This window comes from Nocardiopsis sp. EMB25 (assembly GCF_026797795.1).
Taxonomy (GTDB): Bacteria; Actinomycetota; Actinomycetes; order Streptosporangiales; family Streptosporangiaceae; genus Nocardiopsis; species Nocardiopsis lucentensis.
Window position 1 is genome coordinate 1,032,259 of the sequence record NZ_JAMTDN010000001.1, and the last position, 230,686, is coordinate 1,262,944.

The 230,686-nt window shown below is 71.1% G+C and carries 191 protein-coding genes, 2 pseudogenes and 1 riboswitch (2 of these 194 running past the window's edge); of the genes and pseudogenes, 116 read left to right on the forward strand and 77 right to left on the reverse strand.

What is annotated here, in order from left to right:
• Positions 1 to 1,531, forward strand: partial view of a BCCT family transporter gene (locus KIK06_RS04480; protein WP_268642025.1) — the 3' portion only. 80 nt of this gene lie to the left of the window's left edge; the window shows 1,531 of its 1,611 coding nt (coding positions 81-1,611); its start codon lies off the left edge, out of view; its stop codon occupies positions 1,529 to 1,531.
• A gap of 36 nt (positions 1,532 to 1,567) precedes the next feature.
• On the opposite strand, the gene KIK06_RS04485 is transcribed toward KIK06_RS04480, so the two are convergent.
• Entirely contained in the window at positions 1,568 to 2,455 is an 888-nt protein-coding gene (locus KIK06_RS04485) for a hypothetical protein (protein ID WP_017597371.1), read from the reverse strand.
• A gap of 412 nt (positions 2,456 to 2,867) precedes the next feature.
• Here KIK06_RS04485 and KIK06_RS04490 point away from each other — a divergent pair, with 412 nt between their 5' ends.
• A complete protein-coding gene (locus tag KIK06_RS04490; protein WP_268642026.1) occupies positions 2,868 to 3,824 on the forward strand; it encodes an alpha/beta fold hydrolase in 957 nt (318 codons plus the stop codon).
• A 1-nt stretch (position 3,825) separates the two neighbouring features.
• Here the strand turns inward: KIK06_RS04490 and KIK06_RS04495 are convergent, their stop codons facing one another.
• The 6 genes from KIK06_RS04495 to KIK06_RS04520 form a co-directional block, all read right to left on the reverse strand.
• Complete coding sequence (locus KIK06_RS04495; RefSeq protein ID WP_268642027.1) at positions 3,826 to 4,086, reverse strand: hypothetical protein; 261 nt, start codon at positions 4,084 to 4,086, stop codon at positions 3,826 to 3,828.
• Between the two features lie 86 nt (positions 4,087 to 4,172).
• A complete protein-coding gene (locus tag KIK06_RS04500; RefSeq protein WP_268645846.1) occupies positions 4,173 to 6,503 on the reverse strand; it encodes a HelD family protein in 2,331 nt (776 codons plus the stop codon).
• Positions 6,504 to 6,635: 132 nt separating this feature from the next.
• The gene (locus KIK06_RS04505; RefSeq protein WP_268642028.1) at positions 6,636 to 7,628 is read right to left on the reverse strand and encodes a Bug family tripartite tricarboxylate transporter substrate binding protein; all 993 of its coding nucleotides are present in this window, start codon (positions 7,626 to 7,628) and stop codon (positions 6,636 to 6,638) included.
• A 16-nt stretch (positions 7,629 to 7,644) separates the two neighbouring features.
• Positions 7,645 to 9,204: a tripartite tricarboxylate transporter permease gene (locus KIK06_RS04510; RefSeq protein ID WP_268642030.1), complete on the reverse strand. Its 1,560-nt coding sequence runs from the start codon at positions 9,202 to 9,204 to the stop codon at positions 7,645 to 7,647.
• Positions 9,205 to 9,232: 28 nt separating this feature from the next.
• Positions 9,233 to 9,943 carry a tripartite tricarboxylate transporter TctB family protein gene (locus KIK06_RS04515; protein WP_268642031.1) on the reverse strand — a complete coding sequence of 237 codons (711 nt, stop codon included), beginning with the start codon at positions 9,941 to 9,943 and terminating at the stop codon, positions 9,233 to 9,235.
• 14 nt (positions 9,944 to 9,957) lie between these two features.
• On the reverse strand, positions 9,958 to 11,004 hold the full coding sequence (locus KIK06_RS04520) for a tripartite tricarboxylate transporter substrate binding protein (protein WP_268642033.1): 1,047 nt from the start codon (positions 11,002 to 11,004) through the stop codon (positions 9,958 to 9,960).
• A gap of 184 nt (positions 11,005 to 11,188) precedes the next feature.
• On the opposite strand from KIK06_RS04520, the gene KIK06_RS04525 reads away from it, so the two are divergent.
• From KIK06_RS04525 to KIK06_RS04570, 10 genes are all read left to right on the forward strand, one after another.
• Complete coding sequence (locus KIK06_RS04525) at positions 11,189 to 12,817, forward strand: sensor histidine kinase (RefSeq protein ID WP_268642035.1); 1,629 nt, start codon at positions 11,189 to 11,191, stop codon at positions 12,815 to 12,817.
• Positions 12,814 to 13,596: a response regulator gene (locus KIK06_RS04530; protein ID WP_268642036.1), complete on the forward strand. Its 783-nt coding sequence runs from the start codon at positions 12,814 to 12,816 to the stop codon at positions 13,594 to 13,596. Before KIK06_RS04525 ends, KIK06_RS04530 begins: the two co-directional genes overlap by 4 nt.
• 446 nt (positions 13,597 to 14,042) lie before the next feature.
• Positions 14,043 to 15,134, forward strand: coding sequence for an IS110 family transposase (locus KIK06_RS04535; protein ID WP_268641451.1), 1,092 nt, complete (start codon positions 14,043 to 14,045; stop codon positions 15,132 to 15,134).
• 401 nt (positions 15,135 to 15,535) lie between these two features.
• Positions 15,536 to 17,758 (forward strand): anthranilate synthase component I, encoded by a 2,223-nt coding sequence (locus KIK06_RS04540; RefSeq protein WP_268642037.1) that lies wholly within the window; start codon positions 15,536 to 15,538, stop codon positions 17,756 to 17,758.
• A gap of 216 nt (positions 17,759 to 17,974) precedes the next feature.
• Positions 17,975 to 18,772, forward strand: a complete 798-nt coding sequence (gene thyX / locus KIK06_RS04545; protein ID WP_017597382.1) for an FAD-dependent thymidylate synthase — start codon at positions 17,975 to 17,977, stop codon at positions 18,770 to 18,772.
• Between the two features lie 121 nt (positions 18,773 to 18,893).
• Positions 18,894 to 19,364 carry an SRPBCC domain-containing protein gene (locus KIK06_RS04550; RefSeq protein WP_268642038.1) on the forward strand — a complete coding sequence of 157 codons (471 nt, stop codon included), beginning with the start codon at positions 18,894 to 18,896 and terminating at the stop codon, positions 19,362 to 19,364.
• Between the two features lie 170 nt (positions 19,365 to 19,534).
• Positions 19,535 to 21,253 carry a pyridoxal-dependent decarboxylase gene (locus KIK06_RS04555; protein WP_268642039.1) on the forward strand — a complete coding sequence of 573 codons (1,719 nt, stop codon included), beginning with the start codon at positions 19,535 to 19,537 and terminating at the stop codon, positions 21,251 to 21,253.
• A gap of 461 nt (positions 21,254 to 21,714) precedes the next feature.
• Complete coding sequence (locus KIK06_RS04560; RefSeq protein ID WP_268642040.1) at positions 21,715 to 22,263, forward strand: RNA polymerase sigma factor; 549 nt, start codon at positions 21,715 to 21,717, stop codon at positions 22,261 to 22,263.
• Complete coding sequence (locus tag KIK06_RS04565; protein WP_268642041.1) at positions 22,260 to 22,757, forward strand: transmembrane transport protein; 498 nt, start codon at positions 22,260 to 22,262, stop codon at positions 22,755 to 22,757. Before KIK06_RS04560 ends, KIK06_RS04565 begins: the two co-directional genes overlap by 4 nt.
• A 47-nt stretch (positions 22,758 to 22,804) precedes the next feature.
• Positions 22,805 to 22,942 (forward strand): hypothetical protein, encoded by a 138-nt coding sequence (locus KIK06_RS04570; RefSeq protein ID WP_017597387.1) that lies wholly within the window; start codon positions 22,805 to 22,807, stop codon positions 22,940 to 22,942.
• Positions 22,943 to 23,018: 76 nt separating this feature from the next.
• On the opposite strand, the gene KIK06_RS04575 is transcribed toward KIK06_RS04570, so the two are convergent.
• The 6 genes from KIK06_RS04575 to KIK06_RS04600 all read right to left on the reverse strand — a co-directional run bounded on the left by KIK06_RS04575 (position 23,019) and on the right by KIK06_RS04600 (position 30,837).
• Positions 23,019 to 24,272 (reverse strand): arginine deiminase, encoded by a 1,254-nt coding sequence (locus KIK06_RS04575; protein ID WP_268642042.1) that lies wholly within the window; start codon positions 24,270 to 24,272, stop codon positions 23,019 to 23,021.
• Positions 24,273 to 24,285: 13 nt separating this feature from the next.
• Positions 24,286 to 25,788, reverse strand: a complete 1,503-nt coding sequence (locus KIK06_RS04580) for a basic amino acid/polyamine antiporter (protein ID WP_268642044.1) — start codon at positions 25,786 to 25,788, stop codon at positions 24,286 to 24,288.
• 119 nt (positions 25,789 to 25,907) lie between these two features.
• Positions 25,908 to 27,233, reverse strand: coding sequence for a tetratricopeptide repeat protein (locus KIK06_RS04585; RefSeq protein ID WP_268642045.1), 1,326 nt, complete (start codon positions 27,231 to 27,233; stop codon positions 25,908 to 25,910).
• Positions 27,230 to 28,552 (reverse strand): UDP-glucose dehydrogenase family protein, encoded by a 1,323-nt coding sequence (locus KIK06_RS04590; protein WP_268642046.1) that lies wholly within the window; start codon positions 28,550 to 28,552, stop codon positions 27,230 to 27,232. Before KIK06_RS04590 ends, KIK06_RS04585 begins: the two co-directional genes overlap by 4 nt.
• A gap of 49 nt (positions 28,553 to 28,601) precedes the next feature.
• Entirely contained in the window at positions 28,602 to 29,012 is a 411-nt protein-coding gene (locus KIK06_RS04595; RefSeq protein ID WP_268642048.1) for an NUDIX domain-containing protein, read from the reverse strand.
• A 58-nt stretch (positions 29,013 to 29,070) separates the two neighbouring features.
• Positions 29,071 to 30,837, reverse strand: coding sequence for an asparagine synthetase B family protein (locus tag KIK06_RS04600; protein ID WP_268642049.1), 1,767 nt, complete (start codon positions 30,835 to 30,837; stop codon positions 29,071 to 29,073).
• Between the two features lie 178 nt (positions 30,838 to 31,015).
• On the opposite strand from KIK06_RS04600, the gene KIK06_RS04605 reads away from it, so the two are divergent.
• A complete protein-coding gene (locus KIK06_RS04605; protein ID WP_268642050.1) occupies positions 31,016 to 33,997 on the forward strand; it encodes a Tn3 family transposase in 2,982 nt (993 codons plus the stop codon).
• A gap of 46 nt (positions 33,998 to 34,043) precedes the next feature.
• On the opposite strand, the gene KIK06_RS04610 is transcribed toward KIK06_RS04605, so the two are convergent.
• Positions 34,044 to 34,604: a hypothetical protein gene (locus KIK06_RS04610; protein ID WP_268642051.1), complete on the reverse strand. Its 561-nt coding sequence runs from the start codon at positions 34,602 to 34,604 to the stop codon at positions 34,044 to 34,046.
• Positions 34,597 to 35,016: a hypothetical protein gene (locus tag KIK06_RS04615; RefSeq protein ID WP_268642053.1), complete on the reverse strand. Its 420-nt coding sequence runs from the start codon at positions 35,014 to 35,016 to the stop codon at positions 34,597 to 34,599. The genes KIK06_RS04610 and KIK06_RS04615 overlap by 8 nt, the downstream gene beginning before the upstream one ends.
• Before the next feature lie 375 nt (positions 35,017 to 35,391).
• Between KIK06_RS04615 and KIK06_RS04620 the strand changes: the two genes are divergently transcribed.
• Together KIK06_RS04620 and KIK06_RS04625 are read left to right on the forward strand one after the other, a co-directional pair.
• Complete coding sequence (locus KIK06_RS04620; protein ID WP_268642055.1) at positions 35,392 to 36,438, forward strand: tyrosine-type recombinase/integrase; 1,047 nt, start codon at positions 35,392 to 35,394, stop codon at positions 36,436 to 36,438.
• Positions 36,439 to 36,603: 165 nt separating this feature from the next.
• Positions 36,604 to 37,989, forward strand: coding sequence for a sporulation protein (locus tag KIK06_RS04625; protein ID WP_268642056.1), 1,386 nt, complete (start codon positions 36,604 to 36,606; stop codon positions 37,987 to 37,989).
• Between the two features lie 102 nt (positions 37,990 to 38,091).
• Here the strand turns inward: KIK06_RS04625 and KIK06_RS04630 are convergent, their stop codons facing one another.
• Both KIK06_RS04630 and KIK06_RS04635 read right to left on the reverse strand, forming a co-directional pair.
• Positions 38,092 to 38,292 (reverse strand): hypothetical protein, encoded by a 201-nt coding sequence (locus tag KIK06_RS04630; protein ID WP_268642057.1) that lies wholly within the window; start codon positions 38,290 to 38,292, stop codon positions 38,092 to 38,094.
• Entirely contained in the window at positions 38,289 to 38,813 is a 525-nt protein-coding gene (locus tag KIK06_RS04635) for an ATP-binding protein (RefSeq protein ID WP_268642058.1), read from the reverse strand. The genes KIK06_RS04630 and KIK06_RS04635 overlap by 4 nt, the downstream gene beginning before the upstream one ends.
• A gap of 267 nt (positions 38,814 to 39,080) precedes the next feature.
• Between KIK06_RS04635 and KIK06_RS04640 the strand changes: the two genes are divergently transcribed.
• Both KIK06_RS04640 and KIK06_RS04645 read left to right on the forward strand, forming a co-directional pair.
• A complete protein-coding gene (locus tag KIK06_RS04640) occupies positions 39,081 to 39,932 on the forward strand; it encodes a DUF5753 domain-containing protein (protein WP_268642059.1) in 852 nt (283 codons plus the stop codon).
• Positions 39,933 to 40,133, forward strand: coding sequence for a DUF397 domain-containing protein (locus KIK06_RS04645; RefSeq protein ID WP_268642060.1), 201 nt, complete (start codon positions 39,933 to 39,935; stop codon positions 40,131 to 40,133).
• Positions 40,134 to 40,247: 114 nt separating this feature from the next.
• Here KIK06_RS04645 and KIK06_RS04650 read toward each other — a convergent pair whose 3' ends face one another.
• Positions 40,248 to 40,754, reverse strand: coding sequence for a hypothetical protein (locus KIK06_RS04650; RefSeq protein ID WP_268642062.1), 507 nt, complete (start codon positions 40,752 to 40,754; stop codon positions 40,248 to 40,250).
• A gap of 112 nt (positions 40,755 to 40,866) precedes the next feature.
• Between KIK06_RS04650 and KIK06_RS04655 the strand changes: the two genes are divergently transcribed.
• Positions 40,867 to 42,078, forward strand: coding sequence for an amidohydrolase (locus KIK06_RS04655; RefSeq protein WP_268642063.1), 1,212 nt, complete (start codon positions 40,867 to 40,869; stop codon positions 42,076 to 42,078).
• A 21-nt stretch (positions 42,079 to 42,099) separates the two neighbouring features.
• On the opposite strand, the gene KIK06_RS04660 is transcribed toward KIK06_RS04655, so the two are convergent.
• On the reverse strand, positions 42,100 to 42,654 hold the full coding sequence (locus KIK06_RS04660) for a chorismate mutase (RefSeq protein ID WP_268642064.1): 555 nt from the start codon (positions 42,652 to 42,654) through the stop codon (positions 42,100 to 42,102).
• Positions 42,655 to 42,840: 186 nt separating this feature from the next.
• Here KIK06_RS04660 and KIK06_RS04665 point away from each other — a divergent pair, with 186 nt between their 5' ends.
• Positions 42,841 to 44,244, forward strand: a complete 1,404-nt coding sequence (locus KIK06_RS04665; protein WP_268642065.1) for a flavin monoamine oxidase family protein — start codon at positions 42,841 to 42,843, stop codon at positions 44,242 to 44,244.
• A 99-nt stretch (positions 44,245 to 44,343) separates the two neighbouring features.
• Here KIK06_RS04665 and KIK06_RS04670 read toward each other — a convergent pair whose 3' ends face one another.
• Together KIK06_RS04670 and KIK06_RS04675 are read right to left on the reverse strand one after the other, a co-directional pair.
• On the reverse strand, positions 44,344 to 45,132 hold the full coding sequence (locus KIK06_RS04670; RefSeq protein WP_268642067.1) for an SAM-dependent methyltransferase: 789 nt from the start codon (positions 45,130 to 45,132) through the stop codon (positions 44,344 to 44,346).
• 69 nt (positions 45,133 to 45,201) lie between these two features.
• Positions 45,202 to 45,993: a hypothetical protein gene (locus tag KIK06_RS04675; RefSeq protein WP_327084627.1), complete on the reverse strand. Its 792-nt coding sequence runs from the start codon at positions 45,991 to 45,993 to the stop codon at positions 45,202 to 45,204.
• A 122-nt stretch (positions 45,994 to 46,115) separates the two neighbouring features.
• Between KIK06_RS04675 and KIK06_RS04680 the strand changes: the two genes are divergently transcribed.
• The 10 genes from KIK06_RS04680 (at position 46,116) to KIK06_RS04725 (ending at position 60,811) form a co-directional block, all read left to right on the forward strand.
• On the forward strand, positions 46,116 to 47,930 hold the full coding sequence (locus KIK06_RS04680) for a carbon starvation CstA family protein (protein WP_017597406.1): 1,815 nt from the start codon (positions 46,116 to 46,118) through the stop codon (positions 47,928 to 47,930).
• 21 nt (positions 47,931 to 47,951) lie between these two features.
• Positions 47,952 to 48,266 carry a cory-CC-star protein gene (locus KIK06_RS04685; RefSeq protein WP_017597407.1) on the forward strand — a complete coding sequence of 105 codons (315 nt, stop codon included), beginning with the start codon at positions 47,952 to 47,954 and terminating at the stop codon, positions 48,264 to 48,266.
• A complete protein-coding gene (locus KIK06_RS04690; protein ID WP_268642068.1) occupies positions 48,263 to 49,222 on the forward strand; it encodes an ArsA family ATPase in 960 nt (319 codons plus the stop codon). Before KIK06_RS04685 ends, KIK06_RS04690 begins: the two co-directional genes overlap by 4 nt.
• 122 nt (positions 49,223 to 49,344) lie before the next feature.
• A complete protein-coding gene (locus KIK06_RS04695) occupies positions 49,345 to 50,070 on the forward strand; it encodes a CDP-alcohol phosphatidyltransferase family protein (RefSeq protein ID WP_268642069.1) in 726 nt (241 codons plus the stop codon).
• Between the two features lie 304 nt (positions 50,071 to 50,374).
• Positions 50,375 to 52,879 carry a mannose-1-phosphate guanyltransferase gene (locus tag KIK06_RS04700; protein ID WP_268645849.1) on the forward strand — a complete coding sequence of 835 codons (2,505 nt, stop codon included), beginning with the start codon at positions 50,375 to 50,377 and terminating at the stop codon, positions 52,877 to 52,879.
• 605 nt (positions 52,880 to 53,484) lie between these two features.
• The gene (locus tag KIK06_RS04705) at positions 53,485 to 54,030 is read left to right on the forward strand and encodes an FHA domain-containing protein (RefSeq protein WP_026127383.1); all 546 of its coding nucleotides are present in this window, start codon (positions 53,485 to 53,487) and stop codon (positions 54,028 to 54,030) included.
• A gap of 309 nt (positions 54,031 to 54,339) precedes the next feature.
• A complete protein-coding gene (locus KIK06_RS04710; protein ID WP_017597412.1) occupies positions 54,340 to 54,813 on the forward strand; it encodes a bifunctional nuclease family protein in 474 nt (157 codons plus the stop codon).
• 472 nt (positions 54,814 to 55,285) lie between these two features.
• Positions 55,286 to 55,774: a MerR family transcriptional regulator gene (locus KIK06_RS04715; RefSeq protein ID WP_268645851.1), complete on the forward strand. Its 489-nt coding sequence runs from the start codon at positions 55,286 to 55,288 to the stop codon at positions 55,772 to 55,774.
• 407 nt (positions 55,775 to 56,181) lie between these two features.
• Positions 56,182 to 56,270, forward strand: a riboswitch (glycine riboswitch).
• A 200-nt stretch (positions 56,271 to 56,470) separates the two neighbouring features.
• The gene (gcvP, locus tag KIK06_RS04720; protein ID WP_442789818.1) at positions 56,471 to 59,275 is read left to right on the forward strand and encodes an aminomethyl-transferring glycine dehydrogenase; all 2,805 of its coding nucleotides are present in this window, start codon (positions 56,471 to 56,473) and stop codon (positions 59,273 to 59,275) included.
• A gap of 243 nt (positions 59,276 to 59,518) precedes the next feature.
• Positions 59,519 to 60,811: a tetratricopeptide repeat protein gene (locus tag KIK06_RS04725; RefSeq protein WP_268642071.1), complete on the forward strand. Its 1,293-nt coding sequence runs from the start codon at positions 59,519 to 59,521 to the stop codon at positions 60,809 to 60,811.
• 38 nt (positions 60,812 to 60,849) lie between these two features.
• Here KIK06_RS04725 and KIK06_RS04730 read toward each other — a convergent pair whose 3' ends face one another.
• The 4 genes from KIK06_RS04730 to KIK06_RS04745 form a co-directional block, all read right to left on the reverse strand.
• Positions 60,850 to 61,053 (reverse strand): DUF5999 family protein, encoded by a 204-nt coding sequence (locus KIK06_RS04730; RefSeq protein ID WP_017597416.1) that lies wholly within the window; start codon positions 61,051 to 61,053, stop codon positions 60,850 to 60,852.
• 197 nt (positions 61,054 to 61,250) lie between these two features.
• Positions 61,251 to 62,675: a threonine/serine ThrE exporter family protein gene (locus KIK06_RS04735; RefSeq protein WP_241479562.1), complete on the reverse strand. Its 1,425-nt coding sequence runs from the start codon at positions 62,673 to 62,675 to the stop codon at positions 61,251 to 61,253.
• A gap of 187 nt (positions 62,676 to 62,862) precedes the next feature.
• Entirely contained in the window at positions 62,863 to 63,552 is a 690-nt protein-coding gene (locus tag KIK06_RS04740) for a response regulator (RefSeq protein WP_026127387.1), read from the reverse strand.
• A gap of 53 nt (positions 63,553 to 63,605) precedes the next feature.
• The gene (locus tag KIK06_RS04745; RefSeq protein WP_017597419.1) at positions 63,606 to 64,409 is read right to left on the reverse strand and encodes a RecB family exonuclease; all 804 of its coding nucleotides are present in this window, start codon (positions 64,407 to 64,409) and stop codon (positions 63,606 to 63,608) included.
• 80 nt (positions 64,410 to 64,489) lie between these two features.
• Between KIK06_RS04745 and KIK06_RS04750 the strand changes: the two genes are divergently transcribed.
• Positions 64,490 to 65,644 carry a site-2 protease family protein gene (locus KIK06_RS04750; protein ID WP_083924066.1) on the forward strand — a complete coding sequence of 385 codons (1,155 nt, stop codon included), beginning with the start codon at positions 64,490 to 64,492 and terminating at the stop codon, positions 65,642 to 65,644.
• Between the two features lie 332 nt (positions 65,645 to 65,976).
• Here the strand turns inward: KIK06_RS04750 and KIK06_RS04755 are convergent, their stop codons facing one another.
• Both KIK06_RS04755 and KIK06_RS04760 read right to left on the reverse strand, forming a co-directional pair.
• Positions 65,977 to 66,450, reverse strand: a complete 474-nt coding sequence (locus tag KIK06_RS04755) for a hypothetical protein (RefSeq protein ID WP_017597421.1) — start codon at positions 66,448 to 66,450, stop codon at positions 65,977 to 65,979.
• Positions 66,451 to 66,481: 31 nt separating this feature from the next.
• Complete coding sequence (locus KIK06_RS04760; RefSeq protein WP_268642072.1) at positions 66,482 to 67,795, reverse strand: helix-turn-helix domain-containing protein; 1,314 nt, start codon at positions 67,793 to 67,795, stop codon at positions 66,482 to 66,484.
• A gap of 355 nt (positions 67,796 to 68,150) precedes the next feature.
• Between KIK06_RS04760 and KIK06_RS04765 the strand changes: the two genes are divergently transcribed.
• Positions 68,151 to 68,363 carry a hypothetical protein gene (locus KIK06_RS04765; protein ID WP_338045317.1) on the forward strand — a complete coding sequence of 71 codons (213 nt, stop codon included), beginning with the start codon at positions 68,151 to 68,153 and terminating at the stop codon, positions 68,361 to 68,363.
• A gap of 170 nt (positions 68,364 to 68,533) precedes the next feature.
• Here KIK06_RS04765 and KIK06_RS04770 read toward each other — a convergent pair whose 3' ends face one another.
• Positions 68,534 to 69,526: an AraC family ligand binding domain-containing protein gene (locus KIK06_RS04770; RefSeq protein WP_268642074.1), complete on the reverse strand. Its 993-nt coding sequence runs from the start codon at positions 69,524 to 69,526 to the stop codon at positions 68,534 to 68,536.
• Between the two features lie 130 nt (positions 69,527 to 69,656).
• Here KIK06_RS04770 and KIK06_RS04775 point away from each other — a divergent pair, with 130 nt between their 5' ends.
• Positions 69,657 to 70,067, forward strand: a complete 411-nt coding sequence (locus KIK06_RS04775) for a DUF2000 domain-containing protein (RefSeq protein ID WP_017597425.1) — start codon at positions 69,657 to 69,659, stop codon at positions 70,065 to 70,067.
• Positions 70,068 to 70,119: 52 nt separating this feature from the next.
• Here the strand turns inward: KIK06_RS04775 and ppgK are convergent, their stop codons facing one another.
• A complete protein-coding gene (gene ppgK, locus KIK06_RS04780) occupies positions 70,120 to 70,884 on the reverse strand; it encodes a polyphosphate--glucose phosphotransferase (RefSeq protein WP_268642075.1) in 765 nt (254 codons plus the stop codon).
• A 191-nt stretch (positions 70,885 to 71,075) separates the two neighbouring features.
• On the opposite strand from ppgK, the gene KIK06_RS04785 reads away from it, so the two are divergent.
• Together KIK06_RS04785 and arc are read left to right on the forward strand one after the other, a co-directional pair.
• Positions 71,076 to 72,032, forward strand: coding sequence for a tRNA (adenine-N1)-methyltransferase (locus KIK06_RS04785; RefSeq protein ID WP_268642076.1), 957 nt, complete (start codon positions 71,076 to 71,078; stop codon positions 72,030 to 72,032).
• Between the two features lie 333 nt (positions 72,033 to 72,365).
• Positions 72,366 to 74,135 carry a proteasome ATPase gene (arc, locus tag KIK06_RS04790; protein ID WP_268642077.1) on the forward strand — a complete coding sequence of 590 codons (1,770 nt, stop codon included), beginning with the start codon at positions 72,366 to 72,368 and terminating at the stop codon, positions 74,133 to 74,135.
• A 72-nt stretch (positions 74,136 to 74,207) separates the two neighbouring features.
• Here the strand turns inward: arc and ctaD are convergent, their stop codons facing one another.
• Positions 74,208 to 75,842, reverse strand: a complete 1,635-nt coding sequence (ctaD, locus tag KIK06_RS04795) for an aa3-type cytochrome oxidase subunit I (RefSeq protein WP_268645852.1) — start codon at positions 75,840 to 75,842, stop codon at positions 74,208 to 74,210.
• 277 nt (positions 75,843 to 76,119) lie between these two features.
• Here ctaD and dop point away from each other — a divergent pair, with 277 nt between their 5' ends.
• Entirely contained in the window at positions 76,120 to 77,640 is a 1,521-nt protein-coding gene (gene dop, locus KIK06_RS04800; protein ID WP_442789738.1) for a depupylase/deamidase Dop, read from the forward strand.
• A gap of 72 nt (positions 77,641 to 77,712) precedes the next feature.
• Here dop and KIK06_RS04805 read toward each other — a convergent pair whose 3' ends face one another.
• Positions 77,713 to 78,117, reverse strand: a complete 405-nt coding sequence (locus KIK06_RS04805) for a cupin domain-containing protein (RefSeq protein WP_017597431.1) — start codon at positions 78,115 to 78,117, stop codon at positions 77,713 to 77,715.
• Between the two features lie 51 nt (positions 78,118 to 78,168).
• Here KIK06_RS04805 and KIK06_RS04810 point away from each other — a divergent pair, with 51 nt between their 5' ends.
• Positions 78,169 to 79,203, forward strand: a complete 1,035-nt coding sequence (locus KIK06_RS04810; protein WP_268642078.1) for a helix-turn-helix domain-containing protein — start codon at positions 78,169 to 78,171, stop codon at positions 79,201 to 79,203.
• A gap of 201 nt (positions 79,204 to 79,404) precedes the next feature.
• On the opposite strand, the gene KIK06_RS04815 is transcribed toward KIK06_RS04810, so the two are convergent.
• Positions 79,405 to 80,934, reverse strand: a complete 1,530-nt coding sequence (locus KIK06_RS04815) for a PucR family transcriptional regulator (protein WP_268642079.1) — start codon at positions 80,932 to 80,934, stop codon at positions 79,405 to 79,407.
• Positions 80,935 to 81,101: 167 nt separating this feature from the next.
• Between KIK06_RS04815 and KIK06_RS04820 the strand changes: the two genes are divergently transcribed.
• Both KIK06_RS04820 and KIK06_RS04825 read left to right on the forward strand, forming a co-directional pair.
• A complete protein-coding gene (locus tag KIK06_RS04820) occupies positions 81,102 to 82,403 on the forward strand; it encodes an MFS transporter (RefSeq protein WP_268642080.1) in 1,302 nt (433 codons plus the stop codon).
• Positions 82,404 to 82,480: 77 nt separating this feature from the next.
• Positions 82,481 to 84,115 (forward strand): amidohydrolase, encoded by a 1,635-nt coding sequence (locus KIK06_RS04825; RefSeq protein ID WP_268642081.1) that lies wholly within the window; start codon positions 82,481 to 82,483, stop codon positions 84,113 to 84,115.
• 90 nt (positions 84,116 to 84,205) lie between these two features.
• Here the strand turns inward: KIK06_RS04825 and KIK06_RS04830 are convergent, their stop codons facing one another.
• A complete protein-coding gene (locus KIK06_RS04830) occupies positions 84,206 to 85,360 on the reverse strand; it encodes a S1 family peptidase (protein ID WP_268642082.1) in 1,155 nt (384 codons plus the stop codon).
• A gap of 628 nt (positions 85,361 to 85,988) precedes the next feature.
• On the opposite strand from KIK06_RS04830, the gene KIK06_RS04835 reads away from it, so the two are divergent.
• From KIK06_RS04835 to KIK06_RS04855, 5 genes are all read left to right on the forward strand, one after another.
• A complete protein-coding gene (locus tag KIK06_RS04835; RefSeq protein WP_017597438.1) occupies positions 85,989 to 86,192 on the forward strand; it encodes a ubiquitin-like protein Pup in 204 nt (67 codons plus the stop codon).
• 168 nt (positions 86,193 to 86,360) lie between these two features.
• Entirely contained in the window at positions 86,361 to 87,203 is an 843-nt protein-coding gene (gene prcB / locus KIK06_RS04840) for a proteasome subunit beta (protein ID WP_017597439.1), read from the forward strand.
• Positions 87,204 to 87,258: 55 nt separating this feature from the next.
• Positions 87,259 to 88,056, forward strand: coding sequence for a proteasome subunit alpha (gene prcA, locus KIK06_RS04845; RefSeq protein ID WP_017597440.1), 798 nt, complete (start codon positions 87,259 to 87,261; stop codon positions 88,054 to 88,056).
• A 111-nt stretch (positions 88,057 to 88,167) separates the two neighbouring features.
• The gene (gene pafA / locus KIK06_RS04850) at positions 88,168 to 89,526 is read left to right on the forward strand and encodes a Pup--protein ligase (protein WP_268642083.1); all 1,359 of its coding nucleotides are present in this window, start codon (positions 88,168 to 88,170) and stop codon (positions 89,524 to 89,526) included.
• A 139-nt stretch (positions 89,527 to 89,665) separates the two neighbouring features.
• Positions 89,666 to 90,811 (forward strand): FKBP-type peptidyl-prolyl cis-trans isomerase, encoded by a 1,146-nt coding sequence (locus tag KIK06_RS04855; protein WP_268642084.1) that lies wholly within the window; start codon positions 89,666 to 89,668, stop codon positions 90,809 to 90,811.
• A 118-nt stretch (positions 90,812 to 90,929) separates the two neighbouring features.
• Here KIK06_RS04855 and KIK06_RS04860 read toward each other — a convergent pair whose 3' ends face one another.
• Positions 90,930 to 91,412 (reverse strand): GreA/GreB family elongation factor, encoded by a 483-nt coding sequence (locus tag KIK06_RS04860; RefSeq protein WP_268642085.1) that lies wholly within the window; start codon positions 91,410 to 91,412, stop codon positions 90,930 to 90,932.
• A gap of 178 nt (positions 91,413 to 91,590) precedes the next feature.
• On the opposite strand from KIK06_RS04860, the gene KIK06_RS04865 reads away from it, so the two are divergent.
• Positions 91,591 to 93,126 (forward strand): PucR family transcriptional regulator, encoded by a 1,536-nt coding sequence (locus tag KIK06_RS04865; RefSeq protein ID WP_268642086.1) that lies wholly within the window; start codon positions 91,591 to 91,593, stop codon positions 93,124 to 93,126.
• Positions 93,127 to 93,141: 15 nt separating this feature from the next.
• Here the strand turns inward: KIK06_RS04865 and KIK06_RS04870 are convergent, their stop codons facing one another.
• A complete protein-coding gene (locus KIK06_RS04870) occupies positions 93,142 to 94,041 on the reverse strand; it encodes a S1 RNA-binding domain-containing protein (RefSeq protein ID WP_268642087.1) in 900 nt (299 codons plus the stop codon).
• Positions 94,042 to 94,259: 218 nt separating this feature from the next.
• On the opposite strand from KIK06_RS04870, the gene KIK06_RS04875 reads away from it, so the two are divergent.
• Positions 94,260 to 95,273, forward strand: coding sequence for a methionyl-tRNA formyltransferase (locus KIK06_RS04875; protein ID WP_268642088.1), 1,014 nt, complete (start codon positions 94,260 to 94,262; stop codon positions 95,271 to 95,273).
• A gap of 48 nt (positions 95,274 to 95,321) precedes the next feature.
• Here the strand turns inward: KIK06_RS04875 and KIK06_RS04880 are convergent, their stop codons facing one another.
• A complete protein-coding gene (locus KIK06_RS04880) occupies positions 95,322 to 96,410 on the reverse strand; it encodes a DUF3866 family protein (protein WP_268645855.1) in 1,089 nt (362 codons plus the stop codon).
• A gap of 102 nt (positions 96,411 to 96,512) precedes the next feature.
• On the opposite strand from KIK06_RS04880, the gene KIK06_RS04885 reads away from it, so the two are divergent.
• From KIK06_RS04885 to KIK06_RS04915, 7 genes are all read left to right on the forward strand, one after another.
• Positions 96,513 to 98,531 (forward strand): helix-turn-helix transcriptional regulator, encoded by a 2,019-nt coding sequence (locus KIK06_RS04885; protein ID WP_268642089.1) that lies wholly within the window; start codon positions 96,513 to 96,515, stop codon positions 98,529 to 98,531.
• Between the two features lie 88 nt (positions 98,532 to 98,619).
• The gene (locus KIK06_RS04890) at positions 98,620 to 98,805 is read left to right on the forward strand and encodes a hypothetical protein (RefSeq protein ID WP_026127395.1); all 186 of its coding nucleotides are present in this window, start codon (positions 98,620 to 98,622) and stop codon (positions 98,803 to 98,805) included.
• Between the two features lie 66 nt (positions 98,806 to 98,871).
• Positions 98,872 to 99,180 (forward strand): Sec-independent protein translocase subunit TatA, encoded by a 309-nt coding sequence (gene tatA / locus KIK06_RS04895; protein ID WP_268642090.1) that lies wholly within the window; start codon positions 98,872 to 98,874, stop codon positions 99,178 to 99,180.
• A 322-nt stretch (positions 99,181 to 99,502) separates the two neighbouring features.
• Positions 99,503 to 100,333 (forward strand): twin-arginine translocase subunit TatC, encoded by an 831-nt coding sequence (tatC, locus tag KIK06_RS04900; RefSeq protein ID WP_017597453.1) that lies wholly within the window; start codon positions 99,503 to 99,505, stop codon positions 100,331 to 100,333.
• Positions 100,334 to 100,436: 103 nt separating this feature from the next.
• Positions 100,437 to 100,859 (forward strand): DUF397 domain-containing protein, encoded by a 423-nt coding sequence (locus KIK06_RS04905; RefSeq protein WP_017597454.1) that lies wholly within the window; start codon positions 100,437 to 100,439, stop codon positions 100,857 to 100,859.
• An 87-nt stretch (positions 100,860 to 100,946) separates the two neighbouring features.
• Entirely contained in the window at positions 100,947 to 101,843 is an 897-nt protein-coding gene (locus tag KIK06_RS04910) for a diacylglycerol/lipid kinase family protein (protein WP_268642091.1), read from the forward strand.
• A 12-nt stretch (positions 101,844 to 101,855) separates the two neighbouring features.
• A complete protein-coding gene (locus KIK06_RS04915; RefSeq protein ID WP_268642092.1) occupies positions 101,856 to 104,708 on the forward strand; it encodes a DEAD/DEAH box helicase in 2,853 nt (950 codons plus the stop codon).
• Between the two features lie 43 nt (positions 104,709 to 104,751).
• On the opposite strand, the gene KIK06_RS04920 is transcribed toward KIK06_RS04915, so the two are convergent.
• Together KIK06_RS04920 and KIK06_RS04925 are read right to left on the reverse strand one after the other, a co-directional pair.
• A complete protein-coding gene (locus tag KIK06_RS04920) occupies positions 104,752 to 105,819 on the reverse strand; it encodes a LacI family DNA-binding transcriptional regulator (RefSeq protein ID WP_268642093.1) in 1,068 nt (355 codons plus the stop codon).
• Between the two features lie 118 nt (positions 105,820 to 105,937).
• Entirely contained in the window at positions 105,938 to 108,049 is a 2,112-nt protein-coding gene (locus KIK06_RS04925; RefSeq protein WP_268642094.1) for a glycoside hydrolase family 32 protein, read from the reverse strand.
• A 321-nt stretch (positions 108,050 to 108,370) separates the two neighbouring features.
• Between KIK06_RS04925 and KIK06_RS04930 the strand changes: the two genes are divergently transcribed.
• From KIK06_RS04930 to KIK06_RS04965, 8 genes are all read left to right on the forward strand, one after another.
• Positions 108,371 to 109,423, forward strand: a complete 1,053-nt coding sequence (locus KIK06_RS04930; protein WP_017597459.1) for a sugar ABC transporter substrate-binding protein — start codon at positions 108,371 to 108,373, stop codon at positions 109,421 to 109,423.
• A 48-nt stretch (positions 109,424 to 109,471) separates the two neighbouring features.
• Positions 109,472 to 110,527: an ABC transporter permease gene (locus KIK06_RS04935; RefSeq protein WP_017597460.1), complete on the forward strand. Its 1,056-nt coding sequence runs from the start codon at positions 109,472 to 109,474 to the stop codon at positions 110,525 to 110,527.
• Positions 110,524 to 111,390, forward strand: a complete 867-nt coding sequence (locus KIK06_RS04940; protein WP_268642095.1) for an ATP-binding cassette domain-containing protein — start codon at positions 110,524 to 110,526, stop codon at positions 111,388 to 111,390. The genes KIK06_RS04935 and KIK06_RS04940 overlap by 4 nt, the downstream gene beginning before the upstream one ends.
• Entirely contained in the window at positions 111,387 to 112,346 is a 960-nt protein-coding gene (locus tag KIK06_RS04945) for a carbohydrate kinase family protein (RefSeq protein ID WP_268642096.1), read from the forward strand. The genes KIK06_RS04940 and KIK06_RS04945 overlap by 4 nt, the downstream gene beginning before the upstream one ends.
• Before the next feature lie 357 nt (positions 112,347 to 112,703).
• Positions 112,704 to 113,108: an aspartate 1-decarboxylase gene (gene panD, locus KIK06_RS04950; RefSeq protein WP_017597463.1), complete on the forward strand. Its 405-nt coding sequence runs from the start codon at positions 112,704 to 112,706 to the stop codon at positions 113,106 to 113,108.
• A gap of 153 nt (positions 113,109 to 113,261) precedes the next feature.
• Entirely contained in the window at positions 113,262 to 113,501 is a 240-nt protein-coding gene (locus KIK06_RS04955; protein WP_268642097.1) for a hypothetical protein, read from the forward strand.
• 50 nt (positions 113,502 to 113,551) lie between these two features.
• Positions 113,552 to 114,853, forward strand: coding sequence for an MFS transporter (locus tag KIK06_RS04960; RefSeq protein WP_268642098.1), 1,302 nt, complete (start codon positions 113,552 to 113,554; stop codon positions 114,851 to 114,853).
• Between the two features lie 144 nt (positions 114,854 to 114,997).
• Positions 114,998 to 115,894 (forward strand): DUF4352 domain-containing protein, encoded by an 897-nt coding sequence (locus KIK06_RS04965; RefSeq protein ID WP_268642099.1) that lies wholly within the window; start codon positions 114,998 to 115,000, stop codon positions 115,892 to 115,894.
• Positions 115,895 to 115,938: 44 nt separating this feature from the next.
• Here the strand turns inward: KIK06_RS04965 and KIK06_RS04970 are convergent, their stop codons facing one another.
• Positions 115,939 to 116,799: a (2Fe-2S)-binding protein gene (locus KIK06_RS04970; RefSeq protein WP_268642100.1), complete on the reverse strand. Its 861-nt coding sequence runs from the start codon at positions 116,797 to 116,799 to the stop codon at positions 115,939 to 115,941.
• Between the two features lie 197 nt (positions 116,800 to 116,996).
• A complete protein-coding gene (locus tag KIK06_RS04975; protein WP_268642101.1) occupies positions 116,997 to 117,716 on the reverse strand; it encodes a DUF2306 domain-containing protein in 720 nt (239 codons plus the stop codon).
• A gap of 145 nt (positions 117,717 to 117,861) precedes the next feature.
• Between KIK06_RS04975 and KIK06_RS04980 the strand changes: the two genes are divergently transcribed.
• Positions 117,862 to 118,623 (forward strand): TetR/AcrR family transcriptional regulator, encoded by a 762-nt coding sequence (locus KIK06_RS04980; RefSeq protein WP_268642102.1) that lies wholly within the window; start codon positions 117,862 to 117,864, stop codon positions 118,621 to 118,623.
• Between the two features lie 23 nt (positions 118,624 to 118,646).
• Here the strand turns inward: KIK06_RS04980 and KIK06_RS04985 are convergent, their stop codons facing one another.
• From KIK06_RS04985 to KIK06_RS04995, 3 genes are all read right to left on the reverse strand, one after another.
• On the reverse strand, positions 118,647 to 119,840 hold the full coding sequence (locus tag KIK06_RS04985; protein ID WP_268642103.1) for a cupin domain-containing protein: 1,194 nt from the start codon (positions 119,838 to 119,840) through the stop codon (positions 118,647 to 118,649).
• A gap of 238 nt (positions 119,841 to 120,078) precedes the next feature.
• Entirely contained in the window at positions 120,079 to 122,187 is a 2,109-nt protein-coding gene (locus KIK06_RS04990) for a prolyl oligopeptidase family serine peptidase (RefSeq protein ID WP_268642104.1), read from the reverse strand.
• A gap of 236 nt (positions 122,188 to 122,423) precedes the next feature.
• On the reverse strand, positions 122,424 to 123,641 hold the full coding sequence (locus tag KIK06_RS04995) for an ABC transporter ATP-binding protein (RefSeq protein WP_268642105.1): 1,218 nt from the start codon (positions 123,639 to 123,641) through the stop codon (positions 122,424 to 122,426).
• A 595-nt stretch (positions 123,642 to 124,236) separates the two neighbouring features.
• Between KIK06_RS04995 and lnt the strand changes: the two genes are divergently transcribed.
• The 3 genes from lnt (at position 124,237) to KIK06_RS05010 (ending at position 127,234) form a co-directional block, all read left to right on the forward strand.
• Positions 124,237 to 125,916 (forward strand): apolipoprotein N-acyltransferase, encoded by a 1,680-nt coding sequence (gene lnt / locus KIK06_RS05000; RefSeq protein ID WP_442789739.1) that lies wholly within the window; start codon positions 124,237 to 124,239, stop codon positions 125,914 to 125,916.
• Between the two features lie 88 nt (positions 125,917 to 126,004).
• Entirely contained in the window at positions 126,005 to 126,568 is a 564-nt protein-coding gene (locus KIK06_RS05005; RefSeq protein WP_017597475.1) for an FxsA family protein, read from the forward strand.
• Positions 126,569 to 126,589: 21 nt separating this feature from the next.
• Complete coding sequence (locus KIK06_RS05010; protein ID WP_268642106.1) at positions 126,590 to 127,234, forward strand: class I SAM-dependent DNA methyltransferase; 645 nt, start codon at positions 126,590 to 126,592, stop codon at positions 127,232 to 127,234.
• A gap of 39 nt (positions 127,235 to 127,273) precedes the next feature.
• On the opposite strand, the gene KIK06_RS05015 is transcribed toward KIK06_RS05010, so the two are convergent.
• Positions 127,274 to 127,753 (reverse strand): nucleoside deaminase, encoded by a 480-nt coding sequence (locus KIK06_RS05015; RefSeq protein WP_017597477.1) that lies wholly within the window; start codon positions 127,751 to 127,753, stop codon positions 127,274 to 127,276.
• Positions 127,754 to 127,840: 87 nt separating this feature from the next.
• A complete protein-coding gene (locus tag KIK06_RS05020; RefSeq protein WP_268642107.1) occupies positions 127,841 to 130,393 on the reverse strand; it encodes an HAD-IC family P-type ATPase in 2,553 nt (850 codons plus the stop codon).
• 243 nt (positions 130,394 to 130,636) lie between these two features.
• On the opposite strand from KIK06_RS05020, the gene KIK06_RS05025 reads away from it, so the two are divergent.
• The 7 genes from KIK06_RS05025 (at position 130,637) to KIK06_RS05055 (ending at position 135,630) form a co-directional block, all read left to right on the forward strand.
• On the forward strand, positions 130,637 to 131,422 hold the full coding sequence (locus KIK06_RS05025; RefSeq protein WP_268642108.1) for an NRDE family protein: 786 nt from the start codon (positions 130,637 to 130,639) through the stop codon (positions 131,420 to 131,422).
• Between the two features lie 233 nt (positions 131,423 to 131,655).
• A complete protein-coding gene (locus KIK06_RS05030) occupies positions 131,656 to 132,042 on the forward strand; it encodes a hypothetical protein (RefSeq protein WP_017597480.1) in 387 nt (128 codons plus the stop codon).
• Between the two features lie 190 nt (positions 132,043 to 132,232).
• The gene (locus KIK06_RS05035; RefSeq protein WP_017597481.1) at positions 132,233 to 132,421 is read left to right on the forward strand and encodes a hypothetical protein; all 189 of its coding nucleotides are present in this window, start codon (positions 132,233 to 132,235) and stop codon (positions 132,419 to 132,421) included.
• A 61-nt stretch (positions 132,422 to 132,482) separates the two neighbouring features.
• A complete protein-coding gene (locus tag KIK06_RS05040; protein WP_268642109.1) occupies positions 132,483 to 132,755 on the forward strand; it encodes a helix-turn-helix domain-containing protein in 273 nt (90 codons plus the stop codon).
• Positions 132,756 to 132,822: 67 nt separating this feature from the next.
• Positions 132,823 to 132,996, forward strand: a complete 174-nt coding sequence (locus tag KIK06_RS05045; protein WP_268642110.1) for a DUF397 domain-containing protein — start codon at positions 132,823 to 132,825, stop codon at positions 132,994 to 132,996.
• A 163-nt stretch (positions 132,997 to 133,159) separates the two neighbouring features.
• Positions 133,160 to 134,383, forward strand: a complete 1,224-nt coding sequence (mshC, locus tag KIK06_RS05050; RefSeq protein WP_268642112.1) for a cysteine--1-D-myo-inosityl 2-amino-2-deoxy-alpha-D-glucopyranoside ligase — start codon at positions 133,160 to 133,162, stop codon at positions 134,381 to 134,383.
• Between the two features lie 71 nt (positions 134,384 to 134,454).
• Positions 134,455 to 135,630, forward strand: coding sequence for a hypothetical protein (locus KIK06_RS05055; RefSeq protein ID WP_268642113.1), 1,176 nt, complete (start codon positions 134,455 to 134,457; stop codon positions 135,628 to 135,630).
• Positions 135,631 to 135,656: 26 nt separating this feature from the next.
• On the opposite strand, the gene KIK06_RS05060 is transcribed toward KIK06_RS05055, so the two are convergent.
• Positions 135,657 to 136,178: a nitroreductase family deazaflavin-dependent oxidoreductase gene (locus KIK06_RS05060; protein WP_017597484.1), complete on the reverse strand. Its 522-nt coding sequence runs from the start codon at positions 136,176 to 136,178 to the stop codon at positions 135,657 to 135,659.
• A 119-nt stretch (positions 136,179 to 136,297) separates the two neighbouring features.
• Here KIK06_RS05060 and KIK06_RS05065 point away from each other — a divergent pair, with 119 nt between their 5' ends.
• Both KIK06_RS05065 and KIK06_RS05070 read left to right on the forward strand, forming a co-directional pair.
• Entirely contained in the window at positions 136,298 to 137,599 is a 1,302-nt protein-coding gene (locus KIK06_RS05065) for a hypothetical protein (protein WP_268642115.1), read from the forward strand.
• A 128-nt stretch (positions 137,600 to 137,727) separates the two neighbouring features.
• Positions 137,728 to 138,150, forward strand: coding sequence for an ABATE domain-containing protein (locus KIK06_RS05070; RefSeq protein ID WP_394296842.1), 423 nt, complete (start codon positions 137,728 to 137,730; stop codon positions 138,148 to 138,150).
• Between the two features lie 52 nt (positions 138,151 to 138,202).
• Here KIK06_RS05070 and KIK06_RS05075 read toward each other — a convergent pair whose 3' ends face one another.
• The 3 genes from KIK06_RS05075 to KIK06_RS05085 form a co-directional block, all read right to left on the reverse strand.
• Positions 138,203 to 138,622: a thiol-disulfide oxidoreductase DCC family protein gene (locus KIK06_RS05075; RefSeq protein ID WP_268642116.1), complete on the reverse strand. Its 420-nt coding sequence runs from the start codon at positions 138,620 to 138,622 to the stop codon at positions 138,203 to 138,205.
• A gap of 49 nt (positions 138,623 to 138,671) precedes the next feature.
• Positions 138,672 to 139,232, reverse strand: coding sequence for a hypothetical protein (locus KIK06_RS05080; RefSeq protein WP_017597488.1), 561 nt, complete (start codon positions 139,230 to 139,232; stop codon positions 138,672 to 138,674).
• 63 nt (positions 139,233 to 139,295) lie between these two features.
• Positions 139,296 to 140,135 (reverse strand): PAC2 family protein, encoded by an 840-nt coding sequence (locus KIK06_RS05085; RefSeq protein ID WP_268642118.1) that lies wholly within the window; start codon positions 140,133 to 140,135, stop codon positions 139,296 to 139,298.
• 364 nt (positions 140,136 to 140,499) lie between these two features.
• On the opposite strand from KIK06_RS05085, the gene metH reads away from it, so the two are divergent.
• The 10 genes and pseudogenes from metH (at position 140,500) to KIK06_RS05140 (ending at position 154,674) form a co-directional block, all read left to right on the forward strand.
• A complete protein-coding gene (metH, locus tag KIK06_RS05090; protein ID WP_268642119.1) occupies positions 140,500 to 143,973 on the forward strand; it encodes a methionine synthase in 3,474 nt (1,157 codons plus the stop codon).
• Positions 143,974 to 144,239: 266 nt separating this feature from the next.
• On the forward strand, positions 144,240 to 144,950 hold the full coding sequence (locus tag KIK06_RS05095; RefSeq protein WP_268642120.1) for an HAD family hydrolase: 711 nt from the start codon (positions 144,240 to 144,242) through the stop codon (positions 144,948 to 144,950).
• Positions 144,951 to 145,142: 192 nt separating this feature from the next.
• On the forward strand, positions 145,143 to 145,832 hold the full coding sequence (locus KIK06_RS05100; protein ID WP_268642122.1) for a DJ-1/PfpI family protein: 690 nt from the start codon (positions 145,143 to 145,145) through the stop codon (positions 145,830 to 145,832).
• Positions 145,833 to 145,980: 148 nt separating this feature from the next.
• On the forward strand, positions 145,981 to 146,496 hold the full coding sequence (locus KIK06_RS05105; protein ID WP_268642123.1) for a cellulose synthase: 516 nt from the start codon (positions 145,981 to 145,983) through the stop codon (positions 146,494 to 146,496).
• Between the two features lie 9 nt (positions 146,497 to 146,505).
• Positions 146,506 to 147,228, forward strand: a pseudogene (locus KIK06_RS29230) (maleylpyruvate isomerase family mycothiol-dependent enzyme).
• A 722-nt stretch (positions 147,229 to 147,950) separates the two neighbouring features.
• The gene (locus tag KIK06_RS05120) at positions 147,951 to 149,009 is read left to right on the forward strand and encodes an ABC transporter permease (RefSeq protein WP_268642127.1); all 1,059 of its coding nucleotides are present in this window, start codon (positions 147,951 to 147,953) and stop codon (positions 149,007 to 149,009) included.
• A gap of 103 nt (positions 149,010 to 149,112) precedes the next feature.
• Complete coding sequence (locus KIK06_RS05125) at positions 149,113 to 150,867, forward strand: ABC transporter substrate-binding protein (RefSeq protein ID WP_268642128.1); 1,755 nt, start codon at positions 149,113 to 149,115, stop codon at positions 150,865 to 150,867.
• Between the two features lie 93 nt (positions 150,868 to 150,960).
• On the forward strand, positions 150,961 to 151,974 hold the full coding sequence (locus tag KIK06_RS05130; protein WP_268642129.1) for an ABC transporter permease: 1,014 nt from the start codon (positions 150,961 to 150,963) through the stop codon (positions 151,972 to 151,974).
• A gap of 45 nt (positions 151,975 to 152,019) precedes the next feature.
• The gene (locus KIK06_RS05135) at positions 152,020 to 153,843 is read left to right on the forward strand and encodes an ABC transporter ATP-binding protein (RefSeq protein ID WP_268642131.1); all 1,824 of its coding nucleotides are present in this window, start codon (positions 152,020 to 152,022) and stop codon (positions 153,841 to 153,843) included.
• 366 nt (positions 153,844 to 154,209) lie between these two features.
• A complete protein-coding gene (locus KIK06_RS05140) occupies positions 154,210 to 154,674 on the forward strand; it encodes a PPOX class F420-dependent oxidoreductase (RefSeq protein ID WP_268642132.1) in 465 nt (154 codons plus the stop codon).
• A gap of 64 nt (positions 154,675 to 154,738) precedes the next feature.
• On the opposite strand, the gene KIK06_RS05145 is transcribed toward KIK06_RS05140, so the two are convergent.
• Together KIK06_RS05145 and KIK06_RS05150 are read right to left on the reverse strand one after the other, a co-directional pair.
• The gene (locus KIK06_RS05145; RefSeq protein WP_268642134.1) at positions 154,739 to 155,512 is read right to left on the reverse strand and encodes an NAD(P)-binding domain-containing protein; all 774 of its coding nucleotides are present in this window, start codon (positions 155,510 to 155,512) and stop codon (positions 154,739 to 154,741) included.
• 533 nt (positions 155,513 to 156,045) lie between these two features.
• A complete protein-coding gene (locus KIK06_RS05150) occupies positions 156,046 to 157,047 on the reverse strand; it encodes a LacI family DNA-binding transcriptional regulator (RefSeq protein ID WP_268642135.1) in 1,002 nt (333 codons plus the stop codon).
• A gap of 211 nt (positions 157,048 to 157,258) precedes the next feature.
• Between KIK06_RS05150 and KIK06_RS05155 the strand changes: the two genes are divergently transcribed.
• The 7 genes from KIK06_RS05155 to KIK06_RS05185 all read left to right on the forward strand — a co-directional run bounded on the left by KIK06_RS05155 (position 157,259) and on the right by KIK06_RS05185 (position 165,096).
• Positions 157,259 to 157,747: a TRAP transporter small permease gene (locus KIK06_RS05155; protein ID WP_268645858.1), complete on the forward strand. Its 489-nt coding sequence runs from the start codon at positions 157,259 to 157,261 to the stop codon at positions 157,745 to 157,747.
• Positions 157,744 to 159,018 carry a TRAP transporter large permease gene (locus KIK06_RS05160; RefSeq protein WP_268642136.1) on the forward strand — a complete coding sequence of 425 codons (1,275 nt, stop codon included), beginning with the start codon at positions 157,744 to 157,746 and terminating at the stop codon, positions 159,016 to 159,018. Before KIK06_RS05155 ends, KIK06_RS05160 begins: the two co-directional genes overlap by 4 nt.
• Positions 159,019 to 159,046: 28 nt before the next feature.
• Positions 159,047 to 160,045, forward strand: coding sequence for a DctP family TRAP transporter solute-binding subunit (locus KIK06_RS05165; RefSeq protein WP_268642137.1), 999 nt, complete (start codon positions 159,047 to 159,049; stop codon positions 160,043 to 160,045).
• A 32-nt stretch (positions 160,046 to 160,077) separates the two neighbouring features.
• Positions 160,078 to 161,958 carry a bifunctional sugar phosphate isomerase/epimerase/4-hydroxyphenylpyruvate dioxygenase family protein gene (locus KIK06_RS05170; RefSeq protein ID WP_268642138.1) on the forward strand — a complete coding sequence of 627 codons (1,881 nt, stop codon included), beginning with the start codon at positions 160,078 to 160,080 and terminating at the stop codon, positions 161,956 to 161,958.
• A complete protein-coding gene (locus KIK06_RS05175; RefSeq protein WP_268642139.1) occupies positions 161,955 to 162,845 on the forward strand; it encodes a shikimate dehydrogenase in 891 nt (296 codons plus the stop codon). Before KIK06_RS05170 ends, KIK06_RS05175 begins: the two co-directional genes overlap by 4 nt.
• Positions 162,846 to 163,561: 716 nt before the next feature.
• A complete protein-coding gene (locus KIK06_RS05180) occupies positions 163,562 to 164,353 on the forward strand; it encodes an alpha/beta hydrolase fold domain-containing protein (RefSeq protein WP_268642140.1) in 792 nt (263 codons plus the stop codon).
• Between the two features lie 95 nt (positions 164,354 to 164,448).
• The gene (locus KIK06_RS05185) at positions 164,449 to 165,096 is read left to right on the forward strand and encodes a Rid family hydrolase (protein WP_268642141.1); all 648 of its coding nucleotides are present in this window, start codon (positions 164,449 to 164,451) and stop codon (positions 165,094 to 165,096) included.
• Positions 165,097 to 165,141: 45 nt separating this feature from the next.
• Here the strand turns inward: KIK06_RS05185 and KIK06_RS05190 are convergent, their stop codons facing one another.
• Positions 165,142 to 165,684, reverse strand: a complete 543-nt coding sequence (locus tag KIK06_RS05190; protein ID WP_017601873.1) for a GNAT family N-acetyltransferase — start codon at positions 165,682 to 165,684, stop codon at positions 165,142 to 165,144.
• Between the two features lie 244 nt (positions 165,685 to 165,928).
• Positions 165,929 to 166,417, reverse strand: a complete 489-nt coding sequence (locus KIK06_RS05195; protein ID WP_268642144.1) for a MarR family winged helix-turn-helix transcriptional regulator — start codon at positions 166,415 to 166,417, stop codon at positions 165,929 to 165,931.
• Positions 166,418 to 166,569: 152 nt separating this feature from the next.
• Between KIK06_RS05195 and KIK06_RS05200 the strand changes: the two genes are divergently transcribed.
• Positions 166,570 to 167,946, forward strand: coding sequence for a pyridoxal phosphate-dependent decarboxylase family protein (locus KIK06_RS05200; RefSeq protein WP_268642145.1), 1,377 nt, complete (start codon positions 166,570 to 166,572; stop codon positions 167,944 to 167,946).
• 7 nt (positions 167,947 to 167,953) lie between these two features.
• Here the strand turns inward: KIK06_RS05200 and KIK06_RS05205 are convergent, their stop codons facing one another.
• From KIK06_RS05205 to KIK06_RS05255, 11 genes are all read right to left on the reverse strand, one after another.
• Positions 167,954 to 168,628: a haloacid dehalogenase type II gene (locus KIK06_RS05205; RefSeq protein ID WP_268642146.1), complete on the reverse strand. Its 675-nt coding sequence runs from the start codon at positions 168,626 to 168,628 to the stop codon at positions 167,954 to 167,956.
• Between the two features lie 352 nt (positions 168,629 to 168,980).
• Positions 168,981 to 169,265, reverse strand: a complete 285-nt coding sequence (locus KIK06_RS05210; RefSeq protein ID WP_268642147.1) for a hypothetical protein — start codon at positions 169,263 to 169,265, stop codon at positions 168,981 to 168,983.
• An 8-nt stretch (positions 169,266 to 169,273) separates the two neighbouring features.
• Positions 169,274 to 170,281 (reverse strand): LacI family DNA-binding transcriptional regulator, encoded by a 1,008-nt coding sequence (locus KIK06_RS05215; protein WP_268642148.1) that lies wholly within the window; start codon positions 170,279 to 170,281, stop codon positions 169,274 to 169,276.
• Between the two features lie 126 nt (positions 170,282 to 170,407).
• Positions 170,408 to 171,478, reverse strand: a complete 1,071-nt coding sequence (locus tag KIK06_RS05220) for a C45 family autoproteolytic acyltransferase/hydolase (RefSeq protein ID WP_268642149.1) — start codon at positions 171,476 to 171,478, stop codon at positions 170,408 to 170,410.
• Entirely contained in the window at positions 171,475 to 172,503 is a 1,029-nt protein-coding gene (locus KIK06_RS05225; protein ID WP_268642150.1) for a P1 family peptidase, read from the reverse strand. Before KIK06_RS05225 ends, KIK06_RS05220 begins: the two co-directional genes overlap by 4 nt.
• On the reverse strand, positions 172,500 to 173,561 hold the full coding sequence (locus KIK06_RS05230) for a P1 family peptidase (protein WP_268642152.1): 1,062 nt from the start codon (positions 173,559 to 173,561) through the stop codon (positions 172,500 to 172,502). The genes KIK06_RS05225 and KIK06_RS05230 overlap by 4 nt, the downstream gene beginning before the upstream one ends.
• Positions 173,558 to 174,319, reverse strand: a complete 762-nt coding sequence (locus tag KIK06_RS05235; RefSeq protein ID WP_268642153.1) for an ATP-binding cassette domain-containing protein — start codon at positions 174,317 to 174,319, stop codon at positions 173,558 to 173,560. The genes KIK06_RS05230 and KIK06_RS05235 overlap by 4 nt, the downstream gene beginning before the upstream one ends.
• Positions 174,316 to 175,296 (reverse strand): ABC transporter ATP-binding protein, encoded by a 981-nt coding sequence (locus KIK06_RS05240; RefSeq protein WP_268642154.1) that lies wholly within the window; start codon positions 175,294 to 175,296, stop codon positions 174,316 to 174,318. The genes KIK06_RS05235 and KIK06_RS05240 overlap by 4 nt, the downstream gene beginning before the upstream one ends.
• Positions 175,293 to 176,174 carry an ABC transporter permease gene (locus KIK06_RS05245; protein ID WP_268642155.1) on the reverse strand — a complete coding sequence of 294 codons (882 nt, stop codon included), beginning with the start codon at positions 176,172 to 176,174 and terminating at the stop codon, positions 175,293 to 175,295. Before KIK06_RS05245 ends, KIK06_RS05240 begins: the two co-directional genes overlap by 4 nt.
• Positions 176,171 to 177,136 (reverse strand): ABC transporter permease, encoded by a 966-nt coding sequence (locus tag KIK06_RS05250; RefSeq protein ID WP_268642156.1) that lies wholly within the window; start codon positions 177,134 to 177,136, stop codon positions 176,171 to 176,173. The genes KIK06_RS05245 and KIK06_RS05250 overlap by 4 nt, the downstream gene beginning before the upstream one ends.
• A 1-nt stretch (position 177,137) precedes the next feature.
• Complete coding sequence (locus KIK06_RS05255) at positions 177,138 to 178,754, reverse strand: ABC transporter substrate-binding protein (protein ID WP_268642157.1); 1,617 nt, start codon at positions 178,752 to 178,754, stop codon at positions 177,138 to 177,140.
• 307 nt (positions 178,755 to 179,061) lie between these two features.
• Here KIK06_RS05255 and KIK06_RS05260 point away from each other — a divergent pair, with 307 nt between their 5' ends.
• The 4 genes from KIK06_RS05260 to KIK06_RS05275 all read left to right on the forward strand — a co-directional run bounded on the left by KIK06_RS05260 (position 179,062) and on the right by KIK06_RS05275 (position 192,527).
• Positions 179,062 to 180,858 carry an MOSC domain-containing protein gene (locus KIK06_RS05260; RefSeq protein ID WP_268642158.1) on the forward strand — a complete coding sequence of 599 codons (1,797 nt, stop codon included), beginning with the start codon at positions 179,062 to 179,064 and terminating at the stop codon, positions 180,856 to 180,858.
• 516 nt (positions 180,859 to 181,374) lie between these two features.
• Positions 181,375 to 184,884 (forward strand): LamG-like jellyroll fold domain-containing protein, encoded by a 3,510-nt coding sequence (locus KIK06_RS05265; protein ID WP_268642159.1) that lies wholly within the window; start codon positions 181,375 to 181,377, stop codon positions 184,882 to 184,884.
• A 75-nt stretch (positions 184,885 to 184,959) separates the two neighbouring features.
• A complete protein-coding gene (locus tag KIK06_RS05270; protein ID WP_268642160.1) occupies positions 184,960 to 192,147 on the forward strand; it encodes an RHS repeat-associated core domain-containing protein in 7,188 nt (2,395 codons plus the stop codon).
• Positions 192,144 to 192,527 carry a hypothetical protein gene (locus tag KIK06_RS05275; RefSeq protein WP_268642161.1) on the forward strand — a complete coding sequence of 128 codons (384 nt, stop codon included), beginning with the start codon at positions 192,144 to 192,146 and terminating at the stop codon, positions 192,525 to 192,527. Before KIK06_RS05270 ends, KIK06_RS05275 begins: the two co-directional genes overlap by 4 nt.
• A 42-nt stretch (positions 192,528 to 192,569) precedes the next feature.
• Here KIK06_RS05275 and KIK06_RS05280 read toward each other — a convergent pair.
• A pseudogene (locus KIK06_RS05280) lies at positions 192,570 to 192,773 on the reverse strand (IS5/IS1182 family transposase); the annotation flags it as partial.
• Between the two features lie 230 nt (positions 192,774 to 193,003).
• Here KIK06_RS05280 and KIK06_RS05285 point away from each other — a divergent pair.
• From KIK06_RS05285 to KIK06_RS05315, 7 genes are all read left to right on the forward strand, one after another.
• Entirely contained in the window at positions 193,004 to 193,696 is a 693-nt protein-coding gene (locus KIK06_RS05285; RefSeq protein WP_268642163.1) for a pyruvate phosphate dikinase, read from the forward strand.
• A 5-nt stretch (positions 193,697 to 193,701) separates the two neighbouring features.
• A complete protein-coding gene (locus KIK06_RS05290; protein ID WP_268642164.1) occupies positions 193,702 to 194,589 on the forward strand; it encodes a hypothetical protein in 888 nt (295 codons plus the stop codon).
• Positions 194,582 to 195,241: a dTMP kinase gene (locus tag KIK06_RS05295; RefSeq protein ID WP_268642165.1), complete on the forward strand. Its 660-nt coding sequence runs from the start codon at positions 194,582 to 194,584 to the stop codon at positions 195,239 to 195,241. The genes KIK06_RS05290 and KIK06_RS05295 overlap by 8 nt, the downstream gene beginning before the upstream one ends.
• On the forward strand, positions 195,238 to 196,260 hold the full coding sequence (locus tag KIK06_RS05300) for a hypothetical protein (RefSeq protein ID WP_268642166.1): 1,023 nt from the start codon (positions 195,238 to 195,240) through the stop codon (positions 196,258 to 196,260). The genes KIK06_RS05295 and KIK06_RS05300 overlap by 4 nt, the downstream gene beginning before the upstream one ends.
• The gene (locus KIK06_RS05305; protein WP_268642167.1) at positions 196,257 to 197,195 is read left to right on the forward strand and encodes a DUF2797 domain-containing protein; all 939 of its coding nucleotides are present in this window, start codon (positions 196,257 to 196,259) and stop codon (positions 197,193 to 197,195) included. The genes KIK06_RS05300 and KIK06_RS05305 overlap by 4 nt, the downstream gene beginning before the upstream one ends.
• A gap of 16 nt (positions 197,196 to 197,211) precedes the next feature.
• The gene (locus tag KIK06_RS05310) at positions 197,212 to 197,886 is read left to right on the forward strand and encodes an HIT family protein (protein ID WP_268642168.1); all 675 of its coding nucleotides are present in this window, start codon (positions 197,212 to 197,214) and stop codon (positions 197,884 to 197,886) included.
• A gap of 80 nt (positions 197,887 to 197,966) precedes the next feature.
• Positions 197,967 to 198,854 (forward strand): phosphotransferase family protein, encoded by an 888-nt coding sequence (locus KIK06_RS05315; protein ID WP_268642169.1) that lies wholly within the window; start codon positions 197,967 to 197,969, stop codon positions 198,852 to 198,854.
• Here KIK06_RS05315 and KIK06_RS05320 read toward each other — a convergent pair.
• Positions 198,848 to 200,158 carry a hypothetical protein gene (locus KIK06_RS05320; RefSeq protein ID WP_268642170.1) on the reverse strand — a complete coding sequence of 437 codons (1,311 nt, stop codon included), beginning with the start codon at positions 200,156 to 200,158 and terminating at the stop codon, positions 198,848 to 198,850. The genes KIK06_RS05315 and KIK06_RS05320 overlap by 7 nt on opposite strands.
• 300 nt (positions 200,159 to 200,458) lie before the next feature.
• On the opposite strand from KIK06_RS05320, the gene KIK06_RS05325 reads away from it, so the two are divergent.
• From KIK06_RS05325 to istB, 3 genes are all read left to right on the forward strand, one after another.
• Entirely contained in the window at positions 200,459 to 200,974 is a 516-nt protein-coding gene (locus KIK06_RS05325) for an ATP-binding protein (protein WP_268642171.1), read from the forward strand.
• A gap of 2,169 nt (positions 200,975 to 203,143) precedes the next feature.
• A complete protein-coding gene (gene istA, locus KIK06_RS05330; protein ID WP_017602407.1) occupies positions 203,144 to 204,652 on the forward strand; it encodes an IS21 family transposase in 1,509 nt (502 codons plus the stop codon).
• On the forward strand, positions 204,652 to 205,443 hold the full coding sequence (gene istB, locus KIK06_RS05335; RefSeq protein WP_268641605.1) for an IS21-like element helper ATPase IstB: 792 nt from the start codon (positions 204,652 to 204,654) through the stop codon (positions 205,441 to 205,443). The genes istA and istB overlap by 1 nt, the downstream gene beginning before the upstream one ends.
• Positions 205,444 to 206,041: 598 nt before the next feature.
• On the opposite strand, the gene KIK06_RS05340 is transcribed toward istB, so the two are convergent.
• Positions 206,042 to 206,404, reverse strand: a complete 363-nt coding sequence (locus tag KIK06_RS05340; RefSeq protein WP_268642172.1) for a HEAT repeat domain-containing protein — start codon at positions 206,402 to 206,404, stop codon at positions 206,042 to 206,044.
• A 157-nt stretch (positions 206,405 to 206,561) separates the two neighbouring features.
• Here KIK06_RS05340 and KIK06_RS05345 point away from each other — a divergent pair, with 157 nt between their 5' ends.
• Positions 206,562 to 206,948, forward strand: a complete 387-nt coding sequence (locus KIK06_RS05345; protein WP_268642173.1) for a hypothetical protein — start codon at positions 206,562 to 206,564, stop codon at positions 206,946 to 206,948.
• A gap of 377 nt (positions 206,949 to 207,325) precedes the next feature.
• On the opposite strand, the gene KIK06_RS05350 is transcribed toward KIK06_RS05345, so the two are convergent.
• Positions 207,326 to 209,104, reverse strand: coding sequence for a PhoX family protein (locus KIK06_RS05350; protein WP_268642174.1), 1,779 nt, complete (start codon positions 209,102 to 209,104; stop codon positions 207,326 to 207,328).
• Positions 209,105 to 209,279: 175 nt separating this feature from the next.
• On the opposite strand from KIK06_RS05350, the gene rpmG reads away from it, so the two are divergent.
• The 5 genes from rpmG (at position 209,280) to KIK06_RS05375 (ending at position 214,714) form a co-directional block, all read left to right on the forward strand.
• Positions 209,280 to 209,444, forward strand: coding sequence for a 50S ribosomal protein L33 (rpmG, locus tag KIK06_RS05355; RefSeq protein ID WP_268642175.1), 165 nt, complete (start codon positions 209,280 to 209,282; stop codon positions 209,442 to 209,444).
• Between the two features lie 19 nt (positions 209,445 to 209,463).
• Positions 209,464 to 209,706, forward strand: coding sequence for a type B 50S ribosomal protein L31 (locus KIK06_RS05360; RefSeq protein ID WP_017601855.1), 243 nt, complete (start codon positions 209,464 to 209,466; stop codon positions 209,704 to 209,706).
• 55 nt (positions 209,707 to 209,761) lie between these two features.
• Positions 209,762 to 209,935 (forward strand): 50S ribosomal protein L32, encoded by a 174-nt coding sequence (gene rpmF, locus KIK06_RS05365; protein WP_017601854.1) that lies wholly within the window; start codon positions 209,762 to 209,764, stop codon positions 209,933 to 209,935.
• A gap of 142 nt (positions 209,936 to 210,077) precedes the next feature.
• Positions 210,078 to 212,171, forward strand: a complete 2,094-nt coding sequence (locus tag KIK06_RS05370; protein WP_442789740.1) for an acyltransferase family protein — start codon at positions 210,078 to 210,080, stop codon at positions 212,169 to 212,171.
• A 266-nt stretch (positions 212,172 to 212,437) separates the two neighbouring features.
• Positions 212,438 to 214,714 (forward strand): lysylphosphatidylglycerol synthase transmembrane domain-containing protein, encoded by a 2,277-nt coding sequence (locus KIK06_RS05375; RefSeq protein ID WP_268645859.1) that lies wholly within the window; start codon positions 212,438 to 212,440, stop codon positions 214,712 to 214,714.
• A 21-nt stretch (positions 214,715 to 214,735) separates the two neighbouring features.
• Here KIK06_RS05375 and KIK06_RS05380 read toward each other — a convergent pair whose 3' ends face one another.
• The 3 genes from KIK06_RS05380 to KIK06_RS05390 form a co-directional block, all read right to left on the reverse strand.
• Entirely contained in the window at positions 214,736 to 215,542 is an 807-nt protein-coding gene (locus tag KIK06_RS05380) for a hypothetical protein (protein ID WP_268642177.1), read from the reverse strand.
• A gap of 88 nt (positions 215,543 to 215,630) precedes the next feature.
• On the reverse strand, positions 215,631 to 216,395 hold the full coding sequence (locus KIK06_RS05385) for a hypothetical protein (protein ID WP_268642178.1): 765 nt from the start codon (positions 216,393 to 216,395) through the stop codon (positions 215,631 to 215,633).
• Between the two features lie 200 nt (positions 216,396 to 216,595).
• Positions 216,596 to 218,392: an acyl-CoA dehydrogenase gene (locus KIK06_RS05390; RefSeq protein ID WP_268642179.1), complete on the reverse strand. Its 1,797-nt coding sequence runs from the start codon at positions 218,390 to 218,392 to the stop codon at positions 216,596 to 216,598.
• Between the two features lie 151 nt (positions 218,393 to 218,543).
• Between KIK06_RS05390 and aroQ the strand changes: the two genes are divergently transcribed.
• Entirely contained in the window at positions 218,544 to 219,011 is a 468-nt protein-coding gene (gene aroQ, locus KIK06_RS05395) for a type II 3-dehydroquinate dehydratase (RefSeq protein ID WP_268642180.1), read from the forward strand.
• Positions 219,012 to 219,206: 195 nt separating this feature from the next.
• Complete coding sequence (locus tag KIK06_RS05400; protein WP_268642181.1) at positions 219,207 to 220,553, forward strand: TIGR01777 family oxidoreductase; 1,347 nt, start codon at positions 219,207 to 219,209, stop codon at positions 220,551 to 220,553.
• 33 nt (positions 220,554 to 220,586) lie between these two features.
• On the opposite strand, the gene KIK06_RS05405 is transcribed toward KIK06_RS05400, so the two are convergent.
• Entirely contained in the window at positions 220,587 to 221,456 is an 870-nt protein-coding gene (locus KIK06_RS05405) for a LysR family transcriptional regulator (protein ID WP_268642182.1), read from the reverse strand.
• Positions 221,457 to 221,524: 68 nt separating this feature from the next.
• On the opposite strand from KIK06_RS05405, the gene KIK06_RS05410 reads away from it, so the two are divergent.
• Positions 221,525 to 222,397, forward strand: a complete 873-nt coding sequence (locus KIK06_RS05410; RefSeq protein WP_268642183.1) for an EamA family transporter — start codon at positions 221,525 to 221,527, stop codon at positions 222,395 to 222,397.
• Positions 222,398 to 222,561: 164 nt separating this feature from the next.
• On the opposite strand, the gene KIK06_RS05415 is transcribed toward KIK06_RS05410, so the two are convergent.
• The 5 genes from KIK06_RS05415 to KIK06_RS05435 all read right to left on the reverse strand — a co-directional run bounded on the left by KIK06_RS05415 (position 222,562) and on the right by KIK06_RS05435 (position 227,910).
• On the reverse strand, positions 222,562 to 224,883 hold the full coding sequence (locus KIK06_RS05415; protein WP_268642184.1) for an FdhF/YdeP family oxidoreductase: 2,322 nt from the start codon (positions 224,881 to 224,883) through the stop codon (positions 222,562 to 222,564).
• A gap of 90 nt (positions 224,884 to 224,973) precedes the next feature.
• Positions 224,974 to 225,450 (reverse strand): YbaK/EbsC family protein, encoded by a 477-nt coding sequence (locus KIK06_RS05420; RefSeq protein ID WP_268642185.1) that lies wholly within the window; start codon positions 225,448 to 225,450, stop codon positions 224,974 to 224,976.
• 124 nt (positions 225,451 to 225,574) lie between these two features.
• Positions 225,575 to 226,372: a siderophore-interacting protein gene (locus KIK06_RS05425; RefSeq protein ID WP_017601575.1), complete on the reverse strand. Its 798-nt coding sequence runs from the start codon at positions 226,370 to 226,372 to the stop codon at positions 225,575 to 225,577.
• 54 nt (positions 226,373 to 226,426) lie between these two features.
• Positions 226,427 to 226,864, reverse strand: a complete 438-nt coding sequence (locus KIK06_RS05430) for a winged helix-turn-helix transcriptional regulator (protein WP_268642186.1) — start codon at positions 226,862 to 226,864, stop codon at positions 226,427 to 226,429.
• 185 nt (positions 226,865 to 227,049) lie between these two features.
• Positions 227,050 to 227,910 carry an SDR family oxidoreductase gene (locus KIK06_RS05435; RefSeq protein ID WP_268642188.1) on the reverse strand — a complete coding sequence of 287 codons (861 nt, stop codon included), beginning with the start codon at positions 227,908 to 227,910 and terminating at the stop codon, positions 227,050 to 227,052.
• Positions 227,911 to 228,624: 714 nt separating this feature from the next.
• Between KIK06_RS05435 and KIK06_RS05440 the strand changes: the two genes are divergently transcribed.
• Together KIK06_RS05440 and KIK06_RS05445 are read left to right on the forward strand one after the other, a co-directional pair.
• Positions 228,625 to 230,028: a family 2B encapsulin nanocompartment shell protein gene (locus KIK06_RS05440; protein ID WP_017601572.1), complete on the forward strand. Its 1,404-nt coding sequence runs from the start codon at positions 228,625 to 228,627 to the stop codon at positions 230,026 to 230,028.
• Positions 230,029 to 230,063: 35 nt separating this feature from the next.
• Positions 230,064 to 230,686, forward strand: the beginning of a protein-coding gene (locus KIK06_RS05445; RefSeq protein WP_268642190.1) for a family 2 encapsulin nanocompartment cargo protein terpene cyclase. It continues 766 nt past the right edge of the window; only the first 623 of its 1,389 coding nucleotides appear in the window; the start codon lies at positions 230,064 to 230,066; its stop codon lies off the right edge, out of view.

The following is a 230,686-nucleotide window of genomic DNA, read 5'->3' on the forward strand; positions in this document are numbered from 1 at the left end:
CCTGGCCGCGTTCGTCCTCGCGTCCCTACTCTCACCCCGAACGGTCGGGGCCGTGGTGGACACGGCCTTCACCTGGTCGGCGCGCTGGTTCGGCGCCTACTGGCAGCTCCTGATGCTGGCCACCTTCGTCGTCGTCACCGTCCTGGCCTTCTCCCGCTACGGCAGGGTCCGCATGGGCGGCGCCGACGCCCCCGAGTTCGGCCGGTTCACCTGGGTGGCGATGATCGCGACCACCCTGCTGGCCGCGGGAGGGGTGTTCTGGGCCGCGGCCGAACCCATCGCCCACTACGCCTCCGCGCCGCCGCGGTACGCCGACGCGGCGGGCGGAACCGAGAGAGCGGCCGTCGCGATGGCGCAGAGCTTCGTGCACTGGGGTTTCATCGCCTGGGCCGCCGGCGGTTCGCTGGCCACCCTGGTCATGATGCGCGGTGTGGAGAAGGGCATGCCGCTGCGTCCGCGCACCCTGTTGTGGCCGCTGATGGGGGAGCGGGTGCGCACGCACTGGATCGGCGCGGTCGTCGACATCAGCTGCGTGCTCGCCGTGGTCGCCGGGACCGTGGGGCCGATCGGCTTCCTCGGACTGCAGATCTCCTACATCACCGGCGCGCTGTTCGGCCTGCCCGACACCTACGCCGTCCAGGCGCTGATCATCCTCGGTCTGACCGTCGTGGCCGCGATCTCCGTGCTGAGCGGCATCCACCGGGGTATCCAGCTGCTGAGCAGGGCCAACGTCTGGCTGGCCCTGGTGCTCATCGCCGCCGTCGTCAGTATGGCGTCGCTGCCCTTCGTCGTGGACCTCTACCTCCAGGCGAGCACCGTGCACGCGCGGGAGTTCCTGGCCATGAGCCTGTACCGGGGCGACGAGGTGTGGCTCGGGTACTGGACCCTGTTCTTCTTCGGCTGGTTCCTGGGCTTCGGCCCCATGATGGCGATCTTCTTCGCCCGCATCTCCCGGGGCCGCACCGTACGCGACATCTACGTCGGCGCGACGGTCCTGCCCACGGTGGTCACCACGGTCTGGTTCACCGCTCTGGGCGGTACCGGTATCTGGCTGGAGCAGCGGGACCCGGGGGCGGTCACCGGCCCCTACGCCGAGGACGGCCTGCCCGCGGCGGCGCTGTCCATCCTGGAGGCGCTGCCGATGACCGCGCTTCTGGGCGTGCTGACGGTTCTCGTGGCCCTGATCTTCCTGGCGTCCACGCTCGACTCGATGTCCTACGCCATCGCGGCCTCCAGCATGCGCGAGGGCGAGCCCTCGGGTCTGGTCCGCGCGGTCTGGTGTGTGGGGATGGGACTGGCGGCCGTCGCGCTGCTCCTGGTGGGGGACGGCGGCATCCAGGCGTTGCAGTCCTTCATCGTGGTGACCGCGGTCCCCGTGGGCCTGATCATGCTGCCGACGCTGTGGACCACGCCCCCGCTGCTGCGCGCCATGGCCGTCGAACAGGGCATCGTCGGGCCGTCCCGGTCCCCGTCCCCGCACGCGGAGCCGGAGGGTTCCCGGACCCCGGAGGCGGGGACACCGGTGGGCTGACCCGGGCGGGACCGCCGCCACGTGCCGGGGACGCGCTCACGCGTACACGTCCCACAGGTGGCGGTAGGCGTCCAACGCGCCCTGGTCGTTGTCCAGCCAGAAGTTGCCCCCCACGTCGGAGTGGAAGTAGCACAGCCAGGCCAGGCCGTGCTCGGTGAGCGGTCCGAGCTCGGCGAACGATCGCATCCACGCGGCCTTGCGCTCGGGGGAGACGTTCCCGCGGTCCTGGTCCACCCCGAACTCGCCGATACCGAAGGCCAGGCCGTTGGCGTTCGCGTAGTCCAGCGCGGCCCGCACGTGTTCGACGGCTGACAGCTCCGGCGTTCCCTCCATGTCGACGTAGCTGTCCACGGCGAGGAAATCGGACAGCTCCGGGATGACGTACTCCAACTCGTTGCGGTTCCGCACGCCCCAGTTCGTCAGGCAGGGCCCGATCCCGGCGAACCCGCCGACCTCGGAGCAGGCCCGGTGGGTGGTGCGGTAGAGGGCGTGGTACTCCTCGGGCGGCATGTTGTCCCGGGGCTCGTGGTGGGGGACGACCCACACGTTCGACCGGTCCGGGACCGAGGCGAACAGGTCCACCAGGGTGTCGGTCGGCGTCGTCGGCAGGGGTTTGAACGACCACACCTGTACGCGCACGCCGTGGTCGTGGCGCAGGTACGACTCCGAGAACGAGGCGGGCACGCCCGGGTCGTACACGCGTCGTGCCTGGAGGGGGCGCTCCGCCGCGGCCTCGGCCCGCGCGATGGCCTCGGGCCAGGACGCGGTGCCGTCCCTCCACCCCACCGCCATTCCGACCGCCGTCGTCGCCGGTGACGCGGCCTCCAGGGTGGACACGCGGCCCTCCAGAGCGCGGACCCGGGTTTCGAGGGCCTTGATCCTGTCCAGGGCCGCTTCGCCCAGGACGGTGACCAGTTCACTCATGCTCACTTCTCCAGCGTGGGTGCGTTCGTCCGCGTGTCCCGTGCGGGGAGGAACACCGGACGTTCGTTTTCGGTGAGAACGCGGGGGTCGGGGCGCCGCCCACGGAACGGACTGTCTGATGACCGTGCGAGAAACCGGCCATCCCACCTGGGCGGACTCATGTGAACAGCGTATGAATTTCGCGCGCGCGATTCCATTCCTGGCCACCAGGTTGTTCATGGTCGCACTATTGATGTTTATGTCATACCGTTTCGTGTTTTCGGAAATTCGGAGTGGAATCGACGCCCGTGTTTCGGGAACCGCCTCCGCCGTGACCCGGGGAACGTGTCTCCCGCAGGGTGCGGGTCGTCCTGTACGATCGCCTTGGGCGTACGACCAATTCGCGTGCGCGCGGGCGTGACGAGAGGACCCCATGTTCTTCACCTACCGGCGGTTCGCTGAGCGGAGGAGGGCGGAGCTGCACGCCCGGGGACACCTGGTGGCCACACGCGCCGGCACGGTCGAGTACGCCGAGACCGGACCCGCCGGCGGCCCACCCGTGCTGTACTTCCACGGCGGGCCGGGCGGCCACGAGCAGCTCCACGTGCTCGATCCCCTCGCCCGGCGGGGCTACCGGGTCATCGGCTGGTCCCGGCCGGGCTACCTGCGCACGCCGCTCACGACGGGCCGGACGTTCGCCGAGCAGGCCGACGCCGCCGCGGCCCTGCTCGACGAACTCGGTGTGCGCTCCGCGGCGGCGTACGCGATCAGCGGCGGAGGCCCGTCAGCGATCGAGTTCGCGCGCCGCCACCCGGCACGGACCGGCTCGCTCGTGCTCGAATCGGCCATCAGCGGACGCTACGACCCCGTCATCTCCCCGACGGCCGGGCGGATCTACCTCAGCCCGTACGGCACCTGGCTGATCACCCGCCTGGCCGAGCGGTGGCCGCGCGCCGCCGTGGCCGACCTCGTGCGCCAGGAGTCGTCCCTGGACGCCCGGACGCGGCGCGGTGTGGTCGAGTGGATCATGGCCGACCGGGGGCGGTCGGCGCTGGTCCGCGAACTCCTCGCCGGTCTCACGCCCTACGAGGACCGCGCCGCCGGACTGGACAACGACCTCCTGCGGTGGGCCGAGCTCGACGACACCCTGACCACCGGGGTCACCTGCCCGACCCTGGTCCTGCACGGCTCGCACGACGGCGACGTCGACCCCGCCCACGCCCGCCACGCCGCCGCCACCATCCCCGGCGCCGACCTTCACGTCGTTCCCGGGGGCTGGCACATCCTGCCGCTCTCGCCAGGCGGCGGCTCCGCCCGCGAGGCGCTGCGTGACTTCCTCGCCGCCCGGAACGGCGGCGGTCCCGGTCCCCGGCCCGCGCCGGCGCCGTGACTCAGGACCCGGGCGTCCACTCGCCCGGGCAGGTCGTGCACCGTACGGTGGCCGACAGTGACGTGTCGCCGTGGGCGGCGGGGAGCGGCCGGCCCTCTCCGACACCCTTCCACTGCTCGGCGGTCGCCCCGTGGACCCATCCCCAGCCCGGGTGCTCGCCCGACCGGACCTTGGCCTCGTCGTTGTGCCAGCATCCGAGCTGGTGGGCCATACTCCGCGGGGAGATGAGGATGGTGTCCGGCGGGAAGGGGGGTGTCGTCATGGGGCGATGTTCCCTGACCGCACCCGCCCCCGCCAGGGGTCGAAGGTCACATACACCAGCCCCCGCACGGAACTGGGCCCCGCCCGTCACGCCAACCTCTTCAGCACCCGGGGCAGCTCCCGCGTGTGCGCGACCGTCAGCCGCTTCGTGGCGCGGGTGAGCGCCACGTACAGGTCGTTGGCCCCGCACGGCTGTTCCATGAGGACGTCCGGCTCCACGACCACCACCGCGTCGAACTCCAGCCCCTTGGCCTCCGTCGCGGTCAGCACCACCACCCGCCGGCCGTCGCCCCCACGTCCGGCCCGCCCGGCCTCCGGCAGCGCCGCCGCGACCCCGTCCACGTCCCGGTCACCCGCGACGACCGCGACCCGTCCCTCGCCGATCGCCCCGATCTCCTCCGCGACCAGAGCGGGCAGCCCCACCGCCCAGGGCTCCCCGAGCCGCACGGCGCGCGGCGGGTCGCCCTCCTCCCGGACCGACTCCGGAGGCTCCTCCTCCGGCGCCGCCTCCCGCAGCACGTCCGCGGCCACCGCCATGATCGGCGCCGGGGTCCGGTAGTTCACCCGCAGCCGCTCCACGTGCACCTTCTCCCGCGCGTAGGGCTCCAGCGCACTGAGCCACGACCGGGTCCCCATCGTGTTCCCCGTCTGGGCGAGGTCCCCCACGACGGTCAACGACCGCGTCGGCACCCGCCGCATCACCGCGCGCCAGGCCATGGGCGACAGCTCCTGCGCCTCGTCCACGATCACGTGCCCGTAGGTCCACTCCCGGTCCGCCCCCGCGCGGTCGGCGGTGGTCAGGCCGGGGCCGGAGCCGCGGTGGCGCTCCGCCAACGTGGCCTCCTCGATGAGCTTGGACCCGTCCCACACCCTGACCTCGGACAACCCGGTGGCCTCCAGCACCCCCCGGGCGTAGCGCTCCTCCTCGGCCCGCTCGGCCGCCTCGCGCCGCGCCCGGGCCCGGTCGGCGCTGTCGTCCCTGCCGAGGAGGTCGGCGGCCTCGTCCAGGAGCGGTACGTCCTCCACGGTCCACGCCGACCCCCGGGCGCGGACCAGGACGGCGCGCTCGTCGGAGCCCAGCCCCGCCCGTTCCCCCACGCGTTCCAGCGCCTCGGGGTCCGCGAACAGCTCCTCCAGCAGCAGCCGCGGCGTCAGCGGCGGCCACAGCGCGTCGATCGCCGCCCGCACCGGGTCCTCGTGCCAGAGCCGCTGACCGTGGAAGGGCAGGTCCTCCTCGTCGGCCGGCCGTGACAGCAGCGCGGCCTCGGCCCGCGCGAGTTCGGTGAGCAGCGCGTTCACCACGTACTTCCGGACCACGTTGTGCGCCCGGCGCGAGCCCCGCGCGGCGGACAGGACGCGCTCGCACTCGGGGCCGGGCACGACCAGGACGCCCGCGTCGGTCTCCACCCGCAGGTCGGACGATCCAAGCGCCCGCGTCGGTGTGCGCTGGCGGTCGCGTACGGCGGCCCGCACCAGGTCGACCATCCGCGTGGAGCCCTTGACGCACGCGCTCGCGTGCGGGTCGTGCCCGTGCGCCTCGACACCGGGGAGCAGGGTGCCGACCGTGCGCATCACCACGTCCGTCTCCCCGAGCGAGGGCAGCACGTCGCCGATGTAGCGCAGGAACGCCGGGTTGGGGCCGAGGACGAGCACTCCGCGCCGCTCCAGAACACGCCGGTGCGTATAGAGCAGGTAGGCGGCCCGGTGCAGGGCGGCGACGGTCTTGCCGGTGCCCGGCCCGCCCTGGACGACGAGGACCCCGGACAGCCCGGCCCGGATCACCCGGTCCTGCTCGGACTGGATGGTGGCCACGATGTCGCCCATCCGCCCGGTCCGGCCCCGGTGCAGCGAGGCGAGCAGCGCCGCCTCTCCGACCAGTCGGCGCCGGTCGGTCTCGGTGAGGCCGTCGGGGTCGAAGACCTCGTCGTCCAGGCCCACGACACGGCGGCGGCGCACCCGCAGGTGACGGCGGCGGGCGAGTCCGGCCGGCGCACCGGGGGTGGCGGCGTAGAAGGGGCGGGCGGCGGGGGCGCGCCAGTCGACGAGGATGGTCTCGTGATCGGCGTCGCGCAGCCCGATCCGGCCGACGTACAGCGTCTCGCCCCCGCCGTCCTCGGTGCGGCCGCCGTCCTCGGCGGCCAGGTCGATCCGGCCGAAGCACAGTCCCTCCTCGACCGAACCCAGCTGCGACCGGCGCCTGGCCTGCGCGTACGACCGGTCCTCGCGCTCCACGAGAGCCGCGTAGCCGGACCGGTCCTGTAGGTGGGCGGCGGAGAGCTGGTCGTCGGCGTGGGAGCGCAGGGCGTCCAGCCGCTCGTACATGGCGCTGACCCGTACCTGTTCCTCGGCCAGGGCGGCGCGCTCCGAGGAGGAGGCGCCCCCGGAGGAGGGGGACGGGTGCGCGGCGTCGTCCGACATCGGGTCCGGTGCTGCGTCCGCTTGACGGAACTCCATCTACTTGCTATCCTTTAGTTAGATGGGTTTTTGTGTGCTCAATATGGAAATTGCGAAATCCATACTGTAGCACGCGCTCCGTCGTCCGCGCGCTGTTCAGTCGCCCCCGTCGGCGAATCCCAGCCGGTTCAGCGCCGTCCCCACGCGCTCCTCCTCCTCGGCCAGGAACGCGGCGAACTCCGCGCCCTCCAGGTACGCGTCCGTCCACCGGTTGCGCTCCAGCTCCGTCCGCCACTCGGGCGAGTCGTGCAGCGTCGCGACCACCGCGAGCAGTTCCTCCCGGTCCGCGGCGGACAGCCCCGGCGGCGCCAGCAACCCGCGCCAGTTGAGGAAGTGCAGCGGTATCCCCGCCTCCGCCAGCGTCGGCGCGTCCGTCCCCGGGTCGGGGTCCGCGCCGGTCACGGCCAACACCCGCAGCTGTCCGGAGTCGATCGCCGCGCGCTGCTCGCTCGGACCGGCCGCCGCGACGCTCACCTCGTGACTGAGCAGTGCCGCCTGCATCGGGCCGCCTCCGTCGTAGGTGCGGTAGTCCACCTCCGCCGGGTCGATCCCCAGCTCCTCGGCCAGCAGCATGGTCACCATGTGGTCGGGACCCCCCGGGGTCGAGCCCCCGCCGATCACCACGCTCGAGGGGTCGGCGCGCCACGCGCGCGCCATGTCGTCGATCGTGTCGAACGGGGAGTCCGGCGGCACCAGCAGCGCCTCGGGCTCCTCGATCAGCCGGGCCAGGGGAGTGGCCTCCGTCGCCGAGTGCGACGCCGACTCGATGTGGGAGTTGGCCAGCACCCCCAACCCCATCTGGAGGATCAGGCCGGGGGTGCCGCGCTCGTACACCAACCGCGCCAGGGCCGCGGTGCCCGACACCCCCGGCAGGTTGAACACCGTCACTTCCGAAACCGTCCCGGTCTCCTCCAGGACCGCCTTGATCGTCCGCGCCGTGTGGTCGTATCCGCCTCCGGGCGGCGTCGGCACCATGATCCGCAGCTCCGCGGGGCCGCGCACGGGCAGACAGCCGGTCAGTGGCAGGCAGGCCGCCAGGGGCAGCACGAAACCGGCGGCCAGTACGGCGCGCCGGCTCGTGCCCCTCATGCGATCCGCCTCCTCGTCAGCCCTTCAGCGACTCCGCGCGGTCGGAGTCCTCCTCGGCGCTCCGGTCGGCGGTCTCGGCGGCGGCCCTGCCCGCGGACCGATCGGCCGCGCGCTCCCGGACCGCCCGCACCAGCGACGGAACCATCGACAGCACCGCCAGGGCGACGAGCCCCGCGGAGATCGGCTCGGTCACGAACACCGACCAGTCCCCGCCGGAGATCTGCAGCGCCTGGCGCATGGACTTCTCCATGAGCCCGCCCAGGATCAGCCCCAGGATCATCGGCGCGGCCGGGAAGTCGTTCTGCCGCATGAGGAACCCGATCACGCCGAACGCGGTCAGCAGGCCCAGATCGAACACGCTGAAGCTGAGCCCGTACACCCCCACCACGCAGAATACGACGACCAGCGGGATCAGGACCGCCTTCGGCGTCTTCAACACCTTGGCGAACACCGGGATCAGCGGCAGGTTCAGCACGAGCAGCACCGCGCTGCCGATGTACATCGACGCGACCAGGCCCCAGAACATGTCCGGGTTGTCGGTGAGCATCAGCGGGCCCGGCTGCACGCCCAGCACCAGCAGCGCGCCGAGCAGGATCGCCGTCGTGCCCGAACCTGGCACGCCCAGCGTCATCAGCGGGACGAACGAGCCCACGGCGGCGGCGTTGTTGGCCGACTCCGGGGCGGCCACGCCCTTGGGGTTGCCCTGCCCGAACGTGTCACCGTCCCTGGCGATGCGCTTCTCCGCCGAGTAGGAGAGGAAGGACGCCACGGTCGCGCCCGCGCCCGGCAGCACACCGGTGAAGAAGCCCAGGACACCCGAACGCAGCGTCGGCGGGGTGATCCGCGCCATCTCCCGCCCGCTCAGCCGGAGCGAGGTGACACCGCCCTGGGCTCCGCCCCGGCCGCGGCGGTTCAGCATCACGAACACCTCGGCCAGGGCGAACACGCCGAGCGCCACGATGAGGAACTCCACGCCCTCGAACAGTTCGGGAAGGTCGAAGGTGAACCGGGTGATCGCGGTCTGGGAGTCGATGCCCACGAGCGCGATCATCACACCCACGACCGCCGAGACGAGCCCCTTGACGAGGTTGCGCCCGGCCAGGGAGACCACGGCGGTCAGGCCCAGCACCATCAGCGCGAAGTACTCGGTCGGGCCGAAGCTGACCGCGAACGAGGCCAGGCTGGGAGCGATCATCATCAGGCCGATGACGCCGATCGTGCCGCCCGTGAAGGACGACAGCGCGGCGATCGCCAGCGCCTTGCCCGCCTTGCCCTGGCGGGCCATGGGGTAGCCGTCGAACGACGTGGCGACGGTACCGGCCACACCCGGCGCGTTGAGCAGGATGGACGACGTGGATCCGCCGAAGATCGCCCCGTAGTAGACCCCGGCCAGCATGATGATCGCCGAGGTCGGGTCCATACCGTAGGCGATGGGGATCATCAGCGCGATCGCGCTCATCGGGCCCAGCCCCGGCAGGATGCCGATGACCGTGCCGGCGAGCACGCCGATGAAGACGAAGAGCAGATTCTGCGGGGTGACCGCTACCGCGAACCCCTGGACGAGTTGATCGAGCATGGTGAGGGTGTCTTTCGCCTCGGTGGGGTCAGAACGGCAGCGGTCCGCTCGGCAGGACGACGCCCAGCCCCTCGGACATGGCCAGATACAGGGTCAGGGGCAGGCCGATCGCGACCGCGGCGGTCGCCACGTGGCGCCGGTAACCCAGGTAGACGGTCATCGAGCCCAGGTACAGGGCCGTGGACAGGATGAACCCGAGGGGTTCGAACAGCGCCACGTAGACGATGAGCGCCCCGACGAACAGCGCGACCTCCAGGCGCGGGTCCTTCAGACGCCCCAGTGCGGCCGTGCCGGCGCCGGCGGAGTCGCCGCCCGGGGCGGCCGCGGGTTCCCTCCCGGCCTCGGCCGAACCGCCCTCCTCCGCGCCCGCCTCGTCGCCGGCCGTCACGTCGGCCTCCGGGGCCGCCTCGTCGTCCGTCGCGTCCGGGGTGCGCTGGAAGAACAGCAGCGCCGCCAGCACCAGCAGCACCACACCGAGCCAACGCGGCAGGGTGCCCGGCTGCACGGGGACGTTCACCGCCGTGTACTCGGGCACCTGGAAGGCGAGGACCAGGTAGCCGAGCGCGAACACGCCGAGCGCGATCGCCACCGTCCGGTTGCCGAACCCGAAGGTCCTCTTGTTCCCGGGGCCTGCGGTCGTGGCGAGGCCCTCGCTCCTGGCGGGGGCCTGGGGGGTCTGGGACCCCCCGAGGGGGCGGAGCGGGGCCGCCCCCTCAGAGCCCGTCTCATGCGGGGTCATGGTGTCCTCCGTCGTCACTGGAGCCCGACCTCGGTCAGGATCTCGGTGAACTCGGAGCGCTTCTCGTCCAGGAACGCCCCGAAGTCCGCACTGTTCTGGTAGGCGTCGGTCCAGCCGAGCGAGGCCGACTCCTCCTGCCAGGCCTGCGTCTCCAGCAGGTCGGCGAACAGGTCCTCGTAGTAGGTGACCTGGGCCTCGTCCAGCCCCGAGGGAGCCATCACACCGCGCCAGATGTCGAAGGTGAAGTCGACGTCCTGGTCGAGGAGGGTGGGCACGTCCGCGATGGCCTCCACCGGCTCCGGAGAGGAGACGGCGAGCGCGCGGAGCTCACCGGCCTCGAGCATGCCCGCGGCCTCGCTGACACCGACGACCGCCGCGTCCACGTGTCCGCCGAGCAGGGCGGTCATGGCCTCGCCGCCGCCGTCGAAGGGCACGTAGCTGGCCGCGGCCGCGTTACCGCCCGCGGCGTCGATCGCGCCCGCCAGCGCGACGTGGTCCATGCTTCCGGGAGCGGAGCCGCCGCCGATGTTGGCGTCGCCCTCGTCCACCGTCTCGACCAGGTCGTCGAAGGTCTCCAGCTCCGAGTCGGCGGGAACCAGGTAGACGATGTAGTCGGTGGCCAGCCGCGCGATCGGGGTGAAGTCCTCGTGGTCGTACTCGGAGTCGCCCGCCATCGGCACCAGCAGGATGGGCGGGCTGGTCACGAACAGCTTCTGCGGGTCGCCCTCGTTGCCCGCGATGTAGGCCCAGCCGATCGCGCCGCCCGCGCCCGGCTTGTTGACCACCTGGATCGACTGGTCGACCAGGCCCTCCGACTCCAGCAGCCGGGCGCTCGTGCGGGCGAGCGTGTCCCAGCCGCCTCCGGTCCCGGCGGGGGCGGTGATCTCGATCGGGCCGTTCGGCTCCCACGTGCCGTCGGCGTTGGTGTTTCCACCGTCCTCGCCTCCGCAGGCCGACAGGGCCAGCGGGAGGACGGCGGCGGCCGCGGCCAGCCGCAGGGCACGGGCTCGCGTCAGCCCGGCACCGAGCGTGGAGGGGAGGTGGGATGTGATGCGCCGCATAGTGTCTCCGTAGGGGATGCCACCGGGTGTGTTCCGGATCTCTTGTGAGGCAACACACAGGCAAACAGACGGAAACACCAGTGAGAAGTGTTGTGATGGTTGTGCGGACAACGGAGGTAACGGACGTTGTGTTCGTAGTGTTCACGGTGCTTGCCGCGCCCGCGCCGGCCACGGCGGGGCGGCCGTGAACGGGGGCGGCGACGCGGTGCCGGGGCGGCGGCTCACCCTCGCCGGACAGTTCCTCGCCCTTCAGCTCGGGATCATCGTCACCGTGCTGGTCATGGTGGGTGCGGTGTCCCTCGCCCAGTCCGACGCCCGCCTGCGCCAGACCGAGAGCAGGCGCATGCTCGCCGTCGCCGAGAGCACCGCCGCCCGCGACACCATTCGGGTCGGGCTGGGCGATCCCGGGCGCGAGGAGGTCCTGGCGCCCCTCGCCGAGAGCGTCCGCGCCCTGTCCGGAGCCGACCTGGTCGTGGTCCACGACGACCGGGGGCGCCCGATCACCCTCGGCCCCGGACCCGTCGACGGGACCGACGAGGCCGACCTGCCGGGTGTGGCCACCGCGTTGGACGGCCGAGCCTGGACCGGGGTGACCGACGTCGCCGGCCAGCGCACGGTCGCCGCCGCCGTCCCCGTCATCGGCGAGGGCGGGACGATCCTCGGCGTCGTCGTCGCGGGCAGCGACTACCCGGGCCCCGGCGAGCTGCTCGTGCTGGCCACCCCCAACCTGCTCGTCTACCTCGGCATCGCCAGCGTGCTCGGCGTGGTCGGATCTCTGCTGCTGTCCCGCCGGGTCAAACGCCAGACCCTGGGCCTTGAGCCCGAGCAGATCACCCGTCTGGTGGAGCACCGCGAGGCCATGCTGCACGGTCTCAAGGAGGGCGTCCTCGGCCTGGACGCCGACGACCGCGTCACCCTGGTCAACGACGCCGCCGTCCGACTGCTCGACCTGCCCCCCGACAGCGTCGGCACCGCGCTCGCCGACCTCGACGTGCCCGGGGGCCTGCGCGACGTCCTGGTCGGGCGGGTGCGCGGCCGCGACACCGTCGTGGCCATCGGAGACCGCCTGGTCGCGCTCAACCGGATGCCGCTAGAGACCGAGGGCCGCGCGGTCGGTTCGGTCACCACCATGCGCGACCGCACCGACCTGGTGGAGCTCCAGCACGAACTGGACGCCAGCAAGACCACCACCGACACCCTGCGCGCGCAGGCGCACGAGTTCGCCAACCGGCTGCACGTCATCTCCGGCCTGCTGGAGCTGTCCGAGTACGACGAGGCGGCGCGCTACGTCAGCCAGATCGGCGGCGCCCGCGCCCGGCTGAGCGCCCAGGTCACCGAGCGGATCCAGGACCCGTCGGTGGCCGCCCTGCTCATCGCCAAGGCGAGCCTGGCCGCCGAACAGGGCGCCCAGCTGAGGGTGGCCACCGAGGCCCGGCTCGGCCAACTCTCCGAGGAACTGGCCGCCGACCTGGTCACGGTCGTGGCCAACCTGGTGGACAATGCGCTGGACGCGGCCACCCAGAACGCCGGACCGGACCGGCGCGCCTGGGTGGAGGTGGACATGGTCGGCGGGGGCGGCGACCCGGTACACGTGTCCGTGCGCGACTCGGGGCCGGGCGTGCCGAGCGAACTCGCCGACGAGGTGTTCCAGCACGGTTACACCACCAAGGACGGCTCGGGTCGCAAACGTGGCCTCGGCCTGGCCATCGTGAGCCTGGTGTGCGCGCGCTGCGGTGGTGAGGCCACCGTCTCGGGCTCCGAGTTCACCGCCGTCCTGTACGACCGCCACGACGACGAGGAGAACGGGTTATGAGCACGAGCCGAGCCGCTGACGACCGGGACGGCGACGCTGGTGGCCGGGGTGGGGAGCCGGAGGTGCGCACGCTCATCGTCGACGACGACTTCATGGTGGCGCGCGTCCACCGGGCCCTGGTCGAGCGCCTGCCCGGCTTCACCGTGGTCGGAGAGGCGCGGACCGGCGCCGAGGCCCTGGAGATGGTCGCCAGGACCCGCCCCGACCTGGTGCTCCTGGACGTCTACCTCCCCGACATGAACGGCATCGACGTCCTGCGCCGCCTGCGCGGCCCCGACGCGGGCGACGACCTGCCGGAGGTCGACGTCCTGGTCATCACGGCCGCCCGGGACAGCGCCACCGTCCGCCAGGCGCTGCGCGGCGGCGCGGTGCAGTACCTCATCAAGCCCTTCGAACCCGCCGAACTGATCGAGCGCCTGCGCGGGTACTCCCGGCTCCGCCGTGACCTGACCGCCGACACCGCGCCCGACCAGGACGCCGTCGACCGCGCCTTCGGGGCCACCCGGCCGCCGGAACGCGCCACCGCCACCCGGAACATGCCCAAGGGGCTGACCGCGGAGACCGCCGACCTCGTCCGCGCCGCGCTCACCCGGGCGGTGTCCGAGGGCGGCGCCGCGGCGGACCTGTCGGCCGCCGAGTGCGCGTCGGAGACGGGGGTCTCACGGGTCAGCGCCCGCCGTTACCTGGAGTACTTCGCCGAGCAGGGGCGCGCCGAGGTGCGGCTGCGGTACGGCACCGCCGGCCGGCCCGAGCGCCGCTACCGGTGGCTGGGCGGGTGAGGCTGTGTTTGTTTGGGGCCTCCGCTTCGCTTTGGCCCGTGTTCGGGCGCCCTCAAGGCAGGGATGCTTCCTCCTCGGCCACGCCTGTCGCTCGTTCCTCGCTACGCGGCTTGCCTCGTCGTGCAGCACCCTGCCGGCGCCCGAATGGTGTTTGTTGCGGTCCTCCGCTGCGCTTCGGCCCGCCCGTCACCCTCCACCACCCTCAACGGACTGTGAGGATGTGTGGTGGCTTCTCCAACGGGCTCTGACCCACCAACGGACTGACGCCCTCAGCGACTGTCTCGCAGACGATCTGTCGACCCGTACGGGGAAACCACCGCACACGACCGGACGGGCATGTGACCTCATAGGAGCTTGGCCCAACAAGCCCCACCACAGTCTTGTCCGCCCGCCCGGCCGACGCGTGCCACCCCACCGGAACCAACGACAGGACAGCGGTAACCAGCATGACCGATCAAGCCCTGAAAGTCACAGCGGGCGTGGACACCCACCACGACACCCACCACGCCGCCGTCATCGACCACCTGGGCCGCCACCTGGCCGACAAGGAGTTCGACGCCACCGGCACCGGCTACCAACAACTGCTCACCTGGCTGGACTCCTTCGGCCCCCTGGCCGCCATCGGCGTGGAGGGCACCGGTTCCTACGGCGCTGAACTCGCCCGCACCCTGACCCGCACCGGCCTGAGGGTCGTGGAGGTCGACCGCCCCGACCGCAAGACACGCCGGTCCAAGGGCAAGTCCGACCCCATCGACGCCTACGCCGCCGCCCAAGCAGTGGCCTCCGGCCGGGCCAGCGGCACCCCCAAGACCCGCGACGGCGCTGTGGAGTCCATCCGCGCCCTGCGCGTGGCACGCCGCTCAGCGGTCAAAGCCCGCACCCAGGCCCTCAACCAGCTCCACCAGTTGCTGGTCACCGCTCCCGAACAGCTCCGCTCGACGCTGCGCGGGCTCTCACCCAAGGCCCTGGTCCAGGCGTGCGCCCGGCTGCGGCCCGGGCCGGACCTGGCCGACCCGACCCAGGCGACCAAGGCCGCGCTGCGCCGCCTGGCCAAGCGAATCGGTGCCCTGGACGAGGAGATCACCGAGCTCGACACCCACCTCAAGCCCCTGACTACCCAGACCGCTCCTGGCCTGCTGAACCTCAAGGGGGTGGGCCCCGAGGTGGCCGGGCAGCTACTGGCCACCGCCGGGGACAACCCCGACCGGCTGCGTTCGGAGGCGGCCTTCGCCCACCTGTGCGGGGCCGCACCGATCCCGGCCTCCTCCGGCAGGCGGGACCGGCACCGGCTCAACCGGGGCGGTGACCGGGCCGCCAACCACGCGCTGCACACCATCGTGCTGACCCGGATGAGCTGCGACGGGCGCACCCGCGCCTACGTCGAACGCCGCACCCGCGATGGGCTGTCCACGAAGGAGATCATGCGCTGCCTCAAACGCTATGTGGCCCGCGAGGTCTATCCCGTCCTGATGCGGTCGATCCGCACCACCAGCACCGTCTGCGGCACCCCACGCAAAGACCTCACCCAAGCCGTTTGACACCCATAGGAGCATCGCCTGCGGCGCGGTTCCTCCCTCTTCGTCACCCTCCACCACCCTCAACGGACGCCTGCGGCGCGGTTCCTCCCTCTTCGTCACCCTCCACCACCCTCAACGGACGCCTGCGGCGCGGTATCCCTCCTGTTCGGGTCCTCGGGTACGGGAACGAGGGCCGGGTTCCCCGACCGTGGTGGTGGTCGGGGGCCGCGTGAGCCGCTACACTCGGTCCCATGCGAACCAAGACCACTCTTCACACCCAGTGGTGGCGCCGCTTCTAGGCGGTGCACCCGGTTCGTATACCCGAGACCAGCGACCGCCCCGGACCGGCGGTCGTTTCGCTTTTCCCACGGCCCCGGCCGGTGTGACCCACCCGACCGAACACAGCGCCCGAAGGACCGGCCGTGAACTCCAGCGACGCCTCGACCACCACGTACCGCACCCAGGGCGGCGTGACCGTCCGCCGCACCGCCGCCGACTGCGACCCCGAGCTGCTCACCGACCTCGTCCGGTCGGTCGAACACCGGCGCGGCGGCGTCCTCTCCTCCGGAATGGAGTACCCGGGCCGCTACGACCGCTGGCACCTGGGGTACGTGGACCCGTGCCTGGAGGTCATCGCGCGTGGCCGCCGCGTCACCGCCACCGCCCTCAACGCGCGCGGCCGCGTCCTGCTCCCCGTCGTCGCCGACGCGCTGGTCTCCGTCGGCGCCGGCCAGGACCGCGAGTCGGACGCCGACCACGTGGCGGTCACCGTCCCCGAACCCGACGCGGGGGAGTTCTTCACCGAGGAGGAGCGCAGCCGCCGCCCCAGCGTCTTCACCGCGGTCCGGGCCGTCATCGCCGCGATGAGCAGCCCCGAGGACGCCAACCTGGGCCTGTACGGCGCGTTCGGCTACGACCTGGCCTTCCAGTTCGAGCCCATCGAAGCGCACATCGACCGCGACCCCGGCGACCGCGACCTGGTCCTGCACCTGCCCGACGCCATCGTCGTCCGCGACCGCAAGCGCGAGACCTGTGTGCGCTACACCTACGAGTTCACCGTTCCCGCCGACGGCGACCGCCCCGAGGCCAGCACCGACGGCCTGGAGCGCGTCACCGAGCCGACCCCGCGGGTGGTCGCCGCCGAGGTCCCCGAGGGGCCCGAGCCCGGCTCCTACGCCCGCGTCGTCGCCGAGGCCAAGGAGAAGTTCCGGCGCGGCGACCTGTTCGAGGTCGTTCCCGGCCACCGCACCTACGCGCGCTGCTCCTCCCCGGCCCGCTTCTACGAACTGCTGCGCGAGCGCAACCCCGCGCCCTACGAGTTCTTCTTCAACCTCGGCGAGGGCGAGTACCTGGTCGGCGCCTCCCCGGAGATGTTCGTCCGCGTCACCGGCGAGCCCGGTACCGGCCAGCGGGTGGAGACCTGCCCGATCTCCGGCACCATCAGCCGTGGCGAGGACGCGCTCGGCGACGCGGAGAACATCCAGGAGCTGCTCTCCTCGGTCAAGGAGAAGTCCGAGCTGACCATGTGCACGGACGTGGACCGCAACGACAAGTCACGGGTGTGCGAACCGGGCAGCGTGCGGGTGATCGGCCGTCGCCAGATCGAGATGTACTCGCGGCTCATCCACACCGTCGACCACATCGAGGGCACCCTGCGGCGCGACTTCGACGCCCTCGACGCCTTCCTCACCCACATGTGGGCGGTCACCGTCACCGGGGCGCCCAAGACGTGGGCGATGCGGTTCATCGAGCGGCACGAGACCAGCCCCCGCCGCTGGTACGGCGGCGCCGTCGGCGTCATCAACTTCGACGGCTCCATGAACACCGGCCTGACCCTGCGCACCGCGCACATCCGCGACGGTGTGGCCGCGGTCCGGGTCGGGGCGACGCTGCTCTACGACTCCGACCCCGAGGCCGAGGAGCGCGAGACCTTCCTCAAGGCGCGCGCCCTGCTGGAGACGCTCGCGCTGGGCGAGCGGGACGGAGCGGCCGGGGGAGCACGCGACGGCTCCGCCGACCACGCCTCCGCGGTTCCCGGGTCCGGACTCCCCGGCGAGGGGATGCGGGTCCTGCTGGTCGACCACGAGGACTCGTTCGTCAACACCCTCGCCGACTACGTCCGCAGGCACGGGGCCGAGGTGACCACCGTCCGCTACGGGTTCGACCCCTCCCTGCTCGACCGGTTCGCGCCCGACCTGGTGGTGCTCTCGCCCGGTCCGGGCCTGCCCGAGGACTTCGGGATGGCCGAGCTGTTGGACGAGCTGGCCGCCCGGAAACTGCCGGTGTTCGGTGTGTGCCTGGGGCTCCAGGCGATGGTCGAGCACGCCGGGGGAGAGCTGCGCACGCTCGACGAACCGGTCCACGGCAAACCGGGCAGGGTGCGCGTCTGCGGAGGACGTCTGCTGGAGGGGCTCGGCGAGGAGGAGGTCTTCCCCGCGGCCCGCTACCACTCCACCTACACGCTGCCCGAACTGGTGAAGAACTTCGACGTCACCGCCGTCCTGGACGGTGAGCAGCCGGTGGTCATGGCGATCGAGGACACGGCGGCGCGGTGGTACGGGGTGCAGTTCCACCCCGAGTCGATCCTGACGGCGACCGTCGGCGAGGGCATCGTGGCGCGGATGCTGCGGTTGGCCCGGGGCTGAACGGCGTGTCCCGGGGCTGACCCCTGTCGGCCCGCGCGTGGGAACGCTCACGCGCGGGCCGGATCGTCCGGGAGCGGGGGCCGGGAGCCGGGCGGGACGTGTACCCTCGGGGAAGGCCAATCGGCCCAACCCCGCACACGTTCCCGTGGTCCGGCAAACCCCCAGGTCACGGCGTTGACGTGTGCCCGGGGTGGGGAGCCATGAGGAGAGGGTGCTGTGAAGAAGGTCGAGCCGCAGGTACGTCTGGTCGCGCGTCCGCAGGTGGACTACGACGCGATCGCCGACTACCTCCAGGAGGTCGGGGGAGAGGCGTGGCTGGAGCGCTTCGACCGCGGTGAGCTGGACGCCCACCTCAACGACCCGCAGAACCTCGCCGAGTTCGCCGGTCGGCTCTGCTACCGCTCCTGGGAGCCGGGGCTGAACCCGAACGTGACCCGCGTGCGCAAGGACCAGGACCAGTACCTGGGCAACATCCTGGCGAGCATGCACGGATCCGTGCTGGAGCACATCAGCTTCAGCTTCGTGCTGCACAACGTGTCCCGTGTGCTCACCCACGAGCTCATCCGCCACCGGCCGGGCGTGGCCGTGTCGCAGGAGTCGCTGCGCTTCGTGCGCCTGACCGACCTGCCGTTCTGGTTCCCGGACTGGGCCGAGGACGACCCGGAGCTGATGAAGCGCGCCGCGGAGATGCTCCAGAGGATGGAGGAGTTCCAGCTCTGGATGGCCGACCACTTCGGCCTCGACGACGAGGGCGTGAAGTTCGCCGAGAAGAAGCACAAGACCTCCTTCATGCGGCGCTTCGCCCCGGAGGGCGTCGCGACCGGGCTGGTGTGGACCGCGAACGTGCGCACGCTGCGCCACACCCTGGAGGCCCGCACGGCGCCGGGCGCGGAGGAGGAGATCCGCCTGCTGTTCCACCTCATCGGCGAGACCCTCCAGAAGGAGGCGCCCGCGCTGTTCGGCGACTACGAGGTCACCGACGGCGCCTGGGTGCCGCGCTGGCGCAAGGTCTGAGCCCTCCTGATCCACGACGCCGCCCGCCCCGGTCCCCTCCGGCGCGGGCGGCGTCCGTCGTCTGTCACCGCGCGCCGTTAGCGTGGGCCCGGTCGGGAGCGGTCGTTCGCGGGAGGTCGCGGTGGTGGACGAACAGCGTGTGGACCGGGCGAGCAGGGTCGTTCGGGTATCGGCCGAGGCGGTCTACGCGGCGATGACCGAAGCGGAGGCGCTCCGGACCTGGCTGCCGCCGGAGGGGATGACCGGGCGGCTCGACCGCTTCGAGCCCCGGCCCGGGGGCGGGTTCCGGATGGAGCTGACCTACCTCGACCCCGGGGCCGGACGGGGCAAGTCGTCGGAGGCGAGCGACGTCGTCGAGGTCGAGTTCGTCGAGCTGGTCCCGGGGGAGAGGATCGTGCAGCGGGCCGTCTTCGCGTCGGAGGACCCCGCGTTCGCCGGGACGATGACGATGACCTGGAGCCTGGCCGACCATTCCGAGGGCACGCTGGTGACCGTGGCGGCGACCGGTGTGCCCGAGGGCATCGCCCAGACCGATCACGAGACGGGACTCGCCTCGTCCCTGGCCAACCTGGCGTCACACGTCGAGGGGTGACCTCGGGGAGGGGCCAGGGCGTCAACACCCATCTGACCACAATCAGTTTGTGAGAAGTTACCCAGGGTATTGGACCCCGGTGGGTGCGGCCACACCTCATCGAGGCAATGAACGTGACCGGTGGTATCTCCGCCGGTCACGTTTCTCGTTCCCACAGTCTTGGAGGCGACATGGACAGCGGCACGCGCGACTCCTCCGCCCAGATGACGCGCTCGACCGTCACCGCACCGAGCATCGCCGGCCGCAGACAGCAGGCGCTGCCCGAGCTGGACCAGTCCAGGTTCAAACTCAAACCCGCCGGGCTCGGCAAGGAGCGCGTCAGGATCCTGGGCGAGTTCCAGAAGTACCTGGACTTCTACCACAGGAACTTCCTCGGCTACCAGGTCAACCAGAACCTCAGCGACGTCAGCTCCGACCTGGTGAAGCTGCTCGGCGTGCACACCAACAACATCGGCGACCCGTTCAAGGACGGCAACCTGCGCACCCACACCAAGCACATGGAGCGCGCGGTGCTCGCCTACTACGCGGACCTGTGGGGGATCAGACCCCACGACGAGAGGGATCCGGAGAGCGCGTGGGGCTACGTGCTGAGCATGGGCTCGTCGGAGGGCAACATCTACGGTCTGCTCAACGCCCGCGACTTCGTGTCGGGCAGGTACCTGCTGCTGGAGCCGAAGGAGCGGGACAGTCAGGTCCCGCAGCTGGCCATGGCGCAGGCGGAGCCGGTCGACGACAACCCGAACGCCACAGCGCCCGTGATCTTCTTCTCCCAGGACTCCCACTACTCGGTCGCCAAGAGCGCGCACACGCTCGGCATCCCGACGTTCGGCGAGGTGGGCAACGACCCGGCCCGGGACTACAGGAAGGACGCCATGAGGGTCATGGGCACCGAGGTCTGGCCGACCGAGGTCCCGTCCAACCGCGACGGCGACATCAACCTCGACACACTCGCGGCCGCGGTGGACTACTTCGCGGAGAAGGGCCATCCCGTGGTGATCGTGCTCAACCTGGGCACCACGTTCAAGGGGGCCTACGACGATGTCGCGGGGGCCGTCAGGAAGCTGGGCGAGGTGTTCCGGAGCCGGGGCCTGTACGACCGCGAGTTCACGGTCAGGCGAGGCGGGAAGGAGGAGACGATCACGCGCGACGGGTTCTGGATCCACGTGGACGGGGCGCTGGGCGCCAACTACGTTCCGTTCCTGGCCAAGGCCGGAATCGAGGTTCCGGAGTTCGACTTCCGGCTGTCCAGGCCGGGAGTGAGCTCGATCGTGGCCAGCGGGCACAAGTACCCCGGCTGCCCGTGGCCGTGCGGCGTGTTCATGACCCGGCGCAGGCTTCAGCTCCAGCCGCCGCCCATGGCGGACTACGTCGGCTCTCCCGACACCACCTTCGCCGGTTCGCGCAACGGCTTCTCCGCGGCGGTGCTGTGGAACTTCCTCGCCAAGCACTCCCACGAGAGGCAGACGGAGATGGCCAAGGACTGCCACGACATGGCCGAGTACACCCTGAAGCGCCTCGCGAAGAAGGTGGCGCCGAAACTGGAGAAGCGGGGGTGGGACCCTCTGGAGTGCGCGTTGACCGGTCACACGCTCAGTGTCCGGTTCCGCGCGCCCGACGAGAGCATCATCAGGAAGTACTCCCTGGCCACGGTCACCGTCCCGGCCGGAGGACGCCAGGTGAAGACCTACGTTCACCTGTTCACCATGCCGCACGTGACCAAGAAGCTGATCGACCAGCTGATCAGCGACCTGACGCGCGACGACGCCTTCCCGAAGAGCGCGGTGCGCCCGATCGCCGCGGAGGCCCTGATCCCGGCGCAGTACACGCCCGTCGAGGAGGAGGCCGAGGTGCTGCACGCGGTCGCCATGACCGACCGCGGCTTCGCCTGACCCGCCGGGGACCGTCATCGCGGCCGTGTCCGGGAGGGGCACGGCCGCTCCGAGCGCCAGGCTCCGCGCGCCAGCGTCAGGACGCCGCGCCGAGCAGGATCCGGGCCAGCTCCCGCGGTCGGGAGAACATCGGCCAGTGTCCGGTGTCCGTGGTGACCGGTTCCCAGTGCTCGTCGGTCGGCAGCGCCGCCACGTCGCCGGTCGGCTCGGCGCCGTCCAGCAGGCACGTGACGTACGTCGTCGGGAGCCCGCCGAGCGGCCGGGCCAGTGCGGCCGGTTCGGTCAGGGAGACGCCCGGGTGCGGTGTCGCGCACCCGCCACCAGCACGAGATTCGTCATGGCGGCACCGTGGCGGAGAGGTCGGACAACGGATCCGCGGGTACTTCCGGGCGTCGCGCCGTGAACCTTTCCGCCGTCGACGCGGACTGTTCTGATGAGAGGCGACACGAAGGGGAGGCGCGGTGGGCGGCGACGCGCGACGTGACGGGCTGCTGGTGGTGCGCTGCCAGTTGGGCGAACGGGACGCGTTCCGCGAACTGGTGCGGGCCTGGCACGCCCCGTTGTGGCGCTACGTGCGCGGCATGGTCGGCTCGACGCACCTCGCGGACGACCTCGTCCAGGAGGTGTGGGTCGCGGTGCTGCGCGGCCTGCCGCGACTGCGGGAATCGGAGCGGTTCGCCCCGTGGCTGTTCACCATCGCCCGGCGCGCGATCGCCGACCACCTGCGGCGTTCCTACCAGGCGGCGGAGACGTCCGTGGCGGAGGCGGAGGCCCTCGCCGTCGACGACGACCCTCTCGACGGCGTGCTCACCACGATGCAGATCGAAGCCGGACTGTACGGGCTGCCGCCGCTGGAACGCGAGGTGCTGGTGCTGTTCCACCTGCAGGATCTGCTGCTCACCTCCTGCGCGGAGGTGCTCGGAGTACCTCCCGGCACGGTCAAGAGCAGGCTGCACCGGGCACGCCGCATGCTGCGCGCCGTCCTTGTCGAAAGGGGATACGAGATATGAGCGAGCACGAGCCCGCGGCCGGGCGGGAGGTGCCCGAGGAACTGGAACGCGCGCTGGCCGCTGAGGCCTCGCTGCGCTCCCGGATGCGGTATGTGGCCGTGGGGCTGGCGGGTGGATGCGGGGCTGTGCTGATCGCCGTGCTGTGGGCCACCGAGCCGCAACCGCTTCCCGCGCGCACCCAGGTCGCCTTCGCCGGACTGATCGCCATCGGTCTGGCCTGGGCCGCCTTCGCCGGCTGGGTGTTGGGTCGGCGCCGACCGCTGTTCGCCCGGGACCGTGTCCTGGGCGGCTGGATCGCTCTCGTGGCCACCCTGGTCACCGGCGTGGCCGGGACGGCGCTGGCCGTGGTCCGCGCCGCCCCGGCCGTGGCCCTGGGCGCCGCCCTGGTGGGCGCCTGCCTCGTCATCGCGGCGGGAACCGCCCTGCTCCGGGCACGGTCCCGCCGCCGTGAGCTGCTGCGGCTGCGCGACGCCCTGCGTCACGAGGACTCCTGAACCCCGCGAAACACACCTGCGGATCCCACACACAAGAGGAGAGCACCATGAACGACAGGATTCCCCCGATCGGCCCCCTCGCCCTGGCCCTGCGCCTCTCCGGCGCGAGCCGGCGCACCGTCCTGCTGATCGCCGCGCTGGCGGCCACCGCACTGCTGGCCGGGATCGGCCTGCTGCTGATCTGAGCCGTCGGGGCCGCGTCGCGGAGCCGAACCGGCCCCGCGCGTCGGGGCGCCGCGCGTGGTGCGCGTCCCGCCGGGCTCAGTCCAGCGGGTCCCGGGCGATCGGGCAGGTCATGCAGTGCCCGCCGCCGCGCCCGCGGCCGAGCTCGGCGCCGACGATGGTGATGACCTCCACCCCGGCCTTGCGCAGCGCGGCGTTGGTCAGGGTGTTGCGGTCGTAGGTGAACACCACGCCCGGTTCCAGGGCCACGGCGTTGTTGCCGCTGTCCCACTGCTGGCGTTCGGAGGCGTAGACGTCACCGGCGGTCTCCACCACACGCAGGCGGGGCAGGCCCATGGCGTCGGCGACCACGTCGACGAAACGGGCGTCCCCCTCGTCGGTGACCTCCACACCCGGAGCCCGGTCGGACGGCCGGAGGGAGAAGGAGCGGATCCCGTCGACGATCGCCGGGTGCACGGTGACCAGGTCGCGGTCGGCGAAGGTGAACACGGTGTCCAGGTGCATCGCCGCGCGGAGGCGGGGCATGGCGGCCACGACGACGCGTTCGGCCGCCCGGGCGTCGAACAGGGCCTTGGCGAGCTGGGTGATCGCCTGGCGGGAGGTGCGCTCGCTCATCCCGACCAGGACCGCCCCCCTGCCCACGGGCATGACGTCGCCTCCCTCCAGGGTGGCCCGCCCCCAGTCCTGCTCGGGGTCGCCCCACCACACGGTCGACTCCGCCAGCTCCGGATGGAACCGGTAGACCGCCTTCATGAGCAGGGTCTCCTCGTGCCGGGCGGGCCAGTACAGCGGGTTGAGCGTCAATCCACCGTAGATCCAGCACGTGGTGTCGCGGGTGTAGAGCGTGTTGGGCAGCGGCGGCAGCAGGTACTCGCTCTGGCTGCGGGACTTGCGGGGGATCGACGCGTAGGAGGTGCGGAAGTCGGCGGGAAGGTCGCAGACCGCCAGGCCGCCGATGAGGTGGCGTGCCAGGTCCCGGTCGGAGAGGGAGTCGAGGTAGGCGCGCGTGCCCTCGACCAGGCCGAGCCCGACCTGGTTGGGGATGATCGTGCGGTCCAGGAGCCAGGCCCGCGCTCCGGGCACGCCCAGGGTCCGGGCCAGCAGGTCGTGCAGCTCGACGACCTCCACACCCCGGTTGGTCAGCTTGTTCACGAAGTCGAGGTGGTCGCGCTGGGCGGCCTCGACCCACATCACGTCGTCGAAGAGCAGTTCGTCGGAATTGGTCGGGGTGAGCCGCTCGTGGGCGAGCCCCGGTGAGCACACCAGGACCTTGCGCAGCCGTCCGACCTCGGAGTGGACGCCGTGCGCGGGTGTGGTGGAGTCGACTGCCATGCGCTTGCCTTTCTCACAAGGTGATCCATCCGGCGCCGAGCGCGACCAGGCCGACCGCCGCTCCCACGGCCACCACGGCGAAGAGGACGGCCTCGCGGACGGAGAACACGCGTTGGCCCCGTTCGCGCCGGGTGCGCGCGAACAGGAACGTCGCCGGGGCGTAGAAGACGCAGCCGAGCAGCACCAGGTCCAGTCCCGCCGCGTAGACCAGGAAGACGGTGTAGACCGTGGCCACCAGGGCGACGGCGAGTTCCCGGCGCCGCGTGGCGGGGAGGTCGTCGGCGTAGGTCTCCTTGGTGACGGCGAGCTTGACGGCGTAGGCGGCCGCCAGGAGGTAGGGGATCAGCGACAGCGCGGCCGTCAGGTCGAGCGCGAAGTCGAACGCGTTCGCGGAGAAGAGGGTGATGACCAGGACGACCTGGGAGAGCAGCGTGGTGAGCAGCAGCGCGTTGACCGGGACGTCCCGGTCGTTGGACTCGGCCAGGAAGCGCGGCATGTCCCGGTCCTTGGCCGCCACGAACAGCACCTCGGCGGCCATGAGCGTCCACGCCAGGTAGGCGCCCAGGACCGAGACCAGTAGCCCGACGCCGACCATCGCGCCGCCCCACGGCCCGACGGCGGCCGACAGGACCCCGGCCATGGACGGCTGGGGCAGCGCGGCGATCTGCTCCATCGGCAGGATCCCGTAGGACACGATCGTCACCGAGGCGAAGACGGCGAAGACGCTGAGGAACCCCAGGACGGTGGCGCGCCCGATGTCACTCCTGCGCCTGGCGTGCCGTGAGTAGACGCTCGCGCCCTCGACGCCGAGGAAGACGAACACGGTGATGAGCATGGTCTGGCGTACCTGCCCGAACAGGGAGCCGGTGTAGTCGGCGCCGGTGAGGTTGGCGGCGAACACGGCCGGGTCCAGCAGGAGGGCCGCCAGGAGCACGAAGACGAGGATCGGGACGAGCTTGGCGACCGTCACGACCCGGTTGATCGCGGTGGCCTCCCGGATGCCCCGTTTGATGAGGAAGTAGAAGAACCACAGGCCCGCCGTCGACGCCATGACCGCGACGAGCCCGCCCCCCGAGAGGAGCACGGGGAAGGCGGCGCCCAGGGTCGTCATGATGAGGACCCAGTAGGTCACGTTGCCCACGCACGCGCTCGCCCAGTACCCGGCCGCGGAGAAGAAGCCCACGTACTCGCCGAACCCGGCCTTGGCGTAGGCGTACACCCCGGCGTCCAGGTCGGGCCTGCGCAGCGCCAGACCCTGGAAGACCAGCGCGAGCGTGAGCATGCCGATGCCCGCGACCGCCCACGCGATGAGCGCGCCCACGACCCCGGTCTCCAGGGCGAAGCGCTGGGGGAGGGAGAACACCCCCGCGCCGACCATGGACCCCACGACCATGGCCGTGAGGGTGAGGAGGCCGACCTTCTCGGCGCCCGTCACGGTGCTTCGCTGCTCTGCCAACTCGCCGGAGCCCTTCTCGTCGACGTGCCCTCGTCCGCCGGATGCCAGGGAACTGGTCACTCCCGCTCGGTGATGCTCGCAGCGATGCTTGTCGTGTTCACGCAGACACGCTGAGTGTCCTCGTGGGGGTGGTCCGGGCGCCGCGCGTGGGTGACGCGGCGCCTGGACGCGCCGCCGTGCTAGGAGCCCGCGGAGATCACACGCAGACGCGCCTCGACATCGGCGGATCGGTGGTCGCCGTGGTCGCGGAAGTGGTCCAGGACGGCTCTCAACGCCGCAGCGGCCCGATCGGTGTCATCGAGCCTGATCAACGCCTCGGCCATGCCCGTTCGCGCGACGGCGAGACTGTCGTCGTCACCGTGGTCCTCGAACACGGTGACGGCGGTCTCGTAGACTCCGACCGCCTCACCCGCCCTGCCCGACTCGGTGAGAATCCGCCCGAGAGTGCACTGGGCCCAGGCCACGCTCCAGACCGCGCCGATGTCGGTGAACACGTCGATGGCGGCCTGGCAGTCGGTGAGCGCTTCCTCCACATCGTTCGAGTCGACCGCGAAGTCGGCCAGACTCAGCAGGGCCATCGCCTCGCCACGTCGCTCACCCGCTTCCCGGAACACCTCAAGCGCGCGTCTGGCGTGGACCACGGCCGACCCGTCGCGTTCTCCCCGCCGCCAGGCCACCACGCCGAGCTGCCGTTCGGCGAAACCCTCCACCCAGGGGTCTCCCGCGACGGCGTTGGCCTCAAGCGCGGCCCCGTACGCCTCGACCGCCGCGTCGAGGTCGCCCAACAGCCACTCGGCGTCCCCCAGCCCCAGGTCATTGCGAGCCAGCCCGAAGGCGTCGTCCGCCCGCTCGGCGGCTCGGACGCCGAGTCGGTGCATGGCGCGCCACTCATGCCAGTGCCGGTGCACCTCGAACAGCGGATAGACGGAGGCGGGCAGCCGCCAGGCCGTGTCATGGTCGCCGTGGTCGAAGGCGGCGTGTTGGGCCGCGAGGAGGTTGGCGCGCTCCCTTTCGAACCATTCCAGGGCGTCCCGCGCAGTGGCGAAGTCGGGGAGCGGGGTGTCCTCGGGTTCGCCTTCCACGGTGGGGAAGTGCGGGTGCTCCGCCAGCTGTGCCCTGGCCGCGGCCCGCAGATACCAGCGCGTCACGCGGCGGACGGCCGGTTCGACCATGCCCGGCTCCTCCCGCCTCGCCCGCTCGACGGCGAAGAGACGTACCAGGTCGTGCAGGCGGTAGCGGTCCTGGTGTAGCCGTTCCACCAGGTTCGAGCGTGTGAGCCGGTCGAGCAGGCGCCGTGCCTCGGCGGGCGTCGTTTCGGTGAGGGCGGCAGCGGCGTCGATGGAGAACTCGGCTCCGGGGTGCAGCCCCAGCAGCCGGAAGAAGCGCGCGGAATCCGGGGTGAGGTTGCGGTACGAGGCGGTCATCACGGCGCGCAGATCGCTCAACTCGTCCTCCTCCTGGGACAGTTCGTTCGGCTGGGCCCTCGTGGTCAGAGACCTGCTCACACCTCGAACTCTCCGATACCGATGGTGTGCACCTGCCATCCGGCGTGCTTCCACCGCTGCCGGTCCAGGCCTCCGCGCGCGTCCAGCAGGCGCGGGGAACGCGGTCGGTGCGCGATCGTCTCCGGATCGATCCGCGTGAACTCCGGCCAGTCGGTCAGGTGCACCAGCAGATCGGCGTCGATGACGGCGTCCTCGGCGCTGTCGGCGTACCCCAGCTCGGGGTAGGCCTTGCGGGCCCGGTCCAGTGCCCGCGGGTCGAACACCGTCACCCGTGCCCCACGCGCACGCAGCCGTTCGGCGATGTCCAGCGCTGGACTGTCCCGGATGTCGTCGGTTCCGGCCTTGAACGCCGCACCCCACACCGCGATCCGTGCCCCTCCCACCACGTCGCATATACGCCCGGCCGCGTCGACGACCTCGGTCCGGCGGCGTGCGTTCACATGTTGGACCCGCTCCAGCAGACCGACGACCAGGTCGGCCCCTGTCTCGCGTGCGGTGGTGGTGAAGGCGCCCACGTCCTTGGGTAGGCAGCCGCCCCCGTACCCGGGGCCGGGCCGCAGGCCCTGACCACCGATGCGCGCGTCGAACGAGAGGGCGTGGGCGAGCTGGAAGACGTCGCCTCCGGCGCACTCGCACATCTGTGCCATCGCGTTGATGAAGGAGACCTTGGTGGCCAGGAAGGCGTTGGCGGCGACCTTGACTAGTTCGGCGGTGGTCAGGTCGGTGACCAGGAACGGTGTGTCCGCGGTGAGCTGGGTATGCCACACCCGGCGCAGGGCCTTCTCCACACGGGGTGAGTCGGTGCCCAACACGATCCGGTCGGGGTGGAGGGTGTCGGAGACTCCGTGGCCCTCGCGGAGGAACTCGGGGCTCCAGCCCAGTTCGACGTCGTCTCCGGCGGGGGCGAGTCGGGCCAACCGGGTGGCGGTGGCGGACGCGGTGCCGACCGGGACGGTGGATCGGCCGATGACCGTGCAGGGGCGCGTGAGGTGGGGTGCGAGGCTGTCGGTGGCGGCCCACAGGTAGCTCAGGTCTGCGGCGTCGGAGTTGGGATATGCGGGGGTACCGACGCAGAGGAAGTGCAGGTCGGCGAAGACGGCGGCGTGTGCGTGGGAGGTGGTGAAGCGCAGCCGCCCGCCTGCGTGGTTGGTGGCCAGCAACTCGTCGAGTCCCGGCTCGTGGAAGGGCGTTGTGGCCTGGTGCAGGGCGGCGACCAGGTCCGGATCGGTGTCCACTCCGATGACCTGGTGGCCGAGGTCGGCCAGGCAGGCGGCGAGGGTGGCGCCGAGGTAGCCGCAGCCGATCACGCTGATGTGCATTCGGTTTCCTTCCCGGTGGCGGACACCGCCACGGGGAAGGACCGAGGGGTCAGTCCCGGGTGGCGGTGTACCGGTCGATGGCGTCGCGGATGAACGGGGGGATGGTCAGGGTGTCCAGGTGCGCGGGGGCGACCCAGTCGAGCTTGATCCCTTCGGCCAGGGGCAGGGTGTGGGCGTCGCCGTCCCAGGTGGCGGCGAACACGGTGACCAACTGGCCCGAGCCGTGGGCGTCGGGGACCTCGAACAGTTCGGTGAGGCCCTCGACGGTGAGGCCCGCCTCCTCGACCAGTTCGCGCACGATCGCCGCGTGGGGGCTCTCGCCGGGGTCGCAGCCTCCGCCGAGCACGGACCAGTGGCCGGGCCAGGCGATGCCGGGGATGTCGTCGCGCAGGTGGAGGAGGAACTCGCCGCGTGTGTTGGTGATGAGGGCGACGGCGCCGCGGGGCTGCTCGGTGTCCATCCGCCCACGGTAGACAACCTCCGTCCCAGGGAGCCTGTGCGGTGGGGTGTGCCGGTGGTCATGCGGCCTGCGGGAGTGAGGTGGAGGTGAGCCAGTGCGCGGTCATGAGGGCGTGGACGCGGGTGCGGTTGAACCCGCCCCGGCGTGCCAGCCCGGATCGGAGGAGCGCGGCGATGCCTTCGGGGGCCTGGTCGAGGGCCGTGGTGATGGTCTGGTCGGTCCAGGGGGCGAGTGGTCCGGTCAGCCAGTCGGGCAGGGGTGAGGCGAAGCCGATCTTGTCGGTGCTGGCCCAGACCTGTCGGGGAACGCCGAGTTCTCGGGCGGCGTCGCGGAGGATGCGTTTGCCCTGGACGGGGTGGGTGATCTTGTGTTCGGTGGGTAGGCGGTGGAAGAACTCGACCAGTGGGCGGGCGAGGTAGGGCGAGCGGCGTTCCAGGGCCAGGGAGGAGGCGAGCTTGTCGCTGGTGGCGACCAGGGGCCGCCAGCTGGTGGCCAGGTCGATCAGGGTCAGCGCCCGGCCCAGGTCTCCGTGGGCGGCCTCAAGGCTTCCTCGAACGATGGAGCGCACGCGGTGGTCGGGATCGGGGCCCCGGAGGATGAGGCGGGTGACGGTCTCGACCGCGTCCAGAGGCGCGTCCGCCGCCGACATGAGTTTGGCGGCGAGTGGCCGATAGGCGTGCATTCCGGCGTCCAGGACGGCGGTGGGGCCGAACAGGGCGAGGGCGTGGCGGGCGTAGCCGAGGAGGAACTCATCGGGGCCCAGTCCACCGATGACCACACGGAGCCCGTGGTCGGCGATGGTCCGGTAGGCCATGTACTCGGGGAAGGTGCTGGCGTTGCCGACCGGGTAGTCCAGAGCGCGGATGATGTCGGGCAGGTGGCTCTGGAAGTCGTCGGGTTGGGGTTCGACGACGAGGAGATCCGCGCCGATGTCGCAGGCCACACGGCGCGCTATGTGGGATTCGTCGAACCGCTCCTGGCCCGGGTAACGGACGGTGACGCACACAGGCGGGCACATCAGGTAGGCGAGTAGTGAGGAGTCCAGGCCACCGGAGAGCAGCAGGGCGTAGTCGCCGTCGGGGCGGCGCATCGGCACCTGCTCGGCCAGCAACCGTGTGGCCAGGGCGGTGGAATCGCGGTAGGGCAGGTCGATGGGGTCGCCGGAGGGCAGGTTCCACCAGCGGTGTTGCTCCATCGAAGCGGTGAGGGCGTGGAACTCCAGAACCGTCGCGGGGGCCAGGAGTTGGATGCCCTGATACGGGGTGTCCACGCCGGTGGGGGTCTCCAGAGACATCATCTCGGGGCGGAGCACCACGGGAGCGCGACCGTAGCCGGTGAGGCTGGTGATCTCGGAGGCGAAGGCGAGCCGTCCGCCGTCCAGTCGCCAGTAGAGCGGTTTCTCGCCCAGGCGATCACGGACGAGGAAGAGACGGCTCTGCCGTGGATCGTAGACGGCCAGGGCGAACATGCCGTCCAGGTGCTCCAGACAACCGGTTCCGAGTCGCGCCCAGGCGCGCAGGACAAGGTGGGCGTCGGTTTCGTTCTCGGCCAGGGGGATGTCCCAGCGGCGGGCGCACTCGCGGTAGTTGTAGATCTCGCCGTTGAGGGCGGCCAGCAGGCCGGTTTCGGGGTCGGTGTAGGGGCCGTTGGCCGCCTCGGGGTTGACGATCCTGAGGATGTTCATCGACATGACCGCGTGTTGGTCGCGGGCCGTGCGGTGGGTGGTGCCGTCGGGGCCGCGGTGGTGTTGGGCGGAGCCCATGGAGGCGACCGTGGTTGTGTGCAGAGCTGCGTCGGGTCCGGCCAGGCCGGCGATTCCGCACATGATTCCTCCGATTGCAGGGGCCTTCCGGGAGCGAGTCGGGGCTTCGCGTGGAAGGCGAGCGAAGGTCAGGGATTTCAGCCAAGCAGGGGTGCCGTTAACGAACGTGCCACCAGCCGCAAACGAGATGGACCCACCGTGATCGTCCTGCTCTAACACGCCTCCACCACGCTGGAGCCCCATGGGACGACAGACGGTGGGCATGGACGAACTCGTCGAGCACGGTCCAGTGCTCGACGACGAACAGGACCTGGTCGCGGGCAAGCGCGGCGCGACGAAGCTGGGGTTCGCGCTGCTGCTGAAGTACTACACCCGCCATGGCCGGTTCCCCCGCGGCCAAGCGGAGTTCCCCGACGAGGTCGTCGGGTTCGTCGCCCGCCAGGTGAAGGTGACCGCCGCCGACTTCGGCTTCTACGAGTGGTCCGGGCGCACGATCGAGTACCACCGCAAGCAGATCCGCGACCACCTGGGATTCCGGGTGTGCGGGGTGGCCGACGCCGACAAGCTCACCGACTGGCTGGCCGCCAACGTCGCGCACGCCGAGCGCAGTGCCGACCGGGTGCGCGAGGAGCTGCTCAAGCACTGCTTCGCCGAGCGCATCGAGCCGCCGACCCCGGACCGCATCATGCGGATGGTGCGCTCGGCCCTGAGCACCGCCGAGGAGACCTGGTTCACCACGATCGAGTCCCGCCTGGCACCTGAGCTGCGCGAGCGGGTGCTGGGCCTGGTGGAGCAGAACCCGGAGGCCGACGCCGACGACGAGGACGCCGAGTCGGTGCTGTCCCTGGTCAAGGCGATGCCGGGCAACATCAGCCTGGAATCGATGCTGCGGGAGATCCGCAAGCTCAACGCGATCCGCTCCGTCGGCCTGCCGCCGACCCTGTTCGCCGACGTGGCGCCCAAGGTGTTGGCCTCCTGGCGGCAGCGGGCGGTGGTGGAGTCGCCCTCCCACCTGCGCCGCCGCTCCCCGGAGTCCGCGGTGACCCTGCTGTCGGCGCTGCTGGCCGAACGGGAGCGGGAGGTCACCGACTCGCTGGTGAACCTGCTGATCGCGACCGTGCACCGCATCGGGGCCCGCGCCGAGCGCAAGGTCACCAACGAGCTGATCAACGCCTTCAAGCGCGTCACCGGCAAGGAGAACATCCTGTTCCACATCGCCGAGGCCTCCGTGGCCGACCCCGACGGACAGGTGCGCGAGGTGGTGTTCCCCGCCGTGACGGGCGGGGAGCAGACGCTCAAGGAGCTGGTGCACGAGTACCGGACCAAGGGGCCGGTCTACCGGCGCACGGTGCAGACCACACTCAAGGCCTCCTACACCAACCACTACCGGCGCGGCCTGATCGAACTGCTCCAGGTGCTCCAGTTTCGGTCCAACAACTCCGCGCACCGGCCGGTCATCGAGGCCCTGGACCTGGTGGCGCGCTACGCCAAGGCGGGCAACACCACCTACTACCCGCTGGGCGAGCATGTCCCTGAGCACCGGGGCACCTCGGGCCAGTGGGCCGAGGTGGCGCGCCGCGAGGACAAGCGCGGCCGGTCCCGCACGGTGCGCATGGTCTACGAGGTCGCCACCTTCCAGGCGCTGCGCGAGCAGTTGCGCTGCAAGGAGGTGTGGGTGGTCGGGGCCGGGCGGTGGCGCAACCCGGACCAGGACCTGCCCGCCGACTTCGAGGCGCGCCGCGCCGAGCACTACACCGAGCTGCGCAAACCCCGCGACCCCAAGGCCTTCACTCGCGCGCTGCGCGAGGAGATGGAGGCCGAGCTCGGCGCCCTGGACGCCGCCCTGCCCGGCCTGGAGTGGGTGGACATCGCCGAGCGCAAGGCAGGGGCGATCCGGTTCACCGCCCCGGAGGCCTCCCCCGAGCCGCGCAACCTGCGCCGGATCAAGGGCGAGGTCCGCAGCCGGTGGGACGGGGTGCCGCTGATCGACATGCTCAAGGAGGCGATCCTGCGCACCGGCTGCCTGCAACAGGTCACCGCGGTGGCCGGTGGCGGGAGCATGCCGCCCGAGGTCCTAGCCGAGAAGCTGATGCTGGCCATCTACGGATACGGCACCAACACCGGGAACCGCGCCGTGGCGGGCGGCGCACACGGCCACACCGAGGAGGACATCCGCTACGTGCGGCGCCGCTACCTCACCCCCGAGGCGGCCCGGCAGATCGCCGTGGAGATCGCCAACGCCACCTTCGCCGCCCGCGACACGGGGCTGTGGGGCGCCTCCTCCACGGCGGTAGCTTCCGACTCCACGCACTTCCGTGCCTGGGACCAGAACCTGTTCACCGAGTGGCACTCCCGCTACGGCGGCCGGGGCATCCTGGTGTACTGGCACGTCGAGCGCAACTCGGTGGTCGTGCACTCCCAGACCCTGCGGGCCTCGGCCTCGGAGGTCGCGGCGATGGTGGAGGGCGCCATCCGCCACGGCACGACGATGAAGGTGGAGGGCAACTACGTCGACTCCCACGGCCAGTCCGAGATCGGGTTCGGCATCACCCGGCTGCTGAACGTGGACCTGCTGCCGCGCATCAAGCAGATCAACCACGTCCGACTCTACCGTCCCAACACCGGCGAGCCGGACGCCTACCCGCACCTGGCGGCGGCGATGACGCGGCCGATCCGCTGGGACGTCATCGAGAACAACTACGACCAGGTCATCAAGTACGCCACCGCGATCCGCTCGGGGACCGCCTCCACCGAGGCGATCCTGTCCCGCTTCACCCGCGCCGCCTCCCACCCCGCCTACCAGGCGATGCTGGAGATCGGCCGGGCCCAGCGCACCTGCTTCGTGGCCCGCTACCTGCGCGACCGCGAGTTGCAGCGCGAGATCGAGGAGGGGCTCAACGTGGTGGAGTCCTGGAACGCCGCGAACGCGGTCATCTACTACGGCAAGGGCGGGGAGATCTCCACCAACCGGCGCGAGGAGGTGGAGATGGCCGCGCTGTGCCTGCGGATCCTCCAAGCGTCCCTGGTCTACGTCAACACCCTCATGCTCCAGGACGTGCTCGCCGAACCCGCATGGTCCGAGAAGCTCACCCCGGCCGACCGGCGTGGGCTGACCCCGCTGTTCTGGAGCCACGTGCGCCCCTACGGTGAGGTCAACCTGGACCTGGGCTCGCGGCTGGACATCGGCGCGGGTGCGGAACCTTCCGGACCTGGCCTCGCGTGAGGTTCTCCTGGATCTACAGCAAAGGGCAGAGCGCTGTCAAGGGAATCTAAAGTGGGCCCAAATTGTGCGCTGCCCGAGTGGCTGCAGCTTCGATAAATTGGTGTACATGGGATGCCACGCCGTGTATTGCCCATGACTCTGGAATTATTTGCGGCGCATCTCCCGTTGGGAATATCATTTCGACCTCAGGAGAAAAAAACTTCCCCAGCGTGAGGATGAAAGATACGACCAGCCAGAATGTTTCTGATTCGATGCTCTCGAAGGGCGGGTCTAAGATCTTTTCAATGCCAGCAGAGAAGAGTACGGATCCCGGAATCATGGTTGCGCAGAAAATAAGCCAGATTATCATCCAGAACAGGCTTATCTCATACCGAGCGTCGAACACAATCCGTGCTGACATGGCCGCAAATATGCAGAAGAGGTAGCAGACGAGGAAGGCGAAGGAAAATCGGACGCCTTGCACAATTTTGCCAGCACAGATGGACCATATGCGCTCATGGGGCGGGATCGGATGGTGATGTACCTGGTCTCCCAGGGACTGATATATGCTGCCTGAGCCGCTGTGGTCAGCGTTTATGTTTATGTGATTAGGGTCGCCCTCACTCACCTTCTGATCCCCTCCCGAAGTGCATGTCCCGCGCTGACTGGTAGATCGAACCGGAGCCGTTGGAGGTCGCATTGAAACTGGCCGTGGAAGATTTATTTATGTGGTTGAGGTGCCTCATAAGGGAAGAAATTTCTTGCACAACTGATGGGTCCTTCCTTGCGAGTTCAATGAAACGATCCGTCCAGATCTGCTTGATATTTTCGGCGGCTGATTCGCGCTCTGACTCAGGTACGGCAACGAGATCTGAATGATCTTTCTCTAGGAAATATTCGATGGCCGGAGCCTCATCTTTAGAGCGACTCTTCCAAATCTGCGAAACCTTGCTCTTTGACGCACCCCAGGCGTCTCCCACCATGGATTCGACAAGGGCTCCACCGGCGGCCGACAGTAGGGCAATGATCACAGGATCCACGAGCTCTCCTTGGTTTGATTCTACTTGAGCACGGTTTTCCCTTCCGCATGAGAAGCGAACCCCATGTCGAAAGTGTAGTAGCTTACACTGTTGCCTCTGTGTCTGAGGGTGAAATGATAGATATAAGTAACTTTTTTGACTTTAAGTCCGAATCTCGAGGGATGGCGTTCGGATGCTGTCGACACTAGCCTCGATCTTTCATGACGCCTCGCCGATCAGCCGGAAGAACGTTCGAGGCTGGCCGGATGGCGCAGAACCCGGGGTGTCGGTAAGGAGCGTGTCACCAGGTGCCAAGTAACCCGCGAGCAACTTAGGTGGGTTCTCGCGGAGGTGTTTACTTCTGGAAAGCTTGATTTCCAGAAGTAGACTACGGAGATGACTTCTGGAAACACGATCCCCGGCGAAGATCAGCCCCCGGTTTCCACTTCTGGAAACACACGCACCGGTCGGCCGCGCCGAACCCTCGCACTGCCCGACGACCTGGCAGACGAACACCGCGCGTTCGCCGAGAAGCTGGCCGCCTCCACCGACCTGGGGGCGGCCACGCGCGACAAGTACCAGCGCAACGCCGCTTCCTTCCTCACCTGGCTGGCCGAGGCCCGCGAGGCCGACGTCTTGGACGGCGACCCTCTGGTCGATCCAGACGCTCGGGACTGGGCTGTGCGCGACTATCGCCGCACGCTGAAGAACACCCGCACCCGCTCGGGCGGGCGCCTGTCGGCGGCCACCATCAACAACCGGCTCGCCGCCATCGATGCCTTCTTCTCCCTGCGCGGTTCGGGCCGGCCGGACGTGGTCCGCGAGCACCTGGCCCGCCCCAGCGCGCCCCGCGCGCTGGACGCGCGGACCAAGCTCCGGTTCCTGCGCACCGTGACCCGTGACGCCTCGCTGCGGGACCGGGTGATCTGCCACCTGGCCTACTACGCGGGCCTGCGGGTGGCCGAGATCGTCGCCCTGGACGTGGCCGACCTCCGGCTGTCGGCGCGCAAGGGCACGGTGCGGGTGCGCGGCAAGGGGCGGTTCGGTGGCAAGGACCGCACCGTCCCGCTGCACGCCGAGGTGCGAGCTTCCCTCGAACTCCTCCTGGACGAGCTTGGACGGCCTGCCTCGGGGCCGCTGGTGCGCAACCGGGACGGAGGCGTCCTGTCGACCCGGGCCGCGAACACCGCCGTGAGCGCCCTGGGCGCGGTGGCGGGGATCGGCCCCTCAGACGACGGCGAGGCGTTCGGGCCGCACGTGCTGCGCCACACCTTCGGCACCGACCTGGTGCGCGGTGGCAGCGAGTTGGCGAAGGAGCCGGTGGACCTGGTGACCGTCGCCGAGCTAATGGGGCACGCCGACATCAACACCACCCGTCGCTACGCCCTGCCCACCGAAGCGGACAAGGCTGCCGCCTTGGATGTGCTCACCGTCGACCGGTGAGGTTCAGTCGTGTTTGCGGCTGGTGCCACGTTCGTTAACGGCACCCGAAGCAGCGCGGACGACCCCTGAGGAGGGCGCACGAGGGGGCGCACGGATCACGCAGCGGGTTCACAGTGCCCAGCGCAGCGACTACGTTCGGTACACGACCGATGTGGAGGCAGTCACATGGGACACTTCCCCAACACCGCGCTGCGGGACCTGATCGAGCTGTCCGGGGCGAGCCGCAAGGCGTTGGCTCACCGGATCAACGAACTGGCAGCCGCAGCTGGTCACGCGACCTCCTACACCCACACGTCGGTGGCCAACTGGGTGACGCGTGGAATGGTGCCCCGACCTCCCGCACCGGAGGTGTTGGCCCATGCGTTGTCGGAGCGGCTGGGACGGCCGGTGTCACTGGCCGAGATCGGTCTGGGCAACGCGGTGCGGATCGGGCAGCATGTGGGGTTGGAGTTTCCCCGCCCCCTGCCCGCCGCGATCGGTGCGGCCACCGCGTTCTGGAGCAGCATGGACCGCCGCGTGTTCCTGTCCACCGCCTTCACCGCCACCGCCTTCGGACCGCCCACCCTGCGGTGGATGTCCCAACCCGCCGACGAGGCCGCAGCGCACAAAGGCGGCGGGCGCAGGATCGGGCGAGCCGACATCGTCGAACTGGTGGAGATCGGCGAGCAGGCCCGCCACGCCGACTCCCGATGGGGCGGCGGCAGCCCCGGCGTGTCCGTGGTCGGAGCGTGTCTGCGGGACGTGGCCGCGCCCATGCTGCGCGGCACCTACACCGACCAGGTCGGCCGGGACCTGTTCGCCGCCACCGCCGCGCTCGGCCGCCTGGCCGGGTGGACCGCCTTCGACAACGGAGAGCACGCCCTGGCCCAACGCCACTACGTCCAGGCCCTGCGTATGGCCCGCGCCGCCGGGGGCATCGATCTCGGCGGCTACATCCTGGTCTGCATGGGCTTACAGGTATCGCTACGCGGCTTCCACGACGACGCCTTGGACATGGTGGAGGCCGCACTGTCCGCCACACGCACCACCGCCCCTCCTCGGGTGCGGGCGTTCTTCCATCTCATCGAGGCCCGCGTTCACGCCCGTGCGCGACGTCCCCGCGCCGCAGGTCGCGCGCTGGCCACCTCGGAGAACCTGCTGTCAGTGGCGGGCAACCGGTCAGGGGACGACCCGGCGTGGATCGACTTCTACACCCACGCCCGTCTGGCCGCTGACGCGGTCGAGATCCACCGGGACCTGGGTCAATCCCATCTGGCGCTGGAGTGGAACACGCGGGCGAGCATGCCCACCGACCGCTTCGCCCGCTCCTACGGACTGCGTCTGGCGGTCCTGGCCACCGCCCACGTCCAGCAGGGCGATCTGGACGCCGCGCTGCCCAAGGCGAACGAGAGCATTGACGTGCTCTCCCGAGTGCGCAGCCGCCGCGCGGTCGGCTACCTACACGACCTCGCCCGCCGTCTCAGCCCCCACAGCGGGAAACCCGAGGTTCGGGAGGCCATCCGACACATCACTGCGGGCAGCAACCTTCAGCCAACGGCTCCGCTCGCCTGACCGGGTGCCGGAAGGCGGCCTCAGCGCACTCACGGTTCATCGGCGTGCTTTGGACGGCGGGGCGCCGCGTCCCCCCGCACGCGGCGCCCACGGTGTCCGGGGCTATTCGAGCGCGCGCCGCAGGGCGGCCGGGGAGGGCGCGGTGACCAGGTCGGGCGGGCAGGGGCAGCGGCGGTGCAACAGGGTCGCGGTGAAGACCGGGCGTCCGGCCCCGTCGTGGAGTTCGCAGATCAGGTGGTCGGGGAAGTCGGCGCGCAGGCGTTCGAGCTCCCGACTCGGGTGGAGCGGGTATCCGGCCCTCATCGCTGGACCCCCGCCGTGTGGAACCGGTTCTGTCGGAACCGGTGCGCCGTCCACGTGTCCTGTTCTTCGGGGTCCTGGTCCCACTCCAGGGTGAAGTAGACCGAGGGGCCACAACGGGTGCGCTCGATCCCCCAGGAGTCGGCCAGGCTGTTGACGATGAACAGGCCGCGCCCGTGCTCGGCGTCCGGCTCGGTGGGCACGACCTCCAGGCGGGGGAGGGCGGGGCCGCCGGTCGCGCGGACGGCGACGCGCAGGCAGCGCGCGTACGTGAAGACGGAGACGAGGAACGCCCCGCCGCCTCGCCCGGTGGGGGCGTGCAGCAGGGCGTTCGTGGCGATCTCGCTGAGGATCAGCAGGGCGTCGTGACGTGGTGGTTCGGGTACCCGTGCCAGGTCCAGCCGCTGCCACAGCCAGTAACGGGCGTCTCCGACCGAGGGCAGAGAGCCGGGGAAGCGGCCCAGGAAGCGCCGCATCTCGGGGTGGTTCGAGGGTTTGGGCACGGGAGCACTACGCTCGTTCACAGGTCCTCACCTGTCCTTACCAGGTTCGAGGGCATCAGGCCCCGGTCGCGTGCGGACACACGCTGCCGGGGCCGTTCTGTTGCGCACAGGGGTCGGGAACTTCGAGAAGTTGCCCTGACACTGTGGTCTTGCTCTCTATCATCAACACTACAGGCGGTAAGTGCAAGCAATCTTTAATAGTTCGTCGCATTTTTAGTTCGACCAGGGCAGCTGGAGGCTGGCAAGATGGGCCGACGTATACCGACCGATGTCATGAGTGGAGTGGCTATGAGGACACGGCTCAGCCTGTCCGTGCGGGGGAAGCGCCTACTGCGCGAGCTCAAGCGGCTTCGTGACGAGCGGCGGATGAGCCCCGAGGATGTCGCCGGGCAGCTGGGTTGGCACAAGACGAAGCTGTACCGGATCGAACGAGGCGAGAGCCGGTTGATCCTCGATGACCTGGACGAGCTGCTGGAGCTCTATGGGGTGCGATCTCCTGAGCGCGAGTCACTGTTCCAGCTCGGCAAGGATGCCTGGAAGCGCGGCTGGTGGTTGGCGTATCGGGACCTGTACCAGGGCGAGAGCTTCTTCGTGATGGAGAACGACGCCGCGAAGATCAGCGTGTATGCGCCGAATCTTCTCCCAGGGCTGCTTCAGACGGAGGATTACGCACGGGAGTCGATCCAAGCCATGCATGCGACGGGTGACACGGAGGAGATGCAGAGGCAGTTGTCCGTCCGCATAGAGCGCCAAGGCATCCTTGCTCGTGAACAGCCGCCTGAAGTCCTTGCGGTTCTCGACGAAGCGGTGCTGAGGCGGGCCGTCCTGGACGAGGAGGTGCACAGGGGGCAACTGCGCAGGCTGATCGAGCTTAACCAAAGGCCCAACATCACCGTCCAGGTCGTCCCGTTTGCCTCAGGCGTGTACACAGGGCAGTCGGGCCAGTTCACCATCTTCGAGTTTCCAGATTCGGAAGACGCTCCTGTCGCCTACCAGGAGGGGCTTTTCGGTGACGTTTATGTCGAGAACTCTGCCGATGTGGCCCGGTATACGCTGGCAGCCGCAAGGTTCCGCGACGTGGCGCTTGACGCGAGTGCCTCCAGTGCGTTCATCAGTGATCTGTTGAAGGAGACGGGATAGATGACTGCCGAGTCCACACAGGCCTTCTGGCGTACCAGTAGCTATAGCGGCACTGGCAAGGAGTGCGTGGAGGTGGCGGACGTCGAATCTCGTTCGCTCGTGCGTGACTCCAAGCAGCCCGAGTTGGGGCACTTGACGTTCGCCTCGGGGGAGTGGAGCACCTTCGTCTCCTCCCTCAAAGGGACCGCGAACCCCTCCTAGCCACAGACGAACGACCCTGGGAACGCATGCTTCCGGGGCTCGTTCGCGTACGTCGGGGTGAACCAGGTTCCCTTGCCGTCCCGGTACATCCCGGACCGGAGCTTCTTGACGGAGTCACCCGTCGAGCGCGTCGAGTCCGGCGTCGCTCTCGGGCGCCTTCGGGACATCGCCCAGGTGCCGGAGGAGGGTGCCGCGGCCGATGCCCACGCCGTCCACGTCGACGGTCCCCGTCGTGGAGAGGCAGAACCCGCCGCCGCGCTCGTACATGCGGATGAGCGGGTCGAAGGGGTTGGGGAGGGCGGGCAGAGCCGCTCCCGCGTCCCGGGCCGCCGCCAGGTGCAGCGCCCAGACACAGGTGCGCCCCACGGCCGGGAACTGCCGGGCGAGGTCCGGGTCCCCGCGCACCGACGCGACCACCGCCCCCTCCGCCCGGATTCCGGGTGCGGCGACGGCGGCGATGTCGTGGAAGGGCCAACCGGTCGCGCCGAGCGCCCGCGTCCACACGGCCGACCGGCGCAGGTACTCCCGCATGAGGGCCACCCGGGACCGGGTGCGGTCGACGCCCATCTCCCAGTCGATCGCGCGGATCCGCGCGGCGAGCTCCCCGACCGCTGGGCTCATGCGGGTTCCCTCGTCTTCCGTTCGGGGTGGCGGTGGACTGACACAACGTGCCATGCTGCCGTGTCATCCGGTCATCCGACCGCGACCCGAACCCGCACTGGAGGGGCCCGCCATGGCACAGCAGGTCGAGACGACGGTGTTTCGCGACGTCAGGCCGATGGGAGGCGACCCCGTCGACCTCGTGGTGGCGGACGGGGTGATCTCCTCCGTGGCCGACGCCGGAAGCGCCGAGGCCCGGACCGTGGTGGACTGCGGCGGCCGCCTCGCCCTGCCCGGCCTGGTGGACGCGCACGTCCACCCCGACAAGACCACCTGGGGCGAACCCTGGGTCTCGCGGCGGGCGGCGCGCGGCATCGCCGAACTCGGCGAGCAGGACGCCGAACTCTTCCGCGCCCTGCCCACCCCCGTCGCGGTCCGCGCCGAGCGCCTCATGGCGCACGCCGCGGCCCTGGGCACCCGGGCCATGCGCGCCCACGCCGACGTCGCGCCCGCCTACGGCCTGGCCGGTCTGGAGGGTGTCCAGCAGGCGAAGGCCAACCTGGCGCACGCCACACGGGTGCAGACCGTCGCCTTCCCCCAGCACGGAGTCCTGCGGGCGCCGGGTACCGCCGACCTCCTGGAGGAGGCCGCCCGCTCCGGCCTGGCCGACCTGGTCGGCGGCATCGACCCGGGCACCTTCGACGGCGACCTGGACGGCCAGCTCGACCTCGTCTTCGGGATCGCCGACCGCCACGGGGTGGGCGTCGACCTCCACCTGCACGACCGGGGCGAGCCAGGCCACACGGCCCTGCGCGCCGTCATCGACCGCACCCGCGCGCTGGCCATGCGCGGCCGGGTGACCGTCAGCCACGCCTTCCGCGTCCCCGAGGTGGCGGGCGAGGACCTGCGCCGCCTGGCCGAGGACCTGGCGGAGGCCGGGATCGGGCTGACCACCGTCGCCCCCGGTCCCACGAGCGTCCTGCCCGTGAGGGCGCTGCGCGAGCGGGGTGTGGGCGTGGGAGTGGGATCGGACGGCGTCCGCGACGCCTGGAGCCCCTTCGGTAACGCCGACATGCTCCACCGCGCCCACCTGCTCGCCCGGTCCCTGCACGCCCGCCTGGACGACGAACTCACCGACGCCTACCTGACCTGCGCCCACGACGGAGCCGACCTGCTGGGCCTGGCGCGCGCCGACCTCGCCCCGGGGTCCCCGGCGGACTTCCTCCTGGTCGAGGGCGAGTGCCCGCCGCAGGTGGTCGTGGACGTGCCGCGCCGGTGGGCGGTCGTGCACGGCGGGAACGTGGTGGCCCGGGACGGCGTGCTGCTGCCCCCGGAGGGGGACTGAGCGGCCGGTCCGCGCGTCGGCTCAGACGCAGACCGAGGGCAGCGCGCGGACCAGCCCGGTCGTGTACAGCGGGTCGAACCCGTATCCGGCGGCGACGCGGTGGGCGTCCCGGGCCAGCGTGTCGAAGCAGCCCGGCTCGGCCCGCAGCTCCTCGGTGGCCTTGAGCTCCTCCACGAGCTCGGCGGTGATGCGGTCGAGCACCGGTCGCAGCTCGGACAGGTCGGGCTCCTGGAGCGGGGCCCGTCCCGGGGCGCGGCGCCACTGGGCGATCAGCCCGCGTTGCACGAACTTGTTGGCCTCGATCTGGTCGCGCATCACCGCGGTCGCCACGCGCGGGTCCAGCCTGGCGCGACGGGCCTGGCCGGCCACGGCGGCCAGGATCTGCTCCTCACGCGCGGGATCGTCGATCTCGGCGCCGGTGTGCCACTTGGCGGCGGCGACCGCCTCGGCGACGGTGACCCGCTCGGCGGACAGCTCCACCAGGTCCCCGAGGTCGCCCGTGACACCCGCTCTGGCGGGGGCGGCGAGGAGGGTCGCGGACAGGGCCAGGGTGACGGGGAGCACGAGCGCACGCACAGTCGTTCCTTGAGTTCGGTGGTCGAGAGACTCATGAATCTAACAGAGAGTTCCTGCGTGATGATTTTGCGTCACCATGATGCGCATTGAGTGTGGGTGGGCGCGTGTCGGGGTGTCGGCCACCGCCGTGTCCATTTGTGCACATAGGGTCACGATCGTTGGCTGGTACAGGCGAGAGGACACACGATGGCTGACCCGGCAGACGTCAGCGAGGAGACCACCGAGGCCCCGACCACCGAGGCCCCGGTCGCCGAGGAGGAGACGGCGCGCGAGGTCGAGCCGCGCGGCCGCGAGGCCGGGGCCGGCAGGGGGCACACCATCGTGGTGGGCGCGGGGATGGCCGGTCTGGCCGCCGCCAACCGGCTCGCGGACGCGGGGGAGCGGATCACCGTCGTCGAGGCCCGCGACCGCATCGGCGGGCGGGTCCACTCGATCCGGACCTGGGAGGGCTTCACCATCGACGCGGGCGCCTCCTGGATGCGCGGCGAGGAGAACAACCCCCTCGCCGTACTGGTCCGCGAGGTCGGAGCCCGGACGGCCGTGTTCAACCGCTCCACCGAGACCGCCTACGACCCCAAGGGCCGCCGTTTCCTCTTCGACCGCCACCGCCGCAACATGGAGGACGTCAACCTCCTCCACGAGCACATGTACTGGGCCAACGTCGGCGCCGACCCCAGCGAGTCCATGGAGGAGGGCGTCCAACAGGCCCTCTACGACGCCAACCTGGTCCGGGCGCGGGCCCGGGACGCCAAGGAGATCGTCCACCGGATCATCGAGGCCGACCACGGCGCCGACGCCACGGAGGTCGCCTTCAGCTCCGTGGCCGCGCTGCACGAGTTCAGCGGCGACGACGTCGTCTTCCCCGACGGGATGAGCCAGCTCACCGACCACCTGGCCCGGGGGCTGGACGTGCGTCTGGACCACGTCGTCCTGGGGATCTCCCACGACGACGAGGGCGTCTCGGTCCGCGTCGACACCCCCGAGGGTGAGGAGACCCTGACCGCGGACCGCGTCCTGGTCACCCTTCCGCTGGGCGTGCTCAAGGCGGGGCAGGTGGAGTTCTCCCCCGACCTGCCCGGCGACAAGAACGACGCGATCGAGCGCCTGGGCAACGGCCGCCTGGAGAAGCTGTTCCTGCTGTTCGACGAGGTGTTCTGGGGCGACGCCGAGGTCCTCGTGCACCTGGGGACGCAGGAGGGGACCTGGTTCCACTGGTACGCGGGCCAGCGCATCCGGGGCGTCCCCGTCCTGGTCTGCCGCAACGGGGGCAACGCGGCGAGGTTCCTGGCGCGGATGGAGGAGGGGGACGTGGTCGAGCACGCGATGGCGTCGCTGCGCTCCATGTTCCGCAAGGCCCCCGACCCCGTCGACCACTACCTCACCCACTGGATGGAGGACCCCTTCGCCCGGGGCGCCTTCTCCTACACCGCCGTCGGCTCGGGGGACGGCGACCGCGAGGCCCTCGCCGAACCGGTGGACGAGCGGTTGTTCTTCGCGGGGGAGGCCACGGAGATCGAGCACACCGCGACCGTGCACGGGGCGCTGCTGTCCGGCCTGCGCGCGGCCGACCGCATCCTCGGCACGGAGTAGGCCCCGGTCACCCACCGGCCGCGGGCACCGCCCCGGGCGGACCGGTCAGTGCCCCAACCGCCCCCGGAGGAGGGCGCCGGCCCGCGCGGGGCGCGGTGGTCAGCCCTTGCGGGCCACTCCCCCGTACTGGTCGACCTCGCGGGGACGCCCCACCTCGGTGGCCTCCGGCCGCCACAGTGTCGCGGACACCACACCCGGTTCGAGCAGGTCCAACCCGTCGAAGAACAGCGCGATCTCGTCCGGTGCGCGCAGGTGGTAGGGCGCGGCCGCGGTGTCGTTCCAGCGCTTGGCGGCCTCGATCATCTCCGGGCTGGTGTCGGTGCCGTCGCACATCACCAGGAAGCTGCCCGGGGGAAGCGCGTCGACGTAGCCGCGCACGATGTCGTAGGCCTCCTGGCCGGCGAAGTGGCCCATCGTGCCCAGGATGGTCAGCCCGATCGGCCGGGCGAAGTCCAGATGGTCGGCGGCCTCCGCCAGGACGGTGGAGGGATCACGCAGGTCGGCGTCGGCGTAGTGGGTGGTGCCGTCCTGGTGGCTGGTGAGGAGGGCTCTGGCGTGGGCCAGGACCATGGGGTCGTTGTCGACGTAGACCACACGCGAGGAGGGGGCGACGGCCTGGGCGACCTCGTGGGTGTTGTGGTGGGTGGGCAGCCCGGTGCCGATGTCGAGGAACTGGCGCACACCCTCCCGTTCGGCCAGGTGGGTGACGGCCCGGATGAGGAAGTCCCGGTCCGCGCGGGCGGCGGCGACCATCTCGGGGTACGCCTGCAGGACGTAGTCACCGACCTCGCGGTCGGCAGGGTAGTTGTCCTTGCCGCCCAGCCAGTAGTTCCACACACGGGCGGAGTGGGCGGTGGTCGTGTCGATCAGGGGGCGTGAGGATTCCATGCGCCGAGAGTAGAGGGCCGTGTGCGCGGCTGCCACCGCCGGGCCGGTTCCCGAGGGTGCACGGTTCCCTCAGCGCACCAACCGGCGTTCGGCGGCGGTGATCCCGGCCTTACAGGCGCGCTCCACCTGGCGGTGGTTGCGCAACCGCTCGAACAGGCCGAACGGCGCGAGACGGGAGTCCGGCGCCCCCTCGGCCTCGGCGATCTCCAAGGTCTGCCCTCGCAGGGAACCGGTCCTGCTCCACCGTTCCCACCGCTCGTAGTCCGGGCTGGCCTGGTGGCCGAAGACGAACGCGGCTCCGCCGTCCCCGTCCAGGTCCCGGCCGTCGCGCGGCCACAGCTCCACCGCCCCGCCCACTCCGCCCGACCAGTCCCGGGCGGTGACCACGTCCACGCTCACGTCCGCGTCGACCTCCCGGACCAGCAGCGCGTCGCTCGCCCGGGTACGGGCGGGGACGTGGTGGACGCGCTCGACCTCGACCAGGCTCACCACGGCCCGCGACATCCACCACCAGTTCTCCCGGCGCGCCATGAGGCTGCCCGCGCGCAGCCGGGTCGGCGGGTGCTTGCGCACCTCCTGCTCGACCAGATCCGCGCCGAACTCCGACCCGTCCAGGTCCAGACGGACCCGGATCCGGCCAGTGGCGACCAGCGTCGGCTCACCGGGCCCGGCGGCCGTGGTCAGGCAGAACGCGGCCCGGTTGAGCAGGGAGTCGATGACGGGCAGGTAGGCCATGGGCAGCGCCACGCAGGGGTGGTCCGCGAGCAGCGGAACGACCGGCACCCCGACGGGCCCGCCGTCGGACAGCCAGCACATCTCACCAGCGGGGGAACGCCGCCACGCCGTATCCCAATCGTTCACGTCGAACCTTTTCCGTGACGTGGCTCTCATGTTAACTTCTCGGGACTGTACCCCCATCCCCCCAGCCGAAAGCACCAGCGGGGCAGCCACACCGCGGTGCCGACACGCAAGGAACCTCCCACATGCCTGCCGTAGCCGTCCTCCTCGGGGCCCTGGCGCTGTTCGCGCTCGGCTACCGCTTCTACTCCGTCTACCTGGCCGACCGGGTCTACCAGCTGGACCCCGCCTTCGTGACGCCAGCCCACACCTACCGGGACGGGGTGGACTACCTCCCCACCAACAAACACATCGTCTTCGCCCACCACTTCATCTCCGTGGCCGGCGCCGCACCCATCGTCGGCCCGGCCATCGCCGTCTTCTGGGGGTGGGGACCGGCGCTGCTGTGGGTCGTGCTGGGCACGATCTTCGCCTCCGGCGCGCACGACTTCGGGTCGATCGTCGTGTCGGTCCGCCACAAGGGCCGCAGCATCGGCACACTCGCCAGCGACGTGATCAGCGCGCGGGCCCGCATCATGTTCCTGCTGATCATCTTCTTCCTGGTGACCATGGTCAACGCGGTGTTCGCCGTGGTCATCGCCGGGCTGTTCATCGCCACCCCCGCGGCGGTCCTGCCGGTCCTGGTCACCGTCCCGCTGGCGATCGGCGTCGGCCAGGTGGTCTACCGCCGCCGCACGGCCGCGCTCCTTCCGTCGGTCATCGCGCTGGTGGTCGTCTACGTGTGCATCCCCCTCGGCCAGCTGGTGCCGATCACCGTCGACCCCGTGGCCAACGCCCTGGGCGTCGAGGCGTCGACGGTGTGGATGGTGCTGCTGTTCACCTACACCTTCTTCGCCTCGCGCCTGCCCGTGTGGATGCTGCTCCAGCCGCGCGACTACATCAACCAGCACCAGATGGTCCTGGCCCTGGCCGTCATCATGCTCGGCGTGGTCGTCGGGATGGACGCGATCGAGGCTCCCGCCTTCCGCGGCGACGTGCCCGACGGGTCGCCGTCGATCTTCCCGCTGCTGTTCATCACGATCGCGTGCGGTGCCGTGTCCGGCTTCCACAGCCTGGTCTCCTCCGGCACCACGGCCAAGCAGTTGGACAAGGAGACCGACGCCCGCTACGTCGGCTACCTCAGCTCCCTGGGCGAGGGAACGCTCGCGGTCTGCTCGATCCTGGCCTGCACCGCCGGGATCATGGTCCTGTCCACCAACCAGGACACCACCTGGACCCAGCTGTACGTGGACTGGGAGACCGCCGGAACCGGTGCGGGCGGCCGGTTCGTCCAGGGCGTGGCCGGGTTCGCCAGCAACCTCGGTGTGCCCGAGAGCATGGGCCTGGTCTTCGCCAGCGTCGTCGTGATCAGCTTCGCCGCCACCTCCCTGGACACCGCGGTGCGCCTCCAGCGCTACACCATCCAGGAGATCAGCACCATCGCGGCGGACCGGTCGAACGAGGGCGGCGCGGCCCACGGGGTCTTCACCTTCCTGTCCCGCAACACCACCGTCGCCACGCTGATCACGGTCGGCCTGGCCCTGTCCCTGGCCCTGGTGCCCGGCAACTTCGCCCTGGGCACCCTCTGGCAGCTGTTCGGCACCACCAACCAGCTGACGGCGGGCCTGGCGCTGGCGGTCATCGCGGTCTGGGTGACCAAGCGCGGCCGCAACCCGATCGTCATCCTCGTCCCGCTGGTCTTCCTCGTCGTGATGACCTCCTGGGCGCTCGTCATCCAGCTCATCACCTTCGTCGGCTCCGACGACCCCCTCCAGCGGTTCGTGCTCGCGCCGCTGGACCTGGCCATCTTCGGCCTGGCCCTGTGGATGACCGTCGAGGCCGCGATCGCCCTGCGCCGGGCCTTCCTGGCCCGCCGGAGCGGCACCGCGGGGGGAACCGGTGAGCGGAAGACGGACGAGACGCCCGAGCCCGCCGCTGAGGGGACCGACGGCGATGCCTGACCACCGGGCGGACTCCCCCTCGTGAGCACCGCACCCGCCACCGCCGCCGGGTCCGGCCCCCTGGGTCGGGCCTGGCGGCGCGCCGTCTCCTCCTGGCGCCGCTTCGAGGCCTTCCACCAGGCGGTGTTCGAGGCGCGGTGGGGGCACGCCCGTGAGCGCGAGGCCCGCACCCAGCAGGACACCCTGCGGGCCCTGCTCATGCTGGAGACCCTGGGCGTGGACAACCCCGTCGCCTACGAGACCCTCGACCTGATCCCGTACATGGTCGCCGACCTGCACGAGTGGCACCAGCGTCTGGGCCGCGACGACTTCGGCGCCCCCGGAGGATGCTGTTGACCACCCCGACCACGCCCGACGGAGTCACCGCCCCGTTTTCTCCCGCCGCGCCGATCACCTTCGTCGGCGGCAAGGGCGGCGTCGGCAAGACCACCCTGGCCGCCGCGCACGCCCTGGCCCTGGCCGACGCCGGCCGCCGGGTCCTGGTGGTGTCCACCGACCCGGCCCACTCCCTGGGCGACGCCCTGGAGAGGCCGCTGTCCGACGAACCCACGCCGATCGCGCCCGGCCTGTGGGCGGCCGAACCCGACGCCGACGCCGCCGTGCGCCGCCGCATCGCCCACGTGGCCGAGGACGCGCGCCGCGCCGTCCCCCGCGAGGTCATGCCCGCCGTGCACCGACACCTGGAGCAGGCGGGCGCCAGCCCCGGCATGGCCGAGTCCGCCCTGGCCGACCTCCTCGTCGACCGTATGGAGGAGGTCGGCGACCGGTGGGACCACCTGGTCGTGGACAGCGCCCCGACCGGCCATCTCCTGCGCCTGCTCCACCTGCCCACACTGTTGACCCCGTGGGTGAGGGGCCTGACCCGCCAACGCGAGCGCGCCCGCCGGGCCGAGGCCCTGGCCGACGTCGTCGGCAGCGGCGGGGACGAGGCCGACGACCCCCTGCTGGAGCGGCTGCACGCACGGCGCCACCGGTTGGAGCGGGCCGCCGCCCGGCTGCGCGAGGACGCCGTCGTCACCCTGGTCACCCTGCCCCGCCGCATGGTGCTCGCCGAGACCGGGCGCGCCGTCGACCAACTCTCCGAAGCCGGCTTCCGGCTCGCCCCCGTCATCGTCAACCAGATCCCGCCGGACGGCGCGGCGGGCCCCGACGGCGCGCGGGCCCTCACCCTGACCCAGGAGCGGTTCGCGCACCTGGGCGTGGTGCGGGTACCCCTGCAGGACGGCGAACCGACCGGACCGGAGCGCCTGCGTCGGCTCGTGCCGTTCCTGGACGCGGTCCCGGCGCGGTGAGGCGTCCGTGCTCGGTCGCGGTCGGCCCACCACCCACCGCCGCCGACCCCCGCAAGGCACGTCACACCAGGTGGCGGCCGTGATGGCGGGAAACGTCCCCACCGACCGCTATCGTTGGCGCTATGGGGCGATCCGGGGAAGACGGCAGAGGCGAGGCGGGGGGCGACGTGGCCGGACCGGTGGTCAGTGACCGGATCTGGACGGTCCCGAACCTGTTGAGCATGCTCCGGCTGCTGGGCGTGCCGGTCTTCCTGTGGCTGGTGCTGGGACCGCAGGCCGACTGGTGGGCCCTGCTGGTGCTCGCCTTCGCCGGGCTCAGCGACTGGCTGGACGGCAAGATCGCCCGCGCCTGGAACCAGACCTCGCGGCTGGGGACGGTGCTCGACCCGCTCGCCGACCGGCTCTACATCTTCGCCGCCCTGCTCGGCCTCGTCATCCGGGGCATCATCCCGTGGTGGCTGATGGGCATCCTGGTGCTGCGCGACGTCCTCATCCTCGGCGCGCTGCCGCTGCTGCGGCATTTCGGATACGGCCCGCTGCCGGTGAACTTCGCGGGCAAGGCCGCCACGTTGTGCCTGTTGTACGCGTTCCCGCTGCTGTTTATCGCGGGGCACACGTCGATTGTCTCAGATGTGGCGCGGATTATAGGTTGGGCGTTCGCACTCTGGGGAACTGCTCTTTATTGGTGGGCCGGACTGCTTTATGCCGTACAGGGACTGCGCCTGATCGCCCAGACCCGCCGCGACGAACGCGCTGATCACACCGGTGGCCGGACGGGTACCGAGGACAGCGACCCAGCGCGGCCGCAGCACGGATCGACCCGATCCGACCGACCAGGCGACCGCTGACGGAGGAACCCGGAGCGGAATCCGAGGGCGAACGGACGCACCACGGGTCGGGGCCGGACCAGGCTCCGGGCCCGGCCCGAACACGACCGGCGGAACGGCTCACCGCGAATCCTGTCGGATCGAGAGGGAGTGTCATCTCCGCCATGAGAACATGTCCCACCGCGTGCGACGACGCGCGCTCCCACCCCCGCGCCGCGACCTCCGACGGCACCGCTGTACGGAGGTCCCGGCGATGACCGACACCAGCGCCCAGAACGGCCCCGCCCACAGCGGTGACGGCGCCGATGTCCCGGCCACGCCCCCGATGAAGGCGGTCGTGATGGCGGGCGGCGAGGGCACCCGCCTGCGCCCCATGACGGCCAACCAGCCCAAACCCCTCCTGCCGGTGGTCAACAAGCCCATCATGGAGCACGTCCTCCGGCTGCTGCGCAAACACGGCTTCACCGAGACGGTGGTGACCGTCCAGTTCCTGGCCACCCTCATCCGCAACCACTTCGGGGACGGTGAGGAGCTGGGAATGAAGCTCCACTACGTCGCCGAGGAGGTCCCCCTCGGAACCGCGGGCAGCGTCAAGAACGCCGAGGAGTACCTGCGCGGCGAACCGTTCATCGTCATCTCCGGCGACGCGCTGACCGACATCGACCTCACCGACATGGTGCGCTTCCACAAGGAGCGCGGAGCCAAGGTCACCATCGCCCTCAAACGGGTCCCCAACCCTCTGGAGTTCGGGATCATCATCGTGGACGAGCAGGGCCGTATCCAGCGGTTCCTGGAGAAACCCACGTGGGGCCAGGTCTTCTCCGACACCGTCAACACCGGCATCTACATCATGGAGCCTGAGGTCCTCGAGCGCGTCGCCGACGGCGAGGTCGTGGACTGGTCCGGTGACGTCTTCCCCGAACTACTCAAGGAGGGCGAGCCCCTCTACGGGTACGTCGCCGACGGCTACTGGGAGGACGTCGGCACCCACGAGAGCTACCTCAGCGCCCAGGCCGACGTGCTCTCGGGCCGCGTCGCCGTGGACATCGACGGTTTCGAGGTGTCGCCGGGCGTGTGGGTCGGAGAGGGCGCGCAGGTCGACCCGAACGCCGTCCTCAAGGGCCCGCTGTACATCGGTGACTACGCCAAGGTCGAAGCCGGGGCGGAGCTGCGCGAGTACACCGTCGTCGGCAGCAACGCCGTGGTGCGCTCCGACGCCTTCTGCCACCGAACGGTCCTGCACGACAACGTGTTCATCGGGCGCGGCGCCAACCTGCGCGGCACCGTGATCGGGAAGAACACCGACGTCATGGCCGCCGCCCGGATCGAGGAGGGCGCGGTCGTGGGCGAGGACTGCGTCATCGAGTCCGAGGCCTACGTGCACAACGACGTCAAGGTCTACCCCTTCAAGACCATCGAGGCCGGTGCGGTGGTCAGCAGCAACGTCGTGTGGGAGTCGCGCGGGCAGCGCTCGCTGTTCGGGCCGCGCGGGGTCTCCGGCCTCATCAACGTCGAGATCACCCCCGAACTGGCGGTGCGGCTGGCCAACGCCTACGCGACCACGCTGAAGAAGGGCGCGATCGTCACCACCTCCCGCGACGTCTCGCGGGCCGCGCGCACTCTCAAACGTGCGGTGATCAGCGCGCTGACGGCGGCCGCGATCGACGTGCGCGACCTGGAGGTCGTGCCGCTTCCGGTGGCGCGCTTCCACACGTCCCAGAGCGGGGTCAGCGGCGGCATCCACCTGCGCACGAGCCCCGGGGACCCGGAATCGGTGGACATCCTCTTCCTCGACGGCCAGGGCGCCGACCTGTCGCCGGCCTCGCAGCGCAAGCTGGACCGGGTCTTCTCCCGGGCGGAGTACCGTCGGGCCTTCCCCGGGGAGATCGGCGAGCTGACCTTCCCCTCGCGCGGCGTGGAGAACTACTCGCACGACCTGCTGCGCGCCGTGGACACCAGCGGTGTGGCCGAGGCCGAGCTCAAGGTCGTGGTCGACTGCGCGGGCGGGACGGGGTCGCTCATCCTGCCGTCCCTGCTGGGGCGGATCGGGGTGGACGTGCTCACGGTGAACAACCGGCTGGACGAGGCCTCGCCGACCGACACCGCGGCCAAGCGGATGCGCGACCTGGAGCGGCTGGGCGAACTCGTGGCCAGCTCCGGGGCCGACTTCGGTGTCCGGTTCGATCCGGTGGCCGAGCGGCTGGCCATCGTGGACGAGAACGGTGAGCTGGTCGACGGCGACCGGGCGCTGCTGGTCGTGCTGGACCTGGTCGCCGCCGAGCGCGGCGGCGGCACGGTGGCGCTGCCGGTCACCACCACCCGGGTGGCCGAGCGGGTGGCCAGCGCGCACGGGGTCTCGGTGCGGTGGACGGCCACGGCCACCGACGAGCTGACCAAGGCGGTCAGGTCGGGTGAGGAGGAGATCGTCTTCGCCGGGGACGGCCGTGGCGGGTTCGTCATCCCCGAGTTCAGCCCCACCAGCGACGGCATCGCCGCCTTCGTGCGGCTGCTGGGCCTGGTGGCGCGCACCCGGCGCTCCGTGGGCCAGATCGACCGCGCCATTCCGCAGGCGCACCTGCTCCGCCGCTCGGTGCCCACCCCCTGGGCGGTCAAGGGCAGCGTCATGCGGGCCGTGGTGGAGGCCGCCGGAGACCGGGAGCTGGACACCACCGACGGGGTCCGGGTCCTGGAAGCCGACGGCAGTTGGGCGCTCGTCCTGCCCGACACCGCCGAGGCCGTGACCCATCTTTGGGCCGAAGGTCCCGACCCCGACACCGCGCACCGCCTGCTGGACGAGTGGGCGGCCGTCGTGGAACGGGCCGAGGGCTGACCTGCTGCCATGCGGGTGGGGGCGAAGCTTCGCCCCCACCCGCATGGCGCGTTCAGTCAGGGGACACCTTTCCCACCCCAGCGCGAGAGTTCCCGTTAAACTGGACATAACGGCAGGTCATCGCGGTGGTGGAAAGTTCCCGCGAATCCGTTTGGCTCAGCTGCGAACCAATCCGCCCCGCACGGCATCTGCACCAGAGCAGGTGTCCATCTCGACGGGGGCGGGCATCGGCGGAGACGGTGCCTCAGGTGTCGGGTCCGTCGTCCCCTCCGCCGCGGGCGGGTCCGGGCGCCCACGGCAGGCCGAGGTGGAGCAAAACCCTTCCTGGACAGGGATATGGTTTAAAGTCGAGTGTTCCCTGACGCACCGCGTCACCACCGGGCGGGTACCCCAGCGACGGCGGAGCCGGGCCGGGGGTGACAAGGAGTACAACATGGGGGATGAGACCAAGCGACCGACCGTGTGAGGCGCACCGCTGCCTGACAGCGGGCTGTCTCGCCACGCTCCGGGCGGTGTGCGGGTGAGCAACCCGTACGGTGCCCGGGACGTGTCACCGATCAGCCGAATCAAGCACCGCCCCGTGCGGTAGGAGGCCGAGCCGACCTATGTCGAGCGTTTACTGCACGCAGTGCGGTCACGCCGTTGCGGATGATGCCCGTTTCTGCTCCTACTGTGGGACCCCCGTCCGCAGGCCCCAGCAGCAGACCCCACAACCTGGTGCGCGTGGGGACTCCGCCGGCGATGTCACGTCCACCATCTCGATCTCCGGGATCCAGGCCCTCGAGGAGGAGGAGTCGGCCGGTGACGAGTTGGCGGCCGACGACCCGGCCAACGCCGATTCCCTTCCTTCGGGCACGGCGCTGCTCGTGGTCAAGCGCGGCCCCAACGCCGGAAGCCGGTTCCTGTTGGACAGCGACGTGACGACCGCGGGGCGTCATCCCAACAGCGATATCTTCCTCGACGACGTGACCGTTTCACGCAGGCACGTCGAGTTCTTCCGCCGCGGCGACGGTTTCGGAGTCCGGGACGTGGGGAGCCTGAACGGTACCTATGTGAACCGCGAACCCGTCGACGAGGCCGCCCTGGGCGGCGGGGACGAGATCCAGATCGGCAAGTTCCGCATGGTCTTGCTGACCAAACCGCGCCGCTGACCGGCACGGTGGCCACGGGGAGGTGGGGCTGGAGCCGGAGACCCTCGGTCGAGGGCGGTGGCCTCACCTTTCCGCGGAGCGGGAGACGGTGGGGGTGGGGCTGGCGCCGGAGACTCCCGGTCGAGGGTGGTAGCCTCCCCCCGCGAAGCGGCCACCAAGGCGATGGCGGGAGGGCCGAGCAGGTTTGCGGGCCCCCGCCTCCGGACAGCTTTGTAACGAAGGGTGCCGATTTCGCCCTCGGGTCCTGATCCAACGGGGGAGCAGGGACGAGCGCCCATCCGGCATGACGACTCGTGGGACGGAGCCGCTGTGAAGCACATGGAGGTCGTCGGCGTCCGGGTTGAGATGCCCTCGAACCAGCCGATTGTCCTGCTCAAGGAATCCGACGGAGACCGCTACCTCCCCATTTGGATCGGCGGGGTGGAGGCCACGGCGATCGCACTCGCGCAGCAGGGGGTGGCGCCCGCACGGCCGCTGACCCACGACCTGTTCCGGGATGTGCTGGAGGCACTCGACACCGGGCTGCAGACGGTGAACATCACCGGTCTGAGCGACGGGATCTTCTACGCCGAACTGGTGTTCAGCAACGGTGTGGAGGTCAGCGCGCGGCCTTCCGACTCGATCGCGCTCGCACTGCGGACCGGCACGCCGATCTACGCCCACGAGGACGTGATCGACGAGGCCGGGATGCCGATCCCCGACGAGCAGGAGGACCAGGTCGAGGCGTTCCGGGAGTTCCTGGACAACATCTCGCCCGAGGATTTCGGCCGGCGCGCCGAGTAGCGTCTCCCGGGAGTCGCGCGGCGGGGTGGCCCCCGCCGTGTCCTTGACGTGTGCCCGGGTAGGACGCCCACGCGAAAACACGGCTGTGACCTGCGGGTTCGTCGCGGTCGTCACTGATAGATTGGGTTATCGGGTCAGGGGAGGGGGACTGTGGTGGCCACGGCCGGGGCCTTGGGGCGCCCTCGGGTCGGACCCGGTGCGGATCCGGGGCCCGCGCGACGCGCGCACTTGGCGACGCGCCGCGTGCCTTCGTTGACGCTGTCGGTCGGTCGTCCTACGGTCGGTGCAGTGGAACCCGCGGCGCACCCTTTCCCTGAGTGGACATCCCCTGTCGACACCGCCGTGGGACGAGGAGCCGGAGGTCGGCGTGGCGGTAGCGGGCGGCAAGCGGGAGACCCATGACAGGCGGTCCGCGCTGCGGCTAGCGGGGCAGCAGGGCCTACTGTGCGAAGAGGACGTGGTGGCGCTGCCGATGGACGTCGGGTACAGGGGCCCAGCGGCGTGTACCGCCGCAGGGATCACCTACCGTCAGCTCGACTACTGGGCCAGAACCGGCCTGGTCGAACCGAGTGTGCGCGCCGGAGCCAACAACGCCCCCCTGTACAGCCTCCCCGACATCCTGTTGCTGAAGGTCGCCAAGCGCCTTCTGGACACGGGGATCTCCCTCCAACAGATTCGCAACGCCGTCGATCATCTGCGTGGCAGGCCCGCCCCCGATCTGGCCAGCATCACGCTGATGAGCGACGGCGTCAGTGTCTACGAGTGCACCTCGCCCGACGAGGTCGTCGACCTCATGCAGCGCGGGCAGGGCATGTTCGGACTGGCCCTGGGCAACGTGTGGCGCGAACTGGAGGAGGCGCTGGGCGTGGTCCCGGCCGAGGAGCGCGCCGACCTGCCCACCGCCCCGCCGCAGCCGGTGGATGAGCTGGCGCGCCGCCGCCGGGAGCGCCGCACGGGCTGAGCGGCCCCGCGGCGGAACCGGACTCGCGCCACGGACGTCGGACCCGCGGCGAGGCATCCGGGTCGTGGGGGACGCGTGGCACGGAACGGGCTGCGCGACGGGGAACGCGAGCCGGGCGGAGGGGCCGTGGGGCTGCCGACGGGATCGGCCGGTCCGTCGTGGTCGGGGGCGCCCTCGTACTCACCGACCGGTGGCTCCCGTTCGAACCGGCCGTGTTCGCCTTCGCCGGGCGGTCGGGAACACCTGCGGTTGAGGGGCCTGTGGACCGGGGGTCCAGTGGGGGCCGCCGGACACGCGAGACCCTGGCTCGGCTCCCGGCGCGGCTATCGAGTACCGTTTGGTCACAGCAGGGATGAAAACCGACATTCGCCCTGTCCGTACATTCACACACAGCGTCAACAGGCCGTCAATACCACGCGGGAGAGACCCCGACAGGGGCGCCGACGGGGCAATACTCCCCAGTAACCTCTCAGGCACCACGGACCGCGTGGAGGAGGCCGCTCTGAAGCCGGGCCGCGTCATGCCCGGTGACAGAGGGGGAGACCGTGAGGAACGCGCCGACCCGCTCGGCCCTGTCATCAGGAGGTCTCCGTGCCTGACCAGTCCACGCCAGACCCGACGCCGCACACGCCCGGCACCCCCGCGCGGGTCTTCGCCGACCGCCACATCGGGCCCACCCCCGCCGAAACCGCGGAGATGCTCAAGACCGTCGGCTACGGCTCCACCGCCGAGCTCATGGCCGCCGCCGTCCCCGAGTCCATCCTCACCGGTCCGGGTCGCAGCGCGCCGCTCGACCTGCCCGAGGCGCTCGGTGAGGCCGAGGCCCTCGCCGAGCTGCGCGACCTGGCCGACCGCAACCAGGTGCGCACCTCGCTGATCGGCCTGGGGTACTACGACACCGTCACGCCGCCGGTCATCCTGCGCAACATCATGGAGAACCCGGCCTGGTACACGGCCTACACGCCCTACCAGCCCGAGATCTCCCAGGGCCGCCTGGAGGCCCTGCTCAACTTCCAGACCATGGTCTGCGACCTGACCGGCCTGCCCGTCTCCGGCGCCTCCCTGCTGGACGAGGCCACGGCCGCCGCCGAGGCCATGACGCTGGCCCGGCGCGCCTCCAAGAGCAAGGCGGACGTCTTCGTCGTCGACTCCGACGTCTTCCCCCAGACCCTCGACGTGCTGCGCACCCGCGCCGAGCCCCTGGGCATCGAGGTCGTCGTCGCCGACCTGTCCCGGGGCCTGCCCGACGGTGACGCCTTCGGCGTCCTGGTGCAGTACCCGGCCGCCAGCGGTGTCGTGCGCGACCCGGGCGAGATCGTCGCCGCCGCCCACGAGCGGGGCGCGCTCGCGGTCGTTGCGGCCGACATCCTCGCGCTCACCCTGCTGCGCAGCCCCGGTGACCTGGGCGCCGACATCGCGGTGGGTTCCACCCAGCGCTTCGGCGTCCCCCTCGGCTTCGGCGGTCCGCACGCCGGGTACATGGCGGTCGGTGAGAAGCTGCGCCGCCAGCTGCCCGGCCGCCTGGTCGGTGTCTCGGTGGACGAGTCGGGCCGCCCCGCCTACCGACTCGCACTCCAGACCCGCGAGCAGCACATCCGGCGGGAGAAGGCCACGAGCAACATCTGCACCGCCCAGGTGCTGCTCGCCGTCATGGCCGGGATGTACGCCGTCTACCACGGGCCCGACGGTCTGCGCGCCATCGCCCGCCAGGTGCACACCCGCGCCGCCGCGCTCGCCGACGGCCTCACCGAGCGCGGCTTCGAGGTCGTGCACGGCGCCTTCTTCGACACCCTGCGCGTGCGCGTGCCCAGCTCCGCCGCCGTCGTCGAGCGCGCCCTGGCGGCCGGGTACAACCTCCTGGCCGTCGACCAGACCACGGTCGGCGTCTCGGTGGACGAGACCACCACCCCGGCCGACCTGGAAAGGGTGCTGGAAGCCTTCGGCGAGTTCGAGCGCGGCTCCTCCCGCGCCGGGCTGGCCGTCGACGAGAGCGCCGACCGGGTGCCCTCCGACCTGCGCCGGGGGGTGGACTACCTCACCCACCAGGTGTTCAACACCCACCGCAGCGAGACCTCCCTGCTGCGCTACATGCGCCGCCTGTCCGACCGCGACCTGGCTCTGGACCGCACGATGATCCCGCTGGGCTCGTGCACCATGAAGCTCAACGCCACCGCCGAGATGGAGGCCGTCACCTGGCCCGAGTTCGCGCGCCTACACCCCTTCGCGCCGCTGGACCAGGCGTCGGGCAGTGTGGCGCTGGTCCGCGACCTGGAGGCCTGGCTGGCCGAGGTGACCGGCTACGACGCGGTCTCCCTCCAGCCCAACGCCGGGTCCCAGGGTGAGCTCGCCGGTCTGCTGGCGATCCGCGGCTACCACCGCTCCCGGGGCGAGGCCCACCGCGACGTGTGCCTCATCCCCAGCTCCGCACACGGCACCAACGCCGCCAGCGCCGTCATGGCCGGGATGCGTGTGGCCGTCGTGACCTGCGACTCCCATGGCAACATCGACCTGGACGACCTGCGCGCCAAGACCGAGAAGCACGCCGAGGACCTGGCGGCCATCATGGTCACCTACCCCTCCACCCACGGCGTGTACGAGGACACCGTCACCGAGGTGTGCCGCCTGGTCCACGAGGCGGGCGGCCAGGTGTACGTGGACGGGGCCAACCTCAACGCGCTGCTGGGCTGGGCCAAGCCCGGTGAGTTCGGGGCCGACGTCAGCCACCTGAACCTGCACAAGACCTTCTGCATCCCGCACGGCGGCGGCGGTCCCGGCGTCGGTCCGGTCGCGGTCCGCTCCCACCTGGCCGGTTTCCTGCCCAACCACCCGGGACAGCCCGAGGCGGGGCCGCACACGGGGGTGGGCCCGGTCTCGGCCGCGCCGTTCGGGTCGGCGGGCATCCTGCCGATCTCCTGGGCCTACATCAGGATGATGGGGGAGGACGGTCTGCGCGCGGCCACCGAGACCGCGGTGCTGTCGGCGAACTACCTGGCCAAGCGCCTGGAGTCGCATTACCCGGTGCTCTACACCGGTGCCAACGGCCTGGTGGCGCACGAGTGCATCATCGACATCCGCCCGCTCCAGAGGACCAGCGGGATCAGCAACGAGGACGTCGCCAAGCGGCTCATGGACTACGGGTTCCACGCGCCGACGATGTCGTTCCCGGTGGCGGGCACCCTGATGGTGGAGCCCACCGAGAGCGAGAACCTCGCCGAGCTGGAGCGGTTCGTGGAGGCGATGATCGCCATCCGCGGGGAGATCGACCGCGTGGCTTCGGGGGAGTGGGGCGCCGATGACAACCCGCTGCGGGGCGCCCCGCACACCGCCGAGGCGTTGACCGCCGACACGTGGGAGCGCGGCTACAGCCGGTCGGAGGCGGCCTACCCGCTGCCGTCGCTGCGCCAGGACAAGTACTGGCCGCCGGTCGGTCGGATCGACCAGGCCTACGGCGACCGCAACCTGGTCTGCTCCTGCCCGCCGCCGGAGGCGTTCGAGCTCTGATCCTGGCCCGAGCCAGGGGGCGCCGACTCCGTGTCGGCGCCCTTTTTCGGACATGTCGGAAATCTACGCCGTAAAGGTGGCGCCCAGTGGTGCCACGCGAAAGGAGGAGAAGCTCGAAACCCCGGCCGCTCCGGCGTTCGGTTCCGTCCGGGCCGCCCATCCCGCGCGTTACAGTGGCGGCGACACCGATGGTGCCCACCCCGCCGAGTGACCACCGACGCCCCCATGGAAAGCGGACCCCGCATGACCACCACGTCCGGTTCCCCCGCACACCCCGGTCCCGACGAACCCCCGGTGGACGGCCCCCGGCCGCAGGACCCTCTCGCCGTCGACCCGGCCGACGCCCAGGCGACGGACGCCCCCTCCGCGCACGACGCCCCAGGCCTGTGCGAGCAGGCCCGAGACCTCGCGGAGAACGGTCACCTCAAACAGGCCGCCAAGCTCTACCAACAGGCCGTGGCCGCCAATCCGCCGCCCGCCGTGCAGGCCCGCGCCCTCCTCGGCCTGGCCGTGGTGGAGGACCAGCGGGGCGATCTGCCCGCCGCCCGCGACGCCGCACGCCGTGCCCTGGCCACGGGCGACACCCGCCACGCCCCGCGCGCCGCCTACCACCTGGCCCTGTCCCTGGAACAGGAGGGCGCGTGGGAGGAGGCCGCACGCGTCTGGCGGCGCCTGTTGGAGCTGGGCGGGCCCGCCTACACCGCCGTCGCCCACTACGGTCTGGCCCGTGACGCCGAGGAACGGGGCGAGACCGACCGGGCCGAGGCGCACTGGGAGGCCGCGCTCGACCTTCCGGCCGACCCGGGGTCGCTGGGCCCCCTGCACTCGGACACCGTCGTCGAGGCCGCGCGCGACCTGGCCGGACGGCTGCTGGAGCGGGGGCGGCCTGAAGCCGCCAAGGCCGCGGTGGAACGAGGGCTGGCGGTCGCCGACACCCCGGAGCTGCGGCTGCTGCGCGCCGCGGCCCACCTGGAGCACGCCATCGCCGATCTGGGATCGGTGGTCGCTCCGGAGCCGGACGCCGACGGGGCCGCGCGGACGGAGCCGGCGACCTCCGGCGCCGCCGTCGAACTTTTGGCGGGGCTGCTCGCCCTGCGCGGGGAACCGGACGCGGCCGAGCGCGTCTGGCGGTCCGGCCTGGCGGCCCGTGACCCCGAGGCCGCCGAGCAGGTGCGCCGCCGTACGCGGCGGGGGTTCGCGTCCGCCCCCGAGGAGGACGCGAACGGGGTCGCGGCGCTCCCGTGGTGGGAACCCTATCTGGAGGAGGCGGCGGTCACCTCCAGCACACCGGTGCTGGCGGGGGAGCTGTTCGCGGTCGTGACCCGGATGCACGCGCTGCTCGCCGTCCCCCTGGTGGAGGGCGAGGCCCGCCCCTCCGCACTGCGGACCGTCATGGAGCAGGCCCTGCGTACGCCGGGTGACACGGTGTGGGGGGCCGATGTGCACGCCGACTTCCGGCGTCGACTGCACGAGGCGATGGGGGAGGACCCGCTGCCCGAGGGGTGGCCGGAGCACGGGCCGGGCGACGGTTTCTGAACGGGCCGGCGAGAGCCCCGGGGCGGGAGTTTCCGGGGTCAGGCCGCCACGTGGACGACATCGGGGCGGTGCGGGGCGACGGACTGGCCGCCGGGCAGCAGCTCTCCGGTGTCCTCGAACAGGACGACACCGTTGCAGAGCAGGCTCCACCCCTGCTCGGGGTGGCTGGCGATCACTCGCGCCGCCTCACGGTCGGTGTCCTCGTAGGACGGGCAGGCGGGTTCGTGGCTGCACGTGAACATGGAAGGCCTTTCGGTCCAGAACGCTCGGCGTTGAGCTGACGCCAAGAGTAGTGGCTGACATCACATGTTGCTGCGGTTTGAGGCGAAACCTTCTCGCCTCTGTGCTCTGACTGTGAGATACCCGCTGGTGGCGTGGAAGTTCTGGCCGACTGTGGACAGATTCGGTGCGGGCGCGCCGCCGGGGTGGCGCACATCGCTCAGTACCCTCCGCGCGTCCTGCGGGCCGCGGGGCGGCCACGCATGCCCGCTCCGGCCAGACCGCCGTGCTGGAAGGCTCGGACGAGTTCGCCGCCGAGGTTGACCCCGGCGCCCAGGGCGAGGCCGACCATGACCGCCTCGACGATGCTGAGCAGTCCCGAGACCACCGTCCCCTGGGTGATCTGGATCAGCCCCCGGTACAGGATGCTGCCGGGCAGCAGGGGGGCGATGGAGGGGATGAGGTAGGGCAGGACCGGTCTGCGGGTACGCCGGGCGAGCCAGTGGCCGAAGACGCCCACGGCGATCGCGCCCGCGACGGTGCCCACGACCGGGGGGACCTCCAGGGTGGCGCGCAGACCGGCGTAGATCACCCAGATCAGCACGCCCAGGACGCCGATCGGGGGGAGCAGCTGTGGTGGGACCGCCAGGGAGATCGCGAAGGCCATCGCGATCCCCGCGGCGCCGAGGAGCACCGGGACCTCCAGGGAGGTGCCCGCCGAGGGCAGTGAGTCGAGGTTGACGTGTACGCCCAGGCGGATGGCGGTGTAGGCGACCGCGGCCACGCCGGACACGATCGCGCCCAGGATGAAGAAGGTCTCCAGGAGCCGGGCGGCCGCGGACACGTAGAAGCCGCTGATTCCGTCCTGGAGGCTGGACACCAGGGGACGTCCGGGGAGCAGGGCCATGATGTTCCCGGTGATGATGGCGCTGGCCTGGAGGCCGAGGTCCATCTCGGAGCTGATCCACAAGAGCCCGAGGCCGATGGTGGCGGCCACCACGGCGGCGGCCGCCATCTGGTAGAACTCGGCGACGCCGCGCCGGGCCAGGAAGACGGCGGTGCGGTCGCCCAGGACGGTGGCGAGGAAGGCCGCGGCCGCCACGATGACGCCGCCGCCCATCATCACACTGGCGCTGGAGGCGATGAGGCCGAAGCCGACCGCGATCATCCAGTTGGGGTAGGGCATGCGGGCGCGGCGGATCCGGTCGAGGCGGGTGGCGGCCTCCTCCAGGTCCAGCAGGCCGAGCGCGGCCTCCTGCACGAGGGTGTGCAGTTCGCCGACGCGGAAGTAGTCGAGGGTGCGCCGGCGGACGACGCGTTCACCGGTGACGGGCGGCTGGTCGCCTCCGGGGTGGGTGGAGAGGGTGATCGTGGTGAAGGTGACCGACACCTCCGCTCGTGGCAGGTCGAAGGCGACGGACAGGCTGAGCATGGCCTCGCTGACGGCCTCGGTGCCCTCGCCGCTGGCGAGCATGAGCTCGCCGACGCGCAGCACGGTGTCGATGGCCCGTGCGTCGGGGAGCTGGTCCTCCTCATCCAGGCCGTCGGGGGTGAGCTCACGCTCGTGGGCCGCCCGCCAGTCGCGCATCCTGCTCAGCAGGCGGTCCTCACTGGGTGCCACGGGCCGCTCTCGTTTGCTGGGCATGTCAGTCCTCCCCTCGCGTTCCGCCTGGTCCCGTCGTGGCCGGCGTGTCGTTCCAACGCACAGGAGACGCCGTCGTGCGGTTCGGGGTTCGCCTGGTCGGATGGTGCGCGCCGGTGAGGTCGGTCACCGGATCATCCTTCCAGGACGCGGGGGCCGCTGACAGCGACGCGCCGCGTCCCGCCGGTGCTCAGCGGGGTGGTTCGGGTTCTCCGGGGCGGACCAGGCCGGTCTCGTAGGCGTGGACGACCGCCTGGACGCGGTCGCGCAGCCCCAGTTTGGTGAGGAGGTTGCGTACGTGGGACTTCACGGTGGTCTCGCCCAGGAACAGGTGGGCGGCGATCTCGGCGTTGGACCAGCCGCGGGCGACCAGGCGCAGGACCTCGTGTTCGCGGGCGGTGAGGGGGTCGTCGGGGGCGGGTGTGGTGCCGGGGGCGGTGGGAAGGTGGGGCGCCCAGCGGCGCAGGAGCCGGTCGAGGACGGTGGGGGTGATGACGGCACCGCCGTCGGCCACGACGTCGACGGCCGCGAGGAGTTCGGCGGGCGGGGCGTCCTTGAGCAGGAATCCGGCGGCGCCCGCGCGCAGGACGCCGACGGCGTACTCGTCGAGGTCGAAGGTGGTCAGGGCCAGGACGCGCACGCCGTGTCCGTGCCGTCCGGCCCACTCGGTGATCCGGCCGGTGGCCTCGATGCCGTCCATACCGGGCATGCGCACGTCCATGAGGACGACGTCGGGGAGGAGCCGGCGGGTGGCGTCGACGGCCTCGCGGCCGTCGGAGGCCTCACCCACGACGGAGAGGTGGCCGGCGGATTCCAGGATCATCCGGAAGCCGGAGCGCACGAGCGGTTGGTCGTCGACGAGCAGCACTGAGACGGGCACGGGCTTGATTGTGCCTTAGACGGGGTGATGGCGGTGCCCGAGGCGACTACCGCCTAGCGGGTGGGCAGGGGTGGTGGGGTTCCGCCGAACTCGGGGCAGATCGCCTGGTGTTCGCACCAGCCGCAGAGTTTGCTGCGCTTGGGTTGCCACACGCCGGTGCGTCCGGCCTCCTCGATCCGCTCCCAGATGTGGCCGATCTCCGCCTCGGCGGCGCGGAGTTCGTCCTCGGTGGGGTCGTACCAGCGGACGGCGCCGTCGCCGCCGAGGTAGACGAGCTGGAGTCGGGCGGGGACGACGCCGAGGTCGCGCCAGATCATGACGGCGTAGAAGAAGATCTGGAAGCGGGCCTTGTCCTCGAAGCGGGGGTGGGGTGACTTGCCGGTCTTGTAGTCGACGATCCTGATCTGTCCGCCCGGGGCGACGTCGAGGCGGTCGACGTAGCCGCGCAGGCGTAGGCCGGTGGGCAGGGCGACGTCCAGGCGCATCTCGCGGTCGCGGGGTTCGAGGGTGGTGGGGTTCTCCAGGTCGAAGTAACGGGTGACGAGTGCGCGGGCGGACTCCAGCCAGGCGTCGCGTTCGGTGTCGTCGGCGAAGAGGTCCTCGACCTCGGGCCGTTTGGTGCGCAGCTGTTCCCACTGGGGGTCGACGAGGCCGACGGCGGTGCGGGGGGTGCGGGTCTCGGCGGGGAGCTCGTAGAGGCGTTCCAGGCAGGCGTGGACCAGGGTGCCGCGCAGGGCCGCGGAACTGGGGGGCTCGGGGAGTTTGTCGATGGTCCGGAACCGGAACAGCAGCGGGCACTGGAGGAAGTCGGAGGCTCGCGAGGGGGAGAGGGCGGATGGGAGCGGCGCGGTGGTCATGGGATCGAGCCTATGAGAGGGGCGGGGGCCTTGGGGCGGGTGTGAGCGACCTCCGCGGCCGGTACGCCTAGTCTGGGTGCGTGACCAATGGCAGTGACGATTCCAGGCCCGGATCCGGCGGGCGTTCGACGAGGCCGGGGCTCCTGCTCGGCCGTCCCTTCGGTATCCCGGTGTACGTGACCTCCTCGTGGGTGATCGTGGCGGTGTTGATCACGCTGGTCTACGGCGGGATCGTGCAGAACCGGTTGGCGTTGGGCCCGACGGCGTACCTGTTGGCGTTCGTGTTCGCGATCCTGTTGTACGCCTCGGTGTTGGTGCACGAGTTGGCGCATTCGGTGGTGGCCCGGGGGTTCGGGCTGCCCGTGCGGCGCATCGTGTTGTACGTGTTGGGCGGGGTCTCGGAGATCGAGCGTGAGGCGCCCACGCCGGGGCGGGAGTTCTGGATCGCTTTCGCCGGGCCGCTGTTGTCGCTGGTGTTGGCGGCGGGGGCGTATGTGTTGGCGTCGGTGGCCGATCCGTTCAGTGTGACGGGGGAGCTGCTGTTCCAGCTGTGGGTGGCGAACCTGTTGGTGGGGGTGTTCAACCTGTTGCCGGGGCTGCCGTTGGACGGTGGGCGGCTGCTGAGGGCGGGCGTGTGGAAGGTGACGGGGCGGGCGTTCACGGGCAGTGTGGTGGCGGCGTGGGGCGGCCGGGTGCTGGCCCTGGTGGTCGTGGCCCTGCCGTTCCTGTTCGCGTGGTCGGCTGGCGGGCGGCCCAGCCCGTGGGCGATCGTGTGGGGCCTGGTGTTGGGCGGTTTCATGTGGATGGGGTCGACGGAGGCGCTGTCGAGTGCCCGGGTGCGTGAGCGGGTTCCGGGGCTGCGGGCGCGGGGGTTGGCGCGGCCCGCGGTGACGGTGGTGGCGGACACGCCGCTGGCGGAGGCCGAGCGTCGGGCGGGGGAGTCGGGCGCTGAGGCGATCGTGGTGGTGGATGCCGGGGGTGTTCCGGTGTCGGTCGTGCATCCGGCGGCTGCCGAGGCGATCGGGGAGGGGCGCCGGGCGTGGGTGCCGGTGTCGAGTGTGTCGCGGGCGCTGACGCGGCATTCGGTGGTGTCGGCGGAGTTGGAGGGTGAGGAGCTCCTCGGCGTTTTGACGAGTCATCCGTTGCCCGAGTACCTGGTGGTGGGTGAGGACGGGGGCGTGTTCGGGGTGTTGCGGTCCGTGGACGTCAACGCGGCGATGACGGGTGACGACTGAGGTTTCGGCCGGGGGCTGGGGCCGTGGGTCCTGTCCTTCGGGGCGGCCACCCGCGGGGGTTCGGCGTCCGGGCGCCGCGGGGTTCTGTACGGCGGGGTGCGCCGCTGGTGGGGAACGGGTGACAGGCGCGGCGGGGGAGGAGGGATCCCTGCCCTCGGGGCGCTCGGACACGGGCCGAAGCGACACGGAAGGCCCAGAGCGAACACGGTTCGGGCGCCGGCGGGGTTCTGGTGGAGGGGGCCGTGCCGCAGGCGTCCGCTGAGGGCGGTGGCGGGCGACGGAGTGGGCGGCGCCGCGCGGAGACGAAGCGGCGGGCCCGCAACGGGCATGGCCTAGCGGTGGGCGCCCTGGGGCCACAGGACGGACACGGGGCGGAAGCGTTCGCGGGCGTAGGCGACGACGTCGGCCGTGCCTCCGGGGCCGCGGGCGGGTTGGCCGTCCCAGACGGCGATGAGTTGGTCGCAGCGGTCGACCAGCGCCCTGCCCGCCGCCATGTGCGCCTGGGGGGTGGAGGCGGCGTTGGGGAGGGTGTGGACGAGGACGGCCTGTCCGAGGAGACGGTCGTAGGCGCTGTGGTGTTCGGCGGGCAGGGCCGCACGGTAGTCGCGGGCGGGGACGATCACCTCCAGGGGGGCGCCCGAGGCGATGACGGCTTCGGCGAAGAGGGTGTCGGCGCCGTCGGCCAGGCAGGACACCCCGGTCATCGTGCAGCCGTGGGGTTCCAGGTGGGTGGTGATGAGGTCGGCGACGCGTTCGCTGACGTCGGGGGGCAGTGCGCGGTGTCCGGTGATGCCGATGCGGATCACGAAACCTCCCTACTGGTCGTTGTGCGCCTATCTACCCAGTGGCGGACAGGTCGGTCATGAGTGAGGCGAGTCGGTCGTCGAGGGCGTCGACGCAGTTCGCGTGGGGGCCCCGGTAGCGGCGTCGGAAGGAGCGGACGCGGCCGATGACGCGTTCGGAGTTGAAGCGCACGCCTGTGGTGAGCGCGTCCTGGGCGAGCCGGAAGGCCTCGTCGACGTCTCCGGCCTCGGCGTGGGCGGAGGCGAGTTCGACCTGGAGGACGGCGGACTGTTTGGCGCTGGGTGAGGTGGGGCCGAAGGCTTCGGCGAAGGCGGCGCGGGCGTTGTGCGGTTGGCGCAGGCGTACGCCGACCAGGGCGCGGTAGCCGGCGACCTTGGCCTCGTCGAAGGCGAACACCCAGGGCCAGGGCGGGTCGCTGTTGCCGGGGCGGGCGACTTCGCGGTCGGCCTGGCCGAGGGAGTGGACGGCGGCGTGGGCGTCGCCGGTGCCCGCGTGGGCGAGGGCGGCCACGCAGTTGAGCCAGGCGCGGGCGGTGGGGTGTGCGGCGGGTCCGAGGACGTGTTCGGCTTCGCGGACGAGTCCGAGGCCGAGTTCGGGGTCTTCGGCGGTGTCGATCTCGAAGGCGGCGAGTGAGCCGAGCATGTAGACGTCGAGCAGGCGCATGCCCGCCTGGCGGGCGCGGACGACGGCGGTGCGGTAGTGCATGCGTGCGGAGCCCATGTCGCCTTGGTCGGCGTGGAGCCATCCGGCGAATCCGCGGGCTTCGCTGGCGGCGGCGCTGAGTTCGGTGAAGAAGGGTGTACCGCGCGAGTTCGTGAGCATGTGCTCGGACAGATGCACGTGCGCCACCGCGCTGGGCAGGAGGTGGCGGGCGGAGGAGGTGGCGTCCATGCGGCGCTGTCCGCCGGTGATCGACCGCAGCGCGGGGGCGGTGGTCTCGTTGACGGCGTGCTCCTCGCCGTTGCGGACCGGGGGGTGGGGCACGGTCGTGATGAGGGCGCTGGCGGCGACCGCGCGTCCGAAGTCGCGGCGTTTCGTACCGTCCACTCCCTTCGGTGCGGGGCCGTCCCGTGGCGGGGTGCCGGTGAAGCGGATCAGGTGCAGGGGGATCGCCAGTCGGCGGGCGAGGTCCTGGACCTGGGTGACGGTGAGGGCCTGTTGGCCGTTGATCACGCGTGAGACCCAGCTTTGGGAGTAGTCGACCGCGCGGGCGAGGTCGCCCTGTGACCATCCGCGTGCTTCGCGCACGCCCTCGATGACCGTCGCCATGTCGCAGGTGGCCAGTGCGGCCGCGATGCGCGGTCGGGTCCACAGGTCCGGTGGGAGATCGCCGTCTGGTTGGGGCATGAGCCTAGGTTAGGGATTCGTGTGGTGCTCGGGGGCTATGTGCGAGAAAGAAAGGGGCATGCGGGATACGCATAGGCGCGCTCGGTGACTCTCCGGATACGGCAGAGTGGCAGGGGTTGCCGGTGGACGCCGGAGTACCTGGGAGGGAGGCCCTGTGACCGTTGAGACCCCATCGGCGGGTAGCCCGAGTCTGGCCGCGTACGGGCGCGGGGGAGATGTCGGACCCGAGTGCGTCGGGTCTGCCGGAGTCGCTCCGACACCCGAGGCGGGCGGTCGGGTGGACCCGGCCTGTCGTGCTTTGCGCGGGTTGGCCGCGGAGTTGCGTTCGCGGGGGGTGGAGGTTCGTGAGGACGGGGTGTTCGGCTCCGTTGACGCGGGTCCGGCCTCGCGTCCGCAGCGCGCGTTGCTGCGCCCGCATCGCGGCGGCCTGTGGTGGTGGATGCGCTGGCCCCTCCAGGAGGGGGTGTCGTCGGCGCTGGCGGGCGTTCCGCTCTCGCCGGTCACCTGTACTTCCGAGGCCGCGCGGCGGATCGCGGGCGCGCTGGCGGCGTCGGTGGGCGAACCCTGAACACGCGCGGGGGTCGTTCCCCGCGCTTTTGCGGGCGTGTGCCGTGTCCACGCCCGGTGAGCGGGTGGGGTCTGGGCTTCCCCGAAACCCAGTCTCCCTCTGCACGGGGCTCTGTCCTGCCCTGCCCGCTCGCCCCGTACGGCCTGAGAAGGCCGGGGCGCTCCCCCGGCTCACCGCCCCTCCGTCCCTTTCGGTGAGTTGAGTTTCCCGGCTCCGGTGCCTGGTCGTCGACCGGGCACCGGCTGGTCGTCGGTGTCGGGGCGCTTTCTGTGGACGCCGCTCGTCGCGCGGCGGGGGAGGTGTTCGCGGGACGCGCCCTCAGGGCCGGTGCGGACGACGCGTCCTCGTGCGGCGCGGTAGACGCCGGGGGTCACGCCGTAGTAGCGGGTGAACCACCGGGTCAGGTGGCTCTGGTCGGCGAAGCCCGCGTGTGCGGCGGCTTCGGCCAGGGGCGCTCCGGCGGTGATGAGCGTCCGGGCCCTTCTGAGCCGGAGCTGGCGTCGGTAGTCGCCGGGGGCCATGCCCTCCACGGCGCGGAAGGCGCGGTGGACGGTGTGGCGGCTGCGTCCGACCGCGTCGGCCAGGTCGTCGGAGTCCAGGTCCTCGGTGAGGCGTTCGTGCAGGATCGAACGGACGTGCCGGGCCACCCGGCGGGCGTCGTGGCTGGAGACCGGGGTCGTCGGTGACGGGGTCGCTGCTCCGCCTCGAACCATCGAGAGCACGGCGGAGTGGAGGGCCTCGTCGGTGTCCAGGCGGGGTGCGCCGCTGGTGAGGACGGTGTGGAGGCGGCGTAGCGTCGCGGCCAGGTCTGGGGCGTCCACCACGGGTTTGGGAAAGAGGGGGAGCGCCCCGGGGGCGCCGGTGGCGTCGGAGAGCACCGAGCGCACCAGGTCGGGGCCGATGTGGATGATGCGGTAGGTGAATCCCGGTTCGGCGCCCGCGTGTCCGTCGTGGGGCTCGTCGGGGTTGAGGGCGAGGACCATCCCGGGTGTGCTGGTGTGCGCGCCGCCTCGGCAGTGGAAGGCCTGCAGGCCTGATTCGGTCACGCCGAAGGAGTAGGTGTCGTGGCTGTGGCGGTGGTAGGCGTGGCTGGTGAAGTGGGCGTGCATGGCCTCCAGCGGCCGGTTGGGGGAACGCCAGTAGCGGGTCCAGTCCTCGTTCACGGGTCCATTGTTCCTCAGGGGCACGCGCGCCGTAGGCCTCTGTCGGGGAGTGGCCCGTCTGCGGGCCGCCCCTTCGCGGCGCGCACGAGCGTTCAAGACCGCCGCCCCCTCCGCCCGGGATGGTCGGGGCATGCGTTTCGACACCAAGATCGCCGTGGCCGTCCGGGAGGACCTGGCCGTGTGGCAGAAGCTCAACGTGACCGCGTTCCTCAGCAGCGGGGTCGCCGGCGCTCACCGGGAGGTGGTGGGGGAGCCGTACGAGGACGCCTCGGGACGGACCTACCTGCCGATGTTCCGTGAGCCGGTCATGGTCTTCACCGCCGACTCCCCCGCGTTGGCGCGCACGCTCGACCGGGCGCGTTCGCGGGACCTGGCCACGGCCCTGTACACGGACGGGTTGTTCAAGACGGGCAACGACGACGACAACCGGGCGGCGGTGCGCGCGGTGCCCACGGAGGGGCTGGATCTGGTGGGTGTGGCCGTCTACGGTCCCCGCCGGGCGGTGGACAAGGTGGTCAAGGGGTTGCGGTTGCATCCGTGACCGCGTGTCCCGGGCCGTGCGGGTGCGCCGCGCGGCCCGGGGCGGGGGAGGGTCAGGACGCGTCGTGCTCGTCGGCGGCGGCCAGGGCGGCGCCGACGATCCCCGCCGTGTTCAGCAGGGCGGCGGGGACGGCGGGGGTGCGGATGTCCAGCAGGGGGAGGAACCGGTCGGCCTTGCGGCTCACCCCGCCGCCGACCACGATGAGGTCCGGCCACAGCAGGTCCTCGACCACCCGGTAGTAGCGGTTGAGCCGCTGGTGCGCCCACTCCTCGTAGGTCAGACCGTCGCGTTTGCGCGCGGCTGAGGAGGCGCGGGTCTCGGCGTCGTGGCCGTCGACCTCGAGGTGGCCGAACTCGGTGTTGGGCACCAGGCGGCCGTCGACCACCAGGGCGGTGCCGATCCCGGTGCCCAGTGTGGTGAGGAGGACGACGCCGGGTACGTCCTTGGCGGCGCCGAAGCGGGTCTCGGCGACGGCGGCGGCGTCGGCGTCGTTGAGGACCCGGACCGGGCGGCCCGTGGCCTCGGTGAACAGGGCTCGGGCGTCGGTGTCGATCCAGGCGTCGTCGAGGTTGGCCGCGGTGCGGATGACGCCGTTCTGGACGATGCCGGGGAAGGTGACGCCGAGGGGCCCGTCGGCGGCCTCGGGGAAGTGGGCGGCGATCTGCCCCACCACTTCGGCCATCTGCTCTGGTGTGTGGTGCTCGGGTGTGGAGAACTTCAGGCGTTCGGCGGTGAACTCCCCCGTCGTCAGGTCGACGGGTGCGCCCTTGATGCCGCTGCCGCCGATGTCGATTCCCAAGCCGATCGGCTGTGCCATGTGCTGTGGTCTTTCGTGGTGTCGTGTTCGTGCGCGGTCACTGGTCTGGACCAGTGAAGCAGATGCTGTCCTTTCCGGCGCGCAGGGGAACCCCGGCGGCGGCGTGGTTCGGCGTGGTCGGGTCGGTGCCGGGGTGCCGATACGCTGGGCGACTGCCCGACCAAACGCGACGTGGGAAGACGAGAGCGACGTTGACCGGTATCCATGGCCGCCGCGGCCCCTTCACCGACGGCGACACCGTGCAGCTGACCGACCCCAAGGGTCGTATGCACACGATCACGCTGACCGAGGGTGGCGCCTTCCACTCGCACAAGGGCAAGGTCGACCACGCCGACCTCATCGGGCGGCCCGAGGGCAGTGTGGTGCGCTCCAACACCGGTACGGCGTACGTGGCGTTGCGTCCGCTGCTGATCGACTACACGCTGTCGATGAAGCGCGGGGCGACGATCGTCTACCCCAAGGACGCCGCGCAGGTGCTGGTGGAGGCGGACATCTTCCCGGGCGCCCGTGTGGTGGAGGCCGGGGCCGGTTCGGGCGCCATGTCGAACTGGTTGCTGCGCGCGGTCGGTGAGCACGGGATGGTGCACTCCTACGAGCGTCGTGCCGACTTCGCCGAGATCGCTCGTAAGAACGTCGAACGCTTCCACGGCGGGCCGCACCCGGCGTGGCGGCTGACCGTCGGCGATCTGGTCGAGTCGTTGGACGAGACGGACGTGGACCGGGTCTTCCTGGACATGTTGGCGCCGTGGGAGTGCCTGGACGCGGTGGCGGGGGCGCTGATCCCGGGTGGTCTGGTGTGCTGCTACGTGGCCACCACCACGCAGTTGTCGCGGGTGGTGGAGGAGCTGCGTGAGGACGCCCGGTTCTACGAGCCGCGGTCGTGGGAGACCATGCTGCGCACCTGGCATGTGGAGGGTCTGGCGGTGCGTCCGGACCACCGGATGATCGGCCACACCGGGTTCCTGGTGACGGCGCGGCGCCTGGCCGACGGCGCGGAGGCGCCCGAGCGGCGCCGCCGTCCGGCCAAGGGCGCCTACGGCAAGGACTACGAGGCGGCCCGCGCGGCCGGGCGGGCGCCCGCGGCGGGGTCCGCTGACACGGCGGGGTCGGCCGACACGCGGGAGGCCGGGGAGCCGGCGCGGGACTGAGCGCGGCGGCGCCGTTCGGCGGTGGCCGGGCGGCGCCGGGTTCGTCACGGGCCCGTCGGCGCGTCCAGGGGGCGCGCGGGCGGGCCCGTTCGCGTGTGGAGGGGGTCCGGCGGCCCCTGCGGCGTGTGCCGGGAGCCTCCGAAGGGCTGGTGAAGTCGTGGTCTCCGGTCGACACGGAGGTTACTTTCTCATTACGTCGGGTCATCCGCTACCACTGTGACCTGGTCATACGCAAGGTCGATAAATGAGGCCTTCGACACTCCCCGAACGTGGGAGGTTAGGAATTGGGCAGGGGTAGGTAGGCTCCCGAGTAGTCGTCCTTCTCATAGGGAGGTGGCGGACGTGGCCGAGCGCGACGACGAGCGTCAGAGCGACCAGGACCGTGAAGTCGCTGAACTCACGGCCCAGGTCTCCTACATGGAAAAGGAACTCAGCGTGGTTCGGCGTAAGCTCGCTGATTCGCCCCGACATGTACGCCTGCTTGAGGAACGGTTGAGGGAGGCTCAGGCCAACCTCGCCGCGGCCAATGGCCAGAACGAACGACTCGTCTCCACACTCAAGGAGGCCCGGGAGCAGATCGTCGCTCTGAAGGAGGAGGTCGACCGGTTGGCCCAGCCGCCGTCCGGTTTCGGCGTCTACCTGGGGTCGCGTGAGGACGAGACGGTCGAGATCTTCACCAACGGCCGCAAGATGCGGGTCAACGTGAGCCCCTCGGTGGACCTGGACGCGTTGCGCCCGGGCCAGGAGGTCATGCTCAACGAGGCGTTCAACGTCGTCGAGGTGGAGTCCTTCGAGACCGTCGGCGAGGTCGTCATGCTCAAGGAGCTGTTGGATGACGGCGAACGGGCTCTGGTGATCTCGCACCACGATGAGGAGCGAATCGTCCGGCTGGCGGACCCGTTGCGTGACGAGCCGGTGCGGCCGGGGGACTCGCTGCTGCTGGAACCGCGGTCGGGGTACGTGTACGAGCGGATCCCCAAGTCGGAGGTCGAGGAGCTCATCCTCGAGGAGGTCCCGGACATCGCCTACACCGACATCGGTGGGTTGTCGGGGCAGATCGAGATGATCCGCGACGCGGTCGAGTTGCCCTACCTGTACAAGGATCTGTTCTACGAGCACCAGCTGCGGCCGCCCAAGGGCGTGCTGCTGTACGGGCCGCCCGGATGCGGTAAGACGCTCATCGCCAAGGCGGTGGCCAACTCGCTGGCCAAACAGGTGGCCGAGCGGACCGGTCGCGACGTCGGCAAGAGTTTCTTCCTCAACATCAAGGGCCCGGAGCTGCTCAACAAGTACGTGGGTGAGACCGAGCGGCACATCCGCCTGGTCTTCCAGCGTGCGCGGGAGAAGGCCTCCGAGGGCACGCCGGTGATCGTGTTCTTCGACGAGATGGACTCGATCTTCCGGACGCGTGGTTCGGGTGTGTCCTCCGACGTGGAGAACACGATCGTGCCGCAGCTGCTGAGTGAGATCGACGGTGTCGAGGGGCTGGAGAACGTCATCGTCATCGGCGCCTCCAACCGCGAGGACATGATCGACCCGGCGATCCTGCGGCCCGGCCGACTGGACGTCAAGATCAAGATCGAGCGGCCCGACGCGGAGGCGGCCCGCGACATCTTCGGCAAGTACATCACCGCGGACCTGCCGCTGCACGACGAGGACATGGCCGAACACGGCGGTTCGGCCAAGGCCACGGTGGACGCGATGATCCAGCGGGTCGTGGAGCGGATGTACACCGAGGGTGAGGAGAACCGGTTCCTGGAGGTCACCTACGCCAACGGGGACAAGGAGGTCCTGTACTTCAAGGACTTCAACTCCGGCGCGATGATCGAGAACATCGTCTCCAGGGCCAAGAAGATGGCCATCAAGGACTTCATCGACAACAAGTCCAAGGGCATCCGGGTGTCGCACCTGATGCAGGCCTGCGTCGACGAGTTCAGCGAGAACGAGGACCTGCCCAACACGACCAACCCCGATGACTGGGCTCGGATCTCCGGTAAGAAGGGTGAGCGGATCGTCTACATCCGCACCCTGGTGACCGGGAAGAAGGGCGCGGACTCGGGTCGGAGCATCGACACGGTGCCCAACACGGGCCAGTACCTGTAACGACGCGTCCGCGGGACGTGTGGCGGGGCCGACCGGATCTTCCGGTCGGCCCCTCTTTTTCGTCGGTCCGCCCTAGCGGCGCGGTGCGGCTCGGTCGTCTTCCGCCGACGTCGTCTGCGGCCAGTGCAGGTCGAAGGCGGGGCGGTCGCTGCGCACGCGTGGCAGGGAGGTGAAGTTGTGGCGGGGCGGCGGGCACGTGGTCGCCCACTCCAGGGAGTTGCCGTGTCCCCACGGGTCGTCGCTGTCCACGCGCTCCGAGTGTCGGGCGGAGTACCACACGTTGTGGAGGAACAGCAGGGTCGAGGCTCCCAGGAGGAAGGAGCCGACGCTGGACAGGATGTGCATCCAGGTGAATCCGTCGGTGGGCAGGTAGTCGGCGTAGCGGCGCGGCATCCCCCGCACGCCCAGGTAGTGCTGGATCGCGAAGGTCATGTGGAAGCTCAGGAACAGGACCACGAAGTGCCATCTGCCGATCGTCTCGTTGAGTCTGTGGCCGGTGAACTTGGGCCACCAGAAGTAGAACCCGGCGAACATGGCGAACACGACCGTGCCGAAGAGCACGTAGTGGAAGTGGCCCACGACGAAGTAGGTGTCGGTGACGTGGAAGTCCAGCGGGGGTGAGGCGAGGACCACCCCGGTGAGTCCACCGAACAGGAACGTCGACAGGAAACCGATCGCGAACAGCATGGGTGCGGGGAAGGTGAGCTGTCCGCGCCACATCGTCCCGATCCAGTTGAAGAACTTGATGCCGGTGGGCACGGCGATGAGGAAGGACAGGAAGGAGAAGAAGGGCAGCAGCACCGCGCCGGTGGCGAACATGTGATGCGCCCACACCGTCATCGACAGCACCGTGATGGCCACGGTCGCCGCCACCATGCTCTTGTATCCGAAGACCGGTTTGCGGGAGAACACCGGAATGACCTCGGTGATGATGCCGAAGAACGGCAGCGCCACGATGTAGACCTCGGGGTGGCCGAAGAACCAGAACAGGTGCTGCCACAGGATCGCTCCGCCGTGCTGCGGGTCGTACACGTGGGTGCCGACGATCCGGTCGGCCGCCAGAGCGCTCAGCGCCGCGGTGAGCACCGGGAACGCGAGCAGGACCATCACCGAGGTGAGCAGGATGTTCCAGGTGAAGATGGGCATCCGGAACATGGTCATCCCGGGTGCGCGCATGATCAGGATCGTGGCCATGAAGTTGACCGAGGCCAGGATCGTGCCCAGGCCGCTGACGAGGAGTCCCATCACCCACAGGTCGCCGCCCAGGCCCGGTGAGCTCACGGAGTCCGACAGCGGGGTGTAGGCGAACCAGCCGAAACTCGCCGCGCCTCCCCTCGTGAGGAAGCCGCCCATGACGATCAGGCCGCCGAACAGGAACAGCCAGAAACCGAGCATGTTCAGCCGGGGGAAGGCCACGTCCGGGGCGCCGATCTGCAGGGGCACCAGCACGTTGCCGAAGCCGACGAAGAGCGGTGTCGCGAACAGCAGCATCATCATGGTGCCGTGCACGGTGAACAGTTGGTTGTACTGGTCGGTGGTGACGATCTGCATGCCCGGCCACAGGAGTTCGGCTCGGATGAGCATCGCCATGACCCCCGCGGCGACGAAGAAGCCGAAGGAGGCGGCGATGTAGAGGTAGCCGACCACCTTGTGGTCGGTCGAGGACAGCCACGGGGTGACGAGCCCGCCCGGAGGTCGGGAGTCCACCGTGGCCGCTGATGCGCTGGGCTCCGTTCCCTCACGGGGCTGTGTCACCGGGACTCCTCTGGGTGGCGGGTTCGGTGGACCACTTTAGGTCATGGAATAATTACTCTCAGCGTCCATCGTGTCGGTGTCCCGGATCGCCGGGCCGGAGGGGGTTGCGGCTCCGCGCGGGACCGCTCCCGCGTCGACACGAAGCGGGAAACGCCCGAGAATGACGGCACTTGGGCCACAATTGGCGCGGAAGCGTTCAAGACCGGGCCGTGGCGGATAACCTCTCATCATGAGTGTGCGGCGGATTATGGGTATCGAGACCGAGTACGGGATCTCCGTGCCAGGCAACCCCGGGGCCAACGCGATGGTGACCTCCACCCAGGTGGTCAACGCCTACCTGGCCGCCTCGGCGGCGCGGGCGCGGCGCGCCCGGTGGGACTTTGAGGAGGAGAACCCGCTGCGGGACGCGCGCGGGTTCGACCTGGCGCGGGAGGTGGCCGACCCGACGCAGCTCACCGACGAGGACCTGGGGTTGGCCAACGTCATCCTCACCAACGGTGCCCGGTTGTACGTCGACCACGCCCACCCCGAGTACTCCGCGCCCGAGGTCACCAACCCGCGTGACGCGGTCTTGTGGGACAAGGCCGGGGAGCGGGTGATGGCGGACGCGGCGGCGCGGGCGGGCGCGACGCCGGGGATCGACCCGATCCAGTTGTACAAGAACAACACCGACAACAAGGGCGCCTCCTACGGGTGCCACGAGAATTACCTGATGGATCGGTCGACGCCGTTCGGTGACATCGTGCGGCACCTGATCCCGTTCTTCGTGTCGCGGCAGGTGGTGTGCGGGGCGGGCAAGGTCGGGCTTGGCGCGGACGGCCAGGGGACGGGTTTCCAGCTCTCCCAGCGCGCGGACTTCTTCGAGGTCGAGGTGGGCCTGGAGACGACGTTGAAGCGTCCCATCATCAACACTCGGGACGAGCCGCACGCCGACCCCGACCGGTACCGGCGCCTGCACGTCATCATCGGTGACGCCAACATGAGCGAGATCTCCACGTACCTGAAGCTGGGGACGACGGCGCTGGTGCTGGCGATGGTGGAGGACCGGTTCATCAGTGTGGACCTGTCGTTGGAGACTCCCGTGGCGGATCTGCGGGCGATCTCGCACGACCCGGGGCTGACCCACCGGGTCCGGTTGCGTGACGGGCGGCGGATGACGGCCCTGGAGCTGCAGGCGGAGTACCTGGACCAGGCGCGTAAGTACGTGGAGGACCGGTTCGGGACGGACGTGGACCCGGACACGGCCGACATCCTGGACCGGTGGGAGTCGGTGCTGAACCGTCTGGGCAACGACCCCATGGACCTGGCCACGGAGCTGGACTGGGTGGCCAAGCTCAAGGTGTTGGAGGGGTACCGGTCACGGGACGGGCTGGACTGGTCGCACCCGCGGCTCCAGCTGGTGGACCTGCAGTACTCGGACGTGCGCGCGGACAAGGGCATCTACAACCGGCTCGTGGCGCGGGGCCGGATGCGGCGGCTGCTGGAGGAGCCGGAGGTGACGCGGGCGATCACGGAGCCGCCGGAGGACACGCGGGCCTACTTCCGGGGTCGGTGCCTGGCCAAGTACGCGGACGAGGTGGCGGCGGCCTCGTGGGACTCGGTCATCTTCGATCTGCCGGGGTACGACTCGCTCCAGAGGGTGCCCACGTTGGAGCCCCGCAGGGGGACGAAGGAGCACGTGGGCACGCTGCTGGACAACGCGCCCACGGCCGCCGACCTGGTCGCCGTCCTCACGGGCGGGCGCGGCTGATCCGGGACCGGCCCGGGGCGGCGTGTGCCGCCGGGCCGGACGCCGGTTCTCCTCGTGGGCGCGGGGTGGCGCTCAGGGTGTGTCCAACGGGTGTCCGGTGGTGGTGTCGACGTGGTCGGGGACGTCCTCGTGGCGGTCGCCCACCGAGAGCGTTCCGGTGCGCTCGAACATGAGGATCGACGCGCCCTCGGCCGACTCCGGTCGGTGCTCCGTCCCCCGGGGCACCACGAACAGTTCGCCGCGTTCGAGGTCGACCACGCGCTCCGGCGTGTCCGCGTCGTGGCGCGTCCTGATCCGCAGTCGGCCGTCCAGGACCAGGAAGAACTCGTCGGTGTCGTCGTGGGCGTGCCACACGTGTTCGCCCCGGACCTTGGCGACGCGTACGTCGTGGTCGTCGACACGGGTGAGGACGCGCGGGCTCCACAGCTGGTCGAAGGAGGCCAGGGCGGTGCGCAGGTTGACGGGTTGCTCGCTCATGCCGCCATCCTGGCGTGCGCGGTGCGGTCCGGTAAGTGCTAGGAATAGCACATGCCGCAAGAATCCTCGCACCATGTCGTCCTCATCGTCGACGAGGGCACCAATCCGTTCGAGATGGGTGTGGCCACTGAGCTGTTCGGGCTGCGCCGACCCGAGATCGACCGCCCGTGGTACCGGCTCACCGTCTGCTCGCCGGTGTCGGAGATCGCCGTCCACCGGGGCCTGTTCAGCATGTCGGACATGGCCGGGCTCGAGGCGGTCGCCGAGGCCGACACCGTCATCGTGCCCAACCGCCCGGATCCGTGGGTGCCGCCCCGGGGGGAGGTGGTCGACGCGGTCCGCGAGGCGGGGCGGCGGGGAGCCCGCCTGGTCAGCTTCTGCACGGGCACCTTCACGTTGGCCGCGACGGGGCTGCTGGACGGCCGCCGGGCGACCACGCACTGGCGGCACGAGGAGCTGTCCGCCCGGCTCCATCCCCGTGTCCGGTTGGAGAGGGACGTGCTGTTCGCGGACGAGGGCGACGTGCTCACGGCGGCGGGCAGCGCCGCGGCGCTGGATCTGGGTCTGCATCTGGTCCGACGCGATCACGGGGCCGAGACGGCCAACACCGTGAGCCGGCGGTTGGTCTTCGCGGCCCACCGTGAGGGCGGCCAGCGCCAGTTCGTGCGCCACCCCCTGCCTCCCCGGAGGGACACGTCGCTGGCCCCCGTCCTCGACTGGGCGCGCGAGCGGTTGGGGCAGCGGCTGACCGTCGCCGACCTGGCGGCGCGTGCGGCGGTCAGCCCGGCGACACTGCACCGGAGGTTTCGCGCCGAGGTCGGCACGACGCCCCTGGAGTGGCTGCGCTCAGAGCGGGCCCTGTTGGCCTGCCGTCTCATCGAACGGGGCGGGACGGGCCTGGAGGCGGTCGCCCGGACGAGCGGTCTGGGCACGACGAGCAACCTGCGTGCCGTGGTGCGCGCGTACACGGGGGTGAGTCCGTCCGTGTACCGCGCGCGTTTCGGGCCGGGGGACGGTCAGCCGTCGGCGGCGGTGAGTTCGCGGGGGCGGCACTCGGCGCAGTCGGATCTGCACGCCGTGCCGTAGTTGTTCATCGACATCGACTGACAGCGCGCGCACACCAGGCGTTTCCCGCCGGGCGGGACGTGCTGCCACTGGTGCCGGCCCCGTCGGCAGATGCCGGACGGTCCGATCGTCGTCTCCTCGCGCGTGGGCATGGTGGAACGGTAGCGGAGGCGCGTGTACGGGCACCAGTGCCCGCCCGGGAGCGGCGGCCGGTTCACGGTGTCAGGTGTGCCAGGTGCCGTCGTGGCAGGGCATCGGTTCCAGGTTGAGGGCGGTCCACAGCTCGAGCCGGGTACGGGCCTCCGCCAGGCCGCGTCCCAAGACCCGTTCGGCGACGCGCAGTCGTGCGCGCAGTGTGTTGCGGTGCACCCCCAGCTCGCGTGCGGTCGCCTCCACCTGGGCGCCCTGGTCGAGGTAGTGGCGCAGGGTGTGGACGAGTTCGGTGCCGTGCCGGGCGTCGTGGTCGCGTAGCGCCCCCAGGACGGCCTGTTCGAAGGCGTGCGCGCCTTCGGGCGGGACCGCGGAGCGCAGGAGTTCCCACGCGCCGGTGTCGTCGACGTGCCGGTATCCCTCGGTGGCGGCCTGGCGCGCCCGGTCCAGCGCTGAGGGCAGGTCGGCGGGTCCGCGCGCTCCGCAGGCGCCCGCCCCGTGGGGGCCGTTGGAAGGGTCGCGCAGCGCCGACCAGAGGCGTTCGCCGTGGCGTGGCCGCGGGGTGCGGGGGAGGACGGCGGCGACGGCGCCGCCGACGGTGCACAGTCCGGCCCGGTGCGCGGCGTCGGTGTCGCCGAGGACGTCGACCAGGGCGTCGGCCGCGCGGTCCGCCAGCGTCTCGGGTTCGGCGCTGGGCAGGTACACCACCTCCCAGGGCGGGTCGGGAAGGGTGAGCAGGTCGGGTCGCGGGCCGGGGGCGCCGGTGAGGGCCGCGCGCAGCAGCGGTGCGCGTTCGTGGTGCCGGATCCTGCGGGTCTGCCGGGAGTGCAGGAGGTCCACGGCCAGCAGGGAGGCGGCGTCGTTGGCGAGCATCCGGGTGTGCGGGGAGACCGGTGTGGGGCTGCGGAGGGCGAGCCAGCCCAGGGCGCGACCGGTGGTGCCCAGGCTCTGGAGGAGGATCGAGGCCTCGCCGTCCGCGAGGACGGTCATGCCCCGGGGGCGTCGTGCGCGGTCGAGCGCGGATGCTCGGACGCGTGCGTGCCAAGGGGGCTCGGTGCGCGGTACCGCCGCGGTGGTCATGCCGTTGCGGTCCAGGAGCAGGGTGTGGCCGTGGGTGGCGGCGGCGAGTTCGGTCAGGACGCCGGAGGGGCCGGTGCGCAGCGCGGCGCGCGCCATGGCGTCCTGGGCGGCCAGGACCCGGTCCTGTTCGCGGGTGCGTTCGGCGGCGTGGTGTTCGGCCACGGTCTCGACGACGGCGATGAAGGGGGTGTCGCCCTCCACCTGGAGTACGGGGAGGCCGAGGCGGTCGCCCTCGGCCAGGATCTCGGGTGGGGCTCCGTGGTTTCGGGTGTCGACGGCCACGGCCAGTGCCACGCATCCGGCGCGGTGGAGGCGGTGCAGGTAGGCGCGTCGCTGGTCGGGGGTGGTGCCGAAGCCCATGCCCGCGGTGAGGACGAGTTCGCCGCCGCGCAGCCAGCGCACGGGGTCGTGGAGTTCGGTGACGTGGGCCCACCGGATGGGTCGGTCGAGTCCGCGATGTCCGGCGACCGCCCGTACCTCCAGGACGGGGTCCGCGGTGATGTCGCGGGGGGTGATCGTCATGGCTACCTCCTGGGGTGTGCGCCTCGCACATTTGTCACAGGGTGCCATGTGCCTAGTGACCCGGCGTGTGGTGGCGGGGAGTGTTTACCGTCTCCTTGACACACCCGCTCTGGCCAGCGGCGGCACCCGAGGGTCCGTCCGGAGCCCGGAACGTACACGGAGGATCCATGGCAGACCGGACATCCCCCACGGTCGCGCGTCCAGCGCGCGCGGCCGTCGCCGCGTTCGTCGGGACCACGATCGAGTGGTTCGACTTCTACGTCTACGCGACGGCGGCCGGCCTGGTCTTCGGCACGCTGTTCTTTCCCGGCGACATCGACCCCGTGGTGGGTCTGATGGCGTCGTTCGCGACCTTCGCCGTGGGGTTCTTCGCCCGCCCGCTCGGAGGTGTGGTCTTCGGACACTTCGGTGACCGGTTGGGGCGCAAGTCGGCGCTGGTGACCACGCTGCTGATGATGGGTGTGGCCACGTTCTGCGTCGGGCTGCTGCCCACCTACGCGCAGGTGGGGTTCGTCGCGCCGCTGCTGCTGGTGGTGTTGCGCTTCGTTCAGGGCATCGCCGTGGGCGGCGAGTGGGGCGGCGCGGTCCTCATGGCGGTCGAGTCCGCCCCCGAGGAGCGCAAGACCTTCTACGGGTCCTTCGCCCAGCTCGGCAACCCGGCGGGCGCGCTCCTGGCGACCGGGTCGTTCGGCCTCATCACCGCCTGGGACTCCGACCTGCTGTACACCTGGGGCTGGCGGCTGCCGTTCCTGGCCTCCTGCCTGCTGGTCCTGGTCGGTCTGGTGGTCCGCCTCAAGGTGGAGGAGTCGCCGGTGTTCGAGGCGGCGCGCGAGAACCGGGCCGCCGAGCCCGAGGGGCCGCCGCTGCGTGAGACCCTGCGCACCTCCTGGCGCGCGGTGCTGCTGGGGATCGGTGTCCTGCCGGTCGCCGTCGGCGGCTACTACGTCGTCACCACCTTCCTCCAGGCCTACGGCGTCACCGAGGCGGGCATCAGTGAGCAGCTCATCCTCAGCGGCCTGACCCTGGCCGCGTTCGTGGAGCTGTTCGCGACCCTGGCCACGGCGTGGCTGGGCGACCGCTTCGGCACGGCCCGGATCGTGACGGTCGGACTCGCGGCGGTGGCGGTGCTGGCGTTGCCGCAGTTCCTGGTCCTGGAGACCGGGAGCGCCGTGCTGATCGTGCTGATGCTGTGCCTGATGCGGGTGGCGATGGCCGCGGTCTACGGGCCGATCGCGCGCGTGCTCGCGCAGATGTACCCGCCGCGCGTGCGTTACACCGGCATCTCGGTGTCCTACCAGGTCGCCGGTGCGCTGTTCGGCGGTCTGTCGCCGCTGGCCTGCACCGCCCTGTTCGCCCTGACCGGGAGCATCCTGTCCGTGGCCGTCCTGTTGGTCGTCATGGCCCTGGTGAGCATCGCCTGCCTGTCCCGGGCGCCCCGGCACAGCGACGCCGAGACCCTTCCCGTCTGAGCCCGCGACCTTCCATGACCGTCGTCGGGCCAGAACGGTCCGGCCACCCCCACACCACGACGAGGAGCACCGCACCCGTGTCCGCTCTGATCATTCACAACGCCACCGTCCTGACGATGGACGACGCCAATCCCCGAGCCGAGGCCGTGGCCGTGCGCGACGGGCGGATCCTGCTGGCGGGGACCGTCGACCGGGTGCGCGCGGCGGCCGGTCCGGGCGCGGAGGAGGTGGACGCGGGCGGCCGTACCGTCATCCCCGGGTTCATCGACCCGCACAACCACCTGTTGTCGACGGCCGAGTCGCTGGCCGCGGTGGACGCGCGCTACCCGCGGGTGGGCAGTGCCGCCGACCTGGTCGCGGTGATCGCGCGGGAGGCGGCGCGCACCCCCGCGGGGCAGTGGATCCGGGCGTTCTCCATGGACGACGCCAAGTACCCGGGCGGCCGCCCCACGCGCCGTCATCTGGACGAGGCCACCAGCGAACACCCGGTGATCGTCTACCACGTGTCCGGCCATCAGGCCGTGGTCAACTCGGCCGCGCTGGCGTGGAGCGGGATCGGCGAGGACGTGTCGGATCCCGAGGGTGGTTCGTTCGTGCGCGACGAGGGCGGCCGGCTGACCGGGATGGTGCTGGACTCGGCGATGGAGCTGCTGCTGCCGCTGGCGGTCGACATCGGCTGTCACGGGCCCAACTTCCACACCGACCTGCCCTCCGAGCACCTGCTGGACTGGCTGGCCGACGCGGCGGGGCCCTACCTGTCAGCGGGTGTGACCACGGTGTGCGACCCACAGGTGTCGGCACGTGAGCTGCGGGTCTACCGGGCGGCCCGGGCGGCGGGGACGCTACCGCTGCGCACGTTCGGCATGCCGCTGTCCCACCAGTTGGACGCGCTGACCCAGGCCGGGCTGGCCAGCCCCTTCGGTGACGACTGGCTGCGGCTGACCGGCATGAAGTTCTACTCCGACGGGACGCTGCTGGGCGGCACCGCGAAGTTCACGGTTCCCTACGGGGAGCGGGGTGAGTTCGCGGGCAGTCTCTACCACCACCCCGACCAGTTGGCGGACCTGGTGTCGAGGGCGGCCCGGGAGGGGTGGCAGGTCGCCGTCCACACGCAGGGCGACGCGGCCATGGAGCACACGCTGGCGGCGATCGCCTCGGCCGCGCGGGTGTCGGGTCCGGACCCGCGTCCGCGTGTGGAGCACTGCGGGTACCCCACTCCCGAGCAGGCCAAGCGGTTCACCGAATACGGGGTGATCCCGGTCAACCAGCCCAACTTCCTGCACGACAGCGGCGGTGACTTCCTGCGCCGCCTGGGGGATCGGGCGCACCGGCTCCAGCCGATGCGGGAGGAGATCGACCTGGGGCTGCGTCCGGTGCTGTCCAGCGACTCCTTCGTCTCCAGCCTGCGTCCGATGGACACCGTGGCCAACGCGGTGTGCCGCACCACGCGGGAAGGGGCGCGGATCGGGGTGGAGCAGGCCGTCACGCTGCACGAGGCGCTGCGGGCGCACACTCTGGACGCCGCCCACGCCGTGGGGATGGAGGACCGGTTGGGTGCGCTGCGGCCCGGCTACCTGGCCGACGTGGTGGTGTTGGACCGGGACGTGGAGGCGCTGCCGAACGACCGGCTGCGTGAGGTGGGTGCCTGGCTGACCGTCCTGGACGGGCGGATCGCGCACCGGGCGGAGGGGGAGGCGGCCTCCTCGGCCTGACCCCGTGCTCGCTCCCGCCCCGGTTCGAACGGGGGTGTCCCCGCCCGCGCAGCTGCGCGGACGGGGACACCTGGGGGAGGGGGTGGGGTTCTAGCTGGTGCGCAGTCGCACGCCCCAGGCGCTCTCCACCGGGTCCACCTCCTGGTAGAAGGTGGTGCCACCGCTGCTGCAGTTGCCGGAGCCGCCGGAGGTCATGCCCTGGGCCTGCGTTCCGGAGATGAAGGAGCCTCCGGAGTCGCCGGGCTCGGCGCACACGTTGGTACGGGTCAGGTAGTAGACGGTGCCCTGCGGGTACCGGACGGTCTGGTTGCGGGCCTGGATGGTGCCGCAGTGCCAACCGGTGGTGGAACCGGAACGGCAGATGGACGAGCCGATCGGGGCGGCGTTGCTGCCCGTCACGGTCTGGTAGCCGCTGTAGCGGTAGACGAGGTTGTACAGCGTGAAGTTGGACGTGCCTCGGACGAAGGCGGCGTCGTTGCCGGGGAACACGGAGCGCTCGAAGGTGCCGCGGCCGTTGCCGATGGTGACGCCGGTGCCGACGGTGCCGCAGTGGCCCGCCGTGACGAAGCCCGGCTGACCGGAGCTGTTGGTGGCGGGGAAGCCGACCGAGCAGCGGCCGCCCGAGCTCATGTAGTAGGCCAGGCCGCCGATGATGTTGGCGTAGGTCTGAGGCTGTTCGGAGACCTCCTGGACCTCGATGACCGCCGGGTCGACGCCCGTGCCCTCGACGATGGAGTCGACGTCGACGTCGGAGCCCTCGACCACCTCGACGACCACGCTGTCGCTGGTGACGTCGGGGTACCAGCCCACGACCTCGCTGCCGGCGTCGGTGGCGTTGAGGTCCTCGACGATGTCGGCCAGACCGTCGGAGCCGTGGGAGACGACCTCGGCGGCGGCTCCGGTGGCCTCCACGGCCTCGACCGCGTCGACGTCGGTCACCAGGACGGTGAGTTCGTGGGTTTCGGTGTCGAAGAGCGAACCGCCGTAGGCCGCACCGGCCGCTTCGGTGGCCTCCTCGTCGAGGTCGATGGCCTCTTCCTGTGCCTCGAAGAGTTCCTCGGCCTCGAACGGGGTGAGGTCGAGATCCCTCTCCATGGCTTCGAGCATGGTGGTGGCCTCGTCGTCGGGGACGGGGGCCTGGGGGGTGGGTACGGTTCCGGCGTTCACGCCCGGGGCCATGGTGATGACCAGTCCGAAGGCGAGGGCGCCGGTTCCTAGGGCGGAGATAACGGGGGAGGGTCGCATTGATCCCTACTCTCCTGGGGGGATGGACGGGGGAAGGGGCGATCCGTGGGGAGGGCCGCCCCGAACAGGGGGCGAAGGGGGTTCGCCGCCCTGTCGTTCACCGAGACACTCAGTAAACGATTTCACACGATAAGTGGGCAAATTGGCGAAGAAAAGACCCTCTTGCCGTGAAACCATTCAAGGTCATGTGGGATGAGCCGATGACCATCTGAATGGTCGTGGCTACGCGTAGTCGCCATGCGTGCGACCTTGGCTTTCCGCGTTTCCACGGTTGCGCAGGGTGATCGTCCTGTTGGTGCAAGGGGAGTTTTTTGGCCGGATTCGGCCAATTCATCCCTGGGTCGTTCGTCATCCTGACGTCACGCGGACGCAACACGCGAGGTGGGGGAGGTGTCTTGTGTCCGACGGTGTCCGTGGTGAGCCGTGTCCAGGAGGGTTCTGGGGGAATGCGGTCGGTGCGCCTGTCCCGGGGTGGTAGTGAGGCTTCCGCGGGCGGCGGGCCGGTCCGTGCCCGGGCACGGGGGACGATCCGAGGTAACTAGCGAGTATCGGGCATCGGGAAGGGGGTTGAGCCGCTCGTCGTTGGGCCAAGATAAGGGCGAGAGCCCCGAACGGGAGGTAGCCAGCCATGGCGACGAAGGACACCGGCGGCCAGAAGCACGCATCGCGCCGCGAGGCCGAGGTCGAGGAGACCGAGGCCACAACGGACGTCCAGGACAAGAAGGACCAGCTGGACGAGGAGGTCGACGACATTCTCGACGAGATCGACGACGTGCTGGAGAGCAACGCCGAGGACTTCGTTCGGCAGTTCGTGCAAAAGGGCGGCCAGTAGGCGTCCCGCGGCGGTTCGCTGACAGCGCACTCGGGCGCCGCCGGCGCCGCCGCGCGCACGACTAGGGTCGATTCCATCGGCCGGGGACACTGTCCGGCCACCGACAACGAGAGACCAGTCGTCCCACCCGCCCCCACGACGGGGTGGGACGCCAGTGGAGGGAGTCGCGTGTTCGAAGGGTTCGAGGGCGGACGGTTGCCCGCCGCGTTCATGAGTGCGGGAACCTCGTCCTTCACCGAGTTCGTCCGATCGGTCAGCCCTGAGCTGTTGCCCGGACACCACCTGCCCTCAGGTGAGGGGACCGAGCACCTCACGCCCGACGCGACGACCATCGTCGCCCTGACCTTCCCCGGGGGCGTGGTGTTGGCCGGTGACCGGCGGGCCACCCAGGGCAATGTCATCGCCAACCGGGACATGGAGAAGCTGTTCCGCACGGATGAGTTCTCCGCGGTCGCCATCGCCGGGTCCGCCGGCATCGGGATCGAGTTGGCCCGCCTCTACCAGGTGGAACTGGAGCACTACGAGAAGATGGAGGGCCGGGTGCTCTCCCTGGAGGGTAAGGCGAACAAGCTCGCGCAGATGGTGCGGGGCAACCTGGGCATGGCCATGCAGGGTTTCGTCGTCGTCCCCCTGCTGGTCGGCTACGACGAGAACACGGGCACCGGGCGCGTGTTCAGCTACGACGCGGTGGGCGGCCGCTACGAGGAGCACCGCCACCACTCCATCGGTTCGGGGTCGGTCTACGCCCGCGGGTCGATCAAGAAGCTCTACAAGGACGACCTGGACGAGACCGGCACGATCAAGGTGGCCCTGGAGGCCCTCTACGACGCCGCCGACGACGACTCCGCCACCGGTGGACCCGACCTGCACCGCAAGATCTTCCCCCTCGTCGACGTCATCACCGAGGACGGACACCGCCGAGTCCCCACCGACGACGTCGCCGCCCTGGCGACGGAGGTGGTCGAGGGCCGGGCCGCCCACCCCGACGGTCCGACCGTGACATTGCGCTGATCCGGCCTGACGACCCCACCACGACCTCTCACGACTAGGTAAGGAACGATCCGCGGTGTCGATGCCGTTCTACGTCGCCCCCGAACAGCAGATGAAGGACAAGGCGGACTACGCGCGCAAGGGCATCGCGCGCGGCCGCAGCGCCGTCGTCCTGCAGTACGAGGGCGGGATCCTCATGGTCGCGGACAACATGTCGCGCACCCTGCACAAGATCAGCGAACTCTACGACCGCATCGGTTTCGCGGCGGTCGGCCGCTACCCGGAGTTCGAGAACCTGCGCCTGATGGGCGTGCGGTTCGCGGACGTACGCGGCTACCAGTACGACCGCCGCGACGTCAGCGGGCGCCAGCTCGCCAACATCTACGCCCAGACCCTGGGCACCGTGTTCAGCGAGAGCCTCAAGCCGTGGGAGGTGGAGATCGTCGTGGCCGAGGTCGGTGACACCGCCGCCGAGGACGAGATCTACCGCATCACCTTCGACGGTTCGATCGTCGACGAGCGCGGGTTCGTCGCGGTGGGCGGCTCCTCCGAGAACGTCGCCACGGTGCTCAAGGAGCGGTTCGTCGCCGACGCGCCGCTCAGCGCGGCCCTGCACACGGCCACGCGCGCCCTGGCCCGGGAGAACGGCGAGGAACGCGAACTGGAGGCGGGCAACCTCGAGGTGGCGGTCCTGGAGCGGGCCCGCCAGCACCGGAAGTTCCGGCGCGTCCACGGCCGACGCCTGACCGCCCTCCTGGAGGAGGGCCGGGCGGGCGGCGACGGGGCCGCGGGCGCCTCCTCCGGAGCGGCGGGGGCGTCGGGTGGCGGCTCGAACAGTGACGGTGACTCCAGCGGGGACCAGGCCGACGAGTGACCTGAGAGACGATCGCGGTGCGGCGCGCCGGACGCGCCGCACCGGCCGGGTGGGTGTGGACGGCGCGGCCCCGTCGTCCGCACCCCGGTGACGGGAAGTTGGTGAGGCCGCGTGGAACGACGGATCTTCGGTCTGGAGAACGAGTACGGAGTCACGTGCACCTTCCGGGGGCAGCGCCGACTGTCGCCCGACGAGGTCGCCCGGTACCTGTTCCGAAGGGTGGTCTCGTGGGGGCGCAGCAGCAACGTGTTCCTGCGCAACGGCGCCCGGCTGTACCTGGACGTGGGTAGTCACCCCGAGTACGCGACTCCCGAGTGCGACAGCCTCGCGGACCTGGTGGCCCACGACAAGGCGGGCGAGCGCATCCTGGAGGGGTTGCAGGTCGACGCCGAACAGCGCCTGCACGAGGAGGGCATCGCAGGGGACATCTACCTGTTCAAGAACAACACCGACTCGGCGGGCAACTCCTACGGCTGCCACGAGAACTACCTGGTGGGTAGGCACGGAGAGTTCGGCCGGCTGGCCGACGTGCTGATCCCCTTCCTCGTCACCCGGCAGATCATCTGCGGGGCGGGCAAGGTCCTGCAGACCCCGCGCGGCGCCCTGTTCTGCGTCAGTCAGCGCGCCGAACACATCTGGGAGGGCGTGTCCTCGGCGACCACGCGCTCGCGCCCGATCATCAACACCCGGGACGAGCCGCACGCCGACGCCGAACGCTTCCGCAGACTGCACGTCATCGTCGGCGACTCCAACATGAGCGAGACCACCACGCTGCTGAAGCTGGGCTCGACCGACCTGGTGCTGCGGATGATCGAGGCCGGGGTGGTGATGCGCGACTACACCCTGGAGAACCCGATCCGGGCGATCCGGGAGGTCAGCCACGACATGACCGGTCGGCGCAAGGTGCGGCTGGCCAACGGGCGCGAGGCCAGTGCGCTGGAGATCCAGCGCGAGTACCTGGAGAAGGTGCAGGGGTACGTCGACCGGCACGGGACCGACGCCGTGGGTAAGCGGGTGCTGGAGCTGTGGCAGCGCACGATCGAGGCGGTCGAGACGCAGAACCTGGAGCTGGTGTCGCGGGAGATCGACTGGGTCGCCAAGTACCTGCTGCTGGAGCGCTACAGGGACAAGCACGACCTGTCGCTGTCCTCGCCGCGCGTGGCCCAGCTGGACCTGACCTACCACGACATCCACCGCGACCGCGGACTGTTCTACCTGATGCAGAACCGCGGGCAGATGGATCGGGTGGTGGGGGATCTGAAGATCTTCGAGGCCAAGTCGGTGCCGCCGCAGACGACGCGGGCCCGGTTGCGCGGTGAGTTCATCCGCCGTGCCCAGGAGCAGCGACGTGACTTCACCGTCGACTGGGTGCACCTGAAGCTCAACGACCAGGCACAGCGCACCGTTCTGTGCAAGGACCCGTTCAAGTCCGTCGACGAACGGGTGGAGAAGCTCATCGCCGGGATGTGAGCGTCGCGGCTTCCGCCCGGGGAGGTCGGGGTGACTCCGGACGGGGCCGCGGCGCCCGGCCGGGTTCTCGGGGATGGCCGCACGCCGACCATTCGGTAGTGTGACCCTGTCCTGAGCCCGAAACCAGAGGTTGTGACCCATGCACCGACGTGCTGCCGCCCTCGCGGTGCCACTGACCGCCCTCACCCTGGCGGTCTCCAGCTGCGGATCCATCCCCGAGGAGTGGCGCACGCCCGCCTTCCTCCGGATGGGCGAGGAGCAGCTCGACCCCCGGATCCCGGACGTCACCGGGGAGGTCGGGGAGGAGCCCGAGATCACCTTCCCCGACGTCGGGCTCCCGGACGAGGAGATCTCCGGGGTGGTCGCCACGGGCTCGGGCGAGGACGAGCTGGTGCGCGCCGACGACCTCCTCGTCGCCAACGTGGTCCAGTACCAGTGGACCGCTCCGGGCGAGGGCGAGCTGGTGGAGGGCCAGTCCAGCTACGAGACCGGTGCGCCCGACCTCATCCGGATGAACCAGATGCCCGAGTACATCACCGACTCGCTGGTCAACCAGTCCGTCGGCAGCCGGGTCGTGTACGTGTTCCCGCCGCTGTCCGAGGAGGAGGCGGCGCAGGCCGAGGCGGCGGGGCAGGAGACCCCCGAGGGCGCCAGCGTGCTGGTGCTGGACGTGATGGAGCGGTTCGGCAACGGGTCGCTCGTCCCCGGTGAGCAGACCACCGACGGCGGTGACGGCCTGCCGACGGTCACGCAGGACGAGGTGAGCGCGCCGGTGATCGAGATCCCCGACACCGACCCGCCCGAGGAGCTGACGGTCGAGCACCTCATCGAGGGGACGGGCCCCGAGGTCGAGGAGGGGCAGCAGGTCGTCGTCCAGTACACCGGCATCCGCTGGGAGGCGGAGGAGGACGGCACCCACGAGCCCTTCGACTCCACGTGGAGCCGGGCCGGCGAGCCCTTCGACGCGACCCTCGCCGAGGGCAGCCTCATCGAGGGCTGGGTCGAGGGCATGGTCGGCGAGCGCGTGGGCAGTCGTCTGCTGCTGGTGATCCCCGGGGACCTGGCCTACGGGGAGACCGCGGAGGAGGCCGGTGGCGGCCCCGCCGGAACGCTGGTGTTCGTGGTGGACCTGCTGGGCGCCTACGACAACCCGCCGCCCGCGGAGGAGATCGAGGACGAGGGGTCGGCCGAGGGCGAGGAGGGCTCCGAGGAGGAGGCCTCGCCTGAGGAGGAGGCGTCTCCCGGGGACGAGCCGTCGGAGGAGCCCTCCGACGGCGAGGAGTAGACGGGCCGAGCCTCGGCCGTCGTGTCCGGGAGCCCCCGCGCGGATCCGCGCGGGGGCTCCCCGCTTCGTATGTGCCGGACTCCGCCCGCCCGCGGGGCGGGTGGCGTCGGCGCCGGGGTCAGTCTCGCGCTTGGCTCCCGTAGGGCGCCGCGCGCACCAGGGTCACGCCGATGGTCGCTCCGTGCGGGGAGGCGAACGTGCGCCGTTCGCCCTGTCGGGCCCCCACCAAGGTCGCGCCCAGGGGAGACTCGGGGGAGTAGACGGTCAACCGGTTCGACACCGACGCGTCCCGCACTCCCAGGAGGAAGGTCTCCGACTCCCCCTCGCCGTCGTAGCGGATCGTGAGCACCTTCCCGGGCTCGGCCACCCCGTCGTCGGCGGTGCTCCGGCCCACCACGGCCTCGCGCAGCAGCCGCTCGATCTTGTGCACGCGGGCCTGGCGCACGGCCGGGTCGTCGATGTAGCGCGGCGCGGGGACCGTCTCCAGCGCGCCTCCGTCCTCACCGGGGGTCTCCTCGGGGGCCGAGGTCAGCACCCGCAACTCCTCCCGGAGTCGCTCGTAGGCCTCCAAGGGCATCCAATCGTGGGCGGTCTTCGGCATCGGTCGATGGTCCTTTCAGGGCACAGCACTCAAGGGCCGCGACACGGCTTGCGGTCCGTGTTCGGCGGCATCACTGCTCACCAGGAGTCTGGCCGTACGGAGACCACCCATGATTGTCCTGTTCAGACAATATGGCGTGAGATCTTTGTCGTGATCCGACAGCAAGAGGGGAGCGGGCGTGATCAACCTCGACCGGCTCGTCAACGTCCTCGGCGGCTACGGCGCCCGGTTCGTCGGGCCTGAGTCGCTGCGCGAGAGCGAACTGCGCAGCGTCGCCGTGCACGATCCCACCGACGACGTCCCGCCCCCGGGTGATGCCTTCCTCGCGGTGGGCGTGGGCTCGGCGGAGGAGGCCGTGGGTCTCGGCGGGCGGGCCCGCGCCACGGTCGTCCTGGTCAGGGGAGACATCGAACCGGACCCCGAGGGGCTGGCCACGCTGCGTGAGCGGGGGATCGCCCTGGTGGTCGTCGACCCCGCCGTCTCCTGGAGTCAGATCTCCGGCATCGTCTACGGCCTGGTGTTGGAGGGCCGCGAGACCGAATCCGGGCGGGGCCCCAGCGACCTGTTCGCCCTCGCCGACACCATCGCGGCGGCGGTCGGCGGCCCCGTCACCATCGAGGACCGTGCCTCGCGCGTGGTCGCCTACTCCGAGGCCCAAGGCGGGACGGACCGGGCCCGTCGCGACACCCTCGTCAGCCGGCGGGTGCCGCGGCCCCTCGGTGAACGGCTCGAACGCGATGGTGTGTTCGCTCGGCTGGCCACCGTCAACGGCCCCCTCCACGTCGCCGCCCTGCCCGAGTACGGGATGGGCGGGCGCACCGCCGTTCCGGTCCGGGTCGGCCGTGAGCTCCTCGGCTCCCTGTGGGTGGTCAGCGACGATCCCCTGGACGCCGACCGCGTACGCGCGCTCAACGAGGGCGCGCACACGGTCGGCCTGCACATGCTCCGCGCCAGGGTCAGCAGCGACCTGGAACGGCAGGTGGAGTCGGAGTCGGTCATCGAACTGCTGGAGGGGGCTTCCGACGCGGTGTCCGTGGCCGGCCGGATCGGCCTGCTCTCCCCGGAGCTGAGGGTGGTGGCCCTCCGAACTCGGGCCGCCGAGGAGAGTGACGCCGCCATCCTGCACGTGTTCGAGCACGTCACGACGGGTTTCGGGTGGTCGCGCCCGGGGCGCAGCACCCTGTTCGGCACCACGGTGTACACGGTGCTGCCCTGCGGGGAGGACCCCGCCCCGGCGCTGGCCTGGGTGCGTGGTGTCCTGCGCGGACTGCCCGGGCGCCTGGAGGTCGTGGCGGGGGTGGGCGGTGCGGCCGACGCCGCCGGTGTGCCCGTCAGCAGACAGGAGGCCGACGAGTGTCTGGCCCTGTGGCCGGGCGGCGGGCCCGGCCCGGTGGTCTACGACCATGCCTGGGACGCGATCCTGCTGCGCCGTCTGCGCACGGCGGCTGAGGCGGGCCGGTTGCCCGCCCGCAATCCGGTGGTGCGGTTGGTGCGCCACGACGCCGAGCACGGCACGGAGTACGCGCGCACCCTGCGGGCCTGGCTGTACGCCCACGGGGATCTGGGGGTGGCCGCCGAACGCCTGGAGCTGCACCCCAACACCGTGCGCTACCGGATGCGCCGGATGCGCGGGGTCTGCGACCTGGGTCTGGACGATCCGGCCGCGCGGGTGGCGATGACCGTCGCCCTGGCCGCCCTGGTCGACGAGGCCTGAGCGGTCCCCTCGCGTCTACCCGCCGGACCCCCTCCGCCCACGGGACAGGAGGAGTCGGCGGCGGTCGCGTTCGATCCGGGTGATGGTGACGGTGACCGGGTCTCCCACCCGGACCGCCTCGTCGGGTGTCCGGACGGGAGGGTGGGTGGGTTGGTCGAGGGGGACTAAGCCCTCGACGCCGTCCGCGACGCGTACGAAGGCTCCGATGGGTGCGAGTTTGGTGACCCTCCCGGCCACGGTCGTCCCCTCGGGGACGGTGTCGGCGAACTCCTGGAAGGGGTCCGGGACCAGCGCCTTGAGCGAGATGACCGCCTCGCCGTTGCGGGTGTCCGCGTCGAGCAACACCCCGGTGACCCGCTGTCCGGCCTCGGCGACCTCGGACAGTTCATCGAACCGTCGCCAGGTCAGGTCGGGGATCCGGACGAAGCCCACACCCGGGAAGACCGGGTGCGCCGGCCCCTCGTCGAGGTCGACGAACACACCGAACCGCTCGACGCTCGCCACGGTGCCGGAGAGGACCTCGCCTGGGTTCAGGGAGGTCAGGAAGGCCCAGAGTTCGGGGTTCTCGGTGGCGGCGAGGGAGAGGCGGATCCGACCCTGGTCCGGGTCGATGTCGACCACCCTGGCGCTGACGCGTCGTCCGACGCGAACCGCGTTCTCGGAGAAGTCCCGCCAGGACCAGTCGTGGCGCCGGATCTCGGCCGTCGCGCCCGGGGGGAGGCCGTCGAGGCGGACGACGGCCCCGTGGGCCCTGGAGACGTCCGTGACGGTTCCGGACAGAACCTGCCCGATCCGGACATCGGCCAGGGGGCCGGTCGTGACCGGGAGATCTGTCGGTTGGCTCTCGGCGCTCAGCCTCTCACGGAGGCTGCTCAGTGGTTCGTGCGCGTCCTCGTGGTCCGTGGGCTCGTTCACGGCGCCCACCATCCCACAGTCCGGGGCCGTCATGCCCCGCGAAAGGAACACGGGACACGGGCGCGGCGTCGACGCCTTCGGCGCAGACACGCCCGCCCGTCGCCCTCCACCACCCTCAATCGACGCCTTCGGCGCAGACACGCCCTTTTCCACGTCCACTGTGTGTCGGGACCGGGTGCGTAGAGTCGGTGGTATCTGTCCACAGGCGAGGGGGAGCCATGGCAGACCGACGGCGCTACTGCTACGTGTCCGGGTTGCGCCTGGGGGTTCCGGGGCTGGAGGAACTGTGCGCCCAGGGGCGTCCGCCCAGTCTCGTGGTGTCCTACAACGCCGAACTCGCGCACCGCTGCGGCTACGCCGACTTCGACTCGCTCACCCGGCGCCTGGGCCTTCCGCACCTGCGCACCGCTGACATCAACTCCGACGAGGCGCGCGACGCCCTGTCCACACACGGCATCGACCTCATGGTCGTCGCGGGCTGGTCCCAGCTGATCCCCGAACAGCTCCTGGACTCCCTGCCCCTGGGCGGGGTCGGGCTGCACCCCTCCCCGCTACCGGTCGGCCGGGGCCGCGCCCCCATCCCCTGGACCATCCTGAGGGACATGCGTTCCAGCGCCGTCACCCTCTTCCACCTGAACCACGAGGCCGACTCCGGCGACATCGTCGACCAGCTCTGGTTCGACGTCGCCCCCGACGTGACCGCCACCGGACTCTACGACCGTGTCGCACGCCTCCAGGCCGAACTGCTCGTGCGCCACCTGGACGACCTCCTGGACGGTACCGCGCCGCGCCGTCCCCAGACCGGCCACGTGTCCGTGTGGCCCCGTCGGCGCCCCTGCGACGGCCTCCTGGACTTCACGGCCTCCGGGGCCGACGTCGACCGCATGGTGCGCGCGCTCGCCGACCCGTACCCGGGTGCCTTCGCGCGCTTCGGCGGGGCCCACATCACCCTGTGCGGGGGCACCCTGACCGACGCGGTCGTCGGGGGCGCCCCCGGGCAGATCGTCTCCGCCGGCCCCCGTAGGGAGTGGGGGGTCACCTGCGGCGACGGCACGGTGTTCGTTCCGGACGCGCTGCGGGTGGACGAGGGGGTGCGTGCCGAGCCCACGTCGCTGGCGATGTTCCGTCCGGGAGCCTCCTTCGACGTGCCCTCGCCGCACATGCTCACGTCCGCGCGGCCCGGTGCGGTCCCCCACCCGTCACCTGACGGCGACTCGCTCCTGCGCGCCTGACCGCCGACACCGTCGCGGCCCGTCGCGGTCCGGCGCCGCGGCCACCCGTCACCCCTCCAGGAGGGCCGCCGCGTGCCGTCCCGCGGCGGCGGCGCTGAGGAAGGCCGCCCGGTCCTGCTCCAGTCCCCGGCCCATCGTGGACACCTTCACCGGCAGCGCCCGCAGGTGCTCCTCCAGGCCGGTGACGTCCACCTCCACGAGGGTGTGCCGACCGGCCAGCGCGCAGGCCTGGGCGCGCAGGCGTTCCCCGAAGGCCCCCGGCAGCCGGGGCACGACCACGTCCGCTTCGGCCAGGGCCACCCGCCCGTAGGCGGTCAGACTGTGGTGGGACACGCCGCGGTGCCGGTCCCGGGGGTCGGCCTCGCTGATCCGCAGCGACGCCACCGCCCGTCCGTCCAGGGCGGCGACCGCGTTGACCGCCTCGCCGCAGGCCACACCGGAGAACCCCCACGGGGTGCCGGTGCCCAGGTTCCCGGGGCCCTGACACACGACCGCCACGTCGGCCTCCAGCACGTGCCGGGCGGCCAGGAGCCCGGAGTGGACGGTCACGGCCTCCAGGTCGCCGCCGAAGGCCTGCCCGGTGGTCACACACCCCGCCAACAGTCCCTCCTGCCGCAGCACCCCCAGGACCTGGGAGAACGCCGCGGGCAGGGCGCCGCCGTCGAGCATGACGTAGGCGATCCGCGCCTCGGGTCGTGTGGCGCGCACCCCCGCCACGACGGCGGGCAGTGCCGAGTGCAGGTCGGCGGCGACGACGGGCATACCGTCGACTCCCGCGGCCTCGCGCAGGGTCGCGTGGTGGGGGGAGTCCTGTTCGTCGGCGCCCAGGACAGTCGCCTGCAACGGGGTGTAGCGGGCCTTGACCAGGTGTCCGGGGCCGCGGGTGTCGGCGGGCAGGCGGTCGGGAACGGCGATGACCAACGCGTAGCCGCCGGTGCCCAGGCCCAGGTCCAAGGCGCTGGTGTTGAGCAGGACCGTGTCGCCCACCCGGGGGCGTCCGACCAGGTCGGTGTAGGCCAGCGCGCGTCGGGTCACCGTTTCCCGTCCGTCCCCGGTGTCCACGGCCACGACGCACGGGAGCACCCCGGGCCAGGAGGGGAGGAGCTGACGGACTTCACCACGGCGCCACCGGATCATGTTGGGCACGGTACCTTCGTTGCTGAAACCGGTGACGGAGCGACGCGCGAGGCGCGGCCCGCGCCGGTCGATCCACCACACACGTCGAGAAGGGTGCTGGCGATGTCGCGCAGGAAGACGGAACGGCAGCTGAACCTGGTCATCTGTCTGCTGTCCACGCGCCGCCATCTCACCGCCCAGGAGATCCGCAAGACGGTGCTGGGGTACGCGGAGGCCGAGAGCGAGGCCGCGTTCAAGCGCATGTTCGAGCGTGACAAGCGCGAACTGCGAGACAGCGGTATCCCCATCCAGGTGGGGACCGGTGACGCGGTCAGCGGCGAGGAGGGCTACCGCATCTCGCGCACCGACTACGAGCTTCCCGAGATCGAGCTGCTGCCCGACGAGGCGGTGGTGCTGGGTCTGGCGGCGCGCGCCTGGCGGCACGCGGCCCTGGGGGAGGCGGCGGCCAACGCGCTGTTCAAGCTGCGGTCGGCCGGGGTCCCGGTGGACAGTGAGGCCGCGCCCGGGCTGTCCCCGGCCATGCGCACCGATGAGCCGTCCTTCGGCCCGGTCTGGCAGGCGGTGCGCGACCGTCGGCCGATCGCGTTCGACTACCGCAAGCCGGGCCAGGAGACGGCGGAGCGGCGCGAGGTCGAACCGTGGGGCATCGTGAACCTGCGCGGTCACTGGTACGTGGTGGGCCACGACCGGGCGCGCGGGGCGCGCCGTGTCTTCCGGCTCGGCCGGGTGCGCGGCGAGGTGACGGTGCTGCGCGGCGGCCCCGACGTGGTCGTTCCCGAGGGTGTGGACCTGCGGTCGGTGGTGGCGGGGCAGCACGCCGAACCCGAGCGGTCCGCGGTCCTGCGGGTGCGCACCGACGCCGCCCACGAACTCCGGCGCGGTGCGCGGCGTGTGGTCGCGGGTGAGCGCGACACCTCCGGCGGCGGTTGGGACACGCTCACCCTGCCCTACGCCGACACGCCCGACCTCGTGCGGCGGGTGGCCTCCTACGGCGCACGGGCGGTGGTGGTGGAACCGGTGGGGGCCCGTCAGGCGATCGCGGCGCACCTGGCCGCCACGGTCGAGTCCGGTGACGGGGCGGACGGCGCCGAAGGGGCCGTGCCCGACGAGGCCCCGGGTGCGCCCGCGCGGGGTCCGCGGTCCGCGGACCAGCTGCGCCGCCTGCTCATGCTCGTGCCCTACGCCCTGGGCCGTGACGTGGGGGTGCCCGAGGTCGCGCGGCACTTCGGGCTCAGTGAGAAGCAGGTCGTGGCCGACCTGAGCCTGTTGTGGATGTGCGGTCTGCCCGGGTACACACCGGGCGACCTGATCGACGTGGACCTGGACGCGGCCAGGGAGACCGGCGAGATCATCATCGGCAACGCCGACACGCTGGCGCAGCCGCTGCGGCTGACCGCGGACGAGGCGGCCAGCCTGGTGGTGGGCCTGTCACTGCTGGAGGCGCTGCCCGAGGCGCAGGGCCTGGAGGGTGACGCGCTCAAGCGGGTGGGGGAGAAGCTGCGCGCGGCGGCGGGGGCCGCGGTGGCGTCGCTGGCCGACGCGGTGCAGGTGCGGGTGGAGGTGGACGAGCAGGTCGCCGACACCCAGCGGCGTTGCGCCGACGCGCTGGCCTCCGGGCAGCGCCTGCACCTGCGCTATCTGTCGGGTTATCTGGACCAGGTGACCGAGCGTGACGTCGATCCGATGGGGCTGGTCGTGCAGGACGGGTACCCGTTCCTGGAGGGTTACTGCCACCTGCGCGGGGATGTGCGCCTGTTCCGTCTGGACCGGGTCCTGGACCTGAGCGTCCTGCCCCACGCGGCCCGGGTGCCCGAGGGGGTGGGGCGCCGGGACCTGTCGGCGGGGGTGCTGCAGCGCTCCGAGCGCGACACGGTGGTCACCCTCGACCTGGAGCCGTCCGCGCGGTGGGTCACCGAGGACTACGTGTGCGATTCGGTGGCCGAGCTGCCCGGGGGAGGCGTTCGCGCGACGCTGCGCACGCCCGCGCCCGCGTGGGTGGTGCGGCTCGCCCTGGGCTTGGGGCCCGCCTGCCGGGTGGCGGCCCCGGCCGAGGTCGCCGAGGAGGTGCGAGCCGAGGCGGGGCGGGCGCTGGCGCACTACGGCGCGGGCGCGCACCGGTAGTCCTCCCGGGTTTCCGGCGGCGGGCACCTCCCTCCTGTTCACCAGGGGGTGGGGTGCAGGTCATGACAGAAGGGATATGGTGGTGGGCATGATCGCCCTCGCTGTCCTTTTCGGCACGGTTCTCGCCGGGGCCGTCGTCGTCGGGGCCCTCGCCGCGAGGGCGCTCCGACACGCGCGCACGCTCTCCGCCGAGGTGGATCGGGCCACGGGCGCGTACCAGGCGAGCACAGCCGACCTACGCGAACGCGTCAACCTGAGCGGAACGTCGACGTGATGTCCGCGAAGCGCGGGACGCGTACCATCGAAGGCGCTCGGTTGCGCCCCACAGAGAGGTAGAACCATGGGAGCCATCAACGGACCCACCATCGCCATTCTGGTGGTCCTGGCCGTGTTGCTGTTCGGAGCCAAGAAACTTCCCGACCTCGCCAGGTCGGTGGGCCGCAGCGCGCGCATCCTCAAGGCCGAGAGCAAGGGCCTGATCGACGAGGAGAACAACGAGTCCGGCGACGACAAGAAGCAGCAGGAGGCCCCGCAGACGGCGCAGCGGAACGACGCCGAGGCCCAGCACCAGGGGTACCCGCAGCTTCCCCCCGGCCAGCGGATCGTCAACGAGTCCGGTGAGCCCCAGCCCCGCACCTACGGTAACTAGGGAACTGAGGGCCCGTTCCTTGGAACGGTCACCCGAGGGGGTTACCTTTCGGGCGTCCGAACACGGTCCGAAGCGAAGCGGCAGGACCCGAAGAACACCGCCCAGGGCGCGACCTCCTGGACCGGCCCCGAGGGTGCCGGTCCGGACCCGTGTCTTCGCGGATCACCGCGGGCGGCACCCGTCCGTGGGACCGTGCGCGGTCCCGGGGCGGGCACGTGGCTGATGGAGTAAGCGGGGTTCCGTCCGCCCGGGGCGGAACCGGACGAGAGAGAGTGACCACACGATGAGGGCACGAGGTCGGGCGGGCAATCCGGAGGCCCGGATGCCGCTCATGGACCACCTGCGTGAGCTGCGCGGCCGCCTGACCAAGGCACTGATCGGCCTCGCGCTGGGCGCCGTCGTCGGGTACGTGTTCTACCAGCAGGTGTGGGACTTCCTCACCGCGCCGTACTGCTCCCTGCCGGAGTCGTCGGCGTTCGACTCCGAGGGCTGCTCGCTCATCGTCACCGGCCCCTTCGACGCGTTCTTCGTCGCGATGAAGGTGTGGATCTTCGTCGGCGCCCTGGTGTCCGCGCCGGTCTGGCTGTACCAACTGTGGGCCTTCGTCGCCCCGGCCCTGCACACCCGGGAGAAGAAGTACGCCTACATCTTCGTCCCGCTCGCCGCGCTGCTGTTCATCGGCGGCGCCGTGCTGGCCTACAACATCACGTCGCTCGCGCTGACCGTCCTGTTCGGGTTCCTGCCCGAGGACGCCGACCCGATGCTGACCGTCGACCAGTACCTGGACTACATGGTCATCATGATGGTCATGTTCGGCCTGGGCTTCGTGATGCCGCTGCTGGTCGCGCTGCTCAACCTGGCCGGGATCCTGCCGCACGCGGCCCTGGCCAAGTGGCGCCGGGCCATCATCTTCGGGGCCTTCGCGATCTCGGCGGTCATCACCCCGGCGGAACCGATCTCGATGCTCGCGCTGGCCGTTCCGCTGGTGGTCCTGTTCGAGCTCGCCGAGCTGTTCGCCTTCCTCAACGACCGGCGCAAGCGCCGTGACGACCCGCTCGCGGACCTGGACGACGACGAGATCTCCGAGCTCGACGACACGCCCTCGGACCTGGACGAGCCGGACGTGGAGGAGAAGTCCTCCAAGCGCCGTTGAGCGGGCCCGCGACACGCTAGGGTCTGGCGGGAACCGGACGGTGCGGTTCCGGCGCCCCGGGCCGGCCCCGGGGAACGATCGGATGTTGTGAAGGGCCAAAGCGATGAGTGAGCAGTCCCCAGCCAAGCGTGAGCTTCCCCCCGAGGCCATGGGCAACGAGAAGTGGCACGACACCACGCACGCGGTGTGGATGCGGTCCTCGCTGTCCAAGGAGGAGTCCGAGGCCATCGTCGAGGTCGCCACGTTCGACGACGGTTTCCGCGCGGTGCGCGACGGCAAGTCGCCGGACAAGGGCACGCTGTTCTTCACCCCGGCGGAGTGGGAGGCGTTCGTTCTGGGCGCCCGCGACGGCGAGTTCGACATCCCCGAGGAGTACCTCACGGAGGAGGAGCGGCGGATCCAGAACCGCGAGGTCGACGTCGAGGTCGCCTGGGTGCCCTCCCCCCTGAACACGCCGGAGGCGATGGAGGAGTACCATCGCCGCCAGCGCGAGGAGGCCGAGCAGGCCCGCACCAGCGGGTCCTGAAGGGCCGGGCACGCCCGGGCGCGAGGGCGTGCGCGGCCCCGGCCGCCCGTGCGCCCTCAGTTCCCCGGGTAGCACAAGGACCTGTTGATGACCCCCGAGATCGACCTTCTGGTCAACCCCCGTTCCGGACGGGGCCGCGCCGCCGTCACCGCCGTCCGGCTCAAGGAACGCCTGCGTGAGGCGGGCGCGGACGTTCGCGTCCTGGTCGGCCACTCCGCCGCCGACAGCCGGCGTCTGGCCCGCCTGTCGGCCGCCGATAGCCCCCACGCCCTGGTGGCGGTGGGCGGTGACGGGCTGGTCCACCAGGCGGTGCAGGGGGTCGTGGGCACCGGGGTGCCGCTGGCGGTGGTCCCCGCGGGGACCGGCAACGACATCGCGCGGGCGTTCGGCCGTCCCGGAAGGTCGACGCGCGACACCGCGGCCGCGATCCTGGCCGGGCGCACGCGTGCGACCGACGCGGTGCGCCTGCGGCTGGACGACGGTGCCGAACGGTACTTCCTCAGTGTGCTGGCCTGCGGGTTCGACGCCCGTGTCAACGAGCGGGTGAACGGTTTCCGGTTCGGTGTGGGCCGGGCCGGATACGTGGTGGGTCTGCTGTCGGAGCTGCGTTCCTTCACCCCCACGGACTTCACCGTCGACGTGGACGGGCGCCGGATCGAGGAGCCGGGCATGTTGGTGGCGGTGGGCAACACCAGCGCCTACGGGGGCGGCATGCACATCTGTCCCGACGCGGTCCCCGACGACGGACTGCTGGACGTGGTGTTCCTCCGGGCGGCTCCGCTGTCGCGGTTCGTGCGGCTCTTCCCGCTGGTGTTCAGCGGCGGTCACACCGGCTTGGAGCAGGTCGTGGTCGAGCGCGGCCGTTCGGTCGCCATCCGCGGGGAGGCCGGCGCCGTCTACGCCGACGGTGAGCGGATCGGCCCTCCGCCACTGGTCTGTGACGTCGTCTCGGGCGCGGTCGAGATGTTGGACTTGACCTCATAGTCTGAGAGGCATATGAGTACTCACGCTGAGCGGTACGCCGCCTTCCGTCGGCGCAAGAGCGCCTCCAGCGCCGCGATCGAGGCCTTCCAGGGGCTCTACGGGTTCGAGTTCGACCCTTTCCAGGTCCGTGCCTGCAAGGCGTTGGAGTACGGTCACGGGGTCCTGGTCGCCGCGCCCACCGGATCGGGTAAGACCGTGGTCGGTGAGTTCGCCGTCCACCTGGCGTTGAGCCAGGGCACCAAGTGCTTCTACACCACGCCCATCAAGGCGCTGTCCAACCAGAAGTACAACGACCTGGTCAGCCGCTACGGCAGCGAGCAGGTCGGGCTGCTGACCGGCGACAACAGCGTCAACGGTGAGGCGCCGGTGGTCGTGATGACCACCGAGGTGCTGCGGAACATGCTCTACGAGGGGTCCTCGACCCTCGGCGGGCTGGCGTACGTGGTCATGGACGAGGTGCACTACCTCGCCGACCGCTTCCGCGGCGCGGTGTGGGAGGAGGTGATCATCCACCTGCCCGAGTCGGTGCGGATGGTCGCCTTGTCGGCCACGGTCAGCAACGCCGAGGAGTTCGGCGAGTGGCTCCAGCAGGTGCGCGGCGACACCACCGTCATCGTCGACGAGAAGCGGCCGGTCCCGCTGTGGCAGCACGTCATGGTGGGCCACCGGATCCACGACCTGTTCGCCGAGCCGGTGGAGGAGGAGACCGACACCAGCCGCGAGGAGGACCAACGCCGAGGCGGCCGCAAACGCAAGCGCAACCGCCGCGGCGACGACCGGTCGTGGCGGCCGCGTGAGATCGTCGTGGGCGGACAGAAGCTCGCGATCAACCCGAGGCTGAGCCGGATCGCCGAGGAGGACGCGCGCACCACCCAGCTGGCGCACCGCCGCCGCTCGCCCCAGTCGCGGGCGCGCAAGAACGGCACCATGCGGCCCCGCACCCGGTACGCGCCGCCGTCGCGGCCCACGATCATCGAGAAGCTCGACGACGAGGGCCTGCTGCCCGCGATCACCTTCATCTTCAGCCGCGCCGGATGCGACGACGCCGTGCGCCAGTGCGTGGCCTCGGGGCTGGTGCTCACCACCCCCGAGGAGGCCGCGCAGATCCGCGAGTACGCGGAGACGCGGTGCGCCGACATCCCTCCGGCGGACCTGGCCGTGCTGGGCTTCGAGCAGTGGCTGCGCGCCCTGGAGGCGGGGATCTCCGCCCACCACGCGGGCATGCTGCCCACGTTCAAGGAGATCGTCGAGGACCTGTTCTCCCGGGGACTGATCCGCGCGGTGTTCGCGACCGAGACCCTCGCCCTGGGCATCAACATGCCCGCCCGCACGGTGGTCATGGAGAAGTTGGACAAGTGGAACGGTGAGACCCACGCCCAACTGACCCCGGGCGAGTACACCCAGCTGACCGGGCGTGCGGGGCGGCGGGGGATCGACGTCGAGGGCCACGCCGTGGTCGTGTGGCAGGCCGGGACCGACCCCGAGTCGGTAGCGAGCCTGGCGGGCACCCGCACCTACCCGCTCAACTCCAGTTTCCAGCCGTCCTACAACATGGCGGTCAACCTCGTCGGCCAGGTGGGACGCCGACGCAGCCGCGCCATGCTGGAGGAGTCCTTCGCCCAGTTCCAGGCCGACCGGGCCGTGGTGGGCCTGGTCAAGCAGCTGCGCAAGCAGGAGGAGGCCCTGGAGGGGTACGCGGCCTCCGCCGAGTGCCACCTGGGCGACTTCATGGAGTACGCGGCGCTGCGCCGCGCCCTGAGCGACCGCGAGTCGATGCTGGCCAAGACCAGGTCGGTCCGGCGCCGCGACGAGGCCCTGGAGAGCCTGGAGAAGCTGCGTCCGGGCGACATCATCCGCATTCCCTCGGGCCGTTTCTCCGGCCACGCCGTCGTCCTGGACCCCGGCCTGAAACTGGATCTTCCGGCGCCGCTGGTGCTGACCGCGGACAAGCAGGTCAAGCGGGTCAACGCCAGCGACTTCACGGTCCCCGTGCACCCGTCGGGGCGCATGCGCATCCCCAAGTCGTTCTCGGCCCGGTCGCCGCGGTCGCGTCAGGACCTGGCCTCGACCCTGCGCAACAAGCTCCGGGAACAGGGCGACACCCCCAGGGCCGGGCGCGCTCCGCGTGAGGTCGGGGAGGACGAGGAGGTGCTGCGGCTGCGTTCCGAGCTGCGTCAGCACCCCTGCCACGGGTGTGACGAGCGTGAGGAGCACGCCCGCTGGGCCGAGCGCTACTTCCGGCTGCACAAGGAGGCCGAGGGCCTGCGCCGCCGGGTGGAGGGGCGTTCGCACGTGATCGCGCGGACCTTCGACCGGGTGTGCGGGGTGCTGGACGACCTGGGCTACCTGACCGGCGACACGGTCTCCGACGACGGGGCGCGCCTGGCCAAGGTGTACTCGGAGCTGGACCTGCTGGTCGCCGAGTGCCTGCGGCGGGGGCTGTGGAAGGACCTGACCCCGGTGGACATGGCGGCCGTCGCCGCCGCGCTGGTCTACGAGCCGCGCCGCAACGACGACCCGTTCCCGAGGGTGCCCGCCGGACGGGTCGAGGAGACCCTGGAGGAGATGGTGCGGCTGTGGGGCGACCTCAACGACGTCGAGTCGCGGCACCGGGTGTCGTTCCTGCGCCAGCCCGACCTCGGGTTCGTGTGGACCGCCCACCGCTGGGCCAGGGGGGACCGCCTCGACGCGATCCTGCGGCAGGCCGACATGCCCGCCGGTGACTTCGTGCGAACCGCGAAGATGCTGGGGGACATGCTCGGCCAGATCGCCGGGGCCACCGGGGACCCGCAGGTGCGCTCCACCGCGCGCAAGGCCACCGACCTCGTCCTGCGCGGCGTGGTCGCCTACTCGTCGTTCAACTGATCCCGGCCCTCCGGGCGCTCGCGCGAGCGCCCGGGAACGGACCTCAGCGGCCGGGCGGGGGGATCTCCCCGGAACCGCGGACCACCAGAGCGGTGGGGACGCGCTCCTCCCGGGGCGGGGCGTCGTCGCCCGCGATGCGCTCGAACAGCCGCCGGACCGCGAGGGTGCCGATCCGCACCACGTCCTGGGCGACCACGGTCACCCGGGGGACGAGCAGGTCGGCCATGGGGAAGTCGTCGAAGCCGACCACGGCCACGCGTTCGTGCAGGCCGCGCTCCTGGAGGGTCTGGATGGCGCCGATGGTCACCAGGTTCTGCGCGGTGAACAGGGCGGTGGGCGGGTGGTCGGAGTCGAGCAGGGCGGCCACGGCGCGGGCGGCGCTGGCGGTGTCGGGCAGGTCCTGGACGACGTGTCCGGGGCGTTCGGACAGGCCCCGTTCGGCCAGGGCGGCCCGGTAGCCCGCGACGCGTTCGCCGACGGTGCTGATGGTGCTCGCGTCGCCCAGGAAGGCGATCTCGGTGTGTCCGTGGTCGGCCAGGTGCAGGACCGCCTCGCGGGCGCCCTCGGTGTTGGTGGCCAGCACGGCGTCGGCGGCCAGCCCGCGCGGGGGCCGGTCGACGAACACCACGGGGGTGCCGGTGCGGATCTCCCGGTGCAGGTACCCGTGGTCGGGGGCGGCGGGGACGATGATGATGCCGTCCACCCGGTGCAGGGTGGCGGCGCGCACCAGCTCCAGCTCGCGCTGGGGGTCCTCGTCCAGGCTCCCGGCGAAGACCAGGGAGTCGTGGTCGCGGGCGACGTCCTCCACCGCCCGGCTCAGGGTGGCGGAGAAGGGGTTGGCCACGTCCTCCAGCAGCAGGGCGATCTGGCGGGTCGCGCCGTCGGTGCGTCGCAGGCTGGAGGCGGCGAGGTTGGGCTGGAAGTCCAGCTGGACGATGGCGCGGGTGACGCGGTCGCGCAGTTCGTCGGAGACGGTGGAGACGCCGTTGATGACGCGGGAGACGGTCTTGATGCTCACGCCCGACAGCGCGGCGACGTCCTTCATGGTGGCCCGGCGGACCGGTTCCCCGGACGCGGACCGCGGCTCGCCGCCCCTGTGCTGCACCGACACTCGAACTCCGACTTCTCTGCGCGACGCCTTGACCGTCGTTCCCACAGGCGGGCGGGGCGGCGCCGGGAGGCACCGCCCCTGAGCGCTCATCGCCGGTCTCCGGCGGGTGGGGACGCTCTCATTGTGCCGCACCCGCCTGGTGCGGGGTGAGCGGGCGGACGGTGACCTCCTCGGCGAGCCCGTTCCCGCCCCTGGTGTAGAGGGTGACGCCGGTGGCGGAGGGGTCGGGGAAGGCCAGGTGGGTGAGTGCCGCGCGGCCGTCGGCGGCGAACACCTCCACCGACGAGGTGTCCACGACCACGCGCAGGCGCAGCGTGCCGTCCTCCAGGGGCAGGGGGACGGCGCCGCGGCTGGGGAAGGCGTGGTGGAAGCCGGTGTTCCCGGCGCGGGTCCGGTCGACGAACAGCTCCCCCGCCTCGGTGTCGTAGCCGATCACGGTCGCCTGGTCGCCGTCGTCGTGGACGCGCAGGCCGATCTCGTCGGACCCGTTCGGCCGGAGTGTCACCTCCACCTGGTGGGCCTGGCCGGGTCCGGGGTCGACCAGGTGGTGGCCGCCCGGGCCGACGGGGACGCGGACGCGCTGGTAGAGCGGTGCTTCGTAGACCTCCTGGAGCTGGTCGACGGGGTTCTGGACGAGCCGGGGCCGTCCGTCGATGGTCTCCAGCTCCAGCTGGCGGGGCAGGGCCATCTGGCCGCGCCAGGGGGTGGTGGGCAGGGCCCCGGCGTACTGCCAGTTGCTCATCCAGGCCATGGTGATCCGGGCGCCGTCGGGGGTGTCGTTGTAGGACACGGCGGCGTAGTAGTCGCGGCCCCAGTCGAGCCAGTCGTAGTCGGCCAGTCCTGGCTGGGGGTGGTCGGACAGGACGACGTGGTCGAGGAGGATGTGGCCCCAGCCTCCGGTGGCGTCGTCGTTGACGCGCAGGCGGGCGGTGCGGCCGACCAGGTCGCTGACGTCCCAGGAGACCCAGTCGAGGTGTTCGCTGTCGCGGCCGGTGGCGGTGCGCACGACCTCGCCGTCCACGACCAGGTTGACCGAGGCGTCCCCGCCTTGGCCGGTGTTGGGGTGGTTTCCTCCGCCGACGAGGAGGTTGACGTGGTCGCGGTCGATGGTGAATTCGGGTGAGGTCGCGTGGCCGCGCGGCGCGTCGCCGCCGACGAAGCTGTTGAGCAGGTGTTCGCCCTCGTAGCCGTACACGTGCTGTTGGCCGGGCAGGGTGCCCTGGGCGGGCACGGTGCCGAAGGGTCCGTCACCGCCGGTGCCGTCGAGGTCGTTGATCACCTCCCAGTCGCCGTAACCGCTTTCGAAGTCGGCGAACACCTCGCCCTCGGGCGGCCCGGAGTCGACGAGGTGCTCCGGGGTGAAGGTGGTGCCGTCGAAGTCGCCGACGAAGTACTGGGCGCCGGACCCTCCGGCGACCGACCCGGGGTTGAGGTTGACGATGAGTACCCAACGGGTGTCGTCGGGGTCGCCGTCGACGGGGAGTTCGAACAGGTCGGGGACCTCCCAGATGCCGCCGTCGGCGTGGGCGGGGCCGAAGTCGCTGAGGAACTCCCACTCCAGGAGGTCGTCGGAACGGTAGAAGTGGACGACGTGGTCGGTGGCGACGACGGCGGCCATCACCCAGTAGCCGCCCTCCTCGTACCAGAACACCTTGGGGTCGCGGAAGTTCGGGTCGCCGATGTCCAGGACGGGGTTGCCCTCGTACCGCTCCCAGGTGTAGCCGCCGTCGAGGCTGTAGGCGAGGGATTGCGCCTGGATGCCGGGGCGGTCGGAGGCGTCGGTGTGGGCGCTGGTGTAGACGGCGACCAGGGGCGGGTTCTGCGCGGTGCCCAGGCCGCTGGTGTTGTGTTCGTCGAAGACGACGCCGCCGGAGAAGACGTGCTCCTGGTCGGTGTACGGGATGGCCAGCGGCTGCTGTTCCCAGTGGATCAGGTCGGGGCTGGTGGCGTGCCCCCAGGACATGTTGCCCCACTGGTCGCCCTCGGGGTTGTACTGGAAGTACAGGTGGTAGCGGCCGTCGTGGTGGACGAGGCCGTTGGGGTCGTTCATCCAGTTCTCGGCCGGGGTGAAGTGCAGCTGGGGTCGGTGCGGGTGGTCGGCGGTCGCGGAGCCGGGCGCCGCGGCGGTGAGGGTCAGGGCGGCTCCGGTGGCCAGGGCGGTCACGACGGCCAGGGCGGCTGTGCTCCGGGAGCGTCTGCGAGGGGTGCGGTGGAGCGGTTGTCGGTGCATGTGCCTCTCCGATCTCGACCCCGAGGGAGGTTCCACGGCGGGGGCTCGCGGCCAGTGGTGGTGGCGACCGGGCGATCCGTGGGTTGCTGGGAGGTTTCCGGGGTCGGTGACGTGGCTCACCATGCATCGAGTGAGTCAACGTTGTCAACGGGGTCTCCCTGATTGTCCTGGTTGATTGAACTGCTGTTACTTCAGGGGTTGACACAGGCTTGATGCCTCTATGAAACTTTCGGGACATCGTTGTCTCGGTGATGTGAGTCTCGTGGCAGCGCACTGATCCCCCGCCTCGCGTCCAGCGTGGCCGCGCAGAAGGAGAAACCCATGACGAACGCACCGTGGACACGTCGGGCCCTGGCCGTCACCGCGGGACTGGGTCTGGTGACCTCGGTGGCCGCCTGTTCCGGCGGCGAGGAGGGGGGTGACGACACGGTCCTGGTCGGACTCATCACCAAGACCGAGACCAACCCGTTCTTCGTCAAGATGCAGGAGGGCGCCCGGGAGGCCGCCGACGAGCACGGCGTGACCCTTCAGACCTACTCCGGCGAGTACGACGGCGACAACGAGAGCCAGGTCCAGGCGGTGGAGAACCTCATGGCCGCCGGCGCCGACGGCATCCTCATCACGCCCAACGACTCCGAGGCGATCGTTCCCGTGCTGGACCAGGCCCGCGCCGCCGGGATCATGGTCGTCGCACTGGACACCCCCACCGAGCCCGCCGACGCGGTCGACGCCACCTTCGCCACCGACAACTTCCTCGCCGGTGAGCTCATCGGGCAGTGGGCGGCCCAGCGGTTCGAGGAGGCCGGTGAGGAGCCGCGCGTGGCCATGCTCGACCTCAACCCCAACCAGATCGCCGTGGACGTCGCCCGTGACCAGGGCTTCCTTCAGGGGCTGGGGGTCGACATCGCCGACCCGGCGCAGATCGGTGACGAGGACGACCCCCGGATCGTCGGCCACGACGTCACCGAGGGCGCCGAGGAGGGCGGGCGCACCGCGATGGAGAACCTCCTCCAGCGCGACCCCGACCTCAACCTCGTCTACACGATCAACGAGCCCGCCGCGGCCGGAGCCTACGAGGCGCTGCGCGCCGCGGGCCGCACCGACGACGTGACCATCGTGTCGGTCGACGGCGGCTGCCCGGGCGTGGACAACGTCGCCAGCGGTGTCATCGGCGCCACCTCCATGCAGTTCCCGCTGGACATGGCGGCCATGGGCGTCGAGGCGGTCGTCGAGTACGCCGAGTCCGGCCAGACGCCCGAGGCGTCCGAGGGCCTGGACTTCGTCAACACCGGCGTCGAGCTCGTCACCGACGAGGAGGCCGACGGCCTGGAGTCCCGGGACAGCGCCTGGGGCCAGGAGAACTGCTGGGGCTGAGTCGGCCGGAGCCCGCCCGCCACGAGACGAAGGAAGAACCGAACCACCGTGACCACCTCGAACACCCCTCGGGTGACCACAGCGAGCCCCGAACCGCCGCCGCTCAGGCCGGAGGCCGACGTACGCCCCCAGAACCTGGCCGACCGGATCCAGAACCTCCTGCACGCCCAGGCCACCCTCGGTCCGGCCGCGGTCCTGCTGATCACCGTCCTGGCGTTCGCCCTGATCAGCCCCAACTTCCTCCAGCCCACGAACCTGTCGCTGATCCTCCAGCAGACGGCCGTCATCGGCACGCTGGCGCTGGGCCAGACCCTGATCATCCTCACCGCGGGCATCGACCTGTCGGTGGGCTCGATCATGGTGCTGTGCTCCATCATCATGGGGAGGCTGTCGGCCGACCTGGGTGTGCCCGCGCCGGTCGCCCTCCTCGTGGGCCTGGCCAGCGGCATGGCATGCGGACTGTTCAACGGCTTCCTCGTCACCAGGGTCAAGCTGCCGCCCTTCATCGTCACCCTGGGCTCGCTCAACATCTTCTTCGCGCTGAACCTGTGGATCTCCCGCAGTGAGACGATCCGCGGCGCGGACATGGGGGACCTGCTGCTGTGGACCGGCCGGGTGGTCACCGTCGGCGACACCCGTATCACCTACGGCTCCATCCTCATGCTGGTCATCGTCGCGGTGCTGGCCTACGCGCTGCACCGCACCCGGTGGGGGCGGCACGTGTACGCCACCGGTGACGACCGGGAGGCCGCGCGTCTGGCGGGCATCCGGGTCAACCGGGTGCTGCTGAGTGTCTACGCGGTCGCGGGCCTGGTGTACGCGGTGGGCGCGTGGATGCTCATCGGCCGGATCGCCTCGGCCAGCCCGCAGGCCGGCGTCATGGACAACCTCGACAGCATCACCGCCGTGGTCCTGGGCGGCACCAGCCTCTTCGGCGGGCGGGGCATGATCATCGGCACCGTCATGGGCGCGCTCATCGTGGGGGTGTGCCGCAACGGCCTGTCCCTGGCGGGGGTGGACGTGCTGTGGCAGAACTTCGCCGTGGGCGTCCTGGTGATCCTCGCCGTCTCCCTCGACCAGTGGATCAGAAAGGTTCGACGATGACCCAGCCGACCCCACGGACCGACCTCGTCGCACCACCGGAGGAGACGGTGACCGACCCTTCCACCACGCGGCCGGTTCTCCAGGCACGCGGCCTGGTCAAGCGCTACGGCGGGGTGACCGCCCTGTCCGGGGCCGACCTGGAGCTCTACCCCGGGGAGATCCTCGCCGTCATCGGCGACAACGGCGCGGGCAAGTCCAGCCTGATCAAGGCCCTGTCGGGGGCGATCGTCCCCGACGAGGGGGAGATCCTGGTGGACGGTGCGCCCGTGCGGCTGCCCACCCCGATCGCCGCCCGGGAGGCGGGGATCGAGACCGTGCACCAGAGCCTGGCGGTCTCACCGTCCCTGGACATCGCCACCAACCTCTTCCTCGGGCGGGAGCTGCGCCGCCCGGGCGTGCTCGGGTCGGTGTTTCGGATGCTCGACCGGGCGCGGATGCGGGCCGAGGCCGCCCGGCACCTGGACGACCTGGGCATCATGACCATCCAGAACCCCAACCAGGCGGTGGAGACGCTCTCGGGCGGTCAGCGCCAGGCGGTCGCGGTGGCTCGTGCGGCGGCCTTCGGCCACAGGGTCGTGATCATGGACGAGCCGACCGCGGCGCTGGGCGTGCGCGAGTCCCGTGCGGTTCTCGACCTCATCCTCCGGGTCCGCGACAAGGGGCTGCCGGTGATCCTCATCAGCCACAACATGCCGCACGTGTTCGAGATCGCCGACCGGGTCCACGTCCAGCGGCTGGGCCGTCGGGCCGCCACCCTCGATCCCTCGGGATGCTCCATGTCCGACGCGGTCGCGGTGATGACCGGTGCCCTGGATCCGGCGGAGCTGCCAGAGAGCGCCCTGGCGCCGGGGGCCGTCCGATGATCCTCGTGTGCGGCGAAGCCCTCGTCGACCTGGTTCCCCAGGAGGACGGCGGCCTGTGGCGGGCGGTGCCCGGCGGCGGACCGGCCAACGCCGCGGTCGCCCTGACCCGGCTCGGTGAGGAGGCCGCCCTGGTGTGCCGCCTGTCCGGTGACGTGTTCGGGCGCCAGATCCGGGCCCACCTGGTCGAACGCGGGGTGGACCTGGAATGGGCCGTGGCCGCCCGAGAGCACGCCACGATGGCCGTGGTGGGCCTGGACGCCGACGGGGCCGCGGAGTACTCCTTCTACCTGCAGGGGACCGCCGACTGGCAGTGGCGTCCGGAGGAGCTGCCCGAACCGTCCGAGGACGTCCGGGCGATCCACACCGGCTCCCTGGCCGCCGCGCTGGAGCCGGGGGCGGGGGTGCTGCGTGAGTGGGCGCGGTCCCACCGGGACCGGGTGGTGATCTTCCACGACGTCAACGCCCGGCCCGCGGTGGGGCTGGACCGGGCCGCGTTCACCGAGGGCGCGGGACGGTGGATGGACGTGGCCCACGTGGTGAAGGTGAGCGACGAGGACCTGGCGTGGCTGGAGCCGGGGCGCGACCCGGTCACGGTCGCCGAGCGGTTGGTCGTCCGGCACGAACTCGACCTGTTGCTGCTCACGCGGGGCGGCGACGGGGCGGTGGCGCTGTCGGCGCGCTGGGGCGACCACGTGTCGGTGCCGGGCGCGCCGGTTTCGGTCCGGGACACCGTGGGCGCGGGCGACACCTTCGGCGCGGCCGTGCTCGCCCGCCTGTCCGACCTGGGCTACCTGGACCGTCCGGGCAAGCTCGCCGCGCTGGCCCCGGGCACGGCGGGGGAGGTTCTGGAGTTCGCGGCCGGGGCCGCGGCGCTGGCCTGTACGACCGAGGGCGCCGACCCTCCCGACCGTGCCGGGGTGGAGCGGTTCCTGCGCGGAACACCGGGGGGCCGCTGAGTGTTGACCGGTTCGGGCGCCGGCAGGGTGCTTGTGGACGGGGCCGCGCCGTAGGCGTCCTTTGAGGGTGGTGGAGGGCGTCGGGCGGGCGGAGTCGAACCGCGAGCGGGGAACGAGCGTCAGGCGAAGGTGAGGATGAGGAATCCCTGCCCTGCGGGTGGCCGAACACGGGCCGAAGCGAAGCGGCGGGCCCGAAGAAACACCGCCTAGTGGTACCCCCGTGGTCGGGGAGACCTCCGGGTGAGGCCATCATGGGGGGGAGCACGGGACCCGTCCAGGGGTGTGCGGTGGACTCCGTCCATCGTGTCCGTCCTGGGGGCCTGTAGTCCGCAACACACCTGAAGCGAGGATTGAGCAGTGCTGCGCACCCTCATCAACGGCAAGATCCACCGAGCCACCGTGACCCAGGCCGACCTGCACTACGTCGGCTCGGTGACGATCGACGCCGACCTGATGGACGCCGCCGACATCGTCGACGGAGAGCAGGTCCACATCGTCGACATCGACAACGGCAACCGACTCGTCACGTACGCGATCACGGGTGAGCGCGGCAGCGGCGTGATCGGGATCAACGGCGCCGCGGCGCGTCTGGTGAGCCCGGGCGACCTGGTCATCATCATCTCCTACGCCCAGGTCACCGAGGCCGAGCGGGCTGAGCACGTCCAGCACATCGTGCACGTGGACCGGGACAACCGGATCGTGGCGCTGGGCAACGACCCGGCCGAGCCGATCCCCGGGAGCGAACTCGTCTCCGGGCGCTGACCGCCCTCCCTCCGGTCCGAAGGCCGGTGACGGAGCACCCGCCGCCGGACGCGTGCGCGTCCGGCGGCGGGGCGCGTTCGGGGTCGGGCCACCCCGGATGGCCGGATCCGGCCTGCTCGGTGCCGCTCCGGGGCGGGTACGTCCAGCGGCGGGATGGACGGTGCTGACGAGGAGCGGCGGCGGGTCGCCGAGTACATCGAGTGGCAGAAACAGGGGGCGTGGACGGTCCTGTGGGGCCTTTACACCCGTTGTTTCTGGGCGTACGCGTGCTGGCCGGTGGTACCCGAGGAGGGGCTCGTGATCAGCGCGCGTGATCATCACGAGCTGTACGCGCTGATGCGCTCCGTGGAGCGTGAGCACGGTTACCTGAGGTGGCGCTACGGCCGAAAGTGACGAAGGTTTACGATTCATCCGTTGTCAGGATGAATCGAAAGGCGGGCCTCGTGACCACGGAATCCACGTCGGGCGGTCGGGGGCTCACGGAGGACCAGCGCGCTCGCCTGCAGCGCCGTACCGTTCTGACGCTGATGCTCACCCAGGTCGTCGGCGGCATCGGGATGGGCTCCATGCTGGCCGTGGGTGCGCTCATCGCCCGGGACCTGACCGGTTCGGACACCTGGTCGGGTATGGCCACCACGATGATCACGCTGGGCGCGGCCGTGTTCGCCTTGCCCCTCGCCTCGATCGCCACGCGGCGCGGACGCCGTCCCGGGCTGGCACTCGGATGGGCCATGGGCGGGGTGGGCAGCTCCGTGGTCATCGCGGCCGCGGTCATGGAGTGGTTCGTCCCGTTCCTGGTCGGCATGGTGCTCATCGGCGCGGGGACCGCCACCAACCTCCAGGCCAGGCACGCCGCCGCCGACCTGGCCGGTGAGGGCACCCGAGGCCGCGACCTGTCGGTCGTGGTGTGGGCGACGACCGTCGGCGCCGTGCTGGGCCCCAACCTCATCGGTGTCGGCGGGCGCGTGGCCGCGCTGGTCGGTCTGCCCGAACTGCTCGGTCCGGTGCTGTTCACCACCGCCGGATTCGCCCTCGGCGCGGCCCTGACGCTGGTGCTGTTGCGCCCCGACCCGCTGCTGGCGAGCGCCGCGCGGGTGGACGCACCCGGCGCCGGCCCGTCCACCGCGGTTCCGACGCGGCGGTCCCCGCTGTCGGGTCTGCCCGAGGTCACCGGCAACCCCCGGGCCCTGCTGGCGATCGTCGGGATCGTGGCCAGCCACACCGTCATGGTCGCGGTCATGACCATGACCCCCGTGCACATGTCCCACCACGGGGTCGCGCTGACGGTCGTCGGACTGACTCTCTCGCTGCACATCGCCGGGATGTACGCGTTCTCCCCGCTCGTGGGCTGGCTCACCGACCGTCTCGGCCCGGTGCCCGTGCTGTTGGCCGGCCAGGGGGTGCTCTTGACGGCCGTGGCGGTCGCCGGCACGGCCGGGGACGACGAGGCGCGGGTGACGCTTGGCCTGGTGCTGCTCGGCCTGGGGTGGTCGTTCGGCCTGGTGTCCGGGTCGACGCTGTTGGCCGAGTCGGTGCCCGACGCCGTGCGTCCGCGGGTACAGGGCCTGAGCGACCTGCTCATGAACCTGGGTGGTGCGTCGGCGGGCGCGATGTCGGGGGTCGTGCTCACCCAGGCGGGCTTTGGCGGTCTCAACCTGTTCGCCGCGCTGTTCACCCTCCCGGTCGTGGTGCTCGCGGTGCGCGCGCTCGTGGCCGGTCGCGGTGGGGGCGCCGACACCTCCTGAGCGGTCACGCCGAAAACTCGGCCGGACCTTTACCGGAAACGCCCTGGTGGTGCCCCCTGCGCGGGCTCTCGCGCGGTTACGGTGCAGTTCGGAAGGCGCCTACCGGCCCCGGTGGGCGGACGCGGCTGGACGAGGGGTGTGCTCATGACCGACCGAGAGCCTGAGGAGGGACCGGAGGAGCGTCCGGGGCCCCACCCGGCCGAGGGCGGTGAGGGGCCCTCCGGTGGGAAGCCTGAGGAGCCCTGGGGCCGGTCCGAGGGGCCCGAGGAGCCTGGTCGGCCGCCCGGAGGGGTTCCACCGGGGGAACACCCCACGGGGGCGCCGCCGGAGCCGGTCACCGGTGAACCGTCGGAGGGTCCCAGCGGACGGGCGCAGGCCGGGTTCGAGCACGCCGGGTACGCCCCGGGGTACGGCGAGACGGACATGGCGGGAGCCGGGGCCGGCAGCTACCCCGGGGGGCCGCCGCCTCCGCCGCCCCCGCAGGGGCCGCCGTGGGGCGTGCCGCCGCCCGGCGGGTACGGTCCGCCCCCGCCCAAGCCCACGCCATGGGGCAAGATCATCGGGATCGGCTGCGGCGTCCTCCTGCTCCTGCTGCTGCTCCTGGGCGGGTGCACCGCGCTCCTGCTGGTCGCGGCGGGGGGTGACGGGATGTCCCCGGACGTGTCGGAGACCATGGAGCCTGAGGGCACGCCCACGGCGGAGGACGTGACCGAGGAGATCACCGCGCGGATGACCGAGTTCGAGCCCAGTCCGCTCTACACCGACGGTGCGTACACGACCGTCGAGGTGACCATCACCAACAACGGTGAGGACGAGATCGACATCAACCCGCTGTACTTCTCGATCGTGGACACCGAGGGCGTCGAGCACGGCACCGGTGAGGCCATCGCCATGGACGACAACGAGCTGGAGGTGCAAAAGCTCGCTCCGGGGGAGAGCGTGAGCGGGACGATCACCGTGCGCGGTGATGTGAACGTGGACCGGGTCGTCTTCAACCCCTTCTACCACGGGCCGGTGGAGATCTCGGTGACGCGGGGGTAGTTCCCTGGGGGGAACGGTGACGTGCAGGAGCCGGGGAGGGCCGGTCAGGGGGCCAGCGCGGGGTCGCGCAGCCACTCGGACAGGTCCTCGCGGCGTTCGGCGTCGCACTTGAGCGGGCATGTGGTGCAGAACCCGTGTTCGGGGTCGCCCTTGTAGTCGAAGCAGCACGTGCCCCGGACCGCCCAGGTGCCGCGCGGGTTCTCCGGGGCGAAGGGGAACAGGCGCGGGCGTCGGCGCGTGACCGCGCCCGCCGCGATGACGGCGTCGCCGAGCCCCGCGGCCAGCTCCCAGGCCTGGCGGGCGTCGCGCCCGAGGTAGCGGGCCGGGTTGAGCATGTAGAAGTGCAGGGTGTCGACCACCCAGCCCCACAGGGTGCGCAGACCCGCGCGCGAGTGGGCGTGCAGGGCGGCCAGCAGCGGGCCGAAGGTGTCCACGACCCCCTCAGCCGCGAGCCGCAGCTGTTCGTCCCGGTCCCGGGCGGTGACCGTGTCCGCGCGTCCGGCCGCGGGATCGTCGGGCAGGACGATCCACCGGGCGCCCGCCACGACCGGGGTGGCGAAGCGCGACCGGGCCGTGTCCCAGGGCAGGTACAGGGTGTCGGGGGTCAGCAGCGGTGTTCGCCCGGTCAGGTACAGCGAGGCCGCGACGAGGAAGATCGGTTCGCGCAGGGTCACGCGGAGGAAGTTGGTGGCGGCCGGGAGACGGTGGCCGGGGCCGTGCTCGGTGCGCAGCTTGTCGTGCAGGACGGGGAGCCATCCGTCGGTGACCAGGTGGTCGGACCGGTGCCGGTGGACGTCCCCCGGGATGTCCGGGACCGGCGGGCCGGAGCGGGGCAGGTCGGGCAGCGGCGCGAACCTCAGTGGTGCACACGCGTCACGCAGTGCCTCAAGCGGATCTGGAGTCACCGCTGGAACCTGCCCTTCGTCGCACGAAACCGTCACGTCCGGGGGAGCGGCCGCAGTTCCCTCGGGGACGGGATGCGCCTCATTAAGTGAGGCTACCCTAATGCGCGGCGCGGGGGCAATGGCCGACGCTGGTGTCTCCGCGTACTGGGGAGGGCGAAAGCGCAGGTCCGAGTGGGTGTGTCTGGTTCTGTGGGGGTTCAGGTGGTGGTTCGGCGTCGGTACTGGAGCCACCATTCGAGGGTGATCAGGGGCAGGACCCAGCTCAGGTAACTGCTGGAGGAGGCGACGGACAGGAGCATCGCCTCGACGTCACCCCCGAAACCGCTGTGCAGCCAGGGCAGCATGAGCAGTCCCAGGAGCACGAGCATGATCCGGTTGAGGGCGATCCCGTAGAGCAGCACGAAACTGCGCAGCATCCACTCCCGGTGGCGGGTGAGGTCGCGTCGGCGGGCCGCCAGGTAGCCCAGGACGGTGAAGCCCAGCCACAGGATGGCCCAGAGGGTGTTGCTGATTCGGGTGTCAGCGCCGGTGGAGCCGAGCGGAGCGATGAGCAGCCCGGGGACGCCGACCAGCGGGACGCCGAGCAGGACGTAGACGCGTCCGCTCCAGCGGTGGACGGTCGGGTGGTGACGGCGCGGCCACGGCCACACCTGGAGCGGCACGATCAGCGTCAGCAGGGCTCCGCCGAAGATGTGCGTGACCAGGAGCGGGTAGTGCCAGGCGAGGTCCTGGCGGACGGGCAGGCGGGCCTGGGCCGGGTCCAGGGTCGTGTACGGCGGCAGGGCGTAGGCCACGAAGGCCAGGCCGAGGAGGGCGAGCGGGGCGATCCAGGGGCGCCGCCACCAGCGTTCGCGGGTCGGGGCGGGCCGGTCGTGGCGGTCGGCGGCGGGGGGCGGTGTGGTGGGGGGACGCGTCATGCCTGGTCTCCGTGATCGGAATGCCGTGGAATCAAACCGTGTATCTCATGCACTAATTAGTGTAGATCATACACATATCTAGGATGGAGTCGAGCGCACACACGACGACTGGTGGGGCATGAGCGAGCGACGGCCGGAATCGGGCATGACAAGGGAGATCGAGCTCCTGTGGGGGCTGCGTGAACCCGGCAGGCGCGGGCCCAAACCCAAGCTCAACCGGGAGGGGGTCGTCCGGGCGGCCGTGGCCGTCGCCGACGCCGAGGGGCTGGAGGGCGTCTCCATGCAGCGGGTGGCCCGGGAGCTCGGCTACACGACCATGTCCCTGTACCGCCACGTGGACAGTAAGGAGGACCTGCTGGTCCTCATGGTCGACGCGGCCATGGCCCAGGACCCGCCCGAACCCCGTGCCGACGGGGACTGGCGGGCCGGGATCCAGGCGTGGGTGTCAGGCTGCCGGGAGATGTACCGCCATCACCCCTGGGTGGTCTTCGCGGCCGTGTTCGGTCCGCCGCTCGGCCCCAACGGGCTCCGGTGGATGGAGGCCGGGCTGCGCGAACTGGTCGGGGCGGGGTTGACCACGGCCGACGCCGTCCAGGTCCTCATGACGGTCTCGGGCGTGGTCCGGGACACCTGCCGCATCGAACTCGACATGCGGCGGGCGGCCGAGGCGGCGGGCTCCACCCTCGCCGAGAGGGAACGCGCCCACGCGCGCAGCCTGGGCCGGGTCGTCACACCGGAGCGCTTCCCCACCATCGCGGCGATGCTGGACGACGGGGTCATGACCGCCGCCGACACCGCGGCGCCCGCCGCGCCCACCGACGACATGTCCTTCTCCCTGGAGCGGATCCTGGACGGCGTCGAGGTCTACGTCGAGCGCCAGCGTCGGCCCGAGGCGAGCGCGCGTTAGGGCGTGTGTCCGCCGTGCACGCCCTAACGCGCCACCACCAGATGGTGCCGGGTCAGCGCGGAGACGACCCGGGCGGCCTCGGCCGCGTCCACGCCCACCCGCTCGGCCAGGGCGGACACCGTCAGCTCCCGGTGCTCGGCCAGCGTCGCCAGCACCGGTTCCACGGCGGCCGGGAGGCGGTAGCGGCGCCCGGCCACCGTGACCGACACCCGGTCGCCCTCACGGGTCATCGGTGGCGGCAGGATCGGCACGAACTCCACGCGCGTATCGGGCCCGGGCGGCTCGTCACCGACCGGCCAGGGCAGCGAGAACGACGTGCGCCGGGGGAAGCGGGCGTCCCGCTCGGCCAGGAAGGCGTTCAGGTCGTCCTCCTCGGCCAGCTCCACCAACCGGGCGACCAGTTCGTGCTGGTGCTTGCGCCGGGCGTCGGGATCGGCGAACCGGGGCAGGTCCCGCCGGAACAGGTCCTCGTCGACCAGCCGCCGCACCAGGGCCTCGGCCCAGTCCACCCCCGTGGCGCGGGTGAAACCGAAGGTCAGGTGCATGCTCACCCCGCCGGTGCCGGTGACCGTGTGCCACCAGCCGCGAGGTACGTGGATCACCTCGCCGGGACGGAGCACGCCCTCCCACACCACGTGGAGTTCGCCGTCGGCGTCGCGCGGCGGCGTGTGGGCGTGGTCGGTGTCGTTCTTCATGGGGTGGGGGCGCGACCCCGGACCGTGCACCTGCCAGTGTTTGGTGCCCTCCACCTGGACGATCACCGTGTCGTGGTCGTCCCAATGGGTGTCGAACCCACGCGAATCACCCCAGATCAGGTACAGGTTGGCCTGCACCCTCTCACGCACCAGGCGCATGAGGTCGTCCGCGGCCGCGGCGACGGGCGGATGCATCCGGTCGACGCTGTCCAGCACCAGGCTCGCCCCGGCGCGCAGTTCGGTGTAGAGCGACTCGGGCCGCACCACCCGGCGCGCGGAGCGGGAGGAAGTCGCCCGGTCGGTGTAACGGTCGACCGGAATGGGGGAGCCGTCCCGGTGCAGGCGCAGGCGCGGCGGTTCGGGGGCGCACGTGGCCAGCAGGTGGTTGAGGTCGTCGAAGGTCAGTAGGGAGCGCACGGCGTCCGCACCCAGGTCGGTGTGGACGAACTCCTCCGACAGGCGGGACGTGAGGCCCGTGTTCTCGGGCAGGGCGTGTGTGAACAGGCGGCCGAGGTCGGTCACGGCGAGTCCCTTCCGTGAGGGGCCCGCCCGGCCCCGGCGCGAAGGCGTGGGACCGGGCGGGATGGGAGTCAGATGAAGTCGGAACTGGAGTCGGTACCGTCGCTGTCGCCGCCCGCGGTGATGTCGCGGGAGGTCACCTCCGCCAGGTCCTCGACCTCAACCTCGATCGGGTCCATCTCGCACCTCGCTTTCCGTGTGCCGTTGTCCACTTTCTTCCGTGCGGGGGCCGTTCCGGGCCTCAGGGCCCGGTCAGCCCCGTCTCGTGGGCCGCGAACGCGTGCGCGTCGGCGGCCAGTCCCACCGCCCGGCTGACCGCGCGCGGGCCGTGCCCCACGTCGCGCTCGTACCGGAGCAGGACCGGAGGGCGTCCCTCGTCCCGCGCGGCCGCGCGCAGCGCCGCGCACATCTTGCGCGGGTGGGCGGCGTCGGTTCGGGTGTCACCGTGGAAACCGGTGAGCAGGACGCGGGGGAAGGAGCGGCCGGGCGTGCGGACGGCGCTGTCCAGGGCCCGGTGGTAGGGGGAGTAGGACATCAGGGCGGCGAAGTCGTCGGGGTCGGCGGCGCTGCCGAACTCGCGTGTCCACATCCGGCCGAGCCCCAGGCGTTCGAACCGCGCCATGTCCGCCAACGGCGCGGAGGCGATGACCGCCGAGCACAGGTCCGGCCGGGACACGGCGGCGGCCAGGACGAGCAGGCCGCCCGCGGAACCGCCCGACAGGCAGAGCTGGTCACGGGCGCACAGGCCCTCCGCAACGAGGGCGTCGGCGGCCGCGACCAGGTCGGCGACCGCGCGCGGCTTGTCGCGGCCCGAACCGCGCAGGTGCCAGTCGCGTCCGGCGTCGCCGCCCCCGCGCACGTGCGCCACGGCGTACCGCCCGCCCGAGAGGAGCCAGGCCAGGACGGTCGCGCTGAACCCGAACTGCCGGGGGCGTCCGAACCCGCCGTAGGCGTGCAGGAGGGTCGGCCCGGGTTCGGGGGAGCGTGCGCCGCCGGGGCCGGTGAAAACGGTGACCGGGACCCGAGTGCCGTCCGGTGAGCGGCACCACAGCACGGTGCGGGTGACCGCGGGGGGAGCCGGTGGCGCGGCGGCCCGGTCCGGCCAGGGACGGGGCCGCCGCGCCCCGGGGGCGAGCCGCAGCACCCTCTGCTGGGTGGCGACGTCGGCGTAACCCAGGTGGACGGATCCGTCCGGGGCGGTCTCTGGGCCCGAGACCATGCCCTCCCCCGGCAGGTCGACGGTTCCCGTGCGAGCACCGGTGCGGGCGTCGTGCAGGGTCGCCTCGCTGATCCCCCACCTGGTGCGCACGACCAGCAGCGCGGGTCCGTCCGGGCCCGCGTAGGGGGTGAAGGCGTCCAGGGTCGCGTCGCCGTCCTCCGGCACGACCTCGCGCCAGCCCTCGACACCGGGCTCCTCCGGGGTGACCGCGCACAGGCGGCGGCGCGGGGCGCCGAGCGTGGTGCGCAGGTAGAGCAGGCCGTCCGGGCCCAGGCGCGCCTCGGTCTCCGCCTCGGGACCGACCTGTACCGGCCGGAGGGCGATGCCATGGCGGTCCGGGGCCCGGGGAGCGGGGCGCGCGGTCAGGTCGGCGAGCCACAGGTCGGTGCGGTGGCCGGTGCCGTGGCTCTCGGTGACCAGCAGCCACCGCTCGCCCAGCACGCGGACTCCCGGGACGGTCGCGGGCGCGGTGCACGCGTGCACCAGCGTCTCCGCTCCGTCGGCGACACGGCGCAGCCACACGCCGCGCACGCCCCGGGCGCCGTCGCGGCGGACGTAGAGGAAGGAGGGGGTGTCGTCGGGAACCCACGCCACGTGGGAGTAGCGCACCCCGGGCACGGGAGGGCCGACCGCGGCGCCGGTACGGGTGTCCACGACGCGCAGTCCGCCGCGCTCCACACCGCCGCTGGAGGTCTGGACGGCGACCAGGCTCCCGTTGGGACTGGGCTCCCAGGCGTCGAGGGTGGTGCGCCCGGTGGGGTCCTCGGCGCCGGGGTCGAGGACGGTGCGCGCGGGGCCGTCGCCGTGTTCGGGCAGGACGACCAGACGGGGGTGTTCGGCGCCGGGGTCGCGCACGGTGCTGAAGAGCAGGCCGGGCCGGTGCCGGGGCGGCGTCCACAGTTCGGTGCGCACGAGGGCGCGGATGCGGTCGGCCAGGGGAGCGCGCAGCGGCCACGCGGCGGCCTCGCGCTCGTACTCTCGGGACCGCTCCGCCAGCCAGCGCTCGGTCGCGGGCGAGTCGGGGGACTCCAGCCAGCGGTAGGGGTCGGGGACGGGGCGTCCGTGGAGGGTGTCCACGACCGGCGGGGGGCCGTGTGCGGGGGCGACTCCGGGGGCTCGGTTACGCACCATCACATCGTTGGTTCACCCCTGTAGGTCGGTCAAGCAAGACCTGTCTGACCAGTGGGCACACGAGTGTGGCGCACCGGTCAGGTTTGGCGTGAACACGGTGGGTAACGCGCCGGTGGGTGGTAGCCCGCGCCTCGCGCGAAGCGTCCCCTGGGCGATGGCGGGCGACGGGTGGGCCCCGGCCGCACACTCGCGGCCGGGGCCCGTCGGTGACGCGTGTGGGCGTCCCCTTCGACGTTCTACGCGTGGTCGGGGTGGCCGATGGCCAGGCCGCTCTCGTGGTCGAAGAAGTGCAGCTGGCTGACGTCCACGGACAGGTTGAGCGCGCTGCCGGGCCGAACCTGGCTGCGCGGGCTGACCCGGGCGGTGAACTGGGTGCTGTTCTGGGACAGGGGCAGGGAGTCGCCGTCCTCCTCGCCGTCGCCGGCGGCGTCCCTGGCCAGTGCGGTGGCGTCCTCGTGGCGGACCGGCGGGGCGTCGACGGAGAAGATGACGTTGATCTCGGTGCCCAGCTCCTCGGTGACGTCCGCCTTCACCTGGATGGTGGGGTCGTCGTTGCCGTCGAACTCGGCGTCGTTGAAGTCGGAGGGGCGGATACCCAGGATGATCCGCTTGCCCAGGTAACCGCGCAGTGCCGGACGCGACTCCAGCAGGGCGCCGGAGACGGGGAGCTTGTGGTCGGCGAAGGTGAGCACGGCCCCGTCGCCGTCGGCGGTGAGCTCGGCGTCGACGAAGTTCATGGCGGGCGAGCCGATGAACCCGGCCACGAACAGGTTGACGGGGGCGTCGAACAGCCGCTTGGGGGTGTCGACCTGCTGGAGGCGGCCCTCGCGCAGGACCGCGACCCGGTCGCCGAGGGTCATCGCCTCGACCTGGTCGTGGGTGACGTAGACGGTGGTGACGCCGAGGCGCTCGTGGAGCTGGTTGAGGGAGGCGCGCATCTGGACGCGCAGCTTGGCGTCGAGGTTGGACAGCGGCTCGTCCATGAGGAAGGCGCGGGGCTCGCGCACGATCGCGCGGCCCATCGCCACACGCTGGCGCTGACCGCCGGAGAGCATGCCCGGCTTGCGCTTGAGGTAGGGCTCCAGGCCGAGCATCTCCGCCGCCTCCCTCACACGGCGGGCGATCTCGGGCTTGGCGACCTTGCGCAGCTTCAGACCGAAGGCGAGGTTCTGCTCGACGGTCATGTGGGGGTAGAGCGCGTAGTTCTGGAAGACCATCGCGATGTCGCGGTCCTTGGGCGGGCGGTCGTTGACGATCTCGTCACCGATCACCAGCGTTCCGTCGGAGATCTCCTCCAGACCCGCGATCATGCGCAGCGCGGTGGACTTGCCGCAGCCGGAGGGGCCGACGAGCACCATGAACTCGCCGTCCTGGATCCGCAGGTTGAGGTTGTCGACGGCCTTGACGCCGCCTCCGTAGATCTTGTCGACGCCCTCGAGGACGATCTCCGCCATGGTTCAGCTCCCGCGCTGGGTCGTGGTGGGGGATCTCGCGGGAGATCCCCAGCACCCTGTGTTCTTTCGAAGTTGATCGAAACAGGAAGGTTTGCTGATCACATGAGACACGATTCTGATCGAAATGTCTAGAGCTGGTTGCTGATTGATCAGATTGCGGTCAGTCACAAACCCGTTCGGTCCAGCTGGCGTGGCGGCCTCAGGTGCGTTAGCCTGTCCGACGGTTCATCACGTTCTCCCCACACGGTCTCGGCGCGGTCCCCACGACACGGCATCCGGGTTGAGGCATCGGGTTGGGGAGTCTGGGTAACCTAACGACCAGTCCAGCACTGGACGGACCGGTTGTGTGTCCCCCACTCGTCCGATCGGACGCTGCATCACGCGCCAGGTGCAGCCGGGGTCGGGTGAGGGGCGGATCGCCACAACCGGGCGGGGGGTTGGACCCGGAAAAGGCCCGAACATCCAGTAGACAACGGTCTTCCGAGCTCGCCGCCGACGGGACGGAGCCGGTCCGAAGGGTGGCTCGGGCCTTTTCCGCGTCCCCCCATATGCTGACCACGAGCACTCCCGTCCCCAGCGGAAAGCGAGCAGCCACGTGGTCGCCGAGAACACCGAGCAGGACACAGCCCCGGCGTTCGGCGGATCCGCGCCGCTGGCGGACGGATCCGGGGCGGCGCGTCCGCCGTCGGGTCGGTGGAGACGGGCCACGACGATCCCCGCGGGCCACCGCTGGGGGCGCTACGACCTGCTCTGGCGCCTGTGCGCCGCCGTGGGTTCCGGTCTGGCCCAACTGTTCGCGCTGCCCCCGTACGGCTGGTGGTGGCTGGGGCCGGTCAGCGCCGCGCTGTTCCTCCTCGCCGTCGCCGGAACCCGCCCGCGCCGCGCCGCCTGGCTCGGCCTGATCGCCGCCGTGACACTCATGGTGCCGCTGGTGCACTGGCAGGACATCTTCGGTATCGACGTGTGGTTGATCATCGCCGCCGCCGAGTCCGTGTACTTCCTGCCCATGGCGATGGGCCTCACCCTGGCGGCGCGACTGCCCCTGTGGCCGTTGTGGACCTCCGCCCTCTGGGTGGCGCAGGAGGCGGTGCGCGCCCGCTGGCCGCTGGGCGGCTTCCCCTGGGGCAAGCTGGCCTTCGCCCAGCCCGACACCCCGTTCGTCGGCTACGCGGCCCTGGGCTCGTCTCCCTTGGTGACCTTCGCGGTCGCTCTCACCGGCGGACTGCTGCTGTGGAGCGCGCTGCGCGTCGCCAGGGCCGTGCGTGACTCGGGCGCGGCCCGACCGCGGGGGTTCGGCACGGCCGCCGTGGGGTTGGCCGCGGGCGCGGCGATCGTCGCGGGAGGAATCCTGGCACCGGCGGTCGGGCGGCCCTCCGAGGCCGGGACCGTCACCGTGGGGATGGTGCAGGGCGACGTGCCCAACGTCGGTGAGATGACGGTCACGGGGGAGCGCGCGCAGGTGCTGCGCAACCACGCCGACGGCGTCCACGCCCTGGCCGACGCGGTCGAGGCGGGTGAGTACCCCCAGCCCGACATGGTGCTGCTGCCGGAGAACGCCAGCGACATCGACCCCTACCGCGACCCCGAGGCCGAGCTGATCATCTCCGAGGCCGCCGAGGACGTCGGAGTTCCGCTGCTGTGGGGGATGAGCCGGTTCAACGACGACGGCACCCGCTACGTCCAAAGCGTGGTGTGGGACCCCGAGACCGGGCCGGGGGAGCGCTACGTCAAGCGTTTCCTCGTGCCGTTCGGCGAGTACATCCCCTACCGCGACTTCTTCACGCGCTTCGTCGCGCGGCTCGAGCAGGTCTCCTCCGACGCCGTCCCCGGTACCGAACCCGGCGCCCTCGACGTGGCGGGCACCACCCTGGCCGTGGGGATCTGCTTCGACGTCGCCTTCGACCAGCCGGTGCGCGAGGCCGTCGCCGAGGGCGGACAGATCATCGTGATCCCCACCAACAACGCCAACTACAACTTCACCGGGCAGTCCAACCAGCAGCTGGCCATCACCCAGCTGCGCGCGGTCGAGCACGGGCGGCCCGCCGTGGTGGTCTCCACCAGTGGCATCAGCGCCGTGGTCAACCCCGACGGCACCACCGCCTACACCTCGCCCGAGGCCGAACCGGACATCCACGTCGCCGAACTGACCGCCGCCGAGGGCACCACCGTCGCCACGAAGCTCGGCGCGGTCCCCGAGACGGTGCTGAGCGTCCTGGGGCTGGGCGCGGTGGTCGCCGCCGCGGTGGCGGGTCGCCGCGCACGGAGCGGCGAGTGACCGGCCGCGCCCGGGGAACCCTGAGCGGCGCGGGCGCGTTCTCTCCTACAGGGACGACCCGTGCGGGCCGACGATGGGATGGTGTTCGATGCCGCTGCTGACAGTGCTGGCGCTCATGGCGCTGCCGTTCCTGGAAGTGTGGCTGATGATCGCCGTCGGCGGGTGGATCGGTGTGCCGTGGACGCTGGCGGCGCTGGTCGCGCTGATGGTCCTGGGCGTGGCGGTGCTGCGCCGGGCGGGAACCAAGGCCTTCCGCGACGCCGACCAGGCCATGCGCTCCGGTGAGCCGCCGCGCGGAGGCCTGCTCGACCCGCTCATGGTCATGGCGGGCGGCGTCCTGTTCATCATTCCCGGCTTCCTGACCGCCCTGCTGGGCCTTTTGATGGTCCTGCCCTTCACCCGGCCCGCGCTGCGCTGGGCCTTCGCCGGGTGGGCGCGGCGCCGGATGCGCCGGATGCAGGAGCGGATGAACGAGGAGTTCGCCGCCCAGGGGGTCAACGTGCCCGGCCAGGGCGGACCCGGCGGCCCGTTCGGCCACCGACCCGGGGGTTCCGCGGGTCCCGGTGGCGGCGCCGACCGGCCCGGTTCCGGGAACGGTCGGGTCATCCAGGGGCACTTCGAACCGATCGACCCCGACGGCCCTCGGAGCTGACCCGCTCCTAGGGTTCGGAGCATGAAAGAACCCTCCTTCCTCTCCGCCACACGCTCCTCCTACGACGCCCTCGCCGAGGACTACGCCGTCCACTTTCGCCACGAGTGGGCGGGCAAGCCGCTGGAGCGGGCCATGGTGGCCCTGTTCGGCGAACTCGTGCGCGCCCGCGGCGGCCCCGTCCTGGACGTCGGCTGCGGCGGGGGCCGGGTCGCGGCGTACCTGCGCGACCTCGGTCTGGAGGTGTCGGGGATCGACCTGTCCCCGGGCATGCTCGCCGTGGCCCGGCGCGACCACCCGGACGTGGAGTTTCGCGAGGGGTCGATGACCGACCTCGACGTACCGGACACGTCCCTGGGCGGGATCGTGGCGATGTACTCGACCATCCACGTGCCCCTGACCGACCTGCCGGGGGTGTTCGCCGGGTTCCACCGGGCGCTCGCCCCGGGAGGAGAGTGCCTGGTCGCGTTCCAGACGGGGGAGGGGACCCTGCACTTCGACGAGGGGTTCGGGCACGAGATCTCGCTCGACTTCCACCGGCGTACCCCGGAGACGATCGCCGACCTGCTGGAGGAGGCCGGTCTGGAGGTCCACATCCGGACCTGGCGTGCCCGGGACGAGGATGAGCGCACCCCGCGGGCCCTGCTGATCGCCCGCCGGCCGGAGTGAACCGGGGGTGACCGGGGACGGTGGACCGCCCGGCTCCGGTCAGCCCCTTCCGTGGAACCGCGCCTGCAGACCCCGGACCTCCTCGGCCAGTTCCGGCACGGGGCCGTCCACCGCCACCCCGGGGACGACGTCGCGCACCGGCAGCGGGCGCACGGGCCCCGGGGGCACACCCCACCCCGCCAGCCAGGCGGACAGCTGCGCGGAGGAGCTCGCGTACACGATTCTGCCGAGCCCGGCCCACCCGTGCGCCGCGGAGCACATCGGGCAGTGCTCGCCGGAGGTGTACACGGTCGCGTCGGCGCGTTCGGAGACGGTCAGGAGCGTGGTCGACCACCGGGCGATCGCGAACTCCGGGTGCTGGGTCCGGTCCCCGGAGGCCACGTGGTTGTGGTCCTCCATCAGCACGGTCCCGTCCGCCGCGACCAGCAGGGAGCCGAACGGCTCGTCCCCGGCCGCCAGGGCCAGTTCCGCCAGCTCCACCGCGCGCCGCAGGTACCGCAGATCCGCGTCGTCCACCATCACCGCTCCTCGTCTCCGGGCCGTCCGGGCCACGATACGGCCGAGCACCCGCCGGGAGGCGCCGGGCCGCGGCCCGGCGGGTCCCACTCAGGGCGCCGCCGGGGTCCGCTCCCCCTCCGGTTCCGGCGAGTCCGCCGCGTCCCGTGCCCGGGAACGCGCGTCGATCCGGTCGTCCACCACCCGGATGACCGTGATCACCGCGATCGCCGCCCCCGCGACCGCCAGACCGGTGAGCAGCTTTCCGGGGTCGCTCACGTCCAGGTCGAAGAACCACCGCCCGAGCGGGGTCACCATGGCCAGGGTCAACAACCCCACCATGGACGCCACCAGCACGACCTTCCACCACACGTACGGCTTGGCCACCAGCAGCAGCACCCACAGCGTGGTCGCGCACAGGGTGATCACCACCGCCGTGCGGTCGGCCGGTTCGGGCACGGTCCGTCCTCCGAGCACCAGCAGGTAGGTCGTCACCGCCGCCAGACCGGCCACCAGACCCGCCGGGACCGCCAGCCGGAGCGTGCGCACCACGAACCCGGGGCGGGCGATGTCGGTGTTGGGCGCCAGCGCCAGGAAGAACGACGGGATGCCGAACGTGACCGCGTTGATCAGGGTCGCGTGCCGGGGGAAGAACGGGTAGGCCACCGCGAGCAGTCCCACGATCGTCGCGAGCGTCATGGTGTACACGGTCTTGGTCAGGAACAGCCCCGCCACGCGTTCGATGTTGCCGATCACCCGCCGACCCTCGGCCACCACGCGCGGCAGCACCGCGAACCGGTCGTCCATGAGCACCAGCTGGGCGACCGAACGCGAGGCCGGACTGCCCGAGCCCATCGCCACGCCGATGTCGGCCTCCTTGAGGGCGAGGACGTCGTTGACGCCGTCACCGGTCATCGCGACCGTGTGTCCGCGCCCGCGCAGCCCGCGCACCATGTCGCGTTTGCGCTCGGGGGTGACCCGGCCGAACGCCGAACCCCGCTCCACCTCCTCGGCCATCTCCCCCGCCGAGTCAGGCAGGTCGCGGGCGTCCACGGGCCGGTCGGCCCCCGGCAGGTCCAGCTCGCGCCCGACCGCGCCCACCGACGCCGCGTGGTCGCCGGAGACGATCTTGACGCCGACGCCCTGCTCGGCGAAGTAGTCCAGGGTCGGCGCCGCGTCCTCACGCACCCGCTGGTCGAGCACCACCAGCGCCGTCGGCCGCACCGGCCCCGGGGCGCCGTCGGCGTCGACCCGTCCCCCGGCGCGCGCCAGCAGCAGGACCCGGTGCCCCCGCGCCGCCAGCCGTGCCGCCTCGGCCGCCGCCGGGTCGTCGGGGGAGGCGAGTACGTCGGCGGCCCCCAGGACCCAGTGCTCCTCCCCCTCGGGGGTGAGCAGACTGGCGCCGCTCCACTTACGGGCGGAGGAGAAGGGCGCCAGGGCGGTCACCCGCCAGTCGGGCGCCTCCTGGCCGGCGGCCTCGCACCCCCGCGCGATCGCGGCCATGCTCGGATTGGGGTCGGGGTCGCCGGCCGCCAGCGCGGCCAGGATCCGCGTGGTCGACCCCGTCCCGTCCCCGCCGCCCAGGTCGCGGATCCGCGCCAGGCGCATCCCCGCCTCGGTGAGCGTGCCCGTCTTGTCGGTGCACACCACGTCCACCCGGGCCAGCCCCTCGATCGCGGGCAGCTCCTGGACCAGGCACCGGTGGCGGCCCAGCCGGATGACCCCCACGGCGAAGGCGATGCTGGTGAGCAGGATGAGGCCCTCGGGGATCATCGACACCAGCGCCGCCACCATGCCGCGCAGCGCGTCCGCGAGCGGACCGGTCAGTTGGCCGCCCGCGACCGGCTCCTCCAACGTGACGTGCCCGCCCAGGAACAGCTGGCTGTACACCAGCAGGCCGCCGATCGGGAACAGGGCGTAGGTGATCCAGGTCAGGATGCGGTTGATCCCCGCCCGCAGCTCCGAGCGGACCAGGGAGAAGCGGCTGGCCTCCTCGGCCAGCCGCGCCGCGTAGGCGTGCCGACCCACCTTGGTGGCCCGGAACCGGCCGTTGCCGGCCACCACGAAACTGCCGGACATCACGGTGTCGCCGGGTCGCTTGACCACCGGGTCGGCCTCCCCGGTCAACAGCGACTCGTCGACCTCCAGCCCCGCCGCCCAGGTCACCACGCCGTCGACCACGACCTGGTCGCCCGTGCCCGCCTCCAGGACCTCGTCCAGAACGATCTCCTGGGTGGCGACGCGCACCGTGGCGCCCTCGCGGACCACCCGGGGGCGGGCGGCGTTGACGATCGCGAGCCGGTCCAGGGTGCGTTTGGCGCGCAGTTCCTGGACGATGCCGATGAGCGTGTTGATCACGATGACCATCGCGAACAGCCCGTCCTGGACGGGGCCGATGACCGCGATGATGGTGAAGAGCACGGCGATCATCGCGTTGATCCGGGTGAACACGTTGCCGCGGATGATCTGACCGACGGTGCGGCTGGCGCGGACCGGGACGTCGTTGGTACGCCCGGCGGCCACGCGTTCGGCGACCTGCTCCCGGCTCAGTCCGGGCTCGGTGGGAGGGGTCACCGGACCGCCCCGGCCGGGGGAGGCCACGGCCGAGGCCGCGCCGGGCCGGGCGCCGCCGGTGTCCGCTCCGTCGTCGGGCTGGTCGGGCACGTGCGACTCCTGTCGGGAAGCGAGAGGGAGGCGCCGGTGGCGGTGTCGCGTCCGGTGGACCGGACGGGGTGGGGCACCTCACGTCTGGGAGGATCTCCAGACTAGAAGAACCGGGGCGCGTACGCGCCGTGGCTGACACCCGAGGTCGTGGTGGAGCCATCACCACCCCGGGCGCGATGCCGGGTCCTGTCGTGCGGTTGTATGAACGGTGACGCCGTCGAGGGACAAGTCGGGAAGGGCGCCATGTGCACCGTCATCGTCGGATTCGACCCCGGAGCGGACACGCCGTTGGTCGTCGCCGCGATCCGCGACGAGATGAGGGACCGCCCCTGGGACGGGCCCGGACGACACTGGCCCGACCACCCGGAGGCGGTGGGCGGCCGTGATCGGCTGGCGGGCGGTACGTGGATGGCGGTGGATCCGGCCCGCGCGCGCACCGCGGCACTGCTCAACGGGTGGCCGTGGGATGGCCGGATGCCCTGGGAGGGCGTCTATCCGGCCAGTCGGGGCGACCTTCCCCTGCACTCCCTGTCCACCGTCGAGCGGGACCCCCTCGACGGGGTGGAGCTGTCCAGGTACGCGCCCTTCCACCTGCTGACGGCCGATGCCCGCGGGGCCGTGTTGCACAGCTGGGACGGCGCCCGGCTGGATGTCCGTCCGCTCCCGGTCGGAGTGAGCGTCATCGTCAACACCGGGCTCGACCCGGTCGATCCACGCGCGCTGCGCCACACTCCCGAGTTCGCGCGGACCAGACCCGACGCGGCGCGGCTGGCCGAGGAGACCGGACTGGAGCGGATCTGGGGGCGCTGGCCGGAGTTGATCACCGCGGCGGCCCACGACGCGCCGCGTTCGGCGGGCACAGACGAGTCGGGCGACCCCTCGGGACTGATCGCGCACGCCGACCTCGGAGGCGGCCGGGTGTGGGCCACCGGGTCGGTGACCCTGCTCGCGGCTGACGGGGAGACGGTGCGCTACGCGTTCACCGACGCACCGGCCGATCCGGACGCCTGGCGGATGATCGACCTCTGACCTGCGGGGCCGGTCCGTGGTGCGGGGTGGCGGCGCGAGGCGGGTCATCCGTGTCATTACGGATTGGCAGAGTCGGTGGGCGGCCGACGCGATGGGGGTAGGAAAAAGACTCCGAAACCGCGTCATAAGCGGTGCGCAGGACCGTGTTCTCGGTGAGCGGGGTCCACAGGCGCGTCTGCGACGCGTTTCGTCGGCCCCGATCGCGATCCAGACCCGTCCCGGAAGGACCACTGATGAACGCCAGCCCCGCCCACGAGCTTTCCCGCACCACCCTGACCCCCCACCACGACCCCGCCGAACTCGTGGGCCGGTGGACACGTGTCCACGACGGCCGCGCCGACCGGGTGGGGGTCCTCCTCCACGCCACCCGGGCCGTCAGCGCCGGAACGCAGGGCTGGGAGTGGGCCCTGCGCACGCCGGACGGTGTCGTCACCGGTATGGGTGAGCTGCGCGCGACCCCGCTCTGCGCGCACGGGCGCGGGGAGGCCCGGTCGACGCGGCGCAGACTGCGCGCGGCGCGTGCGGACCTCGTCGAGTTCGCCGACCCCGGCGACCCCGCCCTGAGCGAGGTGACCGCGGATCTGGACCTCATGGAACTGGAGTTGGCCGCCCAGCCCTGAACCCCGTGACCGGGTCGGCGCCCGTGCCCCGTCTCTCCCCACGACGGCGGGGCGCGCCACCCCTGTGACCCACACCGCGCCCGATGCTTTCTTCGCGGGTAAACCCTCTGCGTGATCAGAACGTCTCTCTGGGAGACGGTGCGAAGGCCGTCGCACGCGCCACCGGGCGCGGCGGACCCGAGGAGCGGCCATGAGGGGCGGACACGGCGGGCGGTGGGAGAGCGCCGCGTACTGGCTGCTCTACGTGGTCTCGGTGAGCGGAGCCCTGCTGCACTGGCGGTTGGGCGGGGTGCTCCTGGCCGCCGCGTGCGCGGGTTCGGCCGTGCTGAGCGCCGTTCTGATCGCCCGGACCCGGTCGGGGCTGGCCTCCGACTCCTGAGAGGCGTCGACTCCTCCTCCCACTACCGTCCCGGCCCGCCGCGCCGGGGGAGCGGTGGGACGTGGCCCGCGCGGGGTTGTCCCTGTCCAGCGTCAACCGCTGGGAGCGAGGCGGATCACCACCCAGACGGGAGACAGCGGAGAAACTGGACGCCCTCCTCGGAGCGGAGGGTGCCTTGTTGGCGCGTTGCCAAGAGGCGAAGGACGGTTTCACCGTTCCCCCGTGGGCGCGGGACCTTGCGTCGATCGAGGCCAAAGCCCGCGCCGTCGAGGTCGTGGCTCCGGTGTTGGTTCCCGGATATCTCCAGTCGCCGACCTACGCCGAAACGCCGTGATGGCCGCCACGGCCCTCGCGTCGGCGCTTCCCGTTGCGTTGTCCCTGGACACCCTGGAAGGTCTCGCGTGATCACTGACGTAGGGACGAGGAGCAGTCACAGCCCCAACGGGGGTGACTGTGTCGAGTGCCGTTACACGGACTCTCCGGAGGTTCGGGACTCCAAGCGCCCGGACGCCGGAACGCTGTCCTTCCCCTCCTCGGAGCGGTGTGCCCTCCTGGGCGCCTCCCGGGAGTCGTAGACGTCTCCGTGCGCGGGGAAACCCCCGACGGGGCAACCGGTCGGGGGCGGTCGAACCCCGATCCGACCCCTCCTATTCCCACCCCCTCTGGGGGGATCATCACCCGAAGAACCCACCCTTGCGGGGGCGTTTGTCACACTGTGGGGCGGATAGTGTTCGGGGTATGCGTTCATGGTCTGCGCCTGACATCGTCCCCCTGCCGGGTACCGGCGGCCCGCTCCGCGTCCACGACACCGCCACCGGCCAGCTGCGGACGACGACACCGGGGCCCCGCGCCGGGATGTACGCCTGCGGCATCACCCCCTACGACGCCGCGCACCTCGGCCACGCCTTCACCTACCTGACCTTCGACCTGGTCAACCGGGTCTGGCGGGACGCCGGACACGACGTCGACTACGTGCAGAACACCACCGACATCGACGACCCGCTCCTGGAGCGGGCCGAGGCGATCGGCGTCGACTGGCGCGACCTCGCCCACCGCGAGATCGACGTGTTCCGCGACGACATGGCCGCCCTGCGGATCATCCCCCCGACCTCCTACGTGGGCGTCGTGGAGTCGGTCGACCTGATCAGCGACCTGGCCGCGCGCATCCGCGACACCGGCGCCGCCTACGACCTGGACGGCGACCTGTACTTCTCCGCCGACGAGGCGCCCGAGTTCGGCGCGATCAGCCACCTGAGCCAGAAGGAGATGCTCGACCTGTTCGGGCAGCGCGGCGGCGACCCCCAGCGCGAGGGCAAGAAGAACCCGCTGGACTGGCTCCTGTGGCGCGCCGAGCGCCCCGGCGAGCCCGCCTGGGACAGCCCGCTGGGCCGCGGCCGCCCCGGCTGGCACATCGAGTGCAGCGCCATCGCCCTGGACCGCCTGGGCCCCGCCTTCGACCTCAACGGCGGCGGCAGCGACCTGATCTTCCCCCACCACGAGATGGGCGCCGCCGAGACGCGGTGCGCCACCGGCGGCCCCAACGCCCACAACCACCTGCACGTGGGCATGGTCGGCCTGGACGGCGAGAAGATGTCCAAGTCCCTGGGCAACCTGGTGTTCGTGTCCAAGCTGCGCGAACAGGGCGTGGAACCGGCCGTCATCCGCGTGGCCATGCTCGCCCACCACTACCGGTCGCCCTGGGAGTGGACCGACGCCGAACTCCCCGTCGCCTGCGACCGGGTCAAGCGCTGGCGCGCGGCCGCCTCCCTGGGGTCGGGCCCGGACGCCGCCCCGATGCTCGCCGCCGTGCGCGCCGCCCTGGCCGAGGACCTGGACTCGCCCGGCGCCCTCGCCGCGGTGGACGCCTGGGCCGAGACCGCCCTGACCGCGGGCGGCACCGACACCTCCGCCCCGGGCCTGGCCCGCGCCACCGTCGACACCCTGCTGGGCGTGGAACTCTAGCCGAACACCCCTGGTCCCGGTCGGGAGGAGGCCGCGCACCGCCGGTCGGTCGTCCGTGGCAGCATGCGGGCATGCTGACAGCACCGGACATCCTCCGCGACACCGACTGGGACCGGACCTTCCACGCCTACGGATCGGCCGCCGACGCCCCCGAGAAGCTGGCGGCCCTCCTCCAGGACGGTCCGGACGCGCTGTCGAAGGGGATGGACTACTTCCACAGCGCCATCCTCCACCAGGGCTCCGTCTGCCCGGCGACCCCGCCCGCCGCCCTCTTCGTGGCCGCGTTGCTGGACGACCTCGTCCAGGGACGCTGGGAGCCGAAGGGGGCGGATGACGCGGAGGAACGGCGGCTCGCGCTGCTCAACACCCTCCGGGACGTGGCCGAGGCCGCCACCGTCGACGAACCCGACGCAGAACTGGCCGAGCTCGCCCGGCTGTCGGAGGCCGAGCGCAGGGAGGTCCTGGACGCCGTGCTCGCCGACGACGAGGTCTGGGAGGAGCCCGCCCTGGAGGCGCTGATGTGGCAAGTGTTGATCGACCTGCGCGCGGCGGCACCCACCCTTCTGGACGCGGTGCGCCCGCTCCTCACCCACACCGAACCGGCCACGCGCCAGCGTGCGGTGGAGGCCGTGTCGGCGATCGCCTGTCTGGGGCGCCTGGAGGTGGATCTGTCCGGGGCCGTCGGTCTGGTGGAGAGTCGGGACGAGAAGGCCGCGATCGTGCTGGCTCTGGGCGAACAGGGCCACGACGTCTCGGAGTACCTCGTCCATGACGACCCGGCCATCAGGGCGTGCGCCGCGCTCGCGCCCTCCCGGAAGGACGATCCCGCCGCGACGCGTGCACTGGTCGCGGCGCTGGCCGACCCACAGGAGGCGGACCGCTGGTTCACCGTGAGCCCCGCCCGTTTCCGCGGACGCGTGAGGTTCACCCTCGTGCACGCCCTCGCGGACCGTTCGGTGCCCGCGGACGCCGAACGCCTCCTGCCCGTGTTCCGCACGATGGCCGCGCTCGCCACCCCCCTCACCGCCGAGGCCGACTGCGCTCCGCTGCTGCGGCTCGCCTTCCCCCGGGAGGAGGACGGTGGCGCGTGGACCGGTACCCCCTCCGACGTCCAACGCGCCTACCTGGCGGCACTGGTCGGCAACGACGATCTCTGGACGGGAACGGTCGCCAACTTCTCGGTCACCCTCTGGTGGCTGGGTCTGCCCATGGGCCGGGAGGGGTTGCGCGCCCTCGTCGAAGGCTGAGCCGTGGTCTCCGCCCAGCGACCGGTCTACGGGGCGGTGAAGTCGGGGAAGTGGGACCCCGGGGCGCGATCGGGGAGCAGCCGCACGATCGGGATGCCGTACTCGGGGTCCGAGCCCACGCGTGCGTAGTCCTCCGGAGCCTCGCCCACCTCCCGGCCGAGCGCCTTCATCAGCGCCCTGGCCGTGCTCGGGTGGCGCTCGGCGTAGTGCGCCAGCGCCCGGCCGGACTCCTCGGGCGGCAGCGGTGTCGCCGTGGCCCGGTACCGCTGGCCGCCCACCTGGAACAGCACGCGCGGTTCGGCCTGGATGTTGCGGAACCACTGCGCCCGCTGCCCGTAGGCGGCCGCGACCAGGACCGCCCCGGTGCTGTCGTTGCGGCCCACGACCTCCAGCACCGCCTGCCGGGGTTCGCCGCTGGCGCGTCCCCTGTGGGTGAGCAGCACGAACCGGTGGCCCATCAGCGGCCCGAGACCGAGGCGGTACAGCCAGATCGGCGCGCGGAAGGCGGCGCGCTGGAGCGGTGTCCTCGGGGGCTCGGAGATCGTCATGAAGGTCGGGCCCTCCTCCGTACGGCGCGGTTCCGGCGGCACGAGTGTAAGCAGCGGGCACGGTCCGTGCGGGGCCGCCACGCCCGTGGACCGTCGGCACCGGGTGCCACAATCCCGGCATGCGTACAGGAACTGACGTACTCCACGCCACCGACTGGTCCCGACTCCTCCAGGCGGATGGCACAGCCGACGAGGTGCCCGAGGCCCTGGCGGCGTTCCTCGAACGGGACGAGGCGGGGTGGCACCGTGCGCTCGACCACTTGTATGAGCAGCTCCTGGGTGACGACGGGGTGTACCCGGCGACGGTGCCCGCCGTCCTCTTCGTCTCCGGGCTGCTGGACCACCCGGTCGCGGACGCGGTCCCGCCGTGGGACGGGCCGTGGCCTCGGACGCTCCGGGGGGTGCTGCTGGAGTTCCTGTGCGACGCCGCGCGCCACGCCCGCTGGGACGACAGCCCCGACGAACACCTCGCCGCGATGGCCGAGGTCGACGGGGACCTCGTGGGGCGCTTCCTCCAAGGGCTCGTCGACGAGACGGGGGAAGACGACGAGGAGGACGGGGACGCGCTGGACTTCGAGGAGACGGAGGAGGCCCACGGCGCGTTGCTGGCGCGGGCGGCCCTCGATCTGCGCGCGGCCGCTCCCGCCCTCTACGACCTCGTGCGGCCCCACCTGACCCACGAGGACCGCCACGTCCGGCAGCGTGCCGCGGAGGCCGCGGGAGAGCTCGCGTGGTTGGGCGGCCTGGAGTTGGACCTGTCCGACGCGGCCGACCTGGCCGAGACACGGGACGAGGGGGCCGCCATCGTCCTGGCCCTGGGGCGGAACGGGCGGGACACCTCGGAGTTCCTCACTCACCCCGACCCGGCGATCCGAGCCTGCGCGGCGCTGGCCCCGTCCCTGAGGGGCGATCCGGCCGCGACCGAGGAACTGGCCGCCGTGCTCACCCACGCGGAGGAGGTCGACTCGTGGTTCTCGACGCGGCCACGGTGTTTCGACGGCCCCGTCAGGTCGGCCCTGGTGTGGGAGCTGGGCCAGCGCTGGGACGCCGAGGACAGGGACGCCGCGGATCTGCTCCCGGTGGCGCGCGCGGTGGTCCGCGCCACCGATCCGGACTCCCTGAGCGAGGATCTGGGGGCCCTGTACGGGGCGCTGTTCAGGCTCGGTGACGGCGCCCGGTGGCGGACGGAGGACCTGGGCGGTGTCCAACGCGACTACCTGCGTGTACTCGTCGACGACGATCGGCTGTGGTCGCGCGCGGACGACAGGTCCGAGGTGATGCGCCGTGCCTGGGAGCTGATGAGGGACGAGCCCGAACCGCCCGGGTGGCGCTGGTTGGACCAGGGCGACCTGCGACGGTTCCTCGACGTCCTCGGACTGCCCCGGGATCGGGAGGGGCTGCGGAAGCTGGTCGACGGCTGAGACGGCTGGGCGGGCGGTGCCGGTTTCCGCCCCGATCCGCATGGCCTGTCCGGTCCGGATGGCCACCTGTGGCCACGGGATGCGCGTTTGGCCGGACACGGGGTGCGGAGCGTGATGGGATGTCCCCCATGACTACCCCCACGCGGCTGAGCACCGCCGCCCGACTCGTCACCGACTTCGCCACCTCCGGCGCGCGCCTGTCCGACCGGGCCGACCTCGCGAGGTTCCTGCGGGAGCACCGGCTGGCCACCGACGGGGCCATGCCGATCACCCTCGGAGACCTGGAGGAGGCCCTGACCCTGCGCGACGCCATCCGCGCCGTCATCGCCCACGGTCCCGAACCCGAGAGCGACGCCGACGCCGAGGTGATCGCGCGCGGTCAGCGGGTGCTCGACGGGCTGCGCGTCACCGTCCGACTGCTGCCCGACGCCGACTCCGCCTCCCCGCTGGCACCGGCCGTGGTCGACGAGGTGCGCCGGGGCCTGGCCCGGGTCGCGGGCGCCTGGTCGGCCGTCCTGGCCACGGGGGAGTGGCGCGACCTGCGGGTGTGAGGCGTGGTACAGGCCGAGCACCCATCCCGCGCACCGGCCGACCCGCGAACGGTCACCGGCCGTCGATCGCGCAGGCGGCGGTCCCGCCCGGCAGCCGGTAGCGGTTGGCCGCCACCCACCGGTAGGCGGCGCGGTTGACCGAGCGCAGGAGCGGCAGCCGCATCAGCCGCCCCAGGGGTCGCACGAGGAACCGGCTGTGGATCAGCGTCTCGGCGATCGCGTCACCGCCCGCGAACCGGCGCCCGTCGGGGTAGACGATCCACGCCTCCCGGTCGGCCTGCTCGGGCGTGAGGCCCACGGACTCCAGGTCGAAGTCCTGCCAGGCGACGAACCTGGTGCGGGTATGCAGCCGGTCGCGGCCGAAGACCGCCGCGCGCTGGCAGAACCCGCAGTCCCGGTCGTAGAGGAACGTTCCGGCGCCGGGGACACCGTGTCCGCCGGGGCCGCCGTGTCCGTCCGTACGGTGCGTCATGTGTCCAGGATGCCCCCGGTGTCGCCTGGTGTCCCGTCCGCCCCCCGGCTTACTCCCCGGCCTCCGAGCTCGGCGCGGGTTCGATCTCGCCGGTGTGGCGGACCCGCTCCAGGGCCGGGGGCGACTCCAGGGGCGACAGGGCGGTGACGCGCACGACGAAGTGCGGCTCCACCATGGCGACGGCGGCCCAGGAGTAGGGCGAGTGGAGCACGTCGCACTGATAGGGCGACCCGTCGACGTCGATCAGCGACCGGGACCACACCGCGCCCAGGGGGTGCACACGGGGCTCGGCGTCAGTGTCGCCCTCGGCCCTTCGCCGGAGGAAGTCGCGCCCCGCGCCGAAGCGCCGGACCTGGTCGTTCAAGGGCGGCCAGTCCGCGTCCGGCCAGCGCCGTGTGGTCACCTCCAGGCCGGGTGTGCGCGCGTCCACGGCCGGGTGGCGCACAGTGCACTCCAGCACGTGGTCCTGGAGGGGGGAGAGCCCGACGTCGCCCAGACTGCCCGGGGCCGTCCGTCCGGCGGGGGCGAACAGCGGCAGGTCCGCCATCACCTGTTCGACGGAGATCGGTCGCGGCGCCCTCGCCGGGTGTGGTCGTTCGCTGAACTCCATGCGCCCGATGCTAACCGCCGACTCCCTCCGGCAGCCGTCACGCCGTCAGCCGCCGTCGGGCCCTCAGCTCTCGTCGCGGCGGCGCAGGTAGCGCTCGAACTCGCGGGCGATCGCGTCACCCGAGGCCTCGGGCAGCTCCGCGGTGTCCTTGGCCTCCTCCAGGCCACGCACGTAGGCGGAGATGTCCTCGTCCTCGGCGGTGAGCTCGTTGACGTTGGACTCCCACGACACCGCCTCCTCGGGCAGGTCGCCCAGCGGCACCGACAGCCCGAGGAACTCCTCCACCCAGCCCAGCAGCGCCAGGGTCGCCTTCGGGCACGGCGGCTGCGCCACGTAGTGCGGAATGGCCGCCCACAGCGACACCGTCTCCAGGCCCACCTCGCTGAACGTCTCGTGCGCCACGCCCACGATCCCGGTGGGGCCGGAGTAGGTGGTCGGCTCCAGGCCGTACCCGTCCCCCACCTCCACGGGCGAGGCGATCCCCGTCACCGGGATGGGCCTGGTGTGCGGCGCGTCGGCCAGCAGCGACCCCAGCATCACCACCCGCTTCACGCCCAGCTGCCGAGCGATCGCCAGCAGGTCGGCCGCGTACGAGCGCCACCGCATGTTCGGCTCGGGGCCGCTCACCAGGACGATGTCGCGTTGGGCACCGGGCGGGGTGGCCAACGCCACCCGGGTCGTGGGCCACTCGACCTTGCCGACCAGGCCGTTGACCACGGACATGCGCGGCCGGGTGACCTGGAAGTCGTAGTAGTCGTCCGGGGTGAGCGCGCACAGCTCACGGGCGCCCCACACCGTGGACAGGTGCTCGACGGCGAGGGTGGCCGCCTCCCCGGCGTCGTTCCATCCCTCGAACGCCGCCACCAGGACAGGATCGACAAGCTCCCGGGTGAGCTTGATCATTTCGGCGGCCCCTTCCTGCGCGCGGACGATTCCACCCTATGGGGTGGTGCCCCGGCCTGGAAACCGGGATTCTGCGCTCTCCCGGGCGGGCGTCCCCGGCGGGACCCCGTTGTGCCACCCGCACGGAAACGGACGGAAATCCGTCTGATTGGACCGGTGCGGAACGGGCTCTTCGCGCATATCGTGGAACGCACGTCTCACATGGCGAAACGCCTGATGGGGTAGCCTCACAGCCAGCGACTGCGTTGGACAGAGCCGTCCCCCCAGGCGCCCGACCCGACCGCGCCGGGGGTCGGCCCAGCACCGCGCACCGCGTGGATCGGCCTGGGCCGCCGCGGCGCCCCCAAGACTAGAGTTGCGGATGATGAGAGCTCGCCTGACCTTCCGTGAAGCACTGTCCCAGCGTGTCATCGTGGCGGATGGAGCGATGGGCACCATGCTCCAGGCGCACGATCTCGACCTCGACCAGTTCGAGGGGCACGAGGGCTGTAACGACATCCTCAACATCACCCGCCCCGACATCGTCCACGACACCCACGCGGCCTTCCTCGCGGTGGGTTCGGACTGCGTCGAGACCAACACCTTCTCCGCCAACTACGGCGGTCTGGCCGAGTACGGCATCGAGGACCGCGCCTACGAGATCGCCGAGGCGGGCGCGCGCGTGGCCCGTGAGGCCGCCGACGCCTACTCCACCCCGGACCACCCCCGCTACGTCCTCGGGTCGGTCGGCCCCGGCACCAAGCTGCCGTCCCTGGGCCACGCCCCCTACGCCCTCCTGCGCGACCACTACGAGCAGTGCCACCGGGGGCTCATCGACGGCGGCGCCGACGCCATCCTCATCGAGACCTGCCAGGACCTGCTCCAGGTCAAGGCCGCCGTCGTCGGCGCCCAGCGCGCCCGCAAGGCCCTGGGCAGGGACGTCCCGGTCATCGCCCAGGTCACCATCGAGACCACCGGGACCATGCTGATGGGTTCGGAGATCGGCGCCGCGCTGACCTCCCTGGCCCCGCTCGGCATCGACGTCATCGGCCTGAACTGCGCCACCGGCCCCGCCGAGATGAGCGAGCACCTGCGCTACCTGTCGCACCACTCGCCCATCCCGATCTCCTGCATGCCCAACGCGGGCCTGCCCCAGCTCGGGGCCGACGGCGCGGTCTACCCGCTCACCCCGGCCGAGCTGGCCGACGCCCACGACACCTTCACCTCCGAGTTCGGCCTGAGCGTGGTCGGCGGCTGCTGCGGCACGACCCCCGAACACCTGCGCCAGGTGGTCGAACGCGTTCAGGGACGCGGGATCAAGGACCGCAAGCCGCTCGTCGAGGCGGCGGCCTCCTCGCTCTACCAGAGCGTGCCCTTCCGCCAGGACGCCAGCTACCTCGCGGTCGGCGAGCGCACCAACGCCAACGGCTCCAAGAAGTTCCGCACGGCCATGTTGGAGGAGCGCTGGGACGACTGCGTGGAGATGGCGCGCGACCAGATCCGCGACGGCGCCCACCTGCTCGACCTCAACATCGACTACGTGGGCCGCGACGGTGTCCGCGACATGCGCGAGCTGGCCTCCCGCTTCGCCACGTCCTCCACCCTGCCGATCATGCTCGACTCCACCGAGCCCGCCGTGCTGGAGGCCGGTCTGGAGGCGCTGGGCGGGCGCGCGGTGATCAACTCGGTCAACTACGAGGACGGCGACGGCCCCGACTCGCGCTTCACCCGCATCATGGAGTTGGTCTCCGAGCACGGCGCGGCCGTGGTCGGACTGTGCATCGACGAGGAGGGCCAGGCCCGCACCGCCGAGTGGAAGCTGCGCGTGGCCACCCGCCTGATCGAGCAGATCACCGGCGAGTGGGGCCTGCGGACCGGCGACATCGTCATCGACTGCCTCACCTTCCCCATCACCACCGGCCAGGAGGAGACACGGCGCGACGGCATCGAGACCCTCGACGCCATCCGTGAGCTCAAGCGCCGCTACCCGGACGTGCAGACCACGCTCGGCCTGTCCAACCTGTCCTTCGGCGTCAACCCGGCCGCCCGCATCGTGCTGAACTCGGTGTTCCTGCACGAGGCGGTCGAGGCGGGGCTGGACTCGGCGATCGTGCACGCCTCCAAGATCGTGCCGATCAACCAGATCCCCGACGAGCAGCGCGAGGTCGCCCTCGACCTCGTCTACGACCGGCGCGCCGACGACTACGACCCCCTGTCGAGGTTCATCGAGCTGTTCGAGGGCGTGGACGCCAAGTCCATGCGGGCCTCCCGGGCCGAGGAACTGGCCGCCCTGCCGCTGTGGGAGCGCCTGGAGCGGCGCATCGTCGACGGTGAGATGACCGGTATCGAGGCCGACCTGGAGGCGGCGCTGGCGGAGCGGCCCGCCCTGGCGATCGTCAACGACACCCTCCTGGAGGGCATGAAGACCGTCGGCGAGCTGTTCGGCTCCGGGCAGATGCAGCTGCCGTTCGTGCTCAAGTCCGCCGAGGTCATGAAGGGCGCGGTCGCCTACCTCGAACCGCACATGGAAAAGACCGACGACGACGGCAAGGGGCGTATCGTCCTGGCCACCGTCAAGGGCGACGTCCACGACATCGGCAAGAACCTCGTCGACATCATCCTGTCCAACAACGGCTACGACGTCGTCAACATCGGCATCAAGCAGCCGGTGTCGGCGATCCTGGAGGCGGCCGAGAAGGAGCGCGCCGACGTCATCGGTATGTCGGGTCTGCTGGTCAAGTCCACGGTGATCATGAAGGAGAACCTGGAGGAGATGAACTCCCGGGGGCTCTCCGAACGCTTCCCCGTGCTGCTGGGCGGCGCGGCGCTCACCCGCTCCTACGTGGAGCAGGACCTGGCGGAGATGTTCGAGGGCCAGGTCCGCTACGCCAAGGACGCCTTCGAGGGGCTGCGCCTGATGGACAGCTTCATGGCGGTCAAGCGCGGCGAGGAGGGCGCCGAGCTGCCCGCGCTGCGCCAGCGCAGGGTGCGCCGGGGAGCCACCCTGAAGGTGACCGAGCCCGAGGACATGCCCGCGCGCAGCGACGTGGCCACCGACAACCGGGTGCCCGTGCCGCCGTTCTGGGGCGACCGGATCAGCAAGGGCATCCCGCTGGCCGACTACTCGGCCTTCCTCGACGAGCGCGCGACGTTCATGGGGCAGTGGGGGCTCAAGGCCTCGCGGGGCGGCAACGGCCCCAGCTACGAGGAGCTCGTGGAGACCGAGGGGCGCCCGCGCATGCGGATGTGGCTGGACCGCATCCAGACCGACGGCCTGCTGGAGGCGGCGGTCGTGCACGGGCACTTCCCCTGCTACAGCGAGGGCGACGACCTCGTGGTGCTGGACGAGGACGGCGTGACCGAGCGCACCCGCTTCACGTTCCCGCGCCAGCGCCGCGACCGGCACCTGTGCCTGGCCGACTACTTCCGGCCCAAGGAGTCGGGGGAGCTGGACGTGGTGTCCTTCCAGGTCGTGACCGTGGGTTCGGCGATCAGCCGGGCCACCGCGGAGCTGTTCGAAAGAGACGCCTACCGTGACTACCTGGAGCTGCACGGCCTGTCCGTCCAGCTGACCGAGGCGCTGGCCGAGTACTGGCACACCCGGGTCCGCGCCGAACTGGGCTTCGCCGGTGAGGACCCGGCCGAGCTCGACGCCTTCTTCAAGCTCGGCTACCGCGGCGCGCGGTTCTCCCTGGGCTACGGGGCCTGCCCCAACCTGGAGGACCGGGCCAAGATCATGCGCCTGCTGGAGCCCGAGCGGGTGGGGGTCACGCTGTCGGAGGAGTTCCAGCTCGTCCCCGAGCAGGCCACCGACGCCATCGTCATCCACCACCCGGAGGCGACCTACTTCAACGTCTGACCGGTCTTCGCCGGTCGGTACCATCGGCGTTCCACACCCGGCCCCGCCGCTGGCGACAGCGGCGGGGCCGCGGCCGTGCGGCCGGCGGACCGAAGTGTTCGCGGTGCGGACAGAGCGTCGACAGACACACGTCAGGTCCCGGGCACCCGCGACCGCCCACGATGGTGGGATCCCGGGCGCCCGGGGACGCGGGGGCGCCCGCGAACGACACGAGAGGGGAGAGCGTGGTGCCGGTCCGCCCAGGGCGGGGCCGCACCACGGAGAGCATGAGCGAACCGAGCACTCCGGGCCGCCGCGTGAGCGCGGACGGGCCCGCCGGGGAGCGCCGCCTCCAGGCGGTCCTCCTGGACATGGACGGGACCCTCATCGACAGCGAGGGGCTGTGGGGGGAGTCCGAGGCCGAACTCGTCGCGGAGCTGGGCGGGGTGTGGACCGAGGAGGACCACGCGCGCAACGTCGGCAACGCCGCCGAGCCCGTGGGGCGGTACATCATCGGGCTGACCGGCGTCGACCTGACCCCGCGCCAGGTCGCCGACCGGCTCTACGAGAAGTTCCGCGTCAAGCTGGAGGACGGCGCCGAGCTGCGGCCCGGAGCCAAGGAGCTGGTCGCGATGGTGTCCGGCGCGGGAATCCCGGTGTCGTTGGTGACCTCCACCGAGCGCGAGCTGATCCGTGCCGCGATCGGCGGGATCGGCCTGGAGAGCTTCGACGACTCGGTGGCGGGGGACGAGGTCAGCGCGAACAAGCCCGACCCCGCGCCCTACCTGACCGCGGCCGAGCGGCTGGGGGTGGACCCCCGCCGCTGCGTGGCCGTGGAGGACTCGGTCGTCGGTGTGGCCGCGGCCGCCTCGGCGGGCTGCGCCACGGTCGCGGTGCCCAACCACGTGGAGATCGCTCCGCGCGAGGGCGTGGTCTTTCGTGAGTCGCTGGTGGGCGTGGACCTGGAGTGGCTGGAGTCGCTGGTCGCCGACCGCTGACCCCACGCGCCGGACGGGGCCGCGGCGCGGGGCGTCGCGGCCCCTCGGTGTTGGTCCCCGGGTGGCCGACGCCCGCCGTTCGGCGAGAGCCCGTGCTCCGGGGCCCGTGTCCGGACGACGGAGATCCCACGATTCCTGACACGGCGGCGGGGAAGCGTTGCGGGGGGCCGGGGGCCCGGCGAGGCTGGGGCCATGACCAAGACCATCGCGTACGTGCTCTATCCCGAACTCACCGCGCTCGACCTCGTCGGTCCCCTCACCGTGACCTCCGTCCTGGAGAGACTCGGCTCGGACTGGCGCACCGTGACCGTGGCCCGCGACCTGTCCGCGGTGGACAGCGACGCCGCCGTCGGGCTGCGGGCGACGGCGACGTTCGACCAGGTCACCGACCCCGACGTGGTGATCGTCCCCGGAGGGTCCGCCGGCACCTTCGCGGCCTGCGCGGACCAGGACCTGCTGGGCTGGCTGCGCGCGGCGGCCGAGTCGGCCCACCTCATGGCGTCGGTGTGCACCGGTTCGCTGATCCTGGGCGCCGCGGGTCTGCTGCGGGGCCGCCGCGCCACGACGCACTGGAGCCTGCTCGACGCGCTGCCCCGGTTCGGCGCCACCCCCGTGTCCGAGCGCTGGGTCCGGGACGGGGACGTCCTCACCGCGGCGGGCGTGTCCGCCGGTATCGACATGGCGCTGCACCTGGTCCACGAGTTGGAGGGGGAGGAGGCGGCCCGTCTGGCGCAGCTGGTGATCGAGTACGACCCCGAGCCGCCGCTGGGCCCCCTCGACTGGGCGTGGGTCGAGCACTCCGAGCGGCCGGATCTGCTGCGCAGGTACATGCACGCGGCGCTGGCCGAGGCCCTCGGCCCGGCCCCGGAGACGGCTGACTGACCGGCCCCCGCCTCTCGGCGCTGGTCCGGTGTACGTGTGAAGGGCACGGGTAGCGTGGAGGCAGGAGCCCCGGGCGGGCGCCGGACCGGGAGACTCCCTAAGGGATCGGCCTGATGTGCGCTTCGGCGTCGGATGGGAGACTGGCGACATGTTCGAGCTGCCTGAGAACCTGCCCGTCTCCGATCTGACCGTGGGTGCCGTCCTCACCGGGCTGGGGCTGATCATCTCCTTCCTCGTGTGGCGCCACAGGGGCGCCGCCTCGGGCGTGCGCGGCGTGGCCTGGTCGCTGGTGCCGCTGTCCGTGGCCCTGCTCGGGTTGATGGGCGTGGTGTGGGAGTTCGTCCGCGGGGTCGTGGGGGTCCTCACCGGACTGTTGATCAGCCCGTTCGTCTGGGCCGGAGTGATCCTCGCGGGGCTGGCCGTGGTGCTCTACGTCGCCTCCGGGGTCATGCGCTCGCGGGGCGTGGGTACCGGGTCGCGCGCCGGGAAGGCCAAGGACACCGGCAAGGACGCCGACGGCAAGGGCGCGGGCGAGGCGGCCGCCGGGCCGGGGGCCACCGCGCCCCAGGTGGGCCCCGCGCAGGGGAAGAAGGCCGCCCCCGCCGACGACCTGTCCGACTTCGGCGACATCGAGGAGCTGCTGCGCAAGCGCGGGATCGACTAGCGTGCGGGGATGGCCGACCCCCACCGCCCTCCCCGCGACCTGATCCGTCGGATCTCCCGGGCCCATGCCCGGGTGCTGGACCTGCTCGACGGACTGGACGAGGAGCGGACGGCTCAGCCCTCGGCCCTTCCCGGGTGGACACGCGGGCACGTCGTCCAGCACCTGACGGACAACGCCCGCGCCTTCGAACGGCAGGCGCGGTTCGCGCTGCGCGGTGAGCTGGTCGAGATGTAGGACGGAGGTCAGGACGGGCGCGGCCGGTCGATCGAACGGGGCGCCGTCCGTCCCCTGGCCCGCCCGCGAGAGGACCTGCGGTCGGCCCAGCGCGACCTGGAACGGACCTGGGCCCCGCTGACGGCGCGGGACTGGTGCCGACCGGTGCGCTTCCGCCACGCCACGGTCCTGGACACCGTGCTGGCGCGGTGGCGGGAGGCCGAGATCCACGCCGTCGACCTCGCCCTCGTCCACCGGCCCCGCGACTGGTCGCGGGCCTTCGCCCCGCACGCCCTGGACTTCCTGGCCGACGGGGCTCCTGCGGGGAGGCGGCTGGTCCTGCGGGCCACCGGCGACGACCACACCAGGTCCCCGGGGGAGGGACCGCCCGTCGTGGTCGGCGGAGCGCTGCGCGACCTCGCCGCCTGGATGGCGGGCCGTGGCACCGACGGCGCCGTGACCACGACCGCTCCCGCCCCGCCGGAGCTGGGTCCCTGGCCGCCGGACCCCGCCGACTGAGATCCGGGGCGCCCCCGGGGCCAGCGGAGCTTTCACCACTCCTCTACCACTTCTGGCGCGTGCGTCTCACGGCGTGCCCTCCGTCGCGTGCCCGCCGTCCGCTTCGCCTGCCCTCCGGGGCGAACACCTCCGGGCCGCGGGGTGACGGAGAACGAACCGGCAACGGAACGGTGACGGTGCGGACGAGGGACGGGCGACGGCCTATCCCCCGTCGCTTTGTGAACTCACGCGAACACTCTCGGAGCCATAGCACTTGCCATAGCGTTCCCTCTTCGCGTCGGTTTCGCCTGTTATCAGGGAGTATCGTGAGGGCTCGCTACTGGCTGGTATGTCCAGGTCACCAGGGTCGTCCGATGAATGTGCAGTTTGTCGAAGAGTGGCAAGAAATGAGTTTTTTGTCATCATTTGTCACGATTCAGATACATGACACGGAACTGGACGATATGTGTCCAGATGGCGAGTAGGTTGGTCGCTGTGTAACAGCCCGGGCGGTTTCGCGCCGGGTGTGTCCAACTCCTCACTGGGGTCGGTGCGCCCGAGCAGCCGCGTCCGGCGCGGTGGAGGTATCCCCTCCTCGCCGCCGGTCCCGCCCACGCCAGCCAGTGTCGAGATCCGACCGGCCCCACATCGTGAGGACCCCCAGGCGGGTCATCCCCCAGGTCTCACGCGTGGGTTCAGTCCTCCCTCGGCCGAAGCGTATGAGTGGAGAGAGTGGTGTCCCGATGAGCGCGCCCTCGCAAGCCCCCGAGTCGGCGGATCAGCCGACCTCAGCGGACGCCGTCGAGGAGTCCGAGGCCACGCCCGGTCACGGCGGATCGGACAACCGGTCCCTCCGGCAGATCGCGTGGCAGCGGCTGAAGCGGGACAAGGTCGCGATGGTCTCCGGCGTGGTGGTCGCGCTGCTCATCCTCGCCGCGATCCTGGCGCCGCTCCTGACCAAGTGGTTCGGGTACCCGCCCACCGAGTACCACCAGGACCTCGTCGACCCCTCCACCCGGCTTCCCTTCAAGGACCCGGAGAACCCCTACGACGAGTTCGGCTACGCGATCACCGACCCGTGGGGCGGCATCAGCTCCGACCACTGGCTCGGCGTCGAGCCCACCACGGGCCGAGACCTGCTCAGCCGCCTGCTCCACGGCGCGCAGATTTCCCTGCTGGTGGCGTTCCTGTCCACCCTGGTCTGCGTCGGCCTCGGCACCGTCCTCGGCATCATCGCCGGCTACAAGGGCGGCTGGGTCGACACCGTCATCAGCCGGGCCATGGACATCTTCCTGGCCTTCCCGCTGATGCTCTTCGCGATCGCGCTCGTCGGCGTCATCCCCGACGGTCTCCTCGGCCTGACCGGCAACGGCCTGCGCATCGGCGTCATCGTCTTCATCATCGGGTTCTTCAACTGGCCCTACATCGCGCGGATCGTCCGCGGTCAGACGCTCTCCCTGCGCGAGCGCGAGTTCGTCGAGGCGGCCCGCAGCCTGGGCGCCGGCAACCGGCACATCCTGGTCAAGGAGATCCTGCCCAACCTGATCACGCCGATCCTGGTCTACTCGACGCTGCTGATCCCCACGAACATCCTGTTCGAGGCGGCGCTGAGCTTCCTGGGCGTGGGCATCAACCCGCCCACCCCGAGCTGGGGAAAGATGCTCTCCGAGGCGATCCCGTTCTACCAGAACGGCCCCTACTTCGTCGTCTTCCCCGGCCTGGCCATCTTCATCACCGTCCTGGCGTTCAACCTGTTCGGTGACGGCCTCCGCGACGCCTTCGACCCCAAGACCTCGGACTGATCCGCGTCGGTACGGGGCGAGGCCCATCGCCGGACCCCGTACCGACACGGATCGACCCGCGGGTCCAACCATCCCCTTTCAGGTTCGGTAGAGAGGTAGTTCCTTGAGGAAACGCACCCTCGGCTTCGTCGCGCTCGGCGCGGCGGCGTCCATCTTCCTGTCCGCGTGCGGCGGCGGCGACAGCACCGGCGGCAACGGCGGCGGCGAAGGCGCCGGCTTCAACGCCGCCGAGAACTCCGTGGTCAACGCCTCGGACCAGACCGGCGGCACCCTGCGCTACGCCATCCAGGACGACTTCGACTCGGTCGACCCGGGCGACACCTACTACGGCTTCAGCTGGAACTTCTCGCGCTACTACGCGCGCACCCTGCTGGCCTACAACCCGGAGCCGGGCGAGAACGCCACCGACCTGGTCCCCGACACGGCCGCGGGCATGCCCGAGCCGAACGAGGACTTCACCGAGTGGACGGTCGAGATCAAGGAGGGCCTCAAGTACGAGGACGGCTCCGAGATCACCGCCCAGGACATCAAGTACGGCATCATCCGCGGTGACTTCAACGGCGGATCCCTGGTCCACGGCCCGAGCTACTTCGCCCAGAAGCTCGACGCCGACCCGGACTTCAACGTCTACGAGTCCTCGGACCCGCTCGGCGAGTTCGACGCCATCGAGACCCCGGACGACCACACCCTGGTCTTCCACCTCAAGGAGAGCTTCTCGGAGTTCCCCAACATCCTGATCATGCCGCAGACCGCCCCGGTCCCGGTGGACGCGGACACGGGTGCGCTCTACCAGCAGCACGTCATGTCCTCGGGCCCGTACAAGTTCGACGGCGACTACGAGCCCGGCGTCAAGCTCCACCTGGTCCGCAACGAGGAGTGGGACGCCGAGTCCGACCCGATCCGCACGGCGCTGCCGGACCGCGTCGAGGTCGAGATCGGCGTCAACCAGGACGAGATCGACGAGCGCCTGGTCAACGGCGAGCTCGACGTCGACCTGGGCGGCACGGGCGTGGGTCCGGCCATGCACAGCCGCCTGGCCGGCGACGAGTCCGAGCGCCCCAACATCGACAACCTGTACTCGGGCGCCCTGCGGTACGTGAACATCCACACGCCGGTCATCGAGGACGTCGCCTGCCGCCAGGCGATCATGTACGCGGCCAACCGCGACAGCATGCACCGCGCCTGGGGCGGTGAGCTGGGCGGCGACATCGCCACCAACCTGATCCCGCCGCAGATCCCGGGCTCGGACCCGGAGAGCGACCTGTACCCCTCCGAGGACAACAAGGGTGACCTCGACTCCGCCCGCGAGAAGCTGGAGGAGTGCGGCGAGGAGGACGGCTTCGAGACCGTCATCGCCGCCCGCGAGGGCCGCGAGAAGGACGTCGACACCGCCGAGGCCCTGCAGAACGCCCTCGCCGAGGTCGGCATCGAGGCCAGCATCGAGCTCTACCCGGCCAGTGACTTCTACGGCCAGTACGCCGGTTCCCAGGACTTCGTCCGCGAGAACAACATCGGCCTGAGCGTCTCCGGCTGGATCCCCGACTGGCCCACCGGCTACGGGTTCGCCCAGGCGATCACCGACGGCCGCGCCATCGTCGAGACCGGCAACTACAACATGGCCGAGCTCGACGACCCGGAGATCAACGAGCTGTGGGACCGCTCGATGCAGACCGAGGACCCGGACGAGCGCGCCGACATCTACGCCAAGATCGACACGCTCGTGATGGAGCAGGCCGCCATCCTCCCGGTGATCTTCGACCGCGCGATGTTCTACCGCTCCCCTGAGCTGACCAACGTCTACTTCCAGCCGGGTTACGCCATGTACGACTACATGGCCCTGGGCGTGGACCGCGGCTAGCCACCACCGGCCAAGTTCCGAACTATCACGACAAGGCAGGTGAAGGCGGCGGGGGCCCTGCGGCCCCGCGGGTAGCCCCCGCCGCTGACCGCGATGTTGACCTACATTCTCCGCCGACTCGGTGCGGGCCTGTTGCTGCTCGCCATCGTCACGATGGTCACCTTCTGGATCTTCTACGTCCTGCCCCGCTGGGCCGGGGTGACGCCAGAGGGCATGGCCGCCATGTACGTGGGCAAGGCGCCCACCCCCGAGGCCCTGGCGGCCACGGTGGAACGGCTCGGGCTGGACCAGCCGATCGCCGTCCAGTTCTACGACTTCATCAGGACGCTGCTCCTCGGCACCGAGTACACCTTCGGCCGGCAGACGGTGGAGTGCGCGGCGCCGTGCCTGGGCTACTCCTTCTCGACCAACACCCCGGTCCTGGAGCAGATCGTCAGCCGCCTGCCGGTCACGATGTCCCTGGCCGCCGGTGCGGCCGTCATCTGGGTCGTCGGCGGCGTCGCGGTCGGCGTTCTCTCGGCCGTCAAGAAGGGCAGTATCTTCGACCGGATCGCCATGTCCCTGGCCCTGGTCGGCGTCTCCCTGCCGATCTACTTCACCGGTCTGCTCTCGCTGGCGTTCCTGGTGCACAACTGGAACCTCTTCCCGGTTCCCCGGTACGTGCCCCTCACCGAGGACCCGATCGCCTGGGTCCAGGTGATGATCCTGCCGTGGGTGACCCTGGCGTTCCTGCACGCCGCGCAGTACGCGCGCCAGACCCGTGCGGGCATGCTGGAGACCCTCGGCGAGGACTACATCCGCACCGCCCGGGCCAAGGGCCTGAGCGAGCGCCGGGTGATCTTCAAGCACGCGCTGCGGCCCACGCTGACCCCGATCGTCACGATCTTCGGCCTCGACCTGGGCCTGGTGCTCGGCGGCGCCATCCTGACCGAGACGACGTTCTCGCTCAACGGCATCGGTAAGTACGCGATCGACGCCATCGTCTCCAAGGACCTGCCGGTGATCCTCGGCGTCACCCTCATGGGCGCGTTCTTCATCGTCCTGTGCAACCTGATCGTCGACCTGCTCTACCCGGTCGTCGACCCGCGGGTGCGGATCGCCAAGTAGCACGCGACAGCGCCGACCAGACCAGCTCTAGTGAAGGAATGTGACATGGCCTCGACCGAGCCCGTCGTCCGGGTGGACGACCTGCGGGTGACGTTCCCGACGATGGACGGTGACGTCCACGCGGTGAAAGGGTTGTCCTTTGAGGTGCCCCGTGGGGGCGCCCTGGGCATCGTGGGGGAGTCGGGCTCGGGTAAGAGCGTGACGTCGCTGGCGTTGATGGGGTTGCACCGGGGCAGCCGGGCGAGGATCACCGGGTCGATCGAGGTGGCGGGCCAGGACGTGGTGGCCGCTTCGGACCAGCGGCTGCGGCGGATGCGCGGCAACGACATCGCGATGGTGTTCCAGGACCCGATGCAGTCGTTGCACCCGCAGTACACGATCGGCAACCAGCTGATCGAGGCGTACCGGATCCACCATCCCAAGGCGGGCAAGGCGCAGGCGCGCCGGCGGGCGATCGAGTCGTTGGAGCGGGTGGGGATCCCGGATCCGGCCAGGCGGATCAACTCCTACCCCCATGAGTTCTCCGGGGGGATGCGTCAGCGTGTGGTGATCGCGATGGGGTTGATGTGCGATCCCAAGGTGTTGTTGGCCGATGAGCCGACCACCGCGTTGGATGTGACGGTCCAGGCCCAGGTGTTGGATCTGTTGGACGAGTTGCGCACCGATCTGGACATGGGGTTGATCCTGGTCTCGCATGATCTGGCGGTGGTGGCCGGGTCGGTGGACCAGGTCGTGGTGATGCGTCATGGTGTGGCGGTCGAGCGCGGGGACGTGCGTACGGTGCTGGCCGATCCCGAGCATCCCTACACGCGGGGGTTGTTGGCGGCGGTGCCGCGGGTGGAGGTCTCCCGGGCCCAGCGGCGGGCGGCCGACCGCGCCGACCGCGCCGCCAGGGACAAGGGCGAGGGCGCCGTCACCGAGGCGGAGGACGTCGAGGCTCCCGCTCCGGCCGAGGACACCGCGGCCGCCAGGGTCGCGGAGACCGGCACGGCCACCGGCACCGTCGGCGGCGCCTCCTCGGACGAACCCCTGCTGCGGGTGGAGGATGTGGCGCAGTGCTTCAAGGTCCGTGGTGGGCTGTGGGGCCGGTCCTCGGACTTCTGGGCGGTCAAGGGGGTCTCCTTCGACCTGTACAAGGGTGAGACGCTGGGGGTCGTGGGGGAGTCGGGGTCGGGTAAGTCGACCCTGTCGCGGATGGTGATGCGGCTTTTGGAGCCGACCCGGGGCCGGGTGGAGTTCGAGGGCCGCGACATCACGCACATGTCGGAGCGGGCGTTGCGTCCGTTGCGTCGGGATGTGCAGATGGTGTTCCAGAACCCGTATTCGTCGTTGAACCCGCGGGTGACGGTGGGGGACGCGATCGGTACGGCGTTGCGGGTGCAGGGGGAGCGTGACGGTAGGAAGATTCGGCGTCAGGTGCAGGCCCTGTTGGAGCGGGTGGGGTTGGAGCCCGATCACTACAACCGGTTCCCGCACGCGTTCTCGGGGGGTCAGCGGCAGCGGATCGCGATCGCGCGGGCGTTGATCCTCAAGCCGAAGTTGATCATCTGTGACGAGCCGGTCTCGGCGTTGGACGTGTCCACGCAGGATCAGGTGCTCAAGTTGTTGTCGGAGTTGCAGGACGATTTCGGCTTGACCTACATCTTCGTGGCGCATGATCTGGCGGTGGTGCGGCAGGTCTCGGACCGGGTCGCGGTGATGCGCAAGGGTGAGATCGTGGAGATGGGGGACAGCGACAGCGTGTACGAGTCGCCGTCCAGTGAGTACACGCGTCAGTTGTTGGCGGCGGCGCCGGTGTTGGACGCCGACGAGGCCAGACGCCACCGCGCCGAACGCGTCGAGAAGCGCAGGGCCGGGCAGCCCGTGTAGGCGGCGGCGCGAGAACCGACGCCGGTGGGGACGTGGTCGACACGTCGCCACCGGCGTCGTCCGTGTCCGGAAGACCGGTTCCCGAGAGGCTCGGTCCCCTCCTGCGGACTCCGGTGGTCCTCCCGGGCGGCTGACCGTCCCGAACGCGCTCGACGAGAACGGCGCGGTCCTCGGGCCACCCGACTCCGGGGCCGCGCGCACCGGCGCAGGCGCTCTCCCAGATACTGCCAGGGTCTGCCACATCCCACCGATCCGTGATTGGCTTTCCTCGTCCGGGGACGGACGGACGGGCGCGTGGAGACGGTTTCCCCGTGCCGACTCCCTGACCCGGTTCCTCCACAGGGACAGCTACCGAGAGCGAGCACAGTGAGCCCTTCGATCGCCACCAACACCGCAGTCGACCGTGACGGGTTGATCGAGTTCGTCACGCCACGGCACAAGGCCCTGCTCATCACGCGGCGCCGTGACGGTTCGCCCCAGGCCTCACCCGTCACCTGCGGGGTGGACGCACAGGGGCGGATCGTGGTGTCCACCTACCCCGAGCGCGCCAAGGCCCGCAACGCCGCGCGGGACGAGCGGGTGAGCGTGGTGGTGCTCTCCGACGACTTCGACGGGCCCTGGGCACAGGTCGACGGGACCGCCGAGGTGCTCTCCGGGGAGGACGCGGTCGAGCCGCTGGTGGAGTACTTCCGGGTGATCGCGGGGGAGCACCCGGACTGGGAGGAGTACCGCCAGGCGATGCGTCGCCAGGGCAAGGCCCTACTGAGGATCACGCCGCGGACGTGGGGACCGGTGGCCACCGGAGGCTTCCCCGCCGACCGGACCCCCTGAACCGGCCGGAGCGCGCCCACCCGGGATCATCCCGGGCCGGGTCGTCCGCATGGCGTCTTCCGGGTCACGTCAGGTCGTCGAGGAGGTCGTCGAGGGCCTGGCGCAGGGCCGCGGAATTGGCCGGGCCGAACCAGGCGGTGCGGACTCGTTCGTTGATGCCGTTCGGGGTCTCGTGGTCGGACGCGAGCTGGTGGAGGGAACGGGTCTCGTCGCCCAAGGCGCGGCCGACGCCCTGAAACAGGCCGCGGAGGTAGCGGTCCGCGTCCTCTGCGGCGAGGCCGTGGCCCGCCGCCCACTCCGTGAGCGTGGCGAGGTACCAGTAGTGGCTGGTCAGCGTCGCCGTCAGCGCGGAGAAGACGTTGAGGGTCGCCTCGTCCGCGACCGGCAGCGTCCCACCCAGGCGCTCGAAGAGGGCGTCGGCCACCGGGTGCGACGGACAGGTCACCGTGATGGAACGGCGCTCACGTACGGCGGGAAGAGGGATGGCCCGTACCAGCGGGGCGTCGGTGGCCAGTGTCCCGCGCAGGTCGTCGTTGCCGACCCCGGCCATCACGTTGACCACCACGGTGTCGCGGTCCACCCGCAGACCGGTCAGCGCCTCGGTCCGGTCCTGGGGGCGTACGGCGATGACGACCACCTCGGAACGGTCCACCACCTCCTGGTTGCCGGCGCACACGTGCGCGTTGTCGTGGCGTTCGGCCAGCGCGGCGGCCGTGCGGGCGCCCCGGGGGGAGAGGAGGATCTCCGGCGGTCGCGCACTCCCGCCGCACAGGCCCTCGACGATCGCCCGACCGATCTCGCCCACTCCGATGACGCCGACGCGCTTCACTGCGGCCACCTCCATGGCTCTGGTACCTGCTGGACGTGATCCGTTGGCGAGGTCCTCGTCCCACGTGTATCGTCCCCGATCCTCCCACCGGAGGGATCACCGCGCCCCACGGTCGCGTCGACCACGGTGGGGCGGTCCGGCGTCCCGGGCCGTCCGTGCCCGTGCGTCCACCCCGCCGCCCTCTCGTCGTGGCTGGTGAACGGAAAGGCGTTGTCCGCCAGGGCGGACATCGAACGGGAGTGGGACTCATCTGGCATCCACGTCCCTGACCTGAGGGCGCTGCTCGGCGGCCGTCGGCTCGGGGTCGCCCGGAGTCCCTCCCCCGCGTGTCGCCCGAGGCGTTCGTCAGGCTCCCGGCGGATCGACGCGCGCCCGGTGCCATCACTGACCCGGGGGCGGCGCTGAGGCGAACCGATGCTCCGCTGTTCCGTTCCAGAGTGGTGACCCGCGCATACGCATCGACGGCGACATGAATCACGCTTCTCCCGGTCGTCGCGGATTCCGATCCGCCCGTGGCGACTCCGTGGCCGCCGGACCGGGATTCAGCGCGGCGCCTGGCCGGTGGAGCCGCGGATGACCAGGTGCGAGGGGAGCATCACCCGGCGGTCTGGCGTGCGTGCCGTGGAGCGGGACCTGTTCTCCAGGAGCAGTTCCACGGCCGACCGGCCCGCCTCATCCTGGGGCCCCGCCAGGGTCGTGAGTGCGGGCACGCAGAAGTCGGCCCCGAAGATGTCGTCATAGCCCACCACGCTGATCCGCTCCGGCACCTTCACGCCCCGTTCGGCCAGGCGGCGCAGCACGCCGATGGCCAGCAGGTCGTTGTGCGCGACCACGGCCGTCGCACCCGTCACCAGGGCGGCGTCGGCCGCCGCTCCGCCACCGACCACGCGGGGAGGGAACGGCCCCAGACGCGTCGCCCTCATGCCCAGGTTCCGGGCGCCGTCGAGCAGCCCCTGCCACCGCTCACCCGCCAGCCAGGACTGGTGCGGTCCCGACAGGTAGACCAGTGTCCGGTGGCCGAGCGAGGCCAGGTGCTCCACGATCTGCCGGCTGCCCGCGCGGCTGTCGACCACCGCGCTGGGCAGGCCCCGTACCTCCCGGTTGACCAGGACCAGGTTGTGCTCCTCGGCCAGCTCCCAGACGCTCTCGTCGGACATCCGGCTCGACGCCAGCACGAAGCCGTCCACCGATCGCGCCAGGTGTTCGATCTTCGTGCGCTCGGTGTCGGCCGACTCCTCGGTGTCGCTGAGGATGAAGGTGATCCCGGCCGCGGAGGCGCGCCGCTCGGCGCCCCTGACGGTGCCGAAGAAGTGCGGGTTGGTGATGTCGGGAACCAGCATCGCCACGGTCGCGGTCCGTCCGGACTGCAACGCGGTCGCCAGGGGGCTGGGCCGGTAGCCGAGACGTTCGGCGACACCGAGGACGTGCTCGCGTGTGGCGGCGTTGACACGGCGGGGGTTGCGCAGGGCCCGCGACACCGTGGAGGCGGCGACGCCCGCCTCCCGGGCCACGTCGTAGATGGTGGTGCGCTTCGGGGAGTTCATAACGCCCCTTCTACGCGCTTTGACAACTTTTGGCAATCGCTTGCCACAACACGAGCGAGAAACCTAGGGTTCACATCACGCCTCGGGTGATGCGCATCACGCACCCCGTGACCTGCGCCGACACCGTAATCGTCCGTTGAGTGGAGCCGCCCGGATGGCTGACAGACCCCCAACCCCCGGCAACACACCACGCCCGCCGCGTCCCGCGGCGGTGCGGTGGTTGGAAACCGCAGAACTGGCCACCGGGGTCGCGCTGCTCGCCCTGATCCTCGCGCTCATCCTCACCCAGGCCGTCCAGCGCCACCTGCCCGTGGAGGGGTGGGTGTGGACCGGCGAGCTGGCCCGCCTCGGACTGGTCTGGCTCACGTTCTCACTGGTCTCCTACCTGTTGGGCAGAGACGAGCACATCACCCTCAAGGTGGTCGACCTCGTTCTCGGTGACCGCGCGCTGCGCGCGGTGTGGGTCCTGGCCAACCTCGTGGTCGCGGCCGTGGGCGTGCTGCTGACCCTGGAGGCCGCCGAACTCGTCCTCGGCGGGTCCCCGCAGTCCACACCGGCCCTGCGCATCCCCGTGGCCTGGATCTACGCGATCCCGCTGGTGGGCGTCGCGCTCATGTCGCTGCGGGCCCTCGCCAACGCGGCGCTGTCGCCCGGACCGCCCCAGCGCGAGCACCGCGACTCCGGGGAGGCGGCCCGATGAGCGCGCTGCTGGTCGTCCTCGGCATCCTCGTCCTGCTGCTCCTGCGGGTGCCCATCGCCTTCGCGATCCTGGGGCCGTGCCTGACCTACATGGTGGTCGGCGGCCAGTCCACGGGGCTGAGCCTGCGTACCGCGGCCCAGGAGGTCAACAGCTTCCCCCTCCTGGCGGTCCCGCTGTTCATCCTGCTCGGCGTCGTCGCCAACCACACGGGGATCGCCGACCGGCTCTTCGCCTTCGCCCGAGTCCTGCTGGGGCGTGCGCGCGGCGGCCTCGGCTACGTCAACATCGGCGTCAGCGTCGGCTTCTCCTGGATCAGCGGCACGGCCCTGGCCGACGTCGCGGGCATGGGCAAGATGATGGTCCCGGCGATGACCAAGGCCGGGTACCCTCGGCGCTTCACCCTGGGGCTGACCGCCTCCACCAGTCTGATCAGCCCCGTGATGCCGCCCAGCATCCCCGCGATCGTGTACGCGTCGGTCGCGGCGGTCTCCACCGCCGCGCTGTTCGCCGCGGCGGTGGTCCCCGCCCTGCTGATGGCGGGGGGACTGACCCTGGCGGTGTTCCTGTGGGCGCGCACCAAGCCCGAACTCGCCGGAAGGCGGGCGTCGCGCGGCGAGCTGGCCGCCGCCACACGGAGAGCGCTGGGTCCGCTGCTCGCCCCCGTCCTGCTGCTCGGCGGGATCCTCAGCGGGCTGTTCACCCCCACCGAGGCCGCGTCGGTCGGCGTCGCCTACGTCCTGTTCCTGGGCCTGGTCTACCGCAGGCTGAGCTGGCGCACCCTGTGGCGCGTCGGAGTGGAGACCGTCACCACGGCCGCCTCCATCGCGATCATCCTCGCCGCCTCGGGCCTCCTCGGCTGGGTTCTGGCGCGCGAACAGGTCCCGCAGCAGGTCGCGACCTTCCTGCTGGACCTGACCGACGACCCCACCGTCCTCCTGCTGCTGGTGAGCGTGGTCCTCATCCTCGTCGGAACCGTGCTGGAACCCATCGCCGCCCTGGTCATCACCGTTCCGGTCCTGCTGCCCGTCGCCGTCCGGCTGGGCGCCGACCCGGTCCACTTCGGCGTGATCACCATCCTCTGCCTGATGATCGGCCTGCTCACGCCCCCGATCGGCGGAGTGCTCTTCGTCCTCGGCTCGGCGACCCGCACCCCCATGCACGAGGTGTTCCGCGGTACCGCGCCCTTCCTGCTCCCGCTGGCGGCGGTCCTGCTGCTCCTGATCCTCATACCCGACCTGGTCCTGTTCCTGCCCGGACTCCTGGACCTGTGACACCCCTTCCCAAGGAGGAGAATCCCCCATGCGCACGACGACCCGACTGACAGCCCTGGTTCCCGCACTGGTGCTCGCCGCCACGGCCTGCGGCAGCGGCGGCGGAACCGCCGACGGAGAACTCACCCTCACCTTCGCCAACAGCTACGCGCCGGACCACCCGCACACCCGCTGCGGCATCGACCTGGTCGCCGAGCGCGTGGCGGAGGCCGACGCCGGGTTCTCCGTCGACACCTTCCCGGGCAGTCAGCTCGGCAACAACACCGAGACCTTCGCCTCGGTCATGTCCGGCGACATCGACCTGGACGTGCAGGGATCGGCGGCGCTCGGCGCCTCCTACGAGCCGATCGGGGTCCTGGACGCCGCCTACGCCTTCCGGGACGCCGACCACCTGTTCGCCTACTTCGACTCCGAGGACTCCCGGGCGCTGCGTGAGGGGTTCGAGGAGGCCACCGGCGCCAAGATCCTCGACGCCTGGTACTTCGGCGACCGCCACTTCACCGCCAACCAGCCCATCCGCACCCCCGAGGACCTCGAGGGACTGCGGATGCGCTTCCCCGACTCGCCCATCTACCTCGCCAACGCCGAGGCGCTGGGCGCCGAGCCGACCACGGTCGCCTTCGAGGAGGTCTACCTCGCCCTGCAGCAGGGGACCGTCGACGGCCAGGAGAACCCGATCCCGACCATCGACGGCGACAACTTCGCCGAGGTCCAGTCGCACATCAGCCTCAGCGGCCACCAGGTCGGCTCGCAGATGATCGTGGTCTCCGGACAGACCTGGGACGCGCTGTCGCCCGAACAGCGGGAGGTGCTCCAGGAGACCGTCAGTTCGGTGCGCGAGGACAACCGCGCCTGCATCGAGGAGGCCGAGGAACAGATCCTGGAGGAGTGGCGCGCCGACGGTTCCATCGAGGTCGTCGACGACGTGGACGTCGAGGCGTTCCGGACCCGGGTCCAGGACCACTTCGCCGAGAATCTGGAGGGCGAGCAGCGCGAGCTCTACGAGTCCTTCCAGGAGACCGAGTAGGCACCGGACACAAGAGAAGGAGGGCGCGACGCATGCGGCGTTCCATAGCGACCGTGTCACTCAGCGGAACCCTGGAAGAGAAGCTCAGGGCCGCGGCCGGGGCGGGGTTCGACGGCGTGGAGGTCTTCGAAAGCGACCTCATCGGCTCAGCGCTCCCGCCCCGCGAGGTCCGGGCCCTGGCCGGGGCACTCGGCCTGACCATCGACCTCTACCAGCCCTTCCGCGACTTCGAGGGGGTGGACGAGGCCCGACTGGAGCGCAACCTCCGGCGCGCCGAGGCCAAGTTCGCCCTCATGGTGGAGCTGGGGACGGACGTGATGCTCGTGTGTTCCAGCGTCGCCCCGGAATCGAGGGGCGACGACGCCCTCGCGGCCGCGCAGCTCCACCGGCTGGCCGAGACCGCCGCCCCCTACGGGGTCCGCATCGCCTACGAGGCGCTGTCGTGGGGGCGGTGGGTCGACGACTACCGGCACGCCTGGCGCCTCGTCCGGGAGGCCGACCACCCCGGACTCGGGGTGTGCCTGGACAGTTTCCACATCCTGTCCCGAGGCCACGACCCGTCGGGGATCCGGGACATCCCCGGGGACAGGATCTTCTTCCTCCAACTCGCGGACGCCCCCCTCATGCCCATGGACGTCCTGCACTGGAGCCGGCACCACCGCTGTTTCCCGGGGCAGGGCGCGTTCGACCTGTCGGCGTTCACCGGACACGTGCTCGCCGCCGGGTACGAGGGGCCACTGTCCCTGGAGGTGTTCAACGACGTGTTCCGGGCCTCCGACCCCGGGCGCACGGCCGCCGACGCACTGCGGTCCCTGGCCGTCCTGGAGGACGAGACCGCCCGGGCCCGCGAACAGGAGCCGCCGTCGGGCGGGCGCGCCGCGCGGGTCGAACTCACGCGGTTGCCCGCGCCGCCCCGGGTGCGGGGATACGCGTTCGTCGAGGTCGCGGCACCCGACCACGCCGCGGAGAGGGTCCGCCGCGCGCTGGCCTCCCTGGGCTTCCGGCACACCCGGGACCACCGTTCCAAGCCGGTACAACTGTGGTGCAACGGGCGGGCCCGCGTCCTGCTCAACGCGGCCGACCCCCAGCTCGGGCACACCTGGAGCGGCGACACCTCGGTGACGGCCCTCGGCGTCGACGTGGCGGACGCCGATGCGGCGATGCGGAGGGCGCAGCGGCTGCTGGCGCCGCCCCTGCCCCGGCGGCGCGACCCGGCCGAGGCGCAACTGAGCGCCGTCGCCGCCCCCGACGGCACCTCGGTCTTCTTCTGCCCGCACACTCCGGCGGCGGGGGAGGACTGGCTCGCCGACTTCACCGTCCCGGCGTTGGGAGACGGCGGGGAAGGGGAGGGCGACCTCACCGGTATCGACCACGTGGGGCTGTTCCAGCCCTTCGACCACTTCGACGAGGCCTCCCTGTTCTACCGCTCGGTGCTGGGCCTGGAACCCGACGACGGGGTCGAACTGGCCAGCCCCGACGGCATGGTGCGCAGCAGGGCGATGAGCCGGGCAGGGGAGGGGCCGCGCATCGCCCTGAACGCCTCCATGCTGGGGCGGGGGCCGTACGAGGACGCGCGCGGAGGCCCACAGCACGTCGCCTTCGGCTGCGAGGACGTGTTCGCGGTCGCCCGGGCCATGCGGGCCGACGGGGTCGAGCCGCTGCGCATCCCCGACAACTACTACGCCGACCTGGCCTGCCGCACGGACCTGGAACCGGCGGCCATCGAGCGCATGCGCGAGTACGGCGTCCTCCACGACCGTGCCGGAGACGGAGAGTTCCTCCACTTCTACACCCCGGTGCTCGACGGTCGGCTCTTCCTGGAGGTCGTCCAGCGCACGGGTGGCTACTCCGGCTACGGTTCCGCCAACAGCCCGTTCCGCATGGCCGCGCAGAGGGCGGAGGCCGGCAGGTGACCGCGACCACCCGCGCACCGGCGGTGTCCACCGCCCACCGCTCCTACCTCGTCGGGCTCATCGGGACGGGGATCGGCCCCTCCCTGACACCGTCCATGCACGAGCGTGAGGCCGCCGAACTCCACCACCGTCTCGTCTACCGCACCGTCGACCTCGCGGAGCTGGGCCTGGCGCCGGACTCGGTCGTCGACCTGGTCCGGGCCGCCCGCCAGCTGGGGTTCGACGGTCTCAACGTCACCCACCCCTGCAAGCAGCTGGTCCTGCCCGGGCTGGACCGCCTGACCCCGGACGCCGCCGCCCTCGGGGCGGTGAACACGGTGGTGTTCGAGTCCGGTCGGACGGTCGGACACAACACCGACTGGTCCGCGTTCGCCCGGTGCCTGGAACGCGGTCTGCCCGACGTCCCCCGGGACCGGGTGGTGGTCCTGGGCGCCGGAGGAGCGGGCGCGGCCGTGGTCCACGCACTGCTCGGATCGGGCGTGCGGGAGGTGGCCGTGGTCGACACCCGTGTGGAACGGGCCCGGGAGCTGGTCGAGCGCCTCAGCGGACACCATCCGGGAGCGGTCTGCCGCGCCGCCGGGACGGACGCGCTCGAACCGCTGCTGTCACGGGCCGACGGCATGGTCAACGCGACACCGATCGGTATGGCGCGGCACCCGGGCACCCCGGTCCCCGCCGACCTGCTGCGTCCATCCCTGTGGGTGGCCGACATCGTCTACCGGCCCCTGCGCACCGAGCTGCTGGCTCTGGCCGAGGACCGGGGCTGCCCGACGGTCGGGGGAGGGGAGATGGCGGTGTTCCAGGCCAGCCAGGCGTTCGGTCTCTTCACCGGCCTGGAACCCGACACGGAACGCATGCTCGCCCACTTCCACGGACTGATCGCCTGAGGGCCATGGCTCGCCGTCCGCGGCGCGTGGGCCGCGTATCCCTCGGCCGTCTCCGCCCGAGGGATACGCCGGGGTCGATGCGCCGCCCGCGCACCGGCCCCGGCCCGTCGCTTATTCGGCGGTGTGCCAAGAGCACCCCCATCACCGATATCGCAGGTCGAGAAGTTGTCAGTCGACCGATTCCCGCCATCGTGGCGTACCGGCGAAACCGCGTTTCCGGGGTGCGCCACCGCCACGTCCGAGACTTTGCCTTGACAGAAAGGCGGAGAAGGGATTGAATCATCTTTCGTGCCGTATCGGACCTTCCTGGACCGGAAGTCCGCTGTGCGGTACCCGACCTCGAGGAGTTGATGCCGCCATGACGAGCTTCACGCGCCTCCTCTAGAGCTGTCCTCCTCCGCGTCCGCCTCGGTGACCGACACCCGCGGCGCGTGACCGCGTATCCCACGCGGCTTTTCCGTACCGGCGTTCGCGCCGCGGTGCCTTCCTTCCCGACGCGGTCTCCGACATTCCCGCGCCCCTTCGCGAGGGATCGGGCAAGGCGTTCCCGCCGTTGCTCCGCCGTGCTCTGATATCCATTTTTATTCTGTGTCCGCGTATACCTCCGAGAAGGGAACCACGTCATTTCTGTCATTCCGACCACCACCCGCATCCCCGCCTCGGAGCAGGAGCGCACCGAGGTCCGGGAACTGTTCACCTCGGGGGCGCTGTTCTCCGTGGCGCTGCCCGATGACACCGGGACCGAGCCCCTGCTCCCGGACACCGGCGGTGTCCGGTGCGACTGGATCGACGCCGACCGGGCGGGGATCGGCGCGGGCGTGCTGGTGTACGTGCACGGCGGGGGGTTCGAGTACACCAACCCGGCCACCGAGCGGGTGATGGCGCACCGCCTGTCCCGTGCCACCGGGCGGCCCGCGTTGCGCGTCGACTACCGGCTGGCGCCCGCGCACCCGTTCCCGGCCCCGGTCGAGGATGTGGTGGCGGTCTACCGCGCACTGCTCGACCAGGCCGTCCCCGCTTCACGGATCGTCCTCGCCGGGGAGTCGGCCGGCGCCACCCTGTTGCTGTCGGCACTGCTGGTGCTCAAGGACGAGGGGGTGCCGCTCCCAGCCGGCGCGGTCGCGGTCTCGGCGATGACCGACCTCACCGGATCCAGCCCCTCCATCACCGCCAACGAGGGCAAGGACCTGCTCAGCGGGGCGGACACCGGTCATATCCTGCCGCAGTACCTGGACGGCGCCGCTCCTGACCGGGCACCCCAGTCACCGCTCCACGGCGACCCGCGCGGCCTGCCTCCCCTGCTCTTCCCGACCGGCGGCGACGAGCTGTTCCTGGACGACGCCCGCCGGTTCGCCGCGGCCGCGGCCGAAGCCGCCACCGATGTCCGGGTCGACGTCTACGAGGGCATGCCGCACGCGTTCCACGCGGCGGCGCTCGCGGAGGCCCCGCCGCCGACCGGCCGGAGGTTCCTCGGTCGGCTCCGGGACTGGACCGCCAGACTGGGCTGACGACACCCCGCACGCGGCGCGCGAGGTGTTCTCGTACCCGCTGAGCCTCGTGGAGGCGGAAAGGTCGTGGCTCGTCACCCGAGCCCGGGTACCCGATGACGAACAAGACCGACCTCAAGCGGACCCTCGACGCCTACCAGGCGAAGCGGGGCCGGTTCCGGATCACGGAGGTGCCGGATCCGCGGTACCTCATGGTCGACGGCCACGGGGACCCGAACACCTCGCCGGCCTTCACCGAGGCGATCGAGGCGCTCTACCCGGTGGCCTACGGATTGAAGTTCGCCAGCAAGCGGGGCCTCGGGCGCGACTACAGCGTCATGCCCTTGGAGGGGCTGCTCGCCGGGTCTCGGCTGATCGCTGCCAGCGGCTGTGGCGGGGAGAGTTCGGGGCGTTCCATGCGCTCAGGGATATCAGGCGGTGCGTATATCCGTATGAGACGCGTCGATGCGGTTCACCCAGCCTTTCGGCGCATGACAGAGCGACGTGCGATCCTCAGCGGTTCGACCTTTGGGGAGCAGATCGGCTATGCCCGTGCCGTGGTCGACGGCGACCGGGCGCACGCGTCCGGGGCGACCGGGTTCGACCACACCACCATGACGATCCCCGATGACGTGGTGGAACAGGCCGAGCGGTGCCTGCGCGATATCGGGACCGCGCTGGCCGAGGCGGAGCGCGCCTTCGCCGACGTGGTGCGGGTCCGCTACCTGCTGCCTGGCAGATCCGTGCGGGCTGAGTCCGGGTGATGTCGTGGGGGCGGGGATCGGGTCCGCCCCGGTGGCCCCCACCGCCTACACCGCCGGGCCCGGCTTCCATTCCTGGGCGAGGAGTCCGAGCACCACCTCGTCCAGGAACTCGCCCAGCACCCAGGCGGAGGAGCGCAGCACGCCTTCGCGGACGAAGCCGTTGCGTTCGGCCGAACGCAGCATCGCGGCGTTGTCCGACAGCGTCTCGACCTGCAGTCGCTGCAGGCCGCGCACGACGAAACCGTAATGGCACAGCACCGCGACCACGTCGGTGCCGTAGCCCCTGCCGCGGGAGGAGGGGAGCAGTCCCAGCCCGATGTGCGCGGACCGGCTGTGGTTGTCGATACCCCACAGCACCGCGGTGCCGACCAGCGCGCCGCCGTCCAGTTCCACCACGGAGAAGGGGACGTGCCCCTGCTCGGTGTCGTCCACCACGAGCTGCGGGTTCTTCGAGCCGGACGTGATCGGCCGCCACGGCCGGCCCTGGGATCGAGAGTGGGTGACCACGTCGTTGTAGAGCTCGGTCTGTAGGACCGGAATGTCGTCCTCGTGCCGGGCCCTGAGCCCGATTCTGTCACCCTTCAGCATGGAAGATTCCTATCGGATCCGTTTGTTCGGCGGCAAATCAATAGGGCGAGCCATCCGGCGGAGGGCAACGGGAGTCCCGACCACGGGGATCAGGGCGCCGGTCTCACTGACGGTCGCGCTCGGAACCCACCTCACATGCCCCGGGAGACGGCTCCACCGCCCGAGACCGACCTGCAGCCCATGGTCGCGGTGAACACCGGCGGCTCTCGCGACGACCTCTGAGCGCTTCTCGGCGATGTCCGTGTCACCCGGCGTCTTCGCGCAGCGCCTTGTGTATCTCGCTCAGCGCACTGGTCAGCCGTGGATAGTCGTCGGCCACCGGCCTGACGAAGTACTCCTCCAGGATGCGGGCGTGGACGGTCGCGGCACGGAGGAACACCGCGCGGCCCTCGTCGGTCGGTGTCACCAGAACCACCCTGCGGTCCTTCGAAGAGGGCACGCGGTGGACGAGACCGACGTCTTCCATGCGGTCGATCAGGCGGGTCGTACCGCCGCTGGTCAGCGTGAGATCGTCGGCCAGCCGCCGCTGGGAAACCCGCTCGCCGGGCTGCCGGTGGAGTCGGATCAGCACCTCCAGCATCGTGTGGCTGATCCCGCACTCCCTTCGTAGCGCTGTGTCGATCGACTGCTCCAAACGGGTGGCGGACTTGATCAGCAGCCCGAAGTCGCGCACGAGCTGACTGTTGGCGGCGCGGGCGGCGGCGTCATCGCCCTGCCGGGCGGCGGGATTCACTTGCCTGACTCCTCTGATCCGTGTGGGTCCTGCGGGCCTGTCCTGAGATTTTACTGCTGGCTCATCTACTGAGCCCTCATCTGCTGTATGGTCAGTTACTGATTGATCAGTGAAATATCGACTGTGCGCCCGTCACGAACGAGGTGAGATCGGTGGACACGCAGCACTGGCTCGGCCGAGCCACCCGCGCGGTACAGGACTGGGCCGACACCTTCGGCCCCTACCAGACACACCCGTCCGTCCTGGTCGACGACGACCGCTTCGCCGCCGCCTTCGAGGAGTTCACCGGGAGGCTGAAGGACAACTACCCCTTCTTCCATCCGCACTACGCGGGGCAGATGCTCAAACCCCCGCACCCCGCGGCGGTGGTCGGCTACCTCACCGCCATGCTGATCAACCCCAACAACCACGCCCTGGACGGCGGACCCGCCACCGCCCGCATGGAACGTGAGGTCGTGGCCCGGCTCGCCGCGATGTTCGGCTACGACACCCACCTGGGCCACCTCACCACCAGCGGCACCGTCGCCAACCTCGAAGCCCTCTTCGTCGCCCGGGAACTCCACCCCGGCCGGGGTGTCGCCTACAGCGAGGACGCCCACTACACCCACGGCCGCATGTGCCGCGTCCTGGGTATGAACGGCCACCCCGTACGCACTGACGACCATGGCCGGATCGACCTCGAGGCGCTGGAGGAGCGGCTGCGGACCGGTGAGGTGGGCACCGTCGTGCTCACCGCCGGCACCACGGGCCTGGGCGCCGTCGACCCTGTCCACGAGGCGCTGGCCCTGAAAGAGCGCTACGGCGTGCGCATCCACGTCGACGCCGCCTACGGCGGCTTCTTCACCCTGCTGGCCGGTGCCGACGACCCCGCGGGCCTGCCGCCCGAGCCGTGGCGGGCCATCGCGCGGTGCGACTCGATCGTCGTCGACCCGCACAAGCACGGACTCCAGCCCTACGGCTGTGGCGCCGTCCTCTTCCGGGACCCCGAGGTGGGGCGCTTCTACCTGCACGACTCGCCCTACACCTACTTCACCTCCACCGAGCTCCACCTCGGCGAGATCAGCCTGGAGTGCTCACGCGCCGGCGCCGCGGCCGCCGCCCTGTGGCTCACCCTCCAGATTCTTCCGCCCACTCCCGACGGGCTCGGCCAGGTCCTGGCGGCCGGTCGGCGGGCGGCGCTGAGATGGGCGGACCTGATCGCCTCATCCGACCTACTGGATCTCTACCAGCGGCCCGACCTGGACATCGTCACCTACTTTCCCGCCGTTGACCCGGTCACCCTGGCCGGCGTCGACGCTGAGTCCGCCCGCGTCCTCGCCGACGGTATGACCAGTCCCGACCCGGTGTTCCTGAGTACCCTCAGGGTCGACCGCGAGGCGTTCACCGCACGCCACCCCCAGATCACCGCGGACGCCGACGGCGCCCGGATCCTCCGCAGCGTCCTGATGAAGCCGGAGTCGGAGCACCACATCGAACACCTGCACGAGCGAGTCGAGCAGATCGTCCAACCGGAGAACGGAACACCTTGAGTGGAACTCAGTCGGAAGGGAGCCGCAGCAAGCGTTCGGCGACCTGGACGAGATCGGGGCCGCTCACGTCGGGTGCCGTGAAGACGTCGCCGTAACGGCCTTCCAACCGCTCACACCAACCGGCGAGACAGCCGGCGCGTTTGGCTCCATGGCAGTCCCAGGCGTGCACCGCGACCAGCGCCATGGCGCCCGGTGATGTCCCCAGCTCGCCGGCTGCCACGCGGTACATGGACGGTGCGGGTTTCCAGGTGCCGGCCCGCTCCGCGGTGATCACCCGGTCCACGTGGTGCGCCAGGCCCGCTCGTTCCAGGCAGCGCGCCGTGTTCTCGGGGCTGCCGACGGTCAGGCAGCCGACCCGCAGCCCGGCTTCGGACAGTCGGCGCAGCGCCGGTTCGGCATCGGGGTACGCGGGCAGTTGGCCGAACCCCTCCAGCACGTGGTCGATGTCGTCCTCGGTGGCGGTGTGGCCGGTGTCGGTGCGCAACGCCTGCCGTGCCACCGACTCGAACGACCCGAAGTCCCCGGCGAGGGTCAGAGCCATCGAGTCGCGCTGGAAACGCATGAACCACGGCTCCAACAGATGCGCGGGCTGGCCGATCTCCTCCAGCCGCGTGCGGAGCGGATCCAGATTCACCAGGGTTTCGAGCACGTCGAAGGCGACGGCGCGCGGGCGAGCGGTCATGAGACCTCCCTCGGTTCGCGATTCCCTCTGTTCCCGGCTCAAGCGGGACATTCGGCGATAAGGTTCGCTGAACAGGTCGGGAGGGAGAGGAATCCAGAGCCGACCGGCCCGGACTCCGGGCCTTCGCTCCGGGCCGCGCAGCGTCCATCCAGCAGTATCGCGCGTCCTCCTGGGCTGGGACGCCGCAGCAGGCGTGTGTTGACAAGGAATCCGTCGGGGATGGGACCGAGGTCGGAAGAACCGTCCGATCACCCGACGGGGTGGTGACCAGTATGCGGTCGGCCAGCGTGTTCGCCCAAGCGCCTGCCGCCGTGTCCCGCGCCGCATGCGGTGGGGGCCGTGGTGTGTCGGGTCATCCGTGATCCGGGGAGCCCGGCCCCGTCGGCCCGAGCACGCTCGGGAGGAACGTGTCGGGTGCGGCCTCGACGCGCCGTTCGACCTCGGTCCCGCTCAGGCGCGCGGACCGCGGCTCGACGCTTCCGACAGCGGTGTGGAGCTCGGGGACGAAGCGGTGGTACCGGTCCCGCATGGACTCCGCGGTCTCCTCGTCCCGTGCGTACGGGGCCACCGTCTGCTCGGCGCGCGGGCCCAGTTCGAAGCGGGGTTGTGTGGCGCGCCCGGCGGGACTCGAACCCACGGGTCCCTTCACTCCCGCGCGGTCCTCCGGGCCCGGCCGAGCGTGGAGGCCCGGGGAACGAAGTCCAGTTCCAGCTCACGGAAGGTGCCCTCCTCCGCGTGGCCGGCCAGGATGTCCAGAAGCAGCCGCCCGCAGGACTCCCCGGCCTCCTCGCCCTTGGGATCGACCGCCGTGACCGGCGGGTCCATCGTCCGCAGGGCCGAGGCGTCCACGCACGAGGCCAACAGGAAGTCCTCGCCGACGCGCAGTCCGCGGGCGGCCAGGCTCGGGGCGACCGCGGCGGCCACACCGTCCGAGGCGCACACGAGGGCGTCCACGTCGGGGTCGGCGTCCAGCAGCGCCCCGACCTCCCGTTGCAACGCCTCGGGCTCCGTGCCGAAGGCGACGGTGGCCACCGAGGCCTGGAAGCGGTGCGCGCGGCACCAGGAGTGGTAGGCCGACTCGATCGAGCGGGCCCAGTCGGAGTCGGTGGTGGAGGCCAACAGGGCGATCCTGCGGGCGTCGTGGTCGCGCAGGTGGTCCAGGAGCAGGCCGGCCTGTCTGCCGTGGTCGGACCAGACCACGCCGGTCGGCCGCGCCCCGGCCATCCGCTCGCAGGTGACCACCGGCAGACCCGAGGCCATCAGCCGGGAGGCCATGGGGTCGCTGTGCACGGGGTCGCACAGGATGAGGCCGTCCACGCGGGGGACGGCCGCCCTGCGCGCGTGGTGGGCCGACACGATCAACGTGACGTCGTACTCGGAGTCGGCGACGGTGTTCAGGACTCCGTGGACGAAGGCCAGGTAGTACTCCGAGCGGACGAGTACCTGGGGGATGTACAGGCCGACGGCCCCGGTGGTGGAGGTCCGCAGGGACCGTGCCGAGCGGTTGGTGGCGTACCCCAGGCGGCGGGCCGCCGAGACGACGCTCTCACGGGTCGCCTCCGACACGCGCCCCCGCCCGCGCAGGGCGTCGGACGCCGTGGTCTTGGAGACGCCCGCGGCACGGGCGACGTCGACGATCGTGACCGCGCTCAAGGATGCCGATCCCTTCTCCGTATGGACTCCATCATGCCTCGCAAGCCAGGGTAGGACCACCGGGGCGACGGCGGCCCCCGCCGGGCGGGCCGCGGCGGCCCGCCCGGCAGGACCCGCGAGCACGGTTCAGAACACCTGCCATGATGCGGGTGCGGCCGTGCACGGAGTGCCCTCGTGGAACCACAGCACCCCCGCCTCCAGGTCGAGTGCCGCGGTCAGCAGGGTCTGCCACCGCTTGTGGAAGGGCAGATCCGGGTCCGCGTGGCAGCACAGCGGGGCGCCGTCCTCGGAGTGGACCGCGATGCCCAGGGCGCGCTCGGGGACGGTGTCCGCCGCGAGCCGTTCGCGGTTGCGGCCCAACAGGTCGAGCCTGGGGTAGCTGTCGGAGGTGGCCCGCGCCATCTCCCCCCGGGCCAGTTCCGGGTCGAGGAAGTGGTTGGTGTGCGTGAGCAGACCGTCCTCGGGCCGGATCACCGCTGAGCCGCCCGCGCTGAGCTCCACGCACGCGGCGTCGGACCCTCCCCCGTCGTGGGCGACGAGCGTCAGCACCGTCGAGGCGGACACCCGCGCCGAGCGCGCGATCGCGATCGCCTCGTCCAGCCCCCGCGCGCGGTCCAGGACCTCGCGCGCCACCGCGTGCACCGGGACGCCGATCCCGTCCCCGTCCGCCGCGTGGTTGAGGATGTTGAAGTGCACGCCCACACCCGCGTCGTTGAGGCCGATCTTGCCGAGCATGCCGAACTCGGCGAAGTAGCGCACCTCCACCCCGTCGGCGGTGACGTGGCGGACCACCTGGGCGTCGGGGTTGGACTCGTCGTGCCAGTCCCAGGTCTGGAGGGTGATCGGCGCACCCCTCTCGGGCAGGACCACGGAGGTGGAGCACTCCCCCTCGCCGGTGGCGCCCACGGTGGCGAGGATCTCCGTGCGGGCGTTGAGCATGCCCAACTCCCACGTGGGACGCCCCGAGCCGTCGGCGAGGCCGCGCACCTCCTCGCCGAGGTCGGGCGACCATCGGTCGATGGCGTCGACCGAGGCGGCGCCCAGCTCGGGAAGGTCGGCGGGACGTACCCCCACCGCCTCGAACAGACGCCGGTAGAAGCGGACGTTGAGCGCGATGCCGTCGGCGCCCGCGGCGCCGACGAGCTTTCCCCTCGCGCGGGGGTCCGGTGTGTCGGCGATGAGCCGTCTGACCGTCATCGGACGGCACCCAGCACGGCGTCCCAGGCCACCTCGGAGGCGACGGTGGCCAGTGCGACGGAGTTCACCGAGTTCTCCCCGAGCGGCGGCGCGCCGGCCGCGGGCAGGTCGACCTCGTCCGTGGTGAGCGCGAACAGGGTGTCCCCGTCGTGGTTGGTGTGGAAGGGCTGGATGGCCCGGTGCATGGAACTGTGCACCTGGCGGCCGAACAGCCGTAGATCCTTGGCGGCCAACCGTACGTTGGTCACCACCACGGTCACCGTGGTGTTGCCGGCCTCAGTGGTGGGGGCGACCCCCTCCGACAGCGCCCGGGCGTAGTCCTCCCGGGGATGGCGTCGGGTGCCCGTGGCGGCGTCGTAGTTGCCGCGCACGACGGTGCCGTCGCGGTCGACGACGACGCCGACCGGGTTGACCACGGTCACCACCAGGATCCGGACGTCGCCCAGGTGACGGAAGGCCGCACCCTGTCCGGAGAACTCACAGCGCGCGGCGGCGATCTTTCCCGCGGAGGCGCTGATCCCCGCGCCCGCGCGGCCCACCGTGACGGAGCCGGGCCGGGCCGCGAGCAGGGCCGCGCGTCCCAGCGCCGCGTCGGGCACCACCGCGTTGGGTCTGGCTCCCAGGTCGTAGACGACGGCGCCCGCGACGGTGCGCAGGTCCCGCCAGCCGACGCGGTTGCCGGTGCGCAGCAGCAACTCCTGCTGCACCCCGGTGGCGGCGGCCAGGCCGTAGGAGGAGCCGCCCGCCACGCACACGGCGTGGTTGAACTCCTCGTAGCGGCCGACGATACCGATCGCTCCGCCGCGCGCGTCCACGCTGGTGCGGGCGCCGGCGGGCACGGAGACGACGGTGGCGCCGGTCGGGCCCTCGGCGTACTCGGCCGTGCCCACCTCCACTCCGGGGAAGTCGAAGTCGACCGTTCCGGAGCCGTCGCCGTGGACGGGGACGAGCCGGTCGAAGTCGTCGTTGCCCGGTCCCGGCTCCCAGTCGGGGACCGGGACGAGCCGGGGCGAAACAGTGCTCACTGCTGCTCCTGAGGGTCGTTGGTGCTGTGGGGGCGGACACTGCCGAGGACGGCGTCCCAGGCCGCCTCGGCGGCGATGGCGCCGACGGCCACGGAACGGGGGACGTCGTCGGCGCCCCGGCCCAGGTCGATCTCGTCGGTGGTGAGCGCGAACAGGGTGTCCCCGTCGTGCTCGGTGTGGAAGGGGACGATCGCGCGGTGCATGGATCCGTGGACCTGGCGTGCGAAGTGGTCGAGTTCCCGGTCGTCGAGGGCGGCGTTGGTGACCACGACGGTGAGGGTGGTGTTGCCGTGCTCGGCGCGCGGGACCGCGGCGGCGTCCAACGCCGTCGCGTAGTCGGAGTCCAGGTGGCGACGGGTGCCCGTGGCGGTGTCGTAGTTGCCGCGCACGACGGTGCCGTCGCGGTCGACGATGACTCCGAGGGGGTTGACCACGGTCACCACCAGCACGCGGACGTCGCCCGCGCGGCGGAAGGCCGCCCCCTGCCCGGCGAACTCACAGCGGGACCAGTCCACCTTGCCCGCCGACGCGGAGGCGCCGGCGCCCACGCGCCCGACCGGAACGGAGCCGTGCCCTGCGGCGCGTACCGCCTCCCTGCCCAGGCGGGCGTCGGGGACCACGGAGTTGTCGCGGGCGGAGAAGTCGTAGATGACCGCGGTCGAGACCAGGCGCAGGTTCTCCATGGAGGTGCGGTTCCCGGCGCGGGTCAGCAGCTCGGCCGCGACCCCGGAACCGGCCCCGAGGCCGTAGACCGAACCGCCGGTCAGGCACACGGCGTGCGCCAGGTACTCGAAGCCGCTGCTGAGCCCGATGGCCCCGCCCCGGGCGTCGATGGCCATACGCGCCCCCGCGGGGACGTGGACGACGGTGGTTCCGGTGGGTCCCTCCGGGTAGGTGGCCACGCCGACCTCGACCCCGGGGAAGTCGTAGTCGACGTGCCCGTGCGGGCGGCCCGGTCCCGGCGTCGGCGACAGGTCGGCGTTGCCGGGCCGGTCCCCCCAGCTGGGGACGCCGGTGAGGCGGGGCGCCTCCGGCGGTGGTTCGGGACTGGTGTTCACGTGGCCTCCAGGAGTCGGCGTGAGTAGGGGTGTCGGGGAACGTCGTGGAAGACCGACGTGGGCGCGGTCTCCACGATCTCGCCGCGGAGCATGACCGCGACGCGGTGGGCGACGTAGCGCACGGCGGCCAGGTCGTGGGAGATGAACAGCGAACCGAAGCCGTGCAGCTCCTGCAGGTCCCGGATCAGGTTGAGGATCTGGGCCTGGACCGAGACGTCCAGGGCGCTGACCGCCTCGTCGAAGACGATGAAGCGCGGTTCGGTGATCAGGGCTCGGGCGATGGCCACCCGTTGGCGCTGGCCCCCGGAGAGTTCGTGCGGGTGGCGCGTGTCGACGCCCGAGGGCAGGCCGACCCGCTCGAGCATCCGCCGGGCGGTCTCCCGGTGCGCCCGCAGGGAGGAGCCGTCGCGGGCGGCGAGCGGTTCGGCGACCGTCGCCCCCACCTGGAGCCGCGGGTTCAGCGACCAGTGCGGGTTCTGCAGGACCGCCTGGATCGCCCCCGGCCTGCGCCGCGCGCGGCGCATCGGTTCACCCAGGAAGGTCACCGTCCCCGATGTGGGGCGGCGCAGACCCAGAGTGACCGCTCCGGTCGTGCTCTTGCCGGAGCCGGACTCGCCGACCAGGCCGAGCGTCTCGCCCGCGGCGACACGCAGGTCGACGCCGCGCATGGCGTGCAGGACGCGGCGCGCGCGCCCTCGGCCGGAGGTGAAGACGGTGTCGACGTCGCGCAGTTCGACCACGGTCTCGGGTGTGCTCACGATGCCGCCTTCACGTCGGAGGGTGCGGTGGCCTGGGACTCGGGCCGCAGGCACAGGACCGTGCGGCCGTCGACGTCGCGGGGGAGGGGGCGGTGGCCCTCGCAGTCGGCGACCGCGCGCGGGCACCGCGGGGCGAAGGCGCAGCCCTCGGCGCCCGCCGCCAGGGTGGGCGGACCGCCCGTGATGGCCGGCAGGCGACGCCCCGGGACGGCGTGGGCGGGGTCCGACTGGGACAGCGCGCGGGTGTAGGGGTGTCGCGGGTCGTCGAGCACGGTGCGGGTGGCGCCGTCCTCGACGACCCGGCCCCCGTACATGACCGCGGTGCGGTCGCACCAGCGCCCGACGGCCCTCAGGTCGTGGCTGAGCCACAGCACCCCTGTTCCCTCGTTCCCGGCCAGGTCCATCACCAGGCCGGTGACCTCCTCCCGGGACTGGGCGTCCAGGGCGGCGGTGGGCTCGTCCGCGACCAGCAGCCGGGGAGCGGCGGCCATCACCGTGGCGATGACGATCCGTTGGGCCATACCGCCGGAGATCTCGTGCGGGTACAGGCGCAGGACCCGGTCGGGGCGGTCGATACGCACCCGCTCCAGCAGGTCGACCGGGTTCCGGTCCTCGCCCGCCGACCCGCGCAGGGCGAGCCGCATCTGGCGTCCGACACGCAGTGTGGGGTCCAGCGCCCCGACCGGGTCCTGCGGGATGAAGCCGAGGACGCGCCGACGCAGGTCGCGCAGTTCCCGGGGGTCGAGCGAGAGCACGTCGCGGCCGTCGACGGCGACGGTACCGCCGGTGGCGACGTTCGACGGCAGGAGCCTGCCGACGAGCAGTCCGAGCGTGGACTTGCCCGATCCGCTCTCGCCGACCAGGCCGACCCGCTCGCCCGGGGCGACCGTCAGATCCGCTCCGTCCAGGGCACGGGTGAGGCCGTGCCGGGTGGTGTAGTCGACGGTCGCGCCGTCGACGCGCAGCAGGTGGTTCACAACGACCTCGCCTTCCGGGGTTCGAAGCGGTCCCGCAGGCTGTCACCGATGACGTTGATGGCCACGATGGCCAGGACCAGGATGACGCTGGGCGCCAGGAGCGCCCACGGCGCCTTGACCATGTAGACGGTGCCCTCCTGGATGAGCAGTCCGAGCGAGGAGCCGGGAAGCTGGACCCCGTACCCCAGGAAGCTCAGACCGCCCTCGACCAGGATGGCGACGGACAGGGCGTAGGTGGTCTGCACGGCGACCGTCCCCGAGACGTTGGTCAGCACGTGCCTGACCATGATCCGCGGGGCGCTGACCCCGCTGATCCGGGCGGCGGTCACGTAGTCGCGGACGCACACCAGCCGGGCCGCCGCGCCCACCATCCGGGTCATCAGCGGCACGGTCACCAGCACGATGCTGACCAGTGCCGCGGTCCGACCCGGCCCCACCACCGACGCGACCAGGATGGCCAGGACGATGGCGGGGAAGGCGTACAGGACGTCGCCGATCCGCATGACCACGCCGCCCGCCGCCCCGCCGTGGTAGCCGGCGACGATGCCGCCCGCGGTGCTGATCAGCGCCGTGCACAGCACCGCGGCGGCGGAGACCACCAGGGTGGTGCCCACGCCCTCGATCACCCGGGGCAGCAGGGAACGCCCCAGGCTGTCGGTACCCAGCGGGTACTCCGCCGTGGGCGGGGCGAGCCGGGGTCCGACGATGGCGGTGGGGTCGCCGCCCACGCCCGCCAGCGGACCGGCGACGGCCGCCAGAATGAGGAACGCGAGGACGCCCGCGCAGGTCAGGGTCAGGGCGTCGAAGGAGGCGACGACGTCCCGGACCGGGGTGCGCGACCGCGCGCGTTTGGCGCCGTCGGTGGCGGTGTCCTTCATCGGTTCCTCCCGGAGACGGCCACCCTGGGGTCGAGCAGGCCGGTCGCGATGTCGACGATCAGGCTCATGAGGACGAACACGGTCGTGGCGAGCAGGACGCAGGTCTGGATGACCGGGTAGTCGCGTCGGCCGAGGCCCTGGACCAGGTAGGAGCCGACGCCGGAGATGTCGAAGACGCTCTCGACGATGACCGCGCCGCCCAGGAGCATGGCGGTGATGGTCCCGGTCAGGGTGAGCACCGGCACGGCCGCGTTGCGCAGCACGTGGTGGGTGATGATGAACAGCCGGGTCTCCCCGCGGGCCACGGCGGCGGACACGTGCGGTTCGACGAGGACGTTGAGCACCGAGTCGCGGGTGGCCCGCGCGGTGGCCGCGATCGCGAACACCGCCAGGACCAGGGACGGAGGCAGGAGGGCGACGATCGTTCCGCCGAGATCCTGTGCGGGTGAGCCGACCGCGCCCACGCTCAGCCCCAGCGGGAGGCTGGACAGGGCGAAGACCACGATCGCGGCCAGGACGTAGTCGGGGACGCTGATGCCCAGGCTGCTGACCAGCCGTCCCGCCGCCGTCGATCGGGCGGTTCCGGTCCGTGTCCCGGCCAGGACGCCCAGCGGGACGCCGATGACGACCGTCCAGACCACGGCCATCGCGGTGAGCAGGGCGGTGACGGGCAGCCGGGCGGCGAGTTCTCCCGCGACGGGCTCGCCGCTGGCCAGGGAGCGGCCGACGTTGCCCGTCACCGCCTGGCCGAGCCAGAGCAGGTACTGCTCGCCCACGGTGTGGTCGAAGCCGAACTCCGTGCGCAGCGCCTCGCGTTCCTGAGCGGAGGCGAGTGGACCGAGGACGATCTGGGCGTAGTCCCCGGGCAGGAGCCGGACGGCCGTGAAGATCAGCACGGAGGCGCCGATCAGGACCACGGCCGCGCCGAGCAGCCTGCCGGGGAGCCAGGTGAGGAGGCGCATGTCAGGAGCTCACGAGACGGAAGTCGGTGATGTTGCGCAGGATGTCGCCGTACCCCTCGACGGAGTGCAGGGTGGGGCTGACGGCGTCGGTCCGGTAGCCGATGACGCTGGGGCGCGTGACGAGGGGGACCACCTCGGAGCGCTCGTCGACGGCGGTGCACAGGTCGGTGAGGGCCTCCTCGCGCTCCGGTCCGCGCGGGGTCTCGCCCACCTGGACGACCAGGTCGTTGACGGCGGGGTCACCCGCCATGAAGTCGGCCGTGAACGCCGCGGTGTCGGTGTTCCACCAGCGTGAGACCATGCCCGCGTCGCCGTAGCCCGCGTACCAGCTCACGCCCATGTCGACGGTCGCGGTGGAGCCGCTGTAGAGGGCGGCGCCGAAGGAGGCGTCGTCGACGATGTCGATGTCCACGCTGAGGCCGTGCCCGGCCAGCTGCTGCTGGACGACCTGGGCGATCTGGCCGGGGGCCGTCTCGGAGTTGAAGGTGACCAGGGACAGTTCGATCTCGGTGACGCCCGCCTCCTCCAGGATCTCGGCGATCTCGTCGTCGCCGATCCGCGCGGAGGGCAGTTCGCCCGCCGGGCAGGCGTCGGGCAGTGCGGCCGGGGCGACCCCGGTGGGGCGGGCGTGGCCGCCCAGGGCCAGTTCGGCCAGCTGGGTGCGGTCGACGGCGGCGTTGACGGCGAAGCGCACGCGGTCGTCGGAGAGCGGGGAGTCGGGGTCGGCGGAGTTGAGGATGAGGTAGTAGAAGTCGGTGTTCTCCTGGAAGACGACGCGGGCCGCCGGTTCCGCCGCCAACTGGTCGAGGGTGTCGACGTTGTTGAAGTAGGCGAAGTCGCTGCTGCCGTCGCGCAGGGCCGCCGCGCGGTTGAACTCGTCCTCCACGATCGAGATCTCCAGGCGTTCGACGGCCGGCGGGTCGCCCCAGTAGTGCTCGTTGGACTCGAAGGTCCAGGACTCGTCCTGCGCGTGATCGGTGGCGACGTAGGGCCCGGTGCCGATCATCTCGGTGGTGACGTCGACGGTGCCGTCGTCGACCTCCTCCATCGGCAGGATCCCGGCCGGGGTGTTGGCCAGGGCCCCGAGCAGGGCGGTGTGCGGGCGGTCCAGGTGAACGGTGACCTCGTGCTCGCCGGTCTCCTCGACGCTCTCGACGGGACCGAGCTGGGCGGCCCACGTGGACTCCGACTCCAGGAGGAATTCCAGGCTGCGCCGCACGTCGCGTGCGGTCATCGGGCGGCCGTTGGAGAAGACCGCGTCGTCGCGCAGGGTGAACACGTAGGTGGTCGGGTCGGGGGTCTCCCACGACTCGGCGAGCGAGGGAAGGAACTCGAACTCCGGTCCTACCTCGACCAGAGTGTCGTAACTCAGTCCCATCAGGCTCCAGGAGCGGGCGACGTCGGCGGTGCGCGGATCGAGGCCGGCGGCCTCGGCGGTGTCGTAGTCCAGGTCGACACGGAGGGTGCCGGTGCCCTCCAGTGAGTCGTCGGCCACGGCCAGGTACCCGGGCTCCTGTTCGGCGGCCGGGTCCGCGGCGGGACCGGGGTCCGCGCCGCAGGCGGCGAGTGGGACCAGGAACACGAGCGCCGTACCCGCGGCGGCCAGTCGTTTCGTCATGGTGGTCGTCCTTCGGTCGGCTGGGGGATCGGCCTCCGGACACGTTCAGGACCGGGGCCGGACACCGGAATGCCGGATCGTTCCGGCGTCCTGCGAACCTAATGTGACCCGCTCCACACGTCAAGGGGGTCGTGTCGGTTTCTTCTCTAGAAATTGCAGGTCATCGACTACTGAGTGGAGTCCCTGTGCGTCGGGAAGTGAGCGTTGACGGCGGATCCGGATCCTGTTTAGGCTCCTTATGCCGGAACGATCCGGCATGACATGTCTCGGTGGACGGACCACCGTTCGCCGATCGGGAGGAGGCGACGTGTCCCACGCACACCTGGCGCGGTTGGTCCGCTATCCGGTGAAGGGACTGGCCGGCGTCGACGTCGGGAGCGCCCGCGTCGAACCCGGGCTCGGACTGCCGGGGGACCGCCGCCTGGCGCTGGCCCGCGACGGTGCGGAGCCCTCGGCGCGCTGGCGTCCGCGCGAGGAGTACCTGCATCTGGCGCGCGACGCCCACCTGGGCTCCCTCCGGGTACGACACGACGGGGACCCCCACGCCCCCGTGCTCGTCGACGTGCCCGGAGCGGGGGAGTTCACGGCCTCGCCCGGAGCCGAGGGGGACGCGCTCGGGGCCGCCGTGGCCTCGCTCGGCGCGGCGGGCGGACCGGCCCCGCGGCTGGTGGCCGCCCCGGTCGGCCAGTGGGACTGGCCGCGCGCGCACCTGTCCGTCGTCAACCTCGCCACGATCAGGGAACTGTCCGAGGCCGCGGGGGTCGAGATCGCCCCGGAGAGGTTCCGCGCCAACCTGTACCTGGACGGACTGCGCCCGTGGGAGGAACTCTCCTGGATGGGCGGCCGTATCGAGGTCTCCGGCGCGGTCCTGCGCGTCGTCCAGCCCACCGACCGGTGCCGCGCCACGACCGTGCGGCCGGGGTCGGGCGTCGGGGACCTCAACGTTCCCGCCCTCCTCGCCACCGCCTTCGGCCACGGATTCTGCGGGGTGTACGCGCGGGTCGAGGCGGCGGGGACGATCGAGACGGGCGCTCCGGTCACGGTGACACCCGGTGAGGGGGAGGCCGTGGCGCCCTCCGGCGCGACCCCCTCCTGGCCACGGGAGGCCACGGTGGTGCGCACCGTCCGCGAGAGCGCGAACGTGCGCAGCGTCTGGTTGGCCGACCCGCTGGGCGGGCGGATGCCACCCCGGCCGGGTCAGCACCTGCGGGTCCACCGCGCCTGGACCGGATCGCCCGGGTGGCGGTGCTACACGGTCTCCGCCGTCGAGGGAGCCCGCGTGCGCGTCACCGTCCGGCTCGACGGAGACGTCTCCACGTGGCTGCACGGACTCCGCGAGGGCGATCCGGTGACCGTGACCGGGCCCTTCGGCCAGGCGACGACCGGTCCGGAGGCCTCATCCGCGCGCGAGCTCGTCCTCTACAGCGCGGGGGTGGGCATCACCCCCACCGCGGCGTGGCTGCGGCACCTGGTGCGCACCCGCGACCCCGCACGCGTGCGGGTCGTGCACGTGGAGCGCCGCGCCGCCGACCTGGCCCTGTGGGACGAGGTGTGCGCGGCCGTCGCGGCACTGCCGGACGCGCACGCCCGCCTGTTCCTGACCGGGGAGGACGACCCGGACGCGCTGCGGGCGCTCGGCGCCCGCCCCGGTCGCCCGGCCGGCGCGGACCTGGCCGCGGACGTCGCCGATCCGGAGAGGACCGACGTCCTCCTGTGCGGCCCGCGGCCGTTCGTCCGCGCGGTGCGCACGGCGCTGGCCGCGGCCGGCGTGCCCGACGCGGCCGTGCGGACCGAGGCCTTCACCGCCCCGAGGCGGGTCCGCGTCGAACCGCCGCGCACGCCCACCAGACCGGGCCCCCACGAGGTGCGGCTGGGGGAGGACCGGTTCACCTGGGCCGCCGAGGCGGGGTCGCTGCTGGAGGCGGCCGAGGGGGCCGGGCTGTCCCCGGAGCACGCCTGCCGGGTCGGCACCTGCGGCACGTGCGCGCGCCGACTGCGTTCGGGCCGGGTGGAGTACCTCCTGGAACCCACCGTGGACACCGAACCGGACGAGGTGCTGCTCTGCTGTACGGCTCCGGTGGAGGACGTGGACCTGGGTCCGTGAACCCCGGCCGGGCGACCCCCGGATTAGAAGTCCGGCGATCTGGTGCCGCCACGTGCCTTTTCGTGCCGTTTCATGTCACCCCATCCGATCGGCCGTGTCGTCTAGGGCCGTGTGGTGCCACCCAGTGTCGTGTCAGTACGGAACTGAAGAGCAAGAACGGAGCATGAACGGGCCGGTGGCGGCGTCCGATGGCACCTCGCGAGGTTCTCGAGTGGTCGTTGCGCTGTGATCGTGTTGCTCTTAGTGGCCGGACGCCATTCCTACTGCTCAAAAGGAACATGAGACTTTAAACATGCTGGGAATGTCCGGATCCGGACAGTATGGATCTCGGTACCACTCCCGGTGAAGAACCCGCATGTCGTTCAACTTTGCACTAAATGATGTGCCTTGCGTCACTGTGGCGACGTTGGATCACTGCTGCTAATTTCCTGCCCGGTCCCAGGACAACCACCTGCCGCGTTCCGACGACGCGGCACCCCACGAGGTGATCCCCCGACCCTGGGCTGGAGCTCTGCCATGTCCCGCCGTGTGCGAGCAACCGGCGCCGTCGTCACGGCGTCGTTGCTCCTCATGTCCGCTCTGTCCACCACGCCCGCCTCCGCGGCGGAGGAGCCCGATTCCGGGCCCTCTGTCTCCAACGCCGACCTGGTCGGTGAGCAGGAGGCGCTGGTCCTGGCCCAGGAAACCGGTGAACCGGTCGAGGTCACCGCGGCCACCACCGAGACCACCCGCCACCTGGCCAATCCCGACGGCAGCTTCACCATGGAGCAGAACGCCTATCCGGTTCGGGTGCGGAGGGAGGACGGCTGGACTCCGGTCGACACCGACCTGGTCGTGGCATCCGACGGCAGGGTCCGGCCCAAGGCGGTCAGCGCCGACATCGCCTTCTCCGGGGGCGGGGACCAGGACCTGGCCAGCATCGGTCTGGGCTCCAACTCCGTCGAACTCGGCTGGCACGAGAACCTGCCCGCACCCACCCTGAACGGCTCCCAGGCCACCTACGCCGACGTCCTGCCCGACGTCGACCTCGTGCTCACCGCCGGAGCGGACGGATTCGGCCAGGTCCTGGTCGTCCACACCCCCGAAGCCGCGCAGCACGAGGATCTCGCCGCACTGGAGTTGGCCCTGGCCACCACGGGCGTGACCATGCGCGCCGCTGAGAACGGCACCCTCGAAGCCGTCGGCGACCAGGGGCAGGAGACGGTTTTCAGCGCGGTGGCCCCGGCCATGTGGGACTCCGCGGGTGTGGAGGAGACCGGTGAGGATCCCACGGTGATGGCTCCCGCCGGTGCCCGCACCGAACTGCTCGACGTCGACGTGAGTCCCGACGCCATCCGGTTGGTTCCCGACGCGGCCATGCTCGCCGACGGCCAGACCGAGTTCCCGGTCTACATCGACCCCTCGCTCGCGGTCAGCAGGGTGGGGCGCACCTACGTCAACCGCAACTACCCCAGCCAGTCCTACTGGAACTACGCCACCTCCCACGACCCCGGTGTCGGATACGAACCCAACGAGGGCAGCACCAAACGGGCCTTCTGGCGGTTCGGCATCGACTCGCGCACCCGTAACGCCGACATCGTCCGGGCCACCTTCCGTCCCCGGGTGACCCACGCCTACGGGTGCACCGACGCCCAGGTCGAGCTCTGGCGCACCAACGCCATCACCTCCTCCACCACCTGGAGCTCCCAGCCCTCCTGGAAGACCAAGCTCGACACCCAGACCATCAACGCCGGCCGCACCCACTGCCCCGACGGCCCCTCCCCGACCGTGGAGTTCGACGCCACCGACGGCTACGTGTGGAGCCGCGACGCCGGCCACAACACCACCACCCTGGGCCTGCGCGGCAACGAGACCCGCTCCTCCAGCAACTGGGACTGGCGGCGCTTCGAGTCCAACCCGACCCTGCAGGTCGACTACAACAACCCGCCCGAGGTCCCCACCGAGCTCTCCGACTCCCACGGCGGCACCTGCTCCACCGACCCCGACAACCCCCGGCTGATCAACGAGACCCGGCCGACCTTCACCGCCTACGTCCGCGACCGCGACTCCACCTCGGCCAACCGCCAGAAGGTCAAGACCCGGTTCGCCTGGTGGGTGGACGGCCAACGGCTCGGCGACGTGGACACGGCCTCCACCAACGTGGCCGTCTGGTCCTCCGGCTCTTACCAGTCGGTTCAGTCCGACGCCCTTCCCGAGGACGTGTTGATCGGCTACCGGGCCAACGCCCACGACGGCACCTCCTGGTCGGGCTGGTCCGAGTACTGCTACCTGACGGTCAGCACCTCGCGCCCGGAACAGGGCCCCGCAGTCGCCTCCACCGACTACCCCATCGGCGACGAGTTCCACGGCTCCCCGGGCCAACCGGGCGAGTTCACCTTCACCAACAACGGCGTGGCGGAGGCCTCCGCCTACTTCTACGCCCTCAACGACGACACCTGCTCCACCGAGATCACCCCCGCCACCCCGGGCGAGTCGGTGACCGTGACCCTCACCCCGCGCCTGGAGGGGCCCAACTGGATCTACGCCCGAACCGTGGACGCCTTCGGTAACTCCTCCGACTGCGTACTGGCCTACTCCTTCCTCGTCGCACCACCCAGCGACCCCGTCGTCCACTTCCCCTTCGACGAGGGGCAGGGAGACCGAGCCACCGACGTCGCCAACACCGAACGCGGCGCCACCCTCTCGCAGGGCGTGGACTGGGTCAGGGGCAGGGTCGGCTCGGTGAGCAACCCCGACACCAACCCCACCCCGCGCCTTGCGGGCACCGCGGTCCACACCAGCGGCTACACCGACGGCGACCCCGGCCCCTACGACGAGATCACCGCGGACGGACCCGCAGTCAACACCAGCGGAACCTTCTCCGTCTCCGCCTGGGTGAAACTCGACCGCGCCGACGCCCACCACACCGCCGTCGCCCAGGAAGGCACCCAACAGAGCGCCTTCCACCTCGGCTACCAGGGCAACACCGGCCAGTGGGTGTTCAAGATGTCCCCCGAGGACGAGTACTGGGACGGCTCCCGCGACTGGGCCTACGTCATGTCCACCGCACCGGCCGAGGTCGGCGCGTGGACCCACCTGCTGGGCACCCACGACGCCCAGACCGGACAGATCACCCTCTACGTCGACGGCGTCGAGCAGGGCACCGCCACGCACACCGGCCCCTGGAACGCCCAGGGCCCGCTCACCATGGGACGCGCCCTCTTCCAGGGCGACGGCAACTACTACTGGCCCGGCGCGATCGACGACGTCAAGGTGTGGGACCGCCTCGTGCTCAACGACACCGTCTCCGACACCGAGACCACCTCCGAGGCGTGGCGCCTGGCCAACCGGCCGGTGGCCGCCGAGGGCCGGTGGATGCTCGACGAGTGGGACGGCACGGCGGTGGCCGACTCCACCGACCACGGACTCGACGCCGTCCTCAACGCCGATCCGACCACCGCCTGGAACGTGGCCGAGAACGACGTCACGGCCTCCCCCGGTGTCCGGCTCAACGGGTTGGACGAGTACATCGAGGCGGGCGGCCCCGCCGTGCGCACCGACCGCAGCTTCGCCGTCTCGACCTGGGTCCGACTGGACGAGACCGGCAGCGGACACAACACCACGGCCGTGAGCCAGGCGGGCGAGTTCCAGAGCGGATTCCACCTGGGCTACCAGGGCTCTCAGGGCGCGTGGGTGTTCAAGATGGCCCCCCACGACGACGCCCCCACCTCCGGCTCGGACGGATGGACCTACGCCTACTCCACCACTGCGGCCCGGCTGGGGGAGTGGACCCACCTGACCGGCATCTACGACCACACCAGCGGAGAACTCGTGCTCTACGTCAACGGATTCGAGGAGTCCAGGGTGGCGGTCGACCACGCCTGGCACGCCGACGGCCCGCTGCGCATCGGCAGCGCACAACACTCCGGTTCCAACACCTACCACTGGACCGGAGACATCGACGACGTCCACGCCTACCGCGGAGCACTCAACGACCGCGACCTGAACCGTGTGTACGCCGGGGTGTTCCCCGACACCCAGAGTTGACCTTCCACCACCCTCCCACCACCCCAACCCCGTGACCGTCTCCCGCCCCACCGGGAGGGAGACAGGAGGACCGCTGTGACCCCCCGCCGCGACACGACCCGCCCCGGACCGATCCGCAGAGGCATCACCTACTCGATCTCCCTGGTGCTGATGGTCAGCCTGCTGAACGCCATCCCGGCATCGGCCATGGGCTACAATCCGCGCCCGGAAACGACGGATGTCCCCTCCGTGGAGGGGCGCGACCTGGTCGCCGAGGCGACGGAGCGCGACGACGCGGTGGCCGAGGCAGCCATGACCGCCCCGCGCGACGCCTCCTGGCCCGAGGCGTCGACCACCGACGTGGACCTCGGCGGCGAACAGGCACGCTCGTTCAGCGCACAGACGGACTCCCCGTTCTCGGTCACTGCCGTGACGGGAGAAGACCTGTCCGGGTGGCAGGTCCCCGAGCACTGGGCAGGCGCGAACACCGGACGGGAACACGAGGGCGAACCGGACACGCCGTCGGGGGAGAACGGCGCCCTGGACCAGCCGTCCGCCCCCGGCACCGACGACGAACCGGTCGAAGAGAACTCCCCCGAGGAAAGCACCGCCCCGGAAGAGGACAGCGACAGCGGATCCGGGGAAGCGGCTCCCGAGCCCGAACGCAGTCCTTTGCCCCCACGGGACGAACTACGCCGGGAACCCGTCGACGAGAACGCGCCCGAACCCACGGAGGGTGGGAACGGTTCCGGTGCCGTACTTGACCCCGAACCCGTGGAATCGGTCCGGATCGAGGTCCTGGACCAGGAGACCACGGAGGCGGCCGGGATCAACGGTCTGCTGCTCAGGGTCGCCCGCACCGACACCTCACCCACCGTCGCTCCGGTCGCCCTGGACATCGACTACACCGACTTCGCCGCCGCCTTCGGCGGTGACTACGCCTCCCGCCTCCAGATCACCGAACTCGACGACTGCGTTCTCGACGACTCCTGCGGCGACGGAGACACCGTCACCCTCGACTCCACCGAGGCCCTGGACAACGACGTCCAGCAGCAGACCCTCAGCGCGGTCGTGCCCGCCGCACCCGACCAGGGAGCCCTGTTCGCCGTGGCCGCCTCCGCCGCGGGGGGCAACGGCGACTACGGCGCCACCCAGCTGTCGGCCTCCTCCACCTGGAACGTCAACACCCACTCCGGTGACTTCTCCTGGTCCTACGGCCTGACCACCCCGCCCGCCCCCAGCCAACTGGCACCCTCCCTGGGCCTGAGCTACTCCTCCGGCGGGGTCGACGGACGCATCGCCACCTCCAACAACCAGACCTCCTGGATCGGCGACGGCTTCTCCTACGCCCCCGGGGCGATCGAACGCCGCTACGCCGCGTGCGCCGACTCCGGACACAAAACCGGTGACCTGTGCTGGAACACCGACAACGTCACCCTGTCCATGAGCGGACACTCCGGCGCCCTGGTCAAACACGACGACGGCACCTACCGGCTGACCAACGACGACGGCACCAAGGTCGAACGGCTCACCGGCGCCGACAACGGCGCCAACGACGGCGAGTACTGGAAGGTCACCACCCCCGACGGCACCCAGTACTTCTTCGGCCGCAACCGCCTGCCCGGCTGGGCCAGCGGAGACCCCGAGACCGCGTCGACACAGACCATGCCCGTCTACGCCGCAGAGTCCGGCCAACCCTGCTACGACCCCACCTTCGCCGACTCCTGGTGCCAACAGGCCTACAAGTGGAACCTCGACTACGTCGTCGACGTGCACGGCAACGTCATGACGTACTACTACGACGCCGAGACCAACCACTACGGCCGCAACCTCACCAACACCGCCACCCCCTACGTACGCGCGGCCAACATCAGCCGCATCGAGTACGGGCTGCGCAGCGACGACGTGTACGCCACCGCCCCGGCACGGGTGATCTTCTCCACCTCCGAACGCTGTCTGACCACCGACACCTTCGACTGCGCCGCGAGCGAGCGCACCTCCGGCAACGCCGAGCACTGGCCCGACGTGCCCCTGGACCTGGACTGCGACGCCGACTCCTCCTGCGCGGGACAGCACTCACCGACCTTCTGGTCCACCAAGAAGCTGGACACCGTCACCACCCAGATCCACCAAGGCGGAGAGTACGTCCCGGTCGACTCCTGGACCCTGGCGCACTCCTTCCCCGAAGCCGGAGACGGCACCGGGGCGACCCTGTGGCTGGACTCCATCGAACACACCGGGCACGTCGGCGGCACCGAGACCATGCCCAAGGTCTCCTTCGGCGGCACCCAGTTGCCCAACCGGGTGGACTCACCGCAGGACAACCTCGCTCCGATGCTGCGCTGGCGACTCACCGAGGTCTTCAGCGAGTCCGGCTCCCAGCTCGACATCACCTACTCCGAACCCGAGTGCGTCCACGGCCAGACACCCGAGCCGCACGACAACACCCAGCGCTGCTACCCCGTCAAGTGGACCCCCGAGGGCGGAGTGGAGCTGACCGACTGGTTCCACAAGTACGTCGTCACCGAGGTCAACGAACTCGACCTGGTCACCGACCAACCCACCCTGACCACCAGCTACGACTACGTGGGCACCCCGGCATGGAGGTACACCGAGGCCGACGGCATGGTCAAGGACAAGTACCGCACCTGGGCGGACTGGCGCGGCTACGACCGCGTCATCGTCCGCACCGGCCGGGAAGGCGACGTCCGAACCGAGACCGAGTACCTCTACTTCCAGGGCATGGACGGTAACCGGACATCCAGCGGCGGAACCAGGAACGCCACTGTCACCGACTCCCGCGGTGTCGAACACACCGACCACAAGGCACTCAGCGGCACTCTCCTCGAGACCATCGTCCGTAACGGGGAGGGCGGCCAGGAGCTCTCACGTGAGATCACCGTCCCATGGCTGAGAAAGACAGCGGAGGTCACCCACTCCTGGGGCAGCCAAACCGCGCACATGATCCAGACCGAACAGAAGGTCGCCTTCAACCGCAAGGCCGACGGGACCTGGTTTGAGACCCGTATCGACAACACCGTCAACGACGCGGGCGCCGTCACACGCGTACGCGATCACGGAGACGTGGCTGTCGACGGGGACGAGGAATGCGTCAACACCACCTACGTCAGCAATGACGACGCCTGGATCCTCAACCTCGTCTCGCGCAACGAGACCTTGGCCGTGGACTGTGAGCAGTCCCCCAATCGACCCGATGACGTCGTCACCGACGAGCGTGTCTCCTATGACGGCGGTGCCCACGGCACCACTCCCACGCGTGGACTTCCCACCCGCACCGAACGACTCGCCTCCTACACCGATGGTGAGCCCACCTACCAGATCATCCAGCAAGCCGCGTTCGACGACTTCGGCAACACCATCTCCGAGACCAACGCGGCCGACGGGGCGACCACCACCGACTACACCTACACCGCAGCGGGCCTGCCGGAATCGGTCACCGAGACCAACCCGCTCGGCCACACCACCACCACACACGTCGACCCCGCCCGGGGCCTGCCCGTGTCCGAGACCGACGCCAACGACCGGACCATCACCATGGCCTACGACCCCCTGGGCCGCCTCACCGGCGTGTGGCTGCCCGGCAGGGACCAGGCCGCAGGCGATACCCCGACCACGAGGTTCGAATACCACATCCGCCAAGACGCGCCCAGCTCGATCGTCACCCACAGCCTGCGCACACCGACCGAATACACCACGACCTACGAGATCTTCGACGGCTTCCTACGCCCCCGACAAACCCAGGTCCCCAGCCCCTGGGTGGACGGGGGACGGCTGATCACCGACACCGTCCACGACACCCGCGGCCAAGTCGTCAAGGTCACCGAGGCCTACCACAACGAACAGGATCCCAGCGACACCCTGTTCACCGCCGCCGACACTGCCACGATTCCCCAGCAGACCGAGACGATCTACGACGGGGCCGGGCGCGCCACCGACGTCCTCCACGTGGCCTTCGGCCAGGAGCGCTGGCGCACCAGCACCGAATATCACGGCGACCGCACCTTGGTCACCCCACCTGACGGGGGCGTGGCCACCACCTCCATCACCGATGCCCAGGGTCGACTGGTCGAAGCACGAACCCACCACGGGCCCACACCCGAGGGTGCTTTCGACGCCATCACCTACACCTACGCCAAGAACGACGAACTCACCACGGTCACCGATCCCGAGGGAAACACCTGGACCAACACCTACGACCTGCTCGGTCGCCTGATCCAGACCGAGGACCCGATCTCGGGCACCGCCACGATGACCTATGACCAGCTCGACCAACTGGTGACCATCACGGACGCGCGCGGGGAGACCCTCGCCTACACCTACGACGCCTTGGGCCGCCAGACCGGACTGCACGACGACTCCCCCGAAGGCCCGCTGCGCGCACGGTGGGTCTACGACACCGAGGCCAAGGGACACCTGACCTCCTCCACCCGGTACGTGGACGGCGCCGCCTACACCACCCGGGTGGTGAACTACGACACGTTCTACCGGCCCATCACCACCGAGATTCTCATCCCCTCCAGCGAACCCGGGATCTCGGGCCGGTACCGGTTCGGCACTCACTACAACCCCGACGGGTCGATCAATCACCAGACCATGCCCGCCGCGGGCGCACTTGGCCGGGAGCCGGTGGCCTACTCCTACAACGACCTTGGGCTGCCGACCCAGATGTCGGGGATGACCGGATACGTCACGGACACCCATTACAGCAAGCTGGGCGAGATCACCCAGCGCACGATGGACATCGACCACAGCGACACCTCCCCCACCTGGCTGACGCGCCACTACGACGCCACCACCGGACGCCTGGCCAAGACCAGCCTGGTGCCGAAGCTGGGGGTCTCCGGATCGCTGGTGAACCAGCACTACACCTACGACGACGCGGGCAACGTCCTCAACCTGCGCAACGAACCCACCGCCGCCCACCTGCAGTCGGACGTGCAGTGCTTCACCTACGACCACATGCGCCGCATGACCGACGTGTGGACTCCCAATACCACCGGGGAGCAGGCCTGCGACGCAGCCCCCTCAGCTGACTCCCTGGGCGGCCCGGCGCCCTACTGGCACTCCTACTCCTACGACACCCTGGGTAACCGCACCACCGAGGTCCAACACGGTCCGAATGGCGACATCACCCGCACCTACACCCACGGTGACGCCTCGGGGCTGCGGCCGCAGATGCTGACCCAGGTGCAGGAGACCGGCCCCGGCGGCGACCGGTTGGAACAGTACTCCTACGACGAGGCCGGCAACATGACCGGCCGCACCACCGCCTCCCGGGACCAGAGCCTGGAGTGGGACGCAGAGGGCAACCTGGTCCGGGTCACCGAGGAGGACGGAAGCCAGACCTCCTACGTCTACGACGCAGACGGCTCCCGGCTGATCCGCCACACCCCGGACGCGGCCACGCTGTACCTGCCGGGCATGGAGGTGCGCTTCGACAAGCAGACCCTGCTGGAGGAGGCCACCCGCTTCTACTCCTTCGCGGGCGAGACCGTGGCGGTCCGGGAGAACGACGGCACCCTGTCCTGGATCCACTCCGACCACCACGGCACCGGCCAGGTCGCGGTCAACGCGCGTACCGGTGAGGAGATCCACCAGTACAGGACAGTGTTCGGTACCGATCGAGGCGGCGAAGGGCAGTGGCCCTCTGAGCGTGGGTTCGTGGGCGGCACGATTGATGAATCGACCGGCCTGACCCAGTTGGGAGCGCGCGCCTACGACTCGAACCTGGGTCGGTTCATCTCGGTGGACCCGGTCATGGACGTGACCGACCACCAGCAGATGCACGGTTACACCTACGCCAACAACAACCCCGTCGCCTTCAGCGACCCGGACGGTCTGTTCCCCGGTGGTTCTTGGATCAAGAACCTGGTCCGATTCCACTTGCAGATCGTGCGCTACGCGTTCCAGCGCAAGTATGGGGTCGACATTGCGGCTCATCCGACGTGGCGGCGGACGATGAACTGGGCGAGATCATCTTCGGGTGGTTCCGGAGGGTCCGGTGGAGGGACATATCAGAGTCAGCAAAATCAGGAGTATCTCGACGCTCAGAGGGAGAAAGAAGAAGCCAAGCAGAGGATGATCGACGCTGCGGCCGGTCTTGCGCAGGTCGCTGCGGACGAATTGGGCATTACCGCAGGGCTGGAGTGCTTTACCACGGGCGACCTCGGTGCATGTGGTGAGACCGCACTGAACGTCGCGTCGATGTTCGTCGGGGGCGCTGTCGGGAAAATCGCAGTGAAGTACGGCCTCAGGTGGGATAAGGGTGCCGAACTAGCCGAGAGGCTCTATAACCTCGGCGATGAACTGTACGACGCCATTCGCGACTTCACCCGGTCGAGCCGAAGAGTCGATGAGATCTGCCCCACGGGCGGGAACAGGAACAGTTTCGCGCCGGGCACGGGTGTGCTGATGGCCGATGGGTCGACCAAACCGATCGAGGACATCGACGTCGGGGACCGGGTGGTGGCCACCGACCCCGAGGCCGGTGAGCAGACGGACCGGGTGGTGTTGGCCACGATCGTGGGGTCGGGTGTCAAGACGCTGGTGGAGATCTCGGTGGATTCGACCACCGAGCGTCAAGCGCCTGAGGGCGAGGACACTGGCGCGGATGAGGATCGTGGTGGGGTTCCTGGGCCGACGGTGGTCGGTGACGGGGTGATCGCGACCGACGAGCACCCGTTCTGGGTCCCCGAACTCGGGGAGTGGGTCGATGCGATTGACCTGGCTCCGGGGATGTGGCTGCAGACCTCGGCGGGCACGTGGGTGCAGGTGTCCGCGGTTGAGGTCTGGACGCAGGCCGCGACGGTCCATAACCTGACCGTCCAGGGCGTCCACACGTTCAGCGTCGCTTCAGGTCCTGTACAGGTCCTCACGCACAACTGTGGAGGCCCTGGCGGAGCATCGAACGCAGCCAATGGGGCGAGACACAGGGAGGATCTTCGTAACCAGGCTGGGCCGCTTGGATCGGTTCAGAATGTCCAAGATATTCTTGATAACCCGGAATTGATTCGTAATGCGGATCCGAATGCTGTTCGGGCTTCTGTTGGCACCAACCCCAACTGGAGGCATGAGGGTCTCGGTGGGCGAAGTACGCACAGGGGTCAAGGATGGGTTTATCGTGAGTTCCGCAATGGTCGTGATACAGGAACGATGATTCGCTGGCACCCCGGTAGTTCGCATCATGGGAATATTCCTTATTGGAGGGTGACTTATGGGGACAATAGGCCAAATTGGACCGACCTGCCAGAGGAGTTGCAGTGATTGAGAAAACGCCAAACATTGAGAGCTTGATGTTCTCGATTCAAGTGGCGTCCTGGGAGGGCCGGCGTCAGGTTGAATGGATTAAGCGTACAGGTTTCGCCGAGGATGAGATCTCCCTTCAGTTGGATGATTTTTACCGGGCCGTGAAAAACTATGTCGTCTACATTGAAGGAGAGGAGTTTCCGGAATTTCTTGAAAATGGAATTCAAGAACTCCTTGATTTGTTTGAATGGCTGGCTGATACGCCGGAGCTCTGGACTTTTGATTCGATTGTTGCGGCCAAGGAGTGGGAAGTGGTGAGGGGGAGGGCCCGGAGGTTGCTCGCGGAGGTAAGGGGGTCTTCGTGGTCCCATTTCTTGGGTGATTCGGATTCTGTATAAGGGCTCATCTCAAAAGCCATTGGTGTTTTTGTCTAGGTGCTTTTAGTAGATGGGTATGCAGGCGATCCCGAGCATGGGCAGGAAGTTGGAGGCTTTGCGTTCCCAGCGCACGTTCAGCCTTCGGTGGGAGCCCAGCCAGGTGATCGAGCGCTCGATCTTGTACCGGTGCCTGCCCAACCGCCGTGAGGACTCGATGCCAGGGCGGGCCAGGCGCACCCTGATACCGCGTTCGCGCAGCCACCGGCGCTGCTCTCTGGAGTGTTTCGTGTTGGTTGTGATGGAGGCTGTGGTGGGTGCCGGGATCGCCTCCCGTCACCTGCTCTCGTGGTGGGCCCGGGACGCATGACCACGCGGTCATCAGACCTATGACCAGTTGGTCATGGGCTTGCAGCCACAACCTCGCCACAGTGGGCGCATGGATGGATTCGAAGAGGGCACCCGAGCCCTGACGGGACTACCTTCGGGTAGGTGCCGCGATGGTGGCTGACCTGCTGGCACAGGAGCTGGAACCCGAGCGCTGGGGGTTCAAGGCCGCGAGGCTGAGCGAGGTTGTGGGCCTGGGGCTTCCCGTACCTCCCGCGCTGTGCCTGCGGGCTGAGGACCTGGTTCGCGGAACGGCCGAAGCCGTGAGCGCGACGGCTACATGGCTGCGGCTGTACCGGCCCCGACGGGTGGTACTCCGCACCAGCGCCCGAGAGGACCTGCCGGACAGCACCCAGGCCGGACGGACGGTCTCCGTGCTCAACTGCCCACCGGACGCCTCGGCGCTGGTGCGGGCGATCGACCATGACTTCGTCACCGAGCAGAACATCAACGGGGCCACCGGGGCCTGCGTGCTGGTCCAGGAGCAGGTCGACGCGCCTCTGCACGGCGTGGCGTTCTCTCGCGACCGTCGTGTGCTGATCGAGGCGGCCCGACGGCCGGACGGGGTGACCGCCGGCGAGGTTCCGCAGATCCGCGCCCGGGCCGAAAGCGAACGGCTCGCCGTCGACACGACCGGGCGAACCGTCCCCAGCCTGATGCTCATCCGTCGCCTCCGCTGGGTGTGCCTGCTGCTGGCCGAGCACTTGGGGTTCGACGTCGATGTCGAGTGGGCGTGGACCGGTGCGTCGGTGATCGTGCTCCAGGTCCGCCCCATCACGGGCGAGCCTCTGGAGTGGGCCTCATGAACGGCATGGGCAAGGTGGAAGTCCTCACCGTCCTGGAGAACCACGGTCTGCTCCGCATGCCGGTGAAAGTCTTTCGGCATCCGACCTCGGTGACCAGCCGGCAGCTCCAGCAGCTCTTCGGCGGGGACACGCACCTTGTCGTACGTACGGGAGCAGACTCCGAGGAACGTAATCTCCCCCGCCTGGTCGGTGCGACGGCTGAGACTGCGGTGGAGTGGATCAACGTTCTTCCGTCGACGCTGTCCGCACTGGTCCAGCCCTACGAACAGGTGCTGTTCTCCGTGGAGCTGGCCGCCTACGAGGATCTGCACGTGGCCGAGGTCGTCCCCGGGATCTGGGAGCTGGACAACCGTTTGGCCCCGCTCGTTCTGCAGATCCGCGGTGACCGCGTCGACCTCACGGCCACCGATGGTGGGCCCCAACGCGCACGGTTTTACGATCCTCACCACGGCCTGCACGAGCGCCCGACACGTGTCGATGACTGGCAGCTCGCCACCGTGCTTGAGTGGCTCAGGCGTCACCACCGTGCTTTGGCCGCCGTTCGCTCGGACTTGGGGCATCCCTTCGGGCTCAAGCTGCACTACTCCGCCCGCTTCGGCCTCTCCCCGCAGAACCTTCGCGGAACGGTTCCCGACTCCGACACCTGGCACGGCGGCGACCACCCATCGACCGTCGAGACAACCGTCGTGTCCTCCACCAACGAACCCATCCCCACCGGCCCAACGCTGCTGAACGTGTCCATCGCCCGTGAGGACCACACCACGCTCACCACGTTCATCCATCGCCTGCGTGAGGCGGGAACCCGTGAGGTCTTTCTCCGCTCAGGAGTGCTCTCCCACCTGGCCATCAATCTCCGCGAAGCCGGAATCACCGTGCGGAACGCTCATGGGTGAGTTCTGGGTGGTCGAGGGGATCGACGGCGCGGGCAAGAGCCACCTGCTGTCCCGCCTGGCCGACACCACCTGCGAGGCCGTCGTCCTCCGCAAGGACGATCGCCCCAAGAGCGGCGATCGATGGGCCGACGGACGGCTTGCCGTGATGCACATCCTCACCTGGGGATACGACCACATCGAACCGGTCTGGAACTACCCCTCCCGGTACTGGCTGCACACGTTGGCCGCCTGGTGCGAGCTGTTCCACCACGTCCACGTGGCACCGACGCTGGCCGAAGGCCGATCGGTGGTCGTCGACGGCTGGTACTTCAAGCACCAGGCTCGGATGGCGCTCTCCGGGGATGAGGACCTGGTGGCCTTGGCCGCCCGGGTGTTCTCCGCCCTGCCCCAGCCGGACCAGGTGGTCAGGCTGTCCACGCCTCCTGACCTCGCCGCCACCCGCAGGTCGGGCAGCTCCAAGCCCTCCGAACACGGGGCGTTCGTCACCGGCCAGGCCGTGATGTCCGAACGGGACTTCGCCACCTACCAGACCTGTACCAGCCAGGCTCTGGATGAACTCCTGCGGCGACACCCCGCTCGGGTTCACACCCTGGATCCCGGTGCACCCCTCGAAGGCCTGCTGTCACTACTCCGTGAGGAGACCGCCCCGTGAGTGTCACTGTGCCCGCGGCCGTCATCAGCGAGGATCACACGATGGGGGAGCGGTTGGCTGACTACGTGCTTCCCAAGGTCCCCGTCGACCTTCTCGCCGCCACCGGAGGCCGTGCCTGGGTCTACCCCAACCGGTCCCTGTCCTTCCTATTGGGTGGGGAGAAACGCCAGGGGAAGAGGTTCAACTGGCGTCGTCCCTACTTCACCGTTGCCGACCAGGTGCTGCACTGCGTGGTCCCTCCCGGGCGGGACTACACGCACCACTACACCCAGCTTCTCCGCTCCGCCTGCGCGTTCATCGGCTTGGCCGCTGACGTCACCACCGAACCACCGGCCCCCGGCCAGGGCCTGGAGTTCGTCGACCACTGGCTTCCCGACGACCTGCTTGTACCCGACCTGGCCCTCCTCGGCTACGTCGAGCCCCTCTTCCACGACCACACCACCGGCTGGACCCACCGGCCCGGGTTCGGTTGGCGCACCGCCCGCATCGGCTCAGCCACCGTCCTCCTCCTGGGCTGTGAGTTCAGCTTCTGGGGCGACCTCGCCGGAGACCTCGTCACCGCGCTCGTCGCACGCGGGCACACCGGAGGCGTCGTCTACGTCGGCAAGCTCGGCGGCCTCCAACCGGACATGGTGCCCAACACCCTCATCGTCACCGGCACCACCACCCGCATCGAGAACCACACCCTCACCTGGGACAGCTCACTGGACCTCACCCACGCCCCACCGACCATCCGAACCGGGACACGGCACGTCACCGTCCCCAGCGTCATGGACGAGACCCGCGCCTGGTTCCGAGACCACCGCGACGACTTCGACATCGTCGATCCCGAGATCGGGCACATGGCCCGCGCCGCCACCACCGCCGGCGTGTCCTTCGACTACCTGCACATCGTCACCGACAACCTGAACGGCACCTACGAACACGGCCTGTACGCCGAACGCAGCGCTCCCGTCGCCACCCGGCGACGCCGCTGCCTGCGCGACATCGAGGCCATCCTGCACCGGAGCCTGACATGAACCTCACCGCACCCGTCACCCTCCTGGGCCTGGACTGGAGCACTCCGGACACCCCGCGCCTGCGCATCACCGACCCCACCAACCCGAACGGCAGCCTGCTCCATCCCCTCCTGGGTGAGCACACCTTCCGCATCGACGGCGACCAGCGCCGCTGCGTCGGCTGGTTCAACCTCACCGGCACCGAGGCCAGGCACGTGCGCTGCCGTACCGACGAGATCGTCACCAGGGGAAGGCAGTGTCGCCGCTGCCAGTACAAGGAGGGGTTCATCGCCGCCCACCAAGCCCACCGCGACTCCACCGCCCTGCCCGAGAACATCCGCGACTACCTCCAGCAACCGCACTGGCTCTACCTGGACGTCTTCGCCAAGGGCATGACCAAGGTCGGCACCGCCGCCGAATCCCGCCGCCGCAGCCGCCTGGCCGAACAGGGACCCGTCGCCGCCGTCTACATCGCCCGCACCCACGACGGCATGACGATCCGCGCCCTGGAGTCCGCCGTCTCCCAACACTTCGGCCTGCCCCAACAGGTGCCGACTCGCCGCAAGATCCTCGGCCTCCACGAGACCGTGGACACCGCGACCCTCACCACCTGGCTCACCGATCTCGCCACCCAGGTCGTCTCCTACCTGGACAAGCTCACCACCGATCAGCCCGGCATCGAGGTCTCCAGCGACCCCGAACTCTGGGTGCGGTCCGCGTGCGCCACCACCGTCTTCGAGGCCGCACCCGTCCTGGCCTACCCCGCCGACCTCACCCAGGGCACCCACCACCTCCACATCACCGGTGCCAGCGGCCCCGTCGCCCTCTTCACCACCGACCCCGAGCCGCATACCGATGCGGCCCGCTACTGCGCCGACCTGACCAGGCTCATCGGCCGCCGCCTCACCCCCGCCACCCCCGAAGACACACTCACCAGCGCCCCCACCCTCTTCTGACTCCGGAAAGGAACCCGTGGACGACGACACCCTGCGCGAGATCTGCACCTTCTGTTGCGAGGTCGAAGGCGGCGACGACTCCAACCTCTTCTACGACCTAGGCTTGGCCCGCACCCGCGACGACTACATCCTCCACGAAACCGACCACTTCACCGTCATGCCGTGCATCGGCGCCTTGACCGACTGGTACCTGCTCATCGTCTCCAAACGCCACACCCTCTCCGTGGGCTGGCTCGACGAGGCCGAGCGCGTCGACCTACGCGCCCTCATCCCGCAGGTCACCGACCTGATCCGCCAGCGCAGCGGCCTGGGCAGCCTCGTCTTCGAACACGGCAGCTTCGACTTCCGCGACAAGGGCGGCGCCTGCTACGACCACACCCACATCCACGTCGTGGCCACCGACCGCGACCACCACGCCTTCCTCGACCAGATCCCCGCACCCATCACCATGCGCCCGTGCGCCGACTGGATCGACGCTGCCCGCCACATGGTGGACGACCAACACCGCTCCTACCTCGCCCTCGGTGCCCCTGGCCAGGACTGGATCGGCACCGCCACCGGGGCACCCTCCCAGTTTTTCCGCCGCTGCCTCGCCTCGTGGATCGGCGCCGAGGAAGGGGAGTGGGACTGGCTCACCTTCCCCCAGACCGACCGCGTCCACCGGATGAGCACCCTGCTCACCGCAGGATGACCCACACCACCGACCCACTCGCCGTACTCGGCGCATCGGAAGACGGAGCGAGCGTGGGGTGTCGGCGTAGTGTGGGGCACGTGGTCCACACCGAGGAGTTCGCCGAGCGCGCGACCCGCGCCATCCACACCGCCGCGCACACCCTGGGTATCGCTTCACCCATGGAACCCGAACTGATCCGTGCCGGGGAGCGCGCCGTCTTCCGCCTCGGTGGTGGCACGGTCATCGGCCGGGTCGAACGCTCTGCCGCTCGGTGGGAGGAGGCCGACCGGGAGGTCCGCGCCGCCCGCTGGCTCGCCGGTCAGGGCCTGCCGGTGAGCGAGCCTCTGCCCGGAGACCAACCCCTCCTGGTCGAGGACACCGCCGTCACCTTCTGGGAAGCGGTGGACGGGGAGTGGACCGTACCCAAGGAACTCGCGCTCCTCCTCCGAGCTTTGCACCATCTCACCTCACCGCCCACCCTCCACCTGCCCGAACTGGATCCCTTCGACCGCGTCACCGAACGCATCGACACCGCACCCCGGCTCACCACCGCCCAGCGCGACCAGCTCCACGCGGTCCACCACGACCTGGCCTCACGCCTTCCCACTGTCACACCTGTACTCGGCCGCCACGTCATCCACGGGGACGCCAACATCGGCAACGTCCTGGCCACCGACCACGGAGTGGTGCTCTTCGACCTGGACGGCATCTGCTGGGGGCCACCCGAATGGGACCTGGTCCTGACCGCCCTGTACCGGGACCTGGGCTGGCACACCGAGGCCGAGTACGCCGACTTCTGCGACGCCTACGGGTTCGACGTCACCACCTGGGGCGGCTATCCCCTCTACAAGGCGATCCGGGAACTACGCATGACCACCTGGCTCGCGCAGAAGGGCGGAGAGAGCCCCGAGATCGACGCCGAAATCGCCCAGCGCATCACCGACCTGGCCCACCCCGAACACCCCCGGACCTGGCACCCCTACTGACCCGAGCCCACCACGGAACCAGCCTGGCGGAGAAACCGCGCCGCCTCGGGCTGGTCACGGTAGGGCAGAACCCTCTTCGCGAAGTCGTCCAGATAGCCGACGCACCGCGCGGAGGAGGTCGCCCGAACCTGAGGAATCACCCGCGTGCCCAGGTGCACCGCCTCCTCCACCTCGCCCTGCCCGAGCACGGCCGCGGCCAGGACCATGCGCGTGAAAACCCGACTGCGCGCGTAGTCGTCCCCCGTCGACGCGGTGAGGCTCTGCTCGGCCAGGCGGCGGGCCACATGCGCGTGTCCCAGATCCCGGTGGCAGTGCGCGACTTCGTCGGAGTACTCGGAGTGGTCGAAGTAGCTGATCCACTCCGGATCCAGGCCAGGCCGACGCCGACCGAACTCCCGCTCCGCCTCGCTCATCGCGCGAAAACAGTCGGTCTTGTCCCGGCGGGCCGCGTGGGCGCGCGCCTCCATCATCAGGAACTGCGCGCGCATGGTCGCCGTCGCACGGTCCCCCGCCCCGGTCAGGGCGGCCCGCGCCAGGTCCCGGGCCTCGCGGTGCGCTCCCAGGTAGTTGGCCTGGTGACTCATCGCCGACAGCACACTCGCGCCCAGGAGCCGGTCCTCGGCGTGCGTGGCCAGGTCGAGCGCCTGAACGAAGTACCGTCGAGCCGCGCCGTTGCGCTGGGCGTCGTAGGACATCCAGGCGACGGAGAGCACGAACTCGGCCGCGACCGCGAACAACGGCCGTCGAATCGCTTCCGCGTGGGTCTGCCGGAGGAGAGGGACGACGGTGCCGTTGAGGTAGTGCACGGCGGTGGTGCGGGCGTTGTCCCCACCGAACCTGTTGTCCAGAGAAGCGAACGCCGCGGTGGCGGCACGGATCGCGGCCACGGGCTCCTCGTCCGGCACAGGTTCCCCAGCGGGTGAGAACGCGTCCTGTACGAGCCAGGCGAGCACGGCGGAACTGACCGCCGAGGCCTCGGCGTCGTTCTCCAGGCCGGGTGCGCCTTGGGTATCCGCGCGCGTCAGACGCTCCAGAACGGCCGCTGCCTCGTCACCGGACTCGTTCAAGTCCAGAGCGAGATCGGCAGGAACACACATCAGGTCGGGCGCGGGGATGTCGCATCCCTCAGTGATGCCTTCGAAGGCACGGCGGATCGTGTCGGGCCTGCGGAGTTCCCGGGTCCCCTTCAGGACGCGGGAGACCATGGTCTGCGACAGGTCACACATCCGCGCGATGGCGTCTTGGGACAGCGTGGTGTGCCTCAGCAGCAGTCGGATCAGCGTGTTGGTGTCCTCCTCGACCACGGCTCGCTGCACCTCGGGAATGCGCCAGAACCGGGCCGGAACGCACGAGCAGTCGCCAGTCTCTCGGTTTCGACCGCAGTTTCCGCAGAACACGGGTACGCCTTCCGCTTGGCTCTTCGGGGCGGGTGGGTGACACCGAAGCCTACGGGCGCCACCACACGACAAACCATGACCGGCTTGTCATGACCACCATGCCCGCTCCGTCATGGAGATGTCAGGCGTTTCTCCGGACAGTGAGTACATGACCACGACACCGCATGTCTCGCCTGCTCTGGCCTGCTGTTTCTCAACGGAGAACTGATGCAACCGCCTCTTCGTATTCCTCCGGTTTCGGGCGAAGGGGTTTTGTTGCCCCGACGTATTAGCTACGACGACCCGAACAAATCAGGACTTCTGTGCGGCTCCGACACCGCTCATCTGTCCCTCGCCCGTCGATGGGCGGCACAGGTCACCCGGACTACACCGTCCGCCGCGCACCCTCTGGTCGCCTCCCTGGCCGAGCTTCACGCGAACGCCCTGCGACACAGCGCTTCGGGGCTGCAGGGCGGGCAGGTACGGATCGAGATCGAACGGTGCCGCCTCCTCTTCCTCCTGCACGTGACCGATGACGGGCCGCGACCGGGAGCCGCGCCAACCGTTCCCGTACTGGACTTCTCACATGCAACAGAGGGGCCGAGTCCCGAACTTGTCGAGTGCGGTTACGGCCTGGCCGTGGTCGAAGCGATGGCCTTGTGCTGGGACTTCTCCAGGGGATCCGGCGGGGAGTTGACCGTCAGCGCGGCCTTCGACCGGTCCGGGCGCACTCGTACCAGATGATCGACGAATAGTCGTTAGGGCGGATACGCCCCCTGTTCTTTGTGCCGGGTGTTGAAGATTCTCGTCCACCCAAGCGACCATCGACCAGCCCTGACCAGAGTGAATAGCCATTCCCCGGATTGACGGGTGGATTGTGTCCATATGTTCGAATTTGTGGATGAGAAGTGCAGTTCCGAGGGCGTATGACTTCGGGGTCATCGACACTCACCCCAACCCCGCAAGGGTAAAGGCCAGTCTCTTCTCGGGGCTGGTGAAGGAAGAGAAGAAGGGGTGCCCCAGGCCGGTGCGGCAAACACCCACCTGGGGCGTGATTCCCACCTGATACCGCAGGAGGAAATCGTGGAGAAGTTTATCGGGCGGCACCGCAAGCGCCGCCAGGGATGGGGCGAGCACGTGCGCTGGATGCTCGGTGCTCTGCTGGCCGTTGTGTTCTGCGGCTCGACAGGCTGCAGCGCCCCGCCAATGTCAGAGCCCGAAGGCCGTCGACCGAGTCCGGATCGGCGTGTTGGGGCAGACCGGCAAGCCGTCTCGGGGCAGCAGGTGGACGAGAAGCGGGAGGCGGCTTCGCGCACTCACGCGGAGAACGGGGCGCAAGGGGAAGCGGCTGTGGTGCCGCGTCAGTGGGACCCGTATCTCGGGCGGCGTGGGTGGTGCGTGGACGATGACGGGGTGCGCGGGGTGCGTCCCTACCTCGCTCGAGCGGAGGACCGCTTCCTCCCCGGCTGTACCGAAGCACCTGCGGGGGTTGGTCACGTTGACCTCCTGGCCACCGTTCACGAGCCAGCACCCGTGTCTGCTCCCGCTCCGGTTCCTGAAGGTGGCGGTGCGGGTGAGTTCGCTGAACTGGCTCGCCTCGTACGCGATTGGCAGGCCATGACCTCCTGACCGGTGGGAGGGCTCGTCCCGGGGGTGCCGTCCATGAGCATGGCCGGTACCCCCGGGATTGTTCTTTGTCCGTGTCCGGTCGTCGCAGGTCAGATGTGCGATATCGGAAGCGAACGAGCGCTTTCTGGAATGGCTTCGCGCGTGCGTCGCACCTGCCCGCGAGGGGCTACTGAACCCCGAGTGAACACGATGTGAACCAGGGCCAGCAGGTGGGCCGTTAGCGGGGCCGTCGGGTGGGCCGGTTTTAGCTGGCCCACCCCTCCAGCACCATCTTCGCAGGCCAGGGGTTATTCAAGTGGGCCAACGCGTGTCCAGACTTATACCCAAGTGGGTAGTGCTGGTCACGTAGGCGGGCGGGGCCGCCCCTCGCGGAGCGAGGTGGCCCCGCCCGCACCTGCTCACGGTATCGCTCCCCACCGTGCCCGCGAGAACATCTCCTGATGGTTTCCTCTAAATACTCAAGAGAAATTGATAATGGAAACGAGCGGCGTCGATATTCCTTCGGGTTCCTTCCGTGGTCTTTTTGCTGGTCGCCCTGGAAGGGAATATCCTACAGGTGTGTTGGCCGGGGCGGTGGTGGGTTCTCGCGGTGGGCTGGGCGAGGTGGTCCGGTTCGCGTGCCGCACCGGCGGCGTCGGCCGGTGCGTGCCGTGGCGGGCGTGTGGCGAGGGCCGAACGAGGGCCTGTGACTCCGCCTGTGACTCCGCCTGTGTGTGGGCCGCTTTGAACGGAGCACCCTGGCGGCGTTATCAATGCAGGTCAGGGGGTGTCCAGGTGGGTCAGTGTGTGTCCAGACTTATACCCAGTGGGTCGTCATCTTCACGTAGGGGGCGGGCGGCGCCCCCCGCTCGCCGGGGGCGCCGCCCGCCCCTATGCCCATGGAAGAGGGTCTATCTTCGCCCCGACTTCTTCATCCCATTTCATCTCTTCATATTTTTCTTCTTATTGCATTGGTCTGTGCTGAAGCGTCCGCTTCGTGGCGCGTGGTGGGGCCAGCGGAGACGGCGCGGAGATCACCCAGCCCCGTGTAGTGGACGGGTGCCAGTGTTGAGCGCTGCGAGTGGTCCCCGCGCGACTGGCGGGGCACACGAGGCGGAACGGGCCTGGCTTCTCGTGGTTTGGCTCGGCGAGATCGGCGGCCGAGTGTCGCATGTGACAGCGGACAGTAGATACTCCCCATAGGCGGCCACTTAAGGCCCCGCCCACGGCCACGACACTCCCCACTGATGGCCAGATACCTCCCCGCCTGACCAGGACAAACACCGGTCGGCGAGGGTTGACCGGGTGAAGAGCAGCAGGGAGATCATGGAAATCCTGGAGGCCTACGACCTCACCGGGAGTTACCGGGCAGCGGCCGAACTGGCCGGGTGCGACCACCACACCGTCGCCCGCTACGTCAAACTCCGCGAGACCGGCCAAAGCCCCGAGCAGCGCACCCACCGCGCCCGCCCCATCGACGACTACCTCGACAAGATCGAGGAACTCGTCAACCGCTCCCAAGGCAGGGTCCGCGCCGATGTCGTCCACCGGCGCATCACCGCGATGGGCTTCACCGGCGGCGAGCGCACCACCCGGCGGGTGGTCGCCCAGGTCAAGGACCGCTACCGGGCCGGGAAACGGCGGGTGTTCCGGCCCTGGATCCCCGAACCAGGCCTGTGGATGCAGTGGGACTGGGGAGAAGGCCCCAAGATCCGGGGGCGGCGCACCCACCTGTGGTGCGCCTGGCTGGCCTGGTCCCGCTACCGCGTGATCATCCCGGTCTTCGACAAGACCCTGCCCACCGTGGTCGCCTGCCTGGACGCCACCCTGCGCCGACTCGGCGGGGTGCCCGCCTACGCCCTCACCGACAACGAGAAGACCGTCACCGAAGCCCACATCGCCGGGATCGCGGTCCGCAACCCCGAGATCGTGCAGGTCGCCCGCCACTACGGGATGACGATCCGCACCTGCGTCCCGGCCGACCCGCAGACCAAGGGCGGATCGGAGGCCACAGTGCGCATCGCCAAGGCCGACCTGGTGCCCACCGACGTCAACCTGGCCGAGGGTTTCCGCACCTTCGGCGACCTGGAAACCGCCTGCCGCGCCTTCACCGACCAGGTCAACGACCGGATCCACCGGGAAACCCGCCGCCGTCCCACCGAAGCGTTGGCCGAGGAGCGCACCCGGCTGCACCCGCTGCCCGCCGAACCGTTCACCATCGCGTTTGGCACCACAAGGCGGGTCAATTGGGACAGCACGATCTCGGTGGAGGGGGTTCGCTACTCCGTCCCCCACCACCTGGTCGACACCCGTGTCTGGGCCCGCTTCCACGGCGAGGAGCTGATCGTCACCGCCGTCGGCGAACGCGGCCCCGAGGAGGTGGCCCGCCACGGGCGCTCCACCCCGGGCAACCCGAGCATCAGCGACGACCACTACCCCGAGCGGGGCGACAAGGAAGGCGACCGCACCCCCAGAGCCCACAGCGCCGAGGAGGCCGCGTTCCTGACCCTGGGGCCCGGAGCCGCGTCCTGGCTGGTCGAAGCCGCCTCGGTGGGCACCCGCCGGATCAAGCCCAAGATGGCCGAGGCCGTCGCTCTGGCCAAGCTGCACACTCCGGCCGAGGTTGACCGGGCGCTGGGGACCGCGGCGATCGCGGGCCGGTTCGCCGAGAACGACCTGATCGCCATCTTGGCCCACCAGGCCGGACGCCCTGCCGCCGAGCCCACCCGCGCCAGCGAGGACCACAGCCTGCAGCCGGGCACCTCGGCCTGGTCCTCCTTCGGCCTGCCCCGCGACGACGAGAGCGAGCAGTGATGAGCACCCCGATCCGCACCGTTGCCGGACCGCCCGCCGAGCCGATGGCCGAGGCCGTCGAGCTCACCCGCCGGTTGCGGCTCCCCTACCTGCGCAAGGCCATGGCCGACGTGATCCCCACCGCCAAGGCGCAGCGGTGGGACCCAGCCGAGGTGGTCCGCGTCCTGCTGGCCGAGGAAGCCGCTGGACGCGACCAGACCAACCTGCGCACCCGCCGCAAGCGGGCGAACTTCCCCACTGGCAAGACGTTCGGGGACTGGGACGAGACCGCCTCCTGCATCGCCCGACCCACCCAGGACGCGCTCAAGACGCTGGAGTGGGTGGCCAGGCGGGAGAACCTGAGTATCTGCGGGCCCTCGGGGACGGGCAAGTCGCACTTTTGCGAGGCGCTGGGGCACGCCGCGGTCGAGGCGGGGATGACGGTGGCCTGGCACACCATCGAGGACCTGGGGGTGCTGGTTCGCAGGCACCGGGCGGACGACTCCATGGCCAGGGCCGTGACACGGCTGCTGCGCGCGGACTTGATCGTGGTCGACGATATCGGGCTGCTACCGGTCTCGGCCGATGCGGCCGAGGGGTTCTACAGGCTGGTGGACGCCGCCTATGAGCGCAGGTCGTTGGTGGTTTCCAGCAACCTGCACCCGTCGGGGTTCGACGAGATCATGCCCAAGACGTTGGCGACCGCGACGGTTGACCGGCTCCTGCACCACGCCCATGTCGTGGTGACCCAGGGTGACAGTTTCCGGCTTGCTCAGGCGACCTCGGGAGCGGGGGTGAAGGCGTTGAGTTGACCTCGGACACCACCACGGCGGGGACTTATCTGGCCGCCGTTGGGGAGATCGGCCTGGCCGTCAGTGGGGAGAACTACTGGCCGCCTGCGGGGAAAACACACTGGCCATTGACACGCATGCGCCGCCTGGGTGCCGTCGTCAGGGCCGTGGAGGGAAGCACGGTGAGGTGGAGGAGGGGCCGGTGGGAAGAGGACGCCCTGTTCGCTTCCGTTGCCGCGCCGTGGTGGTGGCTGGTGGGATAGTGATCCCGGGGGCCACGGTCGCCCCCGATGTCGGAACTGTGTGGGCCCACGTCGGCCCCACGACCGTTGGTGGGGCCGTGGTCCCCCTTTCGGGGTGTGTGGGCGGACGGGGGTGTCTGTGGCCCTGTCCAGGGATGAGGGCGTATCGCCCGAATCGGACGGGCGGTGGTGGGGTGTTCCGGACTGGCGAGCACACCAGGAGCGAGAAGACGCCCCACACCCCGGGCCACGCGGGAGGTTCACCGCCGCTGGCCTAGGGTTTCCTCGTGTCCGGGGTTGGTGTCCGATCGGATGAAAGGTCCCCTGGTGTTGGGAGCGGAATCTTTCGGTGTGGTCTTGTGAACAGGCCACCGTCTTCAGTGTGTGGGCGTGTGGCGAATCGAGGAGATCACCCCGTTGGCCCGGGCTTGCCAGAGCAGGGAGCGGGCCTGGTGGGTATCGAGTTTTTCCAGTCCTACGGCCGCCCAGGTTCGTAGGGACTCGTCCTGGCTGTTGAGTTGGGCACTGAGTAGCGGGAGGGCGGCTGGAGATCTCGCTTCTCCGATGAGCTCGAGCAGCCAGCAGCGCAGCCCGTGGTCGTTCTGTTCCTGTTCGAACTGGTGGACCAGCTCGTCGAGGTGGTCGGCCGCGTGTGTCAGCAGCAGGTGGAAGCCATCTTCCTGTCGTTGCGGATCGCGGCTTCGCATCAACCGCATCGCCTCATGGAAACCCGTGGTCACGGCAGTCAGGTTAATGGCTCGTCCACTCACGCGCCCTGAGGTTTTCGCGTGTGCGAAGCCGGTGATGGATCGGATCAATGGTCCGCTGAGAAGGAGTCGAGCAGGTGCTCCTGCGGCCTAGCCTCGTTGAGGGCTGGGTGCGTGCGACAATCAGGGGGTGGAAGCCACCGACCTCTCGGTTCTCCGACGACTGCTCATCGACGCGCTGGCGTTGCTGGCGGCCGACGCCTCGGACCAGACGGCCTGGGTGGATCGACACCATGTCATGGTGGACGAGATCGCCCTGAACTTCGACGACGCCTTCCGCATGGCCGGGCGACTGATCGAGCACCAGCAGATCGGTGGAAGCGTCTTGGCCGCGCTACGCGAGATCGACGCGCTGTTTGCCAGCATGAGCGGCCCAGAACACATGGACCGGTGGACGAGCGACGCGCTGTCCCGCGACCAGGGCTGGAACCAGGTCCGACGGCTTGCGCGCCAAGTGCTCATCGAGTTGGCCGGCGGGGAGGACCATCCTCTGCCGAACATTCAGGTGATCCGTTGACCCGGATGCCCCGTCCTCTGGCCGCCGTGTGGTGCGGCGCCCGTGTCGGGGTGTGTGGGGGGTGACGCGCCTGGCTGGCCGCTGGGGTGGGTGTTGGGGGGTTGGGGGCGGACGTGGCCGTGTGGGGCCGTGGCGGGGCGCTGGTGGGCGGACAGGGGGCGCCCCCGGCATGGAGCCGCCAGGGTCACGGGATGGCAAAATGCTCCGCGAGGTCCTCGCCCACCTGTACTGGACCTTGCACTGGGGAGCACACACGGAGCATTTCAGGCCCGGATCCGGGCCTGACGCCTCGCCTGTTCGACTCCGTACACCTCGTCTGACCTGGGGTTTTGTGGCGCACCCGGCAGGATTCGAACCTGCGGCCATCGGATTAGAAGTCAGGTGCCCACGACGCCGCCGTCCTCGCGGCGGATCACCACGACGGCCGAACGGGGACGACCCCCACGCGCGTGCTCGGGCCAGTTGCTCACCACGCGCGGGTCGGCCGCGGTCGGGTCGCCCAGCGGCGATCCCGACCATCCCGGGCCCCGCACACTGACGAACAGGGTTCGCTGGTCGGGGGCTGCGGTGACGCCGGAGATCCCGCACCCGCGCGGACCGGTGAGGAACCGGCGCACCCGCCCCGTCTCGGGGTCGGCGCACAGCAGCGCGCTGTTGCCCAGGTCGGCGCGCTGATCGTCGTCGCCCAGACGGACGACGTCGGTCGTGATCCACAGCCGTCCGTCGCCGCCGCAGTACACTCCGCCCGGGGCGGCGAACCGGGCGCCGTCGGAGTCGTCGGAGGAACCCGGCCGGACGAACTCCCGCCACCCCAGCACCGTCGCCCCGTGGTCGCCTGATCCCTCGGTCCAGACCAGCACCCTGCCGCCGCGGCCCTCCCGGGCCTCGGGCAGGTACACCTCACCCGTCTCGGGGTGCACGGTCGGGCGGCCGGGCGAGCGCAGCTCGGTCGCTCCCACGGCCTCGGCCGCTTCCCGGGCCCGCAGGAGCACGTCGGCCTGATCGTGGAAGCCCCGCGCCTCGGTGAGGCCGTCGCGGCCGTGTTCGAGCCTGATCCACTGGCCGGTGCCGTCGTCGTCGAACCGCGCGGCGAACAGTGTGCCCTCGTCCAGGGGGCTGGCGGTCGCGGTCCGCACGTCCTGCCAGGCGTGTTCACCGACGAACTTGTACACGTGGCCGGTGTCGCTCATGTAGACCACCGGGCGCCCGCGTGACTCGGCGACCACGGCGCCGTTGTGCGCGATCCTGCCCAGGGCGGTGCGCTTGACCGGGGGAGAGACCGGGTTCCAGGGGGAGACCTCCACCGTCCAGCCGAACCGGTACGGTTCGTCCGGTGACTCGGCCAGGTCGAACCGGGGCTGGTGCAGGTGCCAGTCGTAGGCGGAGCCGTCGGCCGCCAGTCCGTAACGCCGGTGCGCCTCGCTGGGACGCCAGTTCCGCTGCCCGGTGCCGAAGACGTCGGAGATCGTGTCCTCCCCGGTCAGGTAGGTGCCCCAGGGAGTGACCGCGTGCGCGGTGCCGCCCAGGACCCCGCGCGCACCGGAACCCGCCTCCAGGACGTCGTGTCCGTGCAGGGGGCCGGAGAAGGTGACGTGCGACGACGCGGTGATCCGGCGGTTGACGTCCGAGCCCGTCATCCTCCAGCGCCCGTTGGAGAGCTTGACCCGCACGACGGATGCGCCCAGGGAGACCATCTCCTTGGCGGTGCGCTCGAAGGTGGCGGCACGGCCTCCGTCGGCGTGCAGCAGCACGGGGTCGGCGGAGGCGTGGTTGATGACGAGCAGTCCGCTGCGGGTGCCCTCGCGGCGGGGGTTGACGGGCAGGAAGTGCAGCCCCGAGTGCCCGGTGCCGATCTGGAGCCGTGCCTCGGCCGCGGGGTTGGCGGCGTCCGGCCGCCACTTCGGGCCGAACGAGTGCAGCGGTGTTCCCCAGGGGGCGATGACGTGGGCGGTGTATCCGGGGGGGACGGTGATGTCGTCGGTTCGGGCGATGGGGACGGAGGAGAAGGTCACGGAGGCGCCGTCCACCGGTGCCGCGTGGGCGGGGGAGAGGGGGACCCCGGCCAGGGCGGCGGCGGCCAGCGTCCCCAGACCCGCCCCGGTGCGCAGGGCCGCTCTGCGGCTGGGGTGCCCGTGGTCGTTCGTGCGGTGCGCCATGGCCCTCTCCTCGTTTTCGGTGCTCGTCACACCGACCGCGAACACTGCGTTTCGTGACGAGAAAAACACATTGGGTGATGTTCTGGGTGTACGCCCCTGGGGGCGCGCGTGTCGTCCGAGGTGGGAATGAAAACGGTTATCATTGTGTTCCAGTGACGGACACAGGAGGATCCCCATGGCACGCAACGAACTACGGCCCATCATCAAGCTCCGGTCGACCGCCGGAACCGGCTACACGTACGTGACCCGCAAGAACCGGCGCAACACCCCGGACCGGCTGGTCCTGCGCAAGTTCGACCCGCGCGCCCGCCGACACGTCGAGTTCCGCGAGGAGCGCTGACCCACCGCCAGGAGGCGACATGAAACCCGGAATCCACCCCGCCTACCACCCCGTGGTCTTCCGCGACCGCGCGGCCGACTTCGCGTTCCTCACCCGGTCGACCGTCACCAGCGACAGGACGATCGAGTGGAGCGACGGGCGGACCTACCCGCTCATCGACGTCGAGATCTCCAGCGCCAGCCACCCGTTCTACACCGGTACCGCCCGCGTGGTGGACACGGCCGGGCGAGTGGAGCGCTTCAACCGGCGCTACCAGCGTTGACGACCGGCGGGGCGCCGCCCCCGCCCTCCCGTATCCCACAGGTGAGGACCGACCCATGGCCGTACCCAAACGGAAGATGTCCCGCGCCAACACGCGCACACGCCGCGCCCAGTGGAAGGCCACGGCGCCCGAACTGGTCCCCGTGACCCTCGGCGGACGCGACCACCTGGTCCCCCGCCACCTCGTGCGGGCCTACCGGCGCGGCCTGCTGCCCGCACCGCCGGTCTGACCGCCCCCCGGGCCGCACGGGGCCGCGGCCGCCCGCGGCCGCGGCCCCACCCCGAGCGGCGCGTACCACCGTCCACCCGGCACGGCGGCGGTGGGACACAGTTCAACCGGAGTACGTCCCGCGGTCATCCGGGGCGGGCACAATGGCCGCTCCCCCCACGCCCTGGCCCCGTGAAAGCGAGCACCCGCCCGTGTCCCTCCTCACCGCCCCCGGCAGGAACGGGCGTGTGCGACACACCGTCGCCGGCACCGGCGGGCACCGACCCGAGATCGACGGCCTGCGTGCCGTGGCCGTGCTCCTGGTGGCCGCCTACCACGTCTGGCTGGGGCGGGTCTCCGGCGGTGTGGACGTCTTCCTGGTATTGACGGGTTTCCTCATCACCGGCTCCCTGGCGCGCGCGGCCACCGGCGGGGGGATCGGCTACGGCTCCTTCCTGGCCCGACTGGCAGCGCGCCTGGTGCCGACCGCCGCCGTCGTCGTCCTGGCGACACTGGCCGCGACACGGCTGCTCATGCCCGAGACGGCGTGGCGCGAGGCGCCCGGGGGCGCGGTCGCGGCCCTGCTCCACCACACGAACTGGCGTCTGGCACTGGGCTCGGTGGACTACCTGGCCCGGGAGGGCGACCTCGATCCGTTCCAGCACTTCTGGTCCCTGTCAGTACAGGGGCAGTTCTACCTGGTGTGGCCCGTGCTGATCGCGGCGGTCGTGTGGGCGGCCCGGCGCGGCGGACGCGACCCGCGTACCCCGTTGCTCGTCGCCCTGTCCGCGGTCTTCGTGTTCTCGTTGGCCTACTCGGTGGTGATGACCCGGGCCGACCAGCCGTGGGCCTACTTCGACACCGGCGCCCGGCTGTGGGAGTTCGCTCTCGGCGGGCTGCTGGCCCTGCTGTCGTCGCGGGCGGAGCCGCCACGGGCGGTGCGCGTGGCGCTGGGCTGGAGCGGCCTGGCGGCGCTGGTGCTGTGCGGGGCGCTGCTGCGTGTGTCGTCGGTCTTCCCCGGGTACGCGGCGCTGTGGCCCACCCTGGCCGCGGTGGCCGTCGTCGTGGCGGGTACCTCCGGTTCGGCTTTCGGGGTCGACCGGTTGCTCACCCTGCGGCCGCTGCGCTACCTGGGCTCGATCTCCTACGCGCTGTACCTGTGGCACTGGCCGCTGCTGGTGTTCTACCTGTCCGTCACCGGACGCGGCCTGGCGACCCCGTGGGGCGGGGCGGCCGTCCTGGCGGTGTCGGTCCTGCTGGCGGCGGCGACCACCCCGGTGGCCGACCGGCTGGCCGCGCTGGGGCGCGGGGACGGAGGGCGGGCGGTGCGGCGCGGGACGGCGGTGGCCCTGGCCTGCCTGCTGCCGGTCCTGCTCACGGCCGGGACCTGGTCCGGACTCCAGGCGGCCGAACGCGCCCGGTGGGAGAGGCTGGCCGCCGACGGCCGCAGCTATCCGGGTGCCGCCGTGGTCGACGGGGCCGAGGCGCCGGACCTGCCGATCTATCCGCCACCGGCCCGCGCGGTCGAGGACGCGCCCGTGACCTACGGCGACGGCTGCAACCAGACGACCGCCGACGCCGAGGTGATCACGTGCGTCTACGGAGCCGACGAACCCGTGCGCACGGTGGCTCTGGTGGGCGGCTCGCACGCGGCGCACTGGTTCCCCGCGCTGGAGGAGATCGCCCTGGCCCACGACTGGCGGCTGGTCAACATCGTCAAGGGCGCCTGTCTGTTCACCGACGCCCCCCAGACCTACAAGGGTGAGCCGTACACGTCGTGCGCGGAGTGGAACCGCGGGGTGATGGCCGAGCTCGCGCGGCTGCGGCCCGACACGGTCTTCACCACGGGCACGACGACCAGCCTGGACACCTCGGCCGGGTACGGCGAGGAGCAGGTCGTGGACGGCTACGTGGACCGGTGGCGCGAACTCGGGGACATGGGGATCGACGTGGTCGCCGTGCGCGACACGCCCAGATTCGGTTTCGACGTGCCCGGCTGCCTGGCCGGGGCCGCGCCCGACCAGTGCGTCTCGGCCCCGGAGGAGTCGATGGCGCCGGTCTCACCGCTGGAGGGGGCCGAGGTGCCCGCGAACGTGACGGTGCTGGACCTGACCGACCGGTTCTGCGCACCCGACGTGTGCCGCCCGGTGATCGGCAACGTCCTCGTGTACTGGGACGGCAGCCACGTCGGCGCGACGTTCATGCGCACCCTGGCCCCGGAGCTGGAACGGCGGTGGGCCCGAGCCGAGAGCTGGTAGATCCAGCGCTCCGGGCCCCGGGGCCGCCCCCACGCCCCGGCGCGACCGTACCGGCCGGCGGCGCCGCCCCGTGCCCGCCGGGCGAGCGGCATCCGCGGAACACGCCCCGGCACGTGGTCGGCGGACCGCCGCCGGTCGGGCACCCTGGGGGCGTGACAACCCCAACCCAAGCGCAGACCCCCGCTCCGGGGCCCCACGCCGCGCGCGCCCCGCGCAGACCCGTCGACCTGCTCGTCGGTACCGTCGGGCTCCTCGCCGTCGCCTCGATGCTGCTCGCCGTGCGCGTCCTCTCCGACGGCGAACCGGTCACCGGCCCGGCCCAACTGCGCGCGCTGCTGCCCCTGGGCCTGCTCCTCCTCGTCGCTGTGGGCGCCAACCTCCTGCTCATCGTCCTGGTCTGCTTCGTCGTCCTGCGCACCCTGCTCCAGGGCCGTCTGCGGGACCTGGTCCGCGCGGTCACGGCGGCGGTCAGCGCCTACGCCCTGGCCTCGCTGATCAACGCCCTCCTCGCGGCCCTCCTGGGCTCCCGGCAGGTCCTGGACACCCTCACCGGCACACCGGGCGACGTCTTCACCAACGCCACCCTGGGCTACGTCGCCGCGGCGATCGCCTTCGTCCGCACGATGCCCTCCGGCCAGCCCCGGGTCCGCGCGCTGCTGTGGACCGGGGTCGCCCTCGTCGCCGTGTGCGCCCTGCTGGCCCTGGTCACCAGTGTCCTCGCGCTCGTCATGACCGTGTTGGTCGGCCTCGTCTGCGCGGCGTTGGCCCGCTACGCCGTCGGCGCCGGACCCGCGCCGCGCGCGGACGGGCGCATCCACGCCGAGATGCACCGGTTCGGCATGACCACCACCGACATCAGCCAGGCGGGCACCGACGACGAGGGCAACCCCCGCCACGTCGCCGACCTCGACGACGGCACCCGCGTGGAGGTGGCCGTCATGAGTTCGGAGAACACCACCGGCTTCTGGTGGCGCCTGCGCGACCTGCTCCTCCTGCGGGGCCCCGTCGCGCCGCGGATGCTCTACGGGGTCCGCCGTCGCGCCGAGCACGCCGCGCTGATGAGCTTCTGCGCCCGCGAGGCCGGGGTCACCGTCCCCCGGGTCCGGGCGGTCGGCGAGGTGGGCCCCGGAACGGTCCTCCTGGCTCGTGAACTCCTCCCCGTCCGCACCCTGGACGCGCTGGACGAGGCCGACCTCACCGACGACCTGCTCGACCGCTGCTGGTCGGTGCTCGGCGCCCTGCACCACCGCCGCGTCGCCCACGGGAACCTCAGCCCGGCCACCGTCGGGATCCTCGACGACGACTCCGCGACCGTGGCCCTGACCGGTGTCGACCGCGGCGCCGTGGCCGCCCCCCAGCTCAGGATCTCCCTGGACGCCGCCGCCATGGTGACGCTCCTGGCGCTGCGCGTGGGCGCGGAGCGCGCCGTCGCGTCGGCCGTGCGCGCCTTGGGCGTTCCCGCCACCGCCCGTGTCCTGCCGCTGCTCCAGGCCGCGGGGCTGCCCTACCCCCTGCGCGCGCGGTTGCGGTCGCGACCGGATCTGCTCAGCGACCTGCGCGCGCGGATCGTCGAGGTCGCACCGGAGGCGCCCGCCGCGCCGGCGCGACTGGAGCGGATGCGGCCGCGCACGATCGTCAGCGTGATCGTGGCCACCGCGGTCGGACTGGTCCTGGCCTACCAGCTCGCCGGTGTGGACCTGCGGGGGATCGGCGACGCCGACCCCGGTTGGACGGTCGCCGCGTTCGCCATGGCGACCCTGTGCATGGTCGCCGCGGCGATGGTCCTCATCGGGTTCGTCCCCATCCCGCTGCCGTGGTGGCGCACGGTCATGGTGCAGTACGCGGGCTCGTTCGTGCGGATCGCCGCCCCCGCCGGGCTGGGCTCGATCGCGATCAACAGCCGTTTCGTGGTCAAGGCGGGCGCGCCCGCGCCGCTGGCGCTGTCGGCGGTCGGCCTGACCCAGCTCGTCGGGTTCCTGGTGCACGTGCCGCTCCTGCTGGTGTGCGCCTACCTGACGGGGACCTCGTACTGGACGGGTTTCACCCCCTCACCCACCGTCATCGGTGTCAGCGTCGCGGGCACGGCCACCGTCGCCGCGGTCCTGCTCCTACCCGGCCTGCGGCGCCGGGTCGCGGAGCGGGTCGGGCCCTACCTGCGGGGGGTGCTGCCCCGGTTGCTGGACACCCTCCAACGCCCGGCCAGCCTGGCGCTCGGGCTGGGCGGGACGGTGCTGTTGACCGTGGCGTTCGTGCTGTGCCTGCACTTCTCGGTGCTGGCCTTCGCCGGGCCGGACACGGGGGTCAGCCTGGTCGCGGTCGCGGTCGTCTTCCTGGCGGGCAACGCGATCGGGTCGGCCGCGCCCACCCCCGGCGGGCTGGGCGCGGTGGAGGCCGCGCTGATCGGCGGTCTGACCACGGTCGTCGGGGTACCGGCGGCGGTGTCGCTCCCGGCGGTCCTGCTGTTCCGGGTGCTCACCTTCTGGTTCCCGGTGCTGCCGGGGTGGGGGGCCTTCTCCTACCTCCAGCGGCGCGAGGCCGTCTGAGGCCGGTGCGGGCGGGGCGGCTCAGGCGCTGTCCGCCAGGGCGTCCATGGCCGCGGTCAGGACCGCGTCGAACTCGTCCGCCGTCTGCTGCCGGTCCTGGTCGGCGCGCTCCAGCACCTGCTGGTCGTAGCAGTCGCTCCATTCGGAGCTGCCCGGGTTGGAGTCGCTGCACGCCTCGATGACGTCGTAGGACAATGAGGACGACGAGGATGACGGGTCGTCGTTCGGCTCGGTGTACATCAGGGTGAAGTGGACGTTCCCGACCCGCCCCCACGCGCTCCGCACGAACAGTTCCGCGCCTGCGTCGGACAGGGCCGCCGAGATCATGCGGCCGTTCTCGGGCAGGGCGGGGGAGTCCTCGACGGTCACTCCGCCACTCATCTCGGTCTCGTCCAGGGCCACTCTCGCGTTGGAACAGCTGTCCAAGGACACCCCCTCCGAGGCGTCGGCCCACTCCTCGGGGGCCTCACCCAAGACCAGTGCGTAGGAGTAGATGGCGGGGGGTTCGGTGCGCGAGAGCGCGCGCTGTCCGGTGACCCCGGCGGGTCCCTCGGGAAACGGCCGCGTCGCCCGGTTCACCGCCTCCTCGCAACGGGAGAGTCCGGAGGCCTCGAACGGATGGGCGGCGGACACCGACATCTCGTTCAGCGCGTCGAGGTCGAGGCGCTCGAACGAGAACCCCTCCGGATAGGCGTCGGACTCCGGCAGCAGGGGTTCCAGGCGCGGGGCACTTTGCAGTTCCAGGCGCGGCGCGCAGCCGACAGCCGCCACCAGCGCGGCGAGGGGGAGGAGGTACAGGAGTGTGCGGCGTCCGCGGACCGGAGGCATCGGGACCCTTCCAACGAGGTGACGGGGTTCGGCTCCCTCTGACGCCTGTCGCGAGCGCGCGGTTCCGCGACGGAGACGGATTCCCGGCTCAGCCCTCCTCCTCCAGGGCCCGCACGGCCCTGAACAGCACGACTCCGAACTCGTCGGCCGCCCTCGCACGGGCCTGGGCGGCCCTCTCCTCGCGCTGCTCCTCGACGCAGTCGAAGTCGGTGGGGACCTCGACGCAGGTGTCGACCAGATCCGGTGTCGAGACCGCGGGCGCCGCGTCCAGGTCCCGGGACCTCAGGACGAAGTGGACATCGCCCACCCGGCCCCAGGCGACGCGCGCGGACATGTCCATCCCGTTGCGCGTCAGATCCATCGCGACCATCCCGCCTCCGTCGGGCAGGTACGGCGAGTCCTCGGCGGTCAGGCCGCCCCGCAGCTCCAGTCCGTCCACGACCGCCGTCATCTCCGAGCACCGGTCCACCAGGCCGGCCCAGCCCGCGGCGGTGTCCTCGGCAGGACCGCCCGACGCCAGCACGTAGCCGTACAGGACGGGCGGGATGGCGGAGGTGGCGATCTGCGCGGCGCCTTCGGCGGCCCCCTTCGGGAGCCCCGCCGTCCCCTCGTCGAACATGTGCGCGCACTCGGCGGGTTCGACGCCGTCGACCACCGGTTCGGACACCGCCATCTCGTCGAGGGCGTCGATCGGTACGGCTTCGACGGTGAATCCGTCCGGATACGCGTCGGGGCCGAGCAGGAGGTCGTCGAGGCGCTCACTGGAGCGCAGGTGCGGTCCCGGTGCGCAGCCCACGGCCAGGAGGAGGGCGGCCAGCGGCAGGGTGGGGAACACACGGTGGCGCGACGGCATGACGGCCTCTCAGGGGGAGGTGATGACGGGGTGTTCATCACGTTCTGACGCGAACCGGACACACGAAGTTCCGGTTTCGGGTGAGAACGGCCGCGGCCTTCCCCGAGGGCGGGGACGCCGAGCCCGATCCGTCGCCGGTGGGTCCCGGCCGTCCTACCGTCGCCTGGAGCCGCGGCCGGCGCGCCTGAGTTCCCGCGGGCTCAGAGCACGTCCGGGGACACGTCCAGCACCGTACGGTCGCGCGAGGCCACCAGGTCGAACCACGGCCCGGTGCGGGGGAGCTCGTACCGGAAGAAGAACGCGCCCGCCGCGCGCTTGCCCTCGTAGAACGCGCCCTCGCGGCCGTGCGCCGCGACGAGCTGCTCCAACCACATCCACGCGACCACCACGTGCCCCACCGCCTCCATGTAGGAGGTCGCGTTGGCCAGGGCCACCGCGGGATCGCCGTCCGCCCAGGCTGCGGCGGTGGTCTGCGCGGCCCGGTCCAAGGACGCGGCCAGCCGGTCCGCGAACTCGGCCTCGGAGCCGCCGAGGCCGCGCGCCCGTTCGACGGTCTCCCGGGCGGTCTCCAGGAACACTCCGAGCCGCGCGCCGCCGTCCAGGACGGCCTTGCGGCCGAGCAGGTCCAGGGCCTGGATGCCGTGCGTGCCCTCGTGGATCGCGTTGAGGCGGTTGTCCCGGTAGTGCTGCTCGACGTCGTACTCACGCGTGTACCCGTATCCGCCGTGCACCTGGATGGCCAGGCTGTTGGCCTCCAGGCACCACTGGGAGGGCCAGCTCTTGACGATCGGCGTGAGCATGTCCAAGAGCAGCCGCGCGCGTTCGCTCGCCGCGTCGTCGGCGGCGCTGGCGGTCTCGTCGACCAGCCGGGCGCAGTACAGGACCAGGGCCAGGGCGCCCTCCACGTAACTCTTCTGGGCCAGCAGCATCCGGCGCACGTCGGTGTGCTCGACGATGGGCACCTGCGGTCGGGAGGGGTCCTTCTCACCGAGCGGGCGGCCCTGGAGGCGCTCGCGCGCGTAGGCCAGGGACTTGAGGTAACCGGTGTAGCCCACGGCCATGGCCCCCGCGCCCACACCGATCCGGGCGCCGTTCATCATGTGGAACATGTACTCGAGGCCCTGGTGCGGCTCACCGACCAGGTAGCCGACGGCTCCCGGGGCGCCGCCGGGGGTGTGCGCGCCCTCGCCGAAGTTGAGCAGGGCGTTGACCGTGCCCCGGTAGCCCATCTTGTGGTTGAGCCCGGCCGGGACGACGTCGTTGCGCTCCCCGGTCGACCCGTCCCCGGCCACCAGGTACTTGGGCACGACGAACAGCGAGATGCCCTTGACCCCGGGCGGCCCACCGGGGAGCTTGGCCAGCACCAGGTGGACGATGTTCTCCGTCAGCTCGTGGTCGCCCGCCGAGATCCACATCTTGTTGCCGAAGATCCGGTAGGTGCCGTCCCCGGCGTCCTCGGCGCGGGTGGTGATGTCGGCCAGGGAGCTGCCCGCGTGGGGTTCGGACAGGCACATGGTTCCGGTGAAACGGCCCTCGACCATGGGCCGGACCCACGTGTCGATCTGCTCGGGCGTGCCGTGGGCCAGGAGCAGGCGGGCGTTGCCGGAGGTCAGGAAGGGGTAGGCGGAGGTGGCGAGGTTGGCGGCCTGGAAGTAGGCGTTGCACGCGCTGGCGACGACCTGGGGGATCTGCGCCCCGCCGACGGAGGCGTCCATGGACATCGCCGCCAGGCCGGTCTCGGCGTAGACCTCCAGGGCCTTGCGGACCTCGGGGATGACGTGGACGCGCTCGCCGTCGAAGCGCGGCTCGGAGGCGTCGTTGGCCTTGTTGTGCGGGGCGAAGTGGTCGGTGGCCACGCGTTCGGCGAGGTCGAGCGCGGCGTCGAAGGTCTCACGCGAGTGCTCGGCGTACCGGGGGCGACCGGTGAGGGAGTCCACGTTCAGCCACTCGTAGAGCAGGAACCGCACGTCGCGTGCGGACAACAGGGTGGATGTCACGGGCTGCCTCCTCGACAATCGTCAACCGACTGGTCGGTATGCTATCCGCTCCGTCGGGCGCGGACGTGACCGGGGCCACCCCGGCCGGTGCGGGGATCGGGAAACGCCCTAGGCTGAGGGGATCCGACCAGCGTGAAGGAGTATCCGCTCGATGACCGACGGCCTCGACCACTCCCGTACCGTCCTACTGCTCAACGGCCCCAACCTCAACCTGTTGGGCACCCGCGACCCCGAGCAGTACGGCACCACCACGCTCGCCGAGGTCGAGCGGCGCGTGGTCGAGCTGGGCGAGGAGCTGGGGGTGGAGGTGGTCTGCGCGCAGAGCAACAGCGAGGGCGCGATGGTCGACCACGTCCACGCCGCACGCCACTGGGCGGGAGTGGTCCTCAACCCGGGGGCCTACGCCCACTACAGCATCGCGCTGCGCGACGCGATCGACGCCGTCGAGGCGCCGGTGGTGGAGGTGCACATCTCCAACGTCTACGCCCGTGAGGAGTTCCGGCACACCTCCGTGACCGCGCCGGTGGCCGCCGGGTACGTCGCCGGGTGCGGCGTGTTCGGTTACGAGCTCGGACTGCGCGCGGTCCTGCGGCGCGACGCCGAACGCCGCTCCCGTTAGGGGACCGCCGGCGCCCACGGTGCTCGGGCGGCGGCCACGACCCGCGGACGGGGTGTCCGGGCAGGTCGCGGAAGATGTGCGGTCTACGGGTGTGTGCGGTGTCACATGGGGTCGCGCCGCGTGACGCGCGGGGGCGGACGTCCTCGGCGGATCCGGCGCGTTAGCGTGGTCCCAGCGCGAGATCGAGGGAGGGGCATGGTCTTCCGGTATTCCAGCGTGGTGCCCGCACCACGGGACGAGGTCTTCGACTGGCACACCCGGCCGGGGGCCCTCGCCCGGCTCGCCCCGCCCTGGCACCCCGTCCGCCCCCTCACCGAGACCGGTTCCCTGCGCGACGGCACCGCCGTGCTCGGCCTTCCGGGCGGAGTGCGCTGGGTCGCCGCCCACCTGCCCGAACGCTACGATCCGCCGCGCCGGTTCGCCGACCGGCTGGTCTCCCGGCCGCTGGCGCCGCTGCTGAGCTGGACCCACGTCCACGACTTCGCCGTCGAGGCCGACGACGCCACCCTGGTGACCGACCGGATCGCCACCACCCTGCCGAACACGCTGCTGCGGCCGATGTTCGTCTACCGGCACGCCCAACTCGCCGACGACCTCGCCGCCGGGGCCCGAGCCCGCGCCTGGCACGACACCCCGGTCACGGTCGCGGTCACCGGGGCGAGCGGACTCGTGGGACGCAACCTGTGCGCCCTGCTCACCACTGGTGGACACCGTGTGATCCGCCTGGTCCGCCGAACTGCGCACGGCCGGGACGAGCGCCGGTGGGACCCCGGTGCTCCCGCCGCCGACCTGCTCGACGGTGTGGACGCGGTCGTGCACCTGGCGGGCGAGCCCCTGTTCGGCCGGTTCACCGAGGCCCACCGGGCCGCCCTGCGCGACAGCCGCGTGGGCCCCACCCGCGCCCTGGCCGAGGTCGCCGCGGGCGCCGCCGACGGCCCCCGCGTGTTCGTCACCGCCTCGGCGATCGGCTACTACGGACCCACACGGGGCGACGAAGTCCTCACCGAGGACAGTCCCCGCGGCGACGGGTTCCTCGCCGACCTGGTCGCCGACTGGGAGTCGGCGGCCCGTCCGTCCGCCGAGGCGGGCCTGCGCTGCGTCCAGGTGCGCACCGGCATCGTGCAGACCCCGGCGGGCGGTGTGCTGGGGCTGCAGTACCCCCTGTTCGCCGCCGGACTGGGCGGCCGGATCGGCGACGGCCGCCAGTGGCTGTCGTGGATCGGAGTGGACGACCTCGCCGACGTCTACGTCCGTGCCGTCCTGGACGGAGGCCTGGCCGGACCGGTCAACGCGGTGGCCCCGAACCCGGTGCGCGGCGCCGAGCACGCCCGCGTCCTGGCCGCGACCCTGCGCCGCCCCGCTCCGCTGCCGGTCCCCGCGTTCGGCCCCGCGCTACTCCTGGGCCGCCAGGGCGCCGAGGAGGTGGCCCTGGCCGATCAACGTGTCGCTCCCGAACGCCTCCGCTCCGCCGGGCACACGTTCCGGTACCCGAGGCTGGACGGCGCGCTGGCCCATCTGTTCGGCCGCCACCGGCCCGCCTGAGCCCGACCGCGGTCGGCTCGCCGCCGACCGGACTCAGCCGCGCTCGCGGTACAGGTCGGCGAGCAGGGCGACCGCCGCGTGCGTGGCGGGGTGCGGGTCGTGGCGCCGCCAGATCAGGTGCACCGGGACCGGGTCGGCGTCGCGCACCCGCCGGTAGACGAGCCCGTCGCGGCGGTACTGGGCCACCGTGGACCGCGGCGTGATGCCGACACAGCGGCCCGTGGAGATGGCGGCGAGCCAGTCGTCGACGTCATGGGTGTACTCCAACGCCGGGCGGGAGTGCTCGGGCCACAGGTTCACCGTGGTGGTGCCCGTGCGCCGGTCCACCACGAGTGTGCGCTCGCGGATCTCCGCCAGGCGCACCGAGCGGCGGCGCGCCCACGGATCATCGGCGGCCAGGGCCACATAGCGCGCTTCGTGTCCCACGACGGCGTGGTCGTAACGGCGCACGTCGACGGGGGTGCGCACCACGGCCAGGTCGCAGGTGCCCTCGGCGAGGCCGCCCGTGGGGGAGTTGTTGCGCACCAGACGCAGTTCGACGTCGGGGCGCCGTTCGCGCCAGAGGCGTTGGAACTCGGCGGTGTGGCGGCCCATCGCCGACCACGCGTGTCCGACGAGCAGCCGGGTGTGGCCGCTCGTCGCCTCGCGCAGCAGGTTGTCGGCCTCCGCGAGCAGGTGGCGCGCCCGAACCAGGACCTGCACCCCGGCCGTGGTCGGGGTGCACACCCGGCTGGTGCGGTGCAGCAGGCGCACGCCCAGGATCCGCTCCAGGGACGAGAGCGTGCGCGAGACCGAGGCCTGCGACACCCCCAGTTCGAGCGCGGCGTCGCTGAACCCCCCGGTGTCGACGATCGCCACGAGGCAGCGCAGGTGCCGCAGCTCCAGAGCCGTGTTCCCATCCATACGCCCATCGTATAGAACGTGCGTCGGATGCATTTTGCGTATGGATCCGGACCGCCGAGAGTCGTGGCATGGCCACTCGTGACTCGACCACAACCGCCGCCGGGCCGCCGACCGGCTCCGACCGCTGGTCCGGGACGGCGCTGATGCTGGGCAGCGCCCTGTCCAACCAGGTGGGGGCGTCCGTCGCCGCGCTCGCCTTCCCGGTCATGGGCCCGGCGGGCACGGTCGCCGTCCGCCAGTGGGTGGCCGCCGTCACCCTTCTGTGCGTCGGGCGGCCCCGACCGTGGACCTTCACCGCCGCGCAGTGGCGCCCCGTCCTGGGCCTGGCCGTGGTGTTCGCGACCATGAACCTGTCGCTGTACGCGGCGATCGACCGCGTCGGGCTCGGCCTGGCGGTCACTCTGGAGTTCCTCGGACCGCTGACCGTGGCTCTGGCCACCTCCCGCCGCCGCGCCGATGTGGGCCTCGCCCTGGCCGCGGTCGGCGCGGTCGCGGTCCTCGTGCGCCCCCAGCCCAGCAGCGACCACGTCGGTGTCGCGCTGGCGCTGTTGGCCGCCGTGTGCTGGGGGTGCTACATCCTGTTGAACCGGGAGGTCGGCGCACGCGTACCCGGCCTGGAGGGTTCGGCCGCGGCGGCGGTCGTCTCGGGGATGCTGTACCTGCCGGTGGGCGCGGTGGCGCTGTGGCACCATCCGCCGACCGGCGCGGCGCTGACCTGCGCCCTGGTCGCGGGGGTCCTCTCCTCCGCCGTCCCGTTCCTGGCGGATCTGCTCGCCCTGCGGCGCGTACCCGCCCGGTACTTCGGGATCTTCATGAGTGTGAACCCGGTGCTCGCGGCCCTGGTGGGCATGGTGGTGCTCCGGCAGTACCTGGACTGGGCCTCGTGGGCGGCCGTCGCCGTGATCGTCACCGCCAACGCGGTCGCGGTCACCCGGCGCTGACACAGGTCTCGCCTGGCGTCTCGCTTCGGCCCGCCCGTCGCCCTCCACCACCCGAGGGGCCGCTTCGCGGCGGGGCGGGCGCCTTCAACGGACGCCTACGGCGCACACCTATCCATAAGAACCCTGTCGGCGCCCGAACGGTGACTCCCTGGGGTGGCCCCGGTTCAGACGGCGGCCGCCCCCGAGTCCGCCTCGAACCGCACCACCACCGACTTCGACGTGGGCGTGTTGCTCACCTCGGCGGTGGAGTCCAACGGCACCAGCACGTTCGTCTCCGGGTAGTAGGCGGCCGCGCACCCGCGTACGGTCGGGTAGTGCACCACCCGGAAGTGCGGCGCGCGCCGCTCCCTGCCGTCGTGCCACTCGCCGACGATGTCGGTGTAGTCGCCGTCGGCCAGGCCCAGTTCACGGGCGTCGTCGGGGTTGACCAGCACCACCCGGCGGCCGTCGTGGATGCCGCGGTAGCGGTCGTCGAGCCCGTAGATCGTGGTGTTGTACTGGTCGTGCGAGCGCAACGTCTGCAACAGCAGCCGCCCCTCCGGGACCTCCGGCGCGTGGCGGCCGTTGACGGTGAAGTTGGCCAGCCCCGTCGCGGTGGGGAACCTCCGGTCGTCGCGCGGGGCGTGCGGCAACGTGAACCCGCCGGGCCGCCGTGCTCGGGCGTTGAAGTCCTCGAACCCCGGCACGACCGCCTCCACATGGTCACGGATCCGGTCGTAGTCGGCCAAGGTCGACCACGCCACCGGACTCTCGCCGAGCACCCTCGCCGCCAGGTCGCGGATGATGTCGACCTCCGAGCGCATCCCCTCCGACAGCGGCGGCAGCACCCCGTGCGAGGCGTGCACCATCCCCATGGAGTCCTCGACCGTCACCCAGCGGGGGCGGCCGTCGCGCAGATCGCGGTCGCTGCGCGCCAGCGCGGGCAGGATCAGCGCGCGTGTCCCGGTGACCACGTGCGAGCGGTTGAGCTTGGTGGACACGTGCACCGTGAGGTCCACGCGGCGCATCGCGTCCTCAGTGACCAGGGTGTCAGGCGAGGCCGCCACGAAGTTGCCGCCCATCGCGAAGAACACCCGCACCCGCCCCTCCGCCATCGCGCGGATGGAGTCGACGGTGTCCCACCCGTGTTCGCGCGGCGGCTCGAACCCGAACTCCGCGCCCAGGGCGTCCAGGAACGCGTCCGCGGGGCGCTCGAAGATCCCCATCGTGCGGTCGCCCTGCACGTTGGAGTGCCCCCGCACCGGGCACACGCCCGCGCCCGGCCGTCCCACGTTGCCCCGCAGCAGCAGGAAGTTGACCACCTCGCGGATGGTGGGCACCGAGTGCTTGTGCTGGGTCAGACCCATCGCCCAGCACACCACGATCCGCTCGGAGGCGGTCACCATCTGTGTGAGGCGCTCGACCAGCTCGCGGTCCAGTCCGGTGGCCCGCTCCACGCGCGGCCAGAACTCCTCCTCCGGCTCGGCCAGCAGTTCGCGGGAGAACTCCTCGAATCCGTGCGTGTGCCGGTCGACGAACGCCCGGTCGAGAACCTCCTCCCCGCGCTGGTCGGCCTCCAGCAGGAGCCGGTTCACCGCCGAGAACAGCGCCAGGTCACCGCCCAGACGGATCTGCGCGAACAGGTCGGTGAGCTCGGTGCCGCGCCCGATCAGGCCCCGTGCCGTCTGCGGGTTGCGGAAGTCGCGCAGCCCCGCCTCCGGCAGCGGGTTGACCGTGATGATCCGCGCGCCCGACCGCTTGGCGCGCTCCAGCGCGCTGAGCATGCGGGGGTGGTTGGTGCCCGGGTTCTGTCCCGCGACGATGATCAGGTCGGCCTGGTGCACGTCCTCCAGGGACACGCTCCCCTTGCCGACGCCCAGGGTCTCGGTCAGCGCCGATCCGGAGGACTCGTGGCACATGTTCGAGCAGTCGGGCAGGTTGTTGGTGCCCAGGGCCCGCGCGAACAGCTGGTAGCAGAACGCGGCCTCGTTGCTGGTGCGGCCGGAGGTGTAGAAGACGGCCTCGTCGGGTGAGTCCAGACCGCGCAACTCCTCGGCCACCAGGTCCAGCGCCCGGTCCCACGTGACCGGCTCGTAGTGGGTGGCGCCCTCGGCCAGGTACAGGGGCTCGGTGAGACGGCCCTGCCGGCCCAGCCAGTAGCCGGACCGCCCGGCCAACTCGGCGACCGGGTGCTCGGCGAAGAACCCGGAGGTCAGCGCCCTGGCCGTGGCCTCCTCGGCGACGGCCTTGGCACCGTTCTCACAGAACTCCGCCCGGTGCCGCCGTTCGGGTTCGGGCCAGGCGCACCCGGGGCAGTCGAAGCCGCGCTTCTGGTTCACGGCGAGCATGGCGGGCACCCCGCGCCGGACCCCGGCGTGCTCCCCCACCTGGCGGACGCTGTTGAGGACGGCGGGCAGGCCGACGGCGCTCTTCTTGGGAGGTCCCACCCGAGGGGCGTCCTGGGCGGGGTCGGGCTGTGCGGAGTGCTGGTGTGTCACACTCCGCATTGTTCCACCGCGCGCCCCCGTGCGGAACCAGGCGGGGGCGGGGTGTGGACGGGCGGCTCGGAGCGAGGCGGAGGGCCCGCAGGCCACGGTCTAGTTGACCGCGGCGGGGGTCCCGGCGGTGATTTTGACCAGTTCCGTGTAGTCGGTGGGGAACACCGTGTGCGGGGTGCCCCCGGCGGCCCACAGGCGCGGGTAGTCCTCCAGCGCGGTGTCGACCACGGTCTCCACGGGGGCCGGGTGTCCCACGGGCGCGACGCCGCCGATCGCCTGGCCGGTGGCGGAGCGCACCTCCTCGGCGGTGGCGCGGCGGATGCGATCGCGTCCGAGCCGCTCGGCGAGCAGGACGGGGTCGACCCGGTGCCGTCCGCTGGTCATGACCAGCAGAGGACGCTCGTCGGCCATGAACACCAGACTGTTGGCGATCGCGCCCACCTCACAGCCCAGGGCGTCGGCGGCCTCCGCCGCGGTGCGCGCCGAAGCCGGGAGTTCACGTACCGTGCCTCGCGCTCCGGCGCGCTCCAGCGCCTCGGCCACCTGACGGCTGCGTTCCGGAAGCTCCTCACCCATGGGTGTCCCGTCCCCTCGCTCGCGTTCCCGTACGCGCCGCCGCACCGACCGTGGATCCTCGTTCTACCACGCGGCCGGTGATCCGTGGACGGCTCCGTCGCCCGGGCGGCCCGGGGTCAGTCGGTCAGTCCATGGCGGCGCGGCCGTGGCGCCAGTAGCCGATGAAGGAGATGTCGGGCTTGGGTACGTCCCGTTCGCGGACCAGGTGCCGGCGCAGTCCGGTGGCCAGCTTGTTCTCCCCGGCCACGAAGCAGTAGGGGCGGCCTCCGGGAAGGTCGGCGGCCATGACGGTCTCCAGGGCCAGGGCACCGGGGACGGCGTGCGGATCCGTGCGCGGCAACCAGTGCACGGACACGCCGGGAGGGGCGGTCAGGTCACGGACGTCGTCCTCGGAGGGGACCTCCATGTAGACCTGGGCGCGCAGGTCGTCGGGGGCCTGTTCCAGGATCGACACCAGGGCGGGCACGGCGCTCTCGTCCCCGACGAGCAGCTGCCAGTCGGCGTCCTCGGAGGGCTGGTAGTAGGCGCCCTCGGCCAGGATGCCCATCTCGTCGCCGGGTCGGGCGGCGCCGGCCCAGGCCGAGGCGGGACCGGCGTCGCCGTGGTCGACGAACTCCATGTCGAGTTCGCGCCGCTCGGGGTCGAAGCCGCGCACGGTGTAGTTGCGCACGTGCGGGCGTCTGCTCTTGGGCATGGCGTAGAGCTGGACGACCCACTTGCGGTCGGCGCTCGTGGGCATGTGCAGCCGGTCCTGGCCCTCCCGCGGCAGGAAGACACGGACGAACTGGTCGCGGCCCAGGTAGGGGAAGTCCGCCAGATCCTCACCGCCCAGGGTCACGGTGACGAAGTGCTCGCTGGTCCGCTCCGTGCGCACGACACGGGTCCGGAGCATCGCGCGGTGGCTGGGCTGTTCGACGCGCACGGGGCCTCTCTCCTCCACGGGGGACGCGGCCGACACCGGCCGCACGTCGTTAGGTTAGCCTAACCAACTCCTGTCGTCGACGCGGGGTGCCGCCGCCTGTCCCTCGCCGGTGGGGCCGCCATCCTCGCCGACCGCCAGAGGCACGTGGGTCTCCGCCCAGTCGAGCAGGGGGAGGAGTAGATCGGTGACCTCGTGTCCCGCGGCGGTGAGGCGATACTCCACGTGCGGGGGCACGACCGGCCGAGCCTCGCGCAGGACGATCCCGTCGCCCTCCAGCGTGCGCAGGGTCTGGGCGAGCATCTTCTCGCTGATGCCGCCGATGCCGCGCAGCAGTTCACTCCAGCGCCGGGGTCCGCCGCGCAGGGAGACCAGGACGAGGACCCCCCACTTGCTGGTGATGTCGCCCAGGAGGCGGCGGGAGGGGCAGTCCGCGGACATGACCCGCCCTCGGATGACCGTCGCGGGCGTGTTCGCGGGAATGTCGTCGCTCATACTCTTAACTTACCCATGGTTGGGTACCCAACTTTTGGGATGTTCGGTCGGTGGACCTACCACCGCCGAACCCGAGGAACGCTGACGGCGCTCACCTCCGGGGCGGGCCCGGCCCCTCACGCCGGTACCGGAGGGTGCGGCGCTGGCGTGAGGAACCGGGGCGAGATCCTTCTCCGGGCCCTCACTCAGGAGGACAGGGCCGCGGCCACGCTCTCCTCCAGGGGAGTGGTCGGGCGGCCGATCAGCCGGGACAGGGCGCCGGAGTCCTCCTCGAGCCAACCCTGGGAGGCGGCCTGGTCGGTGGAGACCAGCATGTCCACCAACGCCTCGGGAAGACCCGCGTCGGTGAGCGCCTGCCGGTGCTCCCGCTCACCCAGGTCCCGGTACGCCACGGGGGAGCCGGAGGCCTCCGCGACCCGTGCCGCCAGCTCCTCCATGGTCCATGCGGTGTCCCCGGCGAGTTCGTGGATCTGGCCGTGCCCCTCTCCGGAGGCCACGACCACGGCGGCGGCCGCGGCGTAGTCGGCCCGGGCGGCCGAGGAGATCCTGCCCTGTCCGGCGCCGCCGATGATGCTTCCGGTCCGGGGCCCCTGCTGGACGGCCGCGGCGTAGTTCTCGCTGTACCAGCCGTTGCGGAGGATCGTGTGGGGGATCCCGGAGGCGGCGATGATCTCCTCGGTCGCCTTGTGCTCGGGAGCCACGGTCAGGGGAGAGGCGTCGGCGCGCAGCGCACTGGTGTAGACGAGGTGCCCGACTCCCGACGCCGTGGCGGCCTCGATCGCGTTGCGGTGCTGGGGCACCCGCCCGCCGATCTCGCTACCGGAGACCAGCAGGACGGTGTCGGCGCCCTCGAAGGCGGCCTTCAGCGAGGCGGGGTCCTCGAAGTCGATCCGTGCGGTGCGCACACCACGCTCGGCCAGGGCGGAGAGCCGATCGGTGTCCCGTCCGGCCGCGATGATCCCGTCGGCGCCGTGGCCCCTGTCCAGTAGCTCCTCCACCACGAGGCGGCCCAGGTGGCCGGTGGCACCGGTGATGACGACGGACATGAGTGATGGTCCTTCCCGTTCTCAGGGCCGGGAGTGGGTCCCGGCTGCTGTCAGGGGCCAACCAGCCAGGTGGAAGGGACATTCCAATTTTCTTGTACCCACCTTTTTCTCAGGTACCTACCTTTTGGTAAGTATCGGGTTCCGTGCTTGCGGCGCCACCCCCTCCCGGCGGTCTGGGGGCGGCGCCCGCCGGTGGCGCCGCGGTGTGTTCACGTTGTTTCTTCCTCATTCGGGGGAGGAGGGCGTATTGGCCGGAAGTTCATTTCTCGCGGCGACCCAAAATCGCTGGGTTATCGCTGCCTCAAACAACGTCTATGTCATGATATTGATCGCAAAACGGTCACCTCGTCGTGTTGTGATCTCTGGGTGTCGGGCTCCTTTCCAGAAGAAAAACTCGCAGGCCAGCATGGTTGTGTGTGGTTTTTTGGTGTCGAGGCGCGTGGTCGGAGGGCGCGCCGACCCTCCCTTGTTTCATGGGATTGGGACGGGGAAACGGATGCGTTCGATCAGGAGTTCCCCATGAATAACCGGGAATCGGTTGTGTGTCGCAAGGATGCTCTCTTGGTGTGTCCAGCGGTTTACGGAACGCGTCTGACCAGCGATGACGGCTGATCGGCGCACGTGAGCAACTCCCAAGGACTTCCCGACCGCGACGCGTCCCCAGCGGAGTGCGCGGAACGGACCCGCGACCAACGACGAGGAGAAACACGGCGGATGTCGATCGACTCAGCTCCTGAGGTGCGAACCGAAGAGCAGCAGAGCCTGGCGACCGCGGCGGCGCGGAACCTGGCCACCACCACCAAGTCCGCCCCCCAGATGCAGGGGATCAGCTCCCGCTGGGTGCAGAAGATGCTCCCGTGGGTGCAGACCGACGGCGGCACGTACCGCGTCAACCGGCGGCTCACCTACACCGTCGGCGACGGCCGGATCGAGTTCCACCAGACCGGCTCCGAGGTCCGGGTCATCCCGCAGGAGCTCGCCGAGCTGTCCCTGCTGCGCGGCTACGACGACGACGCGGTCCTGAACGCCCTCGCGAGCCGGTTCGTCCAGCGCGAGTTCGAGCCCGGCGACGTCCTCGCCCAGGAGGGCACCCCGGCCACCCACCTGTACCTGCTGGCCCACGGCAGGGTGCACAAGACCACCGAGGGGCCCTACGGCGAGACCACCCGCCTGGGCGTCCTGGCCGACGGTGACAAGTTCGGTGAGCGGTACCTGCTCGACACCGAGCCGAACTGGGAGTTCACGGTCAAGGCCGCGACCGCGGGCACACTGCTGGAGCTGCCCCGCGACCAGTTCATCGCCCTGGTGGACGACTCGCCCAGCCTCCAGGCCCAGATCCACAGCGTCCAGAGCCTGCCCAAGCACCAGCAGAACAACTACGGCGAGGCCGAGATCGCGCTGGCCTCCGGCCACAACGGCGAGCCCGACCTGCCCGCCACCTTCGCCGACTACGAGCTCAAGCCCCGCGAGTACGAGCTCAGCGTCGCGCAGACCGTGCTCCGGGTGCACAGCCGGGTCGCCGACCTCTACAACAAGCCGATGAACCAGACGGAGCAGCAGCTGCGTCTGACCATCCAGGCCCTGCGCGAGCGCCAGGAGCACGAGCTCATCAACAACCGCGACTTCGGCCTGCTCCACAACGCCGACTTCAAGCAGCGGATCCAGACCCAGGAGGGGCCGCCCACCCCGGACGACCTCGACGACCTCATCACCATGCGGCGCAACACGCAGTTCCTGTTCGCCCACCCCAAGGCCATCGCCGCCTTCGGCAAGCAGTGCAACAAGCGCGGCCTGCCCATCGGCACCGTCGACGTCAACGGCCACCACCTGCCCGCCTGGCGCGGTGTCCCGATCCTGCCCTGCGGCAAGATCCCGATCTCCGCGCAGCAGACCTCCGCCATCATCGCCGTCCGTACCGGTGAGGACAACGAGGGCGTCATCGGCCTGCACCACACCGGCCTGCCCGACGAGGTCGAGCCCGGCCTCAACGCCCGGTTCATGGGCATCTCCGAGAAGGGCATCATCTCCTACCTGGTCAGCACCTACTTCTCCGCCGCGGTCCTCGTCCCGGACGCCCTCGGCATCCTGGAGAACGTCGAGGTCCGGCCGCGTGACTGACCGTTCTCCGCTGACAGGGAAGGAGGACTGAGACGGTGTCACTGCTGTCCCGGATGTCCGCCTCCACCGCCACCCACTCGGCGGTCGACCTGGTGGATCTCCTGCTCCGTGACCCGAAACGGCCCGGTGGGCGGGACCTGTTCGCCCCGCTGACCGCTCCGGCCGGGACGGAGGTCCAGGAAGGGGCCGCCACGACCCGGCTGGCCACTCGACCCACGGGACTCGGCAGCGCGGCGGCCACGGCCCTGCTCCCCGAGCGCGTCGCACCGGCACCCGGTGCCGCCCCCGCGGGGGCCTCGGCCCCCCGCGGGGGCGGTGCCCCGGCCTCCCCCCGGTGGGGGGCGGCGCCGCGGATCCCGGCCGCCCCGCCCGGACCGAGGTTGCCGGGCGGATCCAACGGTCAGGTCGAGGAGATCGCGGAGGGCAGGGCCGCTCCCCACGTCGAGCCGCGGCCGAGGAAGGGCCGTCAGGACCTGGTGCTGTACTGTCCGCCGGCCCTGCGGGACGACCCCGCCCTGGGGGAGGAGGTCGACCGCCGCCTGGTCGCGTGGGCCGAGGAGGTGGGGATCTACCCCGGCCAGCTCGACAAGATCAGGAAGGCCGAGTTCGGGCGGCTGATGATGCTCGCCCACCCCGAGACCGACGATCCCGACCGCCT

What these genes read in the sequence shown, in the direction of transcription:
- KIK06_RS04485 (WP_017597371.1), bottom strand. Translation starts at nt 2,455, where the DNA reads ATGAGTGAACTGGTCACCGTCCTGGGCGAAGCGGCCCTGGACAGGATC.
- KIK06_RS04490 (WP_268642026.1), top strand. Translation starts at nt 2,868, where the DNA reads ATGTTCTTCACCTACCGGCGGTTCGCTGAGCGGAGGAGGGCGGAGCTG.
- KIK06_RS04495 (WP_268642027.1), bottom strand. Translation starts at nt 4,086, where the DNA reads ATGACGACACCCCCCTTCCCGCCGGACACCATCCTCATCTCCCCGCGG.
- KIK06_RS04500 (WP_268645846.1), bottom strand. Translation starts at nt 6,503, where the DNA reads ATGTCGGACGACGCCGCGCACCCGTCCCCCTCCTCCGGGGGCGCCTCC.
- KIK06_RS04505 (WP_268642028.1), bottom strand. Translation starts at nt 7,628, where the DNA reads ATGAGGGGCACGAGCCGGCGCGCCGTACTGGCCGCCGGTTTCGTGCTG.
- KIK06_RS04510 (WP_268642030.1), bottom strand. Translation starts at nt 9,204, where the DNA reads ATGCTCGATCAACTCGTCCAGGGGTTCGCGGTAGCGGTCACCCCGCAG.
- KIK06_RS04515 (WP_268642031.1), bottom strand. Translation starts at nt 9,943, where the DNA reads ATGACCCCGCATGAGACGGGCTCTGAGGGGGCGGCCCCGCTCCGCCCC.
- KIK06_RS04520 (WP_268642033.1), bottom strand. Translation starts at nt 11,004, where the DNA reads ATGCGGCGCATCACATCCCACCTCCCCTCCACGCTCGGTGCCGGGCTG.
- KIK06_RS04530 (WP_268642036.1), top strand. Translation starts at nt 12,814, where the DNA reads ATGAGCACGAGCCGAGCCGCTGACGACCGGGACGGCGACGCTGGTGGC.
- KIK06_RS04535 (WP_268641451.1), top strand. Translation starts at nt 14,043, where the DNA reads ATGACCGATCAAGCCCTGAAAGTCACAGCGGGCGTGGACACCCACCAC.
- KIK06_RS04555 (WP_268642039.1), top strand. Translation starts at nt 19,535, where the DNA reads ATGGACAGCGGCACGCGCGACTCCTCCGCCCAGATGACGCGCTCGACC.
- KIK06_RS04565 (WP_268642041.1), top strand. Translation starts at nt 22,260, where the DNA reads ATGAGCGAGCACGAGCCCGCGGCCGGGCGGGAGGTGCCCGAGGAACTG.
- KIK06_RS04570 (WP_017597387.1), top strand. Translation starts at nt 22,805, where the DNA reads ATGAACGACAGGATTCCCCCGATCGGCCCCCTCGCCCTGGCCCTGCGC.
- KIK06_RS04575 (WP_268642042.1), bottom strand. Translation starts at nt 24,272, where the DNA reads ATGGCAGTCGACTCCACCACACCCGCGCACGGCGTCCACTCCGAGGTC.
- KIK06_RS04590 (WP_268642046.1), bottom strand. Translation starts at nt 28,552, where the DNA reads ATGCACATCAGCGTGATCGGCTGCGGCTACCTCGGCGCCACCCTCGCC.
- KIK06_RS04595 (WP_268642048.1), bottom strand. Translation starts at nt 29,012, where the DNA reads ATGGACACCGAGCAGCCCCGCGGCGCCGTCGCCCTCATCACCAACACA.
- KIK06_RS04600 (WP_268642049.1), bottom strand. Translation starts at nt 30,837, where the DNA reads ATGTGCGGAATCGCCGGCCTGGCCGGACCCGACGCAGCTCTGCACACA.
- KIK06_RS04605 (WP_268642050.1), top strand. Translation starts at nt 31,016, where the DNA reads ATGGGACGACAGACGGTGGGCATGGACGAACTCGTCGAGCACGGTCCA.
- KIK06_RS04620 (WP_268642055.1), top strand. Translation starts at nt 35,392, where the DNA reads ATGACTTCTGGAAACACGATCCCCGGCGAAGATCAGCCCCCGGTTTCC.
- KIK06_RS04625 (WP_268642056.1), top strand. Translation starts at nt 36,604, where the DNA reads ATGGGACACTTCCCCAACACCGCGCTGCGGGACCTGATCGAGCTGTCC.
- KIK06_RS04630 (WP_268642057.1), bottom strand. Translation starts at nt 38,292, where the DNA reads ATGAGGGCCGGATACCCGCTCCACCCGAGTCGGGAGCTCGAACGCCTG.
- KIK06_RS04640 (WP_268642059.1), top strand. Translation starts at nt 39,081, where the DNA reads ATGAGGACACGGCTCAGCCTGTCCGTGCGGGGGAAGCGCCTACTGCGC.
- KIK06_RS04645 (WP_268642060.1), top strand. Translation starts at nt 39,933, where the DNA reads ATGACTGCCGAGTCCACACAGGCCTTCTGGCGTACCAGTAGCTATAGC.
- KIK06_RS04650 (WP_268642062.1), bottom strand. Translation starts at nt 40,754, where the DNA reads ATGAGCCCAGCGGTCGGGGAGCTCGCCGCGCGGATCCGCGCGATCGAC.
- KIK06_RS04655 (WP_268642063.1), top strand. Translation starts at nt 40,867, where the DNA reads ATGGCACAGCAGGTCGAGACGACGGTGTTTCGCGACGTCAGGCCGATG.
- KIK06_RS04665 (WP_268642065.1), top strand. Translation starts at nt 42,841, where the DNA reads ATGGCTGACCCGGCAGACGTCAGCGAGGAGACCACCGAGGCCCCGACC.
- KIK06_RS04670 (WP_268642067.1), bottom strand. Translation starts at nt 45,132, where the DNA reads ATGGAATCCTCACGCCCCCTGATCGACACGACCACCGCCCACTCCGCC.
- KIK06_RS04680 (WP_017597406.1), top strand. Translation starts at nt 46,116, where the DNA reads ATGCCTGCCGTAGCCGTCCTCCTCGGGGCCCTGGCGCTGTTCGCGCTC.
- KIK06_RS04695 (WP_268642069.1), top strand. Translation starts at nt 49,345, where the DNA reads ATGGGGCGATCCGGGGAAGACGGCAGAGGCGAGGCGGGGGGCGACGTG.
- KIK06_RS04700 (WP_268645849.1), top strand. Translation starts at nt 50,375, where the DNA reads ATGAAGGCGGTCGTGATGGCGGGCGGCGAGGGCACCCGCCTGCGCCCC.
- KIK06_RS04705 (WP_026127383.1), top strand. Translation starts at nt 53,485, where the DNA reads ATGTCGAGCGTTTACTGCACGCAGTGCGGTCACGCCGTTGCGGATGAT.
- KIK06_RS04715 (WP_268645851.1), top strand. Translation starts at nt 55,286, where the DNA reads ATGGACGTCGGGTACAGGGGCCCAGCGGCGTGTACCGCCGCAGGGATC.
- gcvP (WP_442789818.1), top strand. Translation starts at nt 56,471, where the DNA reads ATGCTCAAGACCGTCGGCTACGGCTCCACCGCCGAGCTCATGGCCGCC.
- KIK06_RS04725 (WP_268642071.1), top strand. Translation starts at nt 59,519, where the DNA reads ATGACCACCACGTCCGGTTCCCCCGCACACCCCGGTCCCGACGAACCC.
- KIK06_RS04730 (WP_017597416.1), bottom strand. Translation starts at nt 61,053, where the DNA reads ATGTTCACGTGCAGCCACGAACCCGCCTGCCCGTCCTACGAGGACACC.
- KIK06_RS04735 (WP_241479562.1), bottom strand. Translation starts at nt 62,675, where the DNA reads ATGCCCAGCAAACGAGAGCGGCCCGTGGCACCCAGTGAGGACCGCCTG.
- KIK06_RS04745 (WP_017597419.1), bottom strand. Translation starts at nt 64,409, where the DNA reads ATGACCACCGCGCCGCTCCCATCCGCCCTCTCCCCCTCGCGAGCCTCC.
- KIK06_RS04760 (WP_268642072.1), bottom strand. Translation starts at nt 67,795, where the DNA reads ATGCCCCAACCAGACGGCGATCTCCCACCGGACCTGTGGACCCGACCG.
- KIK06_RS04775 (WP_017597425.1), top strand. Translation starts at nt 69,657, where the DNA reads ATGCGTTTCGACACCAAGATCGCCGTGGCCGTCCGGGAGGACCTGGCC.
- ppgK (WP_268642075.1), bottom strand. Translation starts at nt 70,884, where the DNA reads ATGGCACAGCCGATCGGCTTGGGAATCGACATCGGCGGCAGCGGCATC.
- dop (WP_442789738.1), top strand. Translation starts at nt 76,120, where the DNA reads ATGAGTGTGCGGCGGATTATGGGTATCGAGACCGAGTACGGGATCTCC.
- KIK06_RS04805 (WP_017597431.1), bottom strand. Translation starts at nt 78,117, where the DNA reads ATGAGCGAGCAACCCGTCAACCTGCGCACCGCCCTGGCCTCCTTCGAC.
- KIK06_RS04810 (WP_268642078.1), top strand. Translation starts at nt 78,169, where the DNA reads ATGCCGCAAGAATCCTCGCACCATGTCGTCCTCATCGTCGACGAGGGC.
- KIK06_RS04815 (WP_268642079.1), bottom strand. Translation starts at nt 80,934, where the DNA reads ATGACGATCACCCCCCGCGACATCACCGCGGACCCCGTCCTGGAGGTA.
- KIK06_RS04820 (WP_268642080.1), top strand. Translation starts at nt 81,102, where the DNA reads ATGGCAGACCGGACATCCCCCACGGTCGCGCGTCCAGCGCGCGCGGCC.
- KIK06_RS04830 (WP_268642082.1), bottom strand. Translation starts at nt 85,360, where the DNA reads ATGCGACCCTCCCCCGTTATCTCCGCCCTAGGAACCGGCGCCCTCGCC.
- KIK06_RS04835 (WP_017597438.1), top strand. Translation starts at nt 85,989, where the DNA reads ATGGCGACGAAGGACACCGGCGGCCAGAAGCACGCATCGCGCCGCGAG.
- KIK06_RS04855 (WP_268642084.1), top strand. Translation starts at nt 89,666, where the DNA reads ATGCACCGACGTGCTGCCGCCCTCGCGGTGCCACTGACCGCCCTCACC.
- KIK06_RS04860 (WP_268642085.1), bottom strand. Translation starts at nt 91,412, where the DNA reads ATGCCGAAGACCGCCCACGATTGGATGCCCTTGGAGGCCTACGAGCGA.
- KIK06_RS04875 (WP_268642088.1), top strand. Translation starts at nt 94,260, where the DNA reads ATGGCAGACCGACGGCGCTACTGCTACGTGTCCGGGTTGCGCCTGGGG.
- KIK06_RS04880 (WP_268645855.1), bottom strand. Translation starts at nt 96,410, where the DNA reads ATGATCCGGTGGCGCCGTGGTGAAGTCCGTCAGCTCCTCCCCTCCTGG.
- KIK06_RS04885 (WP_268642089.1), top strand. Translation starts at nt 96,513, where the DNA reads ATGTCGCGCAGGAAGACGGAACGGCAGCTGAACCTGGTCATCTGTCTG.
- KIK06_RS04890 (WP_026127395.1), top strand. Translation starts at nt 98,620, where the DNA reads ATGATCGCCCTCGCTGTCCTTTTCGGCACGGTTCTCGCCGGGGCCGTC.
- tatA (WP_268642090.1), top strand. Translation starts at nt 98,872, where the DNA reads ATGGGAGCCATCAACGGACCCACCATCGCCATTCTGGTGGTCCTGGCC.
- tatC (WP_017597453.1), top strand. Translation starts at nt 99,503, where the DNA reads ATGCCGCTCATGGACCACCTGCGTGAGCTGCGCGGCCGCCTGACCAAG.
- KIK06_RS04905 (WP_017597454.1), top strand. Translation starts at nt 100,437, where the DNA reads ATGAGTGAGCAGTCCCCAGCCAAGCGTGAGCTTCCCCCCGAGGCCATG.
- KIK06_RS04910 (WP_268642091.1), top strand. Translation starts at nt 100,947, where the DNA reads ATGACCCCCGAGATCGACCTTCTGGTCAACCCCCGTTCCGGACGGGGC.
- KIK06_RS04915 (WP_268642092.1), top strand. Translation starts at nt 101,856, where the DNA reads ATGAGTACTCACGCTGAGCGGTACGCCGCCTTCCGTCGGCGCAAGAGC.
- KIK06_RS04925 (WP_268642094.1), bottom strand. Translation starts at nt 108,049, where the DNA reads ATGCACCGACAACCGCTCCACCGCACCCCTCGCAGACGCTCCCGGAGC.
- KIK06_RS04930 (WP_017597459.1), top strand. Translation starts at nt 108,371, where the DNA reads ATGACGAACGCACCGTGGACACGTCGGGCCCTGGCCGTCACCGCGGGA.
- KIK06_RS04940 (WP_268642095.1), top strand. Translation starts at nt 110,524, where the DNA reads ATGACCCAGCCGACCCCACGGACCGACCTCGTCGCACCACCGGAGGAG.
- KIK06_RS04945 (WP_268642096.1), top strand. Translation starts at nt 111,387, where the DNA reads ATGATCCTCGTGTGCGGCGAAGCCCTCGTCGACCTGGTTCCCCAGGAG.
- KIK06_RS04955 (WP_268642097.1), top strand. Translation starts at nt 113,262, where the DNA reads ATGGACGGTGCTGACGAGGAGCGGCGGCGGGTCGCCGAGTACATCGAG.
- KIK06_RS04965 (WP_268642099.1), top strand. Translation starts at nt 114,998, where the DNA reads ATGACCGACCGAGAGCCTGAGGAGGGACCGGAGGAGCGTCCGGGGCCC.
- KIK06_RS04975 (WP_268642101.1), bottom strand. Translation starts at nt 117,716, where the DNA reads ATGACGCGTCCCCCCACCACACCGCCCCCCGCCGCCGACCGCCACGAC.
- KIK06_RS04980 (WP_268642102.1), top strand. Translation starts at nt 117,862, where the DNA reads ATGACAAGGGAGATCGAGCTCCTGTGGGGGCTGCGTGAACCCGGCAGG.
- KIK06_RS04990 (WP_268642104.1), bottom strand. Translation starts at nt 122,187, where the DNA reads ATGGTGCGTAACCGAGCCCCCGGAGTCGCCCCCGCACACGGCCCCCCG.
- KIK06_RS04995 (WP_268642105.1), bottom strand. Translation starts at nt 123,641, where the DNA reads ATGGCGGAGATCGTCCTCGAGGGCGTCGACAAGATCTACGGAGGCGGC.
- KIK06_RS05005 (WP_017597475.1), top strand. Translation starts at nt 126,005, where the DNA reads ATGCCGCTGCTGACAGTGCTGGCGCTCATGGCGCTGCCGTTCCTGGAA.
- KIK06_RS05010 (WP_268642106.1), top strand. Translation starts at nt 126,590, where the DNA reads ATGAAAGAACCCTCCTTCCTCTCCGCCACACGCTCCTCCTACGACGCC.
- KIK06_RS05015 (WP_017597477.1), bottom strand. Translation starts at nt 127,753, where the DNA reads ATGGTGGACGACGCGGATCTGCGGTACCTGCGGCGCGCGGTGGAGCTG.
- KIK06_RS05025 (WP_268642108.1), top strand. Translation starts at nt 130,637, where the DNA reads ATGTGCACCGTCATCGTCGGATTCGACCCCGGAGCGGACACGCCGTTG.
- KIK06_RS05030 (WP_017597480.1), top strand. Translation starts at nt 131,656, where the DNA reads ATGAACGCCAGCCCCGCCCACGAGCTTTCCCGCACCACCCTGACCCCC.
- KIK06_RS05035 (WP_017597481.1), top strand. Translation starts at nt 132,233, where the DNA reads ATGAGGGGCGGACACGGCGGGCGGTGGGAGAGCGCCGCGTACTGGCTG.
- mshC (WP_268642112.1), top strand. Translation starts at nt 133,160, where the DNA reads ATGCGTTCATGGTCTGCGCCTGACATCGTCCCCCTGCCGGGTACCGGC.
- KIK06_RS05055 (WP_268642113.1), top strand. Translation starts at nt 134,455, where the DNA reads ATGCTGACAGCACCGGACATCCTCCGCGACACCGACTGGGACCGGACC.
- KIK06_RS05060 (WP_017597484.1), bottom strand. Translation starts at nt 136,178, where the DNA reads ATGACGATCTCCGAGCCCCCGAGGACACCGCTCCAGCGCGCCGCCTTC.
- KIK06_RS05065 (WP_268642115.1), top strand. Translation starts at nt 136,298, where the DNA reads ATGCGTACAGGAACTGACGTACTCCACGCCACCGACTGGTCCCGACTC.
- KIK06_RS05070 (WP_394296842.1), top strand. Translation starts at nt 137,728, where the DNA reads ATGACTACCCCCACGCGGCTGAGCACCGCCGCCCGACTCGTCACCGAC.
- KIK06_RS05075 (WP_268642116.1), bottom strand. Translation starts at nt 138,622, where the DNA reads ATGACGCACCGTACGGACGGACACGGCGGCCCCGGCGGACACGGTGTC.
- KIK06_RS05080 (WP_017597488.1), bottom strand. Translation starts at nt 139,232, where the DNA reads ATGGAGTTCAGCGAACGACCACACCCGGCGAGGGCGCCGCGACCGATC.
- KIK06_RS05085 (WP_268642118.1), bottom strand. Translation starts at nt 140,135, where the DNA reads ATGATCAAGCTCACCCGGGAGCTTGTCGATCCTGTCCTGGTGGCGGCG.
- metH (WP_268642119.1), top strand. Translation starts at nt 140,500, where the DNA reads ATGAGAGCTCGCCTGACCTTCCGTGAAGCACTGTCCCAGCGTGTCATC.
- KIK06_RS05095 (WP_268642120.1), top strand. Translation starts at nt 144,240, where the DNA reads ATGAGCGAACCGAGCACTCCGGGCCGCCGCGTGAGCGCGGACGGGCCC.
- KIK06_RS05100 (WP_268642122.1), top strand. Translation starts at nt 145,143, where the DNA reads ATGACCAAGACCATCGCGTACGTGCTCTATCCCGAACTCACCGCGCTC.
- KIK06_RS05105 (WP_268642123.1), top strand. Translation starts at nt 145,981, where the DNA reads ATGTTCGAGCTGCCTGAGAACCTGCCCGTCTCCGATCTGACCGTGGGT.
- KIK06_RS05120 (WP_268642127.1), top strand. Translation starts at nt 147,951, where the DNA reads ATGAGCGCGCCCTCGCAAGCCCCCGAGTCGGCGGATCAGCCGACCTCA.
- KIK06_RS05130 (WP_268642129.1), top strand. Translation starts at nt 150,961, where the DNA reads ATGTTGACCTACATTCTCCGCCGACTCGGTGCGGGCCTGTTGCTGCTC.
- KIK06_RS05135 (WP_268642131.1), top strand. Translation starts at nt 152,020, where the DNA reads ATGGCCTCGACCGAGCCCGTCGTCCGGGTGGACGACCTGCGGGTGACG.
- KIK06_RS05150 (WP_268642135.1), bottom strand. Translation starts at nt 157,047, where the DNA reads ATGAACTCCCCGAAGCGCACCACCATCTACGACGTGGCCCGGGAGGCG.
- KIK06_RS05160 (WP_268642136.1), top strand. Translation starts at nt 157,744, where the DNA reads ATGAGCGCGCTGCTGGTCGTCCTCGGCATCCTCGTCCTGCTGCTCCTG.
- KIK06_RS05165 (WP_268642137.1), top strand. Translation starts at nt 159,047, where the DNA reads ATGCGCACGACGACCCGACTGACAGCCCTGGTTCCCGCACTGGTGCTC.
- KIK06_RS05170 (WP_268642138.1), top strand. Translation starts at nt 160,078, where the DNA reads ATGCGGCGTTCCATAGCGACCGTGTCACTCAGCGGAACCCTGGAAGAG.
- KIK06_RS05185 (WP_268642141.1), top strand. Translation starts at nt 164,449, where the DNA reads ATGACGAACAAGACCGACCTCAAGCGGACCCTCGACGCCTACCAGGCG.
- KIK06_RS05190 (WP_017601873.1), bottom strand. Translation starts at nt 165,684, where the DNA reads ATGCTGAAGGGTGACAGAATCGGGCTCAGGGCCCGGCACGAGGACGAC.
- KIK06_RS05205 (WP_268642146.1), bottom strand. Translation starts at nt 168,628, where the DNA reads ATGACCGCTCGCCCGCGCGCCGTCGCCTTCGACGTGCTCGAAACCCTG.
- KIK06_RS05220 (WP_268642149.1), bottom strand. Translation starts at nt 171,478, where the DNA reads ATGACGGTCAGACGGCTCATCGCCGACACACCGGACCCCCGCGCGAGG.
- KIK06_RS05245 (WP_268642155.1), bottom strand. Translation starts at nt 176,174, where the DNA reads ATGAAGGACACCGCCACCGACGGCGCCAAACGCGCGCGGTCGCGCACC.
- KIK06_RS05250 (WP_268642156.1), bottom strand. Translation starts at nt 177,136, where the DNA reads ATGCGCCTCCTCACCTGGCTCCCCGGCAGGCTGCTCGGCGCGGCCGTG.
- KIK06_RS05255 (WP_268642157.1), bottom strand. Translation starts at nt 178,754, where the DNA reads ATGACGAAACGACTGGCCGCCGCGGGTACGGCGCTCGTGTTCCTGGTC.
- KIK06_RS05265 (WP_268642159.1), top strand. Translation starts at nt 181,375, where the DNA reads ATGTCCCGCCGTGTGCGAGCAACCGGCGCCGTCGTCACGGCGTCGTTG.
- KIK06_RS05285 (WP_268642163.1), top strand. Translation starts at nt 193,004, where the DNA reads ATGGTGGCTGACCTGCTGGCACAGGAGCTGGAACCCGAGCGCTGGGGG.
- KIK06_RS05290 (WP_268642164.1), top strand. Translation starts at nt 193,702, where the DNA reads ATGGGCAAGGTGGAAGTCCTCACCGTCCTGGAGAACCACGGTCTGCTC.
- KIK06_RS05295 (WP_268642165.1), top strand. Translation starts at nt 194,582, where the DNA reads ATGGGTGAGTTCTGGGTGGTCGAGGGGATCGACGGCGCGGGCAAGAGC.
- KIK06_RS05305 (WP_268642167.1), top strand. Translation starts at nt 196,257, where the DNA reads ATGAACCTCACCGCACCCGTCACCCTCCTGGGCCTGGACTGGAGCACT.
- KIK06_RS05325 (WP_268642171.1), top strand. Translation starts at nt 200,459, where the DNA reads ATGCAACCGCCTCTTCGTATTCCTCCGGTTTCGGGCGAAGGGGTTTTG.
- istB (WP_268641605.1), top strand. Translation starts at nt 204,652, where the DNA reads ATGAGCACCCCGATCCGCACCGTTGCCGGACCGCCCGCCGAGCCGATG.
- KIK06_RS05350 (WP_268642174.1), bottom strand. Translation starts at nt 209,104, where the DNA reads ATGGCGCACCGCACGAACGACCACGGGCACCCCAGCCGCAGAGCGGCC.
- rpmG (WP_268642175.1), top strand. Translation starts at nt 209,280, where the DNA reads ATGGCACGCAACGAACTACGGCCCATCATCAAGCTCCGGTCGACCGCC.
- KIK06_RS05360 (WP_017601855.1), top strand. Translation starts at nt 209,464, where the DNA reads ATGAAACCCGGAATCCACCCCGCCTACCACCCCGTGGTCTTCCGCGAC.
- rpmF (WP_017601854.1), top strand. Translation starts at nt 209,762, where the DNA reads ATGGCCGTACCCAAACGGAAGATGTCCCGCGCCAACACGCGCACACGC.
- KIK06_RS05370 (WP_442789740.1), top strand. Translation starts at nt 210,078, where the DNA reads ATGGCCGCTCCCCCCACGCCCTGGCCCCGTGAAAGCGAGCACCCGCCC.
- KIK06_RS05375 (WP_268645859.1), top strand. Translation starts at nt 212,438, where the DNA reads ATGCTGCTCGCCGTGCGCGTCCTCTCCGACGGCGAACCGGTCACCGGC.
- KIK06_RS05380 (WP_268642177.1), bottom strand. Translation starts at nt 215,542, where the DNA reads ATGCCTCCGGTCCGCGGACGCCGCACACTCCTGTACCTCCTCCCCCTC.
- KIK06_RS05385 (WP_268642178.1), bottom strand. Translation starts at nt 216,395, where the DNA reads ATGCCGTCGCGCCACCGTGTGTTCCCCACCCTGCCGCTGGCCGCCCTC.
- aroQ (WP_268642180.1), top strand. Translation starts at nt 218,544, where the DNA reads ATGACCGACGGCCTCGACCACTCCCGTACCGTCCTACTGCTCAACGGC.
- KIK06_RS05400 (WP_268642181.1), top strand. Translation starts at nt 219,207, where the DNA reads ATGGTCTTCCGGTATTCCAGCGTGGTGCCCGCACCACGGGACGAGGTC.
- KIK06_RS05405 (WP_268642182.1), bottom strand. Translation starts at nt 221,456, where the DNA reads ATGGATGGGAACACGGCTCTGGAGCTGCGGCACCTGCGCTGCCTCGTG.
- KIK06_RS05410 (WP_268642183.1), top strand. Translation starts at nt 221,525, where the DNA reads ATGGCCACTCGTGACTCGACCACAACCGCCGCCGGGCCGCCGACCGGC.
- KIK06_RS05415 (WP_268642184.1), bottom strand. Translation starts at nt 224,883, where the DNA reads ATGCGGAGTGTGACACACCAGCACTCCGCACAGCCCGACCCCGCCCAG.
- KIK06_RS05420 (WP_268642185.1), bottom strand. Translation starts at nt 225,450, where the DNA reads ATGGGTGAGGAGCTTCCGGAACGCAGCCGTCAGGTGGCCGAGGCGCTG.
- KIK06_RS05430 (WP_268642186.1), bottom strand. Translation starts at nt 226,864, where the DNA reads ATGAGCGACGACATTCCCGCGAACACGCCCGCGACGGTCATCCGAGGG.
- KIK06_RS05435 (WP_268642188.1), bottom strand. Translation starts at nt 227,910, where the DNA reads ATGTCCGTCGTCATCACCGGTGCCACCGGCCACCTGGGCCGCCTCGTG.
- KIK06_RS05440 (WP_017601572.1), top strand. Translation starts at nt 228,625, where the DNA reads ATGTCGATCGACTCAGCTCCTGAGGTGCGAACCGAAGAGCAGCAGAGC.